This is a genomic window from Alcaligenes sp. PF14, from assembly GCF_037150615.1.
In the GTDB taxonomy this organism is placed as follows: domain Bacteria; phylum Pseudomonadota; class Gammaproteobacteria; order Burkholderiales; family Burkholderiaceae_B; genus Alcaligenes; species Alcaligenes phenolicus.
On sequence record NZ_JBAGRS010000001.1, the window covers coordinates 458,052 to 688,737 of the forward strand.

A 230,686-nucleotide genomic window follows, 5' to 3' on the forward strand; every position below is an offset into this window, starting at 1 on the left:
AAGGGCACGATCACCCCTGGCTGTTGCAGTCTGAATTGAAGGCCGAGCAGACCAGTTGGGTAGCGGGCCATCCGCCAGCGCTGGGCCCGATTCATGCCAAGACCCGTTATCGCCAGGCCGATGCGGCCTGCACGATCCTGGCTGCCGAAGGCGACAGCCTGTCTCTTCATTTTGATCAGCCCCAATGGGCCGTAACGCCGGGCCAATCCGTGGTCCTGTACGACGGTGACCGCTGCCTGGGCGGCGGCATTATTCAATAAGAGGCGGGCATGGATCCCATTCTTGTCATCAGTTTGCTGGTGCTGGGTGCCGGTATTGGTTTGGCCGCCGGGCTGCTGGGGATTGGCGGAGGCATGATTCTGGTGCCGTTCCTGACCTTTCTGCTACCGCTGTTTGGTGTGCCGCAAGAGCTGGCCGTGCATGCTTCCATTGCCACGGCCATGGCCACGATTCTGTTCACCTCCTTGTCCAGCGTGAGGGCGCACCATAAACATGGTGCCATTCGCTGGGATGTGGTCAAGGTCATGGTGCCCGGCCTGATCCTGGGTGGGCTGCTGTCGGGCGGCGCGATTTTTGCCATGATCAACAGCACGGCGCTGGCGATTGTGTTCGGTGTGTTCGTCCTGTATTCGGCCTCCAAAATGGCACGCAAGTCGGCCCCGGTGCAAGGCCGCTCTTTGCCTGCCCCATTCTGGATTGCTGCCATGGGAGCCTTGATCGGTTTCGTGTCCGGTCTGCTGGGAGCGGGTGGGGCCTTCTTGTCTGTCCCCTTCATGCTGCGCGGCAATGTGCCTGTGCGGCAGGCCGTCGCTACCTCGGCCGCCTTGGGCTTTTTCATTGCTCTGGCCAATAGCGTGGGTTATATCTGGTCCGGGCAGGCCACCTTTGGCAGCCACCCCGGCATGATTGGTTTTATCTACTGGCCGGCCTTGTTGATTGTTTCGGCCACCAGTATTTGTACCGCCCCCCTGGGCGCCAGTCTGGCCCACAAGATCGATCAGGTGACGCTCAAGCGCATCTTTGCTGGCATGTTGACCGTGCTGGCGATCTACATGATTACGCAGGCCATCACACAGGCTTGATGTTTTCTGGCTGGACTTTGCCATACGCACAGTCCAGCCCATTCAGCTCGGTTTCTTCTGCCGGCTCAAAAACTCCCCCAGCTGTCCAGTGAATTGCTGTCCGTAGCGCAGTCATTGCCTGCTCGCTTTGCGGCAGTGTGCTGCCGTAAGCATGAAATTCGTGCGTCATATCCGGCCAGACATCCAGCCGTATATTGGCCCCCTGCTTGTGCGCCTCTCGGGCAAAATCCCGGATCATGTCGACCAAAATTTCCTTGCCCCCTGCCTGAATGTAGATGGGGGCCAGATGGCGCAGATCCTGTGCAATGGGCGAGAGCCGATCATCACTCCAGGGGCCGTTGCCCTTTAGCCATTGACCGTATTGCAGCGTTTGATAGCCCTGCACCATATCGTAGCGATCATGACCAAACTGGCTGGCGCCGCGTCGTCCTATATCCGTCCAGGGGCTTAGTGCCAAGGCCAGAGAAGGTTGGGGCAGTCCCGCTTGACGCAGGCTGACCAAGCTCATCAGCACCAGGTGTCCGCCTGCCGAGTCGCCTGCCAGGACAATATCCTGGGCGGGGATTCCACGTCCAAGCAGATAGCGGTAGGCGTCTAGCGCATCTTCCTGTTGGGCTGGGTGAGGGTGCTCCGGGGTCAGGCGGTAGTCCACGGCGAAGATGGCTATTTGCAGCTTGTAGGCCAGCAGACGAATGAAGTGGCGTGACACGATTGGGTAGAAAGCATAGCCGCCGCCATGAAAGTACAAGATGGTTTTGCTGCTGTTCGGACGATCTGGAATGAACCAGTCTCCCCGCGGTTCTGGGGACGTGCTGGCCTGCATCTGGACGGGCAAGTCCGGTTCGGCAATCGTGTACAAGCTGTCGAAATAGGCGCGGCCTTCAGCTATGGTTGGCAAGCGGAAGGCGTGGTTGAACTGCTTGCGATAGAACAGGGTGGCGATTTCAAAAGGCACAGACCAGCCGCGCACTAGCGGCTTGGCGATGATACGTCGAGCCAGTACGTCTATGGTGGTGGACCAGAGGGTGAGGGCGCTTCGGCAACGATGAGACCAGGAACCTTGCAAGATAGTTTTGGGCATAAAAGGGCGGTGCTGAAGTAGGATAAAAGGACTTTCAGTGTGGCCCGGCTTGCCTGGGCCGGATAGAACGGAAACGACCTCCCATGTCTGCTTTGCCTTGTGCCCGTTTGCATCACCCCAGCCGAAAAACGGCGTCCATTATCCATCTGGGCGTGGAGCGTGATACCCGTGCTCTGGATCTGCTGCCGCAGCAACGTCTGAACTGTTATCCGGCTTCGCCCCTGGTGGTGTTGTCCTGGGTTTTTCATGGCCAGCTGCACATGGTGCAGACGCCAGTGGGTGGAGGGAGTCCGGTACTGTCAGAGCCCCTGTCCGGCATGCTGTTTGCCGGGCCTTCGCGCACACCTTCCATTAGCTGGTCTCCGGGGCCTGTCCATGCGATTTCGATTGGACTGTACCCGGATGCCTTGAAACGTGTGTTTGGTATCGAGGCCAGCGACTTTCTGGATCAGGTACTGCCCATGGATCAGGTCTTGCCCGCTGCCAGCTGTCAGACACTTGGACAAGCTGGCACAGAAGAAGCCCCTTTATTCGAACAACTGGAGGCGGCAATTCATCGTTGTGCTCATGGCTGTCTGGCGACAGAAGGTGCTGCCACCTTGCATCATTGGTTGACGGCATTGGGGATGAGGATGGCAGCAACACGCACGGGAACGGGCTTGCGTCAGATGCAAAGGCAATTCAAGCGTTGGGCCGGGCAGAGCCAGCGTGAGCTGCAGCTGTATGTGCGTGCCGAGCGGGCTTTTGCCTTGGTGCAGCAGCAGGAAAATCCGGTCTGGTCTGATGTGGCGTTGCAAGCCGGGTATAGCGACCAGTCTCATTTTGGCAGAGAGGTCAAACGGGTTTCGGGCTTTTCACCGGCTCAGTTCGCCCAGCGCATGAAGTCTGATGAGGCCTTCTGGATGTACCGATTGCTGGGCGAGGCCTGAACCAGCAGGCATAAAAAAACCCATTCAAAAGAATGGGCCCTGGCTTGCTGGCGCAACGCTCACTGCGTAGGCGGTAAGGTGCTGGCAAACGAGGGGCGCGCTTGGAGTTTTTCATCCAGGCGTTGCAGATTGCCGTACTGCGAGCGCCAGTCCAGTTCAGGAAAGCGCAGATCCAGATAACCCAGTGCGCAGCCTACGGCAATGTCGGCCAGGCTAAAGCTGGTGCCCATGCAAAAGGACTGGTCACCCAAGGTGTTGTTCATGGATTGCAGGGCGGCGGTAATCTTGCTGTTTTGGCGGTCAATCCAGGCGGGTAGACGCAGCTCTTGGGGACGGCGTTTTTCCACCACGATGGCAACGCAGGCATCAAGCAAGCCATCGGCAATGGCTTCCCAGCATTTGACTGCAGCGCGATCACGTCCGGCTTGGGGAATCAGGCGGCCGACGGGCGAGAGGGTATCCAGATACTCGACGATCACGCGGGAGTCAAACAGATTTGCCTGATCATCCATAATCAGACAGGGGACTTTGCCCAGTGGATTGTGCTTCAGAATATCGCTGTCATCGGCCCACACATCCTCCAGAATCAGCTCGTAGTCGAGCTTTTTTTCCGCCATGACAACACGCACTTTGCGCGCGTATGGGCTGGTGAGGGAAGCTAGAAGTTTCATAAAAAGCTATCAAAAGTTGCAGGCTCAAAAAGTATAGCAGGAACCTATGGGCGAACGTCCCGCAGGCCGGGCCTGAACCTGTCGCTGGAAACAATGTTGGAAAACTGTGGTTTATTCGTCAAAGCCTCGAACAGCCGTCGCATTCTGACCCCATGCTGAACGCGTGGCATACGGGTGCCAGCCTGCAATGTTAGAATGCGGGCTGACTTTATTCCCCCTTCTTTTCTGTAGAACGATGCACATAGCCGATACCCTGAGCACTCTGAATGCCTTGTCGCCATTGGACGGGCGTTATGGCAGCCGTACCGCCCCCTTGCGTGGCCTGTTGTCCGAAGCCGCATTTATGTGGCATCGCGTAGAGGTCGAAGTGGCCTGGTTGATCGGCCTGTCCGACGCGGGTCTGCCCGAACTGCCTACTTTCTCCGCCGAAGCTCGCGAGGTACTCAAGAGCCTGGTGCAGAACTTCTCGGAAGACGATGCCGCCCGCATCAAAGCCATCGAGCGCACCACCAACCACGACGTGAAAGCCGTGGAATACTGGTTGAAAGAAAAAGTGGCCGACCACGCTGAGCTGTCCGCTGCGGCTGAGTTCATCCATTTTTCCTGCACCTCTGAAGACATCAACAACACCTCGCATGCGCTGATGCTGACGCGTGCTCGTGAACAAGTAATCTTGCCGCAACTGCAAGAAGTGTGCGATGCCATCAAGGCTCAGGCCCGCTTGCACGCCGAGCAGCCTTTGCTGTCGCGCACCCACGGTCAGCCTGCCAGCCCCAGCACCATGGGCAAGGAATTTGCCAACGTGGCCGCTCGCCTGCAAAACGCCATTGCGGCCATTGCTGCGGTCCAGCCCCTGGCCAAAATGAATGGTGCCACCGGCAACTACAACGCGCACTTCTCGGCTTACCCCGAAATTGATTGGCCAGCCTTCAGCCAGAAAGTGCTGGCTGGTCTGGGTCTGACGCAAAACGTCTACACCATTCAGATCGAACCCCACGACTGGATGGCCGCTCTGTTTGACGCCATCGCTCGCGCCAACACCATCTTGCTGGACTTCAACCGTGACGTCTGGGGCTACATCTCCCTGGGTTACTTCAAGCAGCGCCTCAAAGAAGGCGAGATCGGTTCGTCCACCATGCCACACAAGGTCAACCCGATTGACTTTGAAAACTCGGAAGGCAACCTGGGCCTGGCCAACGCCATGCTGCGCCATCTGTCCGAAAAGCTGCCTATTTCCCGTTGGCAGCGTGACCTGACCGACTCGACCGTGCTGCGTAACCTGGGCGTGGCTCTGGGTTACAGCGTGGTGGCTTACGACGCCTGCCTGCGTGGTCTGGGCAAACTGGAACTGAACGCCGCAGCTGTCGATGCGGACATCGACGCATGCTGGGAAATCCTGGCCGAGCCGGTTCAAACGGTGATGCGCCGCTACGGTTTGCCCCAGCCTTACGAGCAACTCAAAGCCCTGACACGTGGTCGTGGTATTACTCAGGAAGCGTTGCGCGAGTTTATTGGCGGTCTGGAACTGCCCGCAGACGCTAAAACCTATTTGCTTGAGCTAACTCCACGCAGCTATCTGGGTGTGGCAGTAAAGTTGGCCCAGGCGATCTAAATCCAAACGGCTGTGTTCTTGCACAAGGGCACAGCCGGCCGGGTATCTTGAGCCAGTGCTTTATGAAGTGTTTTATGTTTCATCACACAGGAGTTCACATGAAAAAATTCGCGTTTCTGACTGCCGCTGCCGCCTTGTGTGCTGCGTTTGTCACGCCTGCTACCGCCCAGTTTGCCAAGCCAGAACAGGCCGTGGACTACCGTCAAGCCAGCATGTCACTGATTGGCTCGCACTTTGGTCGTATGGCTCCCGTGGCCAAAAAAGAAGCACCGTATGATGCGGCTGCAATCGCTAAAAACGTAGAAGTGCTGACGGTTTTGGCGGCTTTGCCTTGGGGCGCATTTGGCGCTGGTACCGAAGGCGGCGAGACCAAAGCTGAGGCCTGGAGCGATGCTCAGGGTTTCAAGCAAGCTACCGATGATTTCACCGCTGCAATCGATAAGCTGAAAGTGGCTTCCGATTCGGGCGACTTTGATGCTTTCCGCGTGGCTTTCGGTAATGTGGGCAAGTCCTGTAAGACTTGTCACGACGCTTACCGCAAAGAAAAATAAGCAACTGGTTTGCTTATAAAAAAAGCCCTCGAAAGAGGGCTTTTTCTTTTAGGCCTGTGCCTGTGTTTAAAGGGAGCAGTTTGCCTGCAGGCAGGATTGGCAAGAATCATGATGGGATCTCAATGTTGATAACCCGTTTCACCGTGGGTACGGATATCCAGACCTTCGCGCTCGTGGTCAGCATCGACACGTAAACCGCCGCAGACTAGCTTGGCAACGGTGAAGGCAATCCAGGCAGCCACACCGGACCAGACCAGCGTAACCAGCACGCCTTCGAGCTGAATCCACAACTGCATCCATATACTGTTGCCAGCTGCAGTACCAGGCCCCCCCAGAACAGGTGCGTTGAACAGACCTGTGAGCAAAGCGCCCACAATCCCGCCCAAACCGTGAATGCCAAAAACGTCCAGCGTATCGTCGGCGCGTAACCAGCGCTTCAGAACATTCACACCCCACAAGCAAGCCAGGGAGGTAATCAGGCCAATGGCCAGTGCGCCGGAAGGAGCCACAAAACCGGCTGCCGGGGTAATGCCGACCAAACCTGCGATCGCACCCGAGCAGGCACCCAGCAAGGAAGGATGACCTTTGCTGATCCATTCACCCAAAGTCCAGGCCACAACGCCGATGGCGGCTGCCAGCATGGTGTTGAAGAAGGCCAGCGTGGCATTTTCATTGGCCGACAAAGCCGAGCCTGCGTTGAAACCGAACCAGCCTACCCACAGCAGAGCAGCACCAATAAAGGTCAGGGGCAGGTTATGAGGTGGCATGGCTTCACGACGGTAGTTCAGTCTGGGGCCAATCATCCAGGCACCGACCAGACCGGCAATACCGGCGTTGATATGCACCACCGTGCCACCGGCAAAGTCCAGCGCACCACGGGAGTTGAGCAAGCCGCCGTTCTGTTCATCGGCAAACCAGACCATATGGCAAATGGGCAGATAGGCCAAAGTGAACCAGATCACGGTAAAGACCAGGATGGCGGACAGGCGGGTACGTTCTGCCAGACTACCGACAACCAGAGCGCAAGTCAGGCCGGCAAAGGTGGCCTGAAAAGACGCAAACAGCAGTTCAGGCAAGGTGCCCGACATGGAGAACTGTTGGTCAGCAGCGGTGAACATGCCGTTGAACAAGACCTTGTCGAAACTGCCAATCAAGGGATTGCCAGCGGTAAAGGCCAGTGAGTAGCCATAGATAAACCACAGCACCACCCCCAGACTGAACACCAGCAAGGTCTGGGACAACATGGACAAGGCATTTTTTTGACGCACCATCCCCGAGTAAAACAGGGCCAGGCCCGGCGCGGCCATCATCAGTACCAGAAGCGTGGAGACCAGCATCCACGATAGATCAGCGTTGTTCATGATGGAGTCTCCGATTACAGGGCTTGCTCATCGCATTCGCCGGTGCGGATGCGGATGACATGGTCCAGCGGCTGGACAAAGATCTTGCCGTCACCAATACGTCCGGTGCGGGCACTGCTTTGAATGGCCTCCAGAACGCTTTGCAACTGCTCGTCGGGAATAGCCAGTTCAATGCGGATCTTGGGCAGGAAGTCGACTGCATACTCCGCACCGCGGTAAAGCTCGGTGTGGCCTTTCTGACGACCAAATCCCTTGACCTCGGTAAGCGTCATCCCCTGTATGCCCAGATCGGAAAGGGCCTCGCGTATCTCGTCAACCTTGAAGGGTTTGACGATGGCGGTAATCAATTTCATAGGTGTTCCTGAAGTAAACACAGGCAAGCTGGCCTTGCGGATGCAATGGAACACCGAGAGGGGTAGGAGACGGTTGAGAGGGGGCCGACCGGGATGGGTAATCCTGGTGGATGGCTTGTGTGCAACCGGGCAACGCCGGTTTGAGCGACTCTCCGGCTGTCAGCAGGGTGTGCGACAGCGCGAACGCAAGTGGTAGGCAAGCGGACCTGTGTTGTAGGTTGAAGAGCAACACAATTCCGGCAAGGCGAGTAAGCTAGCTAGGCACGTGACCCCGGTCTTGCCTAGTCGGTGGGCAGCGAGATAACAGCAGCGCTCTGTGACGCCTGTCTCCGCTCATCTCACCACCGCAGGAACAACGACTATGGAAAAATAATATATGTTGCGGCGCAACAAGTGCGCATTTTTTTTTAATAGTCTTAACTTTGCAACATTCGGTTCAGAAAAATGACCGACTGCAGAGCAGGCAGAACAGACCTGTTCGTGCTGGAATTGCCGTGGCTGAATGGCAGGCAGGGCGCCAGGAGGATTCACAGGGCAGCCCGCGTGTCAGCGCTGCCCGTGTATGGATAGAGCTAGTTCTGCGACTAGCAAGGATCAAGAGAGCAGCTCAGGACCTTTGTGCTTTCTGGTTTTTTTGCTGTCTGTACTCTGAGTGGGGAAGGTAAGCGGTACATGCCGCCGGTTAAATGCCTGCAGACCTCCTTGCCATAATTTGAATCCCAGGCAGGCGTCCCATTTGTCGCGTTGGTATAGCCAATGGGTGTGACAAACAGTGCAGTGATACAGACTTTCGGTGCTTTGTTCGTCAGTGTCATCGACTCGTCTGATGGGTTTGAGGTAAGGATGTCGTTGAGCGTTGGGTTGCGATAGTGGAAGGGTTTGGCACATGATGCACATGGTGCCTCGGTCTAGCTGGGCCATACAATGCTCCTCAAATAATTTTGTGGTTGATGTAATAGCGTTTGCAAACTAGCTTGCCAATTAGCGTAGGGTGATGGTTTGTAATAAATATCACCACGATTCACTGTACTGCAGAAAATGTGACAGCCGTTTCAGGCCGCATCTCAATGTAATGACATGCGACCTGCGTATGGCGAGCAAGTGTTCAAATTCCTGCAAATAGCAGCGTCAAAAGCTCTGGCCTTTGACTATTTTTTGGATGGCGGCTCATTGCCAGGAATCTTTTTAGGGTCCGGCTCGGGGTTGGGCGTTTTGCCGGGAGGAGTGGTGTCGGGCGCTTTGGTGGGATCAATGGCAATTGGCATGAACATCTCCTGACTGAAGTGATCTTCCAGCGTATCGGATTTAGGGCGCAGCTAAAGTAAACAACTATGACTGCAGGGCAGGCCGCTCTTGTTTTTTCTTGTTGCATCGAAAAGAAGCTGGGTAGCCAATCGGCGAAGCCATTGCCTGGCGATGCTATGATCAAACTCCTTACAGAAAGCGGACTAGCGCCTTGGGAAGCGAGTTGGAAAAAACCACCCTGGACCTGGAGAATTTTCTCCCTTATCAAGTCACAATACTGGCCTCGCATATTGCGGTGACCTTTGCGCGTCAGCATGCACAGCAATTTGGTTTGTCCATTCCAGAGTGGCGCATCATTGCGACCCTGGGACGCTATGGCACCCTGACCTCGGGCAGTTTGACCGAGCGCACCAGCATGGACAAGGCCAAGGTCAGCCGTGCCGTTTCTCGCCTGACAGCCGCTCAGTTAATTGCTCGTCGCGATAATGAAAACGATATGCGCAGCAATCTGCTGTGTCTGACCGAGCAGGGCCAGCAAGTGCACGATCGCATTGTGCCTATCGCTCTGGATCTGGAGCAGGAGCTGACGTCCGTGCTTAGCCAGGAAGAGCTCAGCTCCTTTAAAGAAATGATGACGCGCCTGGAGAACCGTATGGTCCAGCGCTTTGGCAGCGATTTCAGCGGCGACGCACATATTTGAAGTCTCAAGGGTAATCACCGAGTTGTGCTGGATATTTCTCACGCTAATATTGTTTCGTTTGAAACGAAACAATATTCAGGAGAGGATCATGACGCAGGTCGTAGACAGCCCAATCGCAGCCAGCCGCTTGGAAACCAGAATCATGTCGCCCGCTATCGGTGTCGAGGTAGCGGGTGTCGATTTGACTCAGCCCCTGGAAGATACGCAGGTACAGGAGCTGCGCGCCTTGTTGTTGAAGCATCAATTGCTGGTGTTTCGTGACCAGCCTTTGAATGCGGCACAGCATGTTGCATTTGCCCGTTGCTTTGGTGAGCTGGAAGTGCATCCGGTTTTTCCACACGATCCGGACTATCCCGAGCTGGTGCTGCTGGGGGGCAATAACACGCAGCCGGGGCGTGAGAATATCTACCATAGCGATGTCAGCTGGCGGGCCGAACCTTCCATGGGTTCCATTCTGCGTTGCATTGAATGTCCACCCGCCGGGGGCGATACGATCTGGTGCAATATGGCACTGGCCTATGAGAACTTGCCGCCTCACATCAAAAATATTTTGCACGAGCTGGAAGCCGTACACGATTTATTGCCCGGTTTCATAGACCGTATCCCCGAGGAGGACAGAGCTGCGTTGCGAGATCGTTTTCCAGCGCAAACACACCCTGTGGTGCGCACTCATCCAGAAACTGGCCAGCGGATTTTGTATGTCAGCAGCTGGACTACCCATCTGGCCAATTACATCGAAACCGGCTTTTTCCGTGGCATGCCCGAGCTGCAAAGCGGCGCTCATTTCCTGCTGCAGTATTTGGTGGATCAGGCCCGTCACCCGGAGTATCAGGTGCGCTTGAAATGGCAGCCTCACACCATTGCGTTTTGGGACAACCGGGCCACCCAGCATTACGCCGTTCAGGACTACTTTCCTTTGCCCCGCAAAATGGCCCGAGCCACCATTATTGGTGACCGTCCTTATTAATCGTATCGCTGCACTTTTGACAAGTTGGGGGGGAGACATGGAAAACCAGAAAAAGTATTTCCCAGGACAGCGCTACGTCGTGGTGTTCTTGTTGTTTTTGTTCATGGTGATCAACTTTGCCGATAAGGCGATATTTGGTTTGGTCGCCGTGCCGTTGATGGAGGAGCTGGCCATTGGGCCACAGCAGTTTGGCACCATTGCAGGCAGCTTTTTCTTCCTGTTTGCGATCTCGGGCATTGTGGTGGGTTTTGTGTCCAATACGGTGTCCTCGCGTTTGCTGCTGGTGGGGCTGGTCATTATCTGGTCTGTAGCCCAGGTTCCGATCGCTATGGGAGCCAGCACGATTATTGCCTTGATGGCTTGTCGCATTTTGCTGGGAGTAGGGGAAGGGCCTGCCTATCCCCTGGCCTTGCACGCGTGCTACAAGTGGTTTCCGGATCAGGAGCGTACCTGGCCTACGGCCATTGTGATGCAGGGTGGGCAGGTTGGTATGCTGCTGGCCGGTCCCCTGGTGGGGTATTTGACCATCAGTCATGGCTGGCGCTCGGTGTTTTGGGTGACAGCGGCAGCAGGGCTGATGTGGCTGGTGGTATGGGCCTTGTTGGGCAAGGACGGTCCCATCAGTGCAGCTGCGGCGCCCGCTGCAGGCAAGCACATGCCGCAGTCTCGTTGCTCTTACCGTGCTGTGCTTTTGAATCGTAGTTTCATCGGCAACCTGCTGATGTACTGGGTAGCGTACTGGTGTGCTGCGCTGGTCTTTACCTGGTTGCCCGCTTATTTGCAACGCGGTCTGAACTTCTCGTCGGACACGGCGGGATGGCTGTTCTCCTTGTGCATTTTCGTGGCAATCCCGATTGTGTCGGGCGGCTCTTACCTGTCCAACCGCTTCTTGCGTCAGGGGTATTCGTCCCGAGTGGCACGCAGTCTGGTCACGGTAGGTTTCTTGTTGGCAGGGGCCTTGTGCCTGCTGGCGGCCGCTTACTTGAAGCCGGGTCCAACAGCGGGGATTGTGCTGATCGCCTTGGGCTTGAGTTTCCCCCAGGTCGGTTTTGTGCTTTGTTCGGCAATCTCAGCGCAAATCAGCCCAATCGAAAAGCGAGGTTCTACATTGGCCATCACCAATTCCTTGTCCACAACAGCGGGTCTGGTTGCACCGATTGTGATGGGAAGACTGATTCAGGCCGAGCCAGGTCTTGCCGGTTTTCACCAGGGTTTTGCCTTGACGGCCGTACTTTTGCTGCTGGGAGCCGTGCTGGGTTTTGTCTTGGTGGATCCCTCCCGCACGCTGTCGCAGATTCAGGCAAAGGCAGGAAGTTCTGTGAGTGGTTCGGCTTCTGTTTAAGGCAGGGTGTTGAAGAACGCAGAGTGGCACTGCTTACCGCGTTTTTCTATACACTTGCCTGGATGGACAGTATGGAGATTCAGGAAAAGATGATGGCAAGTGTGACGGGTTTCATGCGGGCCGCTTCATGACCGAATTACAGAAGGGGTGCCACGACTATTGACCGTGTGTAGTATTGTCACCCAAGCCCTGCCACTCAAAAATTGGCAGGGCCCTTGAGCTTCTCAGGGATAGTGTTCAGACGCAAAAAAGCCCGCTGCAGCAGCGGGCTGATTTACGGTGTTACGGCATGGTGTACCGTAAGCAGCAGGACATTTGGTGGGTCGTGACAGACTCGAACTGTCGACCAATGGATTAAGAGTCCAGTGCTCTACCAACTGAGCTAACGACCCCCGTTTCCTGCGAAGAAAAAGATTATAGAACGGAAATTATCTAGCGCAAGATGCGGTTACATAATTTTACGTTTATCAGGAGACCGGGTCAGGACGGGTGAAGGTGTCGCACATTTTCAGCTGTCCGGTTTTATAGCCTTCCATGAACCAGGCCATGCGTTGTTGCGAGCTGCCGTGGGTAAAGGAATCGGGGACCACATAGCCTTGCGATTGCTTTTGCAAGGTGTCATCGCCTACGGCTTGAGCGGCATCCAGGGCCGAGCGAATATCGCCTGGTTCCAGAATCTGGCGTTGCGCGTCAGCGTGGTTTGCCCAAATACCGGCATAGCAATCAGCCTGAAGCTCCAGGCGTACGGAGGCTTGACGAGCCTGGGAGGCGGAGCCGCTGCGACGGGCTTCATCGACACGACGCATCATGCCCAACTGGTTCTGAACATGGTGGCCGACTTCATGCGCAATCACATAGGCAGGGGCAAAGTCGCCCTTGACGCCCATCTTTTGCTCCATCTCGGTGAAAAAGCCCAAGTCTATATAAAGCTTTTGATCGGCAGGACAGTAAAACGGCCCCATGGCAGATTGACCCGCCCCGCAGGCGGTCGGGGTAGCGCCCCGGTACAGCACCAGCACGGGATCGCGGTAGCTGCCATTGGTTTGCTTGGCAAAAACATCACGCCAGACATCCTCGGTTTCGCCCAGGATCTTGGCAATGGTTTGGCCCTGTGCATCCGAGGCTGCAACGGGTTGAGACTGCGGGGCGCTGGTAGGGTCGTCGGCCAGGTTCAGCACCACACTGGGATCCACCCCAAAGTACATGGCCACCAGGGCCAGCACGATTGTCCCCAAGCCGATCTTGCCGCCGCTCAATCGTGGCCCATTGGCACGGCGGTCCTCGACATTACGGCTGGAGCGAGACTTATCCAGACGCATCACGCTCTCCTTGAATTGGAAAACGTCAATGTACTCTGATTTCCGTGGATAGAGCAGGGGCATTTTCGATTCTTGTCATCGGAAAACGGGTAGGGGGCGTTAATTACCCCACCATGACAAGTCATTGAATTGCTTGGCTTAATGTGACTTGTCCAAAGGCTATCCCCGAGCTTGCCCACTGAAAATGTGGATAAGTGGATAAGTAAGTCACCGGGACACTGCGGTATGCTACTTTTCTCAGAGCGTACCCTACTGGAGAGCGAGTATGTTGGGAGGAACCTTGTTGGCCTTGCGCGACCATGCACGAGTCCGTGCCATTGGAGCGGTTATAGCTCGATACGGGATTGGGGATGTGATGCATCGCCTGGGCTTGTCGGACCTCCTGCCCGGTAACAAGACCTCGGTGGCGGCCGAAATGCCCGAGCGCTCGGCACCTGAACGTTTGCGACGTGCGCTGGAAGAGCTGGGTCCGACCTTTATCAAGCTGGGTCAGATTCTGGCTACACGTAATGATTTGCTGTCGTTGGAGTGGACGCAGGAGCTGGAGAAGCTCCAAGGTCACGCCGCGCCGGTGCCTTGGGAAACGATCAGACCCGAGCTGGAGCAGGCTTTGGGTCAAACGGTTGAGCAAGCCTTTGCGCGCTTTGACACCCAGGTGCTGGCCTCGGCCTCCATGGCACAGGTGTATCGCGCCTGTTTGCGGGATGGCACCGAAGTCGTGGTGAAGGTGCAGCGCCCTGGTCTGGAGCCACTGATTCAGGCTGACTTGCGTTTGTTGAAACAGATTGCCCGCCTGGTCCAGCAACAAGGCCTGCTGCCCGAGTATCGCCCTTACGATATCGTGCGTGCCCTGGCTGAAGCCATTGCCGATGAGCTGGACTTCACCCGCGAAGCGGCCAATACCTTGGCGGTGCGCGAGAACATGCAGCCCTTCAAGGACATTGTGGTTCCGCGTGTCTATATGGAGTGGACCAGCGCGACGGTCATGGTGCAGGAGTTTGTCCCCGGGGTCTCGCCCATTCAAGAGGCACAGTTGCAAGCCATTGAGGCGGATCGTCCTTTATTGGCCCGCCGAGGTGCCTTGGCGTTCCTGCATATGGTGCTGGAGGACGGGCTGTTTCATGCTGATCCGCACCCCGGCAATATGATGGCCTTGCCGGGCAATAAGGTTGCCTTTATTGATTTCGGCTTGGTGGGCCATTTGACGGAACGTCGCCGCCAGCAATTGCTGGTGTTGCTACGGGCGATTGTGGATGGACAGGCAGATGGGGTGGCAACGACCTTGCTGGACTGGTCCGGGGCAGAGGACTTTGATTGGAGCCGTCTGGAAGAAAGTGCCCAGCGTTATGTAGCCCGACAAAGCAGTGGGCTGTTGTCCATCTCGGCTGCCTTGCTGGACTTCATGGCTCTGGCGCGCGAGAACCATTTAATTCTGCCGCCGGATCTGGCCTTGCTGTTCAAGGCTTTTATCACGGCGGACGGTGTGCTGAAGCGTCTGGACCCGCAGTTTGATGTGGTCGAAGTCGCGCAGCCCGTGATTATGGGCTTGATGCGCAAGCAGTACTCGCCACGTCGTGTTTATGCGGACCTGCAACGCAGTTTGCTGGAGTCGCGGCAGTTGGCCATGGATGCGCCCCAATTGCTGCGTCTGTTGATGCATAGGGTGCGGCAAGGAAAGATCTCGGCGCGTATTCAAATCGAGGGCATGCCGCGTCTGGCCTCGTCGCTGGAAAAGGCAGCCACCCGTCTGGCCATTGCGATTGTGACGGCGGCTTTTGTATTGATTTTGGGTCCGGTGCTGGTTACGCGCGGTCCCGCATGGCTGGGCCTGACTATTTTCAGCTGGGCGGGTTTATTAGCCGCCGTGCTGGGCCTGGTTCTGGTTTTGTGGGGATTTTGGCGACGGCGCTAAAAAGTATCTTGAGGCCGTCGCTTTCTGCGCAGGAAGTGCTCAAGCGGCTAGTCACCGTCCAGTTTAAAAGACGGCTAGTAAAAATGCGGCTCAGCCCAAACAGTCCCCGCATTATCCCCAGGTTTATTCACAGCTTCTGGGGATAAGTCGGCCTTACATAAAGTCGTCCATGCCACCGCCTACGGGTGCCAGACCTGTCATCCAGTACACGCCCCAGGCAATCAGAGCCACAATGATCAGAGCGAGAAAACGGGTTTTCCAGCTGTCTTTGCTGGCAGGCAGGCTGGCATCGGCGGGAACCGGCATGCTGCCCTTGACCATGACGCTGGTTAATTTCTGACCACGCAACACGCGATACAGGAAAATAGCCAGGATATGCAAGGCAATAATGGCCAGCATGATCCATTCATTGGCTTTGTGCAGGCCCGTCAGGGTTTTGGACCAGTCGCTGCTCAGATAGGCCAAAGGGCCAGTCGTGAAGATGTCGTCATTGGCAAACAGGCCCGAGACGGCTTGAAAGCCGAACACAATCAACATGATCCAGACGGACCAGGCACCGATGGGGTTGTGGCCTGGGTAAACCGCGGGTTTGTCACGCAAGTAGCGCAGGCTGCGTACAGGATTGGGCAGGAAGTGGCTAAAGCGGGAGTAGTAACCACCAATCAGGCCCCAGACCAGGCGAAATGCCAGCAGCCCCAGGGCCAGCAAGCCAAAGCGTACGTGCCAGTCCATCCACAAACCGCCAACCTTGATCGTCACAAAACAGCCCACGATGCTGATCACGAGCAGCCAGTGGAACAGGCGGGTGGGTAGATCCCAGATGAGTAGAGGGCGAGTCGAGGAGGCTTGCATGGGGAAAATCCGGAGAGACTAAGACATCTGATTATAGTCAGTGTTGTCTTGGAGTCCGTTTTCCGCCGCGGGTTCCTTCTTTTATTGAGCGCGGGGTTTGCGCTTGCGCAAACTGATCTTGCGACCGTCGTAACGGTACTCGTCGATCAGGGTGGGATTATCCAGGCTGGGGGTTTCCATGATCAGGGTTTGACCCTGGTGGCGTACTCGAATTTGTGCGCTGCAAGACCCAAACGCTGGCGAGACGGTATAGCCCTTGGATGACACTGTGACCCAGTGATAATAAATCGAGCAACCCCCCAGGCCGTTGTCCACCGAAATCAACGCTGTCTGGTTGTTGGATTGTCTGAAGGCGTAGGGAATATTGATCAAGCCCTTGAGTTCGGGCGCGATGATTTGCGAGTCCAGTTGCAGTTGTGCTTCATAGACATAATCGCTTTGGCTCACTTGCAAGGTGCCGTAGGGGCTGTCCAGACTTAATTGAGAAGGAGGCTGGGGCCAGGTCTGGCTTGCCGCACTATGGGCGACAAACGGTTGCAGGGCCAAGCCGAGCCCAATCACAACATAACGAATAAAGACCTTAGTGGCGGGCATGATCAATCAAGTAAGAGGATGATCAAGGCTCAGTGAAAAACACAAAGCGCCATAGATCATCTGTATTTGTAAGTTTCATAACATTTTATGTATTTTCTTGTTGCGTAGAATACCGGATCGCAGAACTTTTCGCTATAAGGATAGGCACATAAGGTGAATGTTTCATGTCTGTGTCATAGGGGGGACAAGCGAAATTAGTCCTGAAAAGCATCTTGCCTCAGGCTTAAAGAAATGGACTGAATTGGGCTATCATTGCTAGGTTGCCCCGGATGGGGCCAAGCCGCATTTCTTCGTTGCAGCAGAGACTCATTATGCAATCCATCCCGGATGCCGCACTGGCATCAGAATCGGACTCCCCGCTGGCTGCCCAGCAGGCCAAACCCGGCGCTTTATTGGACTACGTCAGCTCCAGCCGTTTGCCTACCCCCTGGGCCGTATTCCAAATCCATGTATTTGTAGAGCGCAGCAATCAAAAAGAACACGTCTTGTTGACCCTGGGGGATGTGGCCGACGGCGAGCCTGTCCTGGCCCGTGTCCACTCCGAGTGTCTGACGGGCGATGCCTTGTTCAGCCTGCGCTGCGATTGCGGCCCTCAACTGCAATTGGCGCTGGAACGTATTGCTACGGCAGGCCGTGGTGCCTTGATGTATTTACGCCAGGAAGGGCGGGGTATTGGTCTGGTGAACAAGATCCGTGCCTACAACCTGCAAGATCAGGGGGCGGATACGGTGGAAGCCAACGAGAAGCTGGGGTTTCCTGCGGATATGCGTCGCTATGATATTTGCAAGGATATGCTCGAGCACGTCGGTATCCAGAAGCTGCGTCTGATGACCAATAATCCGCGCAAGGTAAAAACCCTGCAGGAAATTGGCATTGATGTGGTGGAGCGTGTGCCGCATCAAATTGAAGGTAATCCCTTCAACGAGGCTTACCTGAACACCAAGCGTCTGCGCTTGGGCCACTGGCTGGAAACAGACGAATAAAAAGGGGCGCGCGGGCAGAAATTGATTCTGCTCCGATTTCGTTCCTGCTTATCGCGGTATCAACACAAAGGGCCAATTGATGGCCCTTTGTGTTTTTCTCTGGTGGAGATTAAGCGCGATCAGAATGTGCTGCCTGCTGGCAGGCAACGCAAAAGAGAAAGCCGGATCCGATGTCCACACAGGGATTGGGATCCGGCTTTATCTTTGCTTGCTCAGGCTTGAGAGCTGAAGGGGCGGGTGGCTGCTTGTGCAGAACTAAACAGCCAAGGCCTGGTCGAACCAGGCCTTCCCGGTCTTAGGCAGGGCTCTTTTCCAGCAAGGCGCTGACACTGGCCTTGGCGTTCTCTACAATCTGATCACGCAGCTCTGGGGTTTTGCCCAGACCTTCGGCGTACACAATACGCAGGTCCGTTACACCCATGAAGCCGAACATCACACGCAGGTAGCTTTCCTGATGTTCCATGGCCTGGCCTTGCTCCGATTCGGAGTAGATGCCACCACGGCTCAGAACCAGGTAAACCGTTTTGTCGCCAGCCAGACCTTCTGGGCCATTGCTGGTGTAGCGGAAAGTGCGGCCAGCTTGAGCCAGACGGTCCATCCAGGCTTTCAGTTGGCTAGGAATGGTGAAGTTGTAGAAGGGGGCGCCAATCACCACCACATCGGAAGCCAGGAACTGGCTCAGGTATTGCTCGGTGATGGCGTTCTCGGCACGCTGGCGCTCGCTCAGGGTGGCTGGGTCCAGACCCAGGCGCATGCCCAGGGAGTCAGCCGAAAAGTGAGGTGGCGGGTTCAGGGCCAGATCTACATGCTCCACTTGGACTTGCTCATTTTGCTGGCGCAGCTGATCAACCACAAATTGCGAAAGTTCGCGGGAAACGGAGTTGGCGCCGGTGATACTGGAGTCTACGTGTAGCAGTTTCATGATGTTTGGTGTCCAAAGCGATGAAGGAATGGTGTCATTATGTTTGATGCCCATACCTTTGATAAGCCGGTTTTTCTGAGAAAGATTATTCTACTTTTGTCTGTAATCCTGGAAAACTTCCCTGTATGTATGACTTAAATGACATGGTGCTGTTTACCGAAGTGGTACAGCGTGGCGGCTTTAGTGCTGCTGCCCGACACTTGGGCATGCCGCCATCGCGAGTGTCGCGACGTCTTAGCCGTCTTGAGGCTGAAGTCGGTGTGCGCCTGCTGCAACGCACCACGCGCAGCCTGTCTCTGACCCCTGCTGGAGAGGTGTTCCTGCGCCATTGCCAGGCCATGCGTGACGAGGCCGAAGCTGCGTATTCTGCGGTGGCTCAAGTGCAGCAAGAACCGCGTGGTCTCTTGCGTATCAGTTGCCCGGTCACCTTGGCCCATACGGTCTTGTCGACCGTGTTTGCACAGTTTCTGATTCGCTACCCTCAGGTTGAGCTGGAGGTGGAAGTCAGCAACCGGGTGGTTGATCCGGTGGCGGACGGGATTGATGTGGCTTTGCGAGTGCGCAGCACCTTAAGTGATAGTGCGAGCTATATCGTCAAGCGCCTGGGTGAAACAGGGGCGATTTTGGTTGCTCAGCCTGAACTGCTGGCGCGTTTTGATCCGGTGCGCGGCCCGGCTGATTTGGTGAAATTGCCCACGGTGGCCATGTCGGCCCGACAAGGTCAAAACGAATGGGAGCTGTATGGTCCCGAGGGCGCCAGCCTGACGGTAACGCACAGGCCGCGCTATATGGCCTCGGATTTGCTGACGTTGCGTGAAGGGGTGGAGCAGGGCATAGGCGTGGGTATCTTGCCCGACTATATGTGTTGCGAGGCCTTGAAAGCCGGACGCCTGGTGCAAGTATTGCCACAGTGGGCGCCCTTGCCGGGGATTATTCACGCTGTGTTTGCTTCCCGCCGAGGCATGGCCCCGGCGGTCCGACATTTTCTGGATTATCTGGGTGAGCAACTGCCGGTGCATCACCCCAAAATTTAAGTGATTCAGCGGGCGGTGGCTGCAAAGGGGCAACTGCTTTGTGCGGGCAGAATGGCCCAGTTCAGATCAATCATGGGACTGCGCTCGGAAGACCAGCGCTGCTCGGCCTGCCCCTTGATAGGAGCTTGCTCGTACAGCTGGAGCAAGGATGCAGGAGGTTTCCCACGGGTCTGGATGCTGTAAACAATCAGAGCGCCGCATTCCATATCCTGCGGTAGTGTCAGCCAAGGTGAAGCAGCCGGGTCAGCATCAATAAAGACCATCACATCCTGGCCGGCATGAACGGCAATATTGCCGCCTAGCCAGGTATCGGCTACGACGACTTTAAGTGGGATGCCGGGCATGTGTTCGTTCCAGATGGCTTGCATTTGGGTAGATACTTCCGGGCCGGGGAAGGTGGAGCGAGAGTCCCGACCTTTATGCCAGGCCAATGGGCCACGAGCCAAGGCGTAGCCCGATGCCAGCAATATCTGCAACACGATCACAATAATAGCCACGCGCCGCAGCTGGATCTTGTCCTTGCCGTGCATGAGCCAAAGAGCAAAAAAGCCATACAAAACAAAAAAAGTGGTGGCCCAGGAAGCGACCAGACGGGTGCCCATGATGGCTGAAATCAAGACCGTGCTGATGATGGGAGTCAGGCCCACCCACAGCAGGAATTGCTTGTCGCTGCGGGAAATATCATCGGCATAGCGTTGCTTGTTTTGCAAGGCCGTGTCGGATGGGGCCAGCTTTTTCCTGGCGCGACGATTCCAGATGCCCAGCGCAATCATGGCCACAACCATGGGGCTTAGTCGCCCCAGCTGGTCCAGGCTAAACGCCAGCAGTTCCTTGTAGGCCTCCCAGCGGGTATGTGTTTCCAGCGAGCCGTCCATATAGCGGAAGGGGGCGAAGTCGTGCTTCACCAGCCAGTACAGATGGGGCGACAAGACCAGCACATAGGCAAGCAGGGCCAAGCCCAGCCCTATCCAGGTCTGCCGCTGACGCCACATACCGCTGCGCAGGAAATACAAAAAGAAGGCGGTGAACAGAATCACGGCACTGTATTTGGTGACCGTAGACAGCGCAGCGACGGCGCCCAGCCATAACCAGTCTGCCGGTTTCTGGTCGCGGCTGGCGCGATAGAAAAACCAGGTCGCGGCGGTTACGGACCACAGTTGTGCCGTGTTGTGATTAAAAATGGTGCCGCGCAAGGAAAAGTAAATACTGACAGAACTGATCAGCAAGACCATGAAGGCGCGTTCGGGGTTCAGGAATTCGCAGGCCAGTTTCCAGATAAACCATAGCCCCAGCACCGAAGCTGTCATGCCCGCGGCAAAGGTCAGCCATGCCGGGCGTCCGACTACGCTGGTCAAGGCGGCCATCACCCACGCTGGAAAGGGGGGATGCTTCAAATAGCCCAGCTCGAAACTGGCCGACCAGACCAGTTCTTCCATGCCGTCCAGATCGGGGGCTTTATGGCTAATCGCCATCAAAACGGTCCACAGCAAAATCATGAATAACAGATACAGCAGCACATAGCGCTGGTAGGTGTTGGGCTGAGCCGATGCTGGATTTTGGGCGGTCATGCGTCTGGTGAAAGCGTGAAAATAAGCAAGTGTACTTCTTGTGCGTTGAAAAGCCCCGATTGGACAGGCGTCTTAATCTGGGCTACGATGCGCTTCGTCATTAGGGAGTAGCCGCTTCGGTTTACCGAAGATCAGCGTCAACATACTTGACCTACACAGGGTCATGGCGCTGATAGCAACTTAGCCTGGCAAGACTTTTGACCATGGACCTTCGCGTTTGGCCGGGAGGGTTTGTGGTCATCTGTCTCTTATCCGGCCAGGAGTTGTTATGGAAGCGTTGTTTATCTCCACGGGTGTGGTTGCCTTGGCAGAAATTGGGGACAAAACCCAGTTGTTGGCCTTTATTCTTGCAGCCCGCTATAAACGCCCTTGGCCCATCATTCTCGCTATTTTCATAGCAACCTTAGTTAATCACGGTCTGGCTGGCGCCATTGGTGCTTGGGTTCCCGCTTTGCTGGATCCGGAAGTGCTGCGTTGGGTGCTGGGTATTTCCTTTCTGGCCATGGCCATCTGGATTCTGATTCCTGACAAGATCGATGATGCCGAAGCCACCCGTACGCGTTTTGGTGTTTTTGGCACCACGCTGGTGACATTCTTCTTGGCCGAGATGGGCGACAAGACACAGATTGCGACGGTCGCTTTGGCTGCTAAATATCAAGAGTTCGGTTTGGTGGTGCTGGGCACGACCTTGGGCATGATGTTGGCCAACGCACCTGCCGTTTTGTTTGGCGAGCGCATTGCCCGCCGTTTGCCGACTCAGTTGGTACACCGGATTGCTGCCTGTATCTTTGCCGTGCTGGGTGTGCTGGCCTTGTTGGGAGGGGCTGAAAGCCTGGGCTTTTAGCGAACTCAGGTACTGGATGCCAATTGTCGTAGTCGGCCTGGGTGGGCCGGTTTGCGACGAGCGGCGTCCATTTTCACAACCGGGGCCAGGATCAAGGGGGCAGCAGAGCGAGTGGGTGGGTGGGTATGTGCACTTTCTCCATGATTCAGGACACTGATAGCCTCTTGCAGTTCGGCCCCATTCTGGTTCAGTTCCTGCGCTGTTTCACTCAAGTCATGGACCAGAGCGGCATTGTCGCTGGTGATTTGGTCCACCTGTTTCAAGGCCTGGGTCAACTGGCCCAAACCGATGCTCTGCTCGCTGGTGGCAGCAGAAATCTCACCCATCAAACCCGCAACCTCAGACACGGATGTCAGGATTTCCTGCATGGTCTGCCCCGCATGGGCGGCGTGGGTGGCACCTTCAGCACTGAGGGTTTGGGTTTCGGTGACCAGTTGCTTGATTTCATCGGCCGCTTGAGCCGCTTGCTGAGCCAGCGAACGCACGGCAGAGGCAACCACCGCAAAGCCTTTACCGGCCTCTCCGGCGCGGGCCGATTCAATTGAGGCGTTGATCGACAGGATATTGGTCTGAAAGGCGATGTTATTGATCATCGACACGATATTGCCGATATGCTGCGAGCTTTCCAGAATCTGCTGCATGGATGAGCTGACTTTCTGAACCGCATCGTTCCCGCGACCCGCGATATCCGCGCTGCGGCTAGCCAGTTCGTGGCTGGCCTTGGCGTTTTCCGCGGTCTGTAGAACGGCTTGCCCAAAGGAGCTCATACTGGCAGTGGTCTGCTGCATGGACGCCGCTTGCTCTTGAGTGCGTGCTTCCAGCAGGGCGCTGTTATCCGAGAGTTTGCGTGACACCATTTGATTGTTGCTGCAGCTATGGTCCACGTCGGTACTAATGCTCATCAGGCTCTTACGCATCAGATCCAGATTCTGGCCCAGCGTTTCCAGCTTCTTTACAGCGGGCCCGCGTGTGTTGACTGTCAGGTTGCCTGCGGCAATTTGTTGGGCGATGTGCGTGGCCGTTTTAAACGATCCCAAAACCCGTCGCATCAGCACGGCCTGATAGCCCAAAATCATCAGTGTCCCCACCCCCAGAGAACTGGCCAGGAGGATCATGCTTTGCTGTGGCATTTCCGTATTCAGGATCATGGCAATAATCCCGCCGGTAATACCCAGATTCAACAGGCCTTTTCGTAAAAAGGCGGCCAATAAACTGGGACCAGCCAGGAAACGAAGGCCGGCAAAAGGGCGACGCCAGCTGCGAGCCGTAATTTGGCCAGCGCGTATCGTTCGGGAACGATTTCGGCCTTCGCGCAATTCCTGATAAAACTGTTCAGCTGCTTGAATATTCTGAGGTTTTGCGCGCACACGAACCGACGCAAAGCCGGTTAATTCCCCTTGTTCAATAATGGGACTGGCATGGGCCAGGACCCAATAAAAACCGCCGTCCTTACGGCGATTCTTTACCACCCCCACCCACGAACGTCCCTGTTTTAAGGTATGCCACAAATCTGCAAAAACTTCGGATGGCATATCGGGGTGACGCACGATATTGTGCGGCTCGCCAATCAATTCTTCCCGACTAAACCCGCTCACCTCGACAAAGGCCGGGTTCGCATAAATGATGCGGCCGGCCAGGTCAGTTTTGGAAATGAGATATTGCTCGTCCAGCAGCTCGGTTTCGATGCCGGTAATTGGTAGGTTCTTGCGCATAGCCTTTCCCTTTGTATTTTTGTATCAGCAAAAGACTCGAGATAAACGGATCAATTTCTTGTTGTGAATTTTCGTGAATAGTATCATTTGATTCGTTTTTTATGTCTAAAAATAAAAAAATGATAATCAAATGAAAATTTTTGTCACAAAAAGATCGAAATTGAAAAAATTGATCCTGGCTGATAAAGGGCAGAGGGCGTGCTCAGGAGGGCAGGTACTGGGCGTGGAAGGCTTCGCTGAGCAGTTGCAGGAGCAGGGCAATGGGAATGGGCTTGGTCAGGGCTGTTGCTTTGCCGGGCAGACCGCCACGCGCGTGAATATCGGCGGCGCTCAATGCAGAAATCACATAAATCTGGGTATGTTCGGTTTCAGGGGCATCGGCCAGCGCCTTGAGCATGGCAAAACCATCCAGTTTGGGCAGGTTCAGGTCCACGATCAGCACATCGGGGTAGAAATTGCCGGCAGCAATCAGACCTTTCAGGCCATCTTGCTCGCAGCGCAATTCGACCGGGAAGGGCAGATGTTCCATGGCCATGCGGTAAATCGCCAGCAAATCCAGGTCGTCTTCAACGACCAGTACGCGCAGGCAGGGTTCACCGCTGCAAACAGGTAGGCTGGGAGTGATCGGAACATCAGGCGTCGGGGGGCTGGTTTGCCCACGGCGCTCTTGCAAGATGGCTTGTACGGAATCGCGGTCGATGCGACGGTGCCCGCCTTGGGTTTTCCAGGCTTTCAGGGTCCCGGCTTCTACCCAAAGTTGTACGGTGCGTACAGACACACCTAGTAAATCAGCAGCCTGCCGAGTGGAGTAAACGGCGTCGTTCATGGAGTCAACAAAATGAAAGCAGGCCAGACCGGGGAAAGAAAGGCTATGGGCCCCGATGTAGCAGTGCAGAGTGTAGAGACGGTATTAGTAAGTACAGAAATACTACTAATGGCAATGGGAAGTGGCCTGTTCACGCCAAGTGATAGGCAGAGTATTCGACACACATGCTTCTAATATCTCCGATTTTCAGATGTTCATGCTTCATCAGGGACTCACTTCAATCGGGCGGGCCTGTGAACCTGGACTCGCCTTGCTGATTTTACGCGTATCCCTTGCGCTGTCGTGTTACCGGACGGGCCCAGTGTGGGGAGCTGAACACACTTATAAGTGTTGATGTTACGGGCGGGTCCGGGCGGTGCTCGGCTTGTCGGGCCAAGAAAAACGGTGTTAGCACCCTAGCACTTGTTTTTATCGTTAGTCTTGATCCTGGTCAGTCTTTATGAAATAAATAGGAATCCATTTTGTACAAGCCCCCTTGTTTCCTCAAAGAAAATTTATGCGCCTTATGATAAGGCCGTTTCTGCCGTTAAGCAGTATGGGCGGTGGTTTTGGAGTAATACTTTTAAAAAGTACTAATCCCTTTCTTATTGTTCCGCCCGATTGTTATGAAATTTCTTTATTAGGCGATTAACCGTTTTTTCACCCAGGCTGATGCAAAGGCATTGGCAGATCAGTAATCCCATCTAGAAAAATGCTTGGTTTATCCGCTGGACTGGATTTTTGTCGCATGGAGATTGAAACCACACTGAGGCAGGCTTGGTGCTTGTTTTGGGACGAAAATAGGGGATTGGCTTGTTGCTCACACTATTTACCAGTTTTTTGATCGGGCAACGTTTGTTTGACCGAGCGAGCGTGCTTAAATGGCCGGGACAGGCTTATGAAAAAGCACATCGCTTTGAGCAAATGCTGGATGCCTTGCCCGATGCTATTGTCATGTTCGATTCCTGTGGGCGAATTGAGGGTTGTAATCGGGCCATGCGGCGTTTGCTGGATACGCCGGAATTGGCCAATGACAACGATGATTTAATCGATTTTTTCCAGAATCTGGAAAAGGGAATACGGGCAGATTTAGCGTATTTGCTCCCTGGGATTAGTCGGGTTATTAACCGCGAAAAAAATCCTTTTTACTATGTGCACCGGGATGGGGAAGGGGAACAGGCCCGCGCCCTGGAGTTTCATGCCTATGCGGCCTCCGATTCAGACAGCGCAACTTTGTTGATGATTCGCGATGTCAGCACAAAAATGCAACAGGAGCGCGATCGTGCTGACTGTTTTGCCATGGCTGCCCATGAAATACGCTCCCCGCTGGCCGCCATCAGCGGCTATATCCAATTGCTGCAACTGGAGACAACCCCGTCAGCCTGGGCTAGCAAGATCTACTCTCAATTACATGAAAAGGTTCGTGGCGTTGATGTGCTGCTGGACGATTTGACGCGCTTGAATCGCATGGAGTATGAGGGCACGAGCATGCAGGAATGGCGCGAGTCCGATTTGCGTGCCGTGCTGCGCCTGAGTCTGCGCCCCTTTCACGAACAGCGCCACCGCATTTACCTGGATGTGCCCGAGTATGGCTTGTGGGCCAAGGTGGATATCGTTCCTTTATTGGTGGCTTTGCGCAATGCGCTGGAAAATGCCCTGAAGTACTCCGCGCCGGACACCATGGTGACCCTGCGCTTGCAGCCGGGCGAAACCGGTTGGGCTCGGATAGAGGTCCTGGACCAAGGGCCGGGAATTGATCCGCTCTATAAAGAGAAGGTCTTTGACAAGTTCTATCGCCTGCCCGGCCAACAGGTGCAAGGAAGCGGTCTGGGCTTGTCCATTTTGCGCTCGATTGTTCACCACCACGGGGGCAGAGTCTATTTCAAGGACCGCCCGGGTCCAGGAGCGCATTTGGTCATGGAATTGGTTCTGCTGCCTTCCGCGTCGTATATACCTTAATCTTCCCTTAAATAGGGTTATTTTCATATATTTAAGTTTGATATAAGGTACAATTTGCGCTCTTTTCGATGAAGCGAGGTGATCGCCATTCCAGGTGCACCTCGCTTTGAAGTTTTTACGTTGCGGTCGTCTCGTTGGTAGGGAGCGCAAAATCTGTTAAAGGAGCACACGATTATGCAAGGCTTGCACTTGACCGCAGACCTTTACCAATGTGCATGCAGCCCGGAGCTGCTGATCGATGCCCAGAAACTGGCGGATTTTTGCCGTCAGCAGACTATTGATGCAGGGCTGACGATTGTTGGTGAGGAGTGGCAGGCATTTCCCGAATTTGAAGGGCAGCCTGGTGGTGTTACCGGGGTACTGTTATTGGCCGAGTCTCACTTGGCCATCCATACCTGGCCAGAGCGTGGTGGCGTGACGCTGGACGTTTATGTCTGCAATTTCATGCAGGACAATTCCGGCAAGGCGACCCGCCTGATTGACGGTATTGAGCAGGCTTTCAAGCCCGGTCAGGCCCAGCGTAATCGCTTGTGGCGTGGCGAGGCCGATGGCCCGGCCCATGCTGGTGAACTGCTGACGGAAAACCTGAATCAGGATGCGCTGTACGGCTTTCGCTTCACCGAGCGCTTGCTGGAGCGCCAGACTGCTTTTCAGCGTCTGGAGTTGCTGCGTTCCGAAACCTTGGGTAAGACCTTGCGCCTGGACGGTTGCATGATGACTTCCGAGGCCGAAGAATTTTTCTACCACGAAGGTCTGATTCACCCGGCCGCTATGTCTCACCCGAATCCACGTCGTGCCCTGATTGTGGGCGGTGGGGATGGTGGAGCCCTGGAAGAACTGCTGAAGTACCCCAGCCTGGAGCGAGTCTCTCTGGTTGAGCTGGATGGGGAGGTGATCGAGGTGGCCCGCGAGCACTTGCAGTCCATTCACAAGGGGGCGTTTGATAACCCGCGTGTACAAATTCAGATCGAAGACGGCGCGAAGTTCCTGGCCCATACACAGGATCGCTTTGACTTGATCTATCTGGACCTGACCGACCCCGAAACTCCGGCCGGCCCCTTGTACACGACTGCCTTCTTTGAGTCCTGCAAACGTGCGCTGGCAAGTGGTGGTGCTTTGGTATTGCACCTGGGTTCGCCTTTCCACGAAAGTCAGCAGGTCAAGAACCTGAGCGAATCCCTGGCCAGTGTGTTTGCACAAGTGCATGGCTACGGTCTGCATATTCCGCTGTACGGCTCTTACTGGGGGCTGGCAATTGCCTCCGACGAGCTGAACCCGCGTGCTTTCTCCGCCGAGCAAATCCAGGAACGACTGGAGCAGCGTATGAGCAGCGAGAACCAGGACTCCCTGCAGTTCTACAACGCTGATATTCATGGTGCCTTGTTTGCTTTGCCTACTTTCTACCGCCGCCTGATGCCTGTGAATGAGGTCAATCTGGAAGAGGTCTGTTAAGCAGGTTCTGGACAGTTTGAGTCTGCCTTCGGGCAGATTTCGTGATGAAAAAGCCCCTGATCTTGTTAAGGTCAGGGGCTTTTTCTGTTCAGGAGGAAACTGGATAGAGCCTTATTCCTTATCCGCCCCACGATAGCGCTGGTAAGGCAGGACGTTCCAGGTGCGTGTGGTCAACTGCTTGGCAGAAATCACGGTCGGAATATCATCCAGCAGGCTGCGGGCCGAATGCAGCTCGCGCACGACTTCCTGCTTGTCCTGATACATGAACTCGTCCGAGGCTTCTTCCGGTGCTTGCTGCTGCTTTTCTTCCAGATCGCTGATCAGACGCTCTTGCTGGAAGCGCAGGGCAGCACGTGCATCCTCAATCCAGGCGGCTTGCATATTGCGGTTGTGATCCACCACGGCGCTGTACTCGGTGTACACCCCGTTGTAGATATCTCCCGCATGGTGCCGCACGTCGTGGCTGGCGATTTCCAGATCGCGCACCGTCAGCTGAGATGGATCCAGTGGTTCACTACGCTTGGCCCCGCCCAGACGGGTGTACTGGGTGTAGTAGGGGAACATGCTCTGGATCACCTTGCTGACAGGCTGGATTGCTTCGCCTTCCTCGCACAGTCCTTTGGGCTGTACGCCTTGCATGGCCGGCAGAATGGATTCAGGGCGACAAATTTCCTTGGGCGGCATGATGCCGTGACGCAGCATCTCGCGAATGCCGGTGCCGGAGATGGTCAGCCTGAAGCGATCATCGTGCGGGCAGGTCTCGGAAGTGGCATGGCAGGCACAACGCGTGCAGTAAAACACTTCGTGGAACAGGCGCACATCAATGCCCATTTCCTTGGGGCTGAACTGATCGAAAATACTGTGGCTGGCGTACTTGTCGTAGTAGCTGCCAATCCCGGCGTGATCCCGACCAATCAAGGCGTGGGTGCACCCATAGTTCTTCATGATCAGGGCATGCAAAATGGTTTCGCGTGGGCCAGCAAAAATATAGGTGACCCGCAGCGGCGAGAGGATGGCACGGTCCTTGGGGTAGTAGGTATCCAGTACGTTTCGGTAGGCCATCATGCGGAACTCGTGGCGCACGTATTCACGCTTGGCCATCTCTACCAGTGGCTGCAGGAACAGGCCATCAATCCCTTCCAGCGCATTGCGGTGAATGTACTCGTGGCCACGGTGCAGCGGATTCGCACCGGTGATAAAGCCTGCCACGGAATTGAATTTCTTTCCTTCATAGAACAGGCGCCAGGTGTCTTTGGGTTCGCGGCGCAGCTTCTCGAACGGGCCCCAGTCCACACGCTGCAGCAGGTGCAAGGTGCCACCCAGGGACACATCGCCCATGCGGCGGTAAATGGAGTCCACACCGGGGTGATTTCTGTCCGTGGTGCCAAACAGTTGCTGAGCGCGCTGCTCCTTGTCGTAGGAGAAGATGTCCTCGATGCTCAGGATGGCTACCGGCTCGTTGTCGCTATTGGTCAGCGCCACTTCAGAGCCGACCGAAAGTCCTTTAATAATGTCGCGGTTGCGATCGCCAATCGGGGCGAAGCTCAGCGGCACAGGCCACACCACACCATTACTCAAACGACCCTCTTTGAGCACGGAGTTGTAGTCGGCCTCGTTCATGAAGCCTTTGTTGGGGGAGAGCACGCCCGTAGCAATCATCTCGATGGTGATGACGGCTTCCAGATCCACGCGGATGCTGGGCAGGGTGCGCGCACGTTCGATCTCGTCCTTGACGCGATCCTCCGGGACAACCTGGTTGACCAGCGTTCCACCGTGCGGTTGCTGTGGATAGCGATCAAAGTTCAATGTTGAGTGGTTCATATTGCCTCCTTTAATTTGCCCCGCGTGACGATGAAAGATAGTTTTTTTGTCGGGGCGTTTTTCGTTTGCGAGTGATAGATGAGTTCTGGACTGGAGCAGTGACTCCCCGGTTTCAAACGCTCTATTTCTTCTTGTGATGCCAGACGAAAGCTCTTCGTCCAAACAGGTGATGCAGCGCTGGCTTGAATACCGCCTGCGCATTGTTTTGCTGCGCTTGTTAAATGCGACATGAGGACAGGAATGCAGGCATCGTTCCGGGTTTGTCGGTGCGTGAGGTGATCTTCACCGTGGCTCATGATGCTGCGGGTGCTGCCTGCCCAAGAGATCTGTCCTGAAAATCAAATTGGGTATAGGTGATAAGCCCTAGTTTTCCGAGCTCAGATCCTGCTGGAACTGTCTTAGTATTACTCACAATCGCGAGAAAAATCATCGCGTTATACCAAAGTAGGAGACAGTGCAGATGACGCCAGCTTGGGTGGTGTTGGCCTCGTTGATTTACGCCGCAATTTTGTTCGCCATTGCCTGGTTCGGGGACAGGAATCCTTTGTATACCCAGCGCCCCTGGTTGCGACCTACGGTCTACAGCCTTGCCTTGGCTGTGTACTGTTCGTCGTGGACGTTTTACGGCGCGGTCGGGTCGGCGGTGCGCTATGGCATTGGCTTTCTGCCTATTTATCTTGGCCCCATGCTGATGCTGCTGTTTGGCTGGCGGATTATTGAACGCCTGGCGCTGGTGGCTCAATCCCAGAACACGGTTTCCATTGCGGACTTCATGGCCAGTCGTTATGGGCGCTCGCAGCGCTTGGCGGCCATGGTGGCGGGGATTGCCGTGGTGGCGGCCGTGCCGTATCTGGCCCTGCAATACAAGGCGGTGGCCTTGAGTTTGAGTGTGCTGGCCGGGACCGAGTTTCACGCCGGGCTGTTTGGTGATCCGGCCTTGTATGTCGCGATTTTGATGGCCTTGTTTTCTATTCTGTTTGGAACACGCCAGGTGGACGCGACCGAGCATAGACCGGGTTTGATGCTGGCCGTGGCCTTTGAGTCCGTGGTGAAACTGGTGGCCTTGGTGGCGGTTGGCCTGTTCGCCTTTCGCTGGTTTGGCAAGACTGAACTGAATATGGTGGGGGCCGTCAGCACACTGTTCGAGAACAGTCCGCCGGTGGGTTTTGTCGGTCAAACCTTGCTGGCCTTTGCCGCGATTATTTGTTTGCCCCGTCAGTTCCATGTGGCCATTGTGGAATGTGGGGACGTGGTGGATATACGGCGGGCGCGCTGGTTGTTTGGGGCGTATCTGCTGGTGGTCAGCGTCATGGTCTTGCCTATTGCTGCGGCAGGAGTCAGCTTGTTTGGCGTCGGGGGCGAGGGCGTGGCACCGGACAGTTTTGTGCTGGCCTTGCCCCTGTCGCAAAACCAGGTTGGCTTGGCCTTGATGGTTTACATAGGCGGTTTTTCGGCCGCAACTGGCATGGTCATTGTGACCAGCGTGGCGCTCTCAACCATGGTCAGTAATGACTTGGTGATGCCTTTGTTGCTGCGTCGTGGCTGGGCACAGTATCAGCAAAGTACGGTGGCTTCCACAGTGCTATGGATACGTCGTGTCGCCATCATGGCGCTGGCGGGTGTGGCTTACGGCTATTACATGCTCAGCGGCAGCGATACGACCCTGGCCGCTTATGGGCTGATGGCCTTTGTGGCGGTTGCGCAGTTTGGGCCGGGCTTGATTGGTGGTTTGTATTGGCGCGGTGCCAGTCGACAGGGCGTAGAGGCTGGACTGCTATTGGGCTTTGCCATCTGGGTCTATACCTTGCTCTTGCCGACGCTGACCGAGGTGGGCTGGCTGGCGGATGATTGGTTGTATCACGGGCCATTTGGCCTGTCCTGGCTGCGCCCTTATCAACTTTTTGGCGTAGAGGGCTGGGACCCGCTGACACATGGCACTTTCTGGTCCCTGCTGTGCAATATCAGCGCCTTTTTGTGGGTGTCCTGGCGTCGGCGTCCGGGCTTGGGAGAGCGCTTGCGGGCCGAGCCGTTTCTTAATCCTTATGCGGAGCGGCAGACCTTGGCGGCCCGTCATTCTTATGGGGATTTGTCGGTACAGGATTTGCTGCTTTTGGCAGAGCGTATCGTTGGTAAAAAAATGGCGAAGCGGGCTTTTGAAACGCAGGCCAGACAGGCCAAGCAATCGCTGGAGCCTGGTTTGCGGGCGGATAGTTCCTGGGTGCATTTCACGGAGCTATTGCTGGCAGCTGCGGTGGGGGCCGCGTCCGCGCGCCTGGTGCTGACCAGCGCCTTGCGTGGTTCGGGCATGGAGGTGGCTGCCATCATGGCCGTGCTGGATGAGGCGGGGCAGGAACTGCGTTTCAATCGGGATATTTTGCTGGCCACCTTGGAGAACATTGATCAGGGTGTCAGTGTGGTGGATGCGGACATGCGGCTGGTCGCCTGGAACCAGCGCTATCAGCAGTTATTCGATTACCCGCCCAGCATGTTGTACGTGGGAAGATCCGTGGCGGACCTGATTCGCTTTAATGCCGAGCGGGGCAAGGTCGATGGCGTGGAAAGCATAGGGGTGGAACAAGCCATAGAACGTCGTATTCAGTTCATGCGCGAAGGCTCTTCCTATGTGACTCAGCGTATGTTGAATGACAAGCAGGTGATCGAGCTGCGGGGGCGGCCTTTGCCGGGCGGCGGTTATGTCACCAGCTATAGCGATATCACGCACTACAAGCGCGTGGAGCGCGAGCTGCGGGAGATGAACGACAGCCTGGAGCAGCGTGTCGCGGTGCGTACGCAGGAGGCGGAAAAAGCCCAGGAGTCTCGTACCCGATTCCTGACGGCCGTCAGCCACGATGTGCTGCAACCGATTAACGCGGCACGTCTGTTTGCGTCGGCCTTGCGCGATACGCATGACCTGGCGGAGATGCCCAATCTGGCCGAGCGAGTCGATACCTCTTTGCGTACGGCGGAAGAATTGCTGGAGGGCCTGCTGGATATTTCCCGTCTGGATGCCGGAGCCTTGAAGCCGGATCTGGGCGTGATCAATGTGCAGCATCTGCTGCAGCATTTGGCAGACCAATACGCTCCTATGGCTGCACGACGTGGTATCCAGTTGCGGATTCATGCTCGACCTTTGCAGGTGTATAGCGACCATCGTCTGTTGCGGCGCGTGCTGCAGAATTTCCTGGCCAATGCCTTGCGCTACACCCAGGAAGGACGAGTGGTGTTTGGCGTGCGTGTCCGGGGCGAGGAGCTGGAGTTTCAGGTCTGGGACTCAGGCCAGGGTATCCCGCCACATCATATTCAGCAGATTTATGCGGAGTTTCATCGCTATGAACAAGCCTTCGATTGGGATGGCCGTGGCCTGGGCTTGGGCCTGTCCATTTGCCAACGTATTGCGGTCTTGTTGGGGCATACGCTGGATGTGCGATCCGAAGTGGGGCGTGGCAGCATGTTCTCCATTCGCGTTCCTTTGAGTCATGCTACGCAGGCCAGCAGTCAGCAAAATAACGAGTCCAGCAAGCCTGCCGATGGCTTGCCTTTAACAGGCTTGCGTGTGCTGTGTCTGGATAACGATCTGGATATTATTGCGGGTATGGAAGTGCTGCTGGGGCGTTGGGGAGCACAAATTATCACCGCCAATACGGTAGATAGCGCTTTGGAGAAAATTGCCTTGAGTCCCGATGTCTTGCTGGTGGATTATCACTTGCATGATAGGCTGGACGGCTTGCAGGCACTGCAACTATTGCGTCTGCATCTGCCTCATGCGCAAGGCGCTTTGTTGACGGCGGATGGTAGCGATGAGCTGAAAGCAGCGGCTCGACAATATGGTTATCTGGTGCTGACCAAGCCGGTAAAGCCCGCTTCACTGCGAGCTTTTCTGACCGCGCAAATTAAAACGTATTAGCGTCCTGAGATTCGTCCTGGTTCAGGCCAAGATGACTGGCCATCAAGACCGCCTGGGTGCGATTGGAAGCACCGAGCTTGCGCAGGATGGCGGTCATGTGCGCCTTGATGGTGGCCTCCGAGACATTCAGTTCGTAGGCAATCTGTTTGTTCAGTTGCCCGGTGCTGAGCATTTGCAGCACGCGAAATTGCTGCGGTGTCAGCTCGCGCAATTTCGCCGCGACCTCCCGTTCGTCCAGGCTGATGCCCGGAGAGGAAGAGCCGATTTCCGGCAACCAGGTGCCACCATCCAGAACCACCTGCAGGGCTACGCCCAGCGTCTGTGCATCAATGGATTTTGGGATGAAGCCCATGGCTCCGTGATCCATGGCGCGGCGCATGAAGCGGGCCTCTTCATGGGCGGTGACCAGAATGATGGGCAGGGATGGGTAGGTCGCGCGTAAATGGACTAAAGCGCTGAAACCGATTGCCCCTGGAATATCCAGATCCAGCAAGAGCAGATCGGCGTCAGGATGGTCGTCGACCAGGGGATACAAATTGGAGATACGATCCGCTTCGTAGATGGCCGTGCCGGGAAACAGGCTGGCGACGACGCCTCGTAACGCCTCACGAAACAGGGGGTGATCGTCAGCAATGAGCAGTTCATTCATGTGGGGATTATGCCATGTTCAAGTATCTGTAATGGTGCCTGCCAGGATGAGCTGCCTATCAGTAAAAACAGGGCACCGAAATGCCCTGTTTTTTTTCCCTGCGTGCTGATTAAGTCAGCGTTAAAAAGGTTTAGTGAGCGCTGGCGCTGGCAGCACCAATGCCGGTTTGACTGCGTACGGTCAGAGCCTCGAAGGCTTCGCGTTCCTGGGTAGCGCGGGCGCTGTTATCCAGGGTCGAGAACAGCCAGATCGAGAAGAAAGCCAACGGAATGGACAGGATGCCAGGGTTAGGGAAGGGGGTGATGGGCTCGGCAAAACCGAAGACATCCACCCACACGGTGCTACTCAAGACCACCCACACCGTGGCGGTGACCAGGCCCAGAAAACCGCCAATGGTGGCACCACGCGTGGTGCAGCCACGCCAGGCAATCGACAGCACCAGGACCGGGAAGTTGGCACTGGCTGCAATGGCAAAGGCAAGGCCCACCATGAAGGCGACGTTCTGGTTTTCAAAGATAATGCCCAGCAAAATCGCCAGCACGCCCAACACTACTGTGGAGATACGCGAAATGCGCATCTGGTCTTTCTCGGTGGCGCGGCCTTTGGCAATGACGTTGGCGTACAGGTCATGAGAAATGGCGGCGGCACCGGCCAAGGCCAAGCCTGCAACCACGGCCACAATCGTGGCGAAGGTAACTGCTGCCAGGAAGCCCAGCAACAGGTTGCCGCCTACCGCATTGGCCAGGTGCACCGCCACCATATTGGTGCCGCCAATCAGGTTGGTCAGCATATTGAAAGAGCCGTCCGGACCCGTCTGGAAGTACTCGGGATGCTTGACCAGCAAGGCAATCGCACCGAAACCGATGATGAAGGTCAGCAGGTAGAAGTAGCCAATAAAGCTGCTGGCGTAGATCACGGATTTGCGGGCTTCCTTGGCGTCCGCCACGGTGAAGAAGCGCATCAGGATATGGGGCAGACCTGCGGTACCGAAGGCCAGCGCGATACCTAGCGACAGCACGTTCAGCGGGTTGCTGCTGACGGCAGCGCCGGGCTCAAGAATGGCGTGTCCGGTGGGGTGTGTTTCCACGGCGGCGGCCAGCATGGCATCGACATCCCAATAGAACGCGGCCAAAACCAGAACAGTCATCAAGGTAGCACCGACCAGCATCAGCACGGCTTTGATGATTTGTACCCAAGTGGTGGCCGTCATGCCGCCAAAGGTGACGTAAATCATCATCAGCGAACCCACAATCACCACGGCCACGTTGTAGTCCAGACCAAACAACAGCACGATCAGCTTGCCAGCACCGACCATTTGCGCGATCAGGTACAGGGCAATGATCAGAAGCGAGGCACTGGCCGCCAGAATCCGCATGGGGTTTTGCGACAGGCGAAACGAGGTGACGTCGGCAAAGTTGTAGCGGCCCAGATTGCGCAGGCGCTCTGCAATCAGGAACATCACAACCGGCCAGCCGAACATGAAGCCGATGGCGTAAATCATGCCGTCGAAACCGCTGACGTACACCATGCCCGCAATCCCCAGGAAAGAAGCGGCGGACAGATAGTCCCCGGCAATTGCCAGGCCGTTTTGAAAGCCGGTCAAACCGCCACCGGCGGTGTAAAAGTCGGACGTGGTGCGTGTACGGCGGGCCGCCCACCAGGTAATGACCATGGTCCCGGCAATAAAGATCAGGAACATCACAATGGCAGAGGTATTGGCCTGGCCGGACGGGGCCGCCATGGCATTGCCACTGGCCATGCCAAACAGGCCTAGGCTCAGAAGTAGTCTCTTCATGTCACGTCCTTCATGATTTGAGCCAGCAAGGGGTCATACACCTTATTGGAAATGTAGACGAAGGTGGACACCAGGACGACGGCGCTAATCAGCACAATGGCGGCGCTAAGCACGCCAATGGTCATGGTCATGGAGCCGACAGAGCGGCTGAAAAGTTCGGGGTCAAAGGCCAGGGTCAAGATAAAACCGGCGTACACAATCACGGTCAAGCCGAAAAAAATCAGGCTCATGCGGTTGCGTCTTCTAAGCAGCTCTTGATAGGCGGGGTGCTGGGTTACTGCCGTCACGACAGTATTGGCTGAGCTCATTCTTATGTCTCCTTATGGGGTTTGATGATTCTTGGCATCGAGGCTCTCTAAACACGGCGTGTACAGAGAGTTGGCGCTTGAGGGCGCTCTGTGTACAGCATGTATAGAACGAATCAACTTTTCCCAACAGGCGACTTTGGTCGTAGATGAGGGAGGAGAAGGCTCTGATTTTGGAGCCTTGGTTTAGCTGGGCGGGGCAAATGATGCAGGAGACGCACTGGCACAAGAGCTGGTCTCTTCTGCTCTGAGTGGCTTGCAGAGCTTGAAAAGGGTGTTTTTTGTTAGTTCAAAACAGCGCGTCAGCGGTGGCCAGTTCTTGTTCTGATTCATCACGGCGATCAGCGCCACGTACTTTCAGTATTTCGGACAGCAGCAGATGAGACAGGCTGGCAACGGCCACCGAATTATCAGGCAGCGCTTCAGGCCCAGGCTGGCAGGGCAGGGACCAGCGGCTCTTGGGCCGCTCTTTATAATCCTGGTCGGTGATCAGCACGATGTCCGCACAGCGTGTTTCCAGGCGTCCGATCAGCTCCGGCATTTGGCTGGGGCGTGGATGCAAATCAAAAACAATCACGACATCCTGGTGCTGAATGTCGGCCAGGTAGTCGGAGACGGTTTGCCCCGCTCCGGGGATAAGCCGTACGCCCGGCATGAGTTTGGACAAATGCCAGTAAAAATGCCCGGCCAGAAAGTAGTTTGCCTGCAAACCCACCAGCCAAACCTGCCGCGCACGGCTGATGGCCTGACTGGCTTCCTGCAGAACAGAATGGGACAGATGCCGATAGGTATTGCCCAGCTTGCTATAGCTTTCCTGCAAGTGTGAGTGCAAGGCGGCCTCGCCCGGAGATAGCGGCTGGTGGACCGAGGTGAAGGAGTCATCCGTTCTTTCCGTGCGAATCTGCTTGCGCGCCGCTTCGTAGTTGGCGTATTCCAGACGACGGATCAGACGTGTGACAGTGGCATTGGAAACTTGGGCCAGACTGGCGAGTTCCGAGGCGTTGTAGCTGGATAAATCACCCGAGAAATCCAGTGTGAATTGGGCCAGACGTCGTTCGGAAGCGGGGAGATCACTAAGAATGGCGCGTACACGATCAAGAAAAGAGATGTTGCTGGTGTCTGGCATGGTGCGGGGCATAGCCCTGTTTTTTTGATTCAGGAAAAGCGGGTGCGGCGGGGAACCAATTGTGGTTCCTGTGTTCGGGCAGGGAATTTCTAGTCCACATCATACCTGAGTACAAGATGCGTTTAATGTCCCTGAAAACCGTTTAATTTTGACTCTGTTTGACTGCTTGTGATTGATTAATCAGCAGTATTTTTTCCGAAAATGAATTAGCCAATAGCTTTGAAATAATCCTGTGCGGCGATCAGGGCATCTGTAAAGGAACCGTGTACAAACTCCGTGCTGATCGCCACCATCAAGTTCGAGGGCAGGCCAAAGTCTTCGATCAGCGCACCATTGCGATCACGCCAGATCTGGCTGGCCGGGTCCAGCACAACTGGGCTGTAGTGCTCGCGGACGGTGTCCAGAACGGTATCGGCGGTAGAGCGGTAGGTAAAAACAGGCAGGCCCTGGGCTACGGCGTAACCGATTTCAAAAGCAGTGCCGGTATCAATCTCTGCGCCTCGAAAGGGCGTGATATTGGCCAGAACCGCATCGGCTTGGTCCAGCAGACGAATATTGTGGTGGTAGATAGCCGAGGCCTCGATCTCTTCCTGATCAACGGGATGCAAGGGCTTGAAGCCAAAGTCTCGTACCAATTGCTTGTGCAGCTTGGCACGCTCGGTGGCATCGCTGAAAAACACATCAGGACCCGCTAAATAGATACGCTTCATCTTGGCTCCTTGTTGATTCGGGGTGAAGGGAAATCGTGCCGGTTCAGGCTGGGCTGCTGGCCGCTGGGGCAAACCGGAGTTTGTGAGACATGGCTGTTCTGAACCCGTAGCAGGCTATTCGTGGTGGCCATCTGAATGATGATATACGATCCCATCAGCCTGAACATGGCGCTGGGTGAAAGGACCTGGCACGGGTTTGCGGTTTGTCGTTTGGCGTGTTGCTCTAGCGTCACGGATGGTGAGGTGCAGTCTTGTCGTAGACAAGACTGGCTTGCAGCACATAAGAAAAAGGGACCGATTCAGGTCCCTTGTTTTCCTTGGCGGTTGCGATCTTCAGTTGGAATTACCGCGTCGATACAGACTTAGCGCAATACCCAGACCTGCCAGCATGCCAGCACAAGCCCGGTTCAACCAACGCATAGCCTTGCCGGAAAGCAGCCGCATGGCGTGATGGCCACCCACGGCATAGACAGTCATTAAAGCCATATCAATCAGGGCTGTGACCAAGGCCAGTGTGATGTACTGAACGGCAATCGCTTCTTCCGGACGAATGAATTGCGGCAAAAATGCAGAGAAGAACAGCAGCGCTTTAGGGTTGGACAGGGCAACCAGCAAAGATCGCAGAAAAGCCGCGCGACCCGTCCGAACTTTTTCCGTGGGGGTGCCTGTCTGGATAGAGCTGACCGGAGCGTGCCAGAGACCATAGGCCAGATAGAGCAGATACGCCGCACCTATCCATTTCACCACTGTGAAAAGCTGCTCGGAGGCAAGCAGCAGCGCGCCCAGTCCACAGCCGACGGCAGCAATCAGAATCAGGTCCGAGAGCGCCGCACCCGCAATACCGCATGCTGCGATCCGTTTGCCGCCATGTGCACCATTGTTCAAGGCAAGCAGCATGGTGGGGCCCGGCATGATAGTGACGGCCGATACTGCAACGATATACAGAGAAAGGCTGGCTAAATCCACGAAGATTCCTTGGTAAGAGTCTGATTGCAGAAGCATTGAGTGCCTGCGCACTCAAGCATGGCGGCGGGTACTTGGGCTGAGGCAATCAGGCGTTGCTTGATCGGCCTACAAAAAAGGCCAGCCTGAATGGCTGGCCCCTTGTGCGTCAAGATATCAAATCAGGCACGGCCTGGTTCGAGTGTTGCCGCAGCGGTAAACAGCACGTCGGTCGAGGAGTTCAAGGCCGTTTCTACCGAGTCTTGTACCACTCCAATCACAAAGCCAACGCCAACCACTTGCATGGCGACATCGTTGGAAATACCGAACATATTGCATGCTAGTGGAATCAGCAGCAAAGAGCCACCAGCAACGCCCGATGCACCGCAAGCGGCAATGGTAGCCACCAGGCTCAGCAGCAGGGCGGTAGGCAGGTCAGCCGGGATTTCCAGTGTGTGCACCGCAGCCAGCGTCAGGACGGTAATCGTAACGGCAGCACCGGCCATATTGATGGTGGCACCCAGTGGAATTGAAACCGAGTAGGTGTCCTTATGCAGGCCCAGGCGCTCGCACAAAGCCATGTTCACAGGGATGTTGGCCGCAGAACTGCGGGTGAAAAAGGCTGTGATACCGCTTTCACGCAGGCAGGTGAATACCAGCGGGTAGGGGTTGCGACGAAGCTTGGCAAACACGATCAAGGGGTTGACGACCAGAGCCACCACCAGCATGCAGCCTACCAGCACAATCAGCAGCAGCCCGTATTGGCGCAGCGCATCAAAGCCCGATTCAGCAATAGTGACTGCCACCAGACCAAAAATACCCAGCGGCGCAAAGCGAATGACCAGGCGCACCAAGGACGACACGGCATTGGCCATATCGGTCAGCAGGTCGCGAGAACCTTGCGAGCCGTGTTTCAGCGCCAGACCCAGAGCAATAGCCCAGGCCAAAATGCCCATGTAGTTGGCATTGAGCAAGGCATCAACCGGGTTCACCACAATGCTGGTCAGCAGATCCAGCAATACCTCAACGATATTGCCAGGAGGGTTCAAGGTGGCATCGGCCAGATCCAGCTTGAGCTTGACGGGGAAGGCGAAGCTGGCGATCACGGCAATCAGTGCAGCCAGGAAGGTGCCCAGCACGTACAAGAGCAAAATAGGACCCATGCGGGTGGAGGACTGGGCTTTTTGGTTGGCAATGGAAGACATCACCAGAACAAACACCAGAATCGGCGCAACCGACTTCAAGGCAGAGACAAATAATTGGCCCAGCAGGGCGATCGAGTGCGCGGCATCGGGAGCAAAGCGTCCCAGCAAAATACCGGCGATCAAACCGATCACAATTTGAGTAACAAGACTGCCGTGCAGGATAAAGCCTAATGGGCCTCTGGCTTGGTTGGCGGGATGGGCCATGAAAAGCGACTCCAAACAAATGGGTAGGCGTGAAGTACGTGAAAAACGCTCTGGCGAGGACTCAGCCAGAGCGCGGAAGAGGGTTATTCTAGCACCAGGAGCTATACATTTTGTAGCCGATGTGATATGGTTGCTAATCCACATGGGGTCGACATGGCTTCGACGTGGGTCAAGAAGCAGATCAGGGCGTGTCGAGCACCAGTACGCTCGTAAATCCACTGGAAAACTACAAACGCCAACGACGAGCGTTTCGCTCTAGCCGCTTAAGGCTGGGCCACTGCACTAATTTGTCTTTGGGTTAGGTAGGGCAACCTACAGCAGTGTTATTTACAAAGAATCGAATCGGCCTGCGCCACGAAGTCCGGTTCTAAAACTTAGTGGATCGCCAAGGAAAGGCCTGTCAATTGGCACAGTCCAAGGTTAAAACTTAAAATTAATTGACTACACATGTAGAACTGTCTGTGGACGGCTTGCGGACGGGGGTTCAATTCCCCCCGACTCCACCAAGATATCCCAAGGAACCCAACAGCTTAACGGCTGTTGGGTTTTTTGTTTTCTGCTTGCTCAACAAGGCTTCAGCGTCATAATGATCCCTTCGTTTTATGGACAAAAGGAGATCGACATGTCTCGTTGGGTGTTCTATTCCGCGCCAGGTACCTGCGCGCTTGCAACTCATATTGCGCTGCATGAAGCAGGGGCTGACTTTGATGTGGTCAAGCTGGATTTTGGTGCGAATCAACAGCAAAGCCCGGAGTTTCTGCGCGTCAATCCCAAAGGGCGTGTGCCGGCACTGGTGACAGAGCAGGGGGCTTTGACGGAAACTCCGGCCTTGCTGACTTTTGTGGCACAGAGCTTTCCGGATGCCAAGCTGGCGCCTGTGAATGATCCCTTTGCGTTCGCCCGTATGCAGGAGCTGCATAGCTATCTGGCGTCCACGGTGCATGTGGCCCACGCACATAAGCGCCGTGGTTCCCGTTGGGCAGATGATCCAGCGGCCGAAGAAGCCATGCGCGCCAAGGTGCCGCAAAACATGACGGTTTGTGCGGCTTATCTGGAATCCTTGATTGTGGGTCCCTGGGTGTTGGGCGAGCAGTTCAGCGTAGCTGATGCTTATCTGTACACAGTAGGTGGTTGGCTGGAGGGAGATGCAGTCGATATGAGTCAATTTCCCAAACTAAGTGCTTATCTGGAGCGCGTAGGGGCGCGTGAAGCTGTGCGCAAGGCTGTTGCCGAGGCGGCTGCTTGAGTGAAGCCGTCACCCTTGCGGGCATTGGCTTCACTCAGCACATAAAAAATAGACGCAAGGATATTTATTGCTGGGGAACAGGTGATCTACGCTTTGTTCTCCTGCTCCCGTTTGTCTACTGCCACCGCCTGCATCGCACAGCCAATGAAATGATCTCCCTGGCTGATTAATGCTGCTGATGCCGCCTCCACATCCCGAGCCTCTTTATTCTGACTGAGCTTGGTTTTGCCGATCAGCCGAGTGATCTCAATTTCAATTCCGACAATGGCTTTCAGCATGGCGTCGATATAGTCCTTAGGGCCATCTGTCATCTTCCAGGGTACGGGCTGGCTGGCTTCGTGGATGCGGGTCAAACGTGCCACGGCACCGCGAACATAGCGTTCTTCATCGCGTATTCTTACTCGCCCATAGGCGTGTACCACGATGTAGTTCCAGGACGGGACTTGCTTGTGTGTTTCCAGTTTGCTTGGAAACCACTGTGGGGAGATGTAGGCGTCTCCTGCACGGAATATCACCATCACTTCGTCGCCGTTTTCCAGGTCTTGCCAGACGGGATTGTTTCTGGCGACGTGGCAGTGCAGTACTCCTTGTGCACCTTCCTGGGGATGCAGCATGAAGGGCAGGTGATTCGCGCTTAATCCGCTTTTGCCATGGGCGACCAGAATGCCCAGGGGATGCTGGGCGATCAGCTCGTGCAGTGGTTCAGGCCGGGATTCATTGAAGTGAGCGGGGATATACATCGTTGTCTTTCTTGGCTTGGGATTCAGGATCAATGTGTCTATTATTGGTCTATTCTGGATCATTGATCTGTACCAGTTTGGCGCTATTTTTATGGACCACAATTCATGTCTCGTACTGCTCATAATCCAAAGATTCCTTCCCTTGGCGAACTGGACCGAAGTACAGGGGGCCTGGGCCGTCAGTTGGCGCAGAAGTTGCGCGAAGCAGTAAAAAACGGTGCGCTCAAGCCGGGTGAATCCTTGCCCTCCACACGAGCCTTGGCAGCGTCCCTGGGTGTCGCCCGCGGCACGGTCGTAGAGGCTTTCGAGCAACTGATTGCCGAAGGTTTTCTGGAGTCCTCGCCGGGCGTAGGCACTTACATCGCTCACTCGCTGGCCAATCCCGAAACAAGGCCGAAGAAGCGCAGGGCGGCATCGCTGCCCGCCCAGCCTGCACCACTTGCCGCCCAGCCATTCAATACGGTTGCGGCTCAATTTCAGCCTTTGCCCGCTGCCCCGTTTGCCGTGTCGATCCCCTTGGGTGCCGCTGCGCCAGGCCCCATCTGGCGACGTTTGGGGAATCGCTTGCGGGCCCATGGTCAGGGCGCGCCGGGTGGTTATGGGGACCCTCAAGGCGCCTTGCCATTACGAGAGGCTATTGCAGAGTACGTGCGCCGGTCACGCTCGGTGCGCTGCGAGGCGGAGCAGGTCATTGTGACGACGGGTACACAGCAGGGCTTGTTTCTGGCTTGTCTGGTGTTGATGGGCAGGCAGGATTTTGCCTGGATAGAGAACCCCGCCTATCCCGGCATTACCGCGATCTTGAATACGATAGGTTCGCCGGAACGAATGGTTCGTGTACCTGTGGATGAAGAGGGGCTGGATGTGGCTGCGGGCATACGTTTGCAAGCAGATGCGCGGCTTGCCTTTGTCACTCCCTCGCATCAATATCCTTTGGGCATGCCCATGAGCATGGCGCGGCGCAATGCCTTGTTGGCCTGGGCACGCGATAGGTCCGCCTGGATTGTCGAAGATGATTACGATAGCGAGTTCCGCTACAGTGGCCATCCCTTTCCTTCCCTGCAGGGTCTGGACCCGGAGCGGGTGATCTATCTGGGAACCTTCAGCAAGGTGTTGTTTCCCTCGCTGCGTCTGGGTTATGCGATTGTGCCGCCGCAGTTGGTCCAGGCTTTTTGCGGAGCGCGCGTTCTGCTGGATCGGCACCCGCCCAGTGCAGACCAGCATGTCTTGGCCAGCTTTATTTCAGAGGGGCATCTGGAGCGCCATATTCGGCGTATGCGCGGGATCTACACCCAATGTCGTAACCACCTTTTTGAGATTGTGCGCGAGGTTTTGCCCAGTGATTTGGCCAGCTTGCAGCCAAGCGATCAAGGCATGCATTCCGTCTTGTGGCTGACCTCGCCGGTTGATGATGTGGTGGTGGCGCAGCGAGCCATGAAGGAAGGCGTGGCAGTGCGTCCCGTCTCACCCATGTATCACGCTGGGCAGGGACCTTCGGGACTGATTCTGGGTTTGAGCGCATTCAGTCCCGAGCAAATGAGGGAAGCGGCGCAGAAGCTGGCGCGCATTATTTCTGAGCTTGCCCGACCTTCCAGAACCAAACGAAAGTCCTGAGTGCTGTTCTCGACAAGTCTGTGGCAAGAGTCGGCGTGAATCAGACTTCTGCCATCTTCCTGAAGTGGAAAACTTCACCCATTGTTTCCCCGTACGGGCCTCAAAGAGCTGTTCAAGAAGGCGCCGGCAGCAATGAGCTGCGGGTCGCTTCTTGAAGGGCCCTACCCATATTGCGCAAGGTGTCGGAGCGGATAGCCGCATGTTGCCAATACAAAGGCACATCCAGCCAAAGGCCGGGGGCGACTAAAGCCAGCTCTTCGGCGGCCAGGGCATCGCTGACCATGGAGTCGGGTGCCAGACACCATCCCAGGCCCAAAGCCGCTGCTTTCACAAAGCCGGTGGAGGTGGGCAGGTAGTGGATGGGAGGGGCTACGGATTCATTCGTGATTTGGCGTATAAAGCGCCACTGTAATTCGTCCTTGCGGTTAAAGACGATCATGGGGGCTTGAGCCAGGGATGCTGCGTCTATTCCCAATCCAAAATGGCGGGCCACAAACTCGGGAGAAGCAATGGCCTGATAGCGCATGATGCCCAAGGCCTGCACCTCGCAGCCTTGAAGGGGGGCAGGTTCGGCAGTGACCGCGCCCAGCACGGAGCCATTGCGTATCAATTCCAGTGTGTGGTCCTGATCATCCACGCGCACATCAAACAGGTAGCCATATTCCTGACTTAGCCGGGACAAGGCTTCCAGAAACCAGGTGTCCAGCGAGTCACTATTGACCGCAATGGCGATAGGCCGTCGTGGGCCATTTTGCTCTGGCAGGAAGTCTGCGACGGCCTCGGCTTCCAGAACCTGCATGGGCCGTACACGACGCAGCAGCAACTCTCCCGCCGGTGTTGGACGACAAGGCGGCTGGCGCAGGACCAGCACTTGCCCCAGTCTGTCCTCCAGCGCTTTGATACGCTGCGAGATGGCTGAGGTGGTGATGTACAGCTTGCGCCCGGCTGCTTCAAAACTGCCTTCTTCCAGGACGGCCGTAAATGCTCGTAGTTGTGGGTGCAGCAGATCCATAATTGGCTTGTTTGATTAATTATTCTTAATTAAGTGAAGAATAATTAGCTTTTCTTAAACCGTAAATGACAGCACCATAACGCAGTTTTTCAATTCTGTGGATGGCTGGCATGTTCTTCTCTGTTGTTGCAACTGGCTTTCTGACGGGGGCGGGCCTGATCATGGCTATCGGCACTCAAAATGCCTTTGTGTTGCGACAGGGCTTGGAGCGCAGTCATGTGGGGCTGGTGGTGGCAATCTGCGCGCTGGCCGACATTGTCCTGATTCTGGGGGGCGTGGCTGGCATTGGTACGTTGGTACAGGAATGGCCTGGTTTGCTGCAAGTTCTGCGCTTTGGTGGCGCGGCTTTTCTGGCCTGGTATGGGCTGCTGGCCGCGCAGCGGGCCTGGACTGGTAAAGGAAGCCTGATGGCCGGGCAGGGGAGCGAGCGCAATCGACGCCGTATCTTGCTGACCTGTCTGGCGTTCACCTTTTTGAACCCCCACGTCTATCTGGATACGATGGTGCTGTTGGGCAGTCTGTCCACGCCTTATCCCGGTAACTTGCAGTGGGCATTTGCTTTGGGGGCCTGTGCGGCCAGTGCCAGCTGGTTTCTGGCCTTGGGCTATGGGGCGCGGTTGCTGCAACCTGTGTTTCGTCAGCCGTTGGCCTGGCGTGTACTGGATGGCAGCATTGCTGTTTTCATGCTGGCTTTGTGTGCTTTATTGCTGTTGAGGCCTTTGCATTAAGCCTTGGACTCCTTAGAGATTTTCTGTGGATGCGATTGCTGCCTGGATAACAGCCCGCTGCACAGACTACAGAAAGTCAGTTTTTTTGAATCAAAAGATAACTGTCTGAACTTTAGAGCGGCTTTCTGAAATTAAATAGGCTTTAGGGAAGAGCTCGTACCTAATGAAGTCTTGGTTTTTACACCTTCAATCAGGAGAAAACTATGAATGTCGTGAAGATGCTTGCCTCTGCTGCCTTGATCAGTAGCCTGGCTGCACCAGCGTTGGCGCAGGATGTGAAGCGCCATCCTATTCCCAATTCGGATTTCCCGATTCTGACGGCAGTGGAAGTGCCTGCCGGTAAAACCACGGTGTACTTGAGCGGTACTGTTCCCGCTGTGCGCGACAAGTCGGCTGATGCGGCCAGCACGGCAGCCTACGGCAATATGCAGCAGCAAACCGAATCCATCATGGAGCAGATCAAGGCTCAGTTGGAAGGGATGGGCATGTCGGTAGGGGACATTATCAAGATGCAGGCCTTCCTGGTTGCTCCGGAGGGTGGCAAGTTGGATTTTGACGGCTTCATGGCAGGCTATTCCAAGTACTTTGGAACCAAGGAGCAGCCAAATCTGCCTGTGCGATCAGCCATGGCGGTCCAGGCTCTGGTGAACCCAGGCTGGCTGGTCGAGCTGGAGGTGACGGCCGTGCGACCTTGATCGCCGCCAGATTTTTCTTGAAAAGGATGTGTTGTGATCTCTATTCGTCCGGTTCAGGCGCAGGAATGGCGTCTGTATCAAGCATTGCGTCTTGGCGCCTTGCGTGATTGTCCCGATGCATTTGGGAGTACCTATGCCGTGGAGTCCACACATCCTGAGCATTTCTGGCAGGAGCGGATTCAAGCTGCTTGTGCGTCCGAGACGGACCGCGTCTTGTTCGCTGAAAAAGAGGGGCAGGCTTGCGGCCTGGTCTGGTGCAAGTTGTCTGCCTCAGAGCCCGTTCTGGCCGATATTTATCAGATGTGGGTGGCGCCGTCGGCGCGAGGTTTGCGAGCGGGTTTTGCTCTGCTGGATACCGCAGTGCAATGGGCAAAAAGCAGGCAAGCAGCCTGTGTTCGCTTAGGCGTGACCCTGACGAATGAAGCAGCCGTCCGGCTGTATGAGAGTTACGGCTTTGTGCCCAGCGGAGAGCCCGAGCCTTTGCGTGAGGGTTCGTCCTTGATGTCGCAGACCTTGGTGCTGGATTTAGCAGACTGAAGCCCAGCAGATACAGACAGCCCCTTGTTGAATCTGATAACAAGGGGCTGTTTTTATGCCTTGCCGGATCTGTTGAGCAGACAAGGCATAAGGTCTGGATTACTCCAGGTTCAAGGCTTGGCGCAGCTTGTGGATTTCCGCTTGCCAGACCTCTTGCAAGCCAGGCTTTTGATGCTTGGGCTTGCGTGCCAGATCAGCCTCCAGTTTGCTTTCCAGTTCAATCAGTTGTTCCAGCAATGTGTCGTCGCTGGAGGGGGCTGATTGAGCCCTTGTTGTGCTTCCTGTGCCCGGGCTGAGGATGGGTGAGGATTCCTCTGGCTGACCTGTCTGGACCAGAGCAGCATACAACTGCGTCAAGTCCTGCATTTCCGTCAAGGAACCCTCGTCCACCAGCCAGAAGCGATTGCAGCTTTTCTCCAGCAGCTCCCGGTCATGGGTGACCAGGATAAAACCGCCTTTGAATTCGCACAGTTCCTCTGCCAGTTCTTCCTTGCCGTCCAGGTCCAGGTGGTTGGTTGGCTCGTCCAGAAAGAGCAGATGATAGTTGGCCAGCGACAGGGCAATAAACATCAGCCGAGCACGCTCGCCACCACTCAAGCTATTCACTTTCTGTGCATGCCGCAGATAAGGAAAACCGGCACTGATCAGCGCCATTTTCCTGACATCGTCCGGCAAGGGCGAAAAGTCCTGCAAGGCATGCAGCAAGGTCTTGGAACCATCCAGTTGCTGTTGGTCCTGGTCGTAATAACCAATGCGGCATTGCGGGTGAAACTTCAGCCCGTCCATGTCCACCTCGTCCTGCCGGTATTGCCATAGCTGACGCAATAAAGAGGATTTACCGCAACCATTGCGACCGACCAATCCGATGTGATCCCCGCTGCGCACCTGCAGGCCATGGGCTTGAAAGAGAGCAGGCAGGTTCTGTGCCGGGCTGACGACCATATCTGCAATATCCAGTAGGCGATCTGCCTTCATGTCCAGGCCATGCAACTGCAAGGTCCAGGGTGTGCCATCCGTCAGATCGGTCTGGTTTTCGCGCAGTTTGGACAGGCGCTTTTCCATGCTTTGGGCTTTGCGGGAAAAGGTCTCGTTGTCGTAGACCTGTCCCCAGATAGCCAAGCGTTTTGCGCTTTGTTCGATGCGATCAATTTCCTTTTGCTCGCCTTGATGACGACGCAAATCCGCCTCGTCTCGATTGCGCAACGCTTCACGCGCAGCCGAGCAGGGTAGAGAGAAAAAAGACAGCGTACGATCGCGCAAAATAATGGTGCTGTTGCACACGCGATCCAGCAAGCGCTGGTCGTGAGAGACCAGCAAAAATGTGCCGCGCCAATTGCTTAGAAAGCTTTCCAGCCAAAGCAGGGAAGGCAGGTCCAGGTGGTTGCTGGGTTCGTCCAGCAAGAGCAGATCAGGCTGGGTAATCAAGGCCCGTGCCAGCAGCAGGCGAGTGTACTGCCCACCACTTAAGGCACTGACCCGGGTATGCCAGTCCTGTTCCTGAAAGCCCATCTCGCCAAGCAAGCTTTCTGCGCGCCAGGCATCCGTATCGTGCTGCTCTGCGGGCAGGGCAGCCAGTACGGCGTTCAGCAAACTCAAGGCGTGCAGATCCGCTGGCAGGTATTGCTCAACACGCGCCAGAATGCAGTGGTTTGCTAGTGAAATACTGCCTTGCCTGGGCGTCAGTTCGCCGCACAGCAGGCTGATTAAGGTGCTTTTGCCACAACCGTTGTGGCCTATAAGTCCAACTCGATCTCCGGCCTTGATAGTGAAGGCAATTTCTTTGAATAAAGGACCGGAAAGGGTTTCGTAAGAGAGTGAGTGGACTGACAGTAAAGTACTCATGACATGCTCAAGTTTTTTGGGTGCGCGGGTACAGCGCATCCTCGTCAATAGAAGCTGACGATAATTCTTGAGGCCTGAGTGAAGTCCTTCAGTAAGTTATTGCTTCGCTCAAGTCTAGATTATCGCGCTGCGAAATCGAAAACTTGAGCCGTTCTCTATACCAAAGAAGAGTGCATAAATGAATGTGCACATAGGTGTAGGATCTCCTCTTAATCAATGGGTTAGCCATGCTTGAAGCGGGTACAAAAGACTTGTTGAATCAACAAGCTTGTGGCCTCAGGGCAGGGTAAGGACTGGTTGTGCCTGGGAAAGAAAGACGGGCATGAAACACCGTTCGTTCCGACAAAACCGCAAGAGTGTGATTGTAATCAGGATGTAGAACGGTAGAAAACTCAGGCGTTGGTTTTTGGAGGGATGTGTAGCATTCAAGATGCATTGTCCCTGTAGTAGCAGGGGTGTGGCCTGACGGGTGTGCCACTGGATACTGTGCCTTCAACTGGCCGCAAGGAACTGATTTTTAGACTGTTTTTCGTTATTCAGGCACCTGCTTGCAAGCTTCTGGATGGTTTGTTCCGCAGTAAAAAAAGTAGAACTATTACCATTTTAAAAATAGAGTATGGCCATAATCTATCCTTGCTTTCCCAGGAAAGCTGTGCAAGGATAGCTGCCATCCATAATCTATTTACGCGGGCAGCGACGCGTACTCACACACTTTCTGGAGAGTATTCGGATGAGCCTTACAGCACCTGTCTATCTTGAGGATCTGGCCCTGGGAATGGAGTTTCGCAGCGCAGAACATGCTCTGGATGAAGCGCAAATTGTCAGCTTTGCCCGCCAGTTCGATCCGCAGCCTTTCCATCTGGATGCAGAGGCGGCCAAGGGCACGTTCTTTCAGGGGCTGGCCGCCAGTGGATGGCATACCGCCGCCATTACCATGAGGCTTTTGGTGGACAGCCTGGTATTCAGTCAGGGGATTATTGGTGCAGGTGGGCAAATCGATTGGCCACGGGCTACGCGCCCTGGCGATGTCTTGCATGTGCTCAGTAAAATCATCGACATTCAGCTCTCCCGCTCCAAAGCGGACAGGGGCATGGTGGTGGTGGAGTCTCACACCCTGAATCAGAACAATGAAGTGTGCCAGCGCCTGATTGCCAAGCTGATTGCCTTTCGTCGTCCGGAGGTTTGAATGGGGCGTGTCTCGCGTGAGCAGGCCGAACGCAACCGCGAGCGTGTGCTGGAGACGGCTTGCCGACTGTTTCGCAAACATGGAGTGGAAGGGGTCTCGATCGGGGACATCATGAAAGAGGCGGGCTTGACGGCAGGCGCTTTCTACAAGCAGTTTGTCTCCAAGGAGGCTTTGATTGACGAGGCCTCCCGATTTGCTTTTACCCAGTCTTCCGAATCCTGGGAGCGTATCAACCAGCGCTATGAACAGGACGCCGTGCAAGGGTTTCAAGCCTTGATGCGGCGATATTTCAAGCATCGCCCTCAAACCCAAAGCTGCCCGATCCTGGCCTTTTCTTCCCTGGCCAGCGGCCTGCCTGCGGATGCGCAGACCACGGCAATTTACAGCGAAGGCGTAGAGAGCTTGTTTGAGCAGTTTCGCGGCGTTGCCCTGCAAGCGTGTGCCGAGCAGACCGAAGAGCAAGTCATGCTCTTGTTTGCCGCCATGTTGGGGACAGGGATGATCAGTCGGGCCATGGGCGATACCGCGTTTACGCAAAGTATGCAGGCTGCGGTATTGGCCGCATTGCCTGGCAGTGAGTCCGATTAGCACGATTAGCCTATCGATAATGGCGACAAGAGCTTGCGTATCAGGCTTGTTCGGGCAGTTGTGCCACCACCTTGATTTCAAACTGAAAACCCGACAGCCAAGGCACCCCTACGCCTGTCAGTGCCGGGTAAGGCGCATCCCCCCAGTAGTCCGGCAGAACCTTCCACAGGGTTTCCAGATTGGCTTCCGGGTTCACCAAAAACAGCGTCACATCCAGCACATGAGCAAAGCTGCAACCTGCTGCGGCCAGCACGGTATTGAGGTTCTCAAAGGCCAGGCGTATTTGCTGTTCCAGGTCCGGCTCGGGTGAGCCGTCTTCGCGGCTGCCGACTTGGCCAGAAATAAACAAAAAGCCATTGGAACGAATCGCCGGTGAGTAGTGACCGCGCTCATACAAGGCTTGGCGTTCGGTGGGGAAGACGGCTTGGCGTAAGGTAGTCATCATGCTTTCCAGTGCCTGCTGGGCAGGTGAAGTTCATTGAGTTATGCACTGTAGGTCTTATGCGTGGACAGATAAACGCTAGATGGCAGACAACACTATTTCTATAATCAAAACAATCACTGCAACCGATTGGAGACAATACGTGGACCGTTTCGAAGCGATGCATACCTTTGCCAAGGTGGTGGAAACGGGCAGCTTTACCAAGGCGGCCCAAGCTTTGCATCTGAGCCGAACCCGGGCCACGCATCTGGTGCAGCAATTGGAGGCACGCTTGCAGGTGAGCTTGCTGCATCGCACGACGCGCAAGGTCAGTGTGACCAGCGCTGGGGCACTTTATTTTGAGCGTGTGGTGCAATTGCTGGCCGATCTGGAAGACAGTGAGCGGGATCTGGCCCAAGCCTTGGCTTCGCCCAGTGGCCGCTTGCGGGTAGATGTGCCCAGCCCTTTAGCCAGCCGTGTGCTGGTGCCTGCCTTGCCGTCGTTCTACGCACGCTACCCGGATATTCAGCTGGATATGGGCGTAGGCGACAAGACGGTAGATCTGCTCGATGAAAGCATGGACTGTGTGGTTCGAGGTGGTCAGATTCAGGACCAGTCCTTGATCGCCAAGCGGGTGGGGGCGCTGCATCTGTCCATCTATGCAGCACCCTTGTATCTGGAGCGGTTTGGTACCGTTGTGCATCCTGAAGAGTTGGACGGGTCTGCACATCGAATGGTGGGGTACCTGTGGGAGCATCAGAACAAACCGTTTCCTTATGCCTTGCGTCGCGATAAAGAACGGGTTTCTTTGCCAGGCCGTTATGGCTTGGCCGTGAATGATGGCAACGCCTATCTGGCAGCGGGTGAAGCGGGTTTGGGGCTGGTTTGCCTGCCGGCGTATTTGGCCAAGGAAGCGGTGCAAGCAGGGCGCCTGATCGCGTTATTCCCGGATTGGACGATGGACCCTATGCCCTTGTATGTGGCTTTTCATCGCAGCAAACATACGAATGTTCGGCTGCGTGTCTTTATTGATTGGGTTGCGGAGCAATTGACTCAAGTATCTTGAGTGCCAGAAAAAAAGCCAAGGAGAATGAATCCTTGGCTTTTTTCATTGAGTCCGATTTTTATTCAGCTTCGGCGCTGTCTACGACTGGAATGGTCGCCTGGGCAAACTCAGGCCGTTCTGTACCGTGCTTGATACGGTAGTCTTTCAGGAACTTGGCGATGCGGTTGATGGCCTCGCGCAGGTCCGGCTCGTGGGGCAGAAACACCATGCGGAAGTGATCCGGATGAGGCCAATTAAAGCCCGTGCCTTGCACCAGCATCACGCGGGTGGCTTCCAGCAGTTGCAGGAAGAATTGGCGGTCGTCCTTGATGGGATAAACCTCGGGATCCAGACGCGGGAACATGTACAGGGCAGCGTGGGGCATGACGCAGCTGACCCCGGGAATCGCGGTGATCAGCTCGTAAGCCAGATCGCGCTGACGGCGCAGGCGTCCGCCTTCGCATACCAGATCGTTAATGCTTTGATAGCCACCCAAGGCGGTCTGAATGGCCCATTGGCCGGGCACGTTCGCGCACAGCTTCATATTGGCCAGCATGCTCAGGCCTTCGATGTAGTCGGCACCGGCTTTCTTGTCGCCCGAAATCACCAGCCAGCCTGCGCGGTAACCACATGCGCGGTAGCTCTTGGACAGGGAGTTGAAGGTCAGGGTCAGTACGTCGTTGGACAGGCTGGCCATGGCGGTGTGCTTCATGTCGTCGAACAGGACCTTGTCGTAGACCTCGTCGGCTAGCAGCACCAGATTGAATTCGCGAGCAATATCGACCAGAGCTCGCAGCACCGAGTCGGGGTAGAGCACGCCGGTGGGGTTGTTCGGGTTGATGACAACCAGGCCCTTGGTGCGTGGGGTGATCTTGGAGCGGATATCGTCCAGGTCCGGAATCCAGCCTTTGGATTCGTCACACAAGTAGTGCACGGGTGTACCGCCGGACAGGCTGGTTACAGCCGTCCACAGCGGATAGTCGGGCATGGGCAGGAGCAGTTCGTCACCGTCGTCCAGCAGGGCGTTGGTGGCCATTGCAATCAGCTCAGAGGCGCCATTGCCCAGGTAAATATCTTCCAGCGTCACGCCCTTGATCCCTTGTTCCTGGGTGTAGTGCATGACGGCTTTGCGCGCGGCAAAAATACCTTTGCTATCCGAGTAGCCCGAAGAGTTGGGCAGGTTGCGGATCATGTCGAGCTGGATTTCTTCCGGGGCGTCAAAACCGAATACCGCCAAGTTGCCGATATTGAGCTTGATCAGTTGCTGGCCCTCGTCTTCCATTTGTTTGGCCCGGTCCATGATGGGGCCGCGAATATCGTACAAAACATTCGCCAATTTGCTCGATTTCTTGATGCTATTCATGATGCTGGTAATCGGATTCCATGTGTGCTGCTGATGAACGGTGCAGGGCTGATGCCTGACCAGCCTTATACCTTACCGCATGCGTGGGCCTGTCTTGTAAGCATCAAGCTTAAAATGTGGCATTGTCGAATTTTGGCGACACTCTTTTGTCGAAAAAACGGCTGTCTTTGTCGATAGGCTCCTTACTACCTGGACATATTCCGCTTTATGGATTGGATTGGCATGATGTGAAATCAGCCCTCCTTTATTTTTCTTGTTTTTGAAGCGCTCTGATATTAAGATTCGACATCAAATCATTTGATGTCGAACTATGAAACTGGAAGCGAAATATCGGGCCTTGCTCTCGCACGCAGAGCAGCAAAAGGGCGTCAACGTTCAGGGCATGTCCCTGTGTTTTCAGCTCCTGTCCTTGTCTGCCCGTATTGATCGGGACTGCGCCGCCTTGTTGGCGCCCCATGGCTTGAGTGAGGCCCGTTTTGTACTTTTGTTCCTGCTGGAGGAAGCACCCGACGGGATGCCTTCCCACATCCTGGCTGAACGGGCAGGCGTGACGCGGGCGACTGTCACAACTCTGGTGGATGGGCTGCTGAAAGCGGGCTTGGTGCAGCGTTTTGCGGCTCAGACCGATCGGCGTTCTGTCATGGTGAAACTCAGCCCTCAGGGGGCGGAGTTGGCCAGGACGCTGGTAGGAACTCACGCCCAGTGGATAGGCGAATTGTTCCGGCATTTGTCCGAGGCGGAGTGCACCCAGCTTAGCGCCTTGTTGAACAAAGCCGCTGGTGGAGAAGACGCGTCATGAGTATCGAGAACCGCAAGGCTTATGCCAAGGTCGCGGATATACCGGCTGATATTTTGCTGGCTCTGTCCAAAGGGGAAATCCAGGGTCTTACTCTGACCGAGTCCTTGGCCATCGATCAGCGCGTGCTGGTGGCGACCGTATTTCCGGATTTGGATGAGCAGGGTGCACAGCACATCGACACCCTGGCCCAATTGGGCATTCTCAAGCGCATGAAAGCCATTGGGGAATATTTGCTGGACACGTATGGCGAGATGGCCTGGACGCGCTGTTCGGATCACCCGGCTGATGTGGTGCGGGGCTGGGCCTGCTTTATGGTGGGAGCCCGTGCATCCTTAAGTGTGCCTCAGCGCCTGGAGGCACTGCGCCCTTTGGCTGATGATGCGCATTTTGGTGTGCGTGAATGGTCCTGGATGGCGGTACGTCCTCATTTGGTGGCCGAGCTGGATGCGTCGATTCAGAGCTTGCAGCAGTGGGCGCGCTCAGACTCGGAATATCTGCGTCGCTTTGCGTGTGAGGCTTTGCGCCCTCGGGGAGTGTGGTGCGCACATATTGCCATCCTGAAAAAAGAACCGGAACGCATGTTGCCGATTCTTGAGCTCTTGTATCGGGATGGCAGTGTGTATGTGCAGGACTCGGTAGCCAATTTCTTGAATGATGCGGCCAAGGATCAGCCGCAGTGGGTGCGTGATCTATGTGCTCAATGGCAGATGCAAGCGCCGGATAATGCTGCTGTGCAGCGCCTGTGTCGACGGGCGCTGCGCAGCGTGTCTTGATGCTCCGGTTCCAGTCCTGGAATCAGGAGGCGCGCAAGGTAATCAAGGTGATTTCTGAGGCGCGCCCCAGTCGCAGCGGGAAGCCCGCCCACAGTCCGGCACCGTAGCTGACGTACAGCTGCATATCCCCTACTTGATACAGTCCACCCACATAGCCATCATTGGCCATCTGCACGATCTTGTGCATGCCCACAATATGGCCGCCATGGGTATGGCCCGACAACTGCAAGGCCGCCCCGGCCGCTGCGCTTTCCTTGGCGGTGTCAGGGCGGTGGGCCAACATGATGATGGGCATGCCAGCAGGGATCCCGGCGACTGCTGCAGCTACATCGGGCATGGGTTGCCCATGCACGGCTGCCGACTTGTCGGTAATGCCAGCCAAAGCAAAAGCAGCATCGTCTTGTTCAATAATGCTGTGCTCGTTCAGAAGCATACGTAGCCCAAGGCTGTTGAAGTGCTCTATCCAGGGCTGGTACTGGGTGTAGTACTCGTGGTTGCCTGCAATTACCCATACCCCTTGCGGGGCAGACAGGGCTTGCAAGGGGGCGACATCATCGCGGCGCGCTGTCACCGTGCCATCGACCAGATCGCCAGTAATGACGATCAGGTCCGGTTTCAAAGCCTGTGTTTTATCAACAATGGCTTGTATCCAGGGGCCTTGCAGCAGACGACTGGCGTGCAGATCAGTCAGTTGCACCAGCTTGAAACCATCCAGCTTGGGGGACAGGCCCTTGACCTTTACTTCGATGGACTTGAGCTCGGGGACTTGCACTGCCTGCCAGACACCCAGTGCGGACAGGCTGACCGCTGCGATGCCCAGCATGCCCCGCAAGGTAGAGGAGCGCAACAGAAGCAGCCCGGCTGGCTTGTACAGAACGCGCATCAGTAAACCTGCCAGATCGGTGATCAAGGTAAAGCAGGCGGCCAGCAGGACTGCCCCAAAAGCCCAGCCCAGGACCATGATGACTTGTGCGGGAATTTCCGGTGAGGCCCGTGAGCCCCAGAACAGCGCTACGGTGTAGTGGTGGAAGGTGGCGGCGACGGCCAAGATGCTGAGCAGCCATTTGATCCAGGGTTTGATCTTCAGCGGTTTGATCAGTCGCCAGGCGACATAAAGGGCAAAAACGAGGGCAGCGACTTGAAACACGAAATCATTCCAAAAAGAAACGGGGAGCCCGCGCTTGAGCAGGCGATAAAGCGTGCCCAGTATAGAGCGAGGAAGTGGGCATGATGTCAGCGCTCATCAGACAGTTACAGCTCCGTCACGAAAAAAGGTGGACATGCTTGATTACGTTTTGAGAGATTGCTTCGCACATCAAGTCATTAAAACTTCTAGGCTTTTTCCCAAGGGCACCCCAGTGGAACGGGGTTTTCGTTTGATTTGATTGGAGGACATATGGTGACTAAAAAATCCGCAGCCAAAACCAATCAGGATGCCGTGGGGCAAGGCGGGGAGTTACATCAGTTTGGCCATGCTGAGTTGACGACCAATCATGGCGTACCGATATCGGACAATCAGAATTCCTTGCGTTTCGGGGCGCGTGGCCCGACCTTGTTGGAAGATTTTGTCCTGCGCGAGAAAATATTCCATTTCGACCATGAACGTATACCGGAGCGCATTGTTCATGCTCGCGGCACAGGAGCACATGGTTATTTTGAATGCACGCAAGCAATCCCGGAGTTGACCCAGGCCTGTGTATTTCAAAAGGAAGGACATCGGGTGCCGGTGTTCTGTCGTTTCTCAACGGTAGCCGGCTCTAAAGGCTCCAAAGACACACCACGCGACGTGCGTGGTTTCGCGGTCAAGTTCTATACCGAGCAAGGCAACTGGGATCTGGTGGGCAATAATATGCCCGTTTTTTTTATCCAGGACGCCATCAAATTCCCGGATCTGATCCACGCCGTCAAACCCGAGGCGGACCGGGGCTTTCCTCAGGCAGCGTCAGCCCATGACACATTCTGGGATTTTGTCTCCCTGATGCCCGAGTCTTTGCATACCGTCATGTGGCTGATGTCCGATCGAGCCTTGCCACGGTCCTTTCGCATGATGCAGGGCTTTGGTGTGCACACATTCCGTTTTGTGAATGCCAAGGGCAAGTCGCACTTTGTGAAGTTTCATTGGAAACCCAAGCAGGGCTTGCAGTCCACCCTGTGGGATGAGGCGGTCAAGATTTCCGGGGCGGACTCGGATTATCTACGACGCGATTTGTACGAGGCGATTCAAAACGAAGCCTTCCCGGAGTGGGAACTGGGTGTGCAGGTCTTCGATCAGGAGTGGGCGGACAAGCAGGACTACGATGTGCTGGATGCGACCAAACTCATTCCCGAGGAAAGTCTGCCCGTCAAAATTGTGGGTCGTATGGTTCTGGATCGTTATCCCGACAACTTCTTTGCAGAGACCGAGCAAGTTGCTTTCTTGCCGTCCAACATCATTCCGGGAATCGACTTTACGGATGATCCCTTGCTGCAAGGCCGCTTGTTCTCCTACCTGGATACGCAAAAGTCTCGACTGGGAACGGTCAACTTTCATCAGATTCCTATCAATGCACCCCGCTGCCCATTCAGTAATATGCAGCGCGACGGCATGATGCAGACGCAGGTTCCCAAGGGCCGTGCGACCTACGAGCCCAATAGCCTGGAGGAGGCGGGTGAATCGGGCGGACCACGCGCGCAGCCGCATGGCTTTCGCACCTTCCCCAGTACCGTAGACGATGGCGCAAAACTGCGTGTACGGGCTGAGTCGTTCTCGGATCATTACAGCCAGGCCCGATTGTTTTATCGCTCTCAGACTGAAGTTGAGCAGGAGCATCTGATTGCCGGGCTGGTATTTGAACTGTCCAAGGTCCAGCTCAATCATGTTCGTGTGCGTGTGCTCTCGCACATGCGTGTCATTGATGAGGATCTGGCCAAACGAGCGGCTCAGGGATTGGGGCTGGATTTGCCGCCTCCTGCCAAGCCCGCCCGCGAGCCGATCGACATGGCACCTTCCAAAGCCTTGTCCATACTGGCCCAGAAGTCGCCGATTGCCGGTCGGATGCTGGGTATTCTGGTAACGGACGGAGCTGACAAGGGCTTGCTGGAAATGCTGCTGACAGGGGCTCAGGAAGCCGGGGTGGCCGTCAAGCTTATCGCTCCGCAAGTAGGGGGGGTGACGCTGTCAGACGGCACACACTTGGCTGCCGACGAAAAGATTGCGGGTGCGCCCTCGGTTCTGTTTGATGCGGTGGCCTTGCTGCTTACCCAGGAAGAGGCTTCAAAACTGTGCACTAACAAGGCGGCAGTGGATTTTGTAGCCGACGCCTATGGACACTTGAAAGCAATTGGTCATAACGGCGCAGCCCAGCCCTTGCTGGACAGGGCGGGCGTATCAGTAGACAAGGGTGTGTTCGTCATTAAAACCGGTGATGATCTGCTTGAAAAAGTGTCTTCACGGTTCTGGGAGCGACGGCATCAGGTAGATGGTATGGCCTGATGTCTTGTGAAAAGGGGGCGGTGCCGCCCCCTTTCACGTGCCATCAGTAGCGCCAGCTCAGCCCCAGCACGGGGCCCGACATGCGTGTGTCAAAGACATGGCCGGAGCGACGATAGTCCACATCCAGCATCTTGTATCCGGCAGCGATGGAGAAGTTCTCTGACAGGTCGTAGTTCAAGGTCAAGGTAGCTTGATAGCTCAGGCGCGAGCCCACGCCAAAGCCGCCCAAGTGGATCTGGGCTTGAGTGGAAAACTCCGGGGTGAAACGATAGAACGCACGCAGTCCTATCATGGGGTCCACCCAATGGAAGCTCTCCTGATGATGTCGGGTTCGGCCAGCCGTACTCAGATGGGCACGGGTGCGTATATCCCAAAAAGAAAAACCGGCCAGTGCGTCCAGGCTGGCTTGTTCAGTGTCGTAGATGCGGTAACCACCTTGCAATGTGGCCATGAACAGACGTGTGTCCACGGTCCCTTCTGCAGCACCGACCAAAGGCAAACCACCTATTACTTCACTTTCGCGTGTGTTCACGTAGAGCAGGTCACTGTTGAATACATAGCGGTCTCGACGCACCCAGGCGTTCAGAAAGGCCGCGGCACGCAGATCGTGCAGGACATCTGAAAAGGACTTTTCTATATCCAGGGAGGGCGCGCGTTTGAAGGGGGAGGACTCACCCGACAAGCCGGTAATCCAGGCATAGGGTGTAATCTGCACGGCATAGTGTGGCGAAGTCGTGCTGTCGGACATGGCGTCTGGACCTTGAGCACTCACTTGGGCATGAGCCAGACTGGCCAGTGGCAAGATTCCCAATAATAGCCAGCGGGAATAAGTGAGTTTACGCATCATTGTCATGGCCCCTCTTTTTAATTCTGTAAATGACGGTGCACTAGCGCCAGTCTTGTGTCTTTCGGTATGCTGGACTAGCCGATCACCAACCCGTGGAGAACGTGTCATGCATGTGTTTTACCTTAGCAAGCAAGATATTGATAATTTGTTGCCCTTAGTGCAAGCGGCGTTACACGCTGATCGCACCGGACAAGTTGGTTTCACGGACGAAGAACTGGCCTTGCGCGCTGCCCTGGAGGCGATGCAGGACCCCAAGCTGTCCGAGCTGCTGGCCGGTGCCCGTGTCGAACCGGGTCGCATAGCCGTTGGCTTGGCTGAAGAAGATTACCGGGAAAACCTGCTGGCTCTGGAAACCCGTGATAGTGCTTATGTCATTGACCAGCTCATGGATAGCTATGCAGGATTGCCGGGGTTTTTTGATTGCCTGGAGTTTTAGATGAATTTGCAAAACAGCCCGTTACGGGCTGTTTTTTATTGCATGTTATTGAAGTCCGTGTCGAGGCATTATGCCGTTCCTTGTGCCTACGGGTAGGATTTGGCCATTCCTGGTAATTAATGATCTTCCAGTTCTGGGTAAAAGATTTCGAGCACACATCGCCTGTGTTTTCAGATCTGAATGACTATTTTTAAGTTTTTTAAAACAAGAAAAAGGCCTGTTTAGTTTGGAGATCGTATTTGGTTCATTTATACGCGGGCTGATAAGGCAGCTACCCACGTTTTCAGAGTGAAAAACGCAGCTTCAAGGCGATCAGGAAGAAAAAATAATATTGCGGTCGATCATGAGTTAGCAAATGTTTTTATTCTCAAAACAAGGGATTTCATGCTCCGTTTTTGTCGGTCTTGCACCACAAGACTTAACTTGGCTTGACGCAATGTCCTAATCCTGTTTTTGTTACACCCGTGTCCAATGTATCGGCTGTGTAAGCAGTCGGTTTTTTTGTTTTATTGATTGGGCGGCTAGCCGTCTCTGGAGAGAAAGATGTTGCTAAAAAAATGTCGTCGTACTTTGCTGGCATGCGCAGTTGGGCTGGCTTTGGTGCCTGCGGCCTCTCAGGCGTGTACCCGAGCTGTTTTTCTGGGTGATAACGGACAGGTGATTACCGGTCGCTCCATGGACTGGAAGCTGGATGTCGGCACCAACCTCTGGATTTTTCCTCGCGGTGAAAAACGTACTGGCGAAGCTGGCCCCTCGTCCATTGAGTGGACCTCGAAATACGGCAGCGTGATTGCGTCGGGTTATGACATTGCTTCTACCGACGGGGCCAATGAAAAAGGTTTGAACGTCAACTTGCTGTGGCTGGTGGAGTCCCAATATCCCACGCCTCAAAAAGGCGATAAGACCTTAAGCATGTCTTTGTGGGGACAGTACGTCTTGGATAATTTTGCAACCGTGGCCGAAGCGGTTGCTGCATTAGAAAAAAATCCCTTTGTAGTCGTTACTGCCAAGGTCAAAGGTGAAGATCGCTTGGCAACTTTGCACCTGTCCATGTCGGATGCCACAGGGGATAGTGCGATTATCGAGTATATCGACGGTAAGCAACACATCCATCATAGTCGTAAATATCAGGTTCTGACCAATTCGCCCACATTTGATCAGCAATTGGCCATCAAGGATTACTGGCAACAGGTGGGGGGCATGAACATGTTACCCGGCACTAGCCGTGCTGCAGATCGTTTTGCTCGCGCCTCTTTTTACATTGATGCAGTGCCACGCAACCTGAGTGATGACAAGGCCGTAGCCAGTGTGTTGAGCGTGATACGTAACGCTTCTACTCCATATGGCATGACAGTGCCCGGTCAGCCCAACAACTCCTCGACACGCTGGCGCACGGTGTTCGACCATCAACGTAGTTTGTATTATTTTGATTCGGTTCTGTCACCCGGTGCATTCTGGGTGGATATGAAAAAAGCGGATTTTTCGGCAGAAACCGGCAAAGTGATGAAGCTGGATCTGGGGCCGGAGCAAAGCAAGGTCTACATGGGTGAAGTGCTGGACCACTTCAAACCAGCCCAGCCATTCAAGTTCGAACCCGCCGAACCGCCCGCTGTTTAATGGGGCAGTGGTATATGCCACTCTAGGCTGAATACCCGGGGCATAGCCGACAGCGATCACATGATGTTCATACTCAGCTGTTATGCTATGCCCCGTCTTTATTTGTTGAAGTAGCTGTTTCATGACCTATGTAGTGACGGAAGCCTGTATCCAGTGCAAGTACACCGATTGTGTGACGGTGTGTCCCATGGATTGTTTTTTTGAAGGCCCGAATTTCCTGGTCATTCATCCTGACGAATGCATTGACTGCTCCATCTGCGTGGCCGAGTGTCCGGTGGGGGCGATTGTCAGTGATCAGGATGTGACGCCCGAGCAGCAGGTCTATGTGGAGCTGAACCGGACCTTGAGCGAGGACCCGGCCTGGAAGCGTATCAGCCAGCAAAAAGCGCCCTTGCCGGATCATGAATACTGGGCGACTCAGACCGACAAGCTGGCGCTGTTGAAGAAAGATTAATGGGCTTTCTGATGGCTGTTGTTGCGTTGGAAGTACCAGACCGCCAAGGCCGCCATCACCAGCAAAGCCGTACAACTGGCCAGTACGGCGACATAGCCTTTATCAAAAGAGTCACGGGCCAGTTCACTTAAGGTCAGAGCCAGATTCTGTGGCATGGTTTCTGCCATCAATAAGGCCTGATCCAGGCTGTCGTAGGCCAGGGCGCGGTCACTTAATTCCTGTGGCAAGATCAGGCTGGCGCTATATACGAAGGACAGCAGGCTACCCATAATGGTCACGCCCAGCGCACCACCCAGTTCATAAGACATTTCCTCGACCGAGGCCACCATACCAGCGCGCGAAGGCGGCACGCTTTGCATGATAGTGCTGGAAGCCGCCGTCATGGCCGCACCGATGCCCAGGCCCAGCATGACCAGGCTGATCACTTGTAGAGGCTGTGCACTGTTATGCCACAGCAGATAAGCGGCCATGCCTGCTCCCGCCAAGCTCAGGGCGCCAATCAGCAGTCGCTTGCTGCCGATGACGACCAGCAGGCGCCCGGCCAAGGGGCCGGCTATAAAGGCTGCCAGCGGCAAGGGAATAATGGCCAGGCCCGCTTCCAATGGTGAGAAACCCAGTACCAATTGCAGGCGTTGGCTGAACACCAGCTCCATACCGATCAAGGCCGCTGAGGCCGTCAAGGCAGAGAGTACGGCGGTGCTTAGCGTGGCGTCCTTGAACAGGGCAAAGTCCAGCAAAGGGAAAGGGCTGCGGTTCTGTTGACGGACAAACCAGCTCAGAAACAAGATGCCGATCAGCAGGGCGGCAGCGGTCAAACCCCAATCCGTATGCAGCTTGCCCATTTCCTTGATAGCCAGGGTGCTGGCTACCAGGCCCACCATGATCAGCAAGGAGCCTTTGATATCCCAGGGGCGCGATGCATCTGGCGTGGAGCGGGGCACCAGAATCCAGCCCATAGGCAACGCGATCAGCACGATGGGCACGTTGATCAGAAAGACTGATCCCCACCAGAAATGTTCCAGCAGGAATCCGCCCAGAACCGGACCAAAGGCGGCACCACCGGAGGCGATAGAAGACCAGACACCGAAGGCCACCGCACGTTCGCGCTCATCATGAAAGGTGATGCGTATCAGCGATAAAGTGGCGGGCATCATCATGGCCGCTGCCACACCTAAAAAGGCGCGTGCGGCGATCAAGGCTGTTGGGTTCGGAGAGTAGGCGGCTGCGACTGAAGCCAGACCAAACATGGCCAGACCCGACAGGAACAGGCGCTTGTGACCCAGGCGGTCACCCAGGGTGCCCATGCCCAGCAGCAGTCCGGAGACGACCAGAGCGTAGCTGTTGATGATCCACAGCTTGTCCGAGGCCGAGGCCTGCAGATCATGGGTCAGGCGTGGCAGGGCGGTGTAGAGCACCGTCATGTCCACCACAATCAGTAGAAGAGCTGCCGACACAATTGCCAGGATCAACCAGCGACGGCTTGGGGATAGGGGAGCAGTGTGGGCTTGATGGGTAATCGAGCTGTGCAGCATAAAAGACCAGAGCGGTAGGAAAGCAAGTATGATCTATCAATATTATCAACAGTCAAAGTTGATTAGCATCTATAAAATAGATAAATGGATTGGACACTGGAACGTATTCGACATTTTGTCGCTGTGGCAGAAACTGGCTCCATGACTCAGGCCGCGAAAGAGTTGGGCAAGGTGCAGTCAGCCGTCAGCACCTCGATTTCCCTGCTGGAAGCGGATCTGAATCTGGAGTTGTTTGATCGTTCACGACGAACGTTAAGCCTGACGGTGCCGGGCGAAATCATGCTGCTGGAAGCCAAGGCTCTGTTGCGTCAGGTAGACGTGTTGAATCGTCGGGCACTGGATTTCTCGCAAGGGCAACCGACCAGACTGGAAATTGCTCTGGATGAAGCCTTGCCTCAAGAGCCCTTGCGGCTGCTGCTCAAGGAGCTGGCTGAACGCTGGCCTGCACTGGAATTAACGGTCTGGAACGGAACCGCTTCCGAGGTGATGGACTATGTGCAGGAAGGCCGCTCGGATATGGCTTTTCAGTTTGATCGCGGTGCTGATGCCGCGTCATTCGCGCAAAGTTATATCGGCGCTGTGCCCCAAGCGATTTGTGTGGCGCGTACGCACCAGCTTGCCAGTCAGCATCAGGTCAGCCGTAAAGAGCTGACGGCACATCGACAATTGCTGATTCATATTGAAGGGACAGAGCAAATGGTTGTCAGCCCCAGTGTGTGGCGCTCAGACAGCTTTTATGTCATTGCCGATATGGTGGCCGATAGTCTGGGCTGGGCGATTTTGCCCCTGAATATTGCCGAGTATGCAAACTTGCGCAACAAGCTGGCGCAGTTGCATTGCCGGGAGATGGTTTTGCCACCCTTGCCAGTGCGGATGCTGTGGCGGCAGGGGCAAACTTTGCCCCCTGCGGCAGTGTGGATGCAGCAGCGCCTGTCGGAGCTGCTGCCTTAAGCCTGTTTAGCAGGCTAGTGGGGAAGGGCGGGAAAGCTGACCGTTGGCCCAGCGTTGTACGCCTTCCCAGATATCAGAGGCGTGATGCACGGTCATATCGGCTTGCCAAGTGCTCAGGCTCTCGTCCTGAGCGCAGTAGCCGTAGGCGGCAATCATGGTGGCCATGCCAGCAGCCTGACCTGCCTGGATATCGCGCAGATCATCACCTACGTACAGGCAGTCTTTGGGATCAAAGCCCGTTTTCTCGGCGGCATACAACAAGGGGGCGGGATGAGGTTTGGTGTGCTGGGTAGTATCCCCGCCGACGGTGACTGCGCAACCCGCTTCCAGTCCTAAATGACGGATCAGGGGCAGGGCCAGGTATTCCAGCTTGTTGGTGACGATGCCCCAGGTGTAGCCGGCCTGCTCTAACTGTTTCAGCATGGGGGCTACGCCCTCAAACAGATAGGTCAGCTCCGTCATGTGATCGTTGTAGTCCTGCAGGAACTGCGCTCGCAATTGTGCGTAGTTGGGGTGATCGGTATTGATATCCAGGGCTACCTTGAGCAGCCCCCGTGCACCGTGCGAGGCATAGGGACGCAGTGCTTCGTAGGGCAAATCAGGCAGGCCATGTTCCTTGCGCATGCGATTGGCCGTAGCGGCCAGATCCGGAGCAGAGTCGGCCAAGGTGCCGTCGAAATCGAATAGAACCAGTTTATTCATGAGGGCTTAGCTTTGGCGGCGGCTGGCCAGCAGGTAGTTGACGGAGGTGTCGCCAGACAGGTGATAGTGCTCGGTAATCGGGTTGTATTCCAGACCCTTCAATGCCAGGGCATCCAGACCACTGCGGCGGGCCGAGGAAATCAGCTCGCTGGGTTTGATGAAGCCCTCATAGCTGTGCGTGCCTTTGGGAATCAGGCGCAAGAGGTACTCGGCGCCCACAATGGCAAACAAAAAAGATTTGGGATTGCGATTCAGAGTCGAGAAAAAGACCCAGCCACCGGGTTTGACCAGTTTGGCGCAGGCCGCAATGATGGAGCCCGGATCGGGGACATGTTCCAGCATTTCCATGCAGGTGACAACGTCAAAACGACCCGGGTGCTGATCGGCCATGTCTTCGGCGCTGATCATCTCGTATTTGACGGGTACGCCCGATTCCAGACTGTGCAAACGGGCAATCTTCAAGGAGCGCTCGGCCAGGTCAATGCCGGTGACGTCGGCGCCGGACTGAGCCAGGCTTTCCGACAAGATTCCGCCACCACAACCGACGTCTAATACCTGCTTGCCCGCCAGGGAGCCGGTGTAGGACAGAATCCAGTCCAGACGCAAAGGGTTGATGGCGTGCAGCGGTTTGAACTCGCTGTCAGGGTCCCACCAGCGGGATGCCAGTGCACTGAATTTATCGATCTCTGCGGGATCGACATTGACGTTAGTGACGGTGGAAGCGGTCATGGCTCATCCAAAAAAATTAAGGCCCCGCAAAAGCGGAGCCTTAATTGTAGCCTTAGCTACAGAAATACGTGATGCAGCAAGAATTACTTGCGGTTGCCCACGATTTCGATTTCTACGCGACGGTTTTGAGCACGGCCTTCGCGGGTCTTGTTGGACGCCACTGGCTGAGCTTCGCCCTTGCCTTCGGTGTAGATACGGTCTGCAGGTACGCCCTTGTTGACCAAGTATGCTTTAACAGCATTGGCGCGACGCTCGGACAGCTTCTGGTTGTAAGCTTCAGCGCCGATCGAGTCAGTGTGACCGGTAGCGATCAGAGTTTCCAGATCGATGGACTGAACGGTGTCAGCCACTTGATCCAGAACCTGGCGGCCTTCTGGCTTGATGGTGGATTTGTCGAAGTCGAAGAACGTGTCAGCGTTCAGAGTCACTTTGGTGACAGTAGGAGCGACGACAGGAGCTTCGGGGGCTTGGGCAACGGGCACACCGTCACAACCTGGAATACCTGTAGCAGGTGTCCAGAAGTTGTTGCGCCAGCACAGTTCGTTGGTGCCGTTTTTCCAAACGTCGCCGAACGGATTGCGCCAGTTGTTAACTTCGCCGGACTCTTGTGCGGAAACTGCACTAGTGGCCGATGCGGCGGCAATGGCGAGTACAAGTGCGATTTTGGAGGGTTTGTTCATATTTCTCCTCGTTGAGCTGATGCTGTTAAGTGACCGCAGCGAACCCCTGCCGCTGATTAACGGAACCAGTATAGCAATCCTTTGAACGGAACAAAGACTTGCTTGCGCTGGGTTTCATGCGTGTTAGGTCGAATCTTAAGACATTTCGGCCACATGCGTGAGGGGGACGGGGAACGATTCGTGAAGATGCGTGGAATTAGCCTTGTTCTTTCCTTTTATTGTTGGTTTTAGGCAACAGGGGAAGGGTGGGGCCGCTTCTTCAATCCATCATCGATACGATTAGTGGACGATGGATTTTTGGCGAATCGACCGTTTCAATCACATATCGCCCGCCTTCTCGCCTCGCTACGCTGCGTCCCTCTATGTGAAAGTGCTAGAATTTCCTCTTGTCCGTTTACGGCTGGCTTACTGCTTAACCCATATCTATAAAGAATTGACCTATGGATTCCTTTGCCAAGGAGACGCTTCCCGTTTCGCTTGAAGAGGAGATGCGCCGCAGCTACCTCGATTACGCCATGAGCGTGATTGTGGGCCGTGCTCTTCCCGACGTGCGAGATGGTTTGAAGCCCGTGCATCGCCGTGTTCTGTTCGCCATGCATGAACTCAATAACGACTGGAATCGTGCCTATAAGAAGTCGGCTCGTATCGTCGGTGATGTGATCGGTAAGTACCACCCTCATGGTGACTCTGCCGTCTATGACACTATCGTGCGTCTGGCGCAGGACTTTTCCATGCGCTACACCCTGGTCGACGGACAAGGTAACTTTGGTTCCATCGACGGGGATAACGCCGCGGCCATGCGTTACACCGAAATCCGTCTGGCCAAGATCGCCCACGAACTGCTGGCCGATATCGACCAGGAAACCGTGGATTTCGTGCCTAACTATGATGGCAGCGAAAAAGAACCGGCCCTGTTGCCTTCGCGTCTGCCCAACCTGCTGGTCAACGGCAGCTCGGGTATTGCCGTGGGTATGGCTACCAATATTCCGCCGCATAACCTGGCTGAAGTGGTCAACGGCTGTCTGTACTGCCTGAGCCACCCCGAGTGCACGGTTGATGAGCTGATCGAATACATCCCGGCCCCCGACTTCCCGACCGGTGCCATTATCTATGGCATGTCCGGTGTGCGCGAAGGCTATCGCACGGGCCGTGGCCGCGTCATCATGCGTGCCAGTACGCACTTTGAAGACATGGAAAAGGGCAACCGTCAGGCCATCGTGGTCGACGCCATTCCTTACCAGGTCAACAAGAAGTCGCTGCAGGAACGCATTGCCGAGCTGGTCAACGAAAAACGCATCGAGGGTATCTCCGATATTCGCGACGAGTCCGACAAGGACGGTATGCGTTTGGTCATTGAGCTAAAGCGCGGCGAAGTGCCGGAAGTTGTGCTGAACAACCTCTACAAGAATACGCAGTTGCAAGAAACCTTCGGGATGAACATGGTGGCACTGGTCGATGGCCAGCCCCGTCTGCTCAACCTGAAACAGCTGGTGGATTACTTCCTGAGCCACCGCCGCGAAGTGGTTACTCGCCGTACCGTATTCCAGTTGCGCAAAGCGCGCGAGCGCGGTCATGTGCTGGAAGGTCTGGCTGTGGCCCTGGCCAATATTGATGAGTTCATCGAAATCATCAAAGCGGCTCCAACGCCACCGGTTGCCCGTGTCGAGCTGATGGCTCGGTCCTGGGATTCCGGTCTGGTGCGCGAGATGCTGGCCCGCGCCGACACCAGCGCCATTGTAGGTGGCCGTCAGGCTTACCGTCCTGATGATCTGGGTGCCGAATTTGGCATGAACACAGATGGTCTGTACCGTCTGAGCGAAGTGCAGGCTCAGGAAATCCTGAACATGCGCTTGCAACGCCTGACTGGCCTGGAGCAGGACAAGATTGTTCAGGAGTACCGCGAGGTCATGGACAAGATTGCTGACTTGCTGGACATCCTGTCCAACCCGGCCCGTGTGTCCGCCATTATTGGTGACGAGCTGATCGCCGTGCGCGACGAGTTCTCGGCCACTGGCAAGGACGTTCGTCGCTCGCAAATCGAGCACAACGCCACCGAGCTGGATACGGAGGACCTGATCACCCCTATGGATATGGTGGTGACGCTCTCGCATACCGGCTACATCAAGAGCCAGCCGCTGTCCGAATATCGGGCCCAGCGTCGTGGTGGCCGTGGCAAGCAAGCCACCGCCATGAAAGAGGACGACTGGATCGACAAGTTGTTCATCGCCAATACCCACGATTACCTGCTGTGCTTCTCCAACCGTGGCCGTGTGTACTGGCTCAAGGTCTGGGAAGTGCCTCAAGGTTCGCGCAACTCGCGTGGCCGTCCTATCGTCAATATGTTCCCTCTGGAAGATGGCGAGAAGATCAACGTGGTGCTGTCCGTCAAGGAATTCAGCGAAGATCAGTTCGTGTTCATGGCGACCTCGCGCGGTACGGTCAAGAAGACCCCGCTGTCCGACTTCTCCAACCCCCGTAAGGCCGGCATTATTGCTGTGGGCCTGGACGAGGGCGACTACCTGATCGGTGCTCAGCTGACCGACGGCGTCCATGACGTCATGTTGTTCTCTGACGCCGGCAAGGCCGTGCGCTTTGATGAGGGTGATGTGCGTCCAATGGGCCGCGCTGCCCGTGGCGTACGCGGCATGACGCTGGAAGAAGGTCAGTCCGTGATTGCCCTGCTGGTGGCCGAAGACGAAACCCAGTCCGTGCTGACCGCCACCGAGAACGGTTTCGGCAAGCGTACCCCGATTGGCGAATACACGCGTCACGGTCGTGGCACCAAGGGCATGATTGCCATCCAGACCTCGGCTCGTAACGGCAAGGTCGTGGGTGCGGTGCTGGTTCGTGAAACCGACGAGATCATGCTGATCACCAACGCTGGTGTGCTGGTACGCACTCGCGTGGCTGAAATCCGCGAAATGGGTCGTGCGACTCAAGGTGTGACCTTGATCAGCGTGGACGATGACAGCGAGCTGTCTGGTGTGTACCGCGTGGTAGAGACCGATGACGAGGTCGACGCCGAGCTGGCCGAAGAGGGTCAGGCGCCAGAAGGTCAGGAGCAGGATAATCAACTTGATTCCGCCCAAGACCAGGCGGACCCTTCCGGCGAGGAAAACGAGTAATGCGTGTATGGAATTTTTCGGCAGGCCCGTCAATGCTGCCGTTGGAAGTGCTGGAGCAAGCCGCTGCTGAAATGACAGATTGGCATGGCACCGGCATGTCCATCATGGAAATGAGCCACCGTAGCAAGGACTATATGGGTGTGCGTGACGAGGCAGAAGCCGATTTGCGCAGCTTGCTGTCCGTGCCCGATGACTTTGCAGTGTTGTTTGTTCAGGGTGGGGCACAAGGCCAGAATGGTCTTTTGCCCTTGAACCTGATTCAGCGCAATGGCAGTGGCAAGGCCGACTACGTGCTTTCGGGCAGCTGGTCGGTCAAGTCCTGCGAAGAGGCTCAGCGCTACGGTGATATTCACGTTGCCGGTACCAGTGGTCAGGCGTGGCAGGATCAGGGCAAGGAATGGGCGCCCTGGACCTGGTTCCCCGAGCCTTCTCAATGGGATGTGCGCCCGGACGCGGCTTACCTGCACGTTTGCACCAATGAAACGATTGGTGGTGTGGAGTTCAACGACATTCCCAAGCTGGATGTGCCTGTTGTTGCAGACGTTTCCTCCAACATCCTGTCCTGCCCGATCGATTTCTCGCGCGTGTCCGTGGCCTATGCCGGGGCGCAAAAGAATGCGGGTATGTCCGGCATCGCCTTGATGATGATACGCAAGGACCTGTTGGGCCATGCCATGGATCTGTGCCCGTCGGCGTTCAACTACGCCAACATTGAAAAGCAGCAGTCCATGTTCAACACGCCGCCTACATACTCGATCTACATGGCCGGGCTGATGTTCAAGTGGCTGGAGCGCCAGGGTGGTGTGGCTGCCATGCAGGCACGCAATGCGGCCAAGTCCGAGGCCTTGTACGGCTTTCTGGATGCGTCCGAGTTCTACAACAACACCGTGCATCCGGCGTATCGCTCGCGTATGAACGTTCCGTTCCTGTTGCGTGATCAGTCCCTGGATTCCCTGTTCCTGGAACAGGCTACGGCTGCAGGCCTGACTTCCCTGAAAGGACACAAGAGCGTGGGCGGTATGCGCGCTTCAATCTATAACGCCATGCCGCTGGAGGGTGTGCAGGCACTTATCGATTTCATGACTGAATTTGAACGACGGAATGGCTAATACCTTAACTGAGCGCCTGCTCCCTTGGCGCAATCGTATTGATGAGCTGGATCGCCAGATCCTGGAGTTGCTCAACGAGCGTGCTCGTGCGGCTTTGGAAGTGGGCAAGATCAAGCAGGACTTCAATACAGAGGAAGTCATCCTCAAGCCCGAACGCGAGGCACGTATTGTGCGTCGCTTGCAGTCAGAAAATGAGGGCCCGTTCACACCGGCAGCAGTCGAAGCGGTGTGGGGGCAGATTATTTCTGCCTGTCGCGGTCTGGAAAGCGTGTTGCGCGTGGCTTATCTGGGCCCGCAGGGCTCTTTTTCCGAGCAAGCCGCCTACGAGCATTTCGGCCATGCTTTGGATGGCCTGCAATGTGATTCCTTCGACGAGGTTTTCCGCAGCGTCGAAGTGGGTCAGGCTGAGGTGGGCATGGTGCCCGTCGAGAACTCGACAGAAGGCGCCGTGAACCGCACGCTGGATTTGCTGCTGAACTCGCCCTTGCGTGTCTTGGGCGAGCGCTCGATTCGTGTGCATCACAATCTGCTGACCCAAACTGGCACGATGGAAGGCGTCACCCGCGTGATGGCCCATCCTCAGGCTTTGGCGCAGTGCCAGAACTGGCTGCAAAAGCATTACCCACAGCTTTTGCGTGAGGCCGCCTCCAGCAACGCTGAAGCAGCACGCATTGCGTCGTCCGATCCTACGGTTGCAGCGATTGCGGGCAATACGGCTGTTACCGCCTGGAATCTGGGGGTGGTCGAGGCCGGTATTCAGGACGATCCGCACAACCGCACCCGTTTCCTGGCCATTGGCAATATCGAGTCCCTGCCTAGCGGTAATGACAAGACCAGCATCATTCTGGCGGTGCCCAACCGGGCTGGTGCTGTTTATGACATGCTGTCTCCTTTGGCTGTGCATGGCGTGTCCATGACTCGCCTGGAGTCGCGTCCTGCACGGACAGGGCAGTGGGAATATTATTTCTACGTAGACCTGATCGGCCATCGTGATGAGCCAGCCATGGCTGCTGCTTTGGCAGAACTGAAGAAACAAGTCGCCTTTTTCAAGATTCTGGGTTCTTACCCCGTAAACGACTTTTAAGCATCAGCAACAAGAAAGGCCTGGGGGGAGGTTTCACCCTCAAGGCCTTATTGTCTGTTCAGGACATGCCTTGTCAGAACGAGTGGCTCGCACAGGATCTGCTTGTTTCGGTCAGTCTTGCGCAGTTGCTTGGTGCGTTGTGCCATCAAGAGCTGGCTAGACAAAATAGAGGCTTTGCGTGTTGCTTTAATCCTTTGATGGGGTTTGGGCAGCCGTCTGGCAAAGTCTGCATCAATATCCCGGTTTTGCTCGTGCTATTTCACGCAATACGCGCAGCATGGACGGCCTGAGAGGGAACGGAATTAATCATGATAGCGTCATCAGAAACTATGGCGCCGCCGCCCTTGGTTCCGGTGCTGGCGATCGTCGGAGTCGGTTTGATTGGCGGCTCTTTGGCTCTGGCGCTCAAGCGCTCCGGGGCGGTAGGAAAAGTGCTGGGCGTAGGTCGGCAGCTGAAAAGCTTGCGACGTGCCCAAGAACTGGGCCTGATTGACGATGTCGCCACGCTTGAGCAAGCCGCGCAGCAAGCGGACCTGATTGTGTTGGCTACGCCTATCGGGGCCATGGCCTCGGTATTGAAAACCTTGCGTCCCCATCTGCGTGACGAGACCTTGATCAGTGACGCAGGTAGCACCAAGGTCGATGTGGTCAGTGTGTCGCGTGAGGCGCTGGGTGATCGTATCAGCCAGTTTGTTCCCGGCCACCCCATCGCCGGTGCGGAGACCGTAGGTCCCGAAGCGGCGCGTGCTGATCTGTACGACGGTCGCAACGTCATCTTGACTCCCCTGGAAGAAAACAGTGCCAGCGCACGCGAGCGTTTGATTGCCGTGTGGGAGGCTTGCGGGGCGCGTGTCATGTTGATGGACCCGGCTACGCATGACGAAGTGCTGGCATCGGTCAGTCATGTGCCGCACTTTTTATCCTCGGTTTTTATGTGGCAGGTGGCCTCCAGTGCCAACTCGGATCAGCGCTTTGCCTTGGCTGGAACTGGCTTTCGGGATTTCACCCGCATTGCAGCCGGATCAGCCGAAGTGTGGCGCGACATTTTTCTGAGCAACCGCGAGGCTGTCTTGGGCCAATTGCAGGAAGTACGTCAGGCCCTGGATCAGGCCGAACAGGCTTTGCAGGACCAGGATGGTCAGGCTTTATACGAATTTTTAGAGCGTGCTGCCTTGGCGCGCCGTTTTTGGGCAAGTAGGAGTGGTTTGCAATGAGCCAAAGCGACAGTCTTGTTTTGAACCCCGTCAGCCGCGCTAGCGGACAACTGCAATTGCCAGGGTCCAAGAGCATTTCTAATCGAGCCCTGTTGTTGGCCGCCTTGGCTCAAGGGCAAACACGCCTGGAAGGCTTGCTGCATTCGGACGATACCCGCGTCATGATGGCCGCTCTGCAGCAAATGGGCGTGGCTGTGCAGGACCTGGGGCAGGGCACGGTAGTGATCGACGGTGGGGCTCCTTTTGCGCACCGCGATGCCGATCTGTTTTTGGGTAATGCCGGTACGGCCTTCCGCTCCTTGACCGCTGCTTTGGGCTTGATGGGTGGTCGCTTCAACCTTAGCGGTATTGCCCGCATGCACGAGCGCCCCATTGGGGATCTGGTGGATGCGCTGCGCAGCCTGGGAGCTGAGGTGCAATATCTGGGGGCAGAGGGCTATCCTCCCTTGGCGATTGGTGAGTTGGCACAGGCTGATCAGCGTCGTGTGTCGGTGAAAGGCTCGGTATCCAGCCAGTTCCTGACAGCCTTGTTAATGGCCGCTCCCTTGTTGACTGCTCGTACGGGCCAGCCTTTGCGTATCGAGGTGGAAGGGGAGTTGATCTCTCAGCCTTATATTGAAATCACGCTGGCCATGATGGCGCGTTTCGGTGTGCAGGTGGAGCGCGACGGCTGGAGCAGCTTTACTGTCTCCGCCGATGCGGCTTATGTCAGCCCCGGCTTGTACGTGGTGGAGGGCGATGCCTCGTCCGCTTCGTATTTCATTGCTTTGGGAGCTATTGGCGGTGGCCCGCTACGTATTCAGGGCGTGGGTACAGAAAGTCTGCAAGGCGATATTCAGTTTGCGGATGTGGCCCAAGCCATGGGTGCTCGTATCGAGCGTCATGCCAATGAACTGATCGTTTCTGGTGAGTGCGTAGCCAAGGGCGACAAGCTCAAGGCCTTTGATCTGGATTTCAACCATATTCCTGACGCCGCCATGACGGCAGCTGCCATGGCCATGTTTGCTGATGGCCCTTGCACCTTGCGCAATATCGCCAGTTGGCGCGTGAAGGAGACAGACCGTATTGATGCCATGCAGGCCGAATTGCGCAAGCTGGGGGCAACAGTAGAATCCGGGCCGGACTGGCTGACTGTGCATCCTATTGCCGCCGATCAATGGCGTTCGGCCAGCATCGAAACGTATGATGACCACCGCATTGCCATGTGTTTTTCACTGGCCAGCTTTGGCCCGGTGCCGGTCACCATTCTGGATCCCGGCTGTGTCAGCAAGACGTTCCCCGAGTATTTTTCTGTTTTTGAACAATTGGTGCAGGCATGACAGAGCAGAGCATTCCCGTCATAACCATTGATGGCCCTACCGCTTCCGGTAAAGGGACGATTGCTTCCCTGGTCGCGCAGCGGCTGGGCTGGCATACGCTGGACAGCGGTGCCTTGTATCGCCTGACCGCCTTGTCCTGCCTGCGTCGCGGCGTGGATGTCCAGGACGAGGCCCAGGTCCAGCATGCGGCCCAGAGCCTGAACGTGCAGTTTGACTACCCCCATATCTACATGGATGGCGATGACGTCAGCGACGCTATTCGTCAGGAAGAGGTAGGAAATCTGGCCTCTCAGGTGGCGGCCTTGCCTCTGGTGCGTGAGGCACTTTTGCAACGGCAGCGGGATTTTCGCGTTGCCCCCGGTTTGGTGGGCGATGGGCGCGATATGGGCACAGTTGTGTTCCCGGACGCACCTTTAAAGATATTTTTGCTGGCAGATGCGGAGGTGCGGGCCCAAAGACGCTGTAAACAGTTGAGCGAAAAGGGTATTTCTGCTAATCTTACGAGTCTTTTGGCGGACTTGCGTGCGCGCGACGAACGTGATCGTTCTCGAATTCATGCTCCGCTTGTGCCTGCGCCGGGTGCCCACATTGTGGATTCTTCCCAGCTCAGCATCCAGGAAGTTGTAAATAAGGTGCTCGACCTTTGGTCGGGCATTGCGGTCCCGACAGCCTAATCCCGTGCTGATCGGGCTTTGTTCACTCCACCGGGTTCTGCCTGGTGTGTTTTTTATGGCCATTTTGGCTAACGGATTGATTTAATGTCCACTAACCTTCACACAGACGCAACGGGCGGCGAAAGCTTTGCCGATTTGTTTGCAGAAAGCATTAAAAACCAAGACCTGAAAAGCGGCGAAGTTATCTCCGCCGAGGTTCTGCGTATTGACCACAACTACGTTCTGGTCAATGCTGGCCTGAAGTCCGAAGCACTGATCCCTCTGGAAGAGTTCCTGAACGATCAGGGCGAACTGGAAGTTCAAGCTGGTGACTTTGTTTCCGTGGCAATCGACGCCTTCGAAAACGGCTACGGTGACACCATTCTGTCCCGCGACCGCGCCAAGCGTCTGTCGGCCTGGTTGTCCCTCGAGCAAGCGCTTGAGTCCGGCGAACTGGTCAACGGTACCATCACTGGTAAGGTCAAGGGCGGTCTGACCGTCATGACCAACGGCATCCGCGCCTTCTTGCCCGGTTCGCTGGTTGATCTGCGTCCTGTCAAGGACACCACGCCATACGAAGGCAAGACCCTGGAATTCAAGGTCATCAAGCTCGATCGCAAGCGTAACAACGTCGTGTTGTCGCGTCGCGCTGTGCTGGAAGCCTCCATGGGCGAAGAGCGTCAGAAACTGCTGGAAACCCTGTCCGAAGGCGCTATCGTCAAAGGTATCGTCAAGAACATCACCGATTACGGTGCGTTCGTGGATCTGGGCGGCATCGACGGTCTGCTGCACATCACCGATATGGCATGGCGCCGTGTTCGTCACCCATCCGAAGTTCTGCAGGTGGGTCAGGAAATCGAAGCCAAGGTCCTCAAGTTCGATCAGGAAAAGAGCCGCGTCTCCCTGGGCGTCAAGCAGCTGGGCGAAGATCCATGGATCGGTCTGGCACGTCGCTACCCACAAAACACCCGTCTGTTCGGCAAGGTTACCAACCTGACCGACTACGGTGCATTTGTTGAAGTGGAAGACGGTATCGAAGGTCTGGTTCACGTATCCGAAATGGATTGGACCAACAAGAACGTTGACCCACGCAAGGTTGTGACCTTGGGTGAAGAAGTCGAAGTCATGGTTCTGGAAATCGACGAAGATCGTCGTCGTATCTCCTTGGGCATGAAGCAGTGCCGTGCCAACCCATGGGAAGATTTCGCCATCAACTTCAAGCGCGGCGACAAGGTTCGCGGTGGCATCAAGTCCATCACCGACTTCGGCGTGTTTGTTGGTCTGCCTGGCGGCATCGACGGTCTGGTTCACCTGTCCGACCTGTCCTGGTCCGAGACTGGCGAAGAAGCCGTTCGCAACTTCAAGAAGGGCGACGAAGTTGACGCCGTGGTTCTGGGCATCGACACCGACAAAGAGCGCATTTCCCTGGGTATCAAACAGCTGGAAGGCGATCCGTTCAACAACTTCGTAGCAACCTACGACAAGGGTGCCGTGGTTAGCGGCGTCGTCAAGTCCGTGGAAGCCAAGGGTGCTGTTGTAACTCTGTCGCTGGACGTTGAAGGCTACCTGCGCGCCTCCGAGATTTCCTCGGGCCGTGTTGAAGATGCCACGACGGCTCTGAAAGAAGGTCAGGAAATCGAAACCATGATCTTGAGCGTGGATCGCAAGACCCGTTCGATTCAGTTGTCCATCAAGGCTCGTGATACCGCCGAAACCGCTCAATCCATGGCCCGCCTGACCGAAGCCAGCGCTTCGTCTGGTACGACCAATCTGGGTGCTCTGCTGCGTGCCAAGCTGGACCAGCAGCAACGTGACGACGGTTAATCAGCGTGACAAAGTCTGAGCTGATCGCGTTGTTGGCCAGCCGCTATCCGCAGCTGGCTCTGCGCGATATGGATTTCGCCGTGAAAACGGTTTTGGATTCTATGACCCAGGCCCTGGCCAGCGGTCAACGAATCGAAATCCGAGGGTTTGGCAGTTTTTCGCTCTCTACCCGCTCGCCGCGGGTAGGGCGCAATCCCAAATCGGGTGAAAAAGTGATGGTGCCTGGCAAACAGGTGCCGCACTTCAAGGCCGGCAAGGAATTGCGCGAGCGAGTCGATTCTGTCTTTCTCGAGCAAGAGCAAATCGAAGCAGACGACCAGTCGTCTGCCTTCGAGCAGCTCAATGCGAGAGTCCGTCACGGTTAAGACCTACTTGCATACTGATTACACAGGCCCTTTTCAGGGCCTGTTTTGCGTGTGCGCTAAATTCCGCTTGCACGTACAATCAGACATTATAAAAACACTGTTGGAGCCCTAAAAATGCGCTATCTAGTCTGGGTACTGCGTCTGCTCGTTTTTGTGATCGTGCTGCTGTTCGCACTGAAAAACACGGAACCGGTGCAAGTCAGCTTTTTCGCCGAGCATATTATTCAAGACGTTCCGCTGATCGTCGTAATGCTGGCCGCGTTTATTTTAGGTTTGGTGTTGGGGCTGCTTTTGATGGTGGGCGCGGTGATGCGTCGCCGTCGCGAGGTCAACCGCCTGCGCCGCGAAATGGACCGTCTGCAAGACAAACTGGAGCAAGCGCAGCAATCGCCCGTGAGTACGACTGCTGTGGCGCCCGAGACCGTCGCCCCGCTGGCGCCTTTGTAAGTCCTTGGAGTAAACAGTGGATTTTGAAACCTGGTGGTTGGTTTTTGTACCAATTCTATTTGCCTTGGGCTGGGTCGCCGCGCGGGTGGATTTTCGGCAGATGATGTCCGAAACTCGCACCTTGCCGGATTCCTATTTCAAGGGTTTGAACTTCCTGCTCAATGAAGAGCCGGATCGCGCCATTGACGCCTTTGTGGAAGTGGCCAAGCTGGACCCCGAAACCACCGAGCTGCACTTTGCACTGGGTAGCCTGTTTCGCCGTCGTGGTGAAATGGAGCGCGCTATCCGAGTGCATCAAAGTCTGCTGTCGCGCGCTGATTTGCCAGTTGCAGATCGTGAAAATGCCCAGTTTCAGATTGCCCAGGATTTCCTGAAAGCTGGCATGCTGGACCGAGCCGAGGCCGCTTTTGAAGCGGTGCGTGAAACGCGCTTTGCTATTCCGGCCATGCGCGCCTTGATCCGTATTTATGAGTCCGAGCACGATTGGCCGCGTGCCATTGAAGCGGTGCGCCGTTTGCGTGCCCTGGTCGATGAGCCTGTGCCGCAACTGGTGCATTACCAGTGTGAGCAGGCTGAAGGGGCCTTGCAAGGCAAGCAGCCTGATTTTGAACGTGCCGCCAAAGCCTTGGACGAGGCGGATAATGCCATTCGCAAGCTGGGCACGGGCCAAGGCATGTATGCTTCTCAGGCGCGGGTTGCCGGTTTGCGTGCTCGTGTGGCGCGTATGCAAGGCCAGAGCGAGCAGGAGCGGGCTTATCTTGTTTCCATTTTGAGCAGTGCGCCTGAATATGTGGGCCTGTACGCGACCGAGCTGCTGGACAGTTACCGCAAGCTGGGGCGGGGCGAAGAGGGCGTTGCCATGTTGCGCAGTCATTATCAGCAGCATCCCAGCCTGGATATTTTCAATGTGCTGTTCCGTGTTCTGCGCGAACAGGAAGGCCATTTGCAGGCCTGGGCGTTTGCGCGTGATGCCTTGCGTGCCCATCCTTCTCTATTGGGTCTGGACAAGATGCTGGAAGTTGAACTCCAGGATCAAGGGCAGGGCAAGGAAAGTACCGACGGCGCGGAGGCTGTCGGTGTCGATCAGATTATTGCAGGTGCGGATTTAAGCCTGCTGCGTTCCTTGATTCATCGCCACACCCAGCGTCTGGATCGTTATTCCTGCAGTTCTTGCGGCTTTGAAGCTCGCCATTTCTATTGGCAATGTCCCGGCTGCAACTCTTGGGAAACCTATGCACCTCGCCGCCTTGAGGAGCTGAAATGATGACCTTCCCTGGTGAAGCTGTTGCTGCCAGCCGTGTGCTGGTCGTGGGTGACGTCATGCTGGACCGTTACTGGTTTGGCGATGTGGATCGTATCTCCCCCGAAGCACCCGTTCCTGTGGTCAAGATGGGGCGGGTAGAGGACCGTCTGGGTGGTGCCGCCAACGTGGCACGCAATATTGCCGCTTTGGGTGCCCAGGCCAGCCTGCTGGGCGTGATCGGGCAGGACGAAGCGGGCAAGACTGTGCGTGAACTGGCTGAAGCGGACCATGTTCAGGCGCATTGGGTGCAAGATCCGGTCATGCCCACATCGCTGAAGCTGCGCGTGCTGGGTCGCCAGCAACAATTGTTGCGCGTGGATTTTGAAGAAAGCCCGGCCAGCAGTGCTTTGGATCAGTTGCAGCAAAGCATGAGCGACTTGCTGGATCAGCATCAAGTGCTGGTCTTGTCGGACTATGCGAAAGGCGCTTTGGCCCAGGTAGAAAGTTTGATTGCGTTGGCACGATCGAAGAACATTCCTGTTCTGGTCGATCCCAAAGGCAAAACCTACGAGCGCTATCAAGGGGCTACTATCCTGACGCCGAATCGTTCGGAAATGCAGGAAGCCGTGGGCGCTTGGAAAGATGAAGATGATTTGATGCGACGCGCTCAAGATTTGCGTCGCAAGCTGAATTTGGAATGCTTGCTGATTACCCGTTCCGAACAAGGGATGACCTTGTTCACCGAGCAGGGGCGTGAGCATGTGGATGCGCAGGCACAAGAGGTGTTCGATGTCTCGGGTGCCGGGGACACGGTATTGGCAACGCTGGCGGTGATGCGAGCGGCGGGTCTGGACTGGTTGCAGGCCATGCGCTGGGCGAACCGCGCGGGTGGTATCGTGGTCGGAAAATTGGGTACGTCCATTGTGACGGCAAAGGAATTGGCATGATCGTAGTGACCGGTGGCGCTGGCTTTATTGGCAGCAATTTGGTGAAAGGCCTGAACCAGCAGGGTGTGACCGACATTCTGGTGGTGGACGACCTGAGCGATGGCGACAAGTTCGTCAATCTGGTGCATGGCCAAATTGCCGACTATATGGACAAGGACGATTTCCGTGCCCGGTTGGCGCGCGACGAGTTCTCCAATATTGAAGCTGTGTTGCACCAGGGCGCATGTTCGGATACGACCGAGCGCAATGGTCAGTTCATGATGGACAACAACTACCGCGTGACGCTGGAAATCTTCGAGTACTGCCAGGCCAAGCGTATTCCTCTCTTGTATGCTTCGTCCGCCGCTGTTTACGGTGCAGGTCCCTTGTATGCCGAGGACCTCAGCAACGAAGCGCCGTTGAACGTCTACGGCTATTCCAAGTTTCTGTTCGACCAAGTGCTGCGTCGTCATCTGGATAGTCTGCGTGCGCCAGTGGTCGGCCTGCGTTACTTCAATGTCTATGGTCCACAAGAGCAGCACAAAGGTCGTATGGCCTCGGTGGCTTATCACAATATGCTGCAATACCGTCGCGACGGTCATGTACTCTTGTTTGGTGGCTGGGATGGCTATGTGGATGGCGGTCAGCAACGTGACTTCGTCTTTATTGATGATGTCGTGTCGGTGAATCTGCATTTCCTGGGTCAGGACAAGCAGTCGGGCGTGTTCAACTGCGGTTCGGGGCGTGCCCAGCCGTTCAATGATGTGGCCCAGACCGTCGTCAACACCTTGCGTGAGCATGATGGCTTGCCTGCCCTGACATTGGAAGAGTTGGTGACGCAGCAGTTTCTGCAATACATCCCGTTTCCCGATGATCTGAAAGGCCGTTATCAAAGCCACACCCAGGCAGACCTGACACAGTTGCGTGCGGCTGGTTACGACAAGCCTTTCCACGATGTACAGACGGGTGTCGCCGAGTACGTACGCCGTCTGCTGCAGTCGGGGGCTCTGCGCTAAGCAACAGGGCTTTAAAGTCCATGCGGGCTGCCACGCATGGCTAAACGCGGTCTCCGGCCCGCTTTTGCATTCACCCAGGCAGCACCATAAAGGCTTCTTTCCAAGGAGCCTTTATCATGTCTACCTCCCTGATCTTGTCCCCCGTTTCCCATCGCTGGCTGCACTCAATGCAAGGTTGGCGTGCGTCCGTTCTTCGCTTTCTGCTTGCCCTCTGCTTATTGGGGCCCTGGAGCTTGGTCGCTGCGGTCGACTTGAATACGGCTGATGCTCAACAATTGCAGCAAATTAAAGGTATAGGCCCCCGCACGGCCGAGTTGATTCTGGAGGAGCGCCAGCGGGGTGGCCCTTTCGACTCTTTGCAGGATTTGGCGGACCGGGTCAAAGGGATAGGCGCGAAAAAGATTATTACGATGGAGCAGTCGGGCCTGAAAGTGGAACCTGCCAAAGCCGCCAGCAAGGCGGTTTCCAATACGGTCGATGCGGATATAAGAAGAAAGCCGTAGCCCTGGGCGTAGACTCGCTTTAAGCTAGTAGTTTGTTTAGTCTGCATGGGCAGTCAGTGCGAGCTGGCTGCCTTCTTGCTCAAGGTAAGAGATTGATCGATGAAAAACTATCCCACCATTGAAGATACCGTTGGCCAAACCCCCTTGGTTCGCTTGCAGCGTATTCCAGGCGAGTTTGGGCAGGCACGCGGTAATGTCGTGTTGGCCAAGCTGGAAGGCAATAACCCTGCCGGTTCGGTGAAAGACCGTGCTGCCAGTTCCATGATTCAAGAGGCCGAGCGCCGCGGTGATATCAAGCCGGGAGACACCTTGATCGAGGCCACCAGTGGCAATACTGGTATTGCCCTGGCCATGATTGCGGCCGTGCGTGGCTACAAAATGATTTTGATCATGCCCGATAACCTGTCGCTGGAGCGTCGTGCTTCCATGACAGCCTATGGCGCGAAGTTGATTCTGACGCCTGCGGATCAAGGCGGTATGGAATATGCCCGTGATCTGGCGTTGAAGATGCAGGCTGAAGGGCAGGGCAAGGTGCTGGATCAGTTTGCCAACAAGGATAATCCAGCTGCGCACGTGCATAGCACCGGCCCGGAAATCTGGCAGCAAACCGATGGTCAGGTCACTCACTTTGTCAGCGCCATGGGCACGACGGGCACCATCATGGGGGTGGGTAATTACTTGCGCAGCCAGAACAGCGGCATAGTGGTGGTGGGGGCTCAGCCTGCACCAGGGGCGCAAATTGCCGGCATTCGTAAATGGCCAGAAGAGTATCTGCCCAAAATTTACGATCCCTCCAAAGTGGATATGTTCGAGGAAATTGGCCAGCAAGAGGCCGAGATCATGACGCGCCGTATGGCCGCTGAAGAGGGGATCTGTGCCGGTATTTCGTCCGGCGGTGCCTTGGTGGCAGCCATGCGCGTTGCTCAGCGCGTAGAAAACGCCACGATCGTGTTCATTGTGTGCGACCGTGGCGACCGTTACCTGTCTACCGGCATCTTTAATTAATTAGGGTTGCCATAGCCCATTTGTTTGGCCAGTTCGGAAGCCAGATCGGCGACCGAGCTGGCATAAAAGTAACTGCGGTTGTAATGGGTAATGGCAAAGAAGTTGGGCGTGCCCAGGCGATACTCGGTGGTATTGCGTGGCTCGTCCACCAGGTTCACTACACCTAATTGAGCCTGCTGCCAGGGGCCTGCGTTCTGGCTCTGACCTTTCACCGTCGCACCGGCATTATTCAGTTGTGCCCAACTAAGTTTGGGATAAATGCCGCCGTCCACCATCGCTTTACTTGCGTTGCTCAATTCGACCGGAGCGAAAACCGGCAGGCCGGGTTCCCAGCCGTGTGCACGCAAGAAGTTGGCAATCGACGCCATGGCATCGGCTGGGTTATTGCGCAGATCAATACGGCCATCTCCATCGCCATCAACGGCATAGCGTATCAAGCTGCCGGGCATGAATTGAGACATACCCATGGCGCCTGCGAATGAGCCCTGAACAATCCGTGCGTCCAGCTCGCCTTGGTAATGCAATTCGATCAGGTCCGCTAATTGATCACGGAACAACTGGCCACGCTCGGGACGGCTGTCATCCGGATAGGCAAAGCCCAGCGTAAACAAGGCATCCAGCACTTTGAAGTCGCCCATGATTTTGCCGTAGACGGTTTCCACGCCCAGGATGGCCACAATAATAGAGGGCGGTACACCATAGTCTTTGGAAATCTGGTCCAAGGCCAGGCGATGTTTTTGCCAGAACTGGACGCCACCTTGAATGCGGGCCGGGTCTACATTGCGTTTTTTATACGTTACCCAACTGCGCTTGATGCGCCCTTTGGTGGGGCGCATTAATTTAGCGGCGGTCTCGTTATATTGAGCTTGTTGCAACATGTCGGTGACGACATCCAGCGGGATCTTGCGTACTGTCGCCACTTCCTGGGCGTAGCTCGCAATGTCATCGTTTAATTCACCGTTTAATTTAAAAAATTGTGTCCGACCAGAGCGAGATTCACCGGCCTGAATGGACTCGGGTTCGGCCAAAGCCTTGATTGCGACGGTGCCGGTTTTTTTTACCGAGGTCTGGAGGGCCGCGCCGCTGCTGGGTTTGGTGTCCGTGGACGGAGCTTGGGAAGTGGTTGTGGCGCAGCCGGCAGTGCTCAGCGCGATCAGTACTGCTTGCAAAATTCGAGTGGGTCTGAACATAATCCATCCTCATGGAGACACTATATTTTATCCATCCATCATGCCATTTGCATGAGATGGGCCGATGGCATCCGGAAAGTCCGCAGCGACTGGATGCCATAAACGATCAACTGCTATCAAGCGGTCTGGCATCCTATCTGGTTCAGCGACAGGCAAGGCTGGCGACGGATGAGGATATCTTGCGGGTACACGATGCCGCTTATGTGCAAAAGCTCAAAGAGCAATTGCCGCAGCAGGGGTATTTCAATATCGATCCGGACACCTTGATGAATCCGCACACTCTGGAAGCTGCCTATGCCGCTGCCGGAGCGGGCCTGGATGCAGTCGATGGCGTCATGAACGAAGGGGCGACGGGCGCATTTTGTGCGGTACGACCTCCCGGTCATCATGCCGAGCGGGCGCGGGCGATGGGGTTTTGTTTTTTTAACAATATCGCTGTGGCCGTGGCCTATGCGATGGAAAAATATGGCCTCAAGCGTGTGCTGATCGTGGATTTTGATGTGCACCACGGCAATGGAACCGAGCAGATTTTTGCCGGCGACGAGCGGGTTCTGATGTGCAGTTTCTTTCAGTCCCCGTTTTTTCCTGATTCCTTTCAGGACCCGGCGGCGCAAAACATGGTAAATATACCGGTTGAGGCCTACACCAAGTCTGCTCAGATTATCGATCTGTTCAAACAGGTTTGTTTGCCCCGCATAGAGGCGTTTGCCCCTGAAATTGTCTTTTTCTCGGCCGGCTTTGATGCCCACCGTGAAGATGAAATGGGACAGCTCAGCTTGGTTGAGGCCGATTATGCGGAATTGACCGCTATGGTGGTCCAGGCCAGTGCGCCTAGTGCCGGACAACGTCTGGTCAGTATGCTGGAAGGGGGGTACGATCCCTCGTCCCTGGGGCGCAGCGTGGTGGCTCACATCAAGGCCTTCGCCGGGCTTTAGGCGAGTGGCTTCGGGCTTTGGAATTCTTCTAAAGCCTTATTTCAACAGAATAATTTTTATTTAAGACTGCACTGGAGAACATTACATGAAGGTGTTAGTACCCGTGAAACGCGTAGTTGACTATAACGTCAAGGTGCGCGTGAAATCTGACCAAACCGGGGTGGACATTGCCAATGTGAAAATGTCCATGAACCCCTTTGACGAAATCGCTGTCGAAGAGGCCACTCGCCTCAAAGAAAGCGGTGCAGCCACTGAAGTGATCGCTCTTTCTTGCGGCGTTGCACAAAGCCAGGAGACGCTGCGCACGGCTTTGGCCATTGGTGCGGATCGGGCCACCCTGGTGCAAACCGATGCTGAGTTGCAGCCTTTGGCCGTGGCCAAGCTGATCAAGGCCGTGGTGGACAAAGAACAGCCTCAGCTCGTGATTCTGGGCAAACAGGCGATCGACGATGACGCCAACCAGACTGGTCAGATGCTGGCTGCCTTGCTGGACTGGCCACAAGCCACTTTTGCCAGCAAAGTTGAAGTTTCGGGCGACAGCGTGTCGGTCACTCGTGAAGTGGACGGCGGTCTGGAAACACTGAAACTGAGCCTGCCCGCTGTGATCACCACCGACCTGCGCCTGAACGAGCCTCGTTACGTGACACTGCCCAACATCATGAAGGCCAAGAAAAAGCCTTTGGAAACCTTGACTCCCGAAGAGCTGGGCATTGATGTGGCTCCTCGTATCAAAACTCTGAAAGTGACTGAGCCTCCAGCTCGTGCTGCCGGCATTATGGTGCCCGATGTTGCCACACTGGTCGAGAAACTGAAGAACGAAGCGAAGGTGATTTAAATGGCTATCCTTGTTATTGCCGAGCACGACAATCAGCAGCTGAAGGCTGCAACGCTCAACGCCCTGGCTGCCGCTCAGAAGATCGGCGGTGATGTGCATGTTCTGGTCGCAGGCAACCAGGCTGCTGGCGTGGCCCAGGCGGCTGCCAAGGCTCAGGGTGTCAGCAAGGTCCTGTTGGCCGATGGCCCTGCATTGGCTGAAGGCCTGGCCGAGAACGTGGCTGCCCAAGTGCTGGCCATCGCCTCCAATTACAGCCACATCCTGTTCCCGGCAACCGCTTCGGGCAAGAACATTGCCCCTCGCGTTGCGGCCAAGCTGGATGTTGCCCAAGTGTCGGACATTTTGTCCGTGGAGTCGGCGGATACCTTCACCCGTCCTATTTATGCCGGTAATGCTGTGGCGACCGTTCAGTCCAGCGATGCCGTTAAAGTGATCACCGTGCGTACCACCGCCTTTGACGCTGTGGCCGCTGAAGGTGGTAGTGCCGCTGTTGAAGAGCTGAGCGCCGTGGCTGATTCGGGCCGTTCTACGTTCGTCAGCCGTGAAGTGGCCAAGAGCGACCGTCCTGAGCTGGCGGGTGCCGGTGTGGTCGTGTCCGGTGGTCGCGGTATGGGCAGCGCCGAAAACTTCAAATTGCTGGACGGTCTGGCTGACAAGCTGGGCGCGGCACTGGGTGCTTCGCGCGCTGCAGTGGACGCCGGCTATGCTCCGAACGACTGGCAGGTGGGGCAGACAGGCAAGATCGTGGCTCCTCAGCTATACGTGGCCGTGGGTATTTCCGGTGCCATCCAGCACTTGGCTGGCATGAAAGACTCCAAGGTTATCGTGGCGATCAACAAAGATCCCGAAGCGCCTATTTTTGGCGTGGCTGACTACGGTTTGGTCGCGGATCTGTTTGAAGCTGTGCCTGAGTTAGAAAAAGCGCTCTAAGCGCCCATCGGCCTGCTGGGGACTTCTCCAGCAGGCTTTTTTTCAGTGCGTATATCCTAGGGGCCTGATTGTGGCTTCGGTCCTTTTTGTTTCTGTGTAGGAGTGTTCATGACGTATCGTGTACCCACCCAAGACATCCGCTTTGCACTTACAGAGCTGGCTGATCTACCTGGTGTGCTGGAATTGCCTGGCTTTGAGGATTTCTCGGCCGAGTTGATCGATGCCATTATTGATGAGAACGCCCGCTTCGTTGAGCAGGAAGTAGCACCTTTGAACCGCGCCGGTGATCAGAATGGCGCCAAGTGGAATGATGGTGTGGTCACCACCACACCCGGCTTCAAGAAAGCCTTTGAAGAATTTGCAAAAGCTGGCTGGCAGGGTTTGCAGCACGAAGCCGAACTGGGTGGCCAAGGCTTGCCCAAGCTGATCGGCGCCGTGGCATGTGAAAATATCAATGCTGCCAACCTGGCTTTTTCCCTGTGTCCGTTGCTGACCGACGGCGTGATCGAAGCCGTGTCCATGGTTGGCTCGGAAGAACAGAAACAACGTTTCCTGCCTCCCTTGCTGGAAGGCCGCTGGACCGGCACCATGAACTTGACCGAGCCTCAGGCCGGTTCGGATCTGGCCCAAGTTGCCAGCCGTGCTGTTCCTCAGGATGATGGCAGCTACCGCATCAGCGGTCAAAAGATTTTCATCACCTACGGTGAGCACGATATGGCCGAGAACATCGTCCATCTGGTGCTGGCCCGTACGCCTGATGCACCTGCCGGTGTGAAAGGGATCTCGCTTTTCATCGTGCCCAAGTTCATGGTGAACGACGATGGCTCCCTGGGCGCCCGTAACGACGTCTGGTGTGCTTCGCTGGAGCACAAGCTGGGCATCCACGGTAGCCCAACCGCTGTGCTGCTGTACGGCTCAGGCAAGGGTGAGGTGGGCGAGGGTGCCGTCGGCTACCTGGTCGGCAAGGAAAACGAAGGCCTGAAGTACATGTTCATCATGATGAACGCGGCCCGTTACGCGGTGGGCGTGCAAGGTATCGCCGTGGCCGAACGTGCATTCCAGCAGGCTCTTGAATACGCCAACGAGCGTGTACAGGGTGCGCCTCTGACTGGCGGCAAGGCTGTGTCGATTGCCCATCACCCCGACGTGCAGCGCATGTTGATGCAAATGCGTGCCCTGACAGAAGGCTCCCGTGCCTTGGCTTACTTTGCTGCCGGTGTGAACGACAAGGCGCGTCACAGTGCCGACGAAAATGCCCGCAAGCGCTACCAGGCTCTGTACGAATTCCTGGTGCCTGTGGTCAAGGGTTTCAGCACTGAAATGTCCCTGGAAGTGACTTCCCTGGGCGTGCAGGTGCACGGTGGTATGGGCTTTATCGAGGAAACTGGTGCGGCCCAGCATTACCGTGACTCGCGCATTCTGCCTATCTACGAAGGGACAACCGCGATTCAGGCCAATGACTTCATCGGTCGCAAGGTTCTGCGTGACGCCGGTGCTGTGATCCAGGGCTTGGCTCCCGAGTTGGGTGCAACTGTTGCCAAGCTGCGTGAGCGTGCGGCTCAAGGCGGTGATCACAAAGCGGCGTTGACCTTGATCGCCGATCGTCTGGAAGCCGGAGTGAAGAGCGTGGAACGCGCTGCCATGTTCACCTTGATGAACGCTCAGAAAGACCTGCCTGCCGTGTTCCTGGGCAGCGTGCCATTCTTGATGCTGTCCGGCTATGTGCTGACTGGCTGGCAGATGGCCCGTGCCGCTTTGGCTGCGGAGAAAGCATTGAGCGAAGGCAGCCAGGATCCATTCCTGCGCCGCAAGCTCTCGACCAGCGTGTTCTTTGCCAGCCACTTGCTGCCACGTGCCGGTGCCTTGGCACAGTCCGTAGCGGATGGTGTGGAGCTGACTCCTTACCTGTCGACTGAGCTGCTGTAACTCGATCAGCCCCAAGGCATAAAGGCCCGCGCCGCTTCTTTGGCTGCCGGGCCTTTTTTGGGTATATTGATATAACGTTTAATTATTTGAAACGTGCTCTTTATACTGACAAAATCATCTGACTAGTCCTGATTATTTAAGTCGGTGATCTCCTGATCGCGGCTGCATTTCGAAAAGAGGAACGTAATGGCTACACTTCGTCTGGGTGACCTGGCCCCTGATTTTGAACAAAAATCCTCCGCTGGCACCATCAAGTTTCACGAGTTCTTGGGTAATAGCTGGGGCGTTCTGTTCTCCCACCCAGCCGACTTTACGCCTGTGTGCACCACCGAACTGGGTTACACCGCCAAACTGGCGGACGAGTTCGCCAAGCGCGGCGTGAAAGTGATTGCCGTTTCCGTTGACGACGTTGATTCCCACGGCAAGTGGATTGATGACATCAACGAAACACAAAAAACCACCGTTAACTTCCCCATCCTGGCTGATGCTGACCGCAAGGTGTCGGATCTGTACGATATGATTCACCCCAACGCCAGCACCACCGTGACTGTGCGTTCGGTGTTCATCATCGACCCGGCCAAGAAAGTGCGTCTGATCATCACTTACCCAGCCAGCACGGGCCGCAACTTCAACGAGATCCTGCGCGTGATCGATTCCCTGCAACTGACCGACAGCCACAGCGTGGCCACGCCAGTGAACTGGGAAGACGGCGACGACGTGATCATCGTTCCCAGCCTGAAAGATCCGGAAGTTCTGAAGCAGAAATTCCCCAAAGGCTACACCGAGATCCGTCCTTACCTGCGTGTGACGCCTCAGCCTAACAAGTAATTGCCACTTGGTCTTTAGGCTCAGACAAAAAGCCCTCCTGCTTATGGCACGAGGGCTTTTTTATGGGTACAGCCTTTCCAAGTAGGCAGCTCTCGCTTGGGCTCAGCGCATGTCCTGGTGTTTTTTCAAGGGTTTCTGGGGATCACAATTACGGCATAGAACTACTGTATAAAACCACGGGGTAATCACAGTTTTCCAGCTGCGGAGGGGAGAGGGCAGGCAAGCCAAGCCTGGTAAGAAATTGACTGCAGCTGGCTTCAGGACTGGGGTTCAGCGCATCAGTGGACAAGGCGCAACATTCGCGCAGGTACTAATTGCACTAAAAGCTGGTTTTAAGTACAGTACTGTATAAGAAAACAGTAATCGGAGTTAGCCATGCCCAGTCCAAGCCGTCATTACCGTCCTCAAGCCACTCCTCGTTTCCGTGGCCCAGTCCGTTCCGCAGCCTCGTCCAGTCCGTTCACCAAGCCTCTGTCTTTCAAGGCCAAGGTCATGGATGTGTGTTTGGTTGCCGTGTGGGGTGCCAGTATTCCTGGCTTGTTGTGGTTGGGCAGCATGGGCGGGTTTTAAGGCCACGCCCTTGTGCTGTTCCAAGGGGCGATCAGGGCACCAGTTGTGTCCAGTCGTTTGACAGGAAACGGTCCCGTGCCAGTTTTTCGGCCTGCTCCAGTGTGGGTGTTTCCAGTGTGCGGGGTTGAAGTGCCGTCTTTTTGCGGAACACGTCCAGCATGGCTTCAATCACAGCCTCGCGGCTCATGCCGGTTTGACTGCGGATAGGGTCCACGCGTTTCTTGGCGCTGGTGGTGCCTTTGTCCGAGAGTTTTTCCTTACCGATGCGCAGGACTTCCAGCATCTTGTCAGCATCAATATCGTAGGCCATGGTCACATGGTGCAATACAGCATTGCCACGGCGTGCTTGTGCGGCGCCGCCAATTTTTCCACCAGCACTGGTAATGTCGTTCAGCGGTTGGTACCAGGCATCAATACCAATTTCCCGTAGGGCTTCGATCACCCAGGAATCCAGAAACTCGTAGGACTCCTGAAACGTCATGCCGGCTACAAACTGCTTGGGTACGCTAAGCGAATACGTTATGGTGTTGCCTGGCTCGATGAACATGGCACCACCGCCACTGATACGGCGCACGACGCGTATACCGTGACGGGCAGCTGCCTCGGCTTCAATTTCATTGCGCAGGGACTGGAAACGCCCAATCACCACTGCCGCTTCTTGCCATTCCCAGATGCGCAGGGTGGGGGCGCGGGTGCCTTCACTGACTTCCTGGGTGATGATTTCATCCAGGGCCATATGCAGGGCAGCGGGTTGCGGCTCCATATGGACCAGTTCCCAGGGCAACTCGTTCCAGCTCATCATGCCAAGGCCCTCCGCACGACCACGCCAATGGCCTGCGGGTCCAGACCGAACATTTCGATGTCGGCAGGCAGGGCGCGGCTAACATGAGCCGCAATTTCTTCAGCACTGCTGTTGACGGACAGGCCCTGCAGGGCTTGATTGATCAGGCCCAGTGCTTCGGGAGGTTCCAGAAAAAAGTCGCCGCTCAATCGTGCTTGTTCGATCATATGATCTTTGACATCCAGATCGATCACGACCAGCTTGCCGCCAGGGACTTTGTATTCAGCATGCATAGACTGTGTCCTTTGATAAGGTCGGCCCCTTTTTGCCAAGGGGAGGGCGAATCGAGTAAATTTCCGCCTTTGCTGCGTTTAATACGGGGGCACCGTGCCCAAAGTGTCGTATTTTAGCGTAGTTAAACGCCGGGAAACGAAGCCCCGATCAGTCAAAAAGCTTGGTAATTCAGGCTTTTTGCTGATAGAATCATGGGCTAATCATTTTTTTCATCCTCTGTCAGCGCGATTTTTATAATGTGTGCGGCTGATACGATGGTTTTGGAGTCAATCGTGGATTTGATCGCTATTCTTGAGCAAGAAGAAATCCAGCGCCTGACCGGTGGCAAGCTGCCTCCCGAGTTCGGTCCTGGTGACACTGTTGTTGTGAACGTAAACGTGGTTGAAGGTACGCGTAAGCGTGTCCAGGCTTACGAAGGTGTGGTTATCGGCCGTCGCAATCGTGGTCTGAACTCTTCTTTCATCGTTCGCAAGATTTCTTCGGGCGAAGCTGTTGAGCGTACATTCCAGCTGTATTCCCCTCAGATCGCCAGCATCGAAGTCAAGCGTCGTGGCGCTGTGCGTCGTGCTAAACTGTACTATCTGCGCGATCGCTCGGGTAAAGCCGCTCGCATCAAAGAAAAACTCGTTCGTCGTTCGGGTAACTAATTCCCAAGCGAACAGCGATGCAAAGGCACCCAGGCGGGTGCCTTTGTTTTTATGTGGGATCACATACCAGTTCTTATGGATAAGCCTCGTATCAGGCCCGTTATCGTTCCTGGATTCGACCCTCGCAGCCAGCCTCTGGTTGCATTAGACTCTTTGCCTGAATTGCCTGCTCAGGCCCAGCAACTGGATTTTCTGCGTAGCGCTTTTGCCCAGCCCATACAGTGGCAGGTCGAGCCTTTGTTTCGCAGCTCCTTTTATCCAGAGTTTTTGCCCGGTTCCATGAATGTGCGCTCCGCCGTCTGTATTGGTGTGATGCAGCGCCCCGAAGGGCCCACCGTTATTTTTACGCGTCGGGCCATGCACTTGCACAATCATGCAGGGCAGATCAGTTTTCCCGGCGGACGTATTGAAGCCTCGGATCTGGGGCCGGTCGAAGCCGCCTTGCGTGAAACCCAGGAAGAGATCGGCATCGAGCCGCGCTTTGTGCGTTATCTGGGTCAGCATCCTATTTTTGTCACCAGTACCCAGTTTGCGATGCGCCCCATTATTGGCGAGCTGCAAGAGGGTTTTCAGGTGTTGCCCGATAGCTCTGAAGTGGCCGAGGTCTTTGAAGTGCCCTTGTCGGTGCTGCTGGACCCGCAGCGTCATCAATTGCATCACGCCGATTTGCCGGACGGGGCAGGGCGTTACTACTTCTCCATCCCTTGGGGGCCGTACTTTATCTGGGGTGCCACGGCGGTCTTGATCCGTAATCTTTACCACCACTTGTCGGCTGCCTGGGTGCAGTTGTCTGCCGGTGGGGACACTCACGCCAAAAGCCTGTAATCAGGCCTGACAGGCGGGCGCTTTGCAGCGTATTCCGCCCTCACAAAAAAGGGGCATTTTGCTTTGCCCCTTGTTCCCCTAATAGCGTGGCTTGTTTTCGTGCTCGGCCAGCAAACGCTGGTATAGCGCGTGCCGTTCAGGGTGAATGCTGCCTGCTTCGATGGCCGCCAGCACGCCACAGCCCGGTTCATGCCTGTGGGTGCAGTTATAAAAGCGGCAAGACTCCACCGCTTTTCGGAAATCGGGGAAGCCGTGCGCAATATCTTCCTGTGTCATATGCGACAGGCCAAAGGCCTGGAAGCCGGGGCTGTCGATCAGGTCGCCGCTATTGGGCAGGTGATACAGGCGGGTGCTGGTGGTTGTGTGTCGGCCCGCCCCCAAGGCTTGCGAGTATTCCTGGGTCAGCGCGCCGGCATCCGGGACCAGGGCATTGAGCAGGGTGGATTTACCCATGCCGCTTTGCCCCAGCAGCAAGGTACGTTTGTTCGCCAGCCAGGGGGCCAGCGCTTCCCGTGTCTGTTCTGGCTCCAGCGCCACCATTTCCAGAATAGGGACGCCCAGGGCGGCGATAGGGGCCAGCTTGGCGCGTGCGCGCTCCAGGTGGGTGCTCAGATCGGCCTTGTTCAGAATAATCACCGGCTCAATATCCACACTCCAGGCCGCGACCAGGGCGCGTCCCAGCAAGTCTTCGGAGTAAACGGGTTCTGGTGCCACCACAATCAGAAGCTGATCAATATTGGCGGCAAACTGCTTGGTGCGGAAGTCGTCAGAGCGATATAGCAGATTGCGCCTTTCTTGCACCGCCTCAATAGAGCCTTCCCCTTTGGCCTGCATCAACACATCGACTTGATCGCCAACCGCAATCCCGGCTTTTTTTCCACGAGGGAAGCACTTGATCGTTTCGCCATCAGGCAGTTCGACAAAGTAGTGACGACCATGGGCGGCGGTCACCAGACCGCTAAGGTATTTAGATGTCATGCCAGGCTTTTCAGGTGTCGAATGCGATCAATCGCGTTGGGGTGGCTATCGTAAAAGGCAGAGTGCATAGGGTCGGGCGTCAAGGTTGCGGCATTGTCGTTATAGAGCTTGAGCAAGGCGCTGATCAAGTCCTGGGCCTGGCTGTGCTGGGCGGCAAAGCTGTCGGCCTGATATTCGTCCCGGCGCGAGAGCAGGGCGCTCAAGGGGCCCATCCAGAAGGTGAAGGTAGGCACCACCATAAAGAACAGGATCAGGGCCAGGGCGTCGTTGGGGCGACCTAACTGGGGAATCACGCCCAGCCCGGTATAAAAGCCCACCTTGCCCCAGGCCCAGCCGGCCAGCAGAAAAAAGATCAGGGATGTGAATACGCTGATCAGCAGACGGCGCTGGATATGGCGATGCTTGAAGTGGCCCAGCTCATGCGCCAGCACGGCTTCCACTTCTTCGGGCTGCAGCTTGTTCAGCAAGGTATCAAAAAACACGATGCGCTTTTGGCGACCCAGGCCGGTGAAGTACGCATTGCCATGGGCGGAGCGGCGCGAGCCATCCATCACATACAAGCCGTTGGTCTGAAAGCCGCAACGCTGCGCCAGGGCATTGATGCGTTCACGCAGGCTGGCATCTTCCAGTGGTTTGAAGGTATTGAAAATGGGGGCGATAACGCGCGGGTACAGCCACAGCACCAGCAGATTGAAAACCAGCCACAGACCCCAGCCGTACCAGGGCCAGGACGGGCCGGCCCAATCCATCAGGCTGAGCAGGGCGGCACACAAGGGTGTACCCAGAATCAGGACGATGATCAGAGTTTTGGCGGTATCGGCAAAGAACAGGGCAGGCTTCATGCGGTTAAAACCAAAGCGCGCTTCCAGTACAAACTTGCGATACCAGGCAAAAGGCAGGCCCACGACACCCATAATCGCCAGGACCGTGCCAATCAGGGTTAGCTGACGCAGCAGTTCATGACTGATCCAGTTGCCCAGCGTGACATCCAGCCATTGCAGACCGCCCAGCAGCGTAAAGCCCAGCAAGACCAGGGCCTCTACCAGACGCTCGCTTAAACCCAGCCGGGTGCGTGCGATGGTGTAGCGTGCCGCACGTTGATGGCTATGCAGGCCAATGCGTTCGGAAAACTCGGCCGGCACCTCGTTCTGATGACGATAAACGTGCCGGATCTGCCGCAGGCCTAAATAAAAGCGCAGCAAAACGTCTGCAAGCAGAAAGATAATGAACAACAAAGTCAGCATGTAGGCGGCTATATGTAAAATGGGCGTTTTGAGGAATGATTATATGGCGGTTCATACACAGCGTCTGGTCTGGCTCGATATGGAGATGACAGGACTGGATCCGGACAAAGAGCGCATCATCGAAGTTGCGGTCGTGGTAACAGAAGCAGACTTGACTCTGGTGGCGGAAGGCCCGGTTCTGGTGGTTCATCAAAGCAATGCATTGCTCGATGGCATGGACGCCTGGAACAAGGGTACGCATGGCCGTAGCGGCCTGATCGACAAGGTCAAAGCTTCTACCCTGACCGAAGCGCAAGCCGAGGATCAGTTGCTGGAATTCCTGAAAGAGCACGTACCGGCTGGCAAGTCGCCCCTGTGTGGCAACACCATCAGCCAGGACCGTCGTTTCATGTACCGCTACATGCCTCGTCTGGAGGCTTTCTTCCACTATCGCAATCTGGATGTCAGCACTCTGAAAGAACTGGCTTTGCGTTGGAAGCCTGAAGTGGTTAAAAGTTTCGTCAAGCAAAGCCGCCACGAGGCCTTGGCCGATATTTACGAGTCCATTGACGAGCTGAAACACTACCGCGAGCACTTCATCCGTCTGTAAACGGGAAGGGCAGGCAGGGCGGAAGGGATGCGGGTCCCAGCACGGTTCGTGAGCGTGCTGCAGCTGTAGGCGGGGACACATTGGCAGGATCAAAACCGAGGATAGCGATTTGTCGCACCTCGGTTTTTTTACGTCTAAGTATTTACCCTTAAAGTATCTGCTTCAAGGCCATATGATACGGTTTTACGATTGACATCACATTTTTCGTATTAAATAATGAAGTGTATATGGTTTGCGTCGAAACAAATTTGTTTGGGCGCTTTCTGCACTCTTACCGGGGATGGTCATGTATGCACAACTTGTAGAGACAGGCGTCAAGCAGGTCCAGGATATCGAGCAGATGTCCGACGAAGAGCGTCGGTTCCAAGAGCGCATCGATGAGGGTGTCCGCATCGAAGCCAGGGACTGGATGCCCGAAGCCTATCGCAAAACCTTGGTTCGCCAGATTTCTCAGCACGCACACTCCGAGGTTGTCGGGATGCTGCCCGAAGGTAACTGGATTACTCGCGCCCCTTCGCTCAAGCGCAAAGCCATCTTGATGGCCAAGGTGCAGGACGAGGCCGGTCACGGTCTGTACCTGTACAGCGCGGCCGAAACGCTGGGCGTAAGCCGTGACAAGCTGGTCGACGATCTGCTGTCGGGCAAAGCCAAGTACTCCAGTATTTTTAACTACCCAACATTGAACTGGGCCGATATCGGCATGATCGGCTGGCTGGTCGATGGCTCGGCCATCATCAACCAGATTCCGCTGTGCCGCTGCTCCTACGGTCCTTATGCCCGTGCCATGGTGCGCGTGTGCAAGGAAGAGTCCTTCCACCAGCGCCAGGGTTACGACCTGCTGATTCAGATGTGCCTGCACGGTACGCCGGAGCAAAAGGCCATGGTTCAGGATTCCATCAACCGCTGGTGGTGGCCTGCCTTGATGATGTTCGGTCCTTCGGATGCGGACTCCACCAACAGCGCCCAGTCCATGCAGTGGAAGATCAAGCTGTTCTCCAACGACGAACTGCGCCAGAAGATGGTGGACCAGACCGTGCCTCAGGCCGAGTACCTGGGTCTGACCATTCCTGACCCTGATCTGCGCTGGAACGAAGAGCGCGGTCACTACGACTTTGGCGAGATCGACTGGGAAGAATTCTGGGCGGTGATCAAGGGCAATGGTCCCTGTAATCGTGAGCGACTCGAAGCCCGAGTCCAGGCCCACGAGAACGGCGCCTGGTTCCGTGATGCACTGGATGCACATGCCCAAAAGCAGGAAGCCGTCCGCAAGGTGGCCTGATCAAGAAGGCCAGGAAACCAGCACGGTTTCTGATTCGATCCGATTCGCAGCAGGCGCTTTGACAGCGCCGCTGCACAGCAAGGAATTTTCAGTTATGAGCAAGAACGATTGGCCCCTGTGGGAAGTTTTCATTCGCAGCCAGCATGGCTTGGCCCACAAGCACGTAGGCAGCCTGCATGCTCCGGACGCCGAAATGGCCATCAACAATGCCCGTGATGTGTACACCCGCCGTAACGAAGGCGTGAGCATCTGGGTCGTACGTGCAGCCGATATCGCTGCTTCCAGCCCTGGTGACAAAGGCCCGCTGTTCGAGCCATCCAACACCAAGGTCTACCGTCACCCTACGTTTTTCCCCATGCCTGACGGCATCAATATGTAGGAACTGGTATGGACAAAGCTTTGTTTTCCTACGCCCTGCGCATGGGCGATTCCACCCTGGTGCTGGCTCAGCGCCTGGGTGAGTGGACTGGCCACGGCCCGGCTCTGGAAGAAGAACTGGCCTGTGCCAATACGGCACTGGACTTGCTGGGTCAGGCCCGTATGTGGCTGACACTGGCAGGTGAGACCGAAGGTCAGGGCCGGGACGAAGATCGTCTGGCCTATCACCGAGACGTCCACGAGTACACCAACTACTTGTTGGTGGAGCGCGAGAATGGTCACTACGGCGACACGCTGGCACGTCAGTTCCTGTTTGATGCCTGGCATTGCTTCCTGCTGGAGCAGTTGATCGAATCCAGCGACGAGCAGATTCGCGAGATTGCCCAGAAGGCGCATAAGGAAGTGCTGTATCACCTGCGCCGCTCGACCGACTTGATCGTGCGCCTGGGTGATGGCACCCCGGAAAGCCACAAGCGCATGCAAAAAGCCATTGATGATGCCTGGTTCTACCTGGGTGAGCTGTTCCTGGATGACGAGGTCACCGAGGAACTGGCTCAGCGTCAGGCTGTGCCGTTGATGGCCAGCCTGTGGCAGCCTTGCCTGGAGTACATCCAGAATGCGCTGGAGCGCGCCACCTTGCGTTGCCCGGCCGAGCAGGATGCTCAGCACAAGGCCTACCGTGGTGGTCCCCAAGGCCGTCACACGGAAGCGTTAGGGTTTCTGTTGGCAGAAATGCAGCACCTGCCACGTATGTATCCTGACGCCACTTGGTGATCGCCATGACACAGACCTGGAGCACCGAGCAGGTCATGCAAGTGCTGGCCACGGTTCCAGACCCGGAGATCCCCGTGATCTCCCTGCTGGACCTGGGCATTGTGCGTGACGTGAGTTGGGAGCAGGACGTGTGTGTGGTCACCATCACACCGACCTACTCCGGTTGTCCGGCGATGTACGAGATGAGCCACTCGATTGAACAGGCCTTGCAACAGGCCGGTATCGAGCAGGTTCGGGTGGATACCAAGTTGTCACCGGCCTGGACGACCGATTGGATGAGCGAGCAGGGCAAGCTGGCCTTGCGCGACTACGGTATCGCTCCTCCGGCCCAAAGTGCGGTTGATATTTCTGGTTTGCTGCGTCAGCCCGAGGCGCCCGTGGTGGCCTGTCCTCAATGCGGCTCCACGCATACACGGGTGATCAGCCAGTTTGGCTCCACACCCTGTAAAGCGCTGTATCGCTGCATCAGCTGCGGTGAACCATTCGATTACTTTAAGGCGCATTAGTCCTATGAGTCAGTTTTATTCTCTTCCTGTGGCTTCGGTCTCCCGCAGCACCCGCGACGCCGTGGTGGTGGCCTTTACCGTGCCCGAGGATTTGCAGGATGTGTTTCAGTTTCGTCCCGGTCAGTACCTGACCTTGCGCACTCACCTGGATGGCCAGGAATTGCGCCGCTCCTACTCGATCTGTGCGGCTCCGCACGATCGGTTGCTGCGCGTGGCGATCAAGCGTGTGAATGATGGCGCTTTCTCCACCTGGGCCAATAGTCATCTGGAAGCGGGCGCCACCCTGGAAGTGATGCCGCCTGATGGCAACTTCACCGTGGACTTTGATCCCAGCCAGGCCCACCGTTACGCCGCCTTTGCGGTCGGTAGTGGCATTACACCGATTCTGTCGCTGGTAAAAACCGCGCTGGATACCGAGCCCAAGTCCACTTTCACGCTGTTTTTCGGTAACCGTGCTTCCTCGGCCATCATGTTCCGCGAAGAGATCGAGGACCTGAAAAACACCTATATGGAACGTTTCTCCATCGTGTATATCATGAGCCGGGAAACGCAGGATATCGACCTGTTCAACGGCCGTCTGGATGGCGAAAAAGTGCGTCAGCTGATGCAGCAATGGTTTGATCCAGCCAGTGTGGACGTGGCCTTTGTGTGTGGTCCCCAGGACATGAGCGAGCAGGTGGTTGCTGCCTTGCAGGAAAACGGCCTGGAAAAATCCCAGATCAAGTTCGAGCTGTTCGGCGCTCCCAAAGGCCCACGAGCACTACGTACGGGCGAAGAGTCTCGCAAGGCTCCGGGCAAGGAAGAGTGCGAGCTGACCGTGATTCAGGACGGCATTACCCGCAACCTGACTATCAGCAAAAGCAACAGCAGCATTCTGGACGCGGCACTGGAGCAAGGGCTGGAATTGCCTTACTCCTGTAAAGGTGGGGTTTGTTCTACCTGCCGTTGCAAAGTGGTAGAGGGCGAAGTGGACATGGACGCCAACTTTGCATTGGAAGATTACGAAGTAGCCCGCGGTTTCGTGCTCAGTTGCCAAAGCTTTCCGGTTACCGACCGGGTGGTGATTGACTTCGATCAGGAAACCTAAGACCGCAGCAACATAGCGGTTTTTCAAGAATCTGGACGCCAGCTTCCCAGCTTGGCGTCCTACTAGTTTCAGGAGCACATTGTATGGCAGCAGATTTTTTCAAGACGCATCAGGCAACGCTGGATCAGGCTTTGAGCAGTATTCTGGAGCGCAACTTCTGGAGCGCTTATCCTGAAAATCCCAGCCCGCGCGCCTACGGTGAAACCGCGGCTCAGGATGGTCAGGCTGCTTTTGAAGCCTACCGTGGCAAAGCCTTTCCCTTGACGCTGGAAGGCGCACAAGGTGAAGTCGGCAACGAGCAATCGCCTTTTGGTTTTGATCTGGGCATTAGCTACCCCAAAGTGCCGGTGGACCAATTGCTGGCTCAGTCGCAACTGGCGTTGGACAGCTGGCGCGATGCTGGCCCGCAAGCCTGGGTGGGTATTTGTCTGGAAATCCTGCATCGCTTGAATCAGCGCAGCTTCGAGATCGCTCACGCTGTGCAGCACACCACGGGTCAGGGCTTCATGATGGCCTTCCAGGCCGGTGGCCCTCACGCTCAGGAACGTGCGCTGGAAGCCGTGGCCTATGCCTGGCAGGAAATGTCCCGTATCCCCGGTCTGGTTGACTGGATCAAGCCCCAGGGCAAGCACGATCCCATCCAGATGAAGAAACAGTTCAAAGTCGTGCCCCGTGGCATTGGTCTGGTGATTGGTTGCTCCACCTTCCCGACCTGGAACGGTTACCCCGGTCTGTTTGCCTCGCTGGCAACCGGTAACACCGTAATTGTGAAGCCGCACCCTGGCGCGATTCTGCCTCTGGCCATTACCGTTGCTGTCGCCCGCGAAGTGCTGGCCGAAGCCGGCTTCAATCCTAATGTGGTCTTGCTGGCCGCTCACGAGCCATCGGAAGACACCGCCCAGCAACTGGCACTGAACAAGGCCGTCAAGCTGATCGACTTTACCGGCAGCAGCCAGAACGGTAACTGGTTGGAAGAAAATGCTCGCCATGCCTTGGTCTACACCGAAAAAGCCGGTGTGAACCAGGTCATTATTGATTCGGTTGAGGATTTCAAGGCGGTTGCCCGCAACCTGGCGTTCTCCTTTGCGCTGTACTCCGGCCAGATGTGTACCGCCCCTCAAAACATTTACGTGCCTCGTGACGGTATCCGTACTGCCGATGGCGTGATGAGCTTTGACGAAGTGGCTCAAGGTCTGGCCCAGGCAGTGCAAAAGCTGGTGTCCGATCCGGCCCGTGCCGTTGAAATTACGGGTGCCGTGCAAAACGAAGCCTGCGCACAGCGTATTGATCAGGCTCGCCAATTGGGCATGCCTATCCTGGCTGACAGCCAGACGCTGGAACACCCCGCATTCCCCGGTGCCCGCGTACGTACACCGCTGGTCTTGCAGGCCCGTGTGGATCAGCCCGAGATTCAACAAGAATGGTTCGGCCCCATCGTTTTTGTGGTGCAAACCGATTCGACCGAGCAAAGCATTGAAGTGGCAGGTCGCAACGTGATCGAGCACGGCGCACTGACCTTGTCGGCTTACAGCACCGACGATGCCGTGACCGCCAAGATTCAGCGCATGGCCGAGCGTTCCGGCGTATCCCTGTCCCTGAACCTGACCGGCGCTGTGTTCATCAACCAGACCGCAGCCTATAGCGACTTCCACGGCACCGGCGCCAACCCGGCTGCCAACGCATCTCTGTCGGATTCGGCCTACGTTGCTAACCGCTTCCGCGTCGTTCAGACTCGCTGGCATTTCTAAAGGAGGGTGGCCAGGTGACTGACCAAAGTATTCAATTTCAGCTGGAAAATGGCGTAGCACGCATTACCTTGAATCGTCCCGACAAGCTCAACAGCTTCACGGCCGATATGCACGGCGAGCTGGCTCAGGCTCTGGATAAAGTAGAACAGTGCGCGGATCTGCGTGTGCTGATTCTGACCGGTAATGGCCGTGGCTTTTGCGCCGGCCAGGACCTGTCCGAGCGTCAGATGAGCGCGGGCGATGCCCCCGTGGATCTGGGTGCCACCATTGAAAAATTCTACGCACCGCTGGTGCGCCGTCTGCGTGCGCTGGCGGCCCCTGTGGTGGTGGGTGTCAATGGTGTGGCCGCCGGTGCTGGCGCGAACCTGGCTCTGGCCGGCGACATCGTGATCGCCACTCGTTCGGCCAGCTTCATCCAGCCATTCTGCCGCCTGGGCTTGCTGCCTGACACTGGCGGTACCTTCTTCCTGCCTCGTCTGGTGGGCACGGCACGCGCGATGGGCCTGTCTTTGCTGGGTGACAAGCTCTCGGCCGAGCAGGCAGCGCAGTGGGGCCTGATCTGGGAATGCGTGGACGATGACGCTTTCCAGGCTCGCCTGAACGAACTGGCTGCCCATTTTGCGCAGGCACCGACCAAAGGTCTGGCTTACGCCAAGAAAGCGATTTATGCCAGTGATGCCCATTCGCTTGATCAACAGTTGGATCTGGAGCGCGACTTGATGCGTGAACTGGGTGCATCCGAGGATTACCGCGAGGGTGTTAATGCATTCCTGGGCAAGCGTGCCCCCCAATTTAAAGGAAAGTAATGCAAAGCAACGCAATGGCTGTTGAAGACCCACAAGCACTGGCCGAGCAGGTCAGTGACCATATGTATGGCAATGACCAGGCATCTCAGGCTTTGGGCCTGAGCCTGGATAGCGTGGCACCGGGCAAGGCCGACATGAGCATGACGGTGCGCGCCGACATGCTCAACGGGCACAAGACCTGTCACGGTGGTTTCATTTTTGCGTTGGCTGACAGCACCTTTGCGTTTGCCTGCAATTCTCGCAATGCACCGACTGTTGCGTCCGGCTGCACTATCGATTACCTGGCTCCTGCCTTTGAAGGGGACGTCCTGACCGCTCGTGCGGTCGAGGCCTCCCTGGCCGGTCGCACCGGGGTGTATGACATCGAGGTGGTCAACCAGAACAACAAGCGCGTTGCCTTGTTCCGTGGGCGCTCGTACCGGCTGAATGGCACGGTACTGGGCGGGATTGAAAAAAAATAATTTTTTGACGATACATACCCTGTAGACCCGGGGGGGTCGGAAGTACCACACCAGCGGCAGGGCAGGAGTACACCATGACAGCAATTAAAGAACAGGTTGGCCGCGATGCCATTGAGCATGCAAGTGTTGACGAAATCCGCAACTTGCAGCTGGAGCGTCTGAAATGGACGCTAAAGCATGCTTACGAGAATGTGCCGCACTATCGGCAGAAATTTGACGAAGCGGGCGTGCACCCCGACGATTTGAAGCAGTTGTCGGACATTTCCAAGTTCCCTTTCACGACCAAGCAGGACCTGCGTGACAACTACCCCTTCAAGATGTTTGCGGTTCCCCGTGAACAGGTAGCACGCGTGCATGCTTCCAGTGGCACCACGGGCAAGCCAACCGTGGTGGGCTATACCGCCAATGACATCTCCACCTGGGCCGATCTGTTTGCCCGTTCCATGTGGGCGGCCGGTGCCCGCCCCGGTGATATTGCCCACGTGGCTTACGGCTACGGCCTGTTCACTGGCGGTCTGGGTGCGCACTACGGTGCCGAGCGCCTGGGTTGTACCGTGGTTCCCATGTCCGGTGGCCAGACTGAAAAACAAGTTCAGCTGATTCAGGATTTCCGTCCCGACGTGATTCTGGTTACCCCTTCGTACTTCTGCAATATCGTCGAAGAGATCGAGCGCCAGGGCATGGACCCCCGCGATACCTCCTTGCGTATCGGTATTTTTGGTGCCGAGCCCTGGACCGGCCAGATGCGTCTGGATATTGAGCAGCGCGCTGGCATCGACGCCGTGGACATCTACGGTCTGTCCGAAGTGATGGGCCCGGGCGTGGCCATGGAGTGTGTGGAAAGCAAGGACGGCCCAGTGGTATGGGAAGACCATTTCTACCCCGAAATCATCAATCCTGAAACCGGCGAGCCTGTGGCTGAGGGTGAAAGTGGCGAACTGGTCTTTACCTCGCTGAGCAAGGAAGCCATGCCCGTCATTCGCTACCGCACTCGCGACCTGACACAACTGTTGCCGCCCACTTCGCGCAGCATGCGCCGTATTGGCAAGATTACGGGCCGCAGCGACGATATGGTCATTGTGCGTGGCGTGAACCTGTTCCCGACCCAGGTCGAAGAACTGGTTCTGAAGATGCCCGAGCTGGCCGCCCAGTATCAGTTGGTATTGAGCCGTAACGGCAATATGGACGAACTGGAAATTCTGGTTGAAGTGCGTCCCGAGTTCAATCACCTGAACGACGCCGAGCGTGAGCAAATGGCCCGCCGTCTGAGCCACTCCATCAAGACCTTTATCGGTGTCAGCGCACGAATTCGTGTGCAGTCCTCCGGCATGGTCGAGCGTACTGTGACGGGCAAAGCCAAACGTGTGATCGACAAGCGCGCGTTCTAAGTCTGGCGGATTGACGTCAAAAAAACGGCTCTGCTCTGGCAGGGCCGTTTTTGTATTCCGCGCTCTCACGGTATCATTGCAAGCTGGTAGGCGGCTCAGGCCGCTTTTGCAGTATTTTTTCTGATGACATCATGCCCCCAATACCGTCCGGTTTGATTGCCGGCATCGGCACCGACCTGATCCGTATCGAGCGGATCGAGCGCGCCTTGGCTCGTCATGGTGATCGCTTTGTAAAGCGCATTCTGGGCGAGCAGGAGCGAGAGGTCTATGCCCGCCGTCAGGCACGCGACCCGGTGCGCGGCCTGCGCTATCTGGCCACCCGTTTCGCAGCCAAGGAAGCTTTTTCCAAAGCGGTGGGGCTGGGCATGCGCATGCCTATGGCCTGGTCACGCATGCAAACCTTGAACGCGCCTGGTGGCCGCCCGGTAGTGCGCCTGTCTGCTGATTTGCAAGACTGGTTTGACGCCCGCTTCGGGGCCGTTCATATTTCCCTGACAGATGAATCCGATATGGCCATGGCCTTTGTGGTACTGGAAGCCAAAGCGCCTGCCATTCCTTCCTTATCCTTAGCTGAGTCTGATACTAAATGAGTTCTTCCTCGCAAGCAGTACTGCCTCCGGGCCCGGTCATGGTGGACGTGCAGGGCATGGTCCTGACGGATCAGGAGCGTGAGCGCCTGCGCCACCCTCTGGTCGGTGGCGTGATCCTGTTCAGCCGCAACTTTGAAAATCGTGCTCAGCTGACCGCCCTGTGCCAGTCCATTCACGAAGCGCGAGATGAGCCATTGCTGATCGCCGTGGACCATGAGGGGGGCCGGGTACAGCGTTTCCGCGAGGATGGCTTTACCACGCTGCCCGCCATGAGCCAGTTGGGTCAACTGTGGACGCGCGATGCGGTCAAGGCCGCTGCTGTTGCCGCCGATACGGGCTATGTGCTGGCGGCCGAGCTGCGCGCTTGCGGCGTGGACATGAGCTTTACGCCGGTACTGGATCTGGACTGGGGTGTCAGCAAGGTGATTGGTGATCGCTCTTTCCACCGTAATCCCCGTGCCGTCTCCATGTTGGCAGCCGGCTTGATCCGTGGTTTGAACAAGGCCGGTATGGCTGCCTGCGGCAAGCACTTTCCTGGCCATGGCGGTGTAGAGGCAGATTCGCATCACGAGATTCCCGTTGACGACCGTACGCTGGAAGAGATTCTGGACGAGGATGCCGCTCCTTATGGCTGGCTGGGCACCTTGCAGCTACCTTCGGTGATGCCGGCTCACGTGATTTATTCCAAAGTGGACCCGCTGCCAGCCGGCTTTTCGTCATACTGGATTCAGCGTGTGCTGCGCAAGGCCCTGGCTTATGACGGCGTGATTTTTTCCGACGACCTGACCATGGAAGGCGCCACTGTCGTGGGCGATATCCTGGCACGTGCTCAGGCCGCCTTGGGGGCCGGTTGCGACATGGTGCTGGTATGCAATCGTCCTGATCTGGCCGACGACTTGCTCTCGCGCCTGGATTTCACGATTTCCGAGGAATCGCAAAACCGCATTCGTCGTTTGATGCCGACGACGCCAGCCCTGGATTGGGACGCTTTGCAAGCGGATGAACACTATCAATATGCCCGCGGACTTCAATCTAAAATCCTATCTGTCTGATTTGCCGAATCTGCCGGGCGTGTACCGGCACATCGACGAACAGGGCGAGGTACTGTATGTGGGCAAGGCGCGTGATCTCAAGCGCCGTGTCAGCTCGTACTTCCAGAAAACGCTGAGCAGTCCCCGTATTGCCCATATGGTGGCGCGCGTCGCGCGCATCGAGGTAACCGTTACCCGCAGCGAGGCCGAGGCCTTGCTGCTGGAAAACAACCTTATCAAGCGCCTGCGGCCGCGCTACAACATTCTTTTCCGGGACGACAAGTCCTACCCCTACCTGATGATCAGCGCCCACCAGGCGCCGCGTATTGCCTATTACCGGGGCAGTACCAGCGGAAAAGGGCATTTTTTCGGCCCTTATCCCAACTCCTGGGCGGTGCGTGAAACCATTCAGATCCTGCAACGGGTGTTTCGTTTGCGGACCTGTGAAGACAGCGTGTACGCCAACCGCAGCCGTCCCTGTTTGCTGCATCAGATCGGGCGCTGTTCGGCCCCCTGTGTGAACTTGATCGCGCCCGAGCAGTATCAGCTGGATGTGCAGCGCGCCATCAGCTTTCTGGACGGGAATACCTCTGAAATTCTGGGCGAGCTGCAAGAGCGCATGATGCAGGCTTCGGACTCGCTGGATTTCGAGCAGGCAGCGATTTTGCGCGACCAGATGAAAGCCCTGTCCGCCGTACTGCAGCAGCAAAGCATGGAGCAGGTAGGCAAGGAAGACGTAGACATTATTGTGGTGCTGAACGCCGGTGGTAAGTTCTGTGTGAACCTGGCCATGGTGCGTGGCGGCCGTCACTTGGGTGACCGTGCTTTCTTCCCCACCCAAATCAACGATGACACCCCTAGCGATGTGCTGGCCGCGTTTATCGCCCAGCACTATCTGGAGCGCCGCATGCCGCCGGTTCTGGTCTGTTCGCACGCTTTGCCCGATGCAGACCTGATGCCATTGCTGGCTGAGCAAACCGGTGTGAAGGCGCGTGTGGTGGTGCGCCCCCAAGGGGTACGCAAGATCTGGCTGGAGCAGGCCACCAAGAATGCCGGCCTGGCCTTGGCCCGTGTGCTGAGCGAATCCACCGCTCGCGCTGACCGTACCCGAGCCCTGGCCGAAGCACTGCAACTGGACCTGGATGAGGCCCAGCTTGATACCCTGCACATCGAATGTTTCGATATCAGCCATACAGCAGGGGAGGCCACCCAAGCCTCCTGTGTGGTTTATAAACACCACGAGATGCAGAACTCGCTTTATCGCCGCTACAACATTGCAGGCATCACGCCCGGCGATGATTATGCGGCCATGCGCCAAGTGCTGAACCGACGTTTCTCGCGGGTTGCCGAAGGTTTGGCGCCTTTGCCCGACATTGTGTTGATCGACGGTGGCAAGGGGCAGGTGGAAATTGCCCGCCAGGTTTTTGTGGAACTGGGCCTGGATATTCACGTCCTGGTCGGCGTTGCCAAGGGTGAAAAGCGTAAAGTAGGTCTGGAAACCCTGGTATTTGCCGATGATCGCCCGCCTGTGGCTTTGGGTGTGGAGTCGGCGGCACTGATGCTGGTCGCTCAGGTGCGTGACGAAGCGCACCGTTTTGCCATTACGGGCATGCGTGCCCAACGTGCCAAAACGCGCAATGTGTCACGCCTGGAAGATATTGACGGGATTGGCGCCAAACGGCGTCAGCGTCTGCTGGCTCGCTTTGGTGGTTTTAGTGGCGTTGCGGACGCAAGTATTGATGAGCTTAGTGCGGTTGATGGAATATCCACTGAACTGGCCGAACGCATTTATCATGCTTTACGATAGGCGAGAGCCTTTGTTTTAAATTAGGTTGGTATCCAAGCTATGCCTTTTAATCTGCCCATAGCCCTGACGTGGCTTCGCATCGTTCTGATCCCCTTGATCGTCGCCCTGTTTTATCTGCCAGCGAATTGGCTGAGCATGGAAACACGCGATCTGTGGGCCGCTTCGGTGTTTATCGTGGCCGCCGCAACGGACTGGTTTGACGGCTGGCTGGCTCGCCGCTGGAACCAGACGTCCTCATTCGGGGCCTTCCTGGACCCGGTTGCGGACAAACTCATGGTCAGTGCCGCTTTGCTGGTCTTGCTGGATCTGGGCCGTGTGGACGCCTTTATCGCCCTGATTATTATTGGCCGCGAAATCACCATTTCGGCATTGCGGGAATGGATGGCCAAGATTGGTGCCAGTGGTAGTGTGGCTGTTCACCGCTTGGGTAAATTCAAGACTGCGGCGCAAATGGTTGCCATTCCTTGTCTGCTGTACTGGTCGCCTGTCATGGGCCTGCCGACACGGATCATTGGGCAAGCCCTGATTATTGTCGCTGCAGTCCTGACGGTCTGGTCCATGTGCTATTACTTGCAGAAGGCCTGGCCGGAAATCAAGAAAAAGCAGCTTTAAGTTAAATGGCTAATTCATCAACAACGACGCTGGATGGGGCGGGGCCTGACGGTTCACAGGACTGGCGGGTTATTGGCGTTATTGGTATCGCCCACGCCAGTTCGCACTTCTTTCAGCTGATTCTGCCCACACTGTATATTTCCCTGGGCCAAGAGTTCGGTTACGACTTCCTGACCTTGGGTGGTCTGGTGACCACCTTTTATCTGGTGTCCTGTTTTGGGCAGGCCTCTTCCGGTTTTCTGGTTGACCGCATCGGCGCCTTGCCGGTCCTGAAAGTGGGTCTGTCCTGTTTTGTGGTGGCGGCCTTGCTGATCGGGACGGCCAATGGCTATGGAATGCTGTTGGCGGCTGCCTTGATCGGTGGCGTGGGCAATGCCGTGTTCCACCCGGTGGATTACTCCATCCTGAATCATCGTGTCAGCCCGGCTCGTTTGGGCCACGCTTTTAGCGCACACGGTTTGACTGGGAATCTGGGCTGGGCCCTGACGCCGGTCTTTATCACCACGCTGACTATTTACTTTAACTGGCGTGTTGCCGTGCTGTCGGCGGCAGCCCTGATTGCGGCTATTCTGGTGCTAGTCCTGATCAACCGGGATGCCTTGGCGGGACGTACAGCCTCGGGAACAGCGCCTGCACGTCCACAGAGCAAAGAATCGGTTTGGACGACGCTATCTACTTTGCTGTCCCGTCCTTCCCTGTGGGGTGCCTTCCTGTTCTTTGCCTTTGCTACGGCAGCGATGGCCGTGGTGCAGAACTACACCATTCCTATGCTGCATAACACCTATGGCATTGATAAGGTGACGGCGGGTACGGCTTTGTCCGGTTTCATGCTGGCCTCGGCAGCGGGCATGTTTGTGGGTGGCTTTATTGCTTCCACGACACCACGTTCTGAATTGATTGTGTTTGTGTCCCTTTGCGTATCGGGCGCTTTGTTGCTGGTACTGGGGGCAGGTTGGGTCATGCCTTCGCTGGCCTTGTTCGTGGTGGGCGCGGCTGGCTTTTGCTCGGGTATTGCCTCGCCATCGCGGGACATGCTGATACGTCGTGTCACTCCCAAAGGGTCTACCGGCGCAGTGTATGGTCTGGTGTACTCGGGCATGGACGTAGGTTCTTCCCTGGCACCAGTGGGCTTTGGTTTGCTGCTGGACGTGGGTTTGACCCAGGCTCCCTGGTACGGCGCAGCCATCGGGTATTGGACTGCGGCTGGCCTGGCGGTGTATGTGGCTTCTACCGTAAGCCGTGCGGCCAAATCCTGATTGGCTTGAAGCTATTCATGGCTACTTGGAAAGCCCTAAAAGAGAACCCCAAAAACCTGTCAAGTTTTTGGGGTTTTTTCTTGCCCTGGCTGCGTCTTGCTGCGGAGCTTGGCACCTTGAATCCAGAAAGGCGTATTGGCCCTCCTGGTTCAAACATCTCTAGCTGGCTTTATATAGAGATCACTGACGCGCCAGGCGAGGTTCGTCCACGCTATCCGCGTGGCTGCTGCGCCAGGGATTGATGTCCAGGCCACCGCGGCGGGTATAACGCGCGTACACCAGCAAACGCTCGGGCTGGCAGCTTTGCTGGATATCGCTGTAGAGGCGTTCTACACAATGTTCGTGGAACTCGGTATGCCGGCGCAGTGAGACGATATAGCGCAACAAGGAAGCCGGATCAATCTGCGGGCCGGTATAGCGTACTTGCACACTACCCCAGTCGGGCTGGCCGGTAACGGGGCAATTGGACTTGAGCAAATCAGAAACCAGGGATTCGGTCACGATGGGGGCATCTGGCAGGCATTGCAGCAAGCCGCTTTGTGGCGTGTAGTCCTGAATGCTGATGTCCAGCTCATCAATGCAATGGCCTTCGAGCTGACGGATAGGCTGGCCGTTCAAGGCCTTGAGCGGAATCAGCGTCACATTGACAGCGGCACCGGCAACCGCGCTCAAGTCTTGCTCCATGCGCTGCACAAGGCTGGCCACATCTTCCACCACTTCATCATTGAACGAGTTCAGATAAAGCTTGAAGGATTTGGACTCGATGATGCGTGGGCTATTCCAGGGAATAACAAAGCGCGCCAGTGCGACGACAGGCTTGCCTTTGGGATTGAGCCAGGAGATCTCGTAACCGTTCCAGATATCGGCGCCATGCCATTGCTCGGGAAGCTGAAGCGCCTGGCGGTTCAGGGAGCGCTCAATACCAAACAGGACACTGGGGTCGTACTGTGTGGGATAAACCACATCGTGCCCAAGAGGCGAGTCTTTAAGAGGGGAGTTGTTGCTCATTGACGGGTGCTGCAGAAATAAAACGGGAAACCGGTGCAGCGAGCAGGCGCTCACCGGGCGGTATAAAGGCGATTATCCCACATTGTGAAATCCTTGTCTCAGTATGCAAAAAACGGCTTGCGCGCCGCACGGTTTTTCATTTCACAAACAGGTAAGTCATTTCATATCTCGAAATTAATTATATATCTATATGATTTTTAAAAGAAAAATATTTACTCTTATATAAGATAGAAAACATGGATGCGGTGCAGCATTTGGGTAGACTGTAGTCATCTTGTTCACTGTTAAATCCATCTTAGGAGTTCACCATGAATGCTCGAGAAACTGAGATCCGCAATTTGCAAAAACGCTGGGCAGAAGACCCACGCTGGCAAGGTATCAAGCGTGGTTACACCGCTGAGGAAGTGATTCGTTTGCGTGGTTCTCTGGTTGAGGAGCACACCCTGGCTCGCCGTGGTGCTGAGCGTCTGTGGCAGTCCATCAATCAGGAACCCTTTGTGAACGCACTGGGCGCCCTGACGGGTAACCAGGCCATGCAACAGGTCAAGGCCGGTTTGAAAGCGATTTACCTGTCGGGTTGGCAAGTGGCTGGCGACGCTAACAGCGCTGGCGAAATGTACCCTGACCAGTCGCTGTACCCCGTCAACTCGGTGCCATCCGTGGTGCGTCGAATCAACAACTCCCTGGCCCGCTGTGATCAGATCCAGTGGATGGAAGGGGTGAACCCGGGTGACGAAGGCTACGTGGATTACTTCGCTCCTATCGTGGCCGACGCGGAAGCCGGTTTCGGTGGCGTGCTGAACGCATTTGAATTGATGAAGGCCATGATTGTGGCTGGCGCTGCTGGCGTTCACTTCGAGGACCAGCTGGCTTCGGCCAAGAAGTGTGGTCACTTGGGTGGCAAAGTGCTGGTGCCAACTCGTGAGGCCATCTCCAAGCTGGTGGCTGCTCGTCTGGCTGCTGACGTTCTGGACGTTCCCACCATTCTGGTTGCCCGTACGGATGCGGATGCAGCGGACCTGATCACCAGCGATGTGGACGAGTACGATCGCCCCTTCATTCTGGATGAGCGTACGGTGGAAGGCTTCTACCGCACCCGTGCCGGTCTGGATCAAGCCATTGCCCGTGGTCTGGCCTACGCTCCTTATGCCGATCTGGTCTGGTGCGAAACCTCCACACCGGATCTGGAGTACGCCCGCCGCTTCGCGGAAGCCATCCACCGTCAGTTCCCTGGCAAGCTGCTGTCCTACAACTGCTCGCCATCGTTCAACTGGAAGAAGAACCTGGACGACGCCACGATTGCCAAGTTCCAGCGCGAGCTGGGTGCCATGGGCTACAAGTTCCAGTTCATCACTCTGGCTGGTTTCCACGCACTGAACTACGGCATGTTCGAGCTGGCCCATGGCTACGCCCGCAACCAGATGAGCGCCTTCGTTCAACTGCAGGAAAAAGAGTTCGCCGCTGCACCCCTGGGCTTTACCGCTGTGAAACACCAGCGCGAAGTGGGTACAGGCTACTTTGATGCTGTCACTCAGACAGTTGAAGCCGGTAAGTCCTCGACGACCGCACTGGCCGGCTCCACAGAAGCCGAGCAGTTTGCGCCCTCCGAGGCATAAGCAGGACAGGGAAGGGTAGATAGCCCCTTCTCTGGTTGCAGGCAGCCCACCGTACGCTCCAGTCGGTGGGCTGCTTTTTTATTGGCACACTTTTTTGCTTAAAAGCTACATATTTCAAATATCAAATTTGAAGGCTTGATATTTGGTGGAAGCTGTTTTGAACAGAGTTTGAAAGTATGGAAAGAGGGAGCGGAAACAAGCCCGGAAAGGCTTGCAAAGCGGGTGGTCAGACCTGCCTGTTCTTCAATTCAAGGTGCATGTTTGCGTGGATTGATTTGCATTCACAGAGCTACATTATTTCGTCATGAAAAGTCTTGATAATCAAGGCATTCTCATAGGGAAAAGGCGTGGTAGACTTTGGCCGCGCAAGAGACGCACAAGCAGTGCGAAATCCTTGTCCTGTGTTGCGGATGGGAATAAAAAAAAGGCTGCCAATAAGCAGCCTTGAAAGCATTGAACAGTTAGCGCCGCGTTGGGGGGGTAACGGCCTGAACAAGATGCATAAGGACAACGATATAGGATCGAAGCAAAGTCGTATTGATTTAAATCAAGAATGAAGAAATATCAGTGGCTTATAGTCCTTCCATGCGCGCATATTCGATTTTTTCTCTTCCAAAGCCCCTCACCGATGAGCAGCGGTCGCGTCGGCGACACACATTAGCCCGTTTGGGCCTGTCCTGGCTGGCTGCCATGCAGGTGATGATGTTTGCTTTCCCTGGCTATATGCGCTCTTTCAGCACTCGCGCTGAAGACATTGAATCTCTCTCGCAAGTCATTGTGCTCATGAACTGGGCGGGCCTGTGCTTGACCATGCCTGTCGTGCTGTACTGTGCCTGGCCCATTCTAAAAGGGGCTGTCAAAAGCTTGTCCGAAGGTCGTGTAGGCATGGATGTGCCGGTGGCCTTGGGTATTGTGGGTGCCTTCCTGCCTAGCGTGTACAACACCTGGATCCAGCAGGGTGAGGTGTACTACGACTCGGTCACGATGTTCGTGGCCTTTTTGCTGACTGCCCGTTATCTGGAGCTTTGCGCGCGCCAGTCGGTGACGCAGTCCGCATCCCATGACCTGATCGAACGCTTTCGCCAGTCTGTGACAGGTCATGCCAATACTCTGGCATTCTGGTTTGTCAGCATTCAGCTGGTATTGGCCGCCGCCTTTGGTCTGGTCTGGTACTGGATGGACCCTTCGCATGTCGTTCCCGTTGTGGTTGCCATGCTGGTCATGAGCTGTCCCTGTGCCATGTCCATGTCGGTGCCTTCGGCCGTCGCTTCGGCGCATGCCGGTTTGCTGGCCCGACCTGCCAAGAATGAATTTGAAGTTGTACAACTGACCCAGCAAACCGGCCGCATCGCCCGTCAAAACCTGTACGGTTCGATTGTCTGGCACTTGCTCATGACTCCTTTGGCGGCCTTGGGCATTGTGGCTCCCTGGCTGGCCGCCGTCAGCATGCTGGTGTCCTCTTTGGCCGTGGCGGCCAACTCCTGGCGCATCTATCGCAGCCGCACCCGCGAGGTGCCGGCTCAGTGGACCGGTCCAGCAGCAAGGCAGGGCTGATATGTTTGGCTCTTTGCTGGTCCTGATCCCCATCTCCATTTTCCTGGTCATTGTTATCGGTGTCTCTTTCTGGTGGGCCATTTTTGCTGGCCAGTTTGAAGATACGGGCAATGCGGCTGATTCCATCTTGCTGGACGACGACTCCACAGCGGGTTTGTCGGGAGCAGAGCGTCCACCCGATTCCTGATACCTTCCAATTTTTTTGTTTTTTAGCCCTGCAAATGGTCGGCGACACACAGTCTGCGGGGCGGAAACACGCGCGAGCGCGTGCTTTCCGAAGTTTTTTGATAAGCATCAAGTAGCAGATTACCGACTTGCTGGATGATGTAGCTTGTTGTCGCTTGTATTAACAATGTTTGTTTAGGGGAAGCAAATGGGCACTTCCGATGCAGTCGGAAATAACGCCGAAGTCTTCAATTACGGGATTGTGAGGCAGTTCACCATCATGACCGTATTTTGGGGCGTCATCGGCATGGCAATAGGCCTTTTTATTGCCTTGCAGTTGATTTGGCCAGAACTCAATTTCGACACACCGTGGCTTAGTTTTGGACGTCTGCGTCCACTGCATACGAACGCTGTGATTTTTGCCTTTGGTGGCACCGGCTTGTTCGCGACATCCTACTATGTCGTGCAGCGTACCTGTCAGGCCCGTTTGTTCTGCGACAAGCTGGCAGCCTTCACCTTCTGGGGTTGGCAAGCCGTGCTGGTGGCCGCGGTCATTACCCTGCCTATGGGTTACACCAGCTCCAAAGAGTACGCCGAACTGGAATGGCCGATTGACATCCTGATCACGCTGGTCTGGGTGGCTTACGCCATTGTGTTCTTTGGCACGATCGTCAAGCGCCGTGTGCGTCACATTTATGTGGCCAACTGGTTCTTTGGCTCCTACATCGTTACCATCGCTGTACTGCACATTTTCAATAACCTGGAACTGCCAGTCAGCTTCATGAAGTCCTACTCGGCCTACGCCGGTGTGCAGGACGCCATGGTGCAGTGGTGGTACGGCCATAACGCCGTGGGCTTTTTCCTGACCACGTCCTTCCTGGGCATGATGTACTACTTCATCCCCAAACAGGCCAACCGCCCCATCTACTCCTACCGTTTGTCCATCGTTCACTTCTGGGCTCTGGGCTTTACGTACATGTGGGCAGGTCCTCACCACTTGCTGTACACCTCCTTGCCAGACTGGACTCAGTCCCTGGGCATGACTTTCTCCCTGATTCTGCTGGCTCCCTCCTGGGGCGGCATGATCAACGGCATCATGACTTTGTCGGGTGCCTGGCACAAGCTGCGTACTGACGCGATCCTGAAGTTCATGGTTGTGGCTCTGTCCTTCTACGGTATGTCCACCTTTGAAGGCTCCATGATGGCTATCCGTACGGTGAACGCGCTGTCGCACTACACCGACTGGACCATTGGTCACGTGCATTCCGGCGCGTTGGGCTGGGTTGCCATGATTACCTTCGGTTCTCTGTACTACCTGATTCCCCGTCTGTACGGCCGTACTGAAATGGCTCGTCCTCGTCTGATCGACCTGCACTTCTGGCTGGCTACCCTGGGTGTGGTGCTGTATATCGCCGCGATGTGGATTGCCGGTGTGATGCAAGGTTTGATGTGGCGTGCTACCGGTGTTGATGGCACCTTGACGTACAGCTTTGTGGAAGTCGTGAAAGCTACTTACCCCTTTTACGCAATCCGTGCTTTGGGCGGCGCCTTCTTTGTGGCCGGCATCTTGCTGATGTCCTGGAACGTGTTCCTGACCATCCGTGCAGGCGAGAAAGGCATCAACCCTGTTGTGCCCCTCAAGAACCCAGACGCCCGCGATCCAGCCCTGGTGGGTCCAACCCCTGTGCTGGCCTAAGGAGTAAATCATGGCTAATGACACTAATAAGCGCTTTTCGCACGCCACGATCGAGAAAAATACCGGGCTGCTGATCATCCTGAGTATCTTGGTGATTTCCTTCGCTGGCCTGGTACAGATCGTACCTTTGTTCTTTCAACACTCGACGACCCAGCCCACTGAAGGTATCGAGCCATACGAGCCTTTGCGACTGATGGGACGTGACATCTACATCCGTGAGGGTTGTGTGGGCTGTCACTCGCAGCAGATTCGTATGCTGCAGTCCGAAGTGCAGCGTTATGGTCCTTACTCGCTGGCTGGGGAGTCTGTCTATGACTACCCCTTCCTGTGGGGTTCCAAGCGTACTGGTCCTGACCTGGCCCGTGTTGGTCAGCGCTACAGCGACGAATGGCACCGCATTCACCTGCGCAACCCACGTAACGTGGTGAAAGAGTCCAATATGCCCGCCTACCCATGGCTGCAGAAAAACTCGGTCGAAGGTGAAAACATTCAGGATCGCATGAAGGTATTGCGTACGTTGGGTGTCCCCTACACGCAGGAACAAATTGATGCTGCTCCTCAGGAGCTGGTAGGCAAGACCGAAGAAGATGCGGTGGTTGCTTACTTGCAGGGCCTGGGCGTAGCCAGTCGCGACGCAGCTGCTAGGGCTGTGGAGCAGGGGAGCCACTAAATGCTAGCCATCATCAACGGTGTTATGACTGCTTTGGCGATGGCGACCTTCCTTGGCATTTGCTGGTGGGCGTTCTCTCGGGGACGCCGCCAGGCCAACGAAGAAGCCGCGCTTCTGCCTTTCGCCTTGCCCGACGAGGGATGCAACGATAAAAACCCTGGGGGTTCCGAATGAGTGACTTTTTTAATAATGGCTGGAGCCTCTGGATTTCCGGCATCGCCTTGTTAGGCATCATATTTTGTTTGTGGCTGTTATTTACTCAGCGTGCATTTCTGGGCAAGACGGTCGATGTGGAAGAAACCGGCCACGTCTGGGATGGTGACCTGACCGAGCTGAACACGCCGGTGCCTCGCTGGTGGACCGTGATGTACATCGGTTTGTGTGTGTTTGCCTTGGGTTACCTGGTGCTGTATCCCGGCCTGGGCAGTTTCAAGGGCACATTGGGGTTTAGTTCCGGCCAGCAGGTCAAGCAGCAACAGGCCGAGATCAATGCTCGCCTGGAGCCTGTGTACGCCCGTTACCGCGAAATGCCTATTGAAGAGATCGCTCGCGATCAGGAAGCCCGCGAAATTGGTCAGCGCCTGTTTCTGAACAACTGCGCCCAGTGTCACGGCTCTGATGCGCAGGGTTCTCCCAGCTTCCCTAACCTGGCCAATAAAGCCTGGTTGTGGGGTGGCGAGCCCGAGCAGATTCTGCACACCATTACCGAAGGTCGTACCGGGATGATGCCGCCACAAGCGCAATTCACCCCCGCTCAAGCCTCCGACGTGGCTCAGTATGTGCGTTCCTTGTCCGGCCTGGCTGCAGATCCTCTGCGTCTGGTGGCTGGTAAGCGTGTCTATGACAGCGCATGTTTTGCCTGTCACGGTGCGGATGCCAAGGGCAACACCTTGTTGGGCGCTCCTGATCTGACGGACGATTACTGGTTGTATGGCAGCTCCGAAGCCACCATCGTTCAGACCGTCTTGCAGGGCCGTACCAACCAGATGCCGGCTCAGAAAGCCACTTTGACTCCTGAGCAGATTCGTTTGCTGGCGGGTTGGGTCTGGGGCTTGTCGAACAATGCCGAGCCTGCCCAGGCTAACTAATGTGTTTTAAATTGATCTGACGCCTTCAGGACTTGCAATGAGTAGTGATTCTTCCCAACCCAGCGCTGATAACGCGCAGGGAACTGTGCCCAAGTGGCAACCTCCACGTAACACCAAGGGAGCGGGTGGAACCTCTCCGCAAGTCGAGAAGGCGCTGGTCGATGTACGCAGCAAAATCTATCCACGATCCGTCAAGGGCGTATTCGCCCGCTGGCGGATCTGGATGGTGTATTTCACGCAGATCATTTTCTATGGTCTGCCCTGGTTGGAATGGCATGGCCGTCAGGCCGTGCTGTTTGACCTGCTGGAACGCAAGTTCTACATCTTTGGCATGATTTTGTGGCCCCAGGACGTTATTTACCTGACGGTGCTGCTCCTGATATCTGCCTTCTCCTTATTCCTTTTCACCGCCATGGCCGGACGCTTGTTCTGTGGCTATGCCTGTCCGCAGACGGTCTACACCGAGATCTTCATGTGGGTTGAGCGCAAGGTGGAAGGGGACCGTCTGGCGCGTATCCGCTTGGATGAGCAAGCCTGGAACGCCCGTAAATTGCGTCTCAAAGCGACCAAGCACTTCCTGTGGATTGTGATTGCTTTGTGGACCGGCTTTACCTTTATCGGCTACTTTGCTCCTATCCGCGAACTGGGTGGCGAGCTGATCGCCCTGTCTCTGGGCCCTTGGCAGTGGTTCTGGCTCTTGTTCTACGCCTTTGCCACCTGGGGTAACGCCGGTTTCATGCGCGAAGCCGTCTGTAAGTACATGTGCCCCTACGCACGTTTCCAAAGTGCCATGGTGGACAGCGATACCTTTGTGGTGACCTACGACTTTGTGCGTGGTGAAACCCGCGGTGGTCGATCTCGCAAGATTGACCATAAAGAAGCCGGTATGGGTGACTGTGTGGACTGCAGCCTCTGTGTTCAGGTCTGTCCGACCGGTATTGATATTCGTGATGGCCTGCAATACATGTGTATTGGCTGTGGCGCCTGTGTGGACGTCTGTGACCAGGTCATGGACAAGATGGGCTATGAGAAGGGCCTGATCCGCTACACCTCGGAGCGCGCCATTAAAGAGCGCCTGACGCAATCGCAGGTGCGACGTCGCATGCTGCGCCCGCGCGTGCTGTCTTATATCCTGATTCTGGCCGTCATTTGCGGTGCCTTCGTCTACACCCTGGCAACCCGTACCCCGATGCGTGTGGACGTGATTCGTGACCGTGGTGCTCTGGGCCGTGAAGTGCCTGGCGGCATGATCGAAAACGTGTTCCGTCTGCAAGTCATCAATACCTCGGAAGAGGCGATGGAGTTGCAGTTGTCCGTAACAGGTCTGGAAGGTGCACGCATTCACTTGACCGAGAACGGCCAGGATCACATTCATGTGGCCCCTGCAGGCAATAGATTGTTGCCTGTCGTGGTGCAAGTCCCAATTAGTAGTGCCAAGCCAGGCCTGTATGATATTTCCATTCAGGCAGTCGGCGAGCATGAAGGCGGCCGCAAGACCTACGTGAATGAACGCAGTAGTTTCTATATTCCTCAGTAACTTTATAAAGAGCAAAACATGGACGAATCAAAGGACAGTGGACCCTGGTGGCGTGAACCGTGGCCCTGGTTGTTGATGGCCGGCCCGGCTCTGGCTATCGTGGGCTGCGTCATTACCATTGTGCTGGCGTTCCAGAACTTCAGTAATCAGGGAGTGACGGACGGCGGCGTCAAGCAAGGTCTGGTCGTCACCAAAGGCGAGCCTGCCCGCGAGCAGCGCTAAAAGTAGTTGATACACCGTTACGCTAGGGTTGAGAGAAGTATGTTTCCGTTCAAGAAGGGGGTACGAATGACCATCCGATCGTTGATGTGGATACTGTGGCCTTCATTCCTGGTCGCTGGGGTACTGAGTGCAATTGTGTTTGCTTTGGTAGACCCGTTGGACATCGTTGTGCTTGGACATATGCAAGTAGATCGACTGACCTTTTACACGGTGGCGTTTTTTCTGTTCTGGGTGGCCGCTGCGGTGGCTTGTACGCTTAGCCTGTATATGTCCTCTGGTTCGCCAGCGGTACTGGCTGAACCGGCAGATAGTCTGGACTGATTTCGACAAGCGCCAAACGACAAAAAAGCACATGCAATTTGCATGTGCTTTTTTTGTGCGCGCTTGGCGCTGGGGAGTGATGCAGCAGGCCCTAGAGACGTTCAGAGCCTTGCGTAAGCCCTAGGCAATACCAGGTAAAGGCAAGGAGCCAGCCAGTGGATTTAATCGCACTCCGTGCCTGCCAGAGTGCGCAGGGCGGCCAGATCCAGCAAGTGGACTTCACGCTGAGAGATTTTCAGCAGACCTTCGCGCGCAAAACGCGAGAACAGGCGGCTGACCGTTTCCAGTGTCAGGCCCAGGAAGTTACCGATTTCTTCGCGGCTCATGCGCAGAATGAATTCGTAAGGGGAGTAGCCAAGCAGCGACAGGCGCTGGGACAGGTTCAGCAAGAAGGCGGCCAGGCGCTGCTCGGAACGCAGTCCGGCCAAGGTCATCATCAGTTGATGGGCGCGGTTGATTTCCTTGCTCATCAAGCGACGGAATTGTTGTTGCAAGATAGGCAGTTGGGCCGACAGGCGGTCCAGATCATCAAGGCGGATCACACAGACTTCGCTGTCTTCCAGGGCGATGGCATGGGAGACATGGCGGTTTTCAACCAGGCTATCCATGCCAAGGATTTCTCCTGGTAATAAAAAGCCCGTAATCTGGATGTGGCCGGTGGAATCTTCCAGCTGCATCTTGATCGAACCAGAGCGCAGACCATAGATTCCTTCGACTGAGTCGGCCAGTCGAAACAGCACGCCGCCCTTGGGGATGCGGATGCGCTCCTTGACTAATTCGTCCAACCGCTCCATTTCATGCTTAGGCATCCCAAGAGGTAGACATACCTCATTGAGCATACAGCTGGAGCAGCGTATGGAGTCAGCGGTAACCGAGATACGTTTTTGCATAAGGAATAATGTCAGATGGCGAAACGCTAAATCTTTGAGTCAAATCAAGTGTAATTGTAGCTTTTTATTGGTTGGTATTCCCGCTAATCCTTAATATGTTTAGTTCTTAAGAGCCGCGCCATGCGGGAAGCGGCTGCCCATGCCGGGTACAGCGCGGTCAGACTGCTCTTGCCAGGTTGTTGTTTAAAAGCGATCCAAACACTTGAATACTTGGTTTTTGGCCTTATCTTCAATTCATCCTGTTATTTGTTGCGAGATCTGAGCGAGCAGTATTTAGTAACTGCTTGCTTTAGCTTATCGCATATTTTCTCAAGTGAAAATTCTATGCGAATCGATAAATTGACAACGAAGTTTCAACAGGCTCTAGCCGATGCGCAGAGCCTGGCTGTTCGCGAAGACAACCCCTATCTGGAACCCGCCCACGTACTGGTCGCCTTGCTGGCCGATGCCGATTCCGGCACTGGCAGCTTGCTGGCTCGTGCGGGCGTCGCCATTCCCCGTCTGGAAAACGAGCTTAACCGCCTGATCTCCAATCTGCCCAAGGTACAAGGGGCGGAAGGTCAGCAGCAGCTCAGCTCGGCTCTGCAAGCCGCTTTGGCCAAAACCGACAAGGAAGCCGCCCAGCGCGGTGATACCTATATCGCCAGCGAGTTGTTCCTGCTGGCCCTGGCTGACGACAAAGGCGAAACCGGTCGTGCCTTGCGCGATGCCGGCTTGCAGCGCCGTGCCTTGGAAGCGGCCATCGAGGCCGTACGCGGTGGTGCCAATGTGAATGATGCCGAAGGTGATAGCAACCGTGAGGCGCTGGACAAGTACACCACTGACCTGACCGAGCGTGCCCGTCTGGGCAAGCTGGACCCGGTGATTGGCCGTGACGACGAAATTCGTCGCACTATCCAGATTCTGCAGCGTCGCACCAAGAACAACCCCGTGTTGATTGGTGAGCCTGGTGTAGGTAAGACCGCCATTGTGGAAGGCTTGGCGCAGCGTATCGTGAACAACGAAGTGCCCGAAACCCTGAAGGGCAAGCGCGTTCTGGTGCTGGACCTGGCTGCCTTGCTGGCAGGTGCCAAGTACCGTGGCGAATTTGAAGAGCGTCTGAAAGCCGTCTTGAAAGAGCTGTCCAAGGACGATGGCAAAACCATTGTCTTTATTGACGAGTTGCACACCATGGTGGGCGCCGGTAAGGCCGAAGGTGCCATGGATGCCGGCAATATGCTCAAACCCGCCTTGTCGCGCGGCGAGCTGCACTGTATCGGTGCTACTACGCTGAACGAGTATCGCCAGTACATCGAGAAAGACGCGGCTCTGGAGCGTCGTTTCCAGAAAGTGCTGGTTAACGAACCGGACATGGAGTCCACCATTGCGATTCTGCGTGGTTTGCAGGAGCGCTACGAGCTGCACCACGGTGTGGCGATTACCGACCCGGCCATTGTGGCTGCGGCCGAGCTATCGCAGCGTTACATTACGGACCGTTTCCTGCCCGATAAGGCCATTGACCTGATCGACGAGGCCGCTGCCCGTATCCGCATGGAGATCGACTCCAAGCCCGAGGTCATGGACAAGCTGGATCGCCGCATCATTCAGTTGAAGATTGAGCGTGAAGCCGTCATCAAGGACACGGACGAAGCCTCTCAGCGCCGTTTGCAGGCCATCAATGACGAGATGGAGAAGCTGCAGCGTGAGTACAACGACTACGAAGAGATCTGGAAAGCCGAAAAAGCGGCAGTTCAGGGCTCGCAAGTCGTTAAAGAGGAAATCGAGAAAGTGCGTGCCGAAATGGCCGAGCTGCAACGCAAGGGCCAGTTCGACAAGTTGGCCGAGCTGCAATACGGCAAGCTGCCCGAACTGGAAGAGCGCCTGAAAGCGGCTGAAGCCAATATGGACAAGGCGGATCAGGACAAGCCTCGCTTGTTGCGTACACAGGTTGGTGCCGAGGAAATCGCGGAAGTGGTTTCGCGTGCAACCGGTATTCCGGTGTCCAAGATGATGCAGGGCGAGCGTGAAAAACTCTTGCAGATGGAAGACTACTTGCACAAGCGTGTGGTCGGCCAAGGTGAAGCCGTACGTTTGGTGTCGGATGCCATCCGTCGCTCGCGCGCCGGTCTGTCTGATCCGTCCCGCCCTTATGGTTCCTTCCTGTTCCTGGGGCCAACCGGTGTGGGTAAGACCGAACTGACCAAGGCATTGGCCAACTTCCTCTTTGATTCCGAGGATCACATGATTCGTATCGACATGAGCGAATTCATGGAGAAACACTCGGTGGCCCGCTTGATCGGGGCGCCTCCCGGCTACGTGGGCTATGAAGAGGGCGGTTACCTGACCGAGGCCGTGCGTCGCAAACCTTATTCGGTGATTTTGCTGGATGAGGTCGAGAAAGCACACCCCGACGTCTTTAACGTGCTCTTGCAGGTGCTGGACGATGGCCGTTTGACCGATGGTCAGGGCCGTACAGTGGACTTCCGCAATACGGTGATCATCATGACCTCGAACCTGGGTTCGCAGCATATTCAGCGTTTGTCGGGCGAGCCTTACGATGTGATCAAGGAAGTGGTGTGGGAAGAAGTGAAACAGCATTTCCGCCCCGAGTTCCTGAACCGTATCGACGAAGTGGTGGTATTCCACGGTCTGGCAGCAGAACACATCGAGTCCATTGCTCGTATCCAGCTTGAGCGTCTGGATCAGCGTCTGGCTCAACGTGACATGCATCTGGAAGTCAGCGAGGCTGCTTTGGCGCAGTTGGCCAAGGCCGGGTTTGATCCTGTGTTTGGTGCACGTCCGTTGAAACGTGCTATCCAGCAGCACATTGAGAACCCGGTGGCACGTCTGATTCTGGAAGGTCGCTTTGGTCCTAAAGATGTGGTGCCTGTGGACTGGAAGGACGGCGAGTTTACGTTCACTCGCAGTATCCAGTAATGAGCAGGCTCTGATTACTGCTGTGCTGGTGAGCGTTGAGTAGTAGAGCGGACCAGCACATGCAGTAAGCCTTAGTTGAAACGGCAGTAAAAAAAGCGCCTTGGGCAACCAAGGCGCTTTTTCTTTGGCTCGACGGATTGTTTCAAGCTTGGGCTGCTTTACCTGTGATCTGTGCCACCCACTTGGGTTTTGGCAAAGACAAAGCTATTCAGAATCCTGGTGGGGCTTATCGATGCATTGTTCGTATAAGGGACAACTGTCAAGCAGAGGCTGTTTCAGCCAGGTGTGCTAAGTCCGCCAGGACGACCGTTCAGGCCTCGCTTATGCGTTCTTTTGCGCCGGTGCTGGGGGCGGAGTCAGGTCCAGCTCATCCTTGCCGTAGAACTTCACACCGATCTCGACACGAGGGCGGCCTTGCGAGCGGCGGTGGCGGTTAGTGTCGCGCAGCGAGTACACGCAGCCGCAATATTCCTGCTGATAGAAGTTCTCGCGCTTGCTGATCTCCAGCATGCGTTGCGAGCCGCCACCTTTGCGCCAGTTGTAGGTCCAGTATTTCATCTCCGGATAACGGGCTGCGGCGCGCTCGCCGCAGTCGTTGATCTGGTTCATGTCTTTCCAGCGCGAAATACCCAGGACGCTGGAGATGATGTCGTAGCCATTTTCATGGGCGTAGAGGGCTGTGCGCTCAAAGCGCATGTCAAAGCAGACCGTACAACGCTCGCCGCGCTCGGGGGCGTGTTCCAGGCCGCGTACGCGTTCAAACCAGTTATCCACGTCGTAGTCGGCATCAATAAATTCGATACCGTGCTGTTCGGCAAAGCGGATGTTTTCCTGCTTGCGCAGTTCATATTCGCGCACCGGATGGATATTGGGGTTGTAGAAGAAAACGGTGTATTCAATCCCCGAGGCGTGCAAGGCCTCCATCACCTCGCCCGAACAGGGGGCGCAGCAGGAGTGCAGCAGCAATTTCTCGCGCTTTTCCGGCATGGTTAAAACTGGACGATTGAGCTGAGTGGACATGAATCTGAATCCGAGAAAAAGGGCGTCCCGAGTCGGTCGCACAATAAATCAATGCGACTATTGTAGATTCTTGGCAAAGTTTAGTGAAATCAATCTGTTGCCTTAGTACCCCAGGACCTCGTCCCATAGTCGCGTCACGGCCTGCCGTTCCTGAGTTAGTTCGGTCTGCGGGACACGGGCTTTTTCCGCCCCTTCCAGACGTAATGCGTGCTGACGACGGCGCAGGGCACGGTAGGCATCGGCAACTTCCTGAGCATGGTCAACCGCAATCAGGCCCGCTTGCGCGGCAATGCCCAGCAAGGCGATGTTGCCCAGGTTCTCCAGCAGCTTGGGATGCTCTCGGCTATGGCACAGCACCAGATATTGGGTGATGAACTCCACATCCACCATGCCGCCACGGTCGTGCTTCAAATCAAACAGCTCGCTGCGGTTGGGGTGCCCGGCACTGATCTTGTCTCGCATGTCCAGAATGTCTGCGCGCAGTTTGCGACGGTCACGTTCCATCAACAAGATGGAGCGGCGGATTTCATCGAAGCGTTCCTTGATCTGGGCATCCCCGGTCACAAAACGGGCACGGGTAATGGCTTGATGCTCCCAGGACCAGGCGCTACGGGTTTGATACTGCTCGAAGGCATCCACACTGACGGCCAGTAAACCGGCATCGCCATCCGGGCGCAAACGCAGGTCAATATCGTAGAGACGACCGGAGGAGGTCATGGCCGACAACCAGCTGGTCATGCGGCGAGCCAGTTTGATGTAGCGCTCCACATTGTCCTGGCTGGGGTCGTCATAGAGAAACACCAGATCCAGGTCCGAGGCGTAGCCAATTTCCTTGCCGCCCAGCTTGCCGTAGGCGATGACGGCAAAGCGGGGCGGGGTGTCGTGTTCAGGGCCCAGGCTGCGGGGGCGCGTCAGAGGCCAGGTACGCTCCAGCGTCTCGGCCAGCATCATGTCGGCCAGGGCCGAGAGCTGGTCGGCCAAGGCCTCCACCGTCAGCACGCCTTCCAGGTCCTGAGCCAGTAATTGGAAGGTGATCTGGTGCTGCCAGTCGCGCATCATGTTCATTTGCTGTTCGACATCGGCCTGGCCATCGGGCAGACGGCAGGCGTCCAGGTCGCGGCACATTTGCTCGGACAGGGCCGCAAAGTCCGGAATTTCCATTAGCGAATGCCATTCGATCAGGCTGTCCAGCAGGAGCGGGTATTGAGCCAGATACTGGGCGGCCCAAGGGCTGGCTGAGACAATACGGGCGACGCGGGCCAGCGTATCGGGGTATTCAGCCAGCAAAGCCAGATAAGCACTGCGTTGGGCGATCAGCTCGATCAGGTTGAAGAGCCGTGTCGCTGTCATTTCCGGGTTTTCGGAGCGGTAGGCGTAGTCCTCAGCCAAGGGGATCAAGCGTTGTACGCGATCCAGGCTGGCATTGGGCAGGCTGCGCAGGCGATGGCTGTTCAAAAGTGCCTGACGCAATTGTTCGATGCGTTCCCGCAAAGCCTGATCTTGCTCGGCGCTGTTGACTTCGAGGGTGGGGGCTGCCGCTACAGGAGGCTCGGCACTGGCTTCTTCCCCCATACCCGCTAGACGGAAGGCATTGCGGAAGGTATGCGACACAAACTTTCTGTGCTGGCCTAGCTGCTCGTCGAAATCGGCCAGGCTCAGGCCCAAGGTGGCGGCCAGCTCGGTGCGCAGCTCCTCGTCCTGGGGCAGCAAATGGGTTTGTTCGTCTTCGCGATACTGCAGACGGTGTTCGACACGTCGCAAGAAGGTATAGGCGGCCAGTAGCTTGTCGCAGACCTCCTGGTCCAGCAGACCGGCTGCGCATTGACCGCGCAGAGCCTTGTGCAGGCTGGTTGTTTGCAGGGAAGGCTGTCGTCCACCACGTATCAGTTGATTGAGCTGGACTACAAATTCAATTTCTCGAATCCCGCCATCCCCCAGCTTGATGTTGTGCCAGGTCTCCACGCCATTGCGGTTCAGGGCGCGGCGTGTCCAGTCCTGACGGATGCGCTCGCGCAGGCCGCGCAGGGCGGACAGGGCATCAAAGTCAAAATATTTGCGGTACACAAAAGGGGTACGCAGCGCTTCGAAGTGATGTATATCGCCAGCGCTACGGCTGCCTTCAAAGGCCTGGGCCTTGATGGGGCGCGCCTTGATCCAGGCATAGCGTTCCCACTCCCGGCCTTGATTGACCAGATAGTTTTCCAGGGCCTGCATGCTCCAGGCCAGCGGCCCCGAATCACCGTCCGGACGCAGACGCAAGTCGGTGCGAAACACCTGGCCGAAGGCATCCGTATCGGACAACACGGGCATCATGCGCTGGGTTACTTTGCCGTAAAACTCGTGATAGCTCAGGGGGCGGCGACCATCGGTTTCGCCGTCCTCGTCGTAGAGCATGATCAGGTCAATGTCCGAGGAAACGTTTAATTCTCCCCCGCCCAGCTTGCCCATACCCAAAATAATCATCTCTTGGGGCAGGCCGGTTTCCGAGTTTTTAGGAATACCGTGTACGTCAGCCAGTTGCCGGGCCACGGTTTCATAGGCTTGTGCCACGGCCAGATCAGCCAGGCTGCTCATGGCCTGCATGACTTCATCCAGGGGCGCCAAGCCATTGATATCGCGGATCATCAGCACCAGAAAGACCCGTTCGCGCAGTTGGCGCAAGGCCTGGCGCACTTGTGCCAGACGATCATTATCGGGCTCGGGCAGCAAAGTCCTATACCATTGCGTAATCAATGCGGGGGTGACAGGGTGTTGGGCTTGCTCTTCCAGCCACGCTCCAAATTGTGGCTGAGCGTTTACTTTTCGACGCAAGGGGCCGGACCATTGCATCACGGGCTTCAATATAATGGACTGGCTCATACGATAAGAGACTTTTCGGATAAGGGGGAACGACAAGTGAAATGACTTGTCTGACTAGGCCGGAAATGACCGCATCTAACTATACTCGGGAATTGATTGCATGGTAGTTCGAGGGCTTGTGCGACTGGCGCTAGTGCTCTATTTTGCGCTGATGCTAGGCCTTGTCGGGCTACGTTACTTGCTCGTGCCGCAACTGGATAATCTGCGTCCCTATCTGGTGCAGAAAATTAGTGAGCAAACCGGCCTGCAAGTCCAGATCCAAGAATTAAAAGGCGACTGGCAGGGCTGGAATCCCCATCTTTCCGTGACAAACCTGTCGCTGGCAGAACCTGGGCAGGAGCCCATGTTGCAGCTGCCCAAACTGCAAGCCGATATCAGCTGGAAGTCCTTGTTCAGCGGCTCGCTGCAATTGCGCCAGCTGGATGTGCAAGGTTTGACGATCCCGGTGCGGCGCGACCCCCAGGGTCAGATTCTGGTGATGGGTCAGGTGCTGGATCTGAATGATGAGAGTGCCCCGTCCGAACCCGAAGCCTGGCAAGGACCGGTTCGCTGGTTGCTGGAGCAGCGCGGCATTCGCATTCAAGGTACGTCCTTGCAATGGCAGGATGATCTGCGTGGCGCGCCTGTCTTGAGTCTGCCGTCGATTGAATTGCAGATCGGTTACAGGCAGGGCTGGCACGAGGTCAATCTGGCGACAGCCTTGCCCGCCAATTTGGGCGAGTCCCTGGCTTTGGCCTTGCGTGTGCAGGGCAAGCGTCGTCTGCCCGAGAGTGTGGATGTGATGGACCTGCCCTGGGAACTGACGGTTCAGGCTAAAGGGGTGGATGCTCCTGCGCTGCGCCCGTGGCTGGATGTGCCTGTGGCCCTGGACAAGGGCTGGGTCGATGTGCGCGCTCAAGCCACTCAGCCTAAAGCGGCCCAGACCGTACAGATGCAGCTTGCCGCCCAGTTGCGTGATGTGGCCGTGCTTACCGATAGCGATGATCGCCTGCAACTGCAGCAAGCCAATCTGGAACTGGCGGGGGGGCTGAATGATATGCAGGCGCTGGCCCAAGGCAAGCAAAGTGGCGATGTGCAGTGGGCCTTGTCGATGAACAGTTTTGGTCTGCGTGTGCCGGATTTGTTTGCCCAGTATTTGGCTGTGGATCAGCTCAATGCTCAAGGCACCGTCCACCGGGATGAGCAGGCCAGACTGAGCGTCAGCAAAATGAATCTGGCTTTGCGTAATCCTGATCTGGATGCACAGTTAACAGGTAGCTGGCGCGAGGATGCCACGTTCGAGGCCGGTGTGGCTGACTGGCAGGGGCAGTTCAAGCACCTGAATCTGGCGGCTTTGGTGAATTACCTGCCTTTGACGGTCAATCCTCTGGCGCGTGAATGGATGCAGGCCGGACTGGTGCAGGGGGCGGTACGAGACGGGACAATCCGTCTGCAAGGCGGCCTGGATACCTTCCCGTATGGCTTGAGTCCGGAGGATGGCAGCTTTGAAGTGGCGGGGGCTTTGGATCAGGGAATTGTGGATTACCAGCCCGCCCGTCCCAAGCGGTTGGCCTGGCCGCGTCTGGAAGGCGTGCAGGGCAGCATACGCATGCATAACGACAATCTGGATATTGTGGCTCAGCAGGCGCGCATGCCGATTGCCAAGCAGCAGGATATCGTGCTGCGCGATATTCAGACTCACATTACCTCCTTGGAGCAAAACAGCTTTCTGAAGCTGGAAGGTCTGTCCCAGGCACCGGCGACCAGTTATCTGGCCCTGGTGCATCAATCCCCCTTGAATGCCTTGCTAGATGGCTTGCTGGCCGACAGCCGTGTCAAAGGGGATTGGACCGTACCGGTCAAGTTGCAGATTCCTTTGGATAATGCTGATGATGCCCAGGTACAGGGCCAAATCCAGATGAACAATGGCGAGTTTCAGTACATGCCTGAAGCCCCTTCGTTTACAGCGTTGAAAGGCGAGCTGACCTTTAGTGAAAAAGGCGTCAGTGCCCAAACCTTGACGGGCAAGATGCTGGGCGGTGATACCCGGATCAGTGGTGTGCTGGAGCCCGGCAAACCCGGTTTACGCCTGAATGGTGTGCTGACAGCCAAAGGTCTGGAGCAATACCTGGAATTGAAGGGCTTGCAGCGTTTGCAGGGTCAGACACCTTATAGCGTGTTGATGAAGCTGGACGCCAAGGGATCTTTTTCGTTTGGGGCCGAGTCGAACCTGACAGGTTTGGCACTGAATTTGCCTGAACCTTTCCACAAGCCTGCCGAGCGTGCGGCCAAACTGAAGGCGGATTGGAGTAGCGATTCCGCCGCCAAGATGGATCGGCTGCAAATCAGCCTGGAGGACAGACAGAGCTTTTTGCTGAACCTGCTGCATGCTCAAGGTTCCCGTGATGGCAGCTACTTTCAAAGTGGCAGCATGGGAACACCGGGATTGGTGAACTGGCCCCAACGCGGTTTTGAATTACATAGTCGCTATGACCGTATGGACCTGGATGCCTGGGAAATGGTGGTGGGGGAGTTTGGCCAGAATCTGGATGGCAGTCCTTTGCCCCCTTCGGCCCGCCCCTTGCTGCCTTTGCTGGAGCGGGTGCGTCTGAAAGCGGATCAGGCGTTTTTCAGAGGGCAACTGCTGGACCAGCTGGAAATGGAAAGCACGGAAGATGCCGCTGGCAGACTGTTTCTAAGCATGAAGGCCAAGCAGGCCGAAGGGCGTTTGCAGGCGCAGCATCAAGATGGCCGCTACACCGGCATGTTCAATGCCAACTTCTCCCATCTGTACATTGACAGTGGCAGGCCTGATTGGGCTTGGCCCGACGCCGACTTGCCCATGAATGACGACCTGCGTTTGCCCGCGATCTCGTTCAAGGTGGATGATTTGCAGATTCAGGGTGTTCGCTTTGGCAAGCTGGAAGCCAAGGGCAAGCCCGCTGGAAAGGGACAAAAGTGGACGTTGGAAAACATTTCTCTGAATGCCCAGGGTATGCAGCTGAATGGTTACGGCTCTTTGGCATTGAGTGGGTCGCAGCGTGGCCTGGAGTTGGTGGCAAACAGCCGGGTAAGCAATTTGGGACAGTTTGTGGATGTCAGTGGCTTGCTGACCGAGTCCATCAAGGATGGTGACGGCACGGTACAGGCGGCCTTGTTCTGGAGCGACTTCCCCTGGTCTTTTGACAAGCGCAACATCCGTGGCCAGTTCAATGTGGATTTGCGCAAAGGGCGCTTTATCAGCCTGAAGTCGCGCTCGGCCAAACTGCTGGAGCTGCTTAGCTTGCAGTCCATCTCGCGCTTGAGCCGTCTGGATCTGGATTTGTTTGGGGCGGTGAAACAAGGCTTTGCGTTCGATAGCCTGACCGGGCGCATGAATCTGTCGCAGGGCAAGCTGGAGCTGGATAATTATCAGATCAAGGGGCCGGCAGGGGCGATCAGCCTGAAAGGCTGGATTGATATCCGGGATGAGACGCTGGATTTGATTGCGGTGGTAAACCCGAATCTGGATATGAGCGGTGCGGCGATTGCAGCGTACTTTACTGTCAACCCGATGGTGGGAGTTGGGGCCTTGCTGACACAGTGGCTGATGCAGATTCCGATGAGCAGTCACCTGTCTGTCACGTATGCGGTAACAGGCAAGATGGATGATCCCCAGCTCAAAGAGTTGGCGGTCCCTGCTGTTGGTAGCGCGAAACAAGAGAAACAGCCTCGGATCGAGCCTTGATGGCAAGCGCTTCACTCAAAGCGGTTTTGAGTGGGTTTTTGTCAGGGTCGCAGCCAGGCTTTTCCGTGTTTTAACCCTTATGCAAAGGATAGGCCGATGAGCGCACAGAGACTGAAACAACTGGCAGCGACCTTGCTCGTGGCGAGCCTGCCTTTCCATGCGCTTGGAGCGCAAACGCATCCTGTGGCTCAGGCCGCACAAGCGGTCGAACAATCCTTGCAGGCCCGTGTCGGACTGGCTGTACTGGATACGACAGATGGGCAGTTGTGGCAATACCGTGCCGATGAACGCTTCCCTATGGCCAGTACCAGCAAGGCCTTGATCTGCGCGGCGTTGTTGGCCCGAGGGCCGGGTGCCATGAAGACCGCCTGGCTGGTCAAGGAAGAGGCCATTCAATCTTACGCACCGACGACAGAAAACCTGATAGGGCAGTATGTGCCAGCGTCGCAATTGTGTGCGATCACGATGCGCAACAGCGACAATACTGCGGCCAATGGGGTTCTGGAGATGCTGGGCGGGCCCGAAGCGATCACGTCCTTTCTACGCAGTGTAGGCGACATGGTGACACGCCTGGATCGCAACGAACCCAGCTTGAATGAGGCCAGGCCAGGTGACCCGCGTGACACCACTAGCCCGCAAGCCATGATGCATACCTTGCAGAGTCTGGTGCTGGGCGATGCGCTGAAAGCCCCAGACCGAGATCGGCTGATTGACTGGATGACGCATAACGAAGTGGGTGGGCCTTTGCTGCGGGCCGGTGTTCCTGAGAGCTGGACCGTGGCAGACCGGACTGGGGCAGCGGCTTACGGCACTCGCGGTGTTGTGGCGGTGATGTGGCCCCCTGAGCGTGCGCCGCTGGTGGCTGCCGTCTACATCACGGAAACAAAGGCCTCCATGGAAGAGCGCAATGCGGCCATCGCAACGATTGGCAAGGCAATTGCAGCGGCTGTGGATCAAAAAGCTTCGCCGTAGCTGGTGTGGGGAAGGCGAGGGGCACGTTAAGAAAGTGTGCTTGGATGCCTGTATTGAAGCTTGGGATTTGCAGCATAAAAAAAACCGCCTTGTGGGCGGTTTTTTTGACTACTGAGCAAGGCGCAAAACTTAATAAACGCCTTGATGACGCATGGCATTGGCGACTTTGACAAAGCCGGCAATATTGGCGCCGTTAACGTAGTTGATGAAGTTGCTTTCTTGACCATAGTTCACACAATTTTCGTGGATGTCACGCATGATGGAGTGCAGCTTTGCGTCAACTTGTTCGCGTGTCCAGCTCAAGCGCTGGGCGTTTTGGCTCATTTCCAGACCGGATACGGCAACACCGCCCGCATTGCTGGCTTTGCCTGGGGCATACAGGATCTTGGCGTGGATAAAGGCATCGACTGCATCCAGCGTGCTGGGCATATTGGCACCTTCGGCAACGCAACGTACACCGTTCTTGATCAGGATTTCAGCATCCTTGCCGTCCAGTTCGTTCTGGGTGGCGCAAGGCAGGGCGACATCCACAGGGATATGCCAAGGACGTTTGCCTTGTTCGTACAGCAGGTGATGTTGCTGGGCGTAATCGACCAGACTGCCACGCTGTACATTTTTAACGTGCATCAGGGAAGCCAGTTTTTCACGTGTAAAGCCGTCCATGTCCACCACGCAACCTTGCGAGTCGGAAACGGTAACGACTTTGGCACCCAGATCCAGGCATTTTTCAATGGCGTACTGAGCCACATTGCCCGAGCCGGAAACGGACACTGTCATGCCGTCCAAGGACAGCCCTTTACGTGCCAACATTTCCTGTACGAAATATACGGTGCCATAACCCGTGGCCTCAGGACGAATCAAACTGCCGCCAAAGCACAAATCCTTGCCGGTGAACACACTGGCTGCGCTGTTGGAGAGTTTTTTCATCATGCCGGCCATAAAGCCCACTTCACGCGCGCCCACGCCGATATCACCAGCAGGAACGTCGGTATCGGGGCCCAAGTGACGGTACAGCTCAACGATCAGGGCCTGGCAAAAGCGCATCACTTCGCCATCCGACTTGCCTTTGGGATCAAAGTCCGAGCCGCCTTTGCCGCCGCCCATGGGCAGAGTGGTCAAGGCATTCTTGAAGGTCTGTTCAAATGCCAGAAACTTCAAAATGGACAGGTTCACCGAGGGGTGAAAACGCATGCCGCCCTTGAAAGGACCGATGGCATTGCTGTGTTGAATACGGAAGCCGCGATTGACCTGAACCTGGCCACGATCATCTACCCAGGAAATACGAAACTGGATAGCACGTTCGGGTTCGACCAGACGCTCGAGCAGACCATGATCGGCGTACTGGGGGTTTTTCTCGATGAAGGGCCACAAGCTGGTCATGACTTCCCGAACGGCCTGCATGAATTCAGGCTGGTTGGGGTCGCGGGACTGCACTCTGGCTAGGAACTGTTCTAGAGAGATAGATTTCATTGCAAGCGAACTCTGTTTGCAATACTGAGATTTCGAGTAGAACTCAGCAGATTGAAAGAATGGGTGCACGGGAATGCACCCGATCATACGCCCATCGCAAGCAAGCCTCTCGTATAGAGAGGCTTGCGCAGGATGTTCGATTTACTTCTTCATCATGTCGAAGAATTCGGAGTTGGTCTTTGTGGCCCGGATTTTGTCCAGGATAAACTCCATGGCTTCAATTTCATCCATCCCATGGATGAACTTGCGCAGAACCCAGACCTTTTGTAGAAGGTCGGGCTTGATCAGCAACTCTTCACGACGTGTGCCTGATTTGTTCAGGTTGATGGCTGGGTAAATACGTTTCTCGGCCAGACGGCGCTCCAGATGGATTTCGGAGTTGCCGGTACCTTTAAATTCTTCATAGATGACTTCGTCCATGCGGCTGCCGGTTTCAATCAGGGCAGTACCGATGATGGTCAAGGAGCCACCTTCTTCCAGATTACGGGCAGCGCCAAAAAAGCGTTTGGGGCGCTGCAGGGCGTTGGCGTCCACACCACCGGTCAAAACCTTGCCCGAAGCAGGGACCACGGTGTTGTAGGCGCGTGCCAGACGGGTAATGGAGTCCAGCAGGATCACCACGTCTTTTTTCAATTCAACCAGGCGTTTGGCCTTTTCAATGACCATCTCGGCCACTTGCACGTGACGTGTGGCGGGTTCGTCAAAGGTGGAGGCCACCACTTCGCCGCGCACGGTGCGCTGCATTTCGGTTACTTCCTCGGGGCGCTCGTCCACTAGCAGGACGATCATGATGGCCTCGGGGTAATTGGTCGTGATGGCGTGAGCCATGTGCTGCATCATCACGGTTTTACCGGATTTGGGGCTGGCCACGATCAGGGCGCGCTGGCCTTTACCGATAGGCGAGAAGATATCCAGGATACGGCCTGTGATGTTCTCTTCGCTTTTGATGTCGCGCTCCAGGCGCATGGGCTGGTCCGGGTGTAGCGGCGTCAGGTTCTCAAACATGATGCGATGTTTGATGGCCTCGGGTTGCATGCCGTTAACCTTATCAACTTTTACCAGGGCAAAGTAGCGCTCGCCGTCTTTAGGGGTGCGCACTTCACCTTCAATGGAGTCACCCGTGTGCAGATTGAAACGACGTATCTGCGAAGGGGAGATATAGATATCGTCTGTGCTGGCCAGGTAAGAGGTTTCTGGCGAACGCAGAAAGCCAAAACCATCAGGCAGGACTTCAAGCACCCCGTCGCCGAAAATCTGCTCGCCCTTTTTGGCGTGCTTTTTCATGATGGCGAACATCAGCTCTTGCTTGCGCAAGCGGTTCGCGTTGTCGATTTCCAGAGTGGCAGCCATTTCTAGCAGCTGCGAGACGTGCAGAGCTTTTAATTCGTTCAGGTGCATGGGAGTGGGGAAGGGCTTTCAGCAGCAGACCGCAGGCCAGCGAAGGGCCTGCGTGCGGTTAATCAGAGATTACAGGGAGCTGTCGAGAAACGCGCTAAGTTGGGACTTGGAAAGTGCACCGACTTTAGTTTCGGCCACTTTGCCGTCTTTAAACAGCATGAGCGTTGGAATACCGCGAACACCATATTGAGCTGGGGTGTCGGGATTTTCATCGACGTTGAGCTTAGCGATGATAACACGACCTTGGTACAGTTCGGCTGCCTCATCAAGCAAAGGGGCAATCATTTTACAAGGACCGCACCAGGCAGCCCAGTAATCGACCAGAACGGGAAGGTCGGCGTTAAGGACGTCAGACTCAAAGGAGGCGTCCGTGATGTGTTTAATGGAGTCGCTCATGGCTAGATACAAAAAAAGTGAGAATAACGAAAAACTATACGTGTGGCGTGACCTGAGCACAATGTATTCTACGGCCAATTGCGACGGTCTTGTTGCCAATTTTTGACAGGATACCATTGCGTCTGGTTGATAATGTGCATTCGCTGCGCAACGCGCGCCAATAAAGCGTTTCCCCACTGGCGCCTAACCACTCGTAAAATAGCGTTTTTCTGTACGATCTACCGGGAATCAAGTTGTCTACTACACGTTACGACGAATCTTCTATACGGGTGCTCAAGGGGCTGGAACCGGTCCGTCAGCGCCCGGCCATGTATACCCGCACGGATAATCCCCTGCACATTGTGCAGGAGGTCATCGATAACGCGGCCGACGAAGCCCTGGCTGGTTTTGCCCGCACACTGACTGTCACCTTGCTGGAAGACGGCGGCATACAGGTTGAGGATGACGGGCGCGGTATTCCTGTTGGCTTGCACCCTGAAGAAAATGCGCCGGTGGTGGAACTGGTGTTCACGCGACTGCATGCCGGGGGCAAGTTCGACAAGCTCAATGGCGGTGCCTACGCCTTTTCCGGCGGTTTGCACGGGGTGGGTGTGTCGGTGACCAACGCCTTGTCTCGTCGCCTGGAAGTGCTGGTCTGGCGCGATGGCCAGGCCAACGAGATTGTGTTTGCCGACGGGGAGCTGGAGCAGCCCCTGACCCAAACGGGCACGGTGGCCAAGCGCAAGACGGGTACCCGTGTGCGGGTCTGGCCCGATGCCAAATATTTTGATTCCGCCCAGATTCCCCTGGCCCAACTGACTCATATCCTGCATAGCAAGGCCGTCCTGCTGGAAGGCGTGACGGTGGAACTGGTGCAGCAAAAAACCGGCCAGCGCCAGCAGTGGCGCTACGAGGACGGTTTGCGCGGCTACCTGCAGGAGGAAATGGAAGGGGTGGAGCTGCTGGTTCCCCTGTTTGAGGGCCGCCAGTACGCCCCACAAGATGACGATAATTTCTCCGCCGGCGAAGGTGCGCACTGGGTGGTGGCCTGGGCGCTGGACTCCAATATTGTGCGTGAGTCCTATGTCAACCTGATCCCAACCCCAGCGGGGGGAACACACGAATCGGGCTTGCGCGATGGCTTGTATCAAGCCGTGCGCAGTTTTGCCGAACTGCATAGCCTGATTCCCAAAGGCGTCAAGCTGCAGGCCGAGGACGTATTTGCCCGTGCCAGCTTCGTGCTCTCGGCCAAAGTGCTGGACCCGCAATTCCAGGGGCAGATCAAGGAAAAGCTCAATAGCCGTGACGCCGTGCGTCTGGTCAGTGGCTATGTCCGCAATGCGCTGGAACTGCATCTGCATGCCAATGTGGATCAGGGTCGCAAATTGGCTGAAGTGGCGGTGCGTCAGGCTCAGGCCCGTACCCGTTCGGCGCAGAAAGTGGAGAAACGCAAGAGTTCGGGCGTTGCCGTGTTGCCCGGCAAGCTGACGGATTGCGAGTCGCACGATCTGGAAAGTTCGGAACTATTTCTGGTCGAGGGTGACTCGGCTGGCGGTTCGGCCAAGATGGGCCGTGACAAGGAATTTCAGGCTATCTTGCCCCTGCGCGGCAAGGTTTTGAACGCTTGGGAGGTCGATAAGGACCGCTTGTTCGCTAACCAGGAAATTCACGATATTTCCGTGGCGATCGGCGTGGACCCGCACGACGCCCAGTCCGAGCCGGATCTGTCCGGTTTGCGTTATGGCCGTATCTGTATCCTGTCTGATGCGGACGTGGACGGCTCGCACATTCAGGTGCTGTTGTTGACGCTGTTCTTCCGTCATTTCCCCAAACTGATCGAGGCGGGCCACGTGTATGTGGCGCGTCCCCCCTTGTTCCGTGTAGACGTGCCTGCCGCTGGCAAACGCCCGGCCCGCAAGATCTACTGTCTGGATCAGGGGGAGCTGGACGCCATTCTGGAAAAACTGCGCAACGAAGGCATACGCAACGAGTCCTGGAGCATCAGCCGTTTTAAGGGTCTGGGTGAAATGAGTGCGGAGCAGCTGTGGGATACCACCATGAATCCGGACACCCGCCGTTTGCTGCCTGTGCATTGGGGCGAGGATGGCCTGAGCGATACACAAGCCATGTTCACCATGCTGATGGGCAAGGGTGAGGCCTCGGCCCGCCGAGCCTGGTTGGAAGAAAAAGGCAATTTGGCCGATCTGGACGTCTGAGCCCGACTTAAGAGTTATTTATGGATAGCAATCAATTGGATTTTGAACCGGCGGGATCGGACGATAGCATCACGCTGGCGACTTACGCGGAACAGGCTTATCTGGATTACGCGGTTTCAGTGGTACGTGGACGTGCCTTGCCCGACCTGACCGATGGCCAGAAACCGGTGCAGCGCCGCATTTTGTACGCGATGGATGCCATGGGTCTGGGTCCGACGGCCAAGCCTGTGAAATCGGCCCGTGTGGTGGGGGATGTGCTGGGTAAATATCACCCGCACGGTGACCAGGCCGCCTATGACGCCATGGTGCGTATGGCACAGGATTTTGTGCTGCGTTATCCGCTGGTAGACGGGCAGGGTAACTTTGGCTCGCGCGACGGTGACAATGCCGCCGCCATGCGTTACACGGAAGCACGTCTGACACCGTTCTCGCGTCTGCTGCTGGACGAGCTGGACGAAGGCACAGTGGACTTCATCCCCAACTACGATGGCAGCCAGAAAGAGCCGGTGACTTTGCCTGCACGCCTGCCCATCATGCTGCTTAACGGCGCATCGGGGATTGCCGTCGGGATGGCGACAGAGATACCTTCCCACAACCTGCGTGAAGTCGCCCAAGCCTGCGTCAGCCTGTTGCGCAACCCGAATTTGAGCGATCAGGACATACACGAGATCGTTCCCGGCCCGGACTTTGCGGGTGGTGGTCAGATTATTTCCGCCGCAGACGATATTGCGGCGGTGTACGCCCAAGGCCGTGGTTCCATCAAGGCTCGTGCCCGTTGGGTATTCGAGGAAATGGCCCGTGGCCAATGGCAATTGGTCGTCACAGAATTGCCGCCCGGCAGCTCCTCCCAGCAGATTCTGGAAGAGATTGAAGAGCGCACCAATCCCAAGGTCAAGGCTGGCAAGAAATCGCTGAGCACCGAGCAGCAGCAAACCAAAGCCTTGATGCTGAACATGCTTGATGCCGTGCGTGACGAGTCGGGCAAGCAGGCTGCGGTTCGCCTGGTCTTTGAACCCAAATCCCGCGCGATTGACCGGGACGAGTTCGTGACCACCTTGCTGGCGCAGACCAGCCTGGAGCGCAATGTTTCCATCAACCTGGTGTGTATTGATACGGATGGCCGTCCCGGTCAGCGTTCCTTGCGTCAGGTCTTGCTGAACTGGCTGGAATTCCGCCGTCACACGATGGAGCGTCGTACTCGCTACCGTCTGGATAAGGTCACCGACCGTATTCATGTGCTGCAAGGGCGCATGGTGGTGTACCTGAATGTGGACGAAGTCATCCAAACTATCCGCGAATCCGACGAGCCGCGTGCCGCCCTGATGGAGCGCTTTGATCTGAGCGAACGTCAGGCCGACGATATTCTGGAAATGCGCTTGCGTCAGTTGGCACGTCTGGAAGGCTTCAAGATCGAGAAAGAGCTGAAAGAGCGTCTGGACGAGCAGGAGTCTTTGCAAAAGCTGCTGGACGATCCCAAAGCCTTGAAACGTCTGATGATTCGTGAGATTGAAGCAGACGTTAAAACCTATGGTGATGACCGTCGTACCCTGATTGAAGCGGCCGAGCGCGCTGTGCTGGAAACCAAGGTGGTTGACGAGCCGGTTACCGTGATTGTGTCGCGCAAAGGCTGGCTGCGTTCACGCCAGGGCCATGGCCATGACGCCTCGCAGTTCAGCTTCAAGACCGGCGATGGCTTGCGCGATGCGCTGGAGTGTCGCAGTACCACGGACCTGGTCGCCATCGGCACCGATGGCCGGGTCTATACTGTTCCGGTCTCCAGTTTGCCTTCAGCGCGTGGCGATGGTCAGCCCATTACCTCCATGATTGAAGTCAGCCCCAGTGCGCCCATTGAGCATATTCTGGGGGCGCCTTGGGACCAGAACTACTTGCTGGCTGCCTGCGACGGCTACGGTTTTGTGGCTTCTCAGGGCGATATGAATACACGGCAGAAAGCGGGCAAGCAGTTTGTCACCGTCGAGGATGGCAAAAAGCTGCTCAAGCCCTTGGCCTTGCGCCCGGATGATCAGTACGTGGGCCTGCTCAGCGAGCAGGGACGTTTCCTGGTGGTGGACATCAAGGAGTTGAAAGTGCTGTCCAAAGGGGGGCGTGGCACGGTGCTGATCAAACTGAACGAGGGCGATACGCTCAGTCAATGGGTTGCCTTTGGTGAGGCGGGTCTGGCCGTCAGCGGAGTGAACCGCAAGCGTCTGTCGACCATTGTGATGGATCTGGACATGCTGGCCAATTATCTGGGCAAGCGGGCAGGCAAGGGCAAGGCCCTGTCGCTCAAATTGAACGACCCTGTGCTGCATCGGCCTGAAGAGTCCTGAATTTATATAGCCGCCGGAGGCTGGCCCTCCGCCTGATCGATTTCTTTTTTGAGTGTTGGATATGAGTTTCAAAGTCACGGTTCAGCCCAGCGGGCACAGTTTTGACGTACAGCCCGGACAGTCTGTGCTGGATGGCGCGCTGAATGCAGGCATTGTCTTGCCCTATAGCTGCCGCAATGGCACCTGTTCGTCTTGCCGTGGCAAGGTTATTGAAGGTGAATACGATGCAGGCCGTGCGCCCGAGCAATTGCTGAGCGAAGAGGATCGCGCTGCAGGCTACACCCTGTTTTGTCAGGCCAAGCCCAGCAGCGACATGTTGATCGAATCGCACGAAATTCGCATGGCGACTGATATCCAGATTCGTAAAATGCCGTCGCGCGTGGTGGGTCTGGAAAAAGTACGTGATGATGTGATGGTGGTGCGTCTGCAAATGCCATCGTCCGAGCCATTCCGATACTACCCCGGCCAATATTTGGAATTCATCCTGAAAGACGGCAGCCGTCGTAGCTATTCCATGGCGACGCCACCACGGGAAGACAATCAGGTGGAATTGCATATCCGTCACATGCCCGGTGGTGTGTTTACCGACCACGTGTTCGGTGCCGGTGCTACGGCCATGAAAGAGCGCGAGATTCTGCGCGTGGAAGCACCTTTGGGTTCTTTCTTCCTGCGCGAAGATAGCGCGGCTCCTATGGTTTTCCTGGCCAGCGGTACAGGTTTTGCTCCGATCAAGGCCTTGATCGAGCGCCTGATTCAAACCGGCAGCCAGCGCGAAGTCGCCCTGTACTGGGGCGGGCGTCGACCCAAGGATCTGTACCAGTCCGAACTGGCCGAGAAATGGGCCAGTGAACTGCCTAACTTGCGTTTCATTCCGGTGATTTCCGACGCTCAGCCTGAAGATGGCTGGACAGGTCGTACGGGCTTTGTGCATCAGGCGGTACTGGCTGATTTGCCGGATTTGTCGGCCTGGCAGGTGTACGCCTGTGGCGCGCCGGGTATGGTTGAAGCAGCCCGCAAGGACTTTGTGGAGCAGGCTCAACTGAATCCGGACAATTATTTTGCAGATGCCTTTACGTCGCTGGCAGACGTCAAGTAAGCGTCTTGATCAATAGCTCAACAAGCGGACAGTACACATGAAAGTAGCAGTTCTGGGCAGCGGCATTATTGGGGTATCAACTGCCTGGTGGCTCAGCCAGCAAGGTTGTGAGGTGGTGGTCGTGGATCGGGGAACCGGTCCCGCGCAGGAAACCTCGCGTGCCAATGGCGGGCAAATCTCGGTCTCGTATGCCGAGCCCTGGGCCAACCCGAAAATGCCGCTCAAACTGCTGAAATGGTTGTTGCAGGACGATGCTCCCTTGTTGTTCCGTCCGCGTCTGGACCTGCGCCAGTGGCGCTGGTGCCTGTCTTTCTTGCGAGAGTGCCTGCCGGGGCGGGTTGCGCCCAATGTGCGCGCGCTGGTGGCCATGGCGGAATACAGCCGCAGCACGCTCAAGCAATTGCGTCCCAGCCTGGATTTTGATTATCGCCATCAGGAAAAAGGCATCATTACGTTTTACCGGGATGCCCAAAGCCTGGACGACTCCCAGCAAATGGCCGACGTCATGCGAGATATGGGAGTGGACCGCCGCATCATGAGCGTGGACGAACTGGTGCAGCTGGAGCCTGCCCTGGCATCAGCGCGCGGCCAGATCGTGGGTGGCGACTACACCAAAGACGATGAGTCGGGCGATGCCAATCAATTCACCTGCGGTTTGGCGGCCATGGCCAGGCGAGCCGGAGTGGAGTTTCGCTTTTCTACTCAAATCACCCGTTTGCTGACGGCCAAGGGCCGAGTGGTGGGGGTCGAGGTTATAGGCGCGGATGGTGCGTACGACTCCATACAGGCAGACGCCTTCGTGGTGGCCATGGGCAGTTTCAGCCCTACCGTCCTGCAGCCGCTGGGAATTTCCTGCCCCGTTTATCCGGCCAAAGGCTATTCGGCCACCTTCCCGGTGCTGGTCCCCGAGGGCGCGCCTACTGTCAGCCTGACAGATAAAGATCACAAACTGGTTTTTTCCCGCCTGGGCGATAGCCTGCGGGTTGCTGGAACGGCCGAATTGTCGGGCTATACGCGTAGCTTGAACCCCGCCCGCTGTCAGGCTTTGTTAACGCATGTGGCTGATCTGTTCCCAAGCGCATTGGATTTTGATAATGTTCATTTCTGGTCAGGACTGCGTCCTGCCACAGCATCAAATGTCCCACTGATAGGCCGATCCTCCATTCCCAACCTGTACCTGAATACCGGGCATGGCACCTTGGGGTGGACCATGGGCATAGGCTCTGGCCGAGCCTTGGCGGACCTGGTCATGGGGCACAAACCCGAACCTGAATTTCCTTTTTTATCTTGAAGGATGTATGAAAAATCTACGCGGATTACTGTTGAAACGTGGTGTTATGGCTTTGGCGATGGCAGCGGGTGGCTCAGCCGCTTTGCTGTTCGGGTCGACCGCCCTGGCAGCCGTTGATATTCAGGTCTGGACCGCTTTGAACTCGCACAATCAGGACGAGTTCGAACGCTTGGTTCGGGATTTCAATCGTAGCCAGAGCGACGTCAAGGTGTCGGTCAAGGCGCATGACACAGAGGCCTCTTTGGAGCAGGTCATGCAAGCGGGCAAGGATTTGCCCAATCTGGTGCAGTTAGGCGAGATGTCCGGCCTGGACGAGGTCGCCGATCGCCCCTACATCATGCCCATGCACACCTTGCTGGCCCGTGAGAAAATGGACAATGTGTCCTGGTTCCTGGCCTCGAATTCCTTTGTGCGCAATGGCCGTGGCCAATTGCAAGGCTTCCCCTACATGGCCGAAATTCCGGTCATGTACTACAACCTGGAGGCGTTTGATAAAGCCAAGATCGAGCCCCCCGTGCCCAGCCGCGTCTGGTTGGACTTGCAAGCTCAATTGGTTGATCTGGCCAATAAAGGCTCGCGCCGTTGTCCTTTGACCTCCGACCAGTCTGTCTCCATCAACCTGGAAAACCTTGCAGCGGTTAATAACCAGATTTACGGTCTGGCACCCGGCCCTAAGGTTAAAGGCAAAGTGGGCTTTGATTTTGACGTGATGTATATCCGTCACCTGTCCATGATGATCAGTTGGGTGAAGTCCGAGCTGATGGTCAAACCCGGCACCTTGCCTGAGTCGCCCCAGCGTTTTGCCAAGGGTGAATGTGCAGTCATGTTCTCCAACTCCGGCCATATCGGTGAGTACAGCGACACGCGCGGCCTGAAGTACGCTGTGACTGGTCTGCCTTACTACCCTGAAGTCACCCAAACCCCCGGCAAGCCTTTTGTGACCGGCTCGGCGCTGTGGGCGGTGAAAGGCCATAACGCTGAACAGAACCAGGCCTCGGCCCGCTTCATCAGCTGGTTGGCCCAGCCAGAGAATGCCGCTCGCTGGTATCAGAAAACAGGCTTTTTGCCTGTAAGCCGTGAAGCCTTTAACGCGACGGGTAGCGACTACTACAAGGACAAGGGCGACTGGATGCACCTGGTGGGCGCCTACAGCAGCGGTACATCGGGTACAGCCAAGGGCAACTTCCGTAACTACCGCCAGATTCGCGCCGTGTTCAACCAGAGCCTGGAAAGCGCGCTGGACGGTCAGCAACCTGCCATGACGGCCTTGCGTACCGCCGCCACGGAAGCCAACCGACTGGTGGCTCAGAAAGGACGCTGATTTATCTGTGCGTACAAGCCGATCTAGCGGCTTGAGCGAGCATCCTTGAAGATAAACCCCATGCCCTTGACGGGACATGGGGTTTTTTCTTTGGGTGCTCGCAATGCGTTTTCTTGTCCGTTTCTGCGTCTTGCTGATGTGTGGCCTGGGGTTGTCTGCCTGTCAGACCAGTCAGGGGCCTGATGGCCTGTTGGCTGATCCGGGAACACGCGTCTTTAACTTCGATTGGCGCCTGTCTGGCGACCCTCAAGTCGGCCCTATGCAGGTGTTTGATAACGGCAGGCGTATCTGGCTGCATTTTGCACCGGAGCAGATGCTGCCAGCGGTGTTGGGGCGCAGGAATGGACAGGAAACGCTGCTGTCTTTGAAGCCCTTGGGGCAGTTTCAAGTGATTGAAGGCCTGTGGACGGAGTTGATATTTCGGGCCGGACGAGCACAGGCGCAGGCTAGTTTCGGGCGCAAGAGTGCCCATGCTGAGGGTGCTGCAACACTTGGCGTAGAGGCATCGGATGCCTTGCCACAGGACCGTAGTCAACAGAAGGATCAGCAGCAAGCCCGAGCCAGTCTCTCCCAGCGTAGTGATTCTTCGCCAAGCCATTTCCCCCTAAGTCGTTCCGATATCCGCTCTTCCGAGCAAAGTAGTCTGTTTTCTGGAAAGCCCGCGCCAGATTGGATGGCGGCTCAAGTGAAGGAGGGCGAGTCTGCCCTTGGGAATGTGTTGCAGACACAAGCCTTTCAAGCCCGTTCAGAGTTGCTGCCAGTCTCAGCTCCTGGTGTGGATGCACAGTCCATTGCAGAGCCTGTTTTTGAACTGCGAATCAAGGATAGAACCTTGAGGCAGGCATTAGTCCGATGGGCTAAGCAAGCGCAATGGGTTTTTGCACCTGAGCATTGGACTTTGGAGGTTGATTTCCCTATCAAGGCGGCGGCTCGCTTTGAGGGGGACTTTGAGACTGCTGTGGCTCAGTTGTTGGCGGCTGCCCAACTGAATGCTCATCCTTTGCAGGCCTGTTTTTACTCAAATCAGGTGCTCAGGATTCTGGCTTGGCCGCAAGCCTGTGATCCCAGTGCTTCGCCCGAGGGACAGTCATGAATTATCTCTGTCTCTTGCTTTTGCCGCTGATAGCGGCTTGCAGCTTGCAAACAGCAGGGCAGCATGTTGATCAGGCTCAGGCTCAGGCTCAGGCATGGCTGGATGATGCCGTGGTGTTGGATGGCAATAGTCCATCCTCCGTGGCACATGCACAGTCTGTCGACAAGCCCTGGTTGCTGGGGGCGGCCGTGCCTTTACGAAAACAGGCTGCCTTGCCAGCGGCATTGCGCTCCAGACAAACCTTCAGTTTTTCTTTGGAAGCGCCTTTGCCCGATCTGGATGAGCTGGCGCGTCGTTTGTCTTTATTGTCTGATCTGAGCGTTTTCATTAGCCCGCAGGCTCGTTTGCCTTTAACGCATTTCCCGCCACGAACCGCTGGGCAGGAGGGGCCGGAATCGACTCGGCAGGGAGGTCTGATTTTTGAACAACTACGTTTGTCAGCCTTGTTGGATCAGATTGCAGCGGTATATGGCCTGAAGTGGCGGTATCAGGCAGGCCGTATTGAGTTGTATCGCGATGAGAGTTCTCTGGCTTTGGGGCAGCAGTCTGGATTGCGACAAGTAGACGGGTCAGGGACAGGGGGCTTAATTGGTCGAGGTGTGAAATGAGTTCTGTCTTGCCTGAGCGGGAGTACTGGTTTGGGTTGCAGTGGGTGGATGCCAGGGACGGTATGCGGCGGACTCAAAATCGTCGAATGAAGAGATCGTATTGGACTTGCTTGATGGGAGTGAAAGGGGGGCTGAGAGAACAGGCACGTAAGCAAACGGAAAGGCAAATAGAAGAACTACAACAAGTACAGGAAAAGACTGATGAGGATGTAGCAGGACAAAGAGCAGGGCAAACAGCAGGACGAACAGCAGGACGAACAGCAGGGCAGGCAATGGCTTGGGTTCCAAGTTGTTGGCTGAACAGCCGGAGGACCCAATCTGTCTTGCGCTTGGCCCAGAATGGGCCTTCAAGAGCCAGACTAACGCGAGTTCAGGCTTATTCTGCGGCTGCCTGTATGGCTGCCCACCACCCTCAGGACGCAGTTTTTCTTTTATGGACGGTGGCTCCTGGCCGTTTGTGGTTTCTGGTGCTTGAACATGGTCAGGTGATGGAAGGTAGCGATTGCCTCCTGGCTCAGATCGGGCAAGTGCAGACCTTGCGGCGGGCCATGCAGGCGCGTTATCCCTCTATACGTGAACTGCGGCAACCTGCTGATTTATGGGTCTGTCTGGAACAGGGCAGAAGACCGCAGGGCCGTATGCTGCGCCAGCCTGTCAGGCGTGTTGGTGGGTGTGAAAAGATCCCGCTTCGTCTGGCGGTTCTTTCTTTGCTGGTGTTGGCTACGCTTGGAAGCGTGTTCTCCCTTGATCTTCGGGCTCGCTTGGCTGCCATGGCGTCTGATTGGGAGCAAAGTCCATCACAGGAAGAGCATGGTTTGACGAGTATTCAATCTGTGTTGGGCTTGATTGAGGAGCTTCCTGCTCAGGGGGCAGACTGGCAATTGCAGCAGGTGGATTGTCGCCGTCAGGCCGGCCTGTGGGAGTGCAGGGCACATTACGGGTTTGAGGATGTGCAAAGTTTTAGTGCGGCCATGAATAGCCAGATTCGTGAGCCGAATGTGCTGGAGTTCACCGGCTTGGGGCAGGGGGCTTTGAGTATCCGGCGCGGGTATCAGACATGGATTCCTCAGCTCTTGGAAACGAAAGATCATACGCGAATGCCAACTGCGGCATCTCCAGGTTTGCATGCCAAGCTGGCGGCCCTGCAGCCTGCTTTTATGCGCTTGTCATTGAGCCCTGCTCAGTGGGTTGAATCCTCCGCCGAAAATGAGCAAACAAGGGCAGGCGTGTGGCGCCGTTCCTGGCTCAGCCAATCGCCTCTGCGCTCGGTGTACTTACTGGCGGCCCAGCTTCCTGAACTGCACTGGGAGCGTATGAGCTTGTCATTGAATTCGCGGTCTTACCCCTCGCTGCTGGGCAGCGCTTTTATCGTGGAGCTGGAAGGCTATGTTTATGAATCTGCGCAGCGGGATCTGGCTGATCAGGATCTGGCCGATTACATGCAGACCCCTTTTGAGCATTCTGTTTGGTCTGACGCTGATGTTTAGTGCACCGGCATGGGCGATGGAAACCATGGCGACGATAGTAAGGGAGATGCTGTTGCTGGAAGCCGAACAGGCGAGGCAGAACATGTCGTCCTGCTTGAGGACACCACAGGAGCAAGAGGGGGCGAGTCAGCCTGATGTGGCCAAGAGCAACTCCAGTAAGCCCACCCCTGGATTGAAGCTGAAAGCGATCTATGGAAAAGACACCCAGTTGCTAGCCGAAGTGCAGCATGAGCAGCGTCTGCTCTTGTTTCAGCAAGGACAGCTTTGGCCGATAGGGCGTGAGCGAGATAGGTCCATGCGCCTCTTGGCTTTGAGTAGTCGCTGTATTGAGCTTGAAATCAGGCAAACCCAGGCTCAAGCTGCGCAACCGCAACCGCAACCGCAACCGCAACCGCAACCGCAACCGCAACCGCAACCGCAACCGCAACCGCAACCTGAACTGCAATCCATCAAACTATGTTTGCCTTCCAGGCAGGGTTAAGTGTGACAGGACTTCTGCGATCCGCAGGAGTCCAGGCCTACTGCTTTCCAGGTTTCAAGCCTGATTGTTCTTGAATCAGCAAGGCCGTGGGTTCGTGCAGCAGCAGACCAGACAGGCGGCTTCATAGGCCCGAAGCAAGAAAAAACCCCGACATGATTTTCATCATATCGGGGTTGGAAGTTACTACGGAGCTTGTCGCTCGTCAGGCTTGAGCCTTGTTCTGCATTAGTCGCGGGTACCGCTCCAAGCGGCAATGGCGGCACGCTCTTCGTCGGTCATTTGCGTCATATTGCCCAAGGGCATGTACTTGGAGTGCACCACGGTCTTGACCTGTTCGGCGTGCAGTACCGTGTTGTCGATGGTATCGAGCAACATGCCGGCAGGGGCAGCCGTAAAGCCGAAGTCGGCATTGGGCTTGACCGCGTGACACTGAACACATCGTGCGTCCATGATTTCCTGGACACGGGCAACACTGATTGTTTCCGCACCGTTGGCAGCTTCAGGTGCACTGGCAACTTCACCCTTCAAGCTGGCAGGAGCCGCCAGGTAACCCACGATCAGCAGCAGCACAACACCGGCAGCCGGGTAGGCAGGCTTTTTGATGCCAGCGTGCATCAGCACGAAGTATTGACGGATCAGGGCACCGGCAAAGATGAACAGCACCATGATGATCCACGCATTGGGGTTGTTATACGTGAACGAGTAGTGGTTGCTCAGCATCAGCAGCAGGACAGGCAGCGTGAAGTAGGTATTGTGTACCGAACGCTGTTTGCCGCGTTTGCCATCCAGAGGGTTGGGCGCCTGACCGGCTTTCAGTGCCTTGACCATGCGGCGCTGGCCGGGAATGATCCAGAAGAACACGTTGGCCGACATGCTGGTGGCCATGACAGCACCCGTCAGCAAGAACGCAGCACGACCCGAGAAGATGTGGGCGCTCAGGTAAGCCACGACCACCATCATGATGGCTACTGCCACGCTCAGCAGGCCGTCGCGGTTCATGTTGGGGCTGATCAGGCGGCACAGGCCGTTATAGACCACCCAGCCCAGTACCAGGAAGGCAATGGCCATGACGTTGGCCTGAGTGCCTGTCATTTGGGCCGCCCATTCCCAGGGACTGTTGGGGTTGACCAGATAGAACTCGGGCTTGGTCAGGTAGAGCAGGGCGAACAGGAAGAAGCCGGACAACCAGGTGGTGTAGGACTTCCAGAAAGACCAGTGCAGGTCATCAGGCAGTTCAGCCGGGTTGGTCAGGTATTTCTGGTTGTGATAGAAGCCGCCGCCGTGGACAGCCCACATCTCGCCAAACACACCGCGTTTCTTGCTTTCTTCGCCTTTGGGCGGTTTCAGGCCATTGTCCAGCATCACAAAGTAGATGGACTCGCCGATCCAGGCGACAGCCGCAATCACGTGCAACCAGCGCAACAGCAGGTTGCCGTACTCAAGTAGGTAAGCGTACATAAAGATCTCGTATCAGAGTGGTTTCGTATAGAAGCGAAAAGTCGACTTGGATACGCGATCAGCTGCCGCGATAGGTAGACCAGGACCAGGGGGTCACGACCAGAGGTACGTGGTAATTGGCATTGGCATCAGCGATACCAAAGCGAATGCCGACCTGATCCACAAAGCGTGGCTCGGGCAGAGCCACACCGCTGGCGGCAAAGTAGTCACCTGCATGGAACACCAGTTCAAAAACGCCCGTGTGCATGGCCTCGCCTTGCAGCAGGGGCTCATCACAGCGACCGTCGCTGTTGGTGTGAGTGGTTTTGATCAGAGTGCGTTGATCGTTTTCGATGGAATAAAGATCGACGCGCACGCCGCTGGCTGGGCGTCCTTGAGTCGTGTCAAGGACATGGGTTGATAGCTTTCCCATAAATGTCTCCGGTTTATGGTGATCAAAAAAGGTCCAGCGAGCCCAGTTTTGAGAACCGGCCGGGGGCCAACGGTGCAAGGATCAGTGCGCTGGGTTGAGGCCCCGAAACTGTCGCTCTGTTTGAGGAATCAGATTGTCGACAATTTATGTTGACGATTTTGTCGGGGTACCGAATAATTGTCAATAGTCAATAACGAGAAATTCTATGCTTCAGATACGGCGGCAAGAGGGGATGAGCAGTGAATCCCAAGCGCCCAGCGCCTCCTCGCTGCTAGAGGGAGGCATGGCAGATACTGAGGTCGGGCGTGTTTATAGCCAGATCTTTGATGCGGTCGTTGACCGTCGTCTTTTGCCTGGAACCAAACTGACGGAAGCCACGCTGTGCACGATTTTCGAGTGCTCGCGGGCGACCGTTCGTGCGGCGCTGGCTGCCCTCGAACACGACAAGATTGTGGTTATCGAGCCCAATCGTGGCGCTTTTATCTGGAAGCCGACGGCCAAGCAGACACGGGATGTGTTTGAACTGCGACGAGACCTGGAAGCGCTGATTCTGAAAAAACTGATCAGCTACCCGGATCTGCCGGAGCGTTTGGCTGGCCTGTATGAAATGGTGGAACGTGAACAGCACGCTTTTGAACACGGCGACCGCATCAGCTGGTTGCGCCTGTCAAACGCGTTTCACGTGATGCTGGCGCGCTGCGCTGGCAACGATGAGTTGACCGAGCTGATGCACACCTTGTGCGCCCGCACCACGCTCATCATTGCCTATCACGACACACCGGGCGAACAGGCTTGCTCGTTTTACGAGCACAAAGAGATTTTGGACAAGCTTAGTCAGGGCGACGCCGACGGCGCGCATCTGGCTATGCATCATCACTTAAGTGATTGTGAACATCGCATGAGCGAAGCGGGTGATGGCAGTGCTGCTGATCCTTGGCTGGCCCTCAGCGTAAAACGCTAAACGGAGACGGTATGTCCTTGAGTAAGTACCCTCGTGACCTGGTTGGTTACGGTAAAAACGTGCCTCATGCACAATGGCCTGATCGGGCGCGCATTGCGGTGCAGTTTGTCTTGAACTATGAAGAAGGCGGCGAGAACTGCGTTTTGCACGGTGATCCGGGCTCTGAACAGTTTCTGTCCGAAATCATTGGTGCGGCGGCTTACCCGGACCGCCACCTGTCCATGGAATCCATTTACGAATACGGCTCGCGTGCCGGTGTCTGGCGGATTCTGAAAGAGTTTGAGAAACGCGGTTTGCCCATGACCATTTTCGGTGTGGGTATGGCGTTGGAGCGTCACCCCGAGCTGGCACAGGAATTCGTGCGCCTGGGGCATGAGATCGCTTGCCATGGCTACCGCTGGATTCACTACCAGAACGTGTCCGAAGAGGTGGAGCGCGAGCATATGCGCCAGTGCGTAAAAGTACTGACGGACCTGCTGGGCCATCACCCTGAAGGCTGGTACACCGGCCGTGACAGCCCCAACACCTTGCGTCTGGTGGCAGAAGAAGGCCAGTTTCTGTACAGCTCCGATTACTATGGTGATGATCTGCCGTTCTGGACCGAGGTTCAACTCAGTGACAATACGGTCAAGCCGCAATTGATCGTGCCTTACACCCTGGATAGCAATGACATGCGCTTTGCGGCTCCTCAGGGCTTTAACACCGGCGATCATTTCTTCTCCTACCTGAAAGACGCGTTTGACGTGCTCTACGAAGAAGGTGAAGAAGCCCCCAAGATGTTGTCCATCGGTTTGCATTGCCGTCTGATTGGCCGTCCTGGCCGCTTCCGTGCCTTGCAGCGCTTCCTGGATTACGTGCAATCGCACGAGCGTGTCTGGGTTTGCCGTCGTGTGGATATTGCCCGTCATTGGGCCGAGCATCATCCCTATCAGCCCAAGGCCTGATCGAGGCAGGGCCTGGGTTCATGCCTCCTGGCCCGTCAGGACGACATCCTGAATATGAGCAGGGTGCCTTCACATTCCGACTCGCCAGGGTCGGAATTGTTGTTTCTGCCCGCTGAAAACAGTACTATTTGACGCTTACGCAGCCGCTCGTACAGGGAGTGTGGCGTCCTGGCTTCTCACTGCTTTGCCGGGGCGGCAGGTGTTGTGCCAGCGCAGCGCGCGCATGGGCTGCAAGGCTGATCGTCTTATAATAGGCAGTTAAATTTTCCATCGCGTTGCATGTAATGAAAACCTCAGAAATTCGTCAGAAGTTTCTTTCTTTTTTTGAATCCAAGGGACATCACATCGTCTCCTCGGCTTCGCTGGTACCAGGCAATGACCCTACCTTGCTGTTCACTAACGCAGGGATGGTGCAGTTCAAAGATGTGTTCACGGGCAAGGAAACCCGACCCTACAACCGTGCCACCAGCTCTCAGCGCTGTGTTCGTGCCGGTGGCAAGCATAATGACCTGGAAAACGTGGGCTACACCGCCCGCCACCACACCTTTTTTGAAATGCTGGGCAACTTCAGCTTTGGCGACTACTTCAAGCAAGACGCCATTCGCTATGCCTGGGAGCTGCTGACGACGGTTTACAAGCTGCCTGCAGAGAAACTCTGGGTCACCGTCTATCAAGAAGACGATGAGGCCTACGATATCTGGGCTTCGGAAATTGGTGTGCCCAAAGAGCGCATCATCCGCATCGGCGATAAGGGTGGCGTACGCTACAACTCGGACAACTTCTGGCAGATGGCCGATACCGGCCCCTGTGGTCCTTGTTCGGAAATCTTCTACGATCACGGCGCTGACGTTTGGGGTGGCCCTCCCGGATCGCCTGAAGAAGACGGCGACCGCTATATCGAAGTATGGAATCTGGTGTTCATGCAGTTCGAGCGTTCCGCCGACGGCACCATGACGCCGCTGCCCAAGCCTTGTGTGGACACCGGCATGGGCCTGGAGCGTATTTCGGCTGTGCTGCAGCACGTGCATTCCAATTACGAAATCGACCTGTTCCAGTCTCTGATTCAGGCCGCCGCACGCGAAACCAAGACTAGCGACTTGAGCAATAACTCGCTCAAGGTGATTGCTGACCACATCCGTGCTTGCAGCTTTCTGATTATTGACGGGGTCATCCCCAGCAATGAAGGCCGTGGCTATGTGCTGCGCCGTATTATTCGCCGTGCCTTGCGTCACGGTCACAAACTGGGTCAGAAGGGCTTGTTCTTTTACCGTTTGGTACAGGACCTGGGTCTGACCATGGGCGAGGCCTACCCCGAGCTGATTAGCCAGCGCGAGCGTATCGAACAAGTGCTGCGCCAGGAAGAAGAGCGTTTCAGCGAAACGCTGGAAAACGGCATGCGTATTCTCGAAGGCGCTTTGGCCAACTTGCCAGAGAACGCCAAGCTGGATGGCCAGACGCTGTTCACCTTGTATGACACCTACGGTTTCCCTGTGGACTTGACTGCCGACATCTGCCGCGAACGTGGCATTGAGGTCGATCTGGACGGTTTTGAAGTTGCCATGGAAAACCAGCGTCAGATGGCACGCGCTTCGGGCAAGTTCAAAACAGCCGAAGGCCTGAGCTACTCCGGCGTGCAAACCCGCTTTGATGGTTACACCACCCTGGAAGGCAGCGGCACGGTTACCGCCTTGTATGTGGATGGCACCTCGGTGCAGTCCGTGGCCCAAGGCCAGCAAGCGGTGGTGGTTCTGGATGCCACCCCTTTCTACGCCGAATCCGGTGGTCAGGTGGGGGATGCCGGTATCTTGAGCGATGCCAAGGGCCTGTCCTTTGAAGTGCAAGATACTCAAAAGATCTCCAATCAGGTTTTCGGCCACCAAGGGGTGCTGAACGCAGGCACGCTGACAGTGGGCCAGACTGTTCAAGCCCAGGTGGATACCGAGCGTCGTGAGCGCGTGATCCGTAATCACTCGGCCACGCACTTGATGCACAAGGCCTTGCGCCAGGTGCTGGGCGGACACGTGCAGCAACGTGGTTCCCTGGTGGACGCCGAAAAGACCCGTTTTGACTTTGCTCACGATGCCGCCATGACGGCCGAGCAAATCGCTCAGGTCGAAGCCATTGTGAATGAGCAGGTTCTGGCTAACCAGGCCGTGCAAGCCCAGCTGATGTCCTTTGATGACGCTGTTAGCGGTGGTGCCATGGCTTTGTTTGGCGAAAAGTACGGCGATGAAGTGCGCGTACTGGATATCGGCTTCTCGCGCGAGCTGTGTGGCGGTACTCACGTTCAACGTACGGGCGATATTGGCCTGTTCAAGATTGTCTCGGAAGGCGGTGTAGCCGCTGGCGTGCGCCGTGTCGAGGCCATCACCGGCACCAACAGCCTGCATTGGGTACAAGCGCAGGAACGCTTGTTGAACGACGCTTCTGCCAGTCTGCGTACGCAGCCGGAGGGTCTGGTTGCCCGTATCAGCGCCTTGCAAGGTCAGATCAAGGATCTGGAGCGCGAGCGCGAACAAATGCAATCCAAGCTGGCTGCTTCGGCAGGCCAGGATCTGCTGGCTCAGGCTGTCCCGTTGAATGACAGCAGCCGCTTGCTGGTTGCCACGTTGCAAGGCGTGGAAGCCAAAGCCTTGCGCGAAATGGCGGATCAGTTGAAGAACAAGCTGCAGTCTGCCGTGATCCTGCTGTCCATCGTGGCAGACGGCAAAGTCAGCCTGGTGGCTGGCGTGACGCCTGACCTGACCTCCAAGGTCAAGGCGGGTGATCTGGTGGGCTTTGTGGCCTCGCAAATGGGCGGGAAGGGCGGTGGTCGTCCTGACATGGCCATGGGCGGCGGTACCGATGCCAGCGTTCTGCCGCAGGCCAATGCCTCGGTGCAGGCCTGGGTTCAAAGTAAATTGGGTGCCTAATGACGATGTCCGAGACCGGCGCATTGCCCAACAGCGATCTGCAGGTTGATGCAAGTGGGCTGAAATGCCCCTTGCCCATCTTGCGTGCCAAGAAAGCCTTGGCACAGCTGGAATCCGGGCAAGTGTTGCAGGTCATCACGACCGATCAGCACGCCATTCAAGATTTTCAGGCTTTTTGTCGCCAAACTGGCAACGAACTGTTGGCTCAAGACCAGCAAGCCGAAAAAACTCTGCATTTTTTACGCCGTCGTTGAGCCGACGGCGGTAGAATACTGCTTTGTCTGTTGCGTATCTAGCACTGAATCTGCTATCTTAGCGTGTTACTTTTGGCATGCTTGCCAGAATAGTGCTAGAATTTTTTGTTTACCTTACACAATAAAGGGATTATCAATGGTGGTAATTCGCTTGGCCCGTGGTGGCTCCAAAAAGCGTCCTTTTTACAACGTAGTAGCCGCCGAGGCGAGCCAACGCCGTGATGGTCGCTTCATCGAACGTCTGGGTTTCTACAACCCCGTTGCTGGCGAAGGTCATGAAAACCTGCGTCTGCAAATGGACCGCGTTAAGCACTTCACCGACAACGGTGCTCAGGTTTCGCCTGCTGTGGCTCGCCTGTTGAAAGAATACTCGGCTAAGGTTGCTTCGGCTGCCTAAGTTGATTCACCTGTTTTTTTAGTAGCGTTTAGTGTGAAGCAATCTGCGATTCCTGCTGACCTTGTTGAGCTCGGTCGTATTGTTTCCGCTTATGGTGTGCGTGGTTGGGTCAAGATCCAGCCGCATTCCATGCAAACCAAGGCGCTGCTGAATGCAAAGACATGGTGGTTAAAAACGCCCCGGCCTGAATCTCAGGCGGGCGTTTTTGCGTCTGTGTCACCCAGACAGATACAAACCGCAAAGCAGCATGGTGCAACCATCGTGGCGCAGTTTGAGGGTCTGGATAATCGAGAGCTGGCTCAAGCTCTCAAGGGGCATACCGTTTGGGTATCCCGTGCAGCTTTCCCCAAAGCGGACGAAGACGAATTTTATTGGGTCGATCTGATCGGCTGCCGCTTCTTTGGCGAGCAGGACGGCCAGGCTGAAAGCCTGGGCGAGGTGGTGGAAGTGCTGGATAACGGCGCGCACTCCATTTTGGTTGTGCATCGTGGCTCCTGGGATGCTGAAGGCGTCTTTACGCCTGCAAAGGACGAACAGGGCAAGCCGCTGGAAGAGCTGGTTCCCTTTGTGCAAGCCATTGTGCATACGGTGGATATGTCCGCCCGCGAACTGCACAGCCACTGGGCGATTTGATCGTTTCAATCCTGCGCACCTGCATGGCTCTGGCCTGACTGGTCGAGTCTTGTAAAGCGTATCCGCTTTTTTCTCTTGCCGAGTCCTCATGCGATTTGATGCCCTGACCCTGTTCCCGGACATGTTTGATGTGGTCAGCGAGGCTGGTGTCACCGGCCGTGCGCACAAGCAGGGTATCTGGCAGATGCGGACCTGGAACCCGCGCGACTACACCACCGATGTGCACCGTACTGTAGACGATCGTCCTTACGGCGGTGGCCCAGGCATGGTAATGCTGGCTGATCCTCTGAATGACGCCCTGGATCAGGCTTTGGCTGATCGTGGTGATAGCCCGGAAGTGATTTTGCTGAGCCCTACAGGGCGACGCTTTGATCAGACAGTGGCTCAGGAGCTGGCTCAGGGCCCTGGCGCGGTTCTGGTGTGTGGTCGCTATGAAGGGATAGATCAACGTTTTATTGATGCGCGTATCACCCAGGAACTGTCTTTGGGTGACTTTGTGCTGTCTGGCGGTGAAATAGCATCACTGGCGATTATTGATAGCGTGATTCGGCTCTTGCCCGGTGTGCTGAATGATGCTGATTCGGCTCGCCAGGACTCTTTCCATGCTGACAATAGCGGCTTGCTGGATAGTCCTCATTACACGCGACCCGAGGTATATCGTGATCAGGCTGTGCCCGAAGTCTTGATGTCTGGTCATCATGGCCGTATTCAGGCATGGCGACGTGAGCAATCCCTGCGTTTGACAGCCTTGCGGCGGCCCGAGTTGATTGAGCAGGCCCGTCAGCGTGGCGAACTTAGCAAGGCAGACGAGCGCTTTTTGGCATCTTTGGCTTCCTTGAGCGAATAGCTTTGTTTAAAGCGTTCGCCAAGCCTTAACGGCCCGTTTTTATGCGGGCCGTTTTGTATCTGGGTGACTTTGTTAGTCGTACTGGCCAAGCTGCAGTTGCGAATTTTCCGCAGGGGTGTTGTCCTTGGTATTCAGTGTCTGCCGTCCCCAGCTCATCAGGGCCATCCCGCTAATCGCCAGTAAACCTCCGCCGATCAAGGATGGGTTCAGGGTCTCCTTAAGCCACAGGCTGGACAGTAAAACGCCAAACAGCGGTACAAGGGCCAGATAGGCGCCTGCGGATGTTGCGCCCAGGCTTTTCACGCCGTGCATATACCAGGCGAAGGCCAGAGCCGTTGAACCCAGGCCCAAGGCCAACACGCTGTACCAGGCTTGGCTTGGCGCATGGATCAGGCTGCCCCAGGCCGAAAGACCCTCCACCCCCAAGCTGCTGATGGACAGCAGCACTGCGCCAATCAATGTGGTCATGCTAGTGGCGGTCAGAGAATCTACGGTGGTCAGTACGGTGCGGCCAATCAAGGTGTAGCTGACCCAGCACAATGCACAGCCCAGTAATAGCCATTCGCCTATTCCGCTCTGGCCTGGCATGAGGCTGCTGATAGAGCCGGCACTCAGGGCATAGAGAGCCCCTGATACGGCCAGGATTACTCCCAGGCTCATCTTTTTGTTGACTGGCTCGCGAAACAACAAAGAGGCCAGTATCAGGATCAGGACCGGGTTCAGGGCAACGACCATGCTGGCCTTGCCTGCTGGCACCAGTTTCAGGGCCAGAAGAAAGAAAATTGAATAGCCAAATACCCCAAAAGCCGAGGCGTTAAGCAGACCTAGCCATTCTCGGGAGTCAAGTGTGCATAGGGCTTTCAGTCGGCCGCTCCAGCTCATCCAAAGCAGCAGTGCGACGCTGGCAAGCAGGAAGCGCAGACTGGCTGCCGCCAAAGGCGGCATGGCTTGAGCTACGACTCGGCCCCAGGGCCAGGAAGCTCCCCACAGAGCGGCCATGCCAATCAGACTTAGGTGTACGGAGTAGTTGGGAGATTTCATTCAAGCCACTATGGAGAAGATTTCAGCAGGGGTACTATTTACTTTTATTGCCTCATAGTCGAATGAGTAAACGCTCATGACCTTCACTCAACTTGAAATCTTTTCCGTGCTGGCTAGGATAGGCAGCTTTTCGCGGGCCGCCAGTGCCTTGGGGGTGACGCAAAGTGCGGTCAGTCATGCGCTCAAGCAGCTGGAGGCCGATTTGGGTGTCTGCCTGTTTTCTCGTGGCCCGACCTCAGTGGAGCTGACAGAAGTGGGGGCTAAGTTGCTGCAACGTGCCAACGATATCCTGCAGCAGAGAGAGGCCTTGCATCAGGAGGCCTGCTACGAGCAGGGAATTGCCCGTGGCACCTTGCGTATTGCTTCTTTTGGGGCTTCCTCGTCCTTGCATTTGCTGCCGCATTTATTGGCTTGCTACAGGCAGACGCATCCCGAAGTGGAGGTGCAGATTGACGAGGGTATTGATAGTGAAGTGGCGCAGTGGCTGCTGGAGCGGCGTGTGGAGCTGGGCTTTGTGATCTTGCCAGATGATCGCTTTGACTGCTTGCCCTTGGCCCAGGATGAGCTGGTGGCCGTGCTGCCGGCAGAGCATCATTTGGCCGTTTGCGCCCGTGTTTCTGCCAGTGACTTTCATGACTTGCCGTTTATTCGGACTGCGGCAGGCTCTGGCCCGCATGTAGATCGGTTTCTGGCGGCGGCAGGGGCGGTCCCCAGGACCTTGTTCCGTTTCGAGCAGTTGTCCTCCATGTTGGGCTTTGTCGCGCAAGGAGTGGCTGTGACCATTGCGGGCAGGCTGGCCTTGCCGGAGCCGCCAGAAGGGGTGATTTATCGCAGCCTGGAGCCGTGTAGGCCTCGTGAAATTGCTCTGGCGGCTCTGAATTTCGAGCGGCTTTCTCCTGCTGCTCAGGCGTTTTTGCGGATAGCCCGGAAAATACATCACAAGAGGTGATGCGCTCAGGATGGCTTCGCTTTTTCTTGTTGTCTCAGTGCGGGATAGCTTCTGTGCGCGACCGGTCTGCGCTGGTGTGATGCTCCTGTGTTCTTCTGTTTCGTATGAACAGGGAGGGTGTGTTGCGAGTAATCGGAATAGTGCAGCGGGATCGAAGGACCATAGATGCAAAAAGGCCCTGCACTAGTGCAGGGCCTTCTCTCGTCACCGAGACCTGATTCAGGCAATTAGCCCAGACGATCAAACTGCTGTTTCACCTTGGCCAGTGTCTCACCGAATTGAGCCACGCGCAGGCGCTCCTGTTCAACCACGGCGGCGGGCGCACGTTCTACAAAGCTGGCGTTGCCCAGTTTGGCTTCGGCCTTGTTGATCTCACCTTGCAGGCGTTCGATTTCCTTGGACAGGCGGATACGCTCCGCTTCCACGTCAATCTCTACGTGCAGCATCAGCTGAGTGGTGTCGACCACTTGCACTGGGGCGCCGGCGTCGGTGGGCAGTTGGTCCACAATCTCCACGCTTTCCAGTTTGCACAAGCTGGCCAGATAGGGGCTATTGGCGCTCAGGATTGCAGCATCACCTTGGGCAACCAGTGGCACGCGCTGAGCGGGCGAGAGGTTCATCTCGCCGCGCAAGGCGCGAATCGCGTCCACTTGGGCTTTCAGTTCTGCAACCTGTGCCATGGCCTGTTCATCAATGGCGGCCGGATTGGCGATAGGGTAGGGCTGGACCGAAATGCTGGTGGTTTCATTGGCAGCGCGTTTGCCAGCTACCACCGAGACTTTCTGCCATAGCTCTTCCGTAATGAACGGGATAATGGGGTGTGCCACGCGCAGTACTACTTCCAGTACACGGATCAGCGTGCGACGGGTGCCCAGTTGCTGCTCGGGCGTGCCGTTCTGGATCTGGGTCTTGGCCAGTTCCAGGTACCAGTCGCAGTACTCGTCCCAGACAAAGTGGTAGATGGCGTTAGCGACGTTGTCGAAACGGTAGTCGGCAAAACCGCGCTCGGCGTCCTGCTCCAGGCCTTGCAGCAGGCTGATGATCCAGCGGTCTGCAAAGCTCAGTTCGGCAGCAGCGTCGGTGTGCAGTTCATGGCCTTCGGTGTTCATCAGCACAAAGCGGGTGGCGTTCCACAGCTTGTTGCAGAAGTTGCGATAGCCTTCACAGCGCTTCATGTCGAAGTTGATGTTGCGACCCAAGGTGGCGTAAGCGGCCATGGTAAAGCGCAGCGCGTCCGTACCGAAGGCGGGGATGCCATCGGGATAGTCCTTCTTGGTGCGCTTGCTAATGCTTTGAGCCTGCTTGGGATTCATTAGGCCAAAGGTGCGCTTGTGTATCAGGCTTTCCAGGTCGATACCGTCGATCAAGTCCACCGGGTCAATCGTGTTGCCCTTGGATTTGCTCATCTTCTTGCCTTCCATATCGCACACCAGTCCGTGAACGTAGACGGTGTTGAACGGAACGCGGCCAGTCAGGTGCATGCTCATCATGACCATGCGGGCTACCCAGAAGAAAATAATATCGAAGCCTGTGACCAGCACGCTGGAGGGCAGGTAACGGGCCAGATCCGGGGTTTCTTCAGGCCAGCCCAGATCGGTGAAGGGCACCAGGGCGGAGGAGAACCAGGTGTCCAGCACGTCCTCGTCGCGGCGCAGTGGGCCGGTCACGCCAGCAGCGCGGGCTTGTTCCAGAGCGTCTTCTTCGGAGCGGGCGACAAACAGGCTGCCGTCTTCGGCGTACCAGGCGGGGATCTGGTGACCCCACCACAGCTGACGGGAAATACACCAGTCCTGAATATTGTTCAGCCATTGGTTGTAGGTGTTGGACCAGTTGTCGGGGTAGAAGCGTACACGGCCATCGGCCACCACATCCAGGGCAACCTGGGTGATGCTCTTGCCGGGGTGCAGGGAGTCTTCTGGCGCAGGCTTGCTCATGGCGACAAACCACTGGTCAGTCAGCATGGGTTCGATAACCGTATTGGTACGGTCGCCGCGTGGCACCATCAGCTTGTGTGGCTTGACGGCCTTGAGCAGGCCCTGGGCTTCCAGGTCGGCCACGATTTGCTTGCGTGCAGCAAAGCGCTCCAGGCCTTGGTAGGCTTCGGGAGCGGTGTCGGCAATATGGGCATCCAGCGTCAGGATGCTGATCATTTCCAGGCCGTGGCGCTGGCCAACGGCGTAGTCATTGAAGTCGTGGGCAGGAGTAACCTTCACCACGCCGGTACCAAAGGCCGGGTCTACGTAGTCGTCTGCAATGATCGGGATGGAGCGGCCAACCAGGGGCAGGGTAACGGTTTGACCGATCAGGCCGATATAGCGCTCGTCTTCAGGATGCACCATCAGGGCAACGTCGCCCAGCATGGTTTCCGGACGGGTGGTGGCCACCGTCAGGTGGGTCAGGCCGCCTTGGGGGGTAGTCAGCGGGTAGCTGATTTCCCACAGATGGCCGTCTTCTTCCTCGCTGACCACTTCCAGATCAGACACGGCGGTGCCCAGCACGGGGTCCCAGTTCACCAGGCGCTTGCCGCGGTAAATCAGGCCTTGCTCGTACAGACGGACAAAAGTTTCCAGCACGCCACGGGACAGATTGTCGTCCATGGTGAAGTATTCGCGGCTCCAGTCACAGGACGCGCCCAGGCGGCGGAACTGGCCGGTAATGGTATTGCCCGACTTCTCTTTCCACTCCCAGACTTTTTCCAGGAATTTCTCGCGGCCCAGGTCGTGGCGGCTGATGTTCTGGGCATCAAGCTGGCGTTCCACGATGATCTGGGTCGCAATCCCGGCGTGGTCGGTACCGGGAATGTAGACCGTATCGTCGCCTTTCATGCGGTGGTAGCGCGTCAGGCCATCCATGATGGTCTGGTTAAAGGCGTGGCCCATGTGCAATGTCCCGGTGACGTTTGGTGGTGGGGACTGGATCACAAAGGGTTCGGACTGATGATCACCCAAGGGCTGGACATGTTGGCCACCCTTGAAAAGGTCGGCTTGCTCCCAGCGCGCGTACCAGCGCGTTTCGATTTCCTGGGGTTCAAAGCTCTTGGATAATTGCTCGTCGGAGGTCGTAGCGGATGAGTTGGTCATGGTGATGCGGTCTGCCTGCCCCTTATTGCACGTTCAGTGCCAGATAGGGCGGGACTAATCCTGGGTAAAAAACGAATTTAAGATGCACTATTTTAAGATGTGGCCGTGCGTCTTTGGCGTGGTAAAATGCCGGGTTGCCGTAAATCTGATGAAAGTGCTTGTTTTCATTAAAAAATTTAGCGCGAACCGTCGGATCTGCATTTTGCTTTACGCAGCAAAGACTACACTATATTGTTCTTATTTGGATTTTCACATGGCTATTGAACGCACTCTGTCCATTATCAAGCCCGACGCTGTTGCTAAAAACGTGATCGGTCAGATTATTTCCCGCTTTGAAGGCGCTGGCCTGAAAGTGATCGCTGGTCGCCTGGTTCACCTGTCCCGTGGCGAAGCCGAGCGCTTCTACGGCGTGCACGCCGAGCGTCCTTTCTTCAAGGATCTGGTCGATTTCATGGTTTCCGGTCCTGTATTCGTACAAGTTCTGGAAGGCGAAGGCGCCATTGCCAAGAACCGCGAACTGATGGGCGCCACCGACCCCAAGAAAGCAGACGCCGGCACCATCCGTGCTGACTTCGCTGAAAGCATCGACGCTAACGCTGTTCACGGTTCCGACGCTCCTGAAACCGCTGCTGTCGAAATCGCTTTCTTCTTCCCAGAGTGCAACGTTTACAGCCGTTAATTCGTTAAACCGCGCAGTACTGGCGGCACTCTGAGCAAGACTTGCCCGGCTCACCGGAATCGGTGTGCCGGGCAAATCCGCAAAAAGGGGCTTTTTTGCACTCCTGCAAGAAAGTAATAGCCAGAACGCGTGAAGGTATTATTTTTTTATGTCATCGCTCGAACCTACCAATCTTTTGGGCCTGGGCCCGGAGCAACTTGTTGAACTGGTCGCCCAATGGGGTGGCAAGCCTTTCCGCGCGCGCCAATTGCAGCGCTGGATACACCAGCGTCAACAAGACGATTTTGGGCAGATGACGGATCTGGCGCGCGAGTTCCGCGAGCAGCTGACCGCTAATTGCGTTGTCACCGCGCCCAGCATGTCGCACGAACATATTTCTACCGACGGCACCCGTAAATGGCTGTTTGATGTAGGCAGCAATAACGCTGTCGAAGCGGTTTTCATTCCCGAGGACGACCGGGGCACCCTGTGTATTTCCAGCCAGGCTGGCTGCACCGTGGCCTGTCCATTCTGTTCCACGGGCTATCAAGGCTTCAACCGCAACCTGACCACCTCCGAAATCATTGGTCAGTTGTGGTTTGCTCGCCGTGCTTTGCTGAATGCGCCGGAAACCGCCCGTATTGGCGATGCCGAGCAAACCAGCACGCGTGTCATCAGCAATGTGGTCATGATGGGCATGGGCGAACCCCTGCTCAATTACGATCAGGTGCTTGGTGCCTTGCGCCTGATGCTGGACGATAATGCCTACGGTCTGTCGCGCCGCCGCGTGACGGTCTCCACCTCCGGGGTGGTGCCCATGATGGATCGTCTGGCCAAAGATTGCCCGGTCGCACTGGCCGTATCGCTGCACGCGCCCAATGATGCGTTGCGCGATCGCCTGGTGCCACTGAACAAGAAGTATCCGCTGGCCGAGCTTCTGGATGCCTGTAATCGCTATCTGGAGCACGCCCCGCGTGACTTCATCACGTTTGAATACATCATGCTGGACGGCATCAACGATACCGACCAGCATGCGCAGGAACTGTTGGATATCGCACGCATTGTGCGCTGTAAATTTAATTTGATTCCTTTCAATCCTTTTCCGCAGTCCGGTCTGAAACGCTCTTCAGCTGCACGGGTCAAACAGTTTGCCCAACGGCTGATGGATGGTGGGGTGGTAACCACAGTGCGCAAGACGCGCGGCGATGATATTGCTGCCGCTTGTGGACAGTTGGCGGGCGATATTCGTGATCGCACCCGTATCGAACAACGTTTGCCTGATCGTGCTGTCATTCAAATCAAACAGGAACGTGCATGAGCGAGACTCTGGTCCCCTCCAACCAATCGGCTCCGGAAGCGGGCTCAGGTGTAGGCCCGACATTGCGTGAGTTGCGCCTGGCGCGATCCTGTACGCTGAACGAAGCCTCCACCCGCCTGAAGTTTTCGGTTCGCCAGCTAGAGGCCCTGGAAGCTCAGGAGTGGGACCAGTTGCCCGGTGGGCAGCCTTTGCGGGGCATGGTGCGTAATTACGCGCGCTTTCTGGAGGCTGACGTATCAGCCGTGCTGGTCATGCTGGAAGCTCAGGTCAGTGATACCGCTGCGCCCAAGCCCGTACCGCGCAATCATTCGGGTGCGGGCTTGTCCAGTGCGGACTTGAGCCTGTATGCCGACTCGCGCGGCGGGTTTGGCTGGATCTGGATTCTTATCATTATTGTTTTGCTGCTGGTAGCCGGTTTTTACGCCATTGATCGGGGCTGGGTTCCCGAAGAGTGGCTGGTGTTCGATTGGCTCAAGGACTTGAAGAAATGACGCAGGGTCCCGAAACTTCCTCTGCTTGCCAACCTCTGCCGGTGGGCGCCCAACCCAAACGGGTAACCCGCGCAGTTGATGTGCGCTGGGGCGATCATGTTGTGAAATTAGGTGGCTCGGCCCCGGTCGTGGTGCAGTCCATGACCAATACGGATACCGTCGATGCTATTGCAACGGCTATCCAGGTCAAGGAACTGGCGCGTGCCGGTTCTGAAATGGTGCGTATTACGGTCAATACCCCCGAAGCGGCCCGTGAAGTGCCCGCCATTCGCGAGCAGCTGGATCGCATGGGCGTAAATGTCCCCTTGGTGGGGGACTTCCATTACAACGGCCATAAATTGCTGGCAGATTACCCCGAGTGTGCTCTGGCCCTGTCCAAGTACCGGATCAATCCGGGCAATATGGGCGGTGGCAAGCGCCGGGACGATAACTTCGCCAAGATGATTGAAATCGCCTGCCGTTACGACAAGGCCGTGCGAATTGGCGTGAACTGGGGCAGCCTGGATCACGAGCTGATGGCCCGCATGATGGATGAAAATAACGAGCGTGCTCATCCCTGGACGGCTCAGGCGGTGATGCGCGATGCTCTGGTTATCTCTGCCATCAGCAACGCCCAGCGTGCCGAGGAACTGGGGCTGTCGGGCAATCGTATCGTTCTGTCCTGCAAGGTCAGCCACGTGCAGGACCTGATCACCGTCTACCAGGATTTGTCGGCACGTTGTGATTACGCCTTGCACCTGGGTCTGACCGAAGCGGGGATGGGCAGCAAGGGGATTGTGGCTTCCACCGCCGCCTTGGCTGTCTTGTTGCAGCAAGGCATTGGTGACACCATTCGTATTTCCCTGACTCCTGAACCCGGTGGCGATCGTGCTCGTGAAGTGGTGGTGGCTCAGGAAATCTTGCAGACCATGGGTTTGCGTGCTTTCACCCCTATGGTGGTGGCGTGTCCGGGTTGTGGTCGCACCAGCAGTACGGTGTTCCAGGAGCTGGCCAACGATATTCAAAGCTATTTGCGTGACCAGATGCCCGTCTGGAAGGATCTGTATCCCGGCGTGGAAACCATGAACGTCGCGGTGATGGGCTGTGTGGTCAATGGTCCGGGGGAAAGCCGCCACGCCGATATTGGCATCAGCTTGCCGGGAACCGGGGAAGTTCCTTCGGCACCCGTCTATGTGGATGGCGAGCGGGTGGTGACCCTGAAGGGTGATACTATCGCTCAGGAATTTCAGACCATTGTCCAGAATTACGTTGAGCGCCGCTACGGCAAAACATCAACGGTTTGATCAACACGCTTGTCAGTCTATGGCGAGCAAACCATTAGAATTATGACGCAGCAGTTTCAAAAGCTCCGCGCCCTGACGGGCATGAAAGACACCTTACCGGGTGAAAGCGCACAGTGGGAAGCCCTGGAGGCTCTGGTGCGGGAATGGTTGGCCAGCTATGGCTATCGCAATATGCGTACCCCCGTGCTGGAACATACCCAGCTGTTTGCTCGTGGTATTGGCGAAGTCACCGACATTGTCGAAAAGGAAATGTATTCCTTTACCGATTCGCTCAACGGCGACAAGCTCACCATGCGTCCCGAATTTACGGCGGGCATGGTGCGCGCCACTATCGAACATAATCTCTTGTACGATCGCCCTCATCGGGTTTATGCGATGGGACCGGTGTTTCGCCATGAGCGCCCGCAGCGTGGCCGCTACCGTCAGTTCCACCAGATCGACGTGGAAGCGTTGGGTCTGCCAGGGCCAGACGTTGATGCCGAGCTGATCGTCATGCTGGCCCGTTTGTGGAAGAAGCTGGGTCTGACGGACATCCGTCTGGAACTGAACTCCCTGGGTCAGGCTGAAGAGCGTGCCGCCCACCGTGCGGCCTTGATCGAGCACCTGGAAGCGCACAAGGATGTGCTGGACGAAGAAGCCCAGCGTCGCATGTATACCAACCCCTTGCGCGTGCTGGATACCAAAAATCCGGCCATGCAGGAAATGGCCAATGCGGCCCCACGTTTGTTCGACTTTCTGGGTGAAGAGTCTCGTGCTCACTTCCAGGGCGTCTGCGATCGTCTGGATGATGCCGGTATTGCCTACACATTGAACCCGCGCTTGGTGCGTGGTCTGGATTATTACAATCTGACCGTGTTCGAGTGGGTAACGGATCGCCTGGGTGCTCAAGGGACGGTGTGCGGCGGTGGCCGTTACGACGGCCTGATCGAATTGATGGGTGGCAAGCCTTCGCCGGCCGTGGGTTTTGCTATTGGTATGGAGCGCTTGCTGGACCTGTGCTCGCAAGATGGCGAGCAGCCAGCCATCCCCGAATGTCAGGTGTATATGGTTCACCAGGGTGAGGCAGCGCAGCGCAAGGCGTCGCTGTTGGCCGAGCAATTGCGTGATGCCGGTTTGCAGGTGATAGTCCATGCAGGCTCCAGCGGCTTCAAGTCCCAGTTCAAACGGGCTGATGCCAGTGGTGCGCAGGCCGCCGTTATTTTGGGTGACGACGAACTCCAAAAAGAACAGGCCAGTGTGAAATGGTTGCGTGCTGCGGATGGCGCCGAGCAGCAACAGTCTGTTGAATTTTCTGAACTCGCCAGTGTTTTGTCAGCAAGGATTTGAGCATGGCCTACGATCTTGAAGAACAGGAAAAACTAGATGCCATGCGAGCATGGTGGGACCGCTGGGGCACCTTGTGCATCGTGCTGGCTTTTGCTGCCTTGGCGGCGGTGGCCGGTTGGCGCGGTTGGCAGTGGTACCAGGGGCATCAGGCCGGTCAGGCCATGGGTTACTTTGAGGCGCTGGAAAGTGCGGCTGCCCAGACCGGCGAAGAGGCCGATGCCCGCGTGCTGGCTGCCAGCACAACCTTGCGTAACGATTTCCCCAAGTCTGGCTACACCTCCCGCGGTGTCTTGCTGGCTGCCCAGGCTTTGCAGCAACGCGGCAATCTGACGCCTGCTCGTGAGCAACTGGAGTGGATGGTCAAAACCAATCACGACCCGGCGCTGACTCCGCTGGCGCGTTTGCGTCTGGCTGGTATCTTGCTGGAACAGAAGAATTACGATGATGCCCTGGCTCAGCTGACAAATCCTCCTGCCAGCTTTGCCGGTCTGTTTGCGGATCGCAAAGGCGATATTCTGGCCGCTCAAGGGCAGAACGATGCAGCACGCGAAGCCTGGACGCAGGCCGTGGAGTTGCTCAAGCAAGACCCTATTTCGCAGTTGGTACAGATCAAACTTGATGCCTTGGCAGGAGCTTAATTCATGTCTCTTCCTACTATTCGCAAATCCCCATCCTCTGCCATGCGTGTCCTGCGCTTGAGCGCTCTGGCCCTGAGCCTGACCGCTTTGGCCGGTTGCTCCATGTTCTCCAGCAAGGATCCTCGTTTCGAGCCTACGCCCCTGACGGAATACACCCCTGGTGTGGCCGCCAAGATCAGCTGGAGTACCTCGATTGGTAGCGGCGCAGACTCCGGATTTGCACCGCAAGTCAGTGGCTCCTCGGTCTACGCCGCGACGGTCTCGGGTCAGGTCAGCAAGGTTGATCTGGATACGGGTCGCGTGCAGTGGTCGGCCAATGCCGGCAAGAAGTTGACCGCCGGTGCAGGTTCGGATGGTGTGGTGACTGCGGTCGCTTCGGTGGACGGCAACGTCATTGCGTTTGACGACTCGGGCAAGGAGTTGTGGCGCAGTCGTAGCAGCAGCGCTGTGAATGTGCCGCCTGCTGTGGGTGCCGGTGTGGTTGTGGTGCGTACCAGCGACTACCGCTTGCAGGCATTTGATGCCAGCACAGGTGATCTGCGCTGGAGTCTGCAGCGTCCTGGCCCCGCCTTGTCGCTGAAAACCAGCATGCAAATGCGCATTATTGATGGTTTGTTGTTGGCAGGAATGCCCAACGGCCGTTTGATGGCCATTGACGCAGCTCAAGGTCATCTGGTGTGGGAAGGCAGTATTTCTGTCTCCCGCGGCGCGACGGACCTGGAGCGCATTAATGACGTCGTGGGTGCTCCCCAGGTCGTCGATCCCCTGCTGTGCGGTGCAACCTACCAAGGTCGTGTTGCCTGCTTTGACGTCTCCCAAGGTGGACGACTGGTGTGGGATAGGGAATTTTCGGCCGGTACCGGTATCGCAGCGGACAACCATATGTTGTATGCCGCCAATAGCCGCGACCAGATTGAAGCGTTTGCCATGACAGACGGGCAAACCATCTGGAAGCAGAATGCTTTGCGTAACCGTGGTCTGGCTCCTTTGGCCGTCATGCCCCAGGCGCTCGCCGCCGGTGACATGGAAGGCTATGTTCACTTTCTATCGCGACTGGACGGCACCTTGTTGGGCCGGGTCAGTGTCGGCGGTGGTGCCATTGTGTCGCCTTTGATCGGAACCCCGCGTGGGGTCCTGGTCCAGACCGGCAATGGTAATTTGGTCTTGGTTGGAATCAATTGAAAAGCGTTTCTTTTAAGCCCGTAGTGGCTTTGGTCGGTCGGGCCAACGTCGGCAAGTCCACTTTGTTCAACCGCCTGACGCGCTCGCGCGCGGCTCTGGTGGCGAACTTCCCTGGTCTGACCCGCGACCGTCATTACGGCGAAGGCCGGGTTGGCAGCCGCCCCTATATCGTGGTCGATACGGGTGGTTTCGAGCCTGTGGCCAAAACCGGCATGTTGCTGGAGATGGCTCGTCAGACCCAGCAGGCGATTGCCGAAGCTGACGTGGTCGTCTTTCTGGTCGATGCCCGTGAGGGCGTCAACGCACTGGATCTGGAAATTGCGCAGTTGCTGCGCAAGCTGGGGCAGAAAGTGCTGCTGGCCGTCAACAAGGCCGAAGGCATGCGTTACGAGGCCGGTGGCGTGGAATTCCACGAACTGGGCCTGGGTCAGCCTTACCTGATCTCCGCTTCCCACGGCGATGGCGTGGAAGAGCTGATCAACCTGGCACTGGAGCAAGTGCCCAATCCTGAGCCTGAAGAGGATGGCCAGGATGACGATGAATTTCAGCACCGTATCAAGCTGGCGATTGTGGGCCGCCCTAATGTGGGTAAATCCACCTTGATCAATACCTTGGTGGGTGAAGATCGCGTGATTGCGTTTGACCAGCCCGGTACGACGCGTGATGCCATTGAGATCGAGTTCGAGCGCAATGGGGTGGAATACACCCTGATCGACACGGCCGGTTTGCGCAAGCGCGGCAAGGTATTTGAAGCGGTTGAAAAGTTCTCCGTTATCAAGACCTTGCAGGCGATTGAAGCGTGTAACGTGGTCTTGTTGATGATTGACGCTCACACCGAAATTTCCGACCAGGACGCCAGCATTGCGGGCTTCGTGGTAGAAACCGGTCGTGCACTGGTGGTGGGCATCAACAAGTGGGATGGCCTGGACGAGTACCAGCGCGAGTGGATCAAGCGCGAGTTCGATCGCAAATTGCGCTTCCTGAACTTTGCCAAGATGCACACCTTGTCGGCCTTGAAAGGGCAGGGGATCAATCCCTTGCTCAAGTCGGTCAATGCCGCGCATGCGGCTGCCTTCTCCAAGCTGTCCACGCCCAAGCTCACTCGCGTCATGCAAGAAGCGGTGGAACAGCAACAGCCACCGCGCAAGGGCATTTTCCGTCCCAAGTTGCGGTATGCTCACCAAGGTGGCATGAACCCGCCGATCGTGGTGATTCACGGCAACGCCCTGGATGCCATTTCGGACAGTTACCGCCGTTATCTGGAGACGCGTTTTCGCGAGGCCTTCAAGCTGGAAGGCACGCCTTTGCGCATCGAATTCAAATCATCTAAAAACCCTTATCTGAAGGACGCGTAATGAGCCGTTTGTGGAGTGATCATGTAGCGGGGCTTTCACCCTATGTACCGGGTGAGCAGGTCAAGCTGGATAACCTCTTGAAGCTGAACACAAACGAACATCCTTTCGGTCCGTCGCCTAAAGCGCTGGAAGCGATCCGCCAGGCGGCGACCGATGATTTGCGTCTTTACCCTTCCTATAGCGCGCAGGAACTGCGTGATGCTGTGGCGCACAACCACGGTGTGAAAGCTAACAACGTCTTTTTGGGCAATGGCTCGGACGAAGTGCTGGCCCATGTGTTCAGCGCCTTGTTCCTGCGTGGCGTGCGCCCGGTCCTGCTGCCCGATATCACTTACAGCTTCTACACCACTTACTGTTCGTACTTCGGTGTGCCTGCGGATATCGTGCCGCTGCGCGAGGACTTCACGTTGAATGTGCAGGACTATGTGCGCAAGCGCAGTCTGCCACCTGCCGGCATTATTTTTGCCAACCCTAATGCGCCTACCGGCATTCCTTTGTGCTTGACGGATATAGAAGCCATTCTGGCTGCCAACCCAGATACCACGGTGGTGGTGGACGAGGCGTACGTCGATTTCGGCGGTACCTCTTCGGTTGGTTTGCTGGAAAAATACGACAATCTGGTGGTCATTCAGACCATGTCCAAGTCGCGCGCTCTGGCTGGTTTGCGTGTGGGTTATGCCCTGGCCAGCGCCGATATCATCCAGGCGCTGGAGCGGGTGAAAGACAGTTTCAACTCCTACCCCATGGACACGATTGCCCAGGTGGGTGCGGTAGCTTCCTTGAAGGATACGGAGTATTTTGACCGTCAATGCCAGGCTGTGATTGATGCACGCGAGCAGTTGCGCGCTGATCTGGAGCAGCTGGGTTTCGAGATTTTGCCCTCGAAAGCGAACTTTTTGATGGCAACTCACCCTAAGCATTCGGCAGCTGGTATTCAGCAGGCCTTGCGTGAACAGGGGATTTTGGTTCGCCATTTCCGTCAGCCACGCATTGAGCAGTATTTACGTATTACGGTAGGATCGCCCGAGCAATGTGCCCGACTGTGCAACAGTTTGCGGCAGATTTTAGGGCAAGGCGCCTGATATACACTTATTAGATAAAAATCTCCAGTTTGGAACGTGCGAATTCAGGGAAAACCCGGTAAAGTAGTGGGATTCGCTTCCATTTCTGGAAAAACAACATAACCGGAGCCTCACCAATGAGCAATAAAGGGCAAATTCTACAAGACCCGTTTTTGAACGCGCTGCGCAAGGAGCATATCCCTGTGTCGATCTACCTGGTCAACGGCATCAAGCTGCAAGGTCAGATCGAGTCCTTCGATCAGTATGTCGTACTGCTGCGCAATACAGTCACTCAAATGGTGTATAAGCACGCGATCTCTACCGTCGTTCCTGCACGCCCCGTTACTTTGGCTGCGGATGAGCAGGCTGAATAAATCCTCACCCAGTTCTTTGTACTCTGAAAGACCCGTCTCGCGGTGCCCGCGGGCGGGTCTTTGTTTCTGGAGCAAGCGTTGAAGGCACTGGTAATTAGTGTGGATATGGGCGAGCTGGACTACAAGGCCCATGCTGAAGAATTCGTCATGCTGGCTGAAGGGGCGGGCGCCCAGATTATGGAACTGATGGTCGTGCGTCGGTCCCGTCCAGATTCTGCCTATTACATCGGTACGGGCAAGCTGGAAGAGGCTGTCGCCCTGGCCAAGGCAACTGGCGCCGAAGTCGTGTTGTTTGATCATGCCTTGAGCCCGGCCCAGCAGCGTAACCTGGAGCGCAAGCTGGAGCTGCGTGTGGTTGACCGGGTTGCCCTGATTCTGGATATTTTTGCCCTGCGTGCGCAAAGTCACGAAGGTAAATTGCAGGTGGAACTGGCCCAACTGCAACACCTGACTTCCCGATTGACCCGGATGTGGACTCACCTGGAGCGGCAAAAGGGTGGTATCGGTATGCGTGGTCCTGGTGAATCGCAGCTGGAAATGGACCGCCGGATGATTGGCGACAAAGTCCGTACCTTGCGTGAGCGTCTGGCCAAGGTGCAACGCCAGCGCAGCACCCAACGTCGTGCCCGTTCTCGTAGCGGCACCTTGTCGGTGTCACTGGTGGGCTACACCAACACGGGAAAATCCACGCTATTTAACGCCTTGACCCGTGCAGATGCCTACGCAGCTGATCAGTTATTTGCTACCTTGGATACCACCACGCGTCGTATCTGGATTGAAGGGGCAGGGCAGGTCGTAATTTCGGATACGGTGGGTTTCATTCGTGAATTGCCACCGACCTTGATTGCCGCTTTCCGGGCCACTTTGGAAGAGACCGTCCATGCAGACGTATTGCTGCATGTGGTCGATGCGGCCAACCCTCAACGCGATGAACAAATCGCTGAAGTTCATAAGGTTCTGGAGGACATCGGGGCCCATGAAATACCTCGCATTCTGGTCTATAACAAAATTGACCAAGCCGGCTATGAGCCACGGGTAGAGCGGGATGAACATGGTACTATTGCCCGAGTCTTTGTTAGCGCTTTAGAGCGCATCGGATTGGATGGCTTGCGTACAGCAATCGTCGAATCAGGTCATTTCGCGGAAAACAATGCGTCTGAACAATAAAATATTCAATCTCAATGATCCCGGTTGGGGACGAGACAGTGGCAAAAACGGTTCCGAGCCACCTCGCCGCCCCGAGAAACAAGATGGCCCGCCTGACCTCGACGAGGTATGGCGTGACTTCAACAGTCGCTTGGGATCTTTATTCGGCAAAAAGGGACGTCGCTCCCCTCCCGGTGGCATGCCTCCGGGTAGCGGTAATGGCCCATCCATCCCCAAAGGCTCGCCCAAGCTGCTGATCATCGGCGGTGTGGTCGCGGTCGGTCTGTGGATGGCCAGTGGCTTTACCATCGTGCAGGAAGGTCAGGTTGCCGTGGTTACCCGTTTTGGCGCGTACACGAAAACTCTGAATCCCGGTTTGCAGTGGCGTTGGCCCGCTCCCATCGAAGATCACCAGACTGTGAATATTTCGCAGTTGCGTACCTTTGAAGTGGGCTACCGCGGCAGTGCACGCAATAAAGTCCTGCCTGAATCGTTGATGCTGACAACCGACGAGAACATCGTCGACATGCAGTATGTGGTTCAGTACCGTTTGCTGCCTACAGGCGCACCGGATTACCTGTTCAACACCAATAATCCGGACGAGTCGGTACGTCAGGCGGCTGAAACCGCCATGCGTGAAGTCGTGGGCAAGCAGCCCATGGACTCCGTGCTGTACTCCGGCCGTACCCAGATTGCATCGGACGTGCAGCAGCTGGCCCAGTCCATTCTGGACCGCTACCGTACCGGCATTCAGATCAGCACCGTAGCTATCCAGAACGTGCAGCCGCCCGAGCAGGTTCAGGCCGCCTTTGACGATGCCGTCAAGGCCGGTCAGGACCGCGAGCGTCAGATCAACGAAGGTCAGGCCTATGCCAACAAGGTGTTGCCCGAAGCCGCTGGTCAAGTGGCTCGCATGATGCAGGAGTCTGAGGGTTACAAGGCTCGTGTGATCGGTGATGCCAAGGGTGATACTGCCCGTTTTGGTAGCGTCGAGGCCGAGTACGTGAAGGCTCCGGGTGTAACGCGGGATCGTCTGTACCTGTCCACAATTCAGGAAATCCTGGAGAGCACCAGCAAGGTACTGGTTGATACCCGTAGCGATAACAACATGATCTATCTGCCTTTGGACAAGATCGTGCGTCAGGTGGGTAGCCGCACAGATATGGAGCCTTCCGCTCCTGTCGCTTCGGCCGCTTCGCAAGGACAGGTCAGCCGTCCAGTTCCCGCTGCGGCACCCAAAGCGCCTGCGCCAGCCAATCCAGCCGGTCTGGATACCTCGCTGGGCTCTTTGGTCAGTCCTTATTCCCCATACGCACGCTAGGAGAGCTTGATGCAACGTTTATTTCCTGCTCTGGTGGCCCTGGCGGTAATTGTCGGTCTGCTGCTGTCTTCCGTTTTCATCGTGCGTGAGCGCGATGCGGCTCTGGTTTTTGCCCTGGGTGAGGTGCGCGGCACCATCACGACTCCCGGTCTGTATTTCAAGTTGCCGCCACCGTTTGAAAACGTGGTGTTTCTGGACAAGCGTCTGCAGACGATTGAAACCAAGGATCCTGAGCGTATTCAGACGGCTGAAAAGAAAAACCTGCTGATCGACTCGTACGTCAAATGGCGCATTTCCGATCCACGCCTGTTTTACGTGACCTTTGGCGCAACGGATCGTGGTGCTGTCGAGCGTTTGCAAGCCCAGATTCGTGACGCCCTGAACGCTTCGGTGAACGTGCGCACGGTGAAAGAAGTGGTTTCCACCGAGCGTGATGCCATCATGCGTGAAGTGCTGACGGCCGTTGAGGCCCGTGCCCGTCCTTTGGGTGTGGAAGTGATTGACGTGCGTTTGCGTCGTATTGACTTCGCTCCCGAGATTTCGGAATCGGTATACCGTCGTATGGAAGCCGAGCGTACACAAGAAGCCAACCGTTTGCGTGCAACTGGTGCGGCTGAAAGTGAGCGTATCCGTGCCGAGGCCGAACGTCAGCGTGAAGAGTTGCTGGCCGACGCGTATGCCCAAGCTCAGGCCATCCGTGGTCAGGGTGATGGTGAAGCCGCTGCCATTTACTCCGATAGTTATGGCAAGAACCCCGAGTTCTATCGTTTCTACCGCAGCCTGGAAGCCTACCGCAGTGCTTTCAGCAAACAGACCGACACACTGGTCATCAGCCCTGACTCTGATTTCTTCAAGTATTGGGGCAAGCAAGGATCACCCGCAGCACCTGCGAACTGATCCCCGCTAGAGAACTTAGGGCCGCTGGGTGTTCCACCCGCGGCCCTGATCGTTTATACTAGCGTGTAAGTTACTAACACCACTTCGCATGCGACTTGGGCGGCTTACAGGCCCCAAGTCGCTTTTTGTTTGGCTGGAACTTTCGTTTATAAGTAGTCCGAGGCACGAGTATGTCCAATTGGTTGTTGCCAGAGAGCCTGGCTGATATCTTGCCTGCAGAGGCGCGCCGCATCGAAGAACTGCGCCGCGATTTGCTAGACTTGTATCGTACTTACGGGTTCGAACTGGTAGCTCCACCTCTGGTGGAGTATCTGGAATCCCTGCAAGCGGTTTCTGGCACAGATCTGAATCTGCGTACCAGCAAAGTCGTCGATCAAATCTCGGGTCGCACCATGGGCGTACGCGCCGACATGACCCCCCAGGTGGCACGTATCGACGCTCACTTGCTTAACCGCGAAGGCGTCACTCGGCTTTGCTACTGTGGTTCGGTCTTGCATGCCCGTCCGGCTGGTTTGTTGTCGGACCGTGAATTGTTGCAGATTGGCGCGGAAATTTTCGGCCATGCCGGTATTGAGTCCGATCTGGAAGTAGTGCAACTGGCGCTGGAAAGCGTGGGTCGGGCAGGGGTGCATCATCCTCGCCTGGACTTGAACTACCCCGATCTGGGACGCTTCCTGATCGAGCGCGATCCTATTTTGAAAACCCGCGTGGCAGAAGTGTGTGAGCTTCTGAACGCCAAAGATGTGTCGGGCCTGCGCGCCCTGGGTCGTGAGTCGGGCTGTCTGCCTGAAACCACCCGCTATCTGCTGGCTTTGACCTCGCTGTATGGCGATGGCAGCGTACTGGAGCGTGCCCGCAGTGTTTTGCCGGACGAACCGGAAGTGCGCGAAGCTCTGGGTAGCCTGCGCAGCTTCATTGATGCTTTGCCTGGCCACGAAATTACGGTGGACCTGGCCGACATCGGCAGCGGTTATGCCTACCATTCGGGCCTGATCTTTTCGGTTTACGCCGAAGGATGGCACGATGCCTTGGTCAAGGGCGGACGCTTTGACGGTATTGGCCGCATGTATGGTCGTGCTCGTCCTGCAACCGGCTTCAGCCTGGATTTGCGCAAGCTCTCGGCTGGCTTGGCACCGGCTCAGGCAGCCCGTGCAGTACGCGCTCCCTGGGGGAGTGATGCGGCCCTGACTGCAGCGGTCAAGCAGCTGCGTCAAAACGGTGAAATTGTGATTCAGATGCTGCCCGGTCAGGAGCTGAATCTGGATGAATTCGTGATCGATCGCGAGCTGGTCTCGCTGGACGGTCAGTGGCAAGTTAGGGCGCTGTAAGCCAGGCGGCTTGTAGCGTTGGTGATTGTTATTGGTCCGGCACCGTGCCGGCCTCCTTTATTCTGATACTAGACATGAGCAAAAACCTTGTGGTGATTGGCACCCAGTGGGGTGACGAAGGCAAAGGCAAGATCGTCGACTGGCTGGCCGAGTCCGCGCATGGCGTGGTTCGTTTCCAGGGTGGGCATAACGCTGGCCATACATTGTGGATTAATGGCAAGAAGACCATTCTGCGCTTGATTCCGTCGGGCATCATGCACGAGCACGTCACTTGCTACATTGGCAATGGCGTGGTGCTGTCGCCTGAGGCCCTCTTGACTGAAATCGCCGAGCTGGAAGCTGCCGGTCTGGACGTGCGTTCGCGCCTGCAGATCTCGCCCGCTTGCCCGCTGATTTTGCCCTACCACATCGCCGTGGACCAGGCTCGTGAAAAGCGTAAAGGCGACGGCAAGATCGGTACTACCGGTCGCGGTATCGGCCCTGCCTACGAAGACAAGGTGGCACGCCGTGCCCTGCGTGTTCAGGACCTGTACGATCCCGAAATCTTTGACGAAAAATTGTCCGAAGCGCTGGATTACCACAACTTCGTGCTGACCCAGTACCTGGGCGCTGAAGCTGTTTCCGCTGAACAGGTTCGCGACCTGGCCATGAAGCACGCTGAACAGCTGGCTCCTATGGTTGCTGACGTATCCAACAACCTGTACCAGGCCAAGAAAGCAGGGCAGAAACTCCTGTTTGAAGGTGCCCAGGGTGCATTGTTGGATATTGACCACGGTACATACCCCTTCGTGACCAGCAGCAACTGCTTGTCCGGTGCCGCTTCCGCAGGTTCGGGTGTGGGTCCTCAGGAATTGAGCTACGTGCTCGGTATCGCCAAGTCCTACACCACTCGCGTGGGTTCGGGTCCATTCCCGACCGAGTTGCTGGATGACACCGGCATGCGTCTGGCTACGGTTGGCAAGGAATTCGGTTCCGTTACCGGTCGTCCACGTCGTTGCGGCTGGTTTGATGCGGCGGCCATGAAGCGTTCGGTCATGATTAACGGTATTTCCGGTCTGTGCATTACCAAGCTGGACGTGCTGGACGGCGTTGAGCAAATCAAGATTGGTGTGGGTTACCGCTACAAGGGCGAATTCCTGGACGTCCTGCCCTACGGCGCACACGCGGTTGCCGAAGCCGAGCCCGTTCTGGAAGAAATGCCCGGCTGGACCGAGTCCACCGTGGGCGTGACTGACTACGACAAGTTGCCTATCAACGCTCGTCGTTACCTGGAACGCATTGCTGAACTGTGCGATGTACCTATCGACATGGTTTCCACAGGGCCAGATCGCAACGAAACCATCGTATTGCGCGATCCGTTTACCAAATAAGCGATTTATCGCGGTATAATGCCTTGCACCGTTGTACGGTGCGTACAGAGCGGCCTGAAGGGCCGCTTTGTCGTTCTGGACGCTGCGTTGGCCTACCAGACTCTTGTTTTGCAGGTACCAAAGCGCAGCTAGTGCATTTATATCTGGAATACATATGAGTCTGCCCCCAAATAGCGATACTGATGAATGGGTTTCCTGGGAACAATACAATCGCCTGATTGAACAATTGGCCCTGAGTATTCACGAATCAGGCTGGAAATTCGACAAAATTGTTTGCCTGGCCCGAGGCGGCATGAGAGTGGGAGACGTTATTTCGCGCATCTATGATGTACCCCTGGGTATTTTGGCCACCAGCAGCTATCGCGAAGCCGCCGGTACCGAACAGGGTGATCTGGATATTGCGCAATACATCACCATTACCCGTGGCACCCTGGATGGGAATGTGCTGCTGGTCGATGATATGGTCGATACGGGCAAGACTTTTATGCGTGTACGTGATCACCTGCGTGCACAGTTTCCCGCGATCACCGAGCTGAAAACCGCCGTTTTGTGGTGGAAAGGCCACGCCCAGGTCGACCCGGACTACTACGTGTCCAAGTTGCCCACAAATCCCTGGATTCATCAGCCTTTTGAGGACTACGATAGCATTCGCCCTCATCAGCTGGACGCCTGGATCCGTAAGGGTACCGGCCAGGCTTGATCGCTGGCATTCAGATAATTGGTGGATAGCCTAATTGCGCCTTGCTTGGTGTATGCCAGCAATCGTGCTACCATATTGGGCGTATCTGTTACGCTAACTCTTTTTACAAAGGTCAGGGATTACATGTCCATTGTTCGCCTGAAAGAAAACGAACCCTTTGAAGTTGCTCTGCGCCGCTTCAAACGCACTATTGAAAAAACCGGTCTGTTGACCGAGCTGCGTTCGCGCGAATTCTACGAAAAGCCAACGGCTGAGCGCAAGCGCAAGCACGCTGCCGCCGTGAAGCGTCACTACAAACGCATCCGCAGCCAGCAACTGCCTCCACGCTTGTATTGATCCCTGAATCTTTTGTTCAGGAACTGCTCGCCCGTGTCGATGTCGTAGATGTCGTCGGGCGGTACGTGCAGTTGCGTAAAGGCGGGGCCAACTTGCTTGGCCTGTGCCCTTTTCACAACGAAAAATCCCCTTCATTTACAGTCAGTCCCACCAAGCAGTTTTACCATTGCTTCGGTTGTGGCGCTCACGGATCGGCTATCTCGTTCCTGATGGAACACACAGGGGCTTCATTCCCCGAGGCGGTACGCAGCTTAGCTGGTTCCGTCGGAATGACTGTGCCCGAAGCAGATCGCACCCCACGCCAACGTGCTGCCGATGCGCGTCGTAAAGACGAGTTGTCGCGTCAGCATCATATTCTTGAGACGGCACAGGGGCACTACCTACGTCAGCTAAAACAGTCACCCATTGCCATCGACTATCTAAAACGTCGTGGCCTGGATGGGGAGACGGCTGCCCGTTTCGGTTTGGGCTGGACAGGTACGGAGCGACGCGGCTTATCGGCTGTATTTCCGCAGTACGAAGACAAGCAGCTGGTTGAGTCCGGTCTGGTGATCGAGTCCGAAGATGGTCGTCGCTACGACCGTTTCCGTTCACGCATCATGTTTCCGATCCGCAGTACCAAGGGCCATATCATTGGCTTTGGCGGTCGTCTGATCGAAAAAGGCGAACCCAAGTACCTGAATTCGCCGGAAACCACGCTGTTTTCCAAAGGACACGAGCTATACGGCTTGTGGGAAGGACGTCAGGGCATACGCAAAGAAGGCTTTGTCCTGATTGTTGAAGGTTATATGGACGTGGTGGCGCTGTCGCAACATGGCTTGCACAATGCCGTAGCGACCTTGGGCACCGCGACAACCGAATACCACATCACCAAATTGATGCGCGCCAGCGACAGGCTGGTGTTTTGCTTTGATGGTGACGGGGCAGGGCGCAAGGCCGCCTGGCGTGCTTTGAATACCTGCTTGCCGCTGGTACGTGACGATGTGTCCATCCGCTTCATGTTCCTGGCGGATAACCACGACCCCGATTCTTTTGTTCGTGAGCACGGTGCTGCCGCGTTTCGCGAGCAGGCCCAGGAAGCAGCAGCTTTGTCGCGCTTCTTCCTGGACGAGCTGGCGGCCCGCCATCGCATGGACGAGGCCGAAGGCCGCGCGGCCTGCGTGCACGAGGCCTTGCCTTTGCTGCTGGAACTGGCTGACAGTACCTTGAAAGTGCAGATTCAGCACGAATTTGCCCGCATGGTGCTGCTGACGCCGGACGAGCTGGCGCAGCGCCTGAGTACCGTAGAGCCGGTTCGTCGGCCTGCTGTGGATACGCCGCCTGCTCAGGATGGTCTGGTAGCCAGACCACCGGTTCCGGCGCAGCCAGCACCATCTTCAGATGGCATGGAGCTGTTTGAGGACGGTTTTGATGGTTCGTTTGCTGACAGTCTGCCTATGGATGGCTGGCAGGACGACTCTGATTGGCAGCCTCAACCCCAGTATCAGGAGCGGCCAGTGACTGCTCGTGGCAAGGGCAAGAACAACCGTCAACGGACCGAGCGCGCTGTCGTGGGTGGCAGCCGTGCGGTGACGCCCATGGCCAAGCGATTGCTGCGCTTGCTTATTGGGCATCCGACTCTGGTGGGCGAGCTGGGCGATCAACAACTTGAAATTTTGGCGCAAAGTCCCCATTTACGTTTAGTGCAAGAGCTGATTGCCTTAAGCAATATCAGCTCGGCGCGTCACGCAGGTGCGTTGCTGGAGGCCGTGGACCCCGAGTCCGACCTGGCCCCTGTGCTCGAAGCGCTGGCCACGGAGCTCTTGGGCGAAGAAGAATTGCCTGACCCGCAGGGTGAATGGCGTGATGCGCTGCATCGCATCGAACTGGATGCGATCAAGGCAGAGCAGTCGGCATTGGTGGCCACGGGTTTGCAAGAGCCCGAACAGCGTCAGCGTTATCAAGAATTGACACGCCGTATTGCTTTGTTGAATGCTGCTTATACTCGGCAAGTGAAGTAAAATATTGGGTTATGTGTTGTGTTTGTGGCCGGCCAGGGGGTTAAAACTGGTACGCGAGCAAATGCGGCGGGTTAGCGGATTGTGAACCACCTTATGCCTTGAGCCCATGAGCCAGGGATTAAATGACTTAGGGTTCGCTCGCGCAACACGCCCAGGAGCAAGCCGGTTGTGAACACGCTCATTATCAGGCTCTTGCCTGTACGACTCGGTGGCTACATATTTAGTGCCACAGGGGTAAATGGCGTCTATGGAAGAAAATATGACTCAAACGACTGGTAAAACCTCGACGACGGTCTCTCGGTCTGCTAAGAAAACTTTGGCCGCGACAGCAAAATCAGGGGCATCAAGCTCGGTAGAGCTCGATGAGCTTCACGAAAGTGGAGAGCCAGGCGCAGCGCCTGCCAAAAAGGCAGCTAAAAAGGCGGCTGCTAAAAAAACGGTAGCCAAAAAAGCGGCTGCCAAGAAAACAGCGGCTAAAGCCGCTACCGGCGGTCGCCGTGGACGTCCTGCAAAGAATGCCAATAACGACGGTATCGACTTTGTCGATGACGACGAAATGGGCGAAGAAGAGGTCATTCCTGATCTCAAGCCGGTGGCCAAGCGTGGTGCCAAGCGCGCTAAAGCCGAAAAAGATGTATTCGGTGTCCGTGGCCAACTGAGCCCTGAAGAACAGGAAGCCCGTCGCAATCGCCTCAAAGCCCTGATCAAGCTGGGTAAGGACCGCGGTTACCTGACCTACAGTGAAATCAACGATCACCTGCCCGATGATCTGGTGGATGTCGAAGCCATTGATGGCATTATCGGCACCTTCAGTGACATGGGTATCTCGGTTTACGACCAGGCTCCCGACGCTGACACCTTGCTCATGAGCGATAACGCGCCCATGGCATCCAGCGACGACGACGTCGAGGACGAAGCTGAAGCTGCTCTGACCACGGTGGACTCTGACTTCGGTCGCACGACTGACCCTGTGCGTATGTACATGCGCGAAATGGGTTCGGTGGAACTGCTGACCCGCGAAGGCGAAATTGAAATCGCCAAGCGCATCGAAGATGGCTTGAAGCACATGGTGATGGCTATCGCCGCCTGCCCAACCACGGTTAACGAGATCCTGGCCTACGTTCAGCGTGTACGCGAAGGCGTCATGCAGATCGACGAAGTGGTTGACGGTCTGGTGGACGATGATGGCGAAGAATACGCCGGTTCCGGTGTAACCGCTGACGACGAGGACGAAGGTCCAGCCGGCGGCATGAGCAGCAAGCAGATTGAATATCTGCGCAACAAGTCGCTCAAGAAATTCGACATCATTGGCGAATGGTTTGACAAGATGCGCGTGTCCTTCGAGTCCGAAGGTTACAAGAGCGCAGGCTATGTGCAAGCCCAGGAAACCATCCTGAACGAATTCATGGGCATCCGCTTTACCGCCAAGATGGTGGAAAAGCTGGCCGATACCATGCGCGAGCAGGTTGCCATCGTGCGTCAGCACGAGCGCGAAATCCTGAACATCTGTGTGGATCGTGCTGATATGCCACGTGCACACTTCATCAAGGCTTTCCCCGGCAACGAAACCAATCTGGATTGGGTGGTGCAGGAGGTGGCAGCAGGCCATCCTTACAGCCCCATTCTGGAGCGCCACATCCCTGCCATTCAGGAAGTTCAGCAAAAGCTGATCGACCTGCAAACCAGCGTTGTGCTGCCTTTGAAGGACCTGAAAGAAGTCAACAAACGCATGACCACGGGCGAAGCCAAGGCACGTAAAGCCAAGCGCGAAATGACCGAGGCCAACTTGCGTCTGGTGATCTCCATCGCCAAGAAGTACACCAACCGTGGCTTGCAGTTCCTGGACCTGATTCAGGAAGGCAATATCGGTTTGATGAAGGCAGTGGACAAGTTCGAATACCGTCGTGGCTACAAATTCTCCACGTACGCTACGTGGTGGATTCGTCAGGCCATTACGCGTTCGATCGCTGACCAGGCCCGCACGATTCGTATTCCGGTTCACATGATCGAGACGATCAACAAGATGAACCGTATCAATCGTCAGATCCTGCAGGAAACCGGCGTTGAGCCCGATCCCGCAACCCTGGCCCAGAAGATGGATATGCCCGAAGACAAGGTTCGCAAGATCTTGAAGATCGCCAAAGAGCCTATCTCCATGGAAACGCCTATCGGTGACGATGACGATTCCCACCTAGGCGATTTCATCGAGGACAACAACACCGTTTCGCCATCGGATTCCGCTTTGCACGGCTCCATGCGCGATGTGGTGAAAGATGTCCTGGATTCCTTGACGCCACGCGAAGCCAAAGTGCTGCGCATGCGTTTTGGTATCGAGATGAGCACTGACCAGACTCTGGAAGAGGTGGGCAAGCAGTTTGACGTCACGCGTGAGCGTATTCGTCAAATAGAAGCCAAGGCTTTGCGCAAGCTGCGTCATCCTAGCCGTGCCGACAAACTGAAGAGCTTCCTGGAAAGCCAGTAAGTCTTTAGCAGGTCTGCTTGAGCAAGATAAAAAACCCGGTCTGAATAAGACCGGGTTTTTTTGTGCTCATTGCCCAGCCTTTTAAAATCTCTTTTCAAGGGTTAGGCGCTGCAGTTGAGAAAAGCTTACTAGGTCTTTGGTCTTGCCTGTCGCAATGAGTTTTTGATGCTCTTGGCGACACCGTTCGTGCAGATAAGTTTGCCGTTTCAGGATATCAGGACGGATCCAGATCCAGCTTGAATACACAGCCTTTGCCATTCGGCCCGCTTTGTACACTTAAACTCCAGCCTTGCGCCAACGCCAGTTGGCGTGCCAGTGCCAGGCCTATGCCTCTGTGGCCTTCTTCGCGCAGTCCTGTCGTCAGTTGTTTGCCCTGGCTGAAGTGGCGCTCAAAGATCAGGATTTGATCTTGTTTGGCAATGCCGGGGCCGTCGTCTTGCAAAGCCAGGACTGAGGGGGCAATCCAGCTCAGTTGCAGCTTGCAGGGGGCGGCGTGGTCGATGGCATTGCGCATCAGGATGCGCAGCAACATGGACAGGGCATAGGGGTCCAAGGTGTAGTGCAAGTGGTCAGGCACCAAATTGCTCCAACGTACTTGCTGGCTATCCGCATCCAGCAGGGCGACGGCCTGCCAGGTCTGTTGAGCCAGCTCGTGGACCTCGACTTCGCGCACATGGCGCTCTGCGGTGTAAGCCAGGCTTTCTGCGGCATCCAGGCTGGCGGTGACGGCATCGGCGTGGACCATCATGCGTTGCAGGCGCTGTTGTTGAGGGCCTTCGGGCAGTTGCAGCAGCAAAAGCTCGCAATCGCTGCGTATGGCAGTCAGCCCTGTACGCAGCTCGTGGCCCAGATTGGCGGCGAACTCGCGTTCATGCGTCAGTAGTTCCTCAACTTGCTCCTGCATGCGATTAAAGGCTCGGATCAGCCGGCCAGCTTCATCATCCTGGTGTTCGGGCAGGCCGGAGCGGCCGGGTGCCCAGTTTTCCAGATGGCGGGACAGGGTCAGCATGGGAGCCACAGCGTGGCGGGCTACTCGACGCCCGAGTAAAAACACCAGCAAAATCGTGGCCGAACCGATCAGGAGCAGAATCAGGCCAAACTCGCGTACTCGGTCTTCGTGAGGGGTGGCGCGATACACCAGATACAGCTGGCCTTGCTCTTTGTCCTGGCGCAGCACGTGCCAGGTGTCACTACCCAGATGAAATTCGTAAATGCCCGGTTCGGAAACACGGGCAAATTCGGGCAAATTGTCCAGAGTTTGGCCCGGCAAAAACCAATAGCTGTCCAGCTCTGCGCCCAGGGCTTCACTGCGGTCGTAGGCGCTGTCGGGTAAAAGAGTGGGGTTGCGAGCGTAAGAGACCAGCATGGCGTTGACCATCTCGTCTTCCATGCGCGCAAAGGCTACATAGGCCAGTCCCCCCATAATGATGACCAGCAAGGCGGCTATCAGGGTCAGGGCCCAGGATACACGCTGGGTAAGGGTGCTCATGAAGCGGCTGCGGCGCGGGGCTATGGCCATCCCTTAGCTCTCCTGTTGCAAACGCCAGCCCATGCCGGGCAAGGTTTCAATGGTGCCTGCGCCAGCCTCGGACAAGGCGCGGCGCAAGATATGGATTTGACTGCGCAAGGCTTCTGGGGACGGTGCACCCTGTGGCCACAGGGTTTTCTCCAGGGAGCGACGTGTCAGAATGGCTTGCGGGTCGCGTAACAGAGCTTCCAGCAACTGGCGGGCTTTGAAACTCAGGTGCAGTTCCTGACCGTTTACGCTGACCAGCGCCGTATCCAGGTTGTATTCCAGACTGCCCCAATGCAGTGAGCCGTGCTGTACTTGTGGTGGGCCACGACGCATCAGAGCGCGTAGCCGGGCCTCGACTTCAGCCAGGGCAAAAGGTTTGATCAGATAGTCGTCCGCCCCCAGATCAAAGGCCGTGAGCTTGCTCTCCAACTGGCTGCGGGCTGTCAGTACCAAGGTCGGGATGGGTGTTTGACTGGACTGGCGCAGGGCCTGGAGTACACCAAAACCATCCAGACCGGGCAGGCCCAGATCCAGCACCAGCGCATCAAAGTCCTGTTCTTGCAGCAGTGTCAGTGCACCATTGCCGTCGTAGGCGGCATCCACAGCAAAGCCTTTCAGTTCCAGATAGGTATAAAGATTTTCGGCAATGGTCGTATCGTTTTCAACAATCAGGACACGCATGACAGCTTGTTCCACAGGGTTGGGACAGTTCTTGTGCAGCTTACTGCACTTGGGGACGATCAGGGTAGACGCAGAAGTACGGGTACCCAGCCATTGATTTGCAACCACTGTGCCAGGGCAAAGACGGGCCAGATCAGGAAGTAGGGCAAGGCATCACGCAAGGTGCGGGCCAATCCTGTCAGGGACACTTGCAGTTCGTTCGGGCTGTTCCAGAGGCTCAGGCGTGGGATCAGGCGGGGCACGCGCTGGCAGTAGTCCTGATAATCCTGACCAAAGACTTTGTGCAGTAGAACCTGTTCTTCGTCGATCACATTGTTGAAGACGGCGTAGACAAACAAGGCGAGTATGGGGCCAAGCAGCAGGCTGCCGGACAGTGCACCCATGCCGGTGACGGCACACAGGGAAAACAGATACAGCGGGTTGCGGCTGATGGAGTAGGGGCCTTGGCTGATCAGGCTGGAGCCTTTATGACCACCCAGGTACAACATGCACCAGCAGCGGCCCAGGACGGCAATCAGGACCAGCCCCAGACCGGCCATGCGGGTGAATTGAAAGACCAGCGAGTCGACCGCCCATGTGGAGGCGAAGAAAGGCAGAATCACGACCATCAGGCCACCAAACATCCCCAGGCTGCGGCGACGTTGTACCTGAATGCTGGCCAGATGTTCCCAGGCCTCTGCAACCGTGGCGCGTTCGCCATGGGAGGCTGACCAGCGTTCGGGATTCACGATCAAGGGGTAGAAGGCGATGCTGCCCAGCAGCCAGACAAGCGCCAGTGAGGCAAACACTTGAGTCAGATTGATACGCTCTTGATCCGCTTCCAGCAAGCCCAACAAAAAGGCGCAGATCAAACCGGCCAGCAGGCCCCCCCAGCGCAGGCGGGCCTGGTTCAAGGCCCAACCGGCAAAGTACAGGTGTAGCAAGCCAGCGCCCACGGCGACGATGGCACCCACTTCCAGCAAGGGTTTGATCTCGGGTATCTGGTGATACAGCGATTCCAGGCTTGGGGAGGCGGCGGAGTACTGCAGAAGCAGCATCAGCAAAGGCACGGCCAGGAACAGGCTGGTGCCCAGCAACAGGATGCGTTTGCCTGGCAAGGCCTCTTGTCCGCGCAGCTGGCGCAGCTTCCAGGCAGCCAGGAACAAACCAGCGGCGGCAATCAGGCCGGTCAGCAGACCTTGAGCCTCTTTCATTTCATGGGCCATATGGCCAGGTTGCTGGCTGGATGCCAGCAAGGGATTGAGCGGGGACCAGTCCTGGGTCAGGCTGGCCAGCCAGAGAAACAAAAAGGTCACTCCCACAACCTGCGTCAGCAGGTAGAACAGGGAGTTGCGTTGCACCAGTGTTGATGTGCCGGACATAATCAAATCTCGCCAAGAAGAGGGGGGAGCCGGGGCTGGCTCCCTACTGACGGGATCAATGTATCGTTGGCACCGTAAAATCCGCGTTAAATCGAAAAACGCGTGCAGATATTTTTTGGGTAGACGGAAAAGAGTCCCTGGCGGCGGTTGTAATGATTGGAGTTGCCCGCCAGGACCCGGCTTCAGTTGTGTTTAGTGATCGCGCTGATGCACGCAGCGGCCTGCGCTGTAGCTGGCTTGAATGCAGCGATCGTCACCCAGCAGGGCCAGCATGAACAATTGCTCTTCCAGCGAGTTCAGCATGGTGCTGCGGCGGGCCATCAAGGGAGTGGCCTTGGGGTCCATCACAATAAAGTCCGCCTCGGCACCAGGAGCCAGCGTGCCGATTTGACCCTGCATGTCCAGTGCCCGCGCGGCCCCTTCGGTGGCCATGTAGAACATGGATGCGGCGGTCAGATGGTAGTTGTTCAGACGGGCCACTTTGTGGGCTTCGTTCATGGTGCGCAGCATGGAGAACGACGTCCCGCCGCCCACATCGGTGGCCAGGGTGTGCAGCACCTTGCTTTGGCGAATGGACTGGAAATCGAACAAACCAGAGGCCAGGAACAGGTTGGAGGTGGGGCAGTGCGCCGCAATACTGCCGGTATCGTGCATGCGGGCGCGATCCTGCTCGTCCAGCCAGATACTGTGGCCGTAGATGGCGCGAGGGCGCAGCAGACCAAAGCTGTCGTACACGTCCAGATAGCTGCGGTTCTTGGGGAACAGCTCGCTTACCCATTTGATTTCGTCCTTGTTTTCTGCCACATGGGTTTGCAGAAACACATCGGGGTAGGCGCGGGCCAGTTCACCACAGGCGGCCAATTGCTCCGGGGTGGAGGTGGGCGCAAAACGGGGTGTCAGAGCGTACAGTTGGCGGCCCTTGCCGTGCCAGCGCTTGATGAGGTCTTCCGAATCGCGTGCGCCTGACTCGGCGGTATCTTGCAGATAGTCCGGGCAGTTGCGATCCATCATCACCTTGCCTGCAATCATGCGCAGATTGCGCTCGTGGCTTTCTTCAAAGAAGGCATCCACGGATTGGCGGTGCACACTGCCATAGACCAGGGCGGTGGTCGTGCCGTTGCGCAGCAGTTCGTCCAGAAACACGCCAGCCACTTCGCGGGCATGTTCACTATCGCCAAAACGGCCTTCAGTTGGGAAGGTATAGGTTTCCAGCCAGGGCAGCAGGCCGCTGGAGGGAGAGGCAATAATGTCGGTTTGCGGAAAGTGCAGGTGGGTGTCGATCATGCCTGGCATGATGATTTGCCCGCTCAAATCCACGGTCTTTGTATCGGCAGGCAGGCTGCGTGACAGTTCGGCCCAGTCGCCACAGGCCTGAATCTGGCCCTGTTCGTTGACCAGCAGCAGGCCGTCACTGTGATAGCGCACGGCTTCGGAAGGATCTTCCAATGTGGCAGGGTCCGCGACAAAGTACAGCAGTTGGGCACGGTAGGCGCAGGCGGAGTGTAAAGAGGTAGTCATAGTGTCCTTGAAGTCGAGGTCGCATCAGCGACTGAGCTGGCCCATTTCATAGGCGTGGGTCAGCAATTCGGCGGCGACAGCCACGGCAATAATCGAGGGGGCCTTGCCCTTGATACCTGGCACGCCAATGGGGCAGACCAGTTCCTGAATACGGGATTCGGGCATGCCGCGTTGCTGCAAGCGGCGCTCGAATTGACGACGTTTGGTCATGGAGCCGATCAGGCCCACATAGGCCGTATCGGGCCGGCGCAAGATCTTTTGGCACAGAGCCAGATCGAGGCCGTGATTATGCGTCATCACCAGAAAATAGCTATTGGTCGGGGCTTGTTCGATCAGCGCATCGGGGATGTCGGTAATTTCCAGGCTGACATTGCTGGGTACCTGAGCGGGAAACAGTTCAGGGCGTTCGTCAATCCACAGAACCCGGCATGGCAGGGTGCCCAGAATCTGCACCAGTGCCTCGCCCACATGACCGGCCCCAAACAGCAAAATAGTCAGGGGCGGGGGCGGCAGCTCCTCCATCCAGACGCCTTGCGAGCCGTCGTAGTCCAGCCGGGACTCATCCACAATTGAAGGGCTGTGTATATCAACCTGCTTATTGCCGTCTGAGAGCAATTGTGAACGGCGGCTGGTCGCCTGACCGGCCCGCACGGCGCTATCCAGCTCTTCCAGCCAGCCCAGATCCTCGGCACCCAGGGTTTCGTACAGCAAGGTAACGACCCCGCCGCAACATTGGCCCAGACTGGGGCCCAGCGGCAGGCGGCTCATGCTCCAGCCGGGTCCGGAGGACTGACTGAGCATGACACGTGCCTGTTCTGCCGCTACCCATTCCAGGTGCCCGCCACCAATGGTTAACCACTGCTCAGTTTGGCTGAACAGCATGGCCGTGCCCGTGGTGCGCGGGGTGGAGCCTTTGGCAAGCGCCACCGAGCACAAAACCAGCCGCTCGCCCGCTTTCACACGGGCGAGGGCAAGAGAGGGCCAGCTACTCATTTCGCTTTGCGAATAGCCGCAACAGCCCGCATGACGGCTTCCGCAGTCGCAGGTGCGTTCAGCACGGGCTCAATCTGGTAGTTGCCTACACTGGCAACCGCATCACGGATCGCGTTAAAGACGCAGAACGGTAGCAGCAAAGGCGGTTCGCCCACGGCTTTGGAGCGGTGAATCGAATCCATGGCGTTGCGGCCATCGAACAGATTGACGCGGAAGTCCATGGGGCAGTCGCTGATGGCCGGGATCTTGTAGGTCGACGGTGCATGCGTGGTGAGCTTGCCTTGAGCGTTCCAAACCAGCTCTTCTGTTGTCAGCCAGCCCATACCTTGAATAAAGGCGCCTTCAACCTGGCCAATATCCAGGGCCGGATTGATGGATTTGCCCACATCGTGCAGCACGTCAGCACGCAGAAGACGAGATTCCCCGGTCAGCGTGTCGATCAGCACTTCAGCGACGGCAGCCCCATAAGAGAAGTAGTAGAAGGGGTTGCCCTTCATGACTTTGGAGTCCCAGTGCAGGCCGGGGGTGGCGTAAAAGCCGTCGGACCACAGCTGGACGCGGGCCTGGTAGGCGTGCTCAACCAGTTGAAAGAAGGGCATGGTCTGGCCGCCGATCTGGACCTGACCCCGCTCGAATTTCACGCTGGACTCTTCCACCGAGAAGAGCTGGGCAGCTACCGTCGTCAGACGCTGGCGAATCTGGTAGGCCGCATCCTGGGCGGCTTTACCGTTCAAGTCCGTACCTGTGGATGCCGCCGTGGCCGAGGTATTGGCCACTTTGGTGGTATCGGTGGCCGTGACCCGGATGTGCTCCAGATTCAGGCCCAGTTCATGGGCTACCACCTGGGCCACCTTGGTGTTCAGGCCCTGACCCATTTCCGTGCCACCGTGGTTCACCAAAACCGTGCCGTCACGGTAGACGTGGACCAGAGCACCAGCCTGGTTGAAGGCGGGTACGTTAAAGGAAATACCGAATTTCACCGGGGTCAGTGCCAGACCCTTTTTCAGTACCGGGCTGCTGGCATTGAATTCACGGATTTGTTCACGGCGCTGACGGTATTCGCTGGTTTCCTCCAGCTCGGCCACCAGTTCGTGAATGACGTTATCGACCACGGTCTGGTCGTAAGGCGTCACATTACGGTCTTTTTTACCGTAGAAGTTGATGCGGCGTACATCCAGCGGATCTTTGCCCAGGCGGCGGGCAATGGTGTCCAGGGCCACTTCCATCACCAAGGCCCCTTGCGGGCCACCAAAGCCTCGGAAGGCTGTGTTGGATTGGGTATTGGTGCGACCGCACAGCGCGCTCATGTCTACATCAGACAGGTAGTAGGCATTGTCAAAGTGGCAGATGGCGCGGGTTGCCACGGGGCCGGACAAGTCGGCGGAAAAGCCCGAGTTGGCGGTCATGTCCAGACGGGCACCCAGCAGGCGGCCTTCGTCGTCGTAACCAATATCGTATTCATAGTAGAAACCGTGACGCTTGCCGGTAATCATGAAGTCGTCGTCGCGGTCCAGGCGCAGCTTGATCGGGCGCTGCAGCTTGACGGCAGCCACACTGGCCACGCAGGCGTACAGGGCCGATTGAGATTCCTTGCCACCGAAACCACCGCCCATGCGACGGCATTCCACGTGTACCTTGTGCGCGCCAACGCCCAGACAGTGGGCAACCAGCTGCTGCATTTCCGAAGGATGCTGGGTGGAGCACCAGATATGCACGGCGCCGTATTCCTTGGGCACGGCGTAGGAAATCTGGCCTTCCAGGTAAAACTGTTCCTGACCATTGCACTGGAAGGTGCCTTGCAGGCGGTGTGGAGCCGATTCCAATGCTTTTTTGGCGTCGCCTTGTTTCAGGCTCATCAGGGGCAGAACACCGGCGTTCGCGGCCTTGGCTTCTTGTGGAGTCAAGATGGCAGGCAGCTCTTCGTAGGTGATCTTGCCCAGGCGCGCGGCACGGCGTGCCTGGTCGTGGGATTTCGCAATAACCGCAAAAATGGGCTGGCCAAAGTAATGCACCACGCCATCGGCCAGAATGGGGTCGTCATGCAGAATAGGGCCACAATTATTTGCGGCGGGAATGTCGGCAACCGTCAGGACGGCAATGACACCGGGCGCTTGACGCACAGCTTCCAGATCCACGTCCAGCAAACGGGCATGGGCTTTTTCCGACAGGCCCAGCGCAATATGGGCCGTGCCCTGCAATTCAGGCAAATCATCGGTATATGTGGCCGTGCCGCTCACGTGCAGGTCTGCCGACTCGTGCAGAAAGGACACGCCGACTCGTTGAGCCGTGGCGGTGTTCAGGTGGTCGATATTGTCAATTTTCATCACAAAGTCTCCAGGCTGGCTTGAGCTCGGTGAAAGACATTCAGCTGGGCGGGACTCAAAGCGTTTTCAGGGTGGGTTTCCAGGAAGAAGCGGTACAGCAAATTGGCCGCACTTTGATTGCGGTATTCGCTGCTGGCACGCATATCGCTCAGGGCCTGGTAGTCCTGTTGCAGCGCTTGCATGGCAGCTTGTACGTTTTCCTCGTTCCATTCCTGACCTTGCAGCACTTGCTCGGCGTGGCTGGCGCGTTTAGGGGTGGCAGCCATACCACCAAAGGCGATGCGAGCCTGTTTGACGATCCTGCCGTCCAGTTCCACCGCAAAGGCGGCGCACACGGCAGAAATGTCCTGGTCGAAACGCTTGGACAGCTTGTAGGTACGGAATTGCCATTGTCCCTTGTTGCGTGGGACCAGCAGGCCTTGCACGAACTCGCCCGGTTCCATGGCGGTTTTCTGGTAGGCCAGATACAGATCTTCCAAAGGCAGCACGCGCTCGACTGCGCCTTTGCGCAGCACCACACGGGTACGCATGGCAATCAGGGCGGGCATGGAGTCGCCAATGGGCGAGCCGTTGGCCACGTTGCCGCCCAGGGTACCGGCGTTGCGGATAGGGAAGGAGGCAAAGCGTTGGCGCAGTTCTGTCAATTCGGGGTGGTCTTTGATCAGGGCGTCAAAAGCGTCGTTCAACAGCACGCCTGCACCGATATACAGATCGTCCTCGGTGGTTTTCAGTTCGCGCAGCTCGGCCACCTGACCGATATAGATCAGATGCGGCAAATCGCGGAATTGCTTGGTCACCCATAGGCCGATATCGGTGCTGCCAGCCAGAATGCGGGCTTGCGGATATTGCTCGCGCAGCTGGGCCAACTGGTCCAGCGTGCGGGGGGCGTGGAAGGTCTGGCCCTGGTATTCATAGGCCAGCATGCCGTCCTGACGAATGGCACGCAGCTTGTCTTCAATGGATTGGCGATCCATGCTGACAGCCGGATAGCTGTGCATGGCCTTGGCCGCATCAATAATGGGGCGGTAGCCGGTACAGCGGCACAGATTGCCCGAGAGCACATCGTCGATCTGTTCCCGGGAAACCGGGCCGTCTTCGGGCGAGTGCGTCATGTACAGGCCCCACAGCGACATGATGAAGCCGGGCGTACAAAAGCCGCACTGGGCACCGTGCCAGTCCACCATGGCCTGTTGCACGGGGTGCAGGGTGCCATCGTCCTGGCGCAGATCCTCAATAGTGTAGAGCACCTTGCCGTCCAGCGTAGGCAGCAGCTGGATACAGGCGTTTACGGCACGCAATTGCAGTTGATTGTTCTGGTCCAGTTCGCCAATCATGACCGTGCAGGCGCCGCAATCACCCTCGGCACAGCCTTCTTTGGTGCCGGTGCAGTGCAGATCCTCACGGATATACTGTAAAACGGTTCGCGTGGTCGGGGCCTGAGCCACTTCCTGTACTTCGCCGCGATAAATAAAACGAATTGGTCTTGTCTCCATGATCTCACTCGACTGGTTTTTTACGGATCGAAGATAGCATTTGCTTAGGATGCGAACATTTGCTTGGAATGATGTTCACTATATAGGCGTATGAGTGTCTACACCGATCAACGAGGCGGGCCAGCGCTTGTATTATTTAAACCATGCCAAAATTACGAGAACAACTAGACCTGCATTTGCTGCGGGTATTGCAGTCGCTGCTCAAAGAGCACAGCGTCTCGCGTACGGCTATCCGCTTGGGTATGTCCCAGCCAGCCGTTAGCAATGCCTTGCGGCGCTTGCGCGAAATCACGGGCGATCCGATTTTGTTGCGCGGTAAAAAGGGAATGGTGCCTACCGAGCGCGGCCCCTTTTTGCTGGCACATGCCACGGAAGCTCTGCAAGCTATCGAGCGAATTTCTGCCGCGGCAGAGCCTATGGATCCCAGTCAGTCTACCCGCGTTTTCAATCTGGGCGCGCCGGATTATCTGGACGGCGCTTTTATCCCGGATATTGCGGAGCGGGTGCGTCGTCAGGCGCCGCAGGCCCGGCTGGTGGTCCATACCATCAACCCGGATCTGGATTACGTGCAGGCCCTGGAAGAGGGCGAGCTGGACGTGGTGATCGGCAACTGGCTCGAGCCCCCTGAAAAGCTGCACCTGGCGCGTCTGTTTGATGACGAGGTGGTCTGTATGCTGGGCCGCCATCATCCCTTGGCGCAGCGTGGTCTGTCCTTGCAGCACTATCTGGACATGCCGCATCTGGCCCCTTCGGCCCACGTGACGGACAAGCGCGGCTTTATTGACGGTTGCCTGGCCGAGCAGGGCATCAGCCGTCACGTACAGATGGTCGTGCCGTATTTCGGCCTGGTTCCGGGGATTTTGAGTCGCACGGACATGGTGTTCACCACGAACCGCCAGTTTGCCGAGTACTATGCCCGCATTCTGCCGATTACGGTTTTGCCTTGTCCGGTTCATTTTCCACTGATGCGTTTTTACCAGCTGTGGCATCCGCGCACGCATAATGCGGCAGAACTGCTGTGGTTCCGGCGTTGCATTGCCCAGGCCGCAGGCAGGTTGGATGGATTATCAGAGGGAACTCCATGAGCTTGAGTATTGATTTGAATTGCGACATGGGCGAGAGCTTTGGCCCCTGGGTCATGGGCCATGACGAGCAGGTGATTCCGTGGGTGACGTCGGTAAATATCGCCTGTGGCTTTCATGCGGGAGATCCGGGCACCATGCGTCAGACGGTGGCCCTGGCCCTAAAGCATGGTGTGAAGCTGGGCGCACATCCCGGCCTGCCGGATCTGGCTGGTTTTGGTCGCCGGGTGATGGCGGTTACCCCCGAGCAGGTGTATGACATGGTGGTGGTGCAGGTGGGAGCCTTGGCTGCCGTTGCACGCACCCAAGGTGCTGCTTTGCATCACGTCAAGGCACATGGTGCTCTTTACAATATGGCCGCCCGTGATGGGGCCTTGGCAAAAGCCATTGCCCAAGCTGTGGCCGATATTGATCGCAGCCTGATTCTGTATGCGCTGGCAGGCAGTGTGCAAGTGCAGGCCGGTCGTGATGCGGGTTTGACGGTGGCTCAAGAGGTGTTTGCCGATCGCAGCTATCAGGACGATGGCAGCCTGACCCCTCGTCAGCAAGCTGGCGCCATGATTACCAATGCCGATCAGTCCGTACAGCAAGTGATGCAGATGATAGAGCAAGGCACCGTTACCAGTCTGTCGGGTAAAACGGTGCCTTTGTCTGCTGATACCTTGTGCCTGCATGGGGATCAGGCGGGGGCGGCCGAATTTGCGCAGCGTTTGCATCAAGCCTTCGAGCAAAGCGGCGTGCGCGTTCAGGCTGTCTGATTACTCCTTGTGTTCAGGCAGGTTGCGGCGCGCGGTATCGGTGCTGGCCAGTTCTTCCAGCTCCTTGGTACTCATGGTGTTGTACATTTCCAGCGATGCCCCTTTCAGACTGGCTACCGGAGTTTCTCCGCGTTTGGCGGACAAGGCTGCACCGGCAGCTTTTTGTTGGGCTTGAGATAAAGCAGGCATGAAGCACCTCCGTTAAAGAAAAGTGGTCACGCCTTTAGTGTGCCAAATGAAAAAGACGGCAAAGCAAGCAAATGTGAGGCTTGTTTGCCGTCTTGAACAGACGCCGGGGGGATGACCGGATCAGGATACTTTTCGTTTCTGAATCAGATACATAGCCATACCAAAAACCAGACCCCAGAAGGCGCTGCCGATATTGAGCAGACTCATGCCTGACGCAGTGGTCAGAAAGGTGACCAGGGCGGCGTCACGGGTGTCTGGGGCTTCCAGCGCCATGTGGATGCTATTGCCTATGGTACCCAGCAAGGCCAGACCGGCAATGGCCGCAATCAGTTCGGTTGGGAAGGCGGCAAACAGGCTGACCACGGTGGCACCAAAGATACCGGCGGCAAAATAGAAAATCCCGGCCCAGACACTGGCGCGATAACGCTGACGCGGGTCCGCATCCACTTCGGGAGTCATGCACAGGGCGGCGCTAATGGCGGCCAGATTGTAGGCGTAGCCACCGAAGGGGCCAAAGATCAGGCCCACAATCCCGGTCCAGCTAATGACGGTGGAGTTGGGCGCATCGTAGTTATGCGCCTTCAATACAGCCACGCCCGGAATGTTCTGCGAGCTCATGGTGACGATGAAAAAGGGAATGCCCACACCAATGAGTGCCGTCCAGGAAAACTCGGGCCAGACCAGCACCGGCGTGGCGGGAGTCCAGCTCAGAATTTCCATTTTCAGCAAACCTTGCAGGGCAGCAATCGTGACACCGGCCACCAATGCCAGCGGCACGGCGTAGCGAGGCGACCATTGGCGCACCACCAGAAACACAATGAACATGCTCAGGCACAGCAGCCATTGGGTTTGCATGGCACCAAACAGGTCCAGGCCAAAGCGCAGCAAGATGCCGCCCAGCATGGCACCGGCAATGCTGCGCGGCATGTACTGCATCAACTTCTGAAAGCTGCCGCTAAGACCGCAAATGGTGGTCAGCAGGGACGAAAACAGGAAAATGCCCACGGCCTGGGACATGGGCAGGCCCACCAGACCCGTGGCCAGCAGCGCTGCGCCAGGTGTGGACCAGGCAGTCAGAATTGGAATCTTGTAGCGCAGCGACAGACCTGCCGACAGCAGGCCCAGACCAATACCCAAAGACCACATCCAGGAGCCCAGCTCGGCGGTGTTGGCACCGGCCGCTTGAGCGGCCTGAAAAACAATGGCAGCAGAACTTGTGTAGCCCACCAGCACGGCAATCAGCCCCGCCGACATGTGAGAAATCTGGAACCAACTCAACAAGCGCTGCAGATATCCGGGGCGGGACAGGTGTGTGGAAGACATGGATGCGTGTGGTGAGGGTAGTAGGGACTTAAGAAGAATGGGTTTGGCTCAAGTAACGGCTGGGGGTTTCGCCCAAAATAGATTTGAAAACGGTAATAAAGGCACTGATCGAGGTGTAACCCAATTCCCTGGCCGTGCTCTTTACGGACATTCCCGAACCCAGTTTTTGCAGGGCCAGCATAATCATGAATTGTTGCCGCCAGCGCCCGAAGCTCATCCCTGTGTGTTTTAGCATATGTCGGGCCAGGGTGCGCTCACTCATGGCCAGTTCTTTTGCCCAGTCGGCCATCGTAGGGCGCGAGTCGGGCTGTTGCAGCATATGTTGCGCAATCGTCTGCAAAACTTTGTCCTCGGGCACCGGTACATGCAGCTGCCGGGTGGGCATTTGATTCAAGGTTTCCAGCAGCACCAGTGCCAGACGGTGCGTCTGGCTGCCCGGCTCGTAATGGGGATTCAGATCACTTAAATGAATGATCATCTCGCGCACCATGGGGCTCAGGTCCAGGGTACTGCAGTGATCGGGCAGTTCATCCAGGCCGGGCTGTATGTACAGGAAATGAATCAGGGCCTGATCGTCGGCGCGGGCACGGTGACGGATACCCACCGGCACCCAGACGGCGCACAGCGGCGGCACCATCCAGTAGCCCTGGTCGGTTTGCAGGGTGACGGAGCCATATTGCGTCATGATCAGCTGTCCATTGGGATGGGTATGCAATGGATTTTCAGTATTGCTGCCCATCGCCATCTTGATGCTGAAAATAGGCCCGCCCTGCGGATTGGAGCTAAAACTCATGCTTTGTCTGGTTTGAGGTATAAGTTGTCATAATATCCTGTTTGCGTCGGCATCGAAACAGGATAGAGTAGGGTTTTCACCTACTGGCTACACTTCATGTCCCTCTCTCGACTCTCCTGGCTCTCCCACCCCTTACTGGTGTTGATTGGCGTCTTGCTGATTGCCGGCAATCTGCGAGCCCCGATCACGGGTATCGCCCCCTTGCTGGAGCTGATCCAGGCAGATCTGTCTCTGTCGTCCACGCAGGCTGGCTTGCTGACCGCCATGCCCTTGTTCATTTTTGCGGTGATCTCCCTGCTGGCCGCCTCCATGGCGCGGGTGGTGGGCTTGTCCCGTTCCTTGTTTATTGCTTCCGTACTGATTGCGGTAGGTGTGGTGGTACGTATCCTGGGCGGCACGATAGAGCTGTTTGCCGGTATCGGTTTGCTGGCTATCGGGATTGCCTTGGGTAATGTACTGTTGCCTTCTCTGGTGAAACGCCATTTCCCCATGCGTATCAGTTTTGTGACGTCGCTGTACGTTTTGTTCATGGGTCTGGTCGCGGCGTTCAACTCCGCGATGGCGGTCCCGATGGCGGAGTGGACAGGCCAAAGCTGGCGCTGGTCGTCCCTGATGGTGGTCGGTGTGATGGCATTGGCTAGCGTAGTTGTATGGGCTACCCAGTTGGGAGCGGATCGACGTGCGGCACAAAATACGCCCACTGGCGCGGCAACCAGTTCTTCGGTGTGGCGTTTACCCCTGGCCTGGCATATCACCCTGTACATGGGTTTGAACTCGGTGGCTTACTACATGATTGCCAGCTGGTTGCCTGTGATGCTGGTGAACTATGGCTTTGAGCCGGATCATGCGGGCCAGATTCATGGTTTGATGCAGTTGGCTACCGCCGTACCGGCCTTGCTGCTGATGCCCGTGTTGAGCCGTGTGCACGACCAGCGTGGGGTGGCCTTGGCGGGTGCTTTGTTGCAGACCCTGACCTTTGTGGGCTTTCTGGTCTTGCCGTCCTGGTCCTTGCTGTGGGCGGTGCTGTTTGGCTTTGGTAGTGGCAGCGTATTCCTGATTGCCTTGGCCTTGATTGGGGTACGTTCTACGTCTACTTCGCAGGCGGCGTCCCTGTCGGGTATGGCGCAGTGCATGGGCTATTTGCTGGCCGCGTTTGGGCCTCCTGCCATGGGCGGTTTGCATGACCTTTTCAATAGCTGGGGCTGGGCCTTGGGCTTGTGCATTCTGGTCAGCTTTGGAATGGGCTACGCCGGTTGGTTGGCGGCTCGCCCCGCAGCTGCAAGCAAAGCCTGAGCTGAATTGCTGAAAGCCAGGTAGTCGGACCTCCGAGAGAGGGCCAAACAAAAGCGGCCTGTAATTGAAATACCCTTAGGGGCATCCAATTACAGGCCGTTTTGTTTTTTGGGTTACTGGCAGAGTTCAGTTTTGCAAAGGCTATTCCTGTGTTCAGCTTCTGTCGCCTACGACAAAATTGCCTGCTCCGAGTCACCCGTTCTGAGGTCTGACTATTCTTTAATGCGCAGCGAAATGGTGTGCAAGGCCAGGCCACCCAAGGCCAGCAAGGCACCTACCCAGGCGGTCGAAGTCCAGCCCCAGCCAGCGGCAATCGTCAAACCACCCAACCATGCACCTAGCGCATTGGCCATATTGAAAGCCGAGTGATTCAGCGCAGCCGCCAGTGTTTGGGCATCACCTGCCACGTCCATCAGGCGAATCTGCAAAGCGGGGCCCAAGGCCACCAGGGTGCCAATCAGCATGATGTTCAAGGGGCCAAGGATTGGATGGTGGGCCGTGATCATGAACAGCAAGAGCACGCCGGTAGCCCAGATCAGAACCAGGCGAATGCTGCGATCCAGGTAGCGGTCCGCATAACGGGCGCCCAGTAAATTGCCCAGCACCATGCCAACGCCAAACAAGGCCAGCACGACAGGGATGGCGCTGACCGACAGGCCCGCCAGTTCCATCAAGGTGGATTTTACGTAGCTGAACACCGAGAACATGCCACCAAAACCAATTGCGCCTATGCCCAGCGTCAACCAGACTTGCTTGCGCTTCAGGGCCCCCAGTTCGCGCAAGGGGCTGGCCAGCGTATTGGCGGGGATGAAGGGCACAAAGCGCAGTACCAGTCCCATGGTCAGCAAGGCGATCAGGCTGACGAAAGTAAAGGCCGCCTGCCAGCTCAGCCATTGTCCCAAGGTGGTAGCAATGGGTACGCCCAGTAAGGTAGCGACTGTCAGACCCAGCATGACGTAGGCCACGGCCTGTGCACGGCGATGCGGGGGCACCAGACGAGCGGCTACCAAGGCGGCAACACCAAAGTAGGTGCCATGCGGAAAGCCGGCCAGAAAGCGGGTGATCAATACGGTTTCATAGCTGGGGGCAATCACAGTCAGGAAATTGCCTACGGCATAAGCGCCCATCAAGGCTATTAACAGACGACGCCAGGGCCAGCGTGCGCCCAGTACGGCCAGTACCGGAGCGCCGATCACCACGCCTAAAGCGTAAGCGCTGATCAAGTGGCCTGCGGTGGGAATATCGATACCCAGATCCTGGGCCACATCGGGTAGCAAACCCATGATGACAAATTCGCCGGTGCCGATGGAAAAACCGCCCACAGCCAAGGCCAGAATGGCCAGTAAAACCTGGCGGGGGGATAAGGAAGAGTGCGAAGAAGACAAGATAAACGCCTGAGAATCAAGAAGGGCAGTGTGTCCAACCCGTAAGAGGCCTTATTGTCGCGCAGTCATGGGGCAAGGCTCAAGATTTCTAAGGGCGGAATAGGGTCATGTAACTGTAGGGAATTGAAGATCTTTTTAAGTTTTTAATTCTTATTACGTCCTAGCACAAATTAATTTATCAAGCTATAGCGTCAGCCCTAAACAACGTATGCAGATTTTTTTTGGTTTTTTATATAGAATCACGGTATTGGGTGTTTTGTATCCAATCATTTTCCTGTGGTAGCTTTCCCCTGATTTTGCAAGAAATCGGGGGTTTTTTTTATTCTGATTATTTTGGATTTCAATCATTAGGGCATTGAAAGTCCAATGCCAAAGCGGCTGGTCCGCTTGACAGGTGGGCATGTCAGACGAAGTGGCGTCGCAAGGATAATTCATGAATGGGCCAGTGCTGGTTTGCACTTGGCCCATTATTTTTGGCTCGGTTTTATCCGGATTTGATTCATTTTTAATTAATCGCGTTTTATCGATTCTAGTTATGTCCGGTCATATTTAGGTTGGAGATTTACTCTCGAAAATTCTGGATGGGTGCAGAGATGCTTGCCAGAGTTAAGAACGTCTTTTTTCGCCTTCTGTGAGATTTTGTCCGGCTTAATAAAAGAATCAATTTTGCCGATTTGCATAATGTTTATAGTATTGCAAATATAAGAGTTATTTATATCTCATTATCATATATCTGCTGATTAAAGCCGAGCTTGAGAACTGAGCTCAATTGAGTTTCACGCTTATGAAGATAAATGGAATTGAACTGTACGGACGAAATAGAGCGTTCAAATTGATCGTGTTGTTGTTTGGGTTTGTCGCTATGCGCACGGCACTTTGTTTCAGAGCCTGATCGCTTAATTGACCTGCTAGCTGAGTAGAAATATTCTTTGATATGACTCGAGTGTTTAGTTTGGTTAAACGCATTCAGGGTATTGACATGATAAAAATTTATTTTTAATTGCAGTTTATGTCCGAATTTTTACATGATGGGAAGTGGAGAAATACGAAGCTGATCTGTTGGGGCTGAACGACGGGGATGGTTTGACATTTGACCATCTGGTGTTCAGTTTTTCTCCCTTGTTCGCTGGCTGGTCTGGGCAGGCGGCTGCGTTAGAATCACTTAGGCAGCACCGCAAAGGAGGTGGTCATGAAAGTTGCATTGGGCCAGATGGCCGTATCCAAAGATTCGCAGGAAAACCTGAGCGCTTGCCTAGGTTTGATCGAACAAGCCTTGCGCTCCGGCGCGCAGTTACTGGTTTTGCCTGAAGGTGTGCTGGCCAGAAATGTGGCCGACCCTGAAGTGGTCCTGAAATCCGCACAAGCCCTGGATGGGGAGTTTGTCAGCCGACTGAGCGCTGCCACCCGTGATACTGATTTAACTGTGGTGTTCTGCATTCATACCCCGGCCGGAGAAGGCAAGGTTTGGAACACCTTGGTGGTGCTGCGCGATGGCCAGGTTCTGGCGCATTACAACAAGCTTCATTTGTACGATGCCTTCTCGGTACAAGAATCACGCTATGTACAGCCAGGTACAGAAATCCCCGCCTTGATTGATGTGGCCGGTTTCAAAGTAGGTTTGATGACTTGCTACGACCTGCGCTTTCCTGAGCTGGCCCGACGCTTGTGCGTGGACGGGGCGCAAGTCTTGCTGGCGCCGTCGGCCTGGCTGAAAGGTCCCTTGAAGGAACACCACTGGCGTGTGCTGACGACGGCTCGCGCTTTGGAAAATACGGCCTATATGGTGGCCGTCGGTGAGTGTGGTGAACGCAATATTGGCCAAAGTCTGGTGGTGGATCCCTTGGGTGTGATCGTGGCCCAGGCGGCAGAAACTCCCACATTGCTTTTGGTTGATCTGGATCGGGAGCGTTTGGCTTATGCCCGTCGCATTTTGCCCGTACTGGAAAACCGTCGCTTTGCTCCGCCCGAACTGGGCTGAACTAGTGGGGTTCAGCCTGCTTTTCTGAATGTCAGATTGACCCGGCCTGTGCCCCATACCGGATGGGCCGGGCCCTCCAGTCTGCGTACCCCATGGAAATTCAATCTGGATGGCCCCCACCAGACCAGCACATCACCATCGCGCAGTCGCAGGGTACGCACCGGGTCGCTGCGTTTTGCGCCGCCCCATAAAAACAAGGCCTCACGTCCCAGGGAGACCGAGACAATCGGGTGCTGCAAGTCGCGCTCGTTTCTATCCTGATGCAAGGACATATGCGCCTGCTCGTCGTAGTAATTGATCAGACAGGTATCGGGTTGAAAAGGGCCCTGGCCCGACTCCTGGGCAATGTGCGTTAATAGTTCCTTGAATATGGCCGGCATGGCGGGCCAGGCCAAACCGCTTTGCGGGTCCGTGGGGCTGTAACGGTAGCCGTGTTCGTCCGATATCCATCCCAGGTCGCCACAACTGCTTTGTGCGGCCGACATACGATGCCCTGAGGGAACCTGCATATGCCGCCAAGGAGCGCTGTGCACCAGTTCTTGAACCGCCTGTGCCAAGCTGGCGGCATAGGGCAGGGCCAGCCCCGGAAGGGCGATCAGGCCGGTATCCAGAGTCAGGACGTTGCCGGGAACGGGATCAAACAGGGAGAGCGTGGACATGCGCGATAGGGCGAATAAAGCAGTGACCAGAGTATAGTAATCGGGATTGTATTTTTGCGACTTCCCAGTAGAGGTGTCTATGGTCGAGCTGCTGATTCCACAACGTCAACACAGCATTGGTGCATTTGAAGTGGGGCGCGTTCTGCCCTTTCGCCAACGGCGTATGGTGGGGCCTTTTATCTTCTTTGATCGTATGGGGCCACAAGAGCTGACGGCACCTGTAGGGACAGAAAACGATGTGCTGCCACACCCGCATATTGGCCTGTCTACCGTCACCTATTTATTTGAAGGTGCCATGACACACCGTGACAGCCTGGGCGTGGAACAAGAGATTACGCCCGGCGCCTTGAACTGGATGACCGCTGGTTCAGGCATCAGCCATTCCGAGCGCTTTGAGCCCATGCGTACCCAAGGTGGCCGTATGGATGGCATTCAGGCCTGGGTGGCTTTGCCGGAACATAAAGAAGAGCAAAACCCGGATTTTGTGCATTACGAGGCCGAACAACTGCCTTTGATTCAGGACACGGGCCTGGAAGGTCGCCTGATAGCCGGATCGGCGTTGGGCCTGTGCAGCCCTGCCAGTGTGGCCTCACCCTTGTTCTATATGGAACTACGCGTACAAGCGGGCCAGTCTGTCCCCTTGCCAACCGGCCATGAAGAGCGCGCCATTTATATCTGTACGGGCGCGCTGGAGGTAGACGCTCAACGCTATCGCGCCGGTCAGATGCTGGTCTTTGCCAAAGGCGACAGCCCTCGCATCCTTGCCGAGCAAAACAGCCATTTGATGCTGCTGGGCGGCGAGCCTTTGGGACCACGCCATATCTGGTGGAACTTTGTGTCCTCGCGCAAGGACCGTATCGAGCAGGCCAAGGATGATTGGCTCAATGGTCGCATCAGTCTGCCACCACTGGACGATGAGCAGTTCATCCCTTTACCTGCGGTGTAATGCTCTTTACGTCGATGGTGGAGGTGTTTGACCTTGCACGTGGACCGTGACCTCATGGTGAATCGGAGTGTTGATGGAGCGGGCAATAAAGCAGTATTCACTTACGCGATCGTGAAGCGATTTGGACAAGGCAAGGTCACTGTCCGGTGTGATCGTGACGAAGGGGCGCAAGGTAACACTCTCGAATTGCCCAGCCCCGTTGGCCTCTTCAATCATGATGCCGGTAGGGTGGTCTTCATAGGCCGTGACCACAATGCCGGCTTCTGCCGCTATTCCCAGGTACCAAAGCATATGACACTGAGCAATCGATGCCAGGAAAAGCTGCTCTGGGTTCCAGCGGGCTGGGTCGCCTCGAAAGGCAGGGTCTGAGGAGGCAGCAATGGTCTCCAGGCCAACTGCCATCACGTCGTGGTTACGTGAGTAGGAGCGAAGGGTGCGGGTGCCGCTTCCGGTGTTGCCGGTCCAACTGATCAACAGTTCATAGTGGTGCGTTTTCATAGATCTGCTCAGGCAAAGTGGCAAGGAGCCACAAGAGTAGCAGCGGGGGGCAATCGTACATACAAAAAAAAGCCCTGGAAAGAATCCAGGGCTTTGAAGGCTTGCTCATCAGGCTGGTGGATTTGCCTGTATCCGCTCTATGAGCAGACTGGTTTTTTGATTGATGAGCAAGCCGGGCAAACGGAATAGTACCGCTTGCGCAGAATGTTTAGGAGGCCAATTGTACGGACTGGCGTCAAGCGAAACAAAAAAGACCAGTTTGATAGCAGGGCTATTGCAAATTGGCTTATAAACATTGATTGGCGCTGCTTATCCATCAATCACGGGCAGGAATGTTCAAGCCGCGTTGTACTGCCGGGCGGGCCTGAAACTGGGCCAGAACACGGGCCACATTCTTGAACTGCTCGTACTCCACCAGCTCGCCTGCGCCGTAAAAACCGATCAGGTTGGCAATCCAGGGGAACAGGGCAATATCGGCGATGGAGTAGCTGTTGCCCACCATCCAGTCCTTGCCATCCAGATGCTTGTCGATCACGCCCAGCAGGCGCTTGGATTCGTTGACATAGCGGTCGCGGGGGCGCTTGTCTTCAAAGTCCTTGCCAGCAAATTTGTGGAAGAAGCCCAGTTGACCAAACATGGGGCCTACGCCACCCATCTGGAACATCAGCCATTGCAGGGTTTCATAGCGTTGGGCCGGGTCTGCAGAGAGCAACTGGCCGGTTTTTTCTGCCAGGTAGATCAGGATGGCACCGGACTCGAACAAGGCCAGCGGTTTATTGCCGGGGCCATTGGGGTCCAGAATTGCCGGGATCTTGTTGTTGCTGCTGAGCGAAATAAATTCCGGGCTGAGCTGATCGTTGCGCTCAAAGCTGACCAGATGTGGCTCGTAAGGCAGGCCAATTTCTTCCAGCATGATGGATACCTTGACGCCGTTGGGAGTGGGCAAGGAATACAGTTGCAGGCGTTCGGGGTGCTGGGCCGGCCATTTGCCGGTGATGGGGAATGCGGAGAGATCGATTGTCATGACGTCCTTCACAATGGGGTGTAGAGGAATTCTTGATAGTAGCAAGCTGTACGGTGACGTACCGTCGCAGCCCGCTCCCCAGTAAGGTATTTGTTCCTCTTAGCGGCTGCGCGGGCGCAAGGGGTCCAGCAAGGATTTCAGGCCATTGTGATCCAGCTCGTGCATCAGGGCCAGTAGCTGCCCTAGCCGCCCGGAAGGAAAGCCTTCACGGGCAAACCAGTTCAGATAATGTCCCGGCAGGTCGGCCAGCAAGCGACCTTTGTATTTGCCGTAAGGCATGGTGGTATTTAACAGGGCAAGCAGGTCGTCGCTGGATTCAAGCATGGGGGCTTAACGTAGATGGTCGGCAAAGAAAGCTAGTGTACGTTCCTGAGCCAGTTTGTAGGACGCTTCGTGAAAATCGGGGCGATGATCGCAGCCAAAACCATGCCCGGCAGGTTCGTACACGTAAATGGCCACATCCTTTTGCGCGTCTTTAATGGTCTGAATGGCGCTGGCAGGGATGGAGTGATCCTGGGCACCAAAATGCATTTGAACTGGAATCCTGGGCTGTTCCTGGGCGTTCTGGGCAATTTGCGAACCATACCAGCAACTGGCGGCTTTCAGGCCTTGCAAGCGGCAGGCGGCCAGCCAGCTCAAGGAGCCACCCCAGCAATAGCCGACAATACCAATCTTGCGCGAACCCAAGGCGTCCACGCAGGCCTGAATATCCAGCAGGGTCTTATCAAGCGCAATGCCGTTGCGCAGTGCCAGACCTGCTTGCATGTCCTCGGCGGTATAGCCCAGCTCTACATTTTTCTCTTGCCGGTCGAACAGGGCGGGAGACAGGACACGGTAGCCTTGCTCGGCAAAGCGTTCGCAGGTGTTGCGTATGTGTTGATTGACACCAAAAATTTCCTGCAACACGATCAAGCCGCGTTCGGCCTGTTCATCGCCTGCGACATAGGCTTCGAAACGGTGCTGGTCTGCGCTGGTCAAGCTAAGCGTACTCATGGCGTGTCCTTTAGCTGTAAAACAGTAATTCTCTCTTATAACAGTCGCCCGTACTGGGAGGCCAGCCTCAGGACGTTTACAATCCACCCAGAACGGCGGGGGTGTCTGGCTCTCGCCCAAGCCCCTCCTACTTCAATGGAATAATGATGCGTGACGTGCTAATGGACAGTCTGTTCTGGACGATTGTGATGCCCTGGTTCTTGTTTTTAGGGCTATTTCTTGTTCCCAAGAAACCTTCCTGGTTGCGAAACTACGCCTTTCCCGGCGTGTTTATTGCAGTAGGTTTGGGTCTGGTGGCTGGGGTGGCAGTCGGTGTGGGCATTTTCAGCATCGTGCTGGGCCTGATCGCCTTTGCCGTGTGCTACGAAAAGCCGAAAGCCAGCGCCTGAGTCAGGGGCGAACGGTTTGATGAAAAACCATCGCGGCGTGCTGCCTGCGATGGTTTTTTTTGTCGCCGGGCCGCCCCAAGGCGTAGCGTGGAGGGGGGGCTTCAGCCGTCGACTGGCTCGGCAGGCGTATCCAGCGTCAGCAAGTAAAAGGCGACATTCAGCCAGCGGCCAAATTTGAACCCCACTTCCTTGAAGGTGCCCGCATGGGTGAAGCCCAGGCTTTGATGCAGATGGATACTGCCCGCATTGCTGGCATCAATACAGCCTACCAGGGTATGCACATTGGCCAGACGGGCACGCGTGATCAGCTCTTGCATCAGAATCTTGCCCAGCCCTTTGCCGCGGTGCTCCGGGTGCACATAGACACTGTGTTCCATGGTGTATTTGTAGGCGGGAAAGGCGCGGAAGGTGCCCCAACTGGCAAAGCCCATCAAGGTTCCTGCATCGTCAATGACGCCGACCACGGGAAAGCCGTTGGCGCGTTTGGTGGCAAACCAGCTCACCATGGCTTCGGGCGGGCGTGGCACATAGTCGTATAGCGCGGTGGAGTTCACGATGGCGTCGTTCAGGATCGCCAAAATAGCGGCTGCATGCTGCTCTTCATTGCAGTCTATAAAACGCAAGCCGCTTTCGCTGTCTTTCATTGATCCTTTCCTGTCAGGGGGAAGACCAGGGCTTCGTCGCCAATCGCGACGAGGTACTTGGCGGTCCGGGTGTATGGATGGCTACAGCTCAAGAGCGCTCGCTCTGGCCTATCGTGTGGCGTATTTTATTCCACTCTATTGGGTTTCTCATGGGAAATTCCCATTAAGAAAATGCCGTGATTTCCCCTGGTTTGAAGCCCTGGATTCTGGCATCCAGACCTACGCCTCAGGAAAAGAAAAACGCGCAGCCTGGGCTGCGCGTTTTTTGCACTCTTGCTGCCTAGGTCAAGGCTGATCTGCTTGCCTACGCACCCATGTCCAGCAATCAATCGTAGCGAGCGGCGATATTGCGTTCACCAATGGCCAGACCCGTGGTCATCCCCAAGCCCGTGTGCATGACCGTCACTTGCGTACTGCCATCGGCCTGCAAGACAGAAAATGGAGCCGGGCCCTTTGCACCGTATACCCCTTGCCAGCGTTGCAGCACCTGCACCGGGCAACCCAGCACGGTTTCTGCCAGAGCCAGCAAGTACTGGTCTGTTTCTTCCTGGTTGAAGGGGCTGGCTTGCTGGCCGTAGTCGTGCGAGTCACCAATAATCAGATCCCCGTCCGGGGTGGGGCTAATCAGCAAATGAATGCCTTGATCCAGCAGGACGCCATGACGTTGCTGTACTTGCTCGCGCAGTGTGTCTGCCAAAGGCAGATCGCTAAAGGCACCATAGTGCAGGCAGGACAAACCTGTCAGCAAAGGTCGGTCCAATGCCCAGCCTGCGTCCTGTGCACGCACTTTCAGCATTTGCAGACGTGTCACCGACGGTTTGACGGTATCGAGCAGTTCGCGATGCAGACTGCTGTAGTCGTGACCGGGGCACACAAAAATGCTGTTGGCGGTGAAGTTGCCCACGCTGCTGTGTACCTGCCCCTCTTGGGCATAGTGCACATGCGCTTGGGTATACACATCCACGCCCATGGCTTGCAGGCTGCTGGTAATGGCGGGCAGGGCGTCGCGCGAGTAGATCTGCAAATCATCCAGACCTTGCAGCGCGCCGTGGTGATGCCCCAGACGGCCTTCAAAGAGTGTCGCCAGTTCCTTGCCGCTGAGCATCTGGCAGGCCACGCCTTCGTCCTTGGCACGGCCTTGGGCAAAGTCTTCCAGCAGTTCCAGTTCCAGGTGATTGCGTGCTAGGACCAGCGAGCCATTGCTGCGCACATGAAAGCCCGCTTGTGCCGCCAGATCCAGCCACAGACCTCGGCTTTGGCGTGCCAGTTCCATCATGATGCCCGGCGCCTGACCGGTCACCAGTACCTGACCAAAATTACGTATGGTGGCGCCTTGGGCCTGGTGGCTGCGCTCGAGCACAGCCACGCTAAGCTTGCGGCGGGCAGCCGCCCAGGCATGTGCCATGCCCAGGATGCCGCCCCCCACCACGATGACATCGTAGTGTTGTGTGCTCATTACTTCTTGGCTTCCGATTTACCGTCGTAACGTTTGGTCCACTCTTCGATGATGCGCTCGCGGTTTTCAGCGGCCCAGACGAAGTTGTTGTCAATCAGACGCTGGTTCAGGTCTGCTGGCAGGTGCGGATTGGCCGTGGCGATAGAAGGGATGGCCAGCACGGCAAAGTTGGTCTTGTACAAGTGGTTGGCTTCTTCGCTGGCGGAGAAGTCAGCCAGTTTCTGCGCGGCTTCCAGGTTCTTGGTGCCTTTCATGATGGCAGCGGCTTCAATTTCCCAGCCCAGGCCTTCTTTGGGGAACACCAGTTCCAGCGGAGCGCCTTCTTCTTTCAGGCGAGCGCCACGGTAGTCAAAGGACACGCCAATCGTGTATTCGCCAGCGGCAGCCATATTGCAAGGCTTGGAGCCGGAGTGGGTGTAGGCACCGATGTTCTTGTGCAGGCCGTCCATGAAGGTCCAGCCTTTTTCTTCACCAAACAGTTGCAGCCAGGCGCTCACGTCCAGAAAGCCGGTGCCCGAAGAAGCGGGATTTGGCATGACGATCTTGCCAGCGTACTCGGGCTTGGTCAGATCTTCCCAGGACGTGGGCATGGGCAGCTTGTTCTTTTCCAGCTCAACGGTGTTCACGCACAGGGCGGCGGCAAAACCGTCCATGCCAACCCAGCTGGGTGGGTTGTTTTGATCGCGCATTTTGGCGTCGATCTTGTCCAGACCCTGCGGGGCGTAAGGCTGCAGCATGTTCTGGCTGGCCATCAAGCCCAGCGAGGAGCCGGCCAGACCCCAGACAGCGTCAGCCTTGGGGTTGTTCTTTTCAGCCAGCAGTTTGGCGGTAATGATGCCCGTGGAGTCACGCACCCACTGGATCTTGATATCGGGGTTCTTTTTCTCGAAAGCAGCCTGGTAAGCCTTGAGCTGATCGGCTTCCAGCGCGGTGTAGACGGTCAGGGTCGTAGCGGCTTGAGCCAGGGAAGCGGCGCCCATCAAAGCGGCAGCCAAGGAGCTCAGAACAATGGTTTTCATGGAGAAGTGTCCTTGTGACAGCAAAAGGGGGGGTGGGGTTAGAGAGAGTCGCCAGGGCATTCGCCCTGGGCCATCCGCTCGGTGATTTGTTCAACCACGGCAGGCAGTTGGGCAACGGTGTCGATCAGGTAATGCGGTTGGGCATTGGCGAAGGTGGCCGCGGCGCGATCACGCAGGGTTTGGCGGCTTTCTTCGTCCAGAGCCAGAAATTCCAGTTCGGTCAGTCCGGCGGCATTGCCTGACAGCAGCAAACCTACCGTCCACATACCGGCATTGCGGCCTTCTTCAATGCCGACTGGGGTGTCGTCAATCTTCACGCAGGCACCGACATTCTTGATTTCCAGACGAATGACGTTTTCCAGGGCCATGGCAGGCCAGGGGCGTGCTTGCGGGACTTCGTCAAAGGCGACGTGGTAGTCCACCAGTACTTGTTGGCGGTGGGCGTGTTGCAGCAGGTTGTCCAGAACCAGACGCGGGTAGCCGGAGCAGGAGCCGATTTTCAGACCTTGGCGGCGTGCCCAGGACAAGGTTTCGCGGGCACCGGGAATGGCGGCTGAGAACTCGCCCACGCGTTCGTTCTGCATGGGCAGGAAGGTGTTGTAGATACGGTCTACATCGCTGTCATCGGGTTCGCGCTCATGCAGGGCCACAAACTGGGCGCGCACTTCAGGCAATTCCAGCATGGCTTTGATGTGATCCCATTTACCGATGCCCATCGCGCTGCGGGCCTGGTCCAGGTTCAAATTCAGATCAAAGCACTTGAAGGCTTCAACCAGAATCTGGGTGGGAGCAAAGGATCCAAAATCCACCAGTGTGCCGGCCCAGTCAAAAATCAGGGCTTCAAGGCGTGGAGTCTGGTGACTTGGCATATCAAGCGATGTATTCGCGCAAGTTGGGGATGACATTGCGGTCCTATCAGGTTGAGGAAAGAGAAGTAGGAGAGCGCCAGGCCTGGCTGCGGCGCAAGGAAGCGCGGCTCAGAACATGAACCAGGACGCAGACAAAGCCGGAGCTGAGCATGATGACCGTGCACATGGCGGCGGCCGGGCCGATAAAGCCGGCGTCGTCCATATTCATGACCGCTACCGAGGCCAGCACGGTTTGCGGGCTGTACAGAAACACGACGGCAGACACGGTGGTCATGGCCGAGACGAACAGGTAGCGCGCCACCGACAGCAAGGCAGGCAGGCACAGCGGCACGGTGACACCCATCAAGGTGGACAGACGCGGAGCCTTCAGGGAGGCGGCAGCGGCTTCCAGCTCGCCAGGAATGGCTTTCAGGGCCGTCACAAAGTTCAGATGGGCACTGGTGTACAGGTGAATCACCGTACATAGGACCAGCAAGCTCATGGAGCCGTACAGACCGGACAAGGGATTGTTGGGGTGGTTGAAAAAGAAGATGTAGCCCAGGCCCAGCACCAGACCGGGAATGGCCATGGGGGCCAGCGCCAGCATTTGCAGCACGCCGTACAAGCCTTTTTCGGACTGGCCACGGGCAGGCAGTTTCTCCAGCACCCAGGCGCCCAGAAAGATCAGGGCCGAACCCAGAATGGCGGTAAACAAGGCCATGGTCAGGCTGTTGCGCCAGGCCAGCCAGCCGCCACCGTCCATATTGTTGAAATCGTAGGACTTCAGGGACAGGCTCAGGTTGTAAGGCCAGAACTTGATCAGGGACGCCCAGACCGCCATGCCCACAATGCTCAGAATGGCCAGGGATACCAGTACCAGAACGAGAGTGAAGTAACGGTCGCGCTGACGGTGTGGCAGAGGCGAGTAGGCACTGAGCGAGCCTTGAGCCTGACCGCTGGCACGAGCACGCAGATGACGGTCCAGAAAGAAGGTCAGCACAGCGGGAATCAGCAGCAGCACGCCAATGGCCGCGCCTTTGGAAAACTGCAACTGACCGACCACGGCTTTATAGGCTTCCATGGCCAGCACGTTGTAGGAACCGCCCACCACTTTGGGCACGCCAAAGTCAGTGACGGTCAGAGTAAAGACCAGGCATGCGGCGGAAAAAACGGCATAGCGGCTGGCGGGCAGGGTTACCGTCAGGAAGCGACGCCAGGAGTTGGCACCCATGGCGCGGGCAGCGTCATACAGACGAGCATCGGCCAGGGCCAGACCGGTACTGAGAATCATCAGGGCGTGGGGGAAGGTGTAGAAGGCTTCGCCCAGCACAATGCCCCAGAAACCATAAATCGTTTCACCGCCCAACCAGTGACGCAGCAAACCTTGATTGCCAAACAGGTAGATCAGGGACAGGCCTGGCATCAGCGATGGGGCCAGCAAGGGCAAAAGGCCCAGCGCACGAAATAGCCCGGCACCGCGTATGCAGCAGCGTTGCAGGGCAAAGGCGAACGCGTAGGCAACGGGGATCACGATCAGCAAGGTGGTCACGCCCACCAGAATGCTGCGGCCCACCATGGGCATGAAGCCCGGGGCGCTGATCACCGACCAGAACTGACCCAAACCCACCAGTTGCCCGTCGCCGTCTTGAATGGCGCGCAGCAAGATGAACAGCATGGGCAGGGCCAGGAACAGGACCAGCAGGGCAAACAGGGCAATTAATAAGGCGCGTCGTGCCGCCGAGCCTATCCAGACAGGCAAAACGGGACGGGTCAGGGGATGGTTCTTCACGCTAGTTTCAGCAACGGGCAGGCCATACAGGCTGGTGGAGCGCAGGGACGCCGCGCCAGGCTGTGGTGTGGAATCAATGGTGGGCATGCAGCGCCTCGCTGGGAAGCTGAATGCGGCAGCGACGTGCGGCCAAGGGGTCGAGCAAGCGATCCCCTTGTTCGGGGTTGACGATGGCCTGGACAGTCAGCCCGTCCATGCCTTCGGGGCGCAGAATCAGCTTGTAGTGACGGCCCAAAAATACGCCGTCCACGATGTCGGCCAAAAAGGTATTGGTCGTGGTGGCCGGGCTGTTGTTATCCAGTACCCGAATGTTTTCAGGGCGGATGAAAAGACGTCCTGCTGCAGTAGGCGCTTCCTGGCCCAAGTCCAGACGAACGCGCTCGACCAGCACCGAGCAATCGTGCAAGGGCGTAAAGGGCAGCCAGTTGGCTTCACCGATAAAGCCCGCCACAAAGGGATCAGAAGGTGCTCGGTACAAAGCCTGGGGACGATCAAATTGCACCAGTCGGCCCTTTTCCATCACGGCGATACGGTCCGCCATGACCATGGCTTCTTCCTGATCGTGCGTCACCATCAAGGTGGTGATGGAGAGTTGCTTTTGCAGCGCACGCAGCTCGATACGCAGCCGCTCGCGCACCTGGGCATCCAGCGCCGACATGGGTTCGTCCAGCAAGAGTAAGGAGGGTGAGGGGGCCAGTGCACGAGCCAGGGCCACACGCTGCTGCTGACCGCCCGACAGTTGTGCCGGGTACTTGTTTTCCGAACCGGACAGGCCGACCAGATCCAGCATCTCGGAGACGCGTTGACGCACTTGGGTGGCCAGGTTCTTGCGGGGCGACAGGCCGTAGGCAATATTCTGGGCCACGGTCAGGTTGGGGAACAGGGCGTAGGACTGAAACAGGATGCCGTAATCACGCTGTTGAGGGGGCAGGTGAGTAATGTCACGGCCCGCCATCACGATGATGCCTTGATCGGCTTGTTGCAGCCCGGCAATGCATCGCAGCAAGGTGGTTTTGCCACAGCCCGAGGGGCCCAGCAAACACACCAGTTCACCGGCTTGTATATCCAGGCTGACCTGGTCCAGGGCAGTAAAGGAGCCGAACTGCTTGTGCAGTCCTTGTATGGTTAAAAATGCGGGCTTGGCGCTCATCCTGGGTTCCGACTTGTCATGAATGTCATGAACGTCAGTATGGGAGTCGGATATGGCGGCACTATGACAGTACAACTAATTTCTGTAATACGAGCATCGGATAATTTGGGCTTTGATTCTTCCCCGAGGAGAGCGGCAGCATGCTGGCTCTGGAACTGAAGTCCTTTCACGCCACGGCCCATTGTGGCTCCATTACCAAGGCTGCCCAGCAATTGGGGATCAGCCAGCCCACCGTGACCTCGCATCTGCGACAGCTGGAAGCCCGCTATGGCGTGGAGCTGTTCTATAGGCAAGGCAAGGGGGTGTACTTAAGCCAGCAAGGGGAACGCCTCTTGCCCCAAGTCGAGCAACTGATGCAGCAAGCTGCCCAGATCGATTTCAGTTTGCGTGATCTGCGCGATCTGAAAAGTGGCATGTTGCGAGTGGGCGCGACCGGGCCGTATTACATCATGGCTGTATTACGGAATTTCCATCAGGCTTATCCCGGCGTGAAGATGCGTTTGAGCATTGATAATTCGCAACGGGTCTTGAGTGCCTTGCATGACTATCAACTTGATGTGATCGCGTCCTCGGCGCTGGTTGATGATCCGCGTCTGGTGCGTCTGCTGCTGGCTTCTGATCCCTTGGTGGCCGTGCTGCGAGTGGATCATCCTTTGGCTAACCGGCAGCGTGTGCGTATTGTGGACCTGTGCCGCCATCCCATTCTGATGCGTGAGCCCGGGTCCATGACACGGGAGCTATGCTATCAAGTGTTCCGGCAGGCGGGGCAGGAGCCGACGCAGTTGCTGGAGATAGGGAGCCGGGAGGCGATAGGGTGGGGAGTGGTGTGCGGCATGGGGGCCAGTTTGCTGCCCTTGCGTGAAGTGCCTGCGCATCCGGACATTATCAGTGTGCCACTCAGTGATGTCTCGGCTCATTTGAGCGAGTTTGTGTATTGCTTGAAAGAACGCGCGCAGGGCCATGCCATACGCGCGTTTCTGGAGCAGGTGCAGGCCGAGCTGCCTGCACCTGCATAAGGCCAGGATCAAGCCAGTTCGGCCAGACCTTTCTCAAAAGCCTGACGGGCCTTCTGTACAGCGTCGCGCTGTTCCTTAACGGCTTTGCGCTGGCTGGCAATCTGGTCTTCCTGCTGGGCCAGTTGCTCGCTGAAACGCTGACCCAAGGTGCTTTGTGCACTGACGGCAGCCAGGTTGGCGCGGATGCGTTCCTGTTCAGCCACGGTTTCGTTCAGGGCCTCAACGGCCTGATTCTGCGCTTGCTGGGCCTGACTCAGCTGACGACGCAGCTCGATCAGCTTGTCCATCCTGGCTTGTTGCGCGCTGTCCTGGCCGTTTCCACGCCACTGCAGCAGCATGTTCTCGTCGATTTCTTCCAGGCGCAATTCCATATGGTCTTGCAGGCTCAGCTGGGCCGTGACGGTGACCGTCTTGCCCTTGGCAACTTTCACTTTCAGGCGGTGCTCCTGGGCGGTATCGCTATCATGGGCGTCGGACTTGAAGGACCAGCCATCCTGACGAGGCAACTGGATCAGCACCGTGCGATCTTCATCGGCCGGAGCCTTGATCTCGTAGCGGAAGTTCTGCAAGCGCGTCCATTCCGAACGGGCAACGCCATCAGTCACACGGGTTTTGCTCAGGCGGTATTCATCCGTTTGCTCTTCGCGGATTTGAACTTTGCTGTCTTGGGCAAAGTAGATCAAACGCTGCTCGCCAGCAGGCAGACCGGCCAGCTCTGCATCACCCACGTGACCGTCCTGTTCATTAAAGACGGTAATAATGCCGGGCGGCAGGCTATTGGCCTGTTCGTTCTTCACCCAAATGGCGGCTGTGGGATAGTCGCCAGCTTGGCCGCTGCGGTAAACCGAGAGGGACTCGGCCTGCAGCGATGTGTCGATAAAGGGCACCGAAACCGTCTGGCCGGTGGGTACGCTTAGCGTTTGTGGCAGGCTAAAGCGCACTTGAGTCTGACCTTCCTGTGCCTGGGTGCTGGCGCCAGCGCCGCCCGAAGCCCACTGTTTGGCCATGTTGCCATCGGCCGCATAGGCGGCGCTTTCCATCATGATGGGAGCGGGTGCGGCTGGAGCCATGCGAGCACGCATGGCCTCACCTGCTGCTTTGCGGGCGTGATTTGCGCTGACAGTAGCCTGGGTGTCAGCTTGCGGCGCGATGGAGCTGCCTACCGCCACCGGCAGTTCAGGGCGCTCGTTCCAGTAACGTTCCAGCAGACGCTGTCGCAGCATCACAGGCGAGCCCGAGCTTAGCGTGACCTTCACATCTTTCCAGTCCTCACCGCTGGTGTTCTCAAAAATGGCCCAGGCCTGCAGGCGGGCTTTGCCGTCCTGCATCATCAGGCGATAGGAGCTTTTCCATACCGGTGCAGGAATCAGGTAGGACAGGCGGGCTGTCTTGGCGTCGGTCTTGTTCAAGACCAGTTGAATATCACGCGACTGCTGATTGCTTTGACCGGCCAGCACTTCGGTGGCCTGCTGCAATTGCTGTTGCAAGGTCTTGTCCAGTACTTCCAGGCTGGTGTCCGGGCCCAATTCCAGGGTCTGGATCTGGCCCTGTTCTGTCAGCACGCTCAAGATGGCCTGGGCGGGATGTTCCTTGGTGGCCGCAGTAGCTTGCACCCCCAGGACGGCACCCCGTACCAGGCGGCCTTGCGAGCTGGCGCTGACTTGCTGGCCGCGCAGCGCTTGTGCCAGGGTGGCGGGCGAGCGCAGGTCTTTGGCCGAGAAGGGCAGGCTGTCAAAGCTTTCTTTCAGTGGGGCCAGACCCGACAAGGTCAGGGAGTCGATGCGGTTCTTGCCATCGACGGCCATCAGGGTTTTCAGAATGTCATCGACCTGGGTCAGGGGCACACGCAACTGAGCGGTACCGGTGTCAGAGACGGGGATTTGTCGCTCGATCTCGGCCATACCGGCACTGGATAAGGTAATGGACTCGATCTGCTGGGCCCAGGCGGTGCTGGCTGCCGAGCCCATCCAGACCAGGAGCAAGGCGCCGGTCAAAAAGCGCAGGCGAGGCGTACGCGCAGCGTGGGGCACAAAGTGGTTCATAGCGCTTCCTTATTCATCCGTAAGCGAAACAAAGGGTTGAAGCGCATTATGCCTAGCCTTGTGGGGCTCTGTCTGTCATTCGGGTAACAAAAAAATGCCACCGTCCGGCTTTCTCTACCTGGGGCAAAAAATACTTACGTCATCAAAAGCGCGCAAGGCTCTGCTAGGATTTGGGCAGCGTGGCTTGTGCCAGCGCGCGTTTATCAATCTGGTGAAGGATCAATATGATGTGGACGTCGTGGGGCAATGCCTGGGCGGGGATGGGAATTGCCCTGATCTTGGCGGTCTGTTTTTTCTGGCCAGCCCGACACCTGTCCTGGAGCCTGCCTGTAGAGCTGGAGCCTGAGTTGGACGGGCGTTCGCCGCGTGCTCATCGTCAATGGGGATGGGTATGCCAGAGTCTGGCCCTGGTCCTGATGTTGTGGGCCGGTTGGCGCTGGCAGTTGACGCCTGCAGCAGTGGCGGCCTGTGTGTTTATCGCTGGTACTGCTCTCTTGGCCTGGATTGACGCGGAAACGGGCTATCTACCTGATCGTCTCACCTTGCCCTTGCTGTGGCTGGGCTTGCTGGTCAATCTAGATCACACCTTTAGCAGCTTGCCCTTGGCGGTGATTGGCGCGGCATTGGGCTACAGCGTGTTGTGGCTGTTAAACCATGTGTTCTTGTTGCTGACCGGGCGTGCAGGCATGGGCTATGGCGACTTCAAATTACTGGCCGCGTTGGGAGCGTGGCTGGGAGCCACCGCCTTGCCGGGAATTCTTCTGGCGGCATCCGTATTGGGCTTGCTGGCGGCTCTGGTCTTGCGCCTTGGTGGGCGTTTGCAAGCCGGGCAGGCCATTCACTTTGGTCCGTATCTGGTCCTGGGAGGCTGGGTCATGCTGTTTTCCCTGCCGCGCATTTTGTAAAACATGATTCGTTTTTTCCACAATTAAACAGGCTGTGCAGGCCTTGTCCGCGCTACCACAGCAAAAGTTTGGACCCGTATGGGAGTCGTGGTAAAACGTCCGGGGCCAGTCGGGCTGGCGGGAGTTCCGCCCGAGCTGTATGTGGAAGTACAACGCGGTTCCATGGACATTGTCCCGCTGACAAAGCAGACGGGAACCTGAGGATGAAGGCATGATTATTGTTGTTGGCGCCGGTGTGGCGGGCTTAGCGGCGGCGCGTCGCCTGAGTATGCAAGGTCAGGAAGTAACGCTGGTGGCTCCTCAGGAGCCCCAGCCCTCGTTTGGTGAGACCTTGTCCGAACGCGGGGCCGTGGTCTTGACCAGCCTGGGCTGGGCAGGCTGTCTGGATGAGACGGTGGCCTTGCGTTCACAAGGGCGTTTTTCGGTATGGGGTAGCGCAGGACTGCGCACCGTCCAGGATGAAGACGGGCAGGGCTACCTGCTGGACAAGGCCCGTCTGGAACAGGCGCTGCTTGAGCGTGTACAAAAAGAAGCGAAGGTCAGTATTCGCCAGACGCGTGTCTTGGGTCTGGAACATCAGCCTGAAGGTGTTATTGCCAGGCTGGCAGACGGTACCAGCCTGCAAGCCGCTGCTTTAATCGACTGTACTGGTCGTGCAGCCTTGTCCGCCGGAGCGGCCGCCCAGCGTCATCGTCTGGATAGACTGGTCGCTGCCTGGCAAGTCTTTGACCTGCCTGAAGGGGCAGAACCCTTGGCTGCTTCCCTGGTAGAAGCCGTCGAGTTGGGGTGGTGGTACCTGTCCCCCATGCCGGGTCATCGCTTGATGGTGGCCTTGTTTTCGGACTCGGATCTTTTGCCCGATGGTTTGAGCCGAGATGGTTCGGTCTGGGCCGGTTTGCTGGGCTGTGCCGACGCGGCACGAGTGCGTATGGAAAGCCTGGGCTTGGATAATCAGATGGCTGCTCACACTCCTAAAGTCAGCGCTGCCGCTAGCTGCACCGTGTCTTACTTCGTTGAAGGCCGCATCTTACGTGCTGGTGATGCAGGCGCGGCCATGGACCCCCTGGCCGCCAATGGCCTGGCAACGGCCCTGTGGAGCGGATCACAATCGGCACAGGCTGCTGTAGCTCTGACAAAAGGCAATCCCGAGCCGGCGCGTGCTTACGAAAAGGACTATTTGTTGGGTTTGGTGCGTCACCTGAATTCGCAACATGCTCTGTATGGCATGGAGCAACGCTACGCGGCTCAGCCTTTCTGGCAGCGTCGTCATCGCGTCTTGGAGTGATGGTAAAGAGGGCGGGGCAACGAAATAGCTTGCTGTAAGACCGCCAGAATCAAAAAAGCCGAAACAGTGCTCATGCTGTTTTGGTTTTTTTATGGCTGATTGTTCTGCGGTAAGTCAGGGAGGAGTTTTGAGTACGTCTGCCTTCAGTCCAAAAGGAATTTGATTTTTCGGAAGGTCGTACCGCTGGAAGGGAGGCCCGACCATACCAACACTGATTGGATCTACGTATCTGGCTTCCTCGCCTTCAAACAGCGTGTGCAAGCTGCTTGCTTTCAGACGGAAAAAACAAAAAGCCGACCATTTTGCGATGATCGGCTTTTTGAGGAATTTGTGGTGCCCAGGAGAGGACTCGAACCTCCACACCCGAAGGCACATGGACCTGAACCATGCGCGTCTACCAATTCCGCCACCTGGGCTTTTGATCAAGGCTGCTGCCTGTCTCAAGCATTCAATTATAGAGTGAGTTTCCTTGGGAAAGCAAGCATTTTTCACTCAATAAATTTAATTTCAATTTCTAGTTGATTGGCATTCTCATTATCATTATAGTGTGTCATGTGATATAGCATAAGAGTATGGACATGAAATTCAACACAATGGATGTCGAGCGGATGCTGCTGGATATGGGCCAAGGCCGAAAATACTCTGCTCGGGCCATGCAGCTCATGCTGATGGCCCTGCTCAAAGAGGGCAGTACTCACGGTTATCAGTTGATACGCCGTTTCGCGCAGCTTAGCCAGAACAGCTATGTACCCAGCGCTGGTGCGGTCTATCCCGCCCTGGCGTATTGCGCCACGCAAGGCTGGGTGCTGATTGAAGAAGAAGGCCGTCGCAAGATGTACAGCCTGACCAAGGAAGGGCACACGTATCTGGAAGAGCAAAAAGAAAAGTGCGATTACCTGATGCAGTCCCTGACCTATCGCGGGCGCAAGCTGGTGTGGATACGGCAGATGCTGGCCGAACACAATAGCGACGAGGATTTGAAGGCCGCGCAGGAACAAACAGGTTGGTTGCCGGAGTTTGTCCAGGTACGCCACAGCCTGAAGCAGGCCATGTTTGAACAATCGACAGCCAGTCTGGAACGACAGGCAGAGGTGGTGGCCATTTTGGAAAAAGCCATCGCTGACATACGGAACTTGCCCAAGGAGTCTTAAGAATGCAGTCTGAACAATTAACGCAGAAAGTTGCTCATACCTTGAAGTTGCGTTTGCTGACCGTAAAAAAGCGGCGCGAACTGGGGCCTGATATGGTGCGCATCACCCTGGAAGGCTCGGATCTGGAAGGTTTTTATACCCCTGGCTTTGATGACCACGTCAAACTGATTTTCCCGGACCCTGTCACTAAAGAATTGCGACTGCCTCAAATGGGCGAGCGTGGCATGGTCTTTGCCGCCGGTCAGGAAAAGCCACCTATCCGCGACTACACTCCTCGCGAGTTCCGCGAGCAGGAAAAGGAGATGGATATTGATTTTGTGGTCCACGGTGAAGGCCCGGCATGCCAATGGGCCATGCAAGCTAAAGAGGGCGACAAGCTGGGTGTGGCCGGGCCGCGTGGCTCCTTCCTGGTCAGCAAGGACCTGGATTGGCAAGTTCTGATTGGCGACGAAACCGCTGTGCCTGCCATGGCGCGACGAGTGAAAGAACTGCCTTCCAATGTGAAGGTGCATGTTTACGTATTGGCACGTAATCTGCTGACAGTCGGTGCGATGGAGGCACCGGACCATGTCACGGTGAACTGGATTCCTTCGCTGGCCGGTTTGAATGGCATTCTGGACGCATTGCGTGCCGCACCCGAGTTGAGCGGCACCGGCTATGTGTGGGTCGCAGCAGAATATTCCATCGCTCAAAGCTTGCGTGAGTACTGGGTGCAAGAACGCGGCCTGGATAAAGGCGCGATTCGGGCCAGCAGCTACTGGCGTCAAGGTGATCAGGGCGACGACGCCCCACGCTTGGACTAAGCGGCTTTTTGCTGAGGGTAGGGCTGGGCGCGCAAGCGTCCGCCCACGTTTAACACGGGCTGTAAATCTGTATCCAGCACCGTATCGGGATGAGCCAGACGGTGTTCGTCAATCAGGCGGGCAATGGCATCCATGTTCAGCAACAAGGTGCTGTCAATATCGTGCTGGAAGCGGGCCCAATAGCCACCGCGACAACTGGAACCCAGCCAGCGCGGCTCGTAATCTCCGACCTTGTCAGCATGTACTTCGCACACTACAGCCAGCCGTGAACAACCGGGGTGCAGGACAATGCGGTAGTGGTGCTGCTCTAAAGTCAGGTAATAGCAAAACGGTGCAGACATGAAACACTCCTGTTTAGCTCTTGGAAGGGACTTCCGGGTGAGCAAGTTGGATTAAAGGACCCTTTGCCTGGAAACAACCAAGCATAAAAAAACCCGCTGGCAGCGGGTTCGTGTCTTGATGATCCCATTGATTGCCAGATGGCCATATCTTGAATCCACCTTGTGCGGGTACACAGGTTGGCATGGGTTGTCCCAACTCTTGATATAGCAATAAGCATAAAAGCGATTCTTATGAAGTGCAAGGGCTGCGCTTATTTCTGTCAGACATGAAAAAAAGCAGAAATAGTTTGCATTCTTTCAAAACCATGTTATAGTTCTCTTCTGTCTTGCAGAGACGAGTTGAAAAACAAATCCAGCAGTCAGAGCCCAGGTGGCGGAATTGGTAGACGCGCATGGTTCAGGTCCATGTGCCTTCGGGTGTGGAGGTTCGAGTCCTCTCCTGGGCACCAAAATTCCTCAAAAAGCCGATCATCGCAAGATGGTCGGCTTTTTGTTTTGTGTGTTCACAAAAAGAGGCGTGAGCAACTAGCTGCAGAGCATTGTTACAGCCAACCTAAAGGAAAGCTCAGTCATCGTGTTATTCAAACTTCCTTCAGTTCCCGGATCAAGGCTTGCAGAAAAGTGTTGACGCTTTGAGGTAGTGCCCGCTTTGCCATGCTTAAAACCTGTAGATCCCTGTCCAGGCGGGGGTCCAGTATGGGAACGATTTTCAGACCGTGGTCCATGCTGCTGCGATGGCTGATCGACGCCCCCAAGGCAATCGCGTTGGTACGACGGACGAACTCGTGCAGTACTCCCGAATAATTGCATGTAAATACCTCGTTGAAGACCAGCTTCTCCATCTGGCAGACATGATTAAACAACTGCTTTTGAGTTAGCTCCTCTCCGGGCATCACAATGGGGTAGGGCTGTAGTTGGGTCAAGGATAAACTGCGTGCCGCATTCAGGGGGTGCTCAGGTTGCATGATGGCAAAAATAGGTGAAAGGCAGGAGTAGTTCACTTCAATGTCGGGTACCGGGGCCGTGCTGAAAATGACCCCGAGATCGACCTCTCCGCTTCTGACCATTTCCACACAGTCATCGGGCGAGCTGACCTTCAAGACGAACCGCGCCAAAGGGGTTCGGTTGGAAAACTCAGCCATGACCATGGGTAGAAAATAGCGGGACAGGCCCTCTGTGGCCGCCACTCGTATCAAGTGTGCCTGGGCATAGTCGTTCTGCCGCAGGCTTTGCAAGATTGCTTCTTCCTCCAATCGCACACGCAGGGCATGTTCGGCTAGGGCCTGACCTGCTGCCGTCAGTACCATTCCCCGCCGTCTGCGTTCGAACAGCGTAACGCCTATGGATTCCTCCAACAGGGTGATTTGCCGGCTGATTGCGCTGGAGGCAATGTGCAGTCGTGCACTGGCTGCTGCCAGTGATCCTGTTTCCATCACCGCCAGAAAGTACTTGTAGTCCATGATTTTGCTCAGCTAATCCCGTCTGTACCGATAGTTTAGGACTTAACTTAAGAATTCTAAAAATTAGTTCATTCTATTCTAAAGATAGAAATATACAGAAGGCAAAACGAATTCTATAGTCCTCTTTCCTATCAATAAGACAACGAGACAAAAATGGGAAAAAGTAAAGCCTTGTCCAGGGTGCGCGCCTATTTTGAGGAGGGCGGTTTCGAGCAGGACTTGCGCCGTCGTGTGGCGATTCAAAGTGACAGCCAGACTGCGGAGAAAGTGGATCAATTGCAGCTCTACCTGGATCAGGAGCTGGGCCCTTCCTTGGTGAAACTGGGGTTTGAGGTCCGTATCCTGGCCAATCCCAAAGGGGCAGGCCCCATCCTTCTGGCTCACCGACATGAATCCGATGAGCTACCCACGATTCTGACCTATGGGCATGGCGACGTGGTGCCCGGACATGACCATCAATGGCGTGAAGGCTTGGCGCCTTGGGAATTGAAGATCGAAGGGGAGCGTTGGTACGGCCGGGGGACGGCGGACAATAAAGGCCAACACAGCATCAATCTGGCCGCGCTGGAACAGGTCATTCAAGCTCGCGATGGGCGTTTGGGTTTCAACCTCAAAGCCATCTTTGAGACGGGTGAAGAGCGAGGCTCGATCGGTTTGCGCGAGTTTTGCGAACAACATGCACAGAGCTTGTCGGCTGATCTGTTTCTGGCCTCGGACGGCCCGCGCTTGAACGCCAATCAGCCGACCTTGTTCTTGGGCTCGCGTGGCACTGCGTTGTTCTCGCTGGAGGTGATTTCGCGTGAAGGGGGGCTGCACTCGGGCAATTGGGGCGGGGTGATGGAAAACCCCGCGGTGGTGCTGGCCAATGCTCTGGCCTGCCTGGTGGGGCCTCAAGGACAGCTGTTGTGTCGCGAACTGACGCCAGGCCCCATACCGGAGGACGTGCTGGCTGCCATTGCAGATTTGGAGATTGGTCAGCATACCTTGGGGCTGGCCTTAAATGCGCATTGGGGCGAACCGGGCCTTAGCTACGGCGAACGTCTGTTCGGCTGGAACACCTTGGAAGTGCTGGCACTGGATGCCGGGAATCCGCAAAAACCAATCAATGCTATCCCGCCTCGTGCTCAGGCTTTTTGCAATTTGCGTTTTGTGCTGGGAACGCAGACAGAGGACTTGGAAAGCACCTTGCGCCAGCACCTTGATGCGCGTGGCTTCGAGCAGGTGCGTATTCATATGGGCCAGATCATGCCTGCCACCAGGCTGGATCTGGGCAATAAGTGGATCGCCTTGATCAAGGATGCGATCAGCAAAGTGACGGATCAGAAAATTGCCGTGATCCCGAATTTGGCAGGAACTGTACCCAACGATATTTTTGCCGATGTACTGGGTCTGCCCACGATCTGGGTGCCACACTCCTACCCCGGCTGCTCTCAGCACGCTCCCAATGAGCACATGCTGACTCCCATTATCCAAGAGGGGCTGGACATCATGACCAGCGTTTTCTGGGAACTGGGCGAATTGAACAAGAACACTTAAAAAAACAGACGCCGTTCAGAAGTAACGGCGCATTGCCTTCGGAAACACCGGGGGCAGGAGGAGATAAAAGATGGAGCAGACCAAAAAAGCGGTGGGGCCTTTACCGCGTTCGTTCTGGAAGCCGGTCGCCGCGTCCGTGGTGGGGAATACCTTGGAGTGGTTTGATCTTGCTGTATATGCCTACTTTGCACTGACCATTGGTCGTGTTTTTTTTCCGAGCTCAGACCCTACTGTCTCTTTGGTTCTGGCTTTTGCCACATTCGGGATTTCATTTCTGATTCGGCCCATTGGAGCCGCGGTTATTGGCTCCTATGCGGACAGACACGGACGCAAGAAAGCCTTGTCCCTGTCCATCCTCTTGATGTTATTGGGCACGTTCATGATTGCGGTCATGCCTGGTTATGAAACGCTCGGGCTCATTGCGCCTATCGGTATTTTGATTGCGCGTTTTATTCAGGGTTTTTCGGCGGGGGGCGAATTTGGCAGTTCTACCGCATTTATGATGGAGCATGCTCCAGAACGCTCTCGCGCATTTGTGGCCAGTCTGCAGTTTGCCAGTCAGGGCTTTGGTGTCGTGCTGGCTTCTTTGTTCGGTTATGTGTTGACTTCTACCTTAAGCGAACAGCAGATGCTGGATTGGGGGTGGCGTGTTCCTTTTTTCTTCGGCTTGTTGCTGGGGCCGGTAGGATACTGGATCCGCAAAACGGTGGATGAGTCTCCGGATTTCAAAGAAAGTGAGCCGGGCGGTCAGCCAGTGCGAGAAGTACTGAGTTCACAAAAGGCTTTGCTGTTGATTGCTTTAGGCACCTTGATCTTGTCTACCGCCTCCAACTACCTGATTACTTATATGCCGTCCTATGCGGCGACCACATTGCATGTTCCACAATCCGCCGGATTCTTGGCAACCTTAACAGCAGGCTTGATTCTGACTATTGCTACGCCGTTGGTAGGTTATGTCGCAGGTAAAGTTGGTCGGATCAAGATCATGCTCACCGCTGCCGTGCTGTATGCGATTACGATCTTCCCGTCCTTCATGTGGTTGAATAGCGAGGCGACCCAAACGGCGCTGATTCTGGTTGTAGGTTTGATGGCTTTGCTCAAAGCCGTGTACTTCGCCCCCTTGGCCGGACTGATGGCTGATGTTTTTCCGGTGCGTACCCGTGTTACAGGCATGTCCTTGAGCTACAACGTCGGCGTCACTGTCTTTGGTGGTTTTGCACCTGTGATTGCCACGGGTCTGATTTCACTGACCGGCTCTCCGGTGGCGCCCAGTTACTACCTGATTCTGGCCGCGGCGTTGAGTATCGTGGCCTTGCTGGCAGCCAGTCGCAAGCTGGGTATGAGGTAAGTCAGGGTCGTTCAAGGGAGGGCAGGCACTGCTAACAAGCAAAGGAGCCTGTTCAGAAAACAGTTTTCAGACCGGTTTGCCTGTGGTCAGCGGGCAAGCCGGTTTTTTTGTGTCTGCCTCCAGGCTGGCGCATCGTTCTTGTACTGGCACCTTGCCGTATCTATAAGATGTATTTAATATATATCTTTATGGGCGGTGGCGATTTCATCAACTGCCTCACCTCATGTTAAAGGGATAAAAAATGCAAGTTGGAATGCTGAAACTGGCGGGTTTGCGACACCCTGAATGCGCCGATAAAGTGGCTATTGCCTTGGCGGCTATTGAAGGCGTACAAGCGGCAGATGCCTCGTTCGAAAACGCAAAGGCGTCGGTTCGTTTTGATGAAACCCAGGTCTCGCTGGAAGATCTGCATGCTGCGGTCGAGCGGGCCGGCTATCAAATCGCCAAACCTGCGCATGGTGAAGATGGTGCATGTTGCGGTGGCTGCGGCGGTTAAACCTACTGCATCCTGAGACTGAAAACCGACTGTAGAAACACAGTCGGTTTTTTTATGGTTGTACAAAGCAGGGCAGGCGGTGTTTTGCTTTGAGTGTGTTGCCTTGGCTCCCCAGGTGCTTGCTTCAAGGGGTATTCACAGGCCTGTAAAGAAAGCAGCCGATCATGCGGTGGTGATTCTTTGTGTGGAAATGGCTGTGTGTACAAAAGAAGGGGGTCGTATTGCTGCTTGTTTTCTGCCACAGTCAGACGTAATCGGATTGATGCTGAAGGATAATAAATTCATGGAGCAACCAAATAAGAAAGGCCGACCATTGAGAAATGAGCGGCCTTTCGGAATTTTGGTGCCCAGAAGAGGACTCGAACCTCCACACCCGAAGGCACATGGACCTGAACCATGCGCGTCTACCAATTCCGCCACCTGGGCATATCGTTGTATGCTTATGGCTGTGCCAAAAGCCTTGAACGACTTTACTGCGTGAGCAGCAAAGAAAAAGGATTATAGGCATACTTTATTAATAATGGAAGTGTCCTTTTGAATAAAAAACATCAAGACAGTACTGAGGACCGTATTCAATCAACGGGCCGTTATGAGTTGCCGCCTGACTTCGACCCGGATACCCCGACTCGGGAAGTGATCCTGGCGGGGCTGCGCGAAGATGCAGACGGCCTGACCATGCAGGCTCTGGCGAAAAAGCTGGGCCTGGGCAAAGAAATTACGGTGGGTTTCGAGCGGCGTGTGCGCGCAATGGAGCGCGATGGTCAGTTGCTGATTTCCCCCGAAGGCAAAATTCGCAAAAATAACCAAACTGGTTTTATCGCCGGCAAAGTGTTGGGCCATCGCGACGGCTTTGGTTTCTTGCAGCGCGACGATGGGCAGCCCGATTTGTTCTTGTCGCCACGAGAAATGGCCAAAGTGTTGCACGGCGACCACGTTATGGTGCGTATCGTCGGTGAATACCGCGGCAAGCCAGATGCCTCGATTGTGGAAGTTACTGCGCGCCACACCAGCAAGCTGGTGGGCCGTTTTCTGCGGGAGCGTGGCTCGTTCATCGTGGTGCCCGAAGATCAACGTATCAAGCACGACATCCTGATTCCCAACGGAGACCAGGGCGAGGCCGAGCCCGGTCAGGTTGTGACGGTAGAGATTACTCAGCAGCCCGAGCGCCATCGTCAGCCTTTGGGGCGTGTGATTGAAGTGCTGGGGGAAATTGACGATCCCGGCATGGAAATTGAAATTGCCGTGCGCAAGTTTGAAGTGCCGGTCGATTTTTCCGAGAAGGCGCTCAAGCAGGCTGCGCGCATTCCCGCCAAGGTCAAGCCATCGGAATACAAAGGCCGCGTAGATTTGCGCGATGTGCCTTTCATCACTATTGACGGTGAAGACGCACGAGACTTTGATGACGCGGTGTACTGCGAACGCGTTGATATCGGCACGGGCAAGCGCTCGCGCTGGGCATGGCGTTTGCTGGTTGCGATTGCCGACGTCAGCCATTACGTGCGCTCTGGCGATGCCCTGGATGAAGACGCTCTGGAGCGTGGCACCAGTGTGTATTTCCCGCGCCGCGTGATCCCCATGCTGCCAGAAAGCCTGTCCAACGGGATTTGTTCTCTGAATCCGTCGGTAGACCGTCTGGTCATGGTATGCGATATGGTCGTGTTGGCCGATGGTGCCAAATCCGGCACCGTGTCGGCCTACCAGTTTTATGAAGCGGTCATTCATTCACATGCACGCACCACGTATTCCGATATCTGGAGCGCCTTGCAGCAGCCCACTGGCCCGGCGGCCACCCAGATTCAGCACGTGCTGGAGCCTGTGCAGAACCTGTACTCCTTGTACCGCCTGCTGGCCGAGCGCCGTACTGCACGTGGTGCGATTGACTTCGATACGGTTGAAACCAAGATTGTGTGCAACCCCTTGGGTCGTATTGAACGTATCGAACCCTTGGTCCGTAACGATGCGCACAAGCTGATTGAAGAGTGCATGTTGGCAGCCAATACCTGTGCTGCAGACTTTATTGCCCGCAGCCGTCGCAACGGTTTGTACCGTGTACACGAAGGCCCAACGCCGCCCAAGCTGGAAGCCTTGCGTGAGTATCTGCGCAGTTTAGGTTTGACGCTGGAAGGAGGCGATGAGCCTACTTCTGCGGATTACGCCAAAGTCGTGGCTGCGGCTCGTGGCCGTTCTGACTTTGCCGTCATTCAGACCATGTGTTTGCGGTCCATGCAGCAGGCTATTTACAGTCCGGAAAAAACGGGTCACTTCGGTCTGGCCTATTCGCAATACGCGCACTTCACCTCGCCGATCAGGCGTTACCCGGACTTGCTGGTGCACCGTGTCATCAAGGGTATTTTGAAGGGCGAGCGCTACATTCCGGCTATCGATGAAGATCCGGGCGATGCCGCCTTGCCAGCCAGCAAGCGCGACTTTGCACGTTGGGAAAAATTGGGTGCCTTGTTGTCGGCGCGCGAGCGTCGTGCTGATGAGGCTTCCAAAGATGTGGAAGCCTGGCTCAAGTGCTGGTTTGTTAAAGAGCACGTGGGGGAGGAATACTCCGGCAAGATCAGCGGCGTGACCAGCTTCGGTCTGTTTGTGACGCTGGATACCTTGTATGTGGAAGGTCTGGTCCATGTCTCCGAGCTGGGTGCGGATTACTTCCAGTACAACGAAACCTCGAACGAGCTGCGTGGTGAGCGCACCGGTCTGCGTTATCGCCTGACCGACGCGGTGCAAGTCCAGGTCGCTCGTGTTGATCTGGAAGCGCGCCGTATCGAGTTCCGTCTGGTCAAGGGTGTGGGCTACAAGGCGGTGAAGGCGGCAGCTGAAGGGGTCGATCCATCCGAGCGTCCCATCAAGAAAGCGGCCCCAACCAAACCGCTGGCCTTGAAGGGCACCACGGCATCCCAACGGCGTGCATCGCAAAAGCAGGCCGAGCGGGATGAAAAGCGCAGTGCGGAGAAGGCAGCCAAGTCTGCGAAATCCACGCGTAGCCCTAGAGGACGGCGCCGATAGGCGTACAATGCCAGGCCGGGCTTTTTGCCCGGCTTTCTTTATTTGCTCTTATTTCCCCCAAGGATTGTTATGCCTCAGCAGGTTTTGGCCGGTTTCCATGCCGTTATTGCCCGAGTTCGTTTTAGCGCCGCTTCGGTGCGCGAGGTCTATGTGGATCAGACCCGGCGCGATAAGCGGATGCTGGCCTTTATCGAACAGGTAGAACTGGCTGGTTTGAAAGTCATGGCTGTGCCGGTGGAGCGTCTGGATGGTCTGGCCAAAGGCACGCGCCATCAGGGCGTGGTGGCATTGGCTCTGGAGCAAGAACTGGCCGTCGATGTCAATGAATTGCTGGACGATCTGGAAGAGGCCGGTCAGGTACCTTTTCTGTTGATTCTGGATGGAGTGACAGACCCCCACAATCTGGGAGCCTGCTTGCGTAGCGCCAATGCGGCAGGTGCCCACGCCGTAATTGCGCCTCGTGACCGCGCTGTGGGTCTGAATGCCACCGTATCACGCGTGGCTTGCGGCGGTGCAGAGTCTACGCCTTACATTACGGTGACGAACCTGGCCCGTACCATGCGTATGCTGCGCGAGCGCGATGTCTGGCTGGTCGGCACCAGCGACCAGGCCACGCATACCTTCCACCAGGTCGATGCCCGCCGTCCCATGGCCTGGGTAATGGGGGCCGAGGGCGAGGGCATGCGTCGTCTGACCCGTGAAACCTGCGACGAGCTGGTTTCCATCCCCATGATGGGCGCAGTTGAAAGCCTGAACGTTAGCGTCGCCAGTGCGGTTTGCTTGTATGAAACCTTGCGCCAACGTAGCCAGTCTTAATTTCTTTTAAGTCTTGTTACTTGCTTAATTACTTATTTGTATAAAAAACGGCGGGTTTCATCCGCCGCTTCACCAGATAATAGGTAATTGGCCGTCAGCCGGGCAAAACCCGATCGGCGCTGACGGTGTGTACACGCATTATGGGCTTGGAAACGATCATGGAAGAAAACGGCTTTATTACCTCTACCTTGCACTCTGACCGTCGCTTGGGCACGCAGCATGGCGCTATCCATCAGCCATTGCACCCATCGACCGAGTTCGGTTTTCAGGATGCGCGTGAGCTGGCTGCGGTCTTTCAGGGCAAGTCCGGCTTTACCTATTCTCGTCAAGGCACGCCCACCACGGCGGCGTTGGAAGCCAAGATTACACGCATGGAAAAAGGCATAGGCAGCGTCAGTTTTGCCACAGGTATGGCGGCGCTGACAGCAACCTTGTTTACCTTGCTGCGCCAGGGCGATCACCTGATTGCCAGCAAATTCCTGTTCGGTAATACCAATAGCTTGCTGGGGACTTTGCGCGACCTGGGTGTACAAACCACGCTGGTGGATGCAACTGATCTGGCCCAGGTGCAAGCCGCACGGCAGCCCAATACCCGCATGGTCTTTGTTGAGACCATTGCCAATCCCGGTACACAGGTAGCAGATCTGAAAGGGGTGGGGCAGTGGTGTCAGGACGAGGGTTTGCTGTATGTGGTCGATGCCACCTTGTCTTCGCCGTATCTGTCGCCCGGCCGTGAATTCCAGGCTTCTCTGGTGGTCAACTCCCTGTCCAAACACATTGGTGGTCACGGTAATGCCCTGGGTGGCATGGTGACGGATACCGGCCTGTTTGACTGGACGACCTACCCCAATATTGCCGAGGTCTACCGCACGGGCAATACGCAGAACTGGGGTTTGGTACAGATTCGGAAAAAGGGCTTGCGCGATATGGGCGGCACCTTGTCGTCTGACGTGGCCCACCGCCTGGCCGTCGGTTCGGAAACCTTGCCTTTGCGTATGGAGCGTATCTGTTCCAACGCCCTGGCCTTGGCGCGCCATTTGAAGGCGCATCCCAAGGTCAAGCACGTGCAGTATCCCGGCCTGGAAGATCACCCGCAGCACGAGCGTACGGCTCAATTGTTCGGCAATCGCTTCGGTGGCCTGATGAGCGTAGTGCTGGAAGAGGGCATTGAAATCTTTGACTTCCTGAATCGCCTGAAAGTCTTTGTACTGGCTACGCACTTGGGTGACAACCGCAGTCTGGTGCTGCCCGTGGCCCACACCATCTACTACGAGATGGGCGCTGAGCAGCGCGCTCTGATGGGCATTGCCGACAATCAGTTGCGTATCTCCGTAGGTATTGAAGAGATTATCGATCTGACCTCGGACTTTGATCAGGCGCTGGCCCAGTCCTAAGCTCTTCGCACATCTAGCCATGGTTCAGCCTGGGCTGTATCAGGGCTAGATGCTGCATTGCTTGCTGCAATTCCCTGCATTCCAGATTCGCATAGCCAAACAGCAGATGGCGTGGATTCGTGCTGTCTGTTTCCTGGCTGGCGGCCTGTGCTAAAGGGTAGAGCCGTATGCCATGGCGCAGTGCCGCAGCGGCAACGTGGTGGGCATTTGGGCTTTGTTGTGGCAGGCGAAAAGCCAGATGCATGCCAGCATTGTGTCCGCTGACTACGCCCGTATTTCCCCACACTTTTTTCAGTCCCTGCAGCAGCGTATTGCGTTGCTCCAGATAACGGCGGCGCAAGTATTGCAGGTGCCGTGGATAGTCATACTCATCAAAAAAACGTGCCAACACGGCTTGTGTTAGCCAGGGTGACCCGTTGTTGAGCAAGGCCTTGCGAGCAATAAAATCCTGGCTCAGGTGGGGAGGACAGACCATATAGCCCAAGCGCAAACCAGGGCCCAAGGTTTTGGAAAACGAACCCAGGTAAATCACCTGTCCGGGGCTCATGGCCTTGAGTGGCGCGGGCAAGGCCGGGCCATAACAGAAGTCCCCGTCATAATCGTCCTCAATAATCAAAGCGCCACTGGTACTGGCCCAAGCCAGTAGCTCCTGTCTGCGACTTACCGTCAAGGTGTGCCCCAAAGGGTACTGATGGGAGGGCGTGACGAAAGCCAACTGAACAGCCTTGTCGGGCAGTGTGTCTGTGCGCAAACCGTGCTGGTCCACAGGCACGGGAATACTTTGTGCACGGTGCCGCGCCAGCAAATGTCTGAAGCCGTTGTAGCCGGGCGACTCATGCACCGCACAGCTTTTTTCGTCCAGGAAATGAGCTGCGATCAGACTTAAGGACTCCTGTGTTCCTGCAGTGATGATGATGTGCTCCGGGTCAGCCAATATGCCCTTGCTGGCCGCCAGATAATCCGCAATTTGCAGCCGCAAACCCCATAGACCTTCAGGCGGTGGATAGTCTGCCATGGCAGAGCCTGCGTAACGCAGCAACTGGTTGGACAAATAAATGAACTGTCGCAGCGGAAAAGCATGGACCGAGGGGCGTCCAATCTTGAAATCAAAACGAACGGGCACGCTGGCAGCAGGCACATGCACACCGCTGGCCTGTGCCGTGCTGGTACGCGGGCTGCGTGAACAGTGGGCCGTCTCCAGCACAAAATCCGGTGCCAGGCGACTGCGACCATTGCGGGTAGGTGTAGCCACAAAGAATCCCCGGCTAGGTTCGCTATGAATCAGATTGGAGTCGATCAGCAAATCATAGGCACCCATGATCGTATTTTTGGAAACCTGCAGCAGAGACGCCATTCGGTTGATTGAAGGCAGGCGATTGCCTTCTTGCAAACGTCCCGAACAGATCAGGGTTTCGATTTGACGTGCAATTTGTCGTTTATACGGTGGGCTATGAGTATGGGAAAGCGTAATCGGTAAAGAAAACATGGCGGGACCGGAAAAATAATCAAAACCATCAAGGGCGAGCCAGGCCGGGCCACTATAGGCAGCAGCCTCTAGTTTTAACTTGAGTTAAGTCAAAATGAATATTCGTTCGTGATAAATTTATCCGGCTTCTTGATCTGCCAACTGGCTCCTTGTCATGGATGTTTTTATCTCGGTAAGAGTATTTAATATCCCGTAATTACGATATAAAAAAACCATCCCCATTATTTAATCCGTATCCATACCTTCTCAGTAAAAAATAACAATCGTTATAGTTTGTTTGGTCTT

At 56.2% G+C, this 230,686-nt stretch carries 206 protein-coding genes, 4 tRNA genes, 1 other RNA gene and 2 riboswitches (1 of these 213 running past the window's edge); of the genes, 135 read left to right on the forward strand and 76 right to left on the reverse strand.

Features of this window, described 5'->3' with window-relative positions:
- Positions 1-260, forward strand: partial view of a tRNA 2-thiouridine(34) synthase MnmA gene (mnmA, locus tag WFM49_RS02090; RefSeq protein ID WP_009456210.1) — the final stretch only. 856 nt of this gene lie to the left of the window's left edge; only the last 260 of its 1,116 coding nucleotides appear in the window; the start codon falls outside the window, past its left edge; the stop codon is at positions 258-260.
- Positions 261-269: 9 nt separating this feature from the next.
- Complete coding sequence (locus tag WFM49_RS02095; RefSeq protein WP_009456212.1) at positions 270-1,082, forward strand: sulfite exporter TauE/SafE family protein; 813 nt, start codon at positions 270-272, stop codon at positions 1,080-1,082.
- Here the strand turns inward: WFM49_RS02095 and WFM49_RS02100 are convergent.
- Complete coding sequence (locus WFM49_RS02100; protein ID WP_009456218.1) at positions 1,069-2,163, reverse strand: alpha/beta hydrolase; 1,095 nt, start codon at positions 2,161-2,163, stop codon at positions 1,069-1,071. The genes WFM49_RS02095 and WFM49_RS02100 overlap by 14 nt on opposite strands.
- A gap of 83 nt (positions 2,164-2,246) precedes the next feature.
- Here WFM49_RS02100 and WFM49_RS02105 point away from each other — a divergent pair, with 83 nt between their 5' ends.
- Positions 2,247-3,092, forward strand: coding sequence for a helix-turn-helix domain-containing protein (locus tag WFM49_RS02105; protein ID WP_336971414.1), 846 nt, complete (start codon positions 2,247-2,249; stop codon positions 3,090-3,092).
- Between the two features lie 59 nt (positions 3,093-3,151).
- On the opposite strand, the gene WFM49_RS02110 is transcribed toward WFM49_RS02105, so the two are convergent.
- Positions 3,152-3,763 (reverse strand): glutathione S-transferase family protein, encoded by a 612-nt coding sequence (locus WFM49_RS02110; protein WP_009456225.1) that lies wholly within the window; start codon positions 3,761-3,763, stop codon positions 3,152-3,154.
- Between the two features lie 235 nt (positions 3,764-3,998).
- Here WFM49_RS02110 and purB point away from each other — a divergent pair, with 235 nt between their 5' ends.
- Both purB and WFM49_RS02120 read left to right on the forward strand, forming a co-directional pair.
- Positions 3,999-5,375 (forward strand): adenylosuccinate lyase, encoded by a 1,377-nt coding sequence (purB, locus tag WFM49_RS02115; protein WP_009456227.1) that lies wholly within the window; start codon positions 3,999-4,001, stop codon positions 5,373-5,375.
- A gap of 98 nt (positions 5,376-5,473) precedes the next feature.
- On the forward strand, positions 5,474-5,926 hold the full coding sequence (locus tag WFM49_RS02120; RefSeq protein ID WP_009456228.1) for a c-type cytochrome: 453 nt from the start codon (positions 5,474-5,476) through the stop codon (positions 5,924-5,926).
- Positions 5,927-6,045: 119 nt separating this feature from the next.
- On the opposite strand, the gene WFM49_RS02125 is transcribed toward WFM49_RS02120, so the two are convergent.
- Positions 6,046-7,287, reverse strand: a complete 1,242-nt coding sequence (locus WFM49_RS02125) for an ammonium transporter (RefSeq protein WP_035272617.1) — start codon at positions 7,285-7,287, stop codon at positions 6,046-6,048.
- Positions 7,288-7,301: 14 nt separating this feature from the next.
- Positions 7,302-7,640: a P-II family nitrogen regulator gene (glnK, locus tag WFM49_RS02130; protein ID WP_009456229.1), complete on the reverse strand. Its 339-nt coding sequence runs from the start codon at positions 7,638-7,640 to the stop codon at positions 7,302-7,304.
- 1,468 nt (positions 7,641-9,108) lie between these two features.
- On the opposite strand from glnK, the gene WFM49_RS02135 reads away from it, so the two are divergent.
- The 3 genes from WFM49_RS02135 (at position 9,109) to WFM49_RS02145 (ending at position 11,894) form a co-directional block, all read left to right on the forward strand.
- Complete coding sequence (locus WFM49_RS02135; protein WP_052362886.1) at positions 9,109-9,585, forward strand: MarR family winged helix-turn-helix transcriptional regulator; 477 nt, start codon at positions 9,109-9,111, stop codon at positions 9,583-9,585.
- A gap of 88 nt (positions 9,586-9,673) precedes the next feature.
- Positions 9,674-10,552 carry a TauD/TfdA dioxygenase family protein gene (locus WFM49_RS02140; RefSeq protein ID WP_336971419.1) on the forward strand — a complete coding sequence of 293 codons (879 nt, stop codon included), beginning with the start codon at positions 9,674-9,676 and terminating at the stop codon, positions 10,550-10,552.
- Positions 10,553-10,589: 37 nt separating this feature from the next.
- Positions 10,590-11,894, forward strand: a complete 1,305-nt coding sequence (locus tag WFM49_RS02145) for an MFS transporter (protein WP_009456233.1) — start codon at positions 10,590-10,592, stop codon at positions 11,892-11,894.
- A gap of 316 nt (positions 11,895-12,210) precedes the next feature.
- On the opposite strand, the gene WFM49_RS02150 is transcribed toward WFM49_RS02145, so the two are convergent.
- Together WFM49_RS02150 and ypfJ are read right to left on the reverse strand one after the other, a co-directional pair.
- Positions 12,211-12,286 (reverse strand) — tRNA-Lys (locus tag WFM49_RS02150).
- Positions 12,287-12,361: 75 nt separating this feature from the next.
- Positions 12,362-13,213 carry a KPN_02809 family neutral zinc metallopeptidase gene (ypfJ, locus tag WFM49_RS02155; RefSeq protein WP_009456235.1) on the reverse strand — a complete coding sequence of 284 codons (852 nt, stop codon included), beginning with the start codon at positions 13,211-13,213 and terminating at the stop codon, positions 12,362-12,364.
- A 265-nt stretch (positions 13,214-13,478) separates the two neighbouring features.
- On the opposite strand from ypfJ, the gene WFM49_RS02160 reads away from it, so the two are divergent.
- Positions 13,479-15,125: an ABC1 kinase family protein gene (locus tag WFM49_RS02160; RefSeq protein ID WP_250755887.1), complete on the forward strand. Its 1,647-nt coding sequence runs from the start codon at positions 13,479-13,481 to the stop codon at positions 15,123-15,125.
- Between the two features lie 153 nt (positions 15,126-15,278).
- Here the strand turns inward: WFM49_RS02160 and WFM49_RS02165 are convergent, their stop codons facing one another.
- Both WFM49_RS02165 and WFM49_RS02170 read right to left on the reverse strand, forming a co-directional pair.
- Positions 15,279-15,977, reverse strand: coding sequence for a cytochrome b/b6 domain-containing protein (locus tag WFM49_RS02165; protein ID WP_009456245.1), 699 nt, complete (start codon positions 15,975-15,977; stop codon positions 15,279-15,281).
- 81 nt (positions 15,978-16,058) lie between these two features.
- The gene (locus WFM49_RS02170) at positions 16,059-16,571 is read right to left on the reverse strand and encodes a hypothetical protein (protein WP_039941590.1); all 513 of its coding nucleotides are present in this window, start codon (positions 16,569-16,571) and stop codon (positions 16,059-16,061) included.
- 311 nt (positions 16,572-16,882) lie between these two features.
- Here WFM49_RS02170 and ribA point away from each other — a divergent pair, with 311 nt between their 5' ends.
- Entirely contained in the window at positions 16,883-17,554 is a 672-nt protein-coding gene (gene ribA / locus WFM49_RS02175; protein WP_009456248.1) for a GTP cyclohydrolase II, read from the forward strand.
- Positions 17,555-17,849: 295 nt separating this feature from the next.
- Here ribA and WFM49_RS02180 read toward each other — a convergent pair whose 3' ends face one another.
- A complete protein-coding gene (locus WFM49_RS02180; protein ID WP_026483011.1) occupies positions 17,850-18,476 on the reverse strand; it encodes an FMN-dependent NADH-azoreductase in 627 nt (208 codons plus the stop codon).
- A gap of 125 nt (positions 18,477-18,601) precedes the next feature.
- Between WFM49_RS02180 and WFM49_RS02185 the strand changes: the two genes are divergently transcribed.
- On the forward strand, positions 18,602-19,510 hold the full coding sequence (locus tag WFM49_RS02185) for a LysR substrate-binding domain-containing protein (protein WP_009456252.1): 909 nt from the start codon (positions 18,602-18,604) through the stop codon (positions 19,508-19,510).
- A 5-nt stretch (positions 19,511-19,515) separates the two neighbouring features.
- On the opposite strand, the gene WFM49_RS02190 is transcribed toward WFM49_RS02185, so the two are convergent.
- Entirely contained in the window at positions 19,516-21,078 is a 1,563-nt protein-coding gene (locus tag WFM49_RS02190; RefSeq protein WP_336971425.1) for a glycosyltransferase family 39 protein, read from the reverse strand.
- Between the two features lie 90 nt (positions 21,079-21,168).
- A riboswitch (yybP-ykoY riboswitch) is annotated at positions 21,169-21,346 on the forward strand.
- Between WFM49_RS02190 and WFM49_RS02195 the strand changes: the two genes are divergently transcribed.
- Entirely contained in the window at positions 21,347-21,922 is a 576-nt protein-coding gene (locus tag WFM49_RS02195; RefSeq protein WP_009456260.1) for a TMEM165/GDT1 family protein, read from the forward strand. It abuts the riboswitch before it with no gap.
- Between the two features lie 5 nt (positions 21,923-21,927).
- Here the strand turns inward: WFM49_RS02195 and WFM49_RS02200 are convergent, their stop codons facing one another.
- Together WFM49_RS02200 and WFM49_RS02205 are read right to left on the reverse strand one after the other, a co-directional pair.
- Complete coding sequence (locus WFM49_RS02200; protein ID WP_336971429.1) at positions 21,928-23,634, reverse strand: methyl-accepting chemotaxis protein; 1,707 nt, start codon at positions 23,632-23,634, stop codon at positions 21,928-21,930.
- 202 nt (positions 23,635-23,836) lie between these two features.
- Positions 23,837-24,460 (reverse strand): helix-turn-helix domain-containing protein, encoded by a 624-nt coding sequence (locus WFM49_RS02205; protein WP_009456265.1) that lies wholly within the window; start codon positions 24,458-24,460, stop codon positions 23,837-23,839.
- An 852-nt stretch (positions 24,461-25,312) separates the two neighbouring features.
- Here WFM49_RS02205 and WFM49_RS02210 point away from each other — a divergent pair.
- Positions 25,313-26,398, forward strand: a complete 1,086-nt coding sequence (locus WFM49_RS02210) for a sensor histidine kinase (RefSeq protein ID WP_235484268.1) — start codon at positions 25,313-25,315, stop codon at positions 26,396-26,398.
- A gap of 174 nt (positions 26,399-26,572) precedes the next feature.
- Complete coding sequence (gene speE, locus WFM49_RS02215) at positions 26,573-27,850, forward strand: polyamine aminopropyltransferase (protein ID WP_336971433.1); 1,278 nt, start codon at positions 26,573-26,575, stop codon at positions 27,848-27,850.
- Between the two features lie 111 nt (positions 27,851-27,961).
- On the opposite strand, the gene WFM49_RS02220 is transcribed toward speE, so the two are convergent.
- Both WFM49_RS02220 and WFM49_RS02225 read right to left on the reverse strand, forming a co-directional pair.
- The gene (locus WFM49_RS02220; protein WP_336971435.1) at positions 27,962-29,671 is read right to left on the reverse strand and encodes a sulfate adenylyltransferase; all 1,710 of its coding nucleotides are present in this window, start codon (positions 29,669-29,671) and stop codon (positions 27,962-27,964) included.
- Positions 29,668-29,967, reverse strand: coding sequence for a hypothetical protein (locus WFM49_RS02225; protein ID WP_336971438.1), 300 nt, complete (start codon positions 29,965-29,967; stop codon positions 29,668-29,670). The genes WFM49_RS02220 and WFM49_RS02225 overlap by 4 nt, the downstream gene beginning before the upstream one ends.
- Before the next feature lie 164 nt (positions 29,968-30,131).
- Here WFM49_RS02225 and WFM49_RS02230 point away from each other — a divergent pair, with 164 nt between their 5' ends.
- Positions 30,132-33,575, forward strand: a complete 3,444-nt coding sequence (locus WFM49_RS02230) for a hybrid sensor histidine kinase/response regulator (RefSeq protein ID WP_336971440.1) — start codon at positions 30,132-30,134, stop codon at positions 33,573-33,575.
- Here WFM49_RS02230 and WFM49_RS02235 read toward each other — a convergent pair.
- From WFM49_RS02235 to sstT, 7 genes are all read right to left on the reverse strand, one after another.
- Positions 33,562-34,224, reverse strand: coding sequence for a response regulator transcription factor (locus tag WFM49_RS02235; RefSeq protein WP_009456278.1), 663 nt, complete (start codon positions 34,222-34,224; stop codon positions 33,562-33,564). The two genes, WFM49_RS02230 and WFM49_RS02235, sit on opposite strands and share 14 nt — an antisense overlap.
- 130 nt (positions 34,225-34,354) lie before the next feature.
- Positions 34,355-36,019 (reverse strand): cation acetate symporter, encoded by a 1,665-nt coding sequence (locus WFM49_RS02240; RefSeq protein WP_336971443.1) that lies wholly within the window; start codon positions 36,017-36,019, stop codon positions 34,355-34,357.
- Entirely contained in the window at positions 36,016-36,327 is a 312-nt protein-coding gene (locus WFM49_RS02245; RefSeq protein ID WP_009456280.1) for a DUF485 domain-containing protein, read from the reverse strand. Before WFM49_RS02245 ends, WFM49_RS02240 begins: the two co-directional genes overlap by 4 nt.
- Before the next feature lie 286 nt (positions 36,328-36,613).
- Positions 36,614-37,462, reverse strand: a complete 849-nt coding sequence (locus tag WFM49_RS02250; RefSeq protein WP_336971446.1) for a MurR/RpiR family transcriptional regulator — start codon at positions 37,460-37,462, stop codon at positions 36,614-36,616.
- Between the two features lie 194 nt (positions 37,463-37,656).
- Entirely contained in the window at positions 37,657-38,160 is a 504-nt protein-coding gene (locus WFM49_RS02255) for a nucleoside 2-deoxyribosyltransferase (RefSeq protein ID WP_009456284.1), read from the reverse strand.
- A 333-nt stretch (positions 38,161-38,493) separates the two neighbouring features.
- The gene (locus tag WFM49_RS02260) at positions 38,494-39,126 is read right to left on the reverse strand and encodes a LysE family translocator (protein WP_031232457.1); all 633 of its coding nucleotides are present in this window, start codon (positions 39,124-39,126) and stop codon (positions 38,494-38,496) included.
- A gap of 158 nt (positions 39,127-39,284) precedes the next feature.
- Positions 39,285-40,511: a serine/threonine transporter SstT gene (sstT, locus tag WFM49_RS02265; RefSeq protein WP_009456287.1), complete on the reverse strand. Its 1,227-nt coding sequence runs from the start codon at positions 40,509-40,511 to the stop codon at positions 39,285-39,287.
- Positions 40,512-40,655: 144 nt separating this feature from the next.
- Here sstT and ssrA point away from each other — a divergent pair.
- Together ssrA and WFM49_RS02275 are read left to right on the forward strand one after the other, a co-directional pair.
- Positions 40,656-41,017, forward strand: a transfer-messenger RNA (tmRNA) gene (gene ssrA / locus WFM49_RS02270).
- A 116-nt stretch (positions 41,018-41,133) separates the two neighbouring features.
- Positions 41,134-41,757: a glutathione S-transferase family protein gene (locus WFM49_RS02275; protein WP_336971451.1), complete on the forward strand. Its 624-nt coding sequence runs from the start codon at positions 41,134-41,136 to the stop codon at positions 41,755-41,757.
- 86 nt (positions 41,758-41,843) lie between these two features.
- On the opposite strand, the gene WFM49_RS02280 is transcribed toward WFM49_RS02275, so the two are convergent.
- Positions 41,844-42,497, reverse strand: a complete 654-nt coding sequence (locus WFM49_RS02280) for an FMN-binding negative transcriptional regulator (RefSeq protein ID WP_336971453.1) — start codon at positions 42,495-42,497, stop codon at positions 41,844-41,846.
- A gap of 105 nt (positions 42,498-42,602) precedes the next feature.
- Here WFM49_RS02280 and pdxR (WFM49_RS02285) point away from each other — a divergent pair, with 105 nt between their 5' ends.
- Complete coding sequence (gene pdxR, locus WFM49_RS02285; protein ID WP_336971455.1) at positions 42,603-44,111, forward strand: MocR-like pyridoxine biosynthesis transcription factor PdxR; 1,509 nt, start codon at positions 42,603-42,605, stop codon at positions 44,109-44,111.
- 112 nt (positions 44,112-44,223) lie between these two features.
- Here pdxR (WFM49_RS02285) and WFM49_RS02290 read toward each other — a convergent pair whose 3' ends face one another.
- Positions 44,224-45,123: a LysR family transcriptional regulator ArgP gene (locus WFM49_RS02290; protein WP_083053327.1), complete on the reverse strand. Its 900-nt coding sequence runs from the start codon at positions 45,121-45,123 to the stop codon at positions 44,224-44,226.
- A 110-nt stretch (positions 45,124-45,233) separates the two neighbouring features.
- Between WFM49_RS02290 and WFM49_RS02295 the strand changes: the two genes are divergently transcribed.
- The 3 genes from WFM49_RS02295 (at position 45,234) to WFM49_RS02305 (ending at position 47,083) form a co-directional block, all read left to right on the forward strand.
- Positions 45,234-45,851 (forward strand): LysE/ArgO family amino acid transporter, encoded by a 618-nt coding sequence (locus WFM49_RS02295; RefSeq protein WP_009456290.1) that lies wholly within the window; start codon positions 45,234-45,236, stop codon positions 45,849-45,851.
- A 203-nt stretch (positions 45,852-46,054) separates the two neighbouring features.
- Positions 46,055-46,546 carry a RidA family protein gene (locus WFM49_RS02300; RefSeq protein WP_009456291.1) on the forward strand — a complete coding sequence of 164 codons (492 nt, stop codon included), beginning with the start codon at positions 46,055-46,057 and terminating at the stop codon, positions 46,544-46,546.
- A gap of 33 nt (positions 46,547-46,579) precedes the next feature.
- A complete protein-coding gene (locus tag WFM49_RS02305; protein ID WP_009456292.1) occupies positions 46,580-47,083 on the forward strand; it encodes a GNAT family N-acetyltransferase in 504 nt (167 codons plus the stop codon).
- A gap of 99 nt (positions 47,084-47,182) precedes the next feature.
- Here WFM49_RS02305 and WFM49_RS02310 read toward each other — a convergent pair whose 3' ends face one another.
- A complete protein-coding gene (locus tag WFM49_RS02310; RefSeq protein ID WP_336971464.1) occupies positions 47,183-48,925 on the reverse strand; it encodes an ABC-F family ATP-binding cassette domain-containing protein in 1,743 nt (580 codons plus the stop codon).
- 730 nt (positions 48,926-49,655) lie between these two features.
- Between WFM49_RS02310 and WFM49_RS02315 the strand changes: the two genes are divergently transcribed.
- Positions 49,656-50,111, forward strand: coding sequence for a MaoC family dehydratase (locus WFM49_RS02315; protein WP_009456299.1), 456 nt, complete (start codon positions 49,656-49,658; stop codon positions 50,109-50,111).
- Positions 50,112-50,699: a TetR/AcrR family transcriptional regulator gene (locus WFM49_RS02320; RefSeq protein WP_022983256.1), complete on the forward strand. Its 588-nt coding sequence runs from the start codon at positions 50,112-50,114 to the stop codon at positions 50,697-50,699.
- 40 nt (positions 50,700-50,739) lie between these two features.
- Here the strand turns inward: WFM49_RS02320 and WFM49_RS02325 are convergent, their stop codons facing one another.
- Positions 50,740-51,141 carry a RidA family protein gene (locus WFM49_RS02325; protein WP_022983255.1) on the reverse strand — a complete coding sequence of 134 codons (402 nt, stop codon included), beginning with the start codon at positions 51,139-51,141 and terminating at the stop codon, positions 50,740-50,742.
- Positions 51,142-51,283: 142 nt separating this feature from the next.
- Between WFM49_RS02325 and WFM49_RS02330 the strand changes: the two genes are divergently transcribed.
- Positions 51,284-52,186 carry a LysR family transcriptional regulator gene (locus WFM49_RS02330; RefSeq protein ID WP_009456303.1) on the forward strand — a complete coding sequence of 301 codons (903 nt, stop codon included), beginning with the start codon at positions 51,284-51,286 and terminating at the stop codon, positions 52,184-52,186.
- 58 nt (positions 52,187-52,244) lie between these two features.
- Here WFM49_RS02330 and WFM49_RS02335 read toward each other — a convergent pair whose 3' ends face one another.
- Positions 52,245-53,528: a pyridoxal phosphate-dependent aminotransferase gene (locus WFM49_RS02335; RefSeq protein ID WP_324575678.1), complete on the reverse strand. Its 1,284-nt coding sequence runs from the start codon at positions 53,526-53,528 to the stop codon at positions 52,245-52,247.
- Between the two features lie 310 nt (positions 53,529-53,838).
- On the opposite strand from WFM49_RS02335, the gene WFM49_RS02340 reads away from it, so the two are divergent.
- Entirely contained in the window at positions 53,839-54,327 is a 489-nt protein-coding gene (locus WFM49_RS02340) for a MarR family winged helix-turn-helix transcriptional regulator (protein ID WP_022983289.1), read from the forward strand.
- The gene (locus WFM49_RS02345) at positions 54,324-55,100 is read left to right on the forward strand and encodes a DNA alkylation repair protein (protein ID WP_250755873.1); all 777 of its coding nucleotides are present in this window, start codon (positions 54,324-54,326) and stop codon (positions 55,098-55,100) included. Before WFM49_RS02340 ends, WFM49_RS02345 begins: the two co-directional genes overlap by 4 nt.
- A gap of 22 nt (positions 55,101-55,122) precedes the next feature.
- Here the strand turns inward: WFM49_RS02345 and WFM49_RS02350 are convergent, their stop codons facing one another.
- On the reverse strand, positions 55,123-56,247 hold the full coding sequence (locus WFM49_RS02350) for a metallophosphoesterase (RefSeq protein ID WP_336971469.1): 1,125 nt from the start codon (positions 56,245-56,247) through the stop codon (positions 55,123-55,125).
- A gap of 249 nt (positions 56,248-56,496) precedes the next feature.
- Between WFM49_RS02350 and WFM49_RS02355 the strand changes: the two genes are divergently transcribed.
- The gene (locus tag WFM49_RS02355; RefSeq protein WP_022983288.1) at positions 56,497-58,572 is read left to right on the forward strand and encodes a catalase; all 2,076 of its coding nucleotides are present in this window, start codon (positions 56,497-56,499) and stop codon (positions 58,570-58,572) included.
- Between the two features lie 43 nt (positions 58,573-58,615).
- Here the strand turns inward: WFM49_RS02355 and WFM49_RS02360 are convergent, their stop codons facing one another.
- Positions 58,616-59,419, reverse strand: coding sequence for a hypothetical protein (locus WFM49_RS02360; RefSeq protein ID WP_336971471.1), 804 nt, complete (start codon positions 59,417-59,419; stop codon positions 58,616-58,618).
- Positions 59,420-59,525: 106 nt separating this feature from the next.
- On the opposite strand from WFM49_RS02360, the gene WFM49_RS02365 reads away from it, so the two are divergent.
- The 3 genes from WFM49_RS02365 to fdxA all read left to right on the forward strand — a co-directional run bounded on the left by WFM49_RS02365 (position 59,526) and on the right by fdxA (position 61,926).
- The gene (locus WFM49_RS02365; RefSeq protein WP_009456315.1) at positions 59,526-59,855 is read left to right on the forward strand and encodes a hypothetical protein; all 330 of its coding nucleotides are present in this window, start codon (positions 59,526-59,528) and stop codon (positions 59,853-59,855) included.
- 543 nt (positions 59,856-60,398) lie between these two features.
- On the forward strand, positions 60,399-61,472 hold the full coding sequence (locus tag WFM49_RS02370; RefSeq protein WP_022983286.1) for a linear amide C-N hydrolase: 1,074 nt from the start codon (positions 60,399-60,401) through the stop codon (positions 61,470-61,472).
- A 121-nt stretch (positions 61,473-61,593) separates the two neighbouring features.
- A complete protein-coding gene (gene fdxA, locus WFM49_RS02375) occupies positions 61,594-61,926 on the forward strand; it encodes a ferredoxin FdxA (RefSeq protein ID WP_009464181.1) in 333 nt (110 codons plus the stop codon).
- Here the strand turns inward: fdxA and WFM49_RS02380 are convergent.
- Positions 61,923-63,458 (reverse strand): MFS transporter, encoded by a 1,536-nt coding sequence (locus WFM49_RS02380; RefSeq protein WP_083053338.1) that lies wholly within the window; start codon positions 63,456-63,458, stop codon positions 61,923-61,925. The genes fdxA and WFM49_RS02380 overlap by 4 nt on opposite strands.
- A gap of 84 nt (positions 63,459-63,542) precedes the next feature.
- Between WFM49_RS02380 and WFM49_RS02385 the strand changes: the two genes are divergently transcribed.
- Positions 63,543-64,409: a LysR family transcriptional regulator gene (locus WFM49_RS02385; protein WP_022983284.1), complete on the forward strand. Its 867-nt coding sequence runs from the start codon at positions 63,543-63,545 to the stop codon at positions 64,407-64,409.
- Positions 64,410-64,415: 6 nt separating this feature from the next.
- Here the strand turns inward: WFM49_RS02385 and gph are convergent, their stop codons facing one another.
- The 3 genes from gph to ompA all read right to left on the reverse strand — a co-directional run bounded on the left by gph (position 64,416) and on the right by ompA (position 66,520).
- Positions 64,416-65,111, reverse strand: coding sequence for a phosphoglycolate phosphatase (gene gph / locus WFM49_RS02390; RefSeq protein WP_022983283.1), 696 nt, complete (start codon positions 65,109-65,111; stop codon positions 64,416-64,418).
- Between the two features lie 6 nt (positions 65,112-65,117).
- Positions 65,118-65,840 carry a bifunctional 2-polyprenyl-6-hydroxyphenol methylase/3-demethylubiquinol 3-O-methyltransferase UbiG gene (gene ubiG, locus WFM49_RS02395; RefSeq protein WP_250755871.1) on the reverse strand — a complete coding sequence of 241 codons (723 nt, stop codon included), beginning with the start codon at positions 65,838-65,840 and terminating at the stop codon, positions 65,118-65,120.
- An 83-nt stretch (positions 65,841-65,923) separates the two neighbouring features.
- Positions 65,924-66,520 (reverse strand): outer membrane protein OmpA, encoded by a 597-nt coding sequence (ompA, locus tag WFM49_RS02400; RefSeq protein WP_009464175.1) that lies wholly within the window; start codon positions 66,518-66,520, stop codon positions 65,924-65,926.
- 440 nt (positions 66,521-66,960) lie between these two features.
- On the opposite strand from ompA, the gene gyrA reads away from it, so the two are divergent.
- From gyrA to cysM, 14 genes are all read left to right on the forward strand, one after another.
- Positions 66,961-69,645, forward strand: coding sequence for a DNA gyrase subunit A (gene gyrA / locus WFM49_RS02405; RefSeq protein WP_035272681.1), 2,685 nt, complete (start codon positions 66,961-66,963; stop codon positions 69,643-69,645).
- Entirely contained in the window at positions 69,645-70,754 is a 1,110-nt protein-coding gene (gene serC / locus WFM49_RS02410; RefSeq protein ID WP_009463913.1) for a 3-phosphoserine/phosphohydroxythreonine transaminase, read from the forward strand. The genes gyrA and serC overlap by 1 nt, the downstream gene beginning before the upstream one ends.
- Entirely contained in the window at positions 70,747-71,838 is a 1,092-nt protein-coding gene (gene pheA / locus WFM49_RS02415) for a prephenate dehydratase (RefSeq protein WP_026482974.1), read from the forward strand. The genes serC and pheA overlap by 8 nt, the downstream gene beginning before the upstream one ends.
- Before the next feature lie 329 nt (positions 71,839-72,167).
- The gene (locus WFM49_RS02420; RefSeq protein ID WP_336971794.1) at positions 72,168-73,052 is read left to right on the forward strand and encodes a prephenate dehydrogenase; all 885 of its coding nucleotides are present in this window, start codon (positions 72,168-72,170) and stop codon (positions 73,050-73,052) included.
- Entirely contained in the window at positions 73,049-74,371 is a 1,323-nt protein-coding gene (gene aroA, locus WFM49_RS02425; protein ID WP_336971482.1) for a 3-phosphoshikimate 1-carboxyvinyltransferase, read from the forward strand. Before WFM49_RS02420 ends, aroA begins: the two co-directional genes overlap by 4 nt.
- Complete coding sequence (gene cmk, locus WFM49_RS02430) at positions 74,368-75,045, forward strand: (d)CMP kinase (protein ID WP_336971484.1); 678 nt, start codon at positions 74,368-74,370, stop codon at positions 75,043-75,045. Before aroA ends, cmk begins: the two co-directional genes overlap by 4 nt.
- An 84-nt stretch (positions 75,046-75,129) precedes the next feature.
- Positions 75,130-76,848 carry a 30S ribosomal protein S1 gene (rpsA, locus tag WFM49_RS02435; RefSeq protein WP_022983279.1) on the forward strand — a complete coding sequence of 573 codons (1,719 nt, stop codon included), beginning with the start codon at positions 75,130-75,132 and terminating at the stop codon, positions 76,846-76,848.
- 5 nt (positions 76,849-76,853) lie between these two features.
- Positions 76,854-77,213, forward strand: coding sequence for an integration host factor subunit beta (locus tag WFM49_RS02440; protein ID WP_026482971.1), 360 nt, complete (start codon positions 76,854-76,856; stop codon positions 77,211-77,213).
- A 114-nt stretch (positions 77,214-77,327) separates the two neighbouring features.
- Positions 77,328-77,660, forward strand: a complete 333-nt coding sequence (locus tag WFM49_RS02445) for a LapA family protein (RefSeq protein WP_336971486.1) — start codon at positions 77,328-77,330, stop codon at positions 77,658-77,660.
- A gap of 16 nt (positions 77,661-77,676) precedes the next feature.
- The gene (gene lapB / locus WFM49_RS02450; protein ID WP_250755869.1) at positions 77,677-78,924 is read left to right on the forward strand and encodes a lipopolysaccharide assembly protein LapB; all 1,248 of its coding nucleotides are present in this window, start codon (positions 77,677-77,679) and stop codon (positions 78,922-78,924) included.
- Entirely contained in the window at positions 78,921-79,850 is a 930-nt protein-coding gene (gene rfaE1, locus WFM49_RS02455; protein ID WP_250755868.1) for a D-glycero-beta-D-manno-heptose-7-phosphate kinase, read from the forward strand. Before lapB ends, rfaE1 begins: the two co-directional genes overlap by 4 nt.
- Positions 79,847-80,845, forward strand: coding sequence for an ADP-glyceromanno-heptose 6-epimerase (gene rfaD / locus WFM49_RS02460; RefSeq protein ID WP_088450358.1), 999 nt, complete (start codon positions 79,847-79,849; stop codon positions 80,843-80,845). The genes rfaE1 and rfaD overlap by 4 nt, the downstream gene beginning before the upstream one ends.
- 116 nt (positions 80,846-80,961) lie before the next feature.
- Positions 80,962-81,348, forward strand: coding sequence for a ComEA family DNA-binding protein (locus WFM49_RS02465; protein WP_336971493.1), 387 nt, complete (start codon positions 80,962-80,964; stop codon positions 81,346-81,348).
- A 99-nt stretch (positions 81,349-81,447) separates the two neighbouring features.
- Positions 81,448-82,353, forward strand: coding sequence for a cysteine synthase CysM (gene cysM / locus WFM49_RS02470; protein WP_009456005.1), 906 nt, complete (start codon positions 81,448-81,450; stop codon positions 82,351-82,353).
- On the opposite strand, the gene mltB is transcribed toward cysM, so the two are convergent.
- Positions 82,350-83,543: a lytic murein transglycosylase B gene (gene mltB / locus WFM49_RS02475; protein ID WP_336971495.1), complete on the reverse strand. Its 1,194-nt coding sequence runs from the start codon at positions 83,541-83,543 to the stop codon at positions 82,350-82,352. The genes cysM and mltB overlap by 4 nt on opposite strands.
- An 11-nt stretch (positions 83,544-83,554) precedes the next feature.
- Between mltB and WFM49_RS02480 the strand changes: the two genes are divergently transcribed.
- The 6 genes from WFM49_RS02480 (at position 83,555) to WFM49_RS02505 (ending at position 89,567) form a co-directional block, all read left to right on the forward strand.
- The gene (locus WFM49_RS02480; protein WP_250755865.1) at positions 83,555-84,478 is read left to right on the forward strand and encodes a histone deacetylase family protein; all 924 of its coding nucleotides are present in this window, start codon (positions 83,555-83,557) and stop codon (positions 84,476-84,478) included.
- 85 nt (positions 84,479-84,563) lie between these two features.
- A complete protein-coding gene (locus WFM49_RS02485) occupies positions 84,564-85,313 on the forward strand; it encodes an electron transfer flavoprotein subunit beta/FixA family protein (protein WP_009456000.1) in 750 nt (249 codons plus the stop codon).
- On the forward strand, positions 85,314-86,243 hold the full coding sequence (locus tag WFM49_RS02490; protein ID WP_026482963.1) for an electron transfer flavoprotein subunit alpha/FixB family protein: 930 nt from the start codon (positions 85,314-85,316) through the stop codon (positions 86,241-86,243).
- A gap of 108 nt (positions 86,244-86,351) precedes the next feature.
- Positions 86,352-88,169 (forward strand): acyl-CoA dehydrogenase, encoded by a 1,818-nt coding sequence (locus WFM49_RS02495; RefSeq protein WP_336971499.1) that lies wholly within the window; start codon positions 86,352-86,354, stop codon positions 88,167-88,169.
- A 186-nt stretch (positions 88,170-88,355) separates the two neighbouring features.
- Positions 88,356-88,997 (forward strand): peroxiredoxin, encoded by a 642-nt coding sequence (locus tag WFM49_RS02500; RefSeq protein ID WP_009455994.1) that lies wholly within the window; start codon positions 88,356-88,358, stop codon positions 88,995-88,997.
- Positions 88,998-89,372: 375 nt separating this feature from the next.
- Positions 89,373-89,567: a hypothetical protein gene (locus WFM49_RS02505; RefSeq protein WP_250755864.1), complete on the forward strand. Its 195-nt coding sequence runs from the start codon at positions 89,373-89,375 to the stop codon at positions 89,565-89,567.
- 31 nt (positions 89,568-89,598) lie between these two features.
- Here WFM49_RS02505 and WFM49_RS02510 read toward each other — a convergent pair whose 3' ends face one another.
- Both WFM49_RS02510 and WFM49_RS02515 read right to left on the reverse strand, forming a co-directional pair.
- Complete coding sequence (locus tag WFM49_RS02510; RefSeq protein WP_035272697.1) at positions 89,599-90,369, reverse strand: lipoate--protein ligase family protein; 771 nt, start codon at positions 90,367-90,369, stop codon at positions 89,599-89,601.
- Positions 90,366-90,641 (reverse strand): biotin/lipoate A/B protein ligase, encoded by a 276-nt coding sequence (locus WFM49_RS02515; protein WP_022983275.1) that lies wholly within the window; start codon positions 90,639-90,641, stop codon positions 90,366-90,368. The genes WFM49_RS02510 and WFM49_RS02515 overlap by 4 nt, the downstream gene beginning before the upstream one ends.
- A gap of 273 nt (positions 90,642-90,914) precedes the next feature.
- Here WFM49_RS02515 and rplS point away from each other — a divergent pair, with 273 nt between their 5' ends.
- Both rplS and WFM49_RS02525 read left to right on the forward strand, forming a co-directional pair.
- Entirely contained in the window at positions 90,915-91,289 is a 375-nt protein-coding gene (rplS, locus tag WFM49_RS02520; protein WP_003799181.1) for a 50S ribosomal protein L19, read from the forward strand.
- Positions 91,290-91,442: 153 nt separating this feature from the next.
- Entirely contained in the window at positions 91,443-92,114 is a 672-nt protein-coding gene (locus tag WFM49_RS02525) for an NUDIX hydrolase (protein WP_009455988.1), read from the forward strand.
- Positions 92,115-92,192: 78 nt separating this feature from the next.
- Here the strand turns inward: WFM49_RS02525 and rsgA are convergent, their stop codons facing one another.
- A complete protein-coding gene (gene rsgA, locus WFM49_RS02530; protein ID WP_026482958.1) occupies positions 92,193-93,092 on the reverse strand; it encodes a ribosome small subunit-dependent GTPase A in 900 nt (299 codons plus the stop codon).
- Positions 93,089-94,336, reverse strand: coding sequence for a M48 family metallopeptidase (locus WFM49_RS02535; RefSeq protein ID WP_035272704.1), 1,248 nt, complete (start codon positions 94,334-94,336; stop codon positions 93,089-93,091). Before WFM49_RS02535 ends, rsgA begins: the two co-directional genes overlap by 4 nt.
- Positions 94,337-94,379: 43 nt before the next feature.
- On the opposite strand from WFM49_RS02535, the gene orn reads away from it, so the two are divergent.
- The 15 genes from orn (at position 94,380) to WFM49_RS02610 (ending at position 108,648) form a co-directional block, all read left to right on the forward strand.
- A complete protein-coding gene (gene orn / locus WFM49_RS02540) occupies positions 94,380-94,925 on the forward strand; it encodes an oligoribonuclease (RefSeq protein ID WP_009455985.1) in 546 nt (181 codons plus the stop codon).
- 286 nt (positions 94,926-95,211) lie between these two features.
- Positions 95,212-96,204, forward strand: coding sequence for a 1,2-phenylacetyl-CoA epoxidase subunit PaaA (gene paaA / locus WFM49_RS02545; protein WP_009455984.1), 993 nt, complete (start codon positions 95,212-95,214; stop codon positions 96,202-96,204).
- A 94-nt stretch (positions 96,205-96,298) separates the two neighbouring features.
- On the forward strand, positions 96,299-96,583 hold the full coding sequence (paaB, locus tag WFM49_RS02550) for a 1,2-phenylacetyl-CoA epoxidase subunit PaaB (protein WP_003799192.1): 285 nt from the start codon (positions 96,299-96,301) through the stop codon (positions 96,581-96,583).
- Between the two features lie 8 nt (positions 96,584-96,591).
- Positions 96,592-97,356, forward strand: a complete 765-nt coding sequence (paaC, locus tag WFM49_RS02555) for a 1,2-phenylacetyl-CoA epoxidase subunit PaaC (protein WP_035272706.1) — start codon at positions 96,592-96,594, stop codon at positions 97,354-97,356.
- A 5-nt stretch (positions 97,357-97,361) separates the two neighbouring features.
- A complete protein-coding gene (paaD, locus tag WFM49_RS02560) occupies positions 97,362-97,862 on the forward strand; it encodes a 1,2-phenylacetyl-CoA epoxidase subunit PaaD (RefSeq protein ID WP_009455982.1) in 501 nt (166 codons plus the stop codon).
- Positions 97,863-97,866: 4 nt separating this feature from the next.
- Complete coding sequence (gene paaE, locus WFM49_RS02565; protein WP_009455981.1) at positions 97,867-98,949, forward strand: 1,2-phenylacetyl-CoA epoxidase subunit PaaE; 1,083 nt, start codon at positions 97,867-97,869, stop codon at positions 98,947-98,949.
- 83 nt (positions 98,950-99,032) lie between these two features.
- Positions 99,033-100,697: a phenylacetic acid degradation protein PaaN gene (gene paaN / locus WFM49_RS02570; protein ID WP_022983271.1), complete on the forward strand. Its 1,665-nt coding sequence runs from the start codon at positions 99,033-99,035 to the stop codon at positions 100,695-100,697.
- A gap of 14 nt (positions 100,698-100,711) precedes the next feature.
- The gene (gene paaG / locus WFM49_RS02575) at positions 100,712-101,503 is read left to right on the forward strand and encodes a 2-(1,2-epoxy-1,2-dihydrophenyl)acetyl-CoA isomerase PaaG (protein ID WP_009455980.1); all 792 of its coding nucleotides are present in this window, start codon (positions 100,712-100,714) and stop codon (positions 101,501-101,503) included.
- A complete protein-coding gene (gene paaI, locus WFM49_RS02580) occupies positions 101,503-101,964 on the forward strand; it encodes a hydroxyphenylacetyl-CoA thioesterase PaaI (protein WP_009455979.1) in 462 nt (153 codons plus the stop codon). Before paaG ends, paaI begins: the two co-directional genes overlap by 1 nt.
- 74 nt (positions 101,965-102,038) lie before the next feature.
- Positions 102,039-103,352 carry a phenylacetate--CoA ligase PaaK gene (gene paaK, locus WFM49_RS02585; RefSeq protein WP_009455971.1) on the forward strand — a complete coding sequence of 438 codons (1,314 nt, stop codon included), beginning with the start codon at positions 102,039-102,041 and terminating at the stop codon, positions 103,350-103,352.
- A gap of 131 nt (positions 103,353-103,483) precedes the next feature.
- Positions 103,484-103,942: a holo-ACP synthase gene (acpS, locus tag WFM49_RS02590; protein ID WP_060185274.1), complete on the forward strand. Its 459-nt coding sequence runs from the start codon at positions 103,484-103,486 to the stop codon at positions 103,940-103,942.
- A complete protein-coding gene (gene nagZ, locus WFM49_RS02595) occupies positions 103,939-104,994 on the forward strand; it encodes a beta-N-acetylhexosaminidase (RefSeq protein WP_009455966.1) in 1,056 nt (351 codons plus the stop codon). The genes acpS and nagZ overlap by 4 nt, the downstream gene beginning before the upstream one ends.
- Positions 104,957-106,780: an excinuclease ABC subunit UvrC gene (gene uvrC, locus WFM49_RS02600; RefSeq protein ID WP_250757239.1), complete on the forward strand. Its 1,824-nt coding sequence runs from the start codon at positions 104,957-104,959 to the stop codon at positions 106,778-106,780. Before nagZ ends, uvrC begins: the two co-directional genes overlap by 38 nt.
- Positions 106,781-106,819: 39 nt before the next feature.
- Positions 106,820-107,392 carry a CDP-diacylglycerol--glycerol-3-phosphate 3-phosphatidyltransferase gene (pgsA, locus tag WFM49_RS02605; protein WP_009455960.1) on the forward strand — a complete coding sequence of 191 codons (573 nt, stop codon included), beginning with the start codon at positions 106,820-106,822 and terminating at the stop codon, positions 107,390-107,392.
- 5 nt (positions 107,393-107,397) lie between these two features.
- Entirely contained in the window at positions 107,398-108,648 is a 1,251-nt protein-coding gene (locus WFM49_RS02610; protein WP_031231865.1) for an MFS transporter, read from the forward strand.
- 180 nt (positions 108,649-108,828) lie between these two features.
- Here the strand turns inward: WFM49_RS02610 and queF are convergent, their stop codons facing one another.
- Entirely contained in the window at positions 108,829-109,656 is an 828-nt protein-coding gene (gene queF / locus WFM49_RS02615) for an NADPH-dependent 7-cyano-7-deazaguanine reductase QueF (protein WP_250755863.1), read from the reverse strand.
- Between the two features lie 308 nt (positions 109,657-109,964).
- On the opposite strand from queF, the gene aceA reads away from it, so the two are divergent.
- The 10 genes from aceA (at position 109,965) to WFM49_RS02665 (ending at position 118,525) form a co-directional block, all read left to right on the forward strand.
- Complete coding sequence (aceA, locus tag WFM49_RS02620) at positions 109,965-111,272, forward strand: isocitrate lyase (RefSeq protein WP_009455950.1); 1,308 nt, start codon at positions 109,965-109,967, stop codon at positions 111,270-111,272.
- 585 nt (positions 111,273-111,857) lie between these two features.
- Positions 111,858-112,826 (forward strand): hypothetical protein, encoded by a 969-nt coding sequence (locus WFM49_RS02625; RefSeq protein WP_324575826.1) that lies wholly within the window; start codon positions 111,858-111,860, stop codon positions 112,824-112,826.
- Position 112,827: 1 nt separating this feature from the next.
- Positions 112,828-113,013, forward strand: coding sequence for a cbb3-type cytochrome oxidase assembly protein CcoS (gene ccoS / locus WFM49_RS02630; protein WP_009455947.1), 186 nt, complete (start codon positions 112,828-112,830; stop codon positions 113,011-113,013).
- Between the two features lie 186 nt (positions 113,014-113,199).
- Complete coding sequence (ccoN, locus tag WFM49_RS02635) at positions 113,200-114,687, forward strand: cytochrome-c oxidase, cbb3-type subunit I (RefSeq protein WP_336971512.1); 1,488 nt, start codon at positions 113,200-113,202, stop codon at positions 114,685-114,687.
- 10 nt (positions 114,688-114,697) lie between these two features.
- Complete coding sequence (ccoO, locus tag WFM49_RS02640) at positions 114,698-115,357, forward strand: cytochrome-c oxidase, cbb3-type subunit II (protein WP_336971515.1); 660 nt, start codon at positions 114,698-114,700, stop codon at positions 115,355-115,357.
- Entirely contained in the window at positions 115,358-115,531 is a 174-nt protein-coding gene (locus WFM49_RS02645) for a CcoQ/FixQ family Cbb3-type cytochrome c oxidase assembly chaperone (protein ID WP_009455945.1), read from the forward strand. It begins immediately after the preceding gene.
- Positions 115,528-116,445, forward strand: a complete 918-nt coding sequence (gene ccoP / locus WFM49_RS02650; RefSeq protein WP_009455944.1) for a cytochrome-c oxidase, cbb3-type subunit III — start codon at positions 115,528-115,530, stop codon at positions 116,443-116,445. The genes WFM49_RS02645 and ccoP overlap by 4 nt, the downstream gene beginning before the upstream one ends.
- Before the next feature lie 37 nt (positions 116,446-116,482).
- On the forward strand, positions 116,483-117,982 hold the full coding sequence (gene ccoG / locus WFM49_RS02655) for a cytochrome c oxidase accessory protein CcoG (protein WP_009455943.1): 1,500 nt from the start codon (positions 116,483-116,485) through the stop codon (positions 117,980-117,982).
- 18 nt (positions 117,983-118,000) lie between these two features.
- Complete coding sequence (locus WFM49_RS02660; protein WP_009455940.1) at positions 118,001-118,204, forward strand: FixH family protein; 204 nt, start codon at positions 118,001-118,003, stop codon at positions 118,202-118,204.
- A 66-nt stretch (positions 118,205-118,270) separates the two neighbouring features.
- The gene (locus WFM49_RS02665) at positions 118,271-118,525 is read left to right on the forward strand and encodes a hypothetical protein (RefSeq protein WP_022983138.1); all 255 of its coding nucleotides are present in this window, start codon (positions 118,271-118,273) and stop codon (positions 118,523-118,525) included.
- Between the two features lie 161 nt (positions 118,526-118,686).
- Here WFM49_RS02665 and WFM49_RS02670 read toward each other — a convergent pair whose 3' ends face one another.
- A complete protein-coding gene (locus WFM49_RS02670) occupies positions 118,687-119,415 on the reverse strand; it encodes a helix-turn-helix domain-containing protein (protein WP_009455938.1) in 729 nt (242 codons plus the stop codon).
- 324 nt (positions 119,416-119,739) lie between these two features.
- Between WFM49_RS02670 and clpB the strand changes: the two genes are divergently transcribed.
- Positions 119,740-122,331 (forward strand): ATP-dependent chaperone ClpB, encoded by a 2,592-nt coding sequence (gene clpB / locus WFM49_RS02675; protein WP_336971521.1) that lies wholly within the window; start codon positions 119,740-119,742, stop codon positions 122,329-122,331.
- Positions 122,332-122,652: 321 nt separating this feature from the next.
- On the opposite strand, the gene WFM49_RS02680 is transcribed toward clpB, so the two are convergent.
- Positions 122,653-123,351 (reverse strand): epoxyqueuosine reductase QueH, encoded by a 699-nt coding sequence (locus WFM49_RS02680; protein ID WP_009455936.1) that lies wholly within the window; start codon positions 123,349-123,351, stop codon positions 122,653-122,655.
- Between the two features lie 102 nt (positions 123,352-123,453).
- Positions 123,454-126,210: a bifunctional [glutamate--ammonia ligase]-adenylyl-L-tyrosine phosphorylase/[glutamate--ammonia-ligase] adenylyltransferase gene (gene glnE / locus WFM49_RS02685; RefSeq protein ID WP_009455935.1), complete on the reverse strand. Its 2,757-nt coding sequence runs from the start codon at positions 126,208-126,210 to the stop codon at positions 123,454-123,456.
- 118 nt (positions 126,211-126,328) lie between these two features.
- Here glnE and WFM49_RS02690 point away from each other — a divergent pair, with 118 nt between their 5' ends.
- Positions 126,329-129,916, forward strand: coding sequence for a YhdP family protein (locus tag WFM49_RS02690; RefSeq protein WP_336971523.1), 3,588 nt, complete (start codon positions 126,329-126,331; stop codon positions 129,914-129,916).
- A 96-nt stretch (positions 129,917-130,012) separates the two neighbouring features.
- Positions 130,013-130,888, forward strand: a complete 876-nt coding sequence (gene bla, locus WFM49_RS02695) for a class A beta-lactamase (protein WP_336971525.1) — start codon at positions 130,013-130,015, stop codon at positions 130,886-130,888.
- Positions 130,889-131,017: 129 nt separating this feature from the next.
- On the opposite strand, the gene gdhA is transcribed toward bla, so the two are convergent.
- From gdhA to trxA, 3 genes are all read right to left on the reverse strand, one after another.
- Entirely contained in the window at positions 131,018-132,358 is a 1,341-nt protein-coding gene (gene gdhA / locus WFM49_RS02700; protein ID WP_009455932.1) for an NADP-specific glutamate dehydrogenase, read from the reverse strand.
- A 141-nt stretch (positions 132,359-132,499) separates the two neighbouring features.
- Positions 132,500-133,756, reverse strand: a complete 1,257-nt coding sequence (gene rho, locus WFM49_RS02705) for a transcription termination factor Rho (RefSeq protein WP_009455931.1) — start codon at positions 133,754-133,756, stop codon at positions 132,500-132,502.
- Positions 133,757-133,825: 69 nt separating this feature from the next.
- Positions 133,826-134,152, reverse strand: a complete 327-nt coding sequence (gene trxA / locus WFM49_RS02710) for a thioredoxin TrxA (protein WP_009455930.1) — start codon at positions 134,150-134,152, stop codon at positions 133,826-133,828.
- Positions 134,153-134,385: 233 nt separating this feature from the next.
- On the opposite strand from trxA, the gene WFM49_RS02715 reads away from it, so the two are divergent.
- The 9 genes from WFM49_RS02715 to WFM49_RS02755 all read left to right on the forward strand — a co-directional run bounded on the left by WFM49_RS02715 (position 134,386) and on the right by WFM49_RS02755 (position 146,054).
- Positions 134,386-136,347, forward strand: a complete 1,962-nt coding sequence (locus tag WFM49_RS02715; RefSeq protein WP_031231877.1) for a DNA topoisomerase IV subunit B — start codon at positions 134,386-134,388, stop codon at positions 136,345-136,347.
- Between the two features lie 20 nt (positions 136,348-136,367).
- The gene (gene parC / locus WFM49_RS02720; protein ID WP_336971530.1) at positions 136,368-138,677 is read left to right on the forward strand and encodes a DNA topoisomerase IV subunit A; all 2,310 of its coding nucleotides are present in this window, start codon (positions 136,368-136,370) and stop codon (positions 138,675-138,677) included.
- 61 nt (positions 138,678-138,738) lie between these two features.
- The gene (locus WFM49_RS02725; protein WP_009455928.1) at positions 138,739-139,773 is read left to right on the forward strand and encodes a CDP-6-deoxy-delta-3,4-glucoseen reductase; all 1,035 of its coding nucleotides are present in this window, start codon (positions 138,739-138,741) and stop codon (positions 139,771-139,773) included.
- A gap of 37 nt (positions 139,774-139,810) precedes the next feature.
- Complete coding sequence (locus WFM49_RS02730; RefSeq protein WP_021446472.1) at positions 139,811-141,064, forward strand: D-amino acid dehydrogenase; 1,254 nt, start codon at positions 139,811-139,813, stop codon at positions 141,062-141,064.
- A 7-nt stretch (positions 141,065-141,071) separates the two neighbouring features.
- A complete protein-coding gene (locus WFM49_RS02735) occupies positions 141,072-142,385 on the forward strand; it encodes an extracellular solute-binding protein (protein WP_250755858.1) in 1,314 nt (437 codons plus the stop codon).
- A 103-nt stretch (positions 142,386-142,488) separates the two neighbouring features.
- Positions 142,489-143,478, forward strand: coding sequence for a TcpQ domain-containing protein (locus WFM49_RS02740; protein ID WP_254499028.1), 990 nt, complete (start codon positions 142,489-142,491; stop codon positions 143,476-143,478).
- The gene (locus WFM49_RS02745; protein WP_254499029.1) at positions 143,475-144,086 is read left to right on the forward strand and encodes a hypothetical protein; all 612 of its coding nucleotides are present in this window, start codon (positions 143,475-143,477) and stop codon (positions 144,084-144,086) included. The genes WFM49_RS02740 and WFM49_RS02745 overlap by 4 nt, the downstream gene beginning before the upstream one ends.
- Positions 144,087-144,574: 488 nt before the next feature.
- On the forward strand, positions 144,575-145,573 hold the full coding sequence (locus WFM49_RS02750; protein ID WP_336971537.1) for a hypothetical protein: 999 nt from the start codon (positions 144,575-144,577) through the stop codon (positions 145,571-145,573).
- Positions 145,539-146,054 carry a hypothetical protein gene (locus WFM49_RS02755; protein ID WP_336971539.1) on the forward strand — a complete coding sequence of 172 codons (516 nt, stop codon included), beginning with the start codon at positions 145,539-145,541 and terminating at the stop codon, positions 146,052-146,054. Before WFM49_RS02750 ends, WFM49_RS02755 begins: the two co-directional genes overlap by 35 nt.
- A gap of 225 nt (positions 146,055-146,279) precedes the next feature.
- Here WFM49_RS02755 and WFM49_RS02760 read toward each other — a convergent pair whose 3' ends face one another.
- Complete coding sequence (locus tag WFM49_RS02760) at positions 146,280-147,512, reverse strand: urate hydroxylase PuuD (protein ID WP_009455921.1); 1,233 nt, start codon at positions 147,510-147,512, stop codon at positions 146,280-146,282.
- Between the two features lie 58 nt (positions 147,513-147,570).
- Positions 147,571-147,924 carry a hydroxyisourate hydrolase gene (gene uraH / locus WFM49_RS02765; protein WP_009455919.1) on the reverse strand — a complete coding sequence of 118 codons (354 nt, stop codon included), beginning with the start codon at positions 147,922-147,924 and terminating at the stop codon, positions 147,571-147,573.
- A gap of 283 nt (positions 147,925-148,207) precedes the next feature.
- Between uraH and WFM49_RS02770 the strand changes: the two genes are divergently transcribed.
- The 7 genes from WFM49_RS02770 (at position 148,208) to trmD (ending at position 154,872) form a co-directional block, all read left to right on the forward strand.
- Complete coding sequence (locus tag WFM49_RS02770; protein ID WP_238441771.1) at positions 148,208-148,885, forward strand: GntR family transcriptional regulator; 678 nt, start codon at positions 148,208-148,210, stop codon at positions 148,883-148,885.
- Positions 148,886-148,896: 11 nt separating this feature from the next.
- Complete coding sequence (gene puuE, locus WFM49_RS02775; protein ID WP_021446474.1) at positions 148,897-149,829, forward strand: allantoinase PuuE; 933 nt, start codon at positions 148,897-148,899, stop codon at positions 149,827-149,829.
- Between the two features lie 284 nt (positions 149,830-150,113).
- Positions 150,114-152,741 (forward strand): alanine--tRNA ligase, encoded by a 2,628-nt coding sequence (alaS, locus tag WFM49_RS02780; RefSeq protein WP_035272252.1) that lies wholly within the window; start codon positions 150,114-150,116, stop codon positions 152,739-152,741.
- Entirely contained in the window at positions 152,741-152,995 is a 255-nt protein-coding gene (locus WFM49_RS02785) for a sulfurtransferase TusA family protein (RefSeq protein ID WP_009455909.1), read from the forward strand. Before alaS ends, WFM49_RS02785 begins: the two co-directional genes overlap by 1 nt.
- A 136-nt stretch (positions 152,996-153,131) precedes the next feature.
- Positions 153,132-153,392, forward strand: a complete 261-nt coding sequence (gene rpsP / locus WFM49_RS02790; RefSeq protein WP_009455906.1) for a 30S ribosomal protein S16 — start codon at positions 153,132-153,134, stop codon at positions 153,390-153,392.
- 33 nt (positions 153,393-153,425) lie between these two features.
- Positions 153,426-154,025, forward strand: a complete 600-nt coding sequence (rimM, locus tag WFM49_RS02795; protein WP_035272255.1) for a ribosome maturation factor RimM — start codon at positions 153,426-153,428, stop codon at positions 154,023-154,025.
- An 88-nt stretch (positions 154,026-154,113) separates the two neighbouring features.
- Positions 154,114-154,872 carry a tRNA (guanosine(37)-N1)-methyltransferase TrmD gene (gene trmD / locus WFM49_RS02800; protein WP_336971546.1) on the forward strand — a complete coding sequence of 253 codons (759 nt, stop codon included), beginning with the start codon at positions 154,114-154,116 and terminating at the stop codon, positions 154,870-154,872.
- Positions 154,873-154,944: 72 nt separating this feature from the next.
- On the opposite strand, the gene WFM49_RS02805 is transcribed toward trmD, so the two are convergent.
- Positions 154,945-155,913 carry a DMT family transporter gene (locus WFM49_RS02805; protein WP_336971548.1) on the reverse strand — a complete coding sequence of 323 codons (969 nt, stop codon included), beginning with the start codon at positions 155,911-155,913 and terminating at the stop codon, positions 154,945-154,947.
- 76 nt (positions 155,914-155,989) lie between these two features.
- Between WFM49_RS02805 and WFM49_RS02810 the strand changes: the two genes are divergently transcribed.
- Positions 155,990-156,862, forward strand: a complete 873-nt coding sequence (locus tag WFM49_RS02810) for a LysR family transcriptional regulator (RefSeq protein ID WP_336971551.1) — start codon at positions 155,990-155,992, stop codon at positions 156,860-156,862.
- A 227-nt stretch (positions 156,863-157,089) separates the two neighbouring features.
- On the opposite strand, the gene WFM49_RS02815 is transcribed toward WFM49_RS02810, so the two are convergent.
- Complete coding sequence (locus WFM49_RS02815) at positions 157,090-159,942, reverse strand: valine--tRNA ligase (protein WP_083053370.1); 2,853 nt, start codon at positions 159,940-159,942, stop codon at positions 157,090-157,092.
- Between the two features lie 253 nt (positions 159,943-160,195).
- Here WFM49_RS02815 and ndk point away from each other — a divergent pair, with 253 nt between their 5' ends.
- The 19 genes from ndk (at position 160,196) to rpoD (ending at position 181,208) form a co-directional block, all read left to right on the forward strand.
- Positions 160,196-160,621, forward strand: a complete 426-nt coding sequence (ndk, locus tag WFM49_RS02820; protein WP_009455885.1) for a nucleoside-diphosphate kinase — start codon at positions 160,196-160,198, stop codon at positions 160,619-160,621.
- A 148-nt stretch (positions 160,622-160,769) separates the two neighbouring features.
- Positions 160,770-161,918 carry a 23S rRNA (adenine(2503)-C(2))-methyltransferase RlmN gene (gene rlmN / locus WFM49_RS02825; protein ID WP_009455884.1) on the forward strand — a complete coding sequence of 383 codons (1,149 nt, stop codon included), beginning with the start codon at positions 160,770-160,772 and terminating at the stop codon, positions 161,916-161,918.
- Positions 161,915-162,409 (forward strand): helix-turn-helix domain-containing protein, encoded by a 495-nt coding sequence (locus WFM49_RS02830; protein ID WP_009455883.1) that lies wholly within the window; start codon positions 161,915-161,917, stop codon positions 162,407-162,409. Before rlmN ends, WFM49_RS02830 begins: the two co-directional genes overlap by 4 nt.
- Entirely contained in the window at positions 162,406-163,692 is a 1,287-nt protein-coding gene (gene ispG, locus WFM49_RS02835; RefSeq protein ID WP_336971555.1) for a flavodoxin-dependent (E)-4-hydroxy-3-methylbut-2-enyl-diphosphate synthase, read from the forward strand. The genes WFM49_RS02830 and ispG overlap by 4 nt, the downstream gene beginning before the upstream one ends.
- Positions 163,693-163,734: 42 nt before the next feature.
- Positions 163,735-165,018 carry a histidine--tRNA ligase gene (gene hisS / locus WFM49_RS02840; protein WP_250755848.1) on the forward strand — a complete coding sequence of 428 codons (1,284 nt, stop codon included), beginning with the start codon at positions 163,735-163,737 and terminating at the stop codon, positions 165,016-165,018.
- A gap of 2 nt (positions 165,019-165,020) precedes the next feature.
- Positions 165,021-165,656, forward strand: coding sequence for a YfgM family protein (locus tag WFM49_RS02845; protein ID WP_009455880.1), 636 nt, complete (start codon positions 165,021-165,023; stop codon positions 165,654-165,656).
- Positions 165,657-165,659: 3 nt separating this feature from the next.
- Positions 165,660-166,838, forward strand: a complete 1,179-nt coding sequence (gene bamB / locus WFM49_RS02850) for an outer membrane protein assembly factor BamB (RefSeq protein WP_250755847.1) — start codon at positions 165,660-165,662, stop codon at positions 166,836-166,838.
- Positions 166,835-168,193 carry a ribosome biogenesis GTPase Der gene (der, locus tag WFM49_RS02855; RefSeq protein ID WP_009455876.1) on the forward strand — a complete coding sequence of 453 codons (1,359 nt, stop codon included), beginning with the start codon at positions 166,835-166,837 and terminating at the stop codon, positions 168,191-168,193. Before bamB ends, der begins: the two co-directional genes overlap by 4 nt.
- On the forward strand, positions 168,193-169,275 hold the full coding sequence (gene hisC, locus WFM49_RS02860; protein WP_250755846.1) for a histidinol-phosphate transaminase: 1,083 nt from the start codon (positions 168,193-168,195) through the stop codon (positions 169,273-169,275). Before der ends, hisC begins: the two co-directional genes overlap by 1 nt.
- Before the next feature lie 116 nt (positions 169,276-169,391).
- A complete protein-coding gene (hfq, locus tag WFM49_RS02865; RefSeq protein ID WP_003799329.1) occupies positions 169,392-169,628 on the forward strand; it encodes an RNA chaperone Hfq in 237 nt (78 codons plus the stop codon).
- 78 nt (positions 169,629-169,706) lie between these two features.
- The gene (gene hflX, locus WFM49_RS02870) at positions 169,707-170,795 is read left to right on the forward strand and encodes a GTPase HflX (protein WP_009455872.1); all 1,089 of its coding nucleotides are present in this window, start codon (positions 169,707-169,709) and stop codon (positions 170,793-170,795) included.
- Positions 170,779-172,095, forward strand: a complete 1,317-nt coding sequence (gene hflK / locus WFM49_RS02875) for an FtsH protease activity modulator HflK (RefSeq protein WP_257112029.1) — start codon at positions 170,779-170,781, stop codon at positions 172,093-172,095. Before hflX ends, hflK begins: the two co-directional genes overlap by 17 nt.
- A gap of 9 nt (positions 172,096-172,104) precedes the next feature.
- On the forward strand, positions 172,105-172,992 hold the full coding sequence (gene hflC, locus WFM49_RS02880) for a protease modulator HflC (RefSeq protein WP_021446479.1): 888 nt from the start codon (positions 172,105-172,107) through the stop codon (positions 172,990-172,992).
- Positions 172,993-173,162: 170 nt separating this feature from the next.
- Entirely contained in the window at positions 173,163-174,320 is a 1,158-nt protein-coding gene (locus WFM49_RS02885; protein ID WP_009455869.1) for an ATP phosphoribosyltransferase regulatory subunit, read from the forward strand.
- 74 nt (positions 174,321-174,394) lie between these two features.
- Complete coding sequence (locus WFM49_RS02890) at positions 174,395-175,690, forward strand: adenylosuccinate synthase (protein WP_009455867.1); 1,296 nt, start codon at positions 174,395-174,397, stop codon at positions 175,688-175,690.
- A 154-nt stretch (positions 175,691-175,844) separates the two neighbouring features.
- Positions 175,845-176,390: a phosphoribosyltransferase gene (locus WFM49_RS02895; protein ID WP_021446480.1), complete on the forward strand. Its 546-nt coding sequence runs from the start codon at positions 175,845-175,847 to the stop codon at positions 176,388-176,390.
- Positions 176,391-176,513: 123 nt separating this feature from the next.
- Positions 176,514-176,726, forward strand: coding sequence for a 30S ribosomal protein S21 (gene rpsU, locus WFM49_RS02900; protein ID WP_003799344.1), 213 nt, complete (start codon positions 176,514-176,516; stop codon positions 176,724-176,726).
- Positions 176,723-178,726, forward strand: coding sequence for a DNA primase (dnaG, locus tag WFM49_RS02905; protein ID WP_009455860.1), 2,004 nt, complete (start codon positions 176,723-176,725; stop codon positions 178,724-178,726). The genes rpsU and dnaG overlap by 4 nt, the downstream gene beginning before the upstream one ends.
- A 259-nt stretch (positions 178,727-178,985) precedes the next feature.
- On the forward strand, positions 178,986-181,208 hold the full coding sequence (gene rpoD, locus WFM49_RS02910) for an RNA polymerase sigma factor RpoD (protein WP_336971563.1): 2,223 nt from the start codon (positions 178,986-178,988) through the stop codon (positions 181,206-181,208).
- A 214-nt stretch (positions 181,209-181,422) separates the two neighbouring features.
- Here rpoD and WFM49_RS02915 read toward each other — a convergent pair whose 3' ends face one another.
- The 7 genes from WFM49_RS02915 to xdhA form a co-directional block, all read right to left on the reverse strand.
- Positions 181,423-182,697 carry a sensor histidine kinase gene (locus WFM49_RS02915; RefSeq protein ID WP_031231909.1) on the reverse strand — a complete coding sequence of 425 codons (1,275 nt, stop codon included), beginning with the start codon at positions 182,695-182,697 and terminating at the stop codon, positions 181,423-181,425.
- A 33-nt stretch (positions 182,698-182,730) separates the two neighbouring features.
- Positions 182,731-183,405: a response regulator transcription factor gene (locus tag WFM49_RS02920; protein ID WP_009455854.1), complete on the reverse strand. Its 675-nt coding sequence runs from the start codon at positions 183,403-183,405 to the stop codon at positions 182,731-182,733.
- 59 nt (positions 183,406-183,464) lie between these two features.
- Complete coding sequence (locus WFM49_RS02925; RefSeq protein ID WP_009455852.1) at positions 183,465-184,766, reverse strand: methyltransferase family protein; 1,302 nt, start codon at positions 184,764-184,766, stop codon at positions 183,465-183,467.
- Positions 184,767-184,958: 192 nt separating this feature from the next.
- Positions 184,959-186,284 carry a guanine deaminase gene (gene guaD / locus WFM49_RS02930; protein ID WP_324575766.1) on the reverse strand — a complete coding sequence of 442 codons (1,326 nt, stop codon included), beginning with the start codon at positions 186,282-186,284 and terminating at the stop codon, positions 184,959-184,961.
- A gap of 24 nt (positions 186,285-186,308) precedes the next feature.
- Complete coding sequence (xdhC, locus tag WFM49_RS02935) at positions 186,309-187,277, reverse strand: xanthine dehydrogenase accessory protein XdhC (protein WP_324575768.1); 969 nt, start codon at positions 187,275-187,277, stop codon at positions 186,309-186,311.
- Positions 187,274-189,601, reverse strand: coding sequence for a xanthine dehydrogenase molybdopterin binding subunit (xdhB, locus tag WFM49_RS02940; RefSeq protein WP_250755840.1), 2,328 nt, complete (start codon positions 189,599-189,601; stop codon positions 187,274-187,276). Before xdhB ends, xdhC begins: the two co-directional genes overlap by 4 nt.
- On the reverse strand, positions 189,601-191,094 hold the full coding sequence (xdhA, locus tag WFM49_RS02945; RefSeq protein WP_336971571.1) for a xanthine dehydrogenase small subunit: 1,494 nt from the start codon (positions 191,092-191,094) through the stop codon (positions 189,601-189,603). The genes xdhB and xdhA overlap by 1 nt, the downstream gene beginning before the upstream one ends.
- 143 nt (positions 191,095-191,237) lie before the next feature.
- Between xdhA and WFM49_RS02950 the strand changes: the two genes are divergently transcribed.
- Positions 191,238-192,179, forward strand: a complete 942-nt coding sequence (locus WFM49_RS02950) for a LysR family transcriptional regulator (protein WP_021446486.1) — start codon at positions 191,238-191,240, stop codon at positions 192,177-192,179.
- Positions 192,176-192,934 carry a LamB/YcsF family protein gene (locus tag WFM49_RS02955; RefSeq protein WP_009458868.1) on the forward strand — a complete coding sequence of 253 codons (759 nt, stop codon included), beginning with the start codon at positions 192,176-192,178 and terminating at the stop codon, positions 192,932-192,934. Before WFM49_RS02950 ends, WFM49_RS02955 begins: the two co-directional genes overlap by 4 nt.
- Here WFM49_RS02955 and WFM49_RS02960 read toward each other — a convergent pair whose 3' ends face one another.
- From WFM49_RS02960 to WFM49_RS02970, 3 genes are all read right to left on the reverse strand, one after another.
- Positions 192,935-193,123 carry a DUF3008 family protein gene (locus WFM49_RS02960; protein WP_009458869.1) on the reverse strand — a complete coding sequence of 63 codons (189 nt, stop codon included), beginning with the start codon at positions 193,121-193,123 and terminating at the stop codon, positions 192,935-192,937.
- Positions 193,124-193,243: 120 nt separating this feature from the next.
- Complete coding sequence (locus WFM49_RS02965) at positions 193,244-194,446, reverse strand: benzoate/H(+) symporter BenE family transporter (RefSeq protein WP_051359096.1); 1,203 nt, start codon at positions 194,444-194,446, stop codon at positions 193,244-193,246.
- Positions 194,447-194,474: 28 nt separating this feature from the next.
- The gene (locus WFM49_RS02970) at positions 194,475-195,239 is read right to left on the reverse strand and encodes an AraC family transcriptional regulator (protein WP_009458871.1); all 765 of its coding nucleotides are present in this window, start codon (positions 195,237-195,239) and stop codon (positions 194,475-194,477) included.
- A gap of 96 nt (positions 195,240-195,335) precedes the next feature.
- Here WFM49_RS02970 and WFM49_RS02975 point away from each other — a divergent pair, with 96 nt between their 5' ends.
- The gene (locus WFM49_RS02975; protein WP_031231938.1) at positions 195,336-196,532 is read left to right on the forward strand and encodes an MFS transporter; all 1,197 of its coding nucleotides are present in this window, start codon (positions 195,336-195,338) and stop codon (positions 196,530-196,532) included.
- A gap of 212 nt (positions 196,533-196,744) precedes the next feature.
- Here the strand turns inward: WFM49_RS02975 and WFM49_RS02980 are convergent, their stop codons facing one another.
- A complete protein-coding gene (locus WFM49_RS02980; protein WP_009458878.1) occupies positions 196,745-197,917 on the reverse strand; it encodes an MFS transporter in 1,173 nt (390 codons plus the stop codon).
- Between the two features lie 1,189 nt (positions 197,918-199,106).
- Here WFM49_RS02980 and WFM49_RS02985 point away from each other — a divergent pair.
- Complete coding sequence (locus tag WFM49_RS02985) at positions 199,107-199,895, forward strand: deaminated glutathione amidase (RefSeq protein ID WP_026483468.1); 789 nt, start codon at positions 199,107-199,109, stop codon at positions 199,893-199,895.
- A gap of 11 nt (positions 199,896-199,906) precedes the next feature.
- Here WFM49_RS02985 and alkB read toward each other — a convergent pair whose 3' ends face one another.
- Positions 199,907-200,554, reverse strand: a complete 648-nt coding sequence (alkB, locus tag WFM49_RS02990; protein WP_250755837.1) for a DNA oxidative demethylase AlkB — start codon at positions 200,552-200,554, stop codon at positions 199,907-199,909.
- Positions 200,555-200,633: 79 nt separating this feature from the next.
- On the opposite strand from alkB, the gene WFM49_RS02995 reads away from it, so the two are divergent.
- Positions 200,634-201,500 (forward strand): pirin family protein, encoded by an 867-nt coding sequence (locus tag WFM49_RS02995; protein WP_009458886.1) that lies wholly within the window; start codon positions 200,634-200,636, stop codon positions 201,498-201,500.
- Positions 201,501-201,506: 6 nt separating this feature from the next.
- On the opposite strand, the gene WFM49_RS03000 is transcribed toward WFM49_RS02995, so the two are convergent.
- The 4 genes from WFM49_RS03000 to WFM49_RS03015 form a co-directional block, all read right to left on the reverse strand.
- On the reverse strand, positions 201,507-201,998 hold the full coding sequence (locus WFM49_RS03000) for an OsmC family protein (RefSeq protein WP_009458887.1): 492 nt from the start codon (positions 201,996-201,998) through the stop codon (positions 201,507-201,509).
- A 316-nt stretch (positions 201,999-202,314) separates the two neighbouring features.
- Positions 202,315-203,022, reverse strand: coding sequence for a glutathione binding-like protein (locus WFM49_RS03005; protein ID WP_009458889.1), 708 nt, complete (start codon positions 203,020-203,022; stop codon positions 202,315-202,317).
- Between the two features lie 99 nt (positions 203,023-203,121).
- A complete protein-coding gene (locus WFM49_RS03010; protein ID WP_003799391.1) occupies positions 203,122-203,346 on the reverse strand; it encodes a DUF3820 family protein in 225 nt (74 codons plus the stop codon).
- 6 nt (positions 203,347-203,352) lie between these two features.
- Positions 203,353-204,015: a dienelactone hydrolase family protein gene (locus tag WFM49_RS03015; protein ID WP_254499044.1), complete on the reverse strand. Its 663-nt coding sequence runs from the start codon at positions 204,013-204,015 to the stop codon at positions 203,353-203,355.
- Positions 204,016-204,161: 146 nt separating this feature from the next.
- Here WFM49_RS03015 and WFM49_RS03020 point away from each other — a divergent pair, with 146 nt between their 5' ends.
- The gene (locus WFM49_RS03020) at positions 204,162-204,404 is read left to right on the forward strand and encodes a hypothetical protein (protein ID WP_223254053.1); all 243 of its coding nucleotides are present in this window, start codon (positions 204,162-204,164) and stop codon (positions 204,402-204,404) included.
- 101 nt (positions 204,405-204,505) lie between these two features.
- Here WFM49_RS03020 and WFM49_RS03025 read toward each other — a convergent pair whose 3' ends face one another.
- The 6 genes from WFM49_RS03025 to WFM49_RS03050 form a co-directional block, all read right to left on the reverse strand.
- Positions 204,506-205,048 carry a GNAT family N-acetyltransferase gene (locus WFM49_RS03025; RefSeq protein ID WP_021446489.1) on the reverse strand — a complete coding sequence of 181 codons (543 nt, stop codon included), beginning with the start codon at positions 205,046-205,048 and terminating at the stop codon, positions 204,506-204,508.
- A 325-nt stretch (positions 205,049-205,373) separates the two neighbouring features.
- The gene (locus tag WFM49_RS03030) at positions 205,374-206,504 is read right to left on the reverse strand and encodes a TIGR03364 family FAD-dependent oxidoreductase (RefSeq protein ID WP_021446490.1); all 1,131 of its coding nucleotides are present in this window, start codon (positions 206,502-206,504) and stop codon (positions 205,374-205,376) included.
- Positions 206,504-207,523, reverse strand: a complete 1,020-nt coding sequence (locus WFM49_RS03035; RefSeq protein WP_035272329.1) for a putative 2-aminoethylphosphonate ABC transporter substrate-binding protein — start codon at positions 207,521-207,523, stop codon at positions 206,504-206,506. Before WFM49_RS03035 ends, WFM49_RS03030 begins: the two co-directional genes overlap by 1 nt.
- 38 nt (positions 207,524-207,561) lie before the next feature.
- Positions 207,562-208,392 (reverse strand): phosphonoacetaldehyde hydrolase, encoded by an 831-nt coding sequence (phnX, locus tag WFM49_RS03040; RefSeq protein ID WP_009458900.1) that lies wholly within the window; start codon positions 208,390-208,392, stop codon positions 207,562-207,564.
- A gap of 46 nt (positions 208,393-208,438) precedes the next feature.
- Positions 208,439-210,247, reverse strand: a complete 1,809-nt coding sequence (locus WFM49_RS03045) for a putative 2-aminoethylphosphonate ABC transporter permease subunit (RefSeq protein ID WP_021446491.1) — start codon at positions 210,245-210,247, stop codon at positions 208,439-208,441.
- A complete protein-coding gene (locus WFM49_RS03050; RefSeq protein ID WP_009458905.1) occupies positions 210,234-211,310 on the reverse strand; it encodes a putative 2-aminoethylphosphonate ABC transporter ATP-binding protein in 1,077 nt (358 codons plus the stop codon). Before WFM49_RS03050 ends, WFM49_RS03045 begins: the two co-directional genes overlap by 14 nt.
- A gap of 140 nt (positions 211,311-211,450) precedes the next feature.
- Between WFM49_RS03050 and WFM49_RS03055 the strand changes: the two genes are divergently transcribed.
- A complete protein-coding gene (locus WFM49_RS03055; RefSeq protein ID WP_009458907.1) occupies positions 211,451-212,326 on the forward strand; it encodes a LysR substrate-binding domain-containing protein in 876 nt (291 codons plus the stop codon).
- Positions 212,327-212,334: 8 nt separating this feature from the next.
- Here WFM49_RS03055 and WFM49_RS03060 read toward each other — a convergent pair whose 3' ends face one another.
- Entirely contained in the window at positions 212,335-214,368 is a 2,034-nt protein-coding gene (locus tag WFM49_RS03060) for a DUF4139 domain-containing protein (RefSeq protein WP_009458909.1), read from the reverse strand.
- Between the two features lie 224 nt (positions 214,369-214,592).
- Between WFM49_RS03060 and WFM49_RS03065 the strand changes: the two genes are divergently transcribed.
- A complete protein-coding gene (locus WFM49_RS03065) occupies positions 214,593-215,273 on the forward strand; it encodes a prepilin peptidase (protein ID WP_442893020.1) in 681 nt (226 codons plus the stop codon).
- Between the two features lie 211 nt (positions 215,274-215,484).
- A complete protein-coding gene (locus WFM49_RS03070) occupies positions 215,485-216,558 on the forward strand; it encodes an NAD(P)/FAD-dependent oxidoreductase (RefSeq protein ID WP_336971590.1) in 1,074 nt (357 codons plus the stop codon).
- Between the two features lie 331 nt (positions 216,559-216,889).
- Here the strand turns inward: WFM49_RS03070 and WFM49_RS03075 are convergent.
- Positions 216,890-216,974: transfer RNA gene (locus WFM49_RS03075), tRNA-Leu, on the reverse strand.
- Positions 216,975-217,136: 162 nt separating this feature from the next.
- Between WFM49_RS03075 and WFM49_RS03080 the strand changes: the two genes are divergently transcribed.
- Together WFM49_RS03080 and WFM49_RS03085 are read left to right on the forward strand one after the other, a co-directional pair.
- Complete coding sequence (locus tag WFM49_RS03080; protein WP_022983141.1) at positions 217,137-217,709, forward strand: PadR family transcriptional regulator; 573 nt, start codon at positions 217,137-217,139, stop codon at positions 217,707-217,709.
- A gap of 2 nt (positions 217,710-217,711) precedes the next feature.
- On the forward strand, positions 217,712-218,512 hold the full coding sequence (locus WFM49_RS03085) for a siderophore-interacting protein (protein ID WP_336971597.1): 801 nt from the start codon (positions 217,712-217,714) through the stop codon (positions 218,510-218,512).
- Here the strand turns inward: WFM49_RS03085 and WFM49_RS03090 are convergent.
- A complete protein-coding gene (locus WFM49_RS03090) occupies positions 218,509-218,853 on the reverse strand; it encodes a hypothetical protein (protein WP_254499048.1) in 345 nt (114 codons plus the stop codon). The genes WFM49_RS03085 and WFM49_RS03090 overlap by 4 nt on opposite strands.
- 117 nt (positions 218,854-218,970) lie before the next feature.
- Positions 218,971-219,064: riboswitch (SAM-I-IV-variant riboswitch) on the reverse strand.
- Between the two features lie 153 nt (positions 219,065-219,217).
- Between WFM49_RS03090 and WFM49_RS03095 the strand changes: the two genes are divergently transcribed.
- Positions 219,218-219,302 (forward strand) — tRNA-Leu (locus WFM49_RS03095).
- A gap of 132 nt (positions 219,303-219,434) precedes the next feature.
- On the opposite strand, the gene WFM49_RS03100 is transcribed toward WFM49_RS03095, so the two are convergent.
- The gene (locus WFM49_RS03100; protein WP_009458923.1) at positions 219,435-220,313 is read right to left on the reverse strand and encodes a LysR family transcriptional regulator; all 879 of its coding nucleotides are present in this window, start codon (positions 220,311-220,313) and stop codon (positions 219,435-219,437) included.
- A gap of 153 nt (positions 220,314-220,466) precedes the next feature.
- Between WFM49_RS03100 and WFM49_RS03105 the strand changes: the two genes are divergently transcribed.
- The 3 genes from WFM49_RS03105 (at position 220,467) to WFM49_RS03115 (ending at position 223,693) form a co-directional block, all read left to right on the forward strand.
- Positions 220,467-221,849 (forward strand): M20 family metallopeptidase, encoded by a 1,383-nt coding sequence (locus tag WFM49_RS03105; RefSeq protein ID WP_336971600.1) that lies wholly within the window; start codon positions 220,467-220,469, stop codon positions 221,847-221,849.
- A 70-nt stretch (positions 221,850-221,919) separates the two neighbouring features.
- The gene (locus WFM49_RS03110; RefSeq protein WP_009458929.1) at positions 221,920-223,197 is read left to right on the forward strand and encodes an MFS transporter; all 1,278 of its coding nucleotides are present in this window, start codon (positions 221,920-221,922) and stop codon (positions 223,195-223,197) included.
- A 241-nt stretch (positions 223,198-223,438) separates the two neighbouring features.
- Positions 223,439-223,693 carry a heavy-metal-associated domain-containing protein gene (locus WFM49_RS03115; protein ID WP_031231948.1) on the forward strand — a complete coding sequence of 85 codons (255 nt, stop codon included), beginning with the start codon at positions 223,439-223,441 and terminating at the stop codon, positions 223,691-223,693.
- A gap of 341 nt (positions 223,694-224,034) precedes the next feature.
- Here WFM49_RS03115 and WFM49_RS03120 read toward each other — a convergent pair.
- Positions 224,035-224,119: transfer RNA gene (locus WFM49_RS03120), tRNA-Leu, on the reverse strand.
- 108 nt (positions 224,120-224,227) lie between these two features.
- On the opposite strand from WFM49_RS03120, the gene rnr reads away from it, so the two are divergent.
- The 3 genes from rnr (at position 224,228) to WFM49_RS03135 (ending at position 228,915) form a co-directional block, all read left to right on the forward strand.
- Positions 224,228-226,705, forward strand: coding sequence for a ribonuclease R (rnr, locus tag WFM49_RS03125; protein WP_336971602.1), 2,478 nt, complete (start codon positions 224,228-224,230; stop codon positions 226,703-226,705).
- A 69-nt stretch (positions 226,706-226,774) separates the two neighbouring features.
- On the forward strand, positions 226,775-227,521 hold the full coding sequence (gene rlmB, locus WFM49_RS03130) for a 23S rRNA (guanosine(2251)-2'-O)-methyltransferase RlmB (protein ID WP_009458936.1): 747 nt from the start codon (positions 226,775-226,777) through the stop codon (positions 227,519-227,521).
- Between the two features lie 158 nt (positions 227,522-227,679).
- The gene (locus WFM49_RS03135) at positions 227,680-228,915 is read left to right on the forward strand and encodes a cystathionine gamma-synthase family protein (RefSeq protein WP_021446494.1); all 1,236 of its coding nucleotides are present in this window, start codon (positions 227,680-227,682) and stop codon (positions 228,913-228,915) included.
- A 13-nt stretch (positions 228,916-228,928) separates the two neighbouring features.
- Here WFM49_RS03135 and pdxR (WFM49_RS03140) read toward each other — a convergent pair whose 3' ends face one another.
- Positions 228,929-230,401 carry a MocR-like pyridoxine biosynthesis transcription factor PdxR gene (gene pdxR, locus WFM49_RS03140; protein WP_031231950.1) on the reverse strand — a complete coding sequence of 491 codons (1,473 nt, stop codon included), beginning with the start codon at positions 230,399-230,401 and terminating at the stop codon, positions 228,929-228,931.
- Positions 230,402-230,686: the final 285 nt, after the last annotated feature.

Coding starts and splice junctions, on each gene's coding strand:
- rsgA (WP_026482958.1), bottom strand. CDS start 93,092: ATGACATCTAAATACCTTAGCGGTCTGGTGACCGCCGCCCATGGTCGT.
- WFM49_RS02465 (WP_336971493.1), top strand. CDS start 80,962: ATGTCTACCTCCCTGATCTTGTCCCCCGTTTCCCATCGCTGGCTGCAC.
- rpoD (WP_336971563.1), top strand. CDS start 178,986: ATGACTCAAACGACTGGTAAAACCTCGACGACGGTCTCTCGGTCTGCT.
- paaN (WP_022983271.1), top strand. CDS start 99,033: ATGGCAGCAGATTTTTTCAAGACGCATCAGGCAACGCTGGATCAGGCT.
- alaS (WP_035272252.1), top strand. CDS start 150,114: ATGAAAACCTCAGAAATTCGTCAGAAGTTTCTTTCTTTTTTTGAATCC.
- WFM49_RS02225 (WP_336971438.1), bottom strand. CDS start 29,967: ATGAGCCACGGTGAAGATCACCTCACGCACCGACAAACCCGGAACGAT.
- WFM49_RS03010 (WP_003799391.1), bottom strand. CDS start 203,346: ATGCTTGAATCCAGCGACGACCTGCTTGCCCTGTTAAATACCACCATG.
- WFM49_RS02140 (WP_336971419.1), top strand. CDS start 9,674: ATGACGCAGGTCGTAGACAGCCCAATCGCAGCCAGCCGCTTGGAAACC.
- orn (WP_009455985.1), top strand. CDS start 94,380: ATGGCGGTTCATACACAGCGTCTGGTCTGGCTCGATATGGAGATGACA.
- WFM49_RS02370 (WP_022983286.1), top strand. CDS start 60,399: ATGTTGCTAAAAAAATGTCGTCGTACTTTGCTGGCATGCGCAGTTGGG.
- WFM49_RS02250 (WP_336971446.1), bottom strand. CDS start 37,462: ATGCCCCGCACCATGCCAGACACCAGCAACATCTCTTTTCTTGATCGT.
- glnK (WP_009456229.1), bottom strand. CDS start 7,640: ATGAAATTGATTACCGCCATCGTCAAACCCTTCAAGGTTGACGAGATA.
- ccoS (WP_009455947.1), top strand. CDS start 112,828: ATGTTTGGCTCTTTGCTGGTCCTGATCCCCATCTCCATTTTCCTGGTC.
- WFM49_RS03035 (WP_035272329.1), bottom strand. CDS start 207,523: ATGAAAACCATTGTTCTGAGCTCCTTGGCTGCCGCTTTGATGGGCGCC.
- ispG (WP_336971555.1), top strand. CDS start 162,406: ATGACGCAGGGTCCCGAAACTTCCTCTGCTTGCCAACCTCTGCCGGTG.
- WFM49_RS02915 (WP_031231909.1), bottom strand. CDS start 182,697: ATGAGCACCCTTACCCAGCGTGTATCCTGGGCCCTGACCCTGATAGCC.
- phnX (WP_009458900.1), bottom strand. CDS start 208,392: ATGCCAAGTCACCAGACTCCACGCCTTGAAGCCCTGATTTTTGACTGG.
- hflK (WP_257112029.1), top strand. CDS start 170,779: ATGCGTCTGAACAATAAAATATTCAATCTCAATGATCCCGGTTGGGGA.
- WFM49_RS02510 (WP_035272697.1), bottom strand. CDS start 90,369: ATGATGAGCTGGAACGAGTTGCCCTGGGAACTGGTCCATATGGAGCCG.
- WFM49_RS02310 (WP_336971464.1), bottom strand. CDS start 48,925: ATGAGTACTTTACTGTCAGTCCACTCACTCTCTTACGAAACCCTTTCC.
- WFM49_RS02120 (WP_009456228.1), top strand. CDS start 5,474: ATGAAAAAATTCGCGTTTCTGACTGCCGCTGCCGCCTTGTGTGCTGCG.
- rpsP (WP_009455906.1), top strand. CDS start 153,132: ATGGTGGTAATTCGCTTGGCCCGTGGTGGCTCCAAAAAGCGTCCTTTT.
- ccoO (WP_336971515.1), top strand. CDS start 114,698: ATGGCTAATGACACTAATAAGCGCTTTTCGCACGCCACGATCGAGAAA.
- WFM49_RS02165 (WP_009456245.1), bottom strand. CDS start 15,977: ATGCAAGCCTCCTCGACTCGCCCTCTACTCATCTGGGATCTACCCACC.
- ribA (WP_009456248.1), top strand. CDS start 16,883: ATGCAATCCATCCCGGATGCCGCACTGGCATCAGAATCGGACTCCCCG.
- trxA (WP_009455930.1), bottom strand. CDS start 134,152: ATGAGCGACTCCATTAAACACATCACGGACGCCTCCTTTGAGTCTGAC.
- WFM49_RS02100 (WP_009456218.1), bottom strand. CDS start 2,163: ATGCCCAAAACTATCTTGCAAGGTTCCTGGTCTCATCGTTGCCGAAGC.
- paaK (WP_009455971.1), top strand. CDS start 102,039: ATGACAGCAATTAAAGAACAGGTTGGCCGCGATGCCATTGAGCATGCA.
- WFM49_RS03090 (WP_254499048.1), bottom strand. CDS start 218,853: ATGTCTGCACCGTTTTGCTATTACCTGACTTTAGAGCAGCACCACTAC.
- WFM49_RS02125 (WP_035272617.1), bottom strand. CDS start 7,287: ATGAACAACGCTGATCTATCGTGGATGCTGGTCTCCACGCTTCTGGTA.
- WFM49_RS02670 (WP_009455938.1), bottom strand. CDS start 119,415: ATGCAAAAACGTATCTCGGTTACCGCTGACTCCATACGCTGCTCCAGC.
- WFM49_RS03025 (WP_021446489.1), bottom strand. CDS start 205,048: ATGAAAGACAGCGAAAGCGGCTTGCGTTTTATAGACTGCAATGAAGAG.
- WFM49_RS03045 (WP_021446491.1), bottom strand. CDS start 210,247: ATGCCCACCATTGATTCCACACCACAGCCTGGCGCGGCGTCCCTGCGC.
- paaC (WP_035272706.1), top strand. CDS start 96,592: ATGGACAAAGCTTTGTTTTCCTACGCCCTGCGCATGGGCGATTCCACC.
- WFM49_RS02190 (WP_336971425.1), bottom strand. CDS start 21,078: ATGACCGCCCAAAATCCAGCATCGGCTCAGCCCAACACCTACCAGCGC.
- xdhB (WP_250755840.1), bottom strand. CDS start 189,601: ATGAAAATTGACAATATCGACCACCTGAACACCGCCACGGCTCAACGA.
- WFM49_RS02220 (WP_336971435.1), bottom strand. CDS start 29,671: ATGAACCACTCAACATTGAACTTTGATCGCTATCCACAGCAACCGCAC.
- gph (WP_022983283.1), bottom strand. CDS start 65,111: ATGAATAAACTGGTTCTATTCGATTTCGACGGCACCTTGGCCGACTCT.
- rfaD (WP_088450358.1), top strand. CDS start 79,847: ATGATCGTAGTGACCGGTGGCGCTGGCTTTATTGGCAGCAATTTGGTG.
- WFM49_RS03110 (WP_009458929.1), top strand. CDS start 221,920: ATGGAGCAGACCAAAAAAGCGGTGGGGCCTTTACCGCGTTCGTTCTGG.
- clpB (WP_336971521.1), top strand. CDS start 119,740: ATGCGAATCGATAAATTGACAACGAAGTTTCAACAGGCTCTAGCCGAT.
- puuE (WP_021446474.1), top strand. CDS start 148,897: ATGTCCTTGAGTAAGTACCCTCGTGACCTGGTTGGTTACGGTAAAAAC.
- WFM49_RS02750 (WP_336971537.1), top strand. CDS start 144,575: ATGGAAGGTAGCGATTGCCTCCTGGCTCAGATCGGGCAAGTGCAGACC.
- WFM49_RS02485 (WP_009456000.1), top strand. CDS start 84,564: ATGAAGGTGTTAGTACCCGTGAAACGCGTAGTTGACTATAACGTCAAG.
- mltB (WP_336971495.1), bottom strand. CDS start 83,543: ATGTTCAGACCCACTCGAATTTTGCAAGCAGTACTGATCGCGCTGAGC.
- WFM49_RS02245 (WP_009456280.1), bottom strand. CDS start 36,327: ATGAGCTCAGCCAATACTGTCGTGACGGCAGTAACCCAGCACCCCGCC.
- ypfJ (WP_009456235.1), bottom strand. CDS start 13,213: ATGCGTCTGGATAAGTCTCGCTCCAGCCGTAATGTCGAGGACCGCCGT.
- WFM49_RS03050 (WP_009458905.1), bottom strand. CDS start 211,310: ATGAGCGCCAAGCCCGCATTTTTAACCATACAAGGACTGCACAAGCAG.
- WFM49_RS03020 (WP_223254053.1), top strand. CDS start 204,162: ATGCGTGACGTGCTAATGGACAGTCTGTTCTGGACGATTGTGATGCCC.
- acpS (WP_060185274.1), top strand. CDS start 103,484: ATGCCCCCAATACCGTCCGGTTTGATTGCCGGCATCGGCACCGACCTG.
- WFM49_RS02500 (WP_009455994.1), top strand. CDS start 88,356: ATGGCTACACTTCGTCTGGGTGACCTGGCCCCTGATTTTGAACAAAAA.
- WFM49_RS03065 (WP_442893020.1), top strand. CDS start 214,593: ATGATGTGGACGTCGTGGGGCAATGCCTGGGCGGGGATGGGAATTGCC.
- rpsA (WP_022983279.1), top strand. CDS start 75,130: ATGTCCACTAACCTTCACACAGACGCAACGGGCGGCGAAAGCTTTGCC.
- purB (WP_009456227.1), top strand. CDS start 3,999: ATGCACATAGCCGATACCCTGAGCACTCTGAATGCCTTGTCGCCATTG.
- WFM49_RS03115 (WP_031231948.1), top strand. CDS start 223,439: ATGCAAGTTGGAATGCTGAAACTGGCGGGTTTGCGACACCCTGAATGC.
- uraH (WP_009455919.1), bottom strand. CDS start 147,924: ATGGGAAAGCTATCAACCCATGTCCTTGACACGACTCAAGGACGCCCA.
- WFM49_RS02955 (WP_009458868.1), top strand. CDS start 192,176: ATGAGCTTGAGTATTGATTTGAATTGCGACATGGGCGAGAGCTTTGGC.
- xdhC (WP_324575768.1), bottom strand. CDS start 187,277: ATGAGTAGCTGGCCCTCTCTTGCCCTCGCCCGTGTGAAAGCGGGCGAG.
- sstT (WP_009456287.1), bottom strand. CDS start 40,511: ATGGCCCATCCCGCCAACCAAGCCAGAGGCCCATTAGGCTTTATCCTG.
- WFM49_RS02985 (WP_026483468.1), top strand. CDS start 199,107: ATGAAAGTTGCATTGGGCCAGATGGCCGTATCCAAAGATTCGCAGGAA.
- WFM49_RS03080 (WP_022983141.1), top strand. CDS start 217,137: ATGAAATTCAACACAATGGATGTCGAGCGGATGCTGCTGGATATGGGC.
- WFM49_RS02505 (WP_250755864.1), top strand. CDS start 89,373: ATGCCCAGTCCAAGCCGTCATTACCGTCCTCAAGCCACTCCTCGTTTC.
- WFM49_RS03005 (WP_009458889.1), bottom strand. CDS start 203,022: ATGACAATCGATCTCTCCGCATTCCCCATCACCGGCAAATGGCCGGCC.
- WFM49_RS02205 (WP_009456265.1), bottom strand. CDS start 24,460: ATGAACGACGCCGTTTACTCCACTCGGCAGGCTGCTGATTTACTAGGT.
- WFM49_RS02185 (WP_009456252.1), top strand. CDS start 18,602: ATGTATGACTTAAATGACATGGTGCTGTTTACCGAAGTGGTACAGCGT.
- WFM49_RS02335 (WP_324575678.1), bottom strand. CDS start 53,528: ATGAATAGCATCAAGAAATCGAGCAAATTGGCGAATGTTTTGTACGAT.
- aroA (WP_336971482.1), top strand. CDS start 73,049: ATGAGCCAAAGCGACAGTCTTGTTTTGAACCCCGTCAGCCGCGCTAGC.
- WFM49_RS03100 (WP_009458923.1), bottom strand. CDS start 220,313: ATGGACTACAAGTACTTTCTGGCGGTGATGGAAACAGGATCACTGGCA.
- WFM49_RS02420 (WP_336971794.1), top strand. CDS start 72,168: ATGGCGCCGCCGCCCTTGGTTCCGGTGCTGGCGATCGTCGGAGTCGGT.
- ubiG (WP_250755871.1), bottom strand. CDS start 65,840: ATGACCGCTTCCACCGTCACTAACGTCAATGTCGATCCCGCAGAGATC.
- hflC (WP_021446479.1), top strand. CDS start 172,105: ATGCAACGTTTATTTCCTGCTCTGGTGGCCCTGGCGGTAATTGTCGGT.
- glnE (WP_009455935.1), bottom strand. CDS start 126,210: ATGAGCCAGTCCATTATATTGAAGCCCGTGATGCAATGGTCCGGCCCC.
- rho (WP_009455931.1), bottom strand. CDS start 133,756: ATGCACCTGAACGAATTAAAAGCTCTGCACGTCTCGCAGCTGCTAGAA.
- WFM49_RS03055 (WP_009458907.1), top strand. CDS start 211,451: ATGCTGGCTCTGGAACTGAAGTCCTTTCACGCCACGGCCCATTGTGGC.
- WFM49_RS02180 (WP_026483011.1), bottom strand. CDS start 18,476: ATGAAACTGCTACACGTAGACTCCAGTATCACCGGCGCCAACTCCGTT.
- WFM49_RS02785 (WP_009455909.1), top strand. CDS start 152,741: ATGACGATGTCCGAGACCGGCGCATTGCCCAACAGCGATCTGCAGGTT.
- WFM49_RS02230 (WP_336971440.1), top strand. CDS start 30,132: ATGACGCCAGCTTGGGTGGTGTTGGCCTCGTTGATTTACGCCGCAATT.
- WFM49_RS02610 (WP_031231865.1), top strand. CDS start 107,398: ATGGCTAATTCATCAACAACGACGCTGGATGGGGCGGGGCCTGACGGT.
- WFM49_RS02355 (WP_022983288.1), top strand. CDS start 56,497: ATGGTGACTAAAAAATCCGCAGCCAAAACCAATCAGGATGCCGTGGGG.
- WFM49_RS02200 (WP_336971429.1), bottom strand. CDS start 23,634: ATGCGCAAGAACCTACCAATTACCGGCATCGAAACCGAGCTGCTGGAC.
- WFM49_RS02445 (WP_336971486.1), top strand. CDS start 77,328: ATGCGCTATCTAGTCTGGGTACTGCGTCTGCTCGTTTTTGTGATCGTG.
- WFM49_RS02170 (WP_039941590.1), bottom strand. CDS start 16,571: ATGCCCGCCACTAAGGTCTTTATTCGTTATGTTGTGATTGGGCTCGGC.
- WFM49_RS02830 (WP_009455883.1), top strand. CDS start 161,915: ATGAGCGAGACTCTGGTCCCCTCCAACCAATCGGCTCCGGAAGCGGGC.
- WFM49_RS02970 (WP_009458871.1), bottom strand. CDS start 195,239: ATGAGTTTTAGCTCCAATCCGCAGGGCGGGCCTATTTTCAGCATCAAG.
- WFM49_RS02995 (WP_009458886.1), top strand. CDS start 200,634: ATGGTCGAGCTGCTGATTCCACAACGTCAACACAGCATTGGTGCATTT.
- guaD (WP_324575766.1), bottom strand. CDS start 186,284: ATGACTACCTCTTTACACTCCGCCTGCGCCTACCGTGCCCAACTGCTG.
- WFM49_RS02770 (WP_238441771.1), top strand. CDS start 148,208: ATGGCAGATACTGAGGTCGGGCGTGTTTATAGCCAGATCTTTGATGCG.
- WFM49_RS02810 (WP_336971551.1), top strand. CDS start 155,990: ATGACCTTCACTCAACTTGAAATCTTTTCCGTGCTGGCTAGGATAGGC.
- WFM49_RS03000 (WP_009458887.1), bottom strand. CDS start 201,998: ATGAAAACGCACCACTATGAACTGTTGATCAGTTGGACCGGCAACACC.
- WFM49_RS02895 (WP_021446480.1), top strand. CDS start 175,845: ATGAGTCTGCCCCCAAATAGCGATACTGATGAATGGGTTTCCTGGGAA.
- rlmN (WP_009455884.1), top strand. CDS start 160,770: ATGTCATCGCTCGAACCTACCAATCTTTTGGGCCTGGGCCCGGAGCAA.
- WFM49_RS03015 (WP_254499044.1), bottom strand. CDS start 204,015: ATGAGTACGCTTAGCTTGACCAGCGCAGACCAGCACCGTTTCGAAGCC.
- WFM49_RS03085 (WP_336971597.1), top strand. CDS start 217,712: ATGCAGTCTGAACAATTAACGCAGAAAGTTGCTCATACCTTGAAGTTG.
- alkB (WP_250755837.1), bottom strand. CDS start 200,554: ATGTCCACGCTCTCCCTGTTTGATCCCGTTCCCGGCAACGTCCTGACT.
- gdhA (WP_009455932.1), bottom strand. CDS start 132,358: ATGAAATCTATCTCTCTAGAACAGTTCCTAGCCAGAGTGCAGTCCCGC.
- WFM49_RS02360 (WP_336971471.1), bottom strand. CDS start 59,419: ATGATGCGTAAACTCACTTATTCCCGCTGGCTATTATTGGGAATCTTG.
- WFM49_RS02960 (WP_009458869.1), bottom strand. CDS start 193,123: ATGCCTGCTTTATCTCAAGCCCAACAAAAAGCTGCCGGTGCAGCCTTG.
- WFM49_RS02925 (WP_009455852.1), bottom strand. CDS start 184,766: ATGTCCGGCACATCAACACTGGTGCAACGCAACTCCCTGTTCTACCTG.
- ndk (WP_009455885.1), top strand. CDS start 160,196: ATGGCTATTGAACGCACTCTGTCCATTATCAAGCCCGACGCTGTTGCT.
- aceA (WP_009455950.1), top strand. CDS start 109,965: ATGAATGCTCGAGAAACTGAGATCCGCAATTTGCAAAAACGCTGGGCA.
- rfaE1 (WP_250755868.1), top strand. CDS start 78,921: ATGATGACCTTCCCTGGTGAAGCTGTTGCTGCCAGCCGTGTGCTGGTC.
- WFM49_RS03105 (WP_336971600.1), top strand. CDS start 220,467: ATGGGAAAAAGTAAAGCCTTGTCCAGGGTGCGCGCCTATTTTGAGGAG.
- hisS (WP_250755848.1), top strand. CDS start 163,735: ATGACGCAGCAGTTTCAAAAGCTCCGCGCCCTGACGGGCATGAAAGAC.
- WFM49_RS02975 (WP_031231938.1), top strand. CDS start 195,336: ATGTCCCTCTCTCGACTCTCCTGGCTCTCCCACCCCTTACTGGTGTTG.
- bamB (WP_250755847.1), top strand. CDS start 165,660: ATGTCTCTTCCTACTATTCGCAAATCCCCATCCTCTGCCATGCGTGTC.
- cmk (WP_336971484.1), top strand. CDS start 74,368: ATGACAGAGCAGAGCATTCCCGTCATAACCATTGATGGCCCTACCGCT.
- WFM49_RS02275 (WP_336971451.1), top strand. CDS start 41,134: ATGTCTCGTTGGGTGTTCTATTCCGCGCCAGGTACCTGCGCGCTTGCA.
- trmD (WP_336971546.1), top strand. CDS start 154,114: ATGCGATTTGATGCCCTGACCCTGTTCCCGGACATGTTTGATGTGGTC.
- serC (WP_009463913.1), top strand. CDS start 69,645: ATGCGTGTATGGAATTTTTCGGCAGGCCCGTCAATGCTGCCGTTGGAA.
- ccoP (WP_009455944.1), top strand. CDS start 115,528: ATGAGTGACTTTTTTAATAATGGCTGGAGCCTCTGGATTTCCGGCATC.
- WFM49_RS02105 (WP_336971414.1), top strand. CDS start 2,247: ATGTCTGCTTTGCCTTGTGCCCGTTTGCATCACCCCAGCCGAAAAACG.
- WFM49_RS02300 (WP_009456291.1), top strand. CDS start 46,055: ATGAATGTCGTGAAGATGCTTGCCTCTGCTGCCTTGATCAGTAGCCTG.
- WFM49_RS03070 (WP_336971590.1), top strand. CDS start 215,485: ATGATTATTGTTGTTGGCGCCGGTGTGGCGGGCTTAGCGGCGGCGCGT.
- WFM49_RS02315 (WP_009456299.1), top strand. CDS start 49,656: ATGAGCCTTACAGCACCTGTCTATCTTGAGGATCTGGCCCTGGGAATG.
- parC (WP_336971530.1), top strand. CDS start 136,368: ATGGATAGCAATCAATTGGATTTTGAACCGGCGGGATCGGACGATAGC.
- WFM49_RS02480 (WP_250755865.1), top strand. CDS start 83,555: ATGGAGACACTATATTTTATCCATCCATCATGCCATTTGCATGAGATG.
- WFM49_RS02950 (WP_021446486.1), top strand. CDS start 191,238: ATGCCAAAATTACGAGAACAACTAGACCTGCATTTGCTGCGGGTATTG.
- WFM49_RS02320 (WP_022983256.1), top strand. CDS start 50,112: ATGGGGCGTGTCTCGCGTGAGCAGGCCGAACGCAACCGCGAGCGTGTG.
- ccoN (WP_336971512.1), top strand. CDS start 113,200: ATGGGCACTTCCGATGCAGTCGGAAATAACGCCGAAGTCTTCAATTAC.
- WFM49_RS02660 (WP_009455940.1), top strand. CDS start 118,001: ATGGACGAATCAAAGGACAGTGGACCCTGGTGGCGTGAACCGTGGCCC.
- WFM49_RS02110 (WP_009456225.1), bottom strand. CDS start 3,763: ATGAAACTTCTAGCTTCCCTCACCAGCCCATACGCGCGCAAAGTGCGT.
- WFM49_RS02365 (WP_009456315.1), top strand. CDS start 59,526: ATGCATGTGTTTTACCTTAGCAAGCAAGATATTGATAATTTGTTGCCC.
- gyrA (WP_035272681.1), top strand. CDS start 66,961: ATGGATTCCTTTGCCAAGGAGACGCTTCCCGTTTCGCTTGAAGAGGAG.
- ccoG (WP_009455943.1), top strand. CDS start 116,483: ATGAGTAGTGATTCTTCCCAACCCAGCGCTGATAACGCGCAGGGAACT.
- ompA (WP_009464175.1), bottom strand. CDS start 66,520: ATGAACAAACCCTCCAAAATCGCACTTGTACTCGCCATTGCCGCCGCA.
- WFM49_RS02295 (WP_009456290.1), top strand. CDS start 45,234: ATGTTCTTCTCTGTTGTTGCAACTGGCTTTCTGACGGGGGCGGGCCTG.
- WFM49_RS03030 (WP_021446490.1), bottom strand. CDS start 206,504: ATGAGCACACAACACTACGATGTCATCGTGGTGGGGGGCGGCATCCTG.
- WFM49_RS02965 (WP_051359096.1), bottom strand. CDS start 194,446: ATGTCTTCCACACACCTGTCCCGCCCCGGATATCTGCAGCGCTTGTTG.
- hisC (WP_250755846.1), top strand. CDS start 168,193: ATGAGCCGTTTGTGGAGTGATCATGTAGCGGGGCTTTCACCCTATGTA.
- pdxR (WP_336971455.1), top strand. CDS start 42,603: ATGTCTCGTACTGCTCATAATCCAAAGATTCCTTCCCTTGGCGAACTG.
- WFM49_RS03135 (WP_021446494.1), top strand. CDS start 227,680: ATGGAAGAAAACGGCTTTATTACCTCTACCTTGCACTCTGACCGTCGC.
- WFM49_RS02290 (WP_083053327.1), bottom strand. CDS start 45,123: ATGGATCTGCTGCACCCACAACTACGAGCATTTACGGCCGTCCTGGAA.
- cysM (WP_009456005.1), top strand. CDS start 81,448: ATGAAAAACTATCCCACCATTGAAGATACCGTTGGCCAAACCCCCTTG.
- paaB (WP_003799192.1), top strand. CDS start 96,299: ATGAGCAAGAACGATTGGCCCCTGTGGGAAGTTTTCATTCGCAGCCAG.
- pgsA (WP_009455960.1), top strand. CDS start 106,820: ATGCCTTTTAATCTGCCCATAGCCCTGACGTGGCTTCGCATCGTTCTG.
- paaA (WP_009455984.1), top strand. CDS start 95,212: ATGTATGCACAACTTGTAGAGACAGGCGTCAAGCAGGTCCAGGATATC.
- WFM49_RS02845 (WP_009455880.1), top strand. CDS start 165,021: ATGGCCTACGATCTTGAAGAACAGGAAAAACTAGATGCCATGCGAGCA.
- queF (WP_250755863.1), bottom strand. CDS start 109,656: ATGAGCAACAACTCCCCTCTTAAAGACTCGCCTCTTGGGCACGATGTG.
- WFM49_RS02920 (WP_009455854.1), bottom strand. CDS start 183,405: ATGCGTGTCCTGATTGTTGAAAACGATACGACCATTGCCGAAAATCTT.
- WFM49_RS02665 (WP_022983138.1), top strand. CDS start 118,271: ATGACCATCCGATCGTTGATGTGGATACTGTGGCCTTCATTCCTGGTC.
- WFM49_RS02730 (WP_021446472.1), top strand. CDS start 139,811: ATGAAAGTAGCAGTTCTGGGCAGCGGCATTATTGGGGTATCAACTGCC.
- WFM49_RS02345 (WP_250755873.1), top strand. CDS start 54,324: ATGAGTATCGAGAACCGCAAGGCTTATGCCAAGGTCGCGGATATACCG.
- paaD (WP_009455982.1), top strand. CDS start 97,362: ATGACACAGACCTGGAGCACCGAGCAGGTCATGCAAGTGCTGGCCACG.
- WFM49_RS02725 (WP_009455928.1), top strand. CDS start 138,739: ATGAGTTTCAAAGTCACGGTTCAGCCCAGCGGGCACAGTTTTGACGTA.
- WFM49_RS02340 (WP_022983289.1), top strand. CDS start 53,839: ATGAAACTGGAAGCGAAATATCGGGCCTTGCTCTCGCACGCAGAGCAG.
- WFM49_RS02740 (WP_254499028.1), top strand. CDS start 142,489: ATGCGTTTTCTTGTCCGTTTCTGCGTCTTGCTGATGTGTGGCCTGGGG.
- speE (WP_336971433.1), top strand. CDS start 26,573: ATGCAAGGCTTGCACTTGACCGCAGACCTTTACCAATGTGCATGCAGC.
- bla (WP_336971525.1), top strand. CDS start 130,013: ATGAGCGCACAGAGACTGAAACAACTGGCAGCGACCTTGCTCGTGGCG.
- WFM49_RS02535 (WP_035272704.1), bottom strand. CDS start 94,336: ATGCTGACTTTGTTGTTCATTATCTTTCTGCTTGCAGACGTTTTGCTG.
- WFM49_RS02515 (WP_022983275.1), bottom strand. CDS start 90,641: ATGCATGCTGAATACAAAGTCCCTGGCGGCAAGCTGGTCGTGATCGAT.
- nagZ (WP_009455966.1), top strand. CDS start 103,939: ATGAGTTCTTCCTCGCAAGCAGTACTGCCTCCGGGCCCGGTCATGGTG.
- WFM49_RS02625 (WP_324575826.1), top strand. CDS start 111,858: ATGCGCGCATATTCGATTTTTTCTCTTCCAAAGCCCCTCACCGATGAG.
- WFM49_RS02760 (WP_009455921.1), bottom strand. CDS start 147,512: ATGTACGCTTACCTACTTGAGTACGGCAACCTGCTGTTGCGCTGGTTG.
- WFM49_RS02890 (WP_009455867.1), top strand. CDS start 174,395: ATGAGCAAAAACCTTGTGGTGATTGGCACCCAGTGGGGTGACGAAGGC.
- WFM49_RS02495 (WP_336971499.1), top strand. CDS start 86,352: ATGACGTATCGTGTACCCACCCAAGACATCCGCTTTGCACTTACAGAG.
- pheA (WP_026482974.1), top strand. CDS start 70,747: ATGGCTAATACCTTAACTGAGCGCCTGCTCCCTTGGCGCAATCGTATT.
- WFM49_RS02095 (WP_009456212.1), top strand. CDS start 270: ATGGATCCCATTCTTGTCATCAGTTTGCTGGTGCTGGGTGCCGGTATT.
- WFM49_RS02885 (WP_009455869.1), top strand. CDS start 173,163: ATGTCCAATTGGTTGTTGCCAGAGAGCCTGGCTGATATCTTGCCTGCA.
- WFM49_RS02680 (WP_009455936.1), bottom strand. CDS start 123,351: ATGTCCACTCAGCTCAATCGTCCAGTTTTAACCATGCCGGAAAAGCGC.
- WFM49_RS02385 (WP_022983284.1), top strand. CDS start 63,543: ATGGATTGGACACTGGAACGTATTCGACATTTTGTCGCTGTGGCAGAA.
- WFM49_RS02255 (WP_009456284.1), bottom strand. CDS start 38,160: ATGAAGCGTATCTATTTAGCGGGTCCTGATGTGTTTTTCAGCGATGCC.
- WFM49_RS02160 (WP_250755887.1), top strand. CDS start 13,479: ATGTTGGGAGGAACCTTGTTGGCCTTGCGCGACCATGCACGAGTCCGT.
- WFM49_RS02145 (WP_009456233.1), top strand. CDS start 10,590: ATGGAAAACCAGAAAAAGTATTTCCCAGGACAGCGCTACGTCGTGGTG.
- paaE (WP_009455981.1), top strand. CDS start 97,867: ATGAGTCAGTTTTATTCTCTTCCTGTGGCTTCGGTCTCCCGCAGCACC.
- WFM49_RS02490 (WP_026482963.1), top strand. CDS start 85,314: ATGGCTATCCTTGTTATTGCCGAGCACGACAATCAGCAGCTGAAGGCT.
- WFM49_RS02235 (WP_009456278.1), bottom strand. CDS start 34,224: ATGAATGAACTGCTCATTGCTGACGATCACCCCCTGTTTCGTGAGGCG.
- WFM49_RS02805 (WP_336971548.1), bottom strand. CDS start 155,913: ATGAAATCTCCCAACTACTCCGTACACCTAAGTCTGATTGGCATGGCC.
- WFM49_RS02195 (WP_009456260.1), top strand. CDS start 21,347: ATGGAAGCGTTGTTTATCTCCACGGGTGTGGTTGCCTTGGCAGAAATT.
- WFM49_RS02240 (WP_336971443.1), bottom strand. CDS start 36,019: ATGAAGAGACTACTTCTGAGCCTAGGCCTGTTTGGCATGGCCAGTGGC.
- WFM49_RS02325 (WP_022983255.1), bottom strand. CDS start 51,141: ATGACTACCTTACGCCAAGCCGTCTTCCCCACCGAACGCCAAGCCTTG.
- rlmB (WP_009458936.1), top strand. CDS start 226,775: ATGCCTCAGCAGGTTTTGGCCGGTTTCCATGCCGTTATTGCCCGAGTT.
- WFM49_RS02815 (WP_083053370.1), bottom strand. CDS start 159,942: ATGACCAACTCATCCGCTACGACCTCCGACGAGCAATTATCCAAGAGC.
- WFM49_RS02380 (WP_083053338.1), bottom strand. CDS start 63,458: ATGCTGCACAGCTCGATTACCCATCAAGCCCACACTGCTCCCCTATCC.
- rpsU (WP_003799344.1), top strand. CDS start 176,514: ATGTCCATTGTTCGCCTGAAAGAAAACGAACCCTTTGAAGTTGCTCTG.
- fdxA (WP_009464181.1), top strand. CDS start 61,594: ATGACCTATGTAGTGACGGAAGCCTGTATCCAGTGCAAGTACACCGAT.
- WFM49_RS02735 (WP_250755858.1), top strand. CDS start 141,072: ATGAAAAATCTACGCGGATTACTGTTGAAACGTGGTGTTATGGCTTTG.
- uvrC (WP_250757239.1), top strand. CDS start 104,957: ATGCCCGCGGACTTCAATCTAAAATCCTATCTGTCTGATTTGCCGAAT.
- pdxR (WP_031231950.1), bottom strand. CDS start 230,401: ATGTTTTCTTTACCGATTACGCTTTCCCATACTCATAGCCCACCGTAT.
- WFM49_RS02745 (WP_254499029.1), top strand. CDS start 143,475: ATGAATTATCTCTGTCTCTTGCTTTTGCCGCTGATAGCGGCTTGCAGC.
- paaI (WP_009455979.1), top strand. CDS start 101,503: ATGCAAAGCAACGCAATGGCTGTTGAAGACCCACAAGCACTGGCCGAG.
- xdhA (WP_336971571.1), bottom strand. CDS start 191,094: ATGGAGACAAGACCAATTCGTTTTATTTATCGCGGCGAAGTACAGGAA.
- WFM49_RS03060 (WP_009458909.1), bottom strand. CDS start 214,368: ATGAACCACTTTGTGCCCCACGCTGCGCGTACGCCTCGCCTGCGCTTT.
- WFM49_RS02645 (WP_009455945.1), top strand. CDS start 115,358: ATGCTAGCCATCATCAACGGTGTTATGACTGCTTTGGCGATGGCGACC.
- hfq (WP_003799329.1), top strand. CDS start 169,392: ATGAGCAATAAAGGGCAAATTCTACAAGACCCGTTTTTGAACGCGCTG.
- WFM49_RS02280 (WP_336971453.1), bottom strand. CDS start 42,497: ATGTATATCCCCGCTCACTTCAATGAATCCCGGCCTGAACCACTGCAC.